Below are 230,686 nucleotides of genomic sequence, written 5' to 3'. Positions count from 1 at the left end.
TTACTCTACCTGTTGCTTCTCCCAATCTTCCAGCGAATACCGTCTGTCGTGCGACGATAAGCACCGCCGCTAAAGACACCACAGGTCTGGCCTTGGTGAGTAACTTCGTGTGGACATTCACGACAGGTCTGGTGGCGGACACGCTGCGTCCTAGCGTAACGCTCACCATTCCAGCCACGAGGACGCCCAGTGTAACGGCAGTGCCTACCAATACTGCGATCACTGCCGCGTTCACCGAAGACATGGCGCCCGCATCGATCACGGGCACCAGCTTCACGCTAACGGGGCCGGGCTTAACCCCCGTCGCCGGCACGGTGACTTACGCGGTCGGTAGCCGAGTGGCAACATTTTTACCCACCGCCGTTCTACAAACTGGAACCACCTATACCGCCACGATCACCACGGCCGCCACAGACATCGCGCGCAACACATTAGCGGGTAATCAAGCCGCATTACCCGCTGCCAGCAACTATGTCTGGACATTCACTACCGGAGTCACGCCACCCGTTCCTCCCATTCCACCGACAGTGACTTCCGTGGCCCCCCTAGCGAATGCCGTCGGCGTGCCTGTCAACACCAAGATCATCACAGCGGCTTTCAGCAAGCCGATGGCGCTCACCTCACTCACCGGTAGCTTTACGCTCGCCTGCCCTACGGCAACACCCGTGGTTGGTACGGTGAGTTATTTGGCTACAGGTAATGTGGCTACGCTTAACCTGCCCGCCGCCTCCAATCTTCCAGCGAATACCTTATGTCGTGCGACGATAAGCACCGCAGCTAAAGACACGACAGGTCTGGCCTTGGCAAGTAACTTCGTGTGGACATTCACGACCGGTCTGGCAGCAGACACGCTGCGTCCTAGCGTAACGCTCACGGTTCCAGCCACGACAGTCCCCAGTGCAACGGCGGTAGCTACCAATACAGCGATCACTGCCGCCTTCACCGAAGACATGGCTCCCGCATCGATCACGGGCACCAGCTTCACGCTGACGGGGCCGGGCTTAACCCCCGTCGCCGGTGCGGTGACTTACGCGGTCGGCAGTCGAGTGGCAACATTTACACCCACCGCCGTACTATTAGCTGGAACCACCTATACCGCCACGATCACCACGGCCGCCACCGACATTGCTGGTAATACGTTGGCGGGCAATCAAGCACCACTACCCGCCGCCAGCAACTATATCTGGACGTTCACCACGGGAGTCGCGCCGTCCATCACGCGCCCTAGAGTGTCGCTGACCGCGCCGGTAACCACGATCCCTGGCCCGACCACAGGTGTACCTGCAAATACTGCGATCACGGCCATCTTCACCAAAGATATGGACCCAACCACGATCACTGCCGCCAGTTTCAACGTGACAGGTCCGGGAGCGGTAGCTGTTGCGGGTACGGTCACTTATGCAGCTAGAACCGCGTCATTCACGCCCACTGCGGCTCTGGCCACCGGCACAACCTACACCGCCACAATCACCACGGCGGCGACGGATATCGCGGGTAATGCACTCGCCGGAAATCAGGCCGCGCTGCCCGCAGCAAGTAACTATGTTTGGACGTTCTCTACCGTCGCTGCAACGCCACCCGCCAACATTTCGGTGCTTTCCACTAACCCACTCGCAGCCGCTGCGGCGGTGTGTCCGAACGCGTCCGTCAATGCCACATTCACCGTCCCCTCGGGTGCTCGACTGGATCCTTTGACGGTCAACTCCGCCACATTCACCCTGACTGGGCCAGGACTGACACCCGTGACAGCGGCATCGGTGGTGCTGGATGTAACGACGGGTCGGATCGCAACGTTCACGCCACTTGCTGCACTTACTGCGGGTGTGACTTACACCGCAACACTCAAGAGCGGCCTCACTGGCATCCGAGATATGGCGATCCCGGGCAATACGATGCTGCTCGACTACGTTTGGACATTCACCGTGGTACCAGCGACAGGTGCTTGTCTGGCACCGATTGCGCTCGGTGCTGCCGCGCCTTTCGGCGGTATCGGCGGCAATGCAGGAATGACTAATCAGGGGATACTCACCGTAGTTAACGGCGATCTGGCCACCACGGCAGCCTCGACGCTATTCACTGGGTTCCACGATCTTGGCGGGCGAATCTACACTGAAACTCCGCTCAACATCGGCACTGTGAATGGAACCATCTACTCGGCGACCGCTCCTCCAGGGTCAGTTCCCGGTGCAGCGGCTGCGGCTGGACTATTAGCAGCGAATACGGCTTACACCAATATGCAGCCGGCTGCTCTTCCCGGAGGTATCGACGTGTCGAACATAGCCCTCTGCCCTAGCTGCGGCGGAGCGGGTATCGGCGCGGGTGAGTTGGGTGGACGCACTCTTCCACCGGGAATTTACACGTCCGTACCCGGCACGTTCGCCATTTCCAACGCGAACCTCACGCTTGATGCTCAAGGTAATGCGAACGCAGTCTGGGTGTTCCAGATGGCGAGCTCGCTCACCGTAGGTGTCGCTGGGCCGACAGGTGCGCGCAGTGTGCTGCTGGTGAATGGAGCTCAAGCCAAAAATGTGTTCTGGCAAGTGGGCAGTGCCGCCACGATCAATGGCGCAGGTGGCGGAACCATGGTCGGGACGATCATCGCCTCTGCTGGAGCCACATTCTCGACCGCAGGCAACACGGTGCTAACAACATTGAATGGTAGAGCGTTAGGTTTGAATGCTTCGGTCACTCTGGTGAACACCATCATCAACGTACCGGCTCCGTAACTCATCGCCCCGAAGGTCGGCTGCTTAGCTGCGCCGACCTTCACCACACATCGAATTGCATCACCTACGCAGCACAACTTATGGAGATAACCATGAAAAAAATAGCAAAAAAAGTAGGCACGTTAAGTCTGTTGGGATGCGCGATGCTTAACGGCTCGTTGGCAGTAGCGGAAGACTCAGGATGGTATGGCGGTGCTAATCTCGGCCAATCCCGCGCCAATATCGACAATGCACGAATCGCGGCTCAATTGCGCGGGGTGGGGCTGACCTCCACCTCGATCATCGACAACAATCGCGACACAGGCTTCAAGCTCTATGGCGGGTATCAGGTAAATCGAAATTTCGCCTTTGAGGGTGGCTACTTCGACCTAGGACAGTTTGGCTTCACCTCGACCACCCTCCCGCTAGGAACACTGGCGGGTAATATCAAACTCAAGGGCTTGAATCTGGACGCGCTCGGTATTTTGCCGATCACCGACCGATTCTCCGCTTTTGGCCGAGTCGGCATGAATTACGCAGAAGCCCGCGACACGTTCAGAGGCACGGGAGCGGTGATCGTACTCAACCCCACCCCCAGCAAACGCGAGTTGAACTACAAATTTGGCGTGGGACTTCAGTATGCGCTGTCCCCCGCTGTTGGCGTGCGCGCCGAAGCCGAACGCTATCGCATCAATGATGCCGTCGGCAATCGCGGCGACATCGACCTGATTTCATTGGGACTGGTCTATCGTTTTGGCGTAAAAACACCGACACCCGTCGCATTAGCGCCTGAACCGCAAGAAGTGGCACCAGAACCGATTGTCGTGCCGCCGCCCCCGCCTCCAAGGAAAGTGATCTTTGCCGCAGACTCCTCGGCTGATTCTTTATTTGATTTCGACAGTTCAGCCATCAAACCCACAGGTAAGCTGGCCATCGACAAGTTTGCAGAAGAACTGCGCGGCGCTAACTACGCCGTCATCACGGTCACCGGCCACACAGACCGCATCGGCTCACATGCATACAACCTGAAACTGTCAACGCAACGCGCTGAGGCGGTAAAAGCCTACCTGATCGAGTCTGCGAACATTCCCGCCGACAAGATCTCAGCGAGCGGTGTCGATGGCGCATTTCCGTTGACCAAGCCAGAAGATTGCGTCAGCCCGAAAAAAGCAGCGAAGAAAGCCAGCAAGGAGTTGATCGCCTGCCTAGCACCCGATCGTCGCGTTGAAGTCGAGGTTTCAGCAACGCGCACAGCGAAATAAGACAAGTCCAGGACAAGCCGACTTGGCTTGTGCGTTGGCTGGCTAGACTGCGGGGGCACTCCAAGGTCTAGCCACTTTTGCTCCACCCTTAGTCCACAATTGTTTCCAGCATTCCCCCCGTTCGGCCCCTCGAAGATATAGATACATAAACATCCGGTGCAATGACGGTTGCGCCCCACGCGAGCTGTCACTACTTATCCAGATGAGTGTCATCCCGCGATCAACGCTTGAAGGCCACGTGCGAATTCGGTCGCGCCGCCATTGGCCGGATGACGGACGGTGCCGGTGGTGCATACACCCATGTCACTCAACAGCCCTTCCGCTTTCTTGCCGACGGCAACGATCTTGGCCTGCGGGAAAGTCTCGACAAGCAGTCGCATGGCAGGTTCGCCCAGTTTGATCTCTTGCGGCGTTGGGGTACGGTTGGACCAGAGGTCGTCTGGACGATACGGGTGCAGTTGCATCGCGTTCCACAGCAGGGTGCGTTCCGCGATGCCTAGGCGATACAGGGTCTTCCACACGATGGTTGCAGAAGGTTCGGAGAACGGCAGGCGGCGCGTGGACAATCGCTGAGTCAGCGCCGGGATGCGCGGAATGGCACCTTCTCCCAGCAGTCGTTCGCTGGTGAAAGCGATGCCGCTGTAGCGACAGCCCTGATAACCCGGCGCTTCACCAGCGAGAATGAACAACGGGTCGCAATCCAAATGCTGCGCTAGGCGCTGCAACTTCGGCTGTGGCCCGTTGCCGTCGGCGTCATGCGGGCAATGATCCACCCACGGATTGAACAGGCCGTCGCGGCCAGACGGCAAGGTGCCGACTAGGGCGCGTGCGAGTTCCAGTTTGTTCATAGTCATCAGTTTGCTTCCAGTTTATTCGTATCAGATAGCTCGGCGGGAAACAGCGGGATGAGAAATACATCCGGCGCAATAATGATTGCGGGCTACACCGGTGCTCCGCAATGCAGCGGTTCAGCTGCAACCCAGTTCATTCCCCAATCGGCCAGATTGTAATGGATGTAATCGATGTGCCGCGTCAGGTCGTGTTCGTCGCGTATCTGATGTTCCCAATAGCACCGTTGCCAGATGCCTCGCTCACCTTTGCGTCTGCGGCTGGGATTGATGCGATCGACCTTTTCAAGCCTGCGCGAAAACCCCGACTTGATCAACGCCCAGCGCGCCAGTACCTTTCGTTCGTGCGTTAACGCACAGTTTCACCGTGGCTATAAGAATAAATTGACGTTACATGACCTCCAAACAGTTCTGTGTCATGCAAGTTGGATTTCAGTTAACTAGCATCTACTAGAAAAGGAATGTACATCATGTCAAATACCAGCCAAGGAATCTCGGAAAGAATGTATAAAACCAAAATGAGTGCCGTCAACATGGATAATCATGAAAAAGGCGAAATCATTGAAGAAATGCACTCACGCAATGAAATTATCGAACGTGCAAAGGAAACACAAATACGGAACATAGGGTTGGATTTTTGCAGTTTTGCCGGATTGGAAGAAGTAACCCAACTGGGCAATGACGGTGATAAATCTTACTACGTTGATAAGACCGGGAAGCGGGTTGAATTTACGGAAGAGATGCAATTCAAGGCGGCGATTGCAGTGCTTAATACACAAGGGCATTATTTTGAAGCAACCCCTATGAATTAGCCCACGAACCACCTTCATTTGTTCAGGCTGGCGAACCATCACAAACCTGAAGGTATCGGAGTTGAATTCATTTTCAGTCGAGCCAACCTCGCACTAAGCAATTCGACTTCGATGCCTTTGTTTATGTATTCACGAAATTGGGCAATTCCGCATCGGTCGGCAGGAACTCGCGCGCGAAAATCGTCTTCCCCGCGCCGTTCGTCCCGGCGATGATGACGATGCGTTTGATGTAGATCGATGACTTCATAGCTCAGAAAACCGTGTTACGTCCCCTATGATTCATCCTAGAAAAGAACATCGCCCTTACGGGCGATGAATACGTTCGGAGGAGGACAAAAAGACCGCGGCTCACCCCTTGTCGATTCAAAACAAACCTTACGGTTCAAGCGGATGGCTACCTAATCTGCCCACAAATGCAAGGTGGGGCGCATCAATACGAAAGATTCGCCACCTGCCGCAGATACTCTCCGCGCTGCAACTCCTGCACCACGAAATGCGCCACATCCGCGCGGGATATCTTGCCCATACGGTCGTGTTTCTCGAATTGACCGATGCATCGATACTGCCCCGTCTTCACCCCATTGGTGAGGAACGCAGGACGAATCAACGTCCAATCCAGATTGCTCGCGCGCACCAGCTGCTCTTGCCTGTCCTTGTCGATATAGATCTGACCTAACAGCAGCGGCAGGATCACTCGGTCATACAAAAACCCGCCATGCCCGCGACTATCCCCCGCTCCCATGCCAGTGATACACAACAAGCGCGACACTCCCGTCTGCCCCATCGCTTGCATGATGTTTTGCGTTCCGCGTGACAACAGCGTCACCGGTGTGCGTTGCAAAGGTGTGCCCAGCGCGCTCACCACCGCATCCATCCCGCGCGTCGCGGCAATCATCGCATCGCTGTTCAGCACATCCCCCTGCATCACCTCCAATCGTGACGACAGATCGGCAGGCAAGCGCGATGGGGTGCGCACCAACACGCGCACTTTCATGCCAGCCGCTAGCGCCTGCTTGCATATCTCGATACCCGTCGGCCCCGTCGCGCCGATCACCAGAATGGAACGCGCATTGTCTTGAGTGTTCGTCATATGCGTCCTCTCACTGGCGAACCAAGGGATACGACGTCAGCGCGACTGGACGTGCCTTGGTCAAATCACCCGCACGATCACCAAAATAGATTCGCCCATCTTTGAAAGCCACCAGATCGTATTCGCCCATCGCCTGCATGATGCCCGGCACGAAACCGCATCCTTGGCCGACCAGCGGCAGAGCCTTACCTTTCTCAAGCGTGCATCCCATGCTGGCAAACATCCCCACACCCGCATCACTCTCCGCCGTCACATGGCGATGGTTCGCCGGAAATATCCCCTCGAATGCACCAGCCACCGAAGCAGAAGCTTGCCCCAACACATAGAAGCCGCCCACATCCAAACTGAACAGCGGCTGCTTTCCCTGTGCATCTGCATACGCACGGTAAGTCACCTTCCACTCCTTATCCGTGAACTTGAACGTACGCGTCGCAAAATGGCTGCCGTAATTCTCTAGCGCGGCAGATGCCCAGCGCCCTTTCAGTTGCGGCACGTCTTGCGCCTGCGCGACAGATGCCGCACACAGCAACACGGCACAAGTAGCCAAAACGAATCGATTGAATAGCTTAAACATGTCAGATCCCCTTCTATGGATATTGGTCACATGGGATGCCCTCGCAATGCGATGAGCAGCCCAAAGCGGCGAAGGACACAGCGCCCCTATCGCCCGCGAGAAGGAAGTTAACTGACCGACGGATGGATGAATTGAATGGAACGGCTATTCTGCAGCAAGCCCCCAGCTGGGATGCCAAAGGTACGTTTGAACAAACGACAGAAATGCGCCTGATCGGCGAACCCCGCACGCGCGGCAGCTTCTGTCAGATTCGCCCCATCGCGCACGGCAAACACGATGGCCGCTTTGATGCGTTTCCACACCAGGAACTGCGAGAACGACACCCCCGCCTCCTGCACGAACAGATGCCGCATGCGCTCTGGCGAAAGATGGATATGCGCCGCCACCTCTGGCAAGCCGATCTTCTCGTGCAGATGCTGCTCCACCCACGTGATCGCTTGCTCGACACGACTATCGCGGGCAGTCATCGGCTGCATATCGGCCGTCACCAACGCCAAAGCATCTTCGGCCACTGCCAAGCGTCGCTCATGCGTCCATGCACGCATCTCATCCATCGTGGGGGAATGCGGCCTTACCTCTAGCCATATGTCTGTCAGATCAAGGATAGGCTGACCATCTAACAACTGCTTCAACTGCCAGCCAGTGCGGCTTTCCGCATCGATAAAAAAGATCAGATTACTACCGCCCAGCCCGTTGCAGGCATGCGCCACATTCTGATTGATGACCAACGCACGCCGCCCAGTGTGCAGCACCCCACCGATATCGCTATCGAATGGCGCAGACATACCCAGCAAGATCTGAAAACAATGATGACGATGCACCTCCACCTGCGCGTCATGCGCAAGGAAGGAAATGATGTTTTTTTCAGAATGGAGGGGATACATCGGAATACAAAGAACTCAAAAAGTGGCGGGGAAATTGATTCGTGGCCAGCCCTCGATTATTTTCACTAACCGAGTGAGCATCTAGTCCTTCTTCTCGGCGCGTGCCGCGATCTCAACCAGCACAGCTTCCAACGTCGTCAGCGCATCCAGCGCCGCCGGATAACCCGCGTAGATAGCGGTCTGCAACAAAGCCTCGGTAATCTCTTCCAGCGTCGCCCCATTGCTGAGTGCCAACTCGAAAACGATCTTGAGCGCATTCTGCCTCCCCAAAGCAGACAAAATGCCGATGCTGCAAAGCGAACGTGTCTTCACATCCAGCGCATCACGCGACCAAGTGCGGCCGAACACCACCGAAATCGCCTCCTGCTCGAACACTGGGCTCAGCGAACGAAAACGCGCCACGATCGCTTGCGCCCGCTCCGCCCCTAGCATACTTGCCAACTTGTCCACACCAGCTTCGAAATGATCCACAATTTACCTCCTAACTAATCGGCCACAGACTGAACAATCTCATTGACTGGATCAATGGAGGCTATCCCCGAGGGCTAGGAAAAACAGCACTCTGTCGCCAAATGTTTCAGTCACCTTGAAAACTATTGCGATACGAACACCAGCCCCCGCGCCTTGTTGCTGGTGGTATCCAGCGTGTCTATCGCCTTGCTCAGCGTACGGATGGTGACCCACTCCGGGGCGTACATGTACGTCGACACATCGAGAATCAGCGCACGATCCGATTGCGCATCATAGGCCGCCAACACCGACCAATGCCCCCCGCCTGCCTGCCCCAAGGCCTCGCGCAAAAAGTTCACCAGCACAAACTGCCCGTCATCGCCCATCGCCTTCTGCACCAGCGTACGCAGTGCAGACTCATCCACGCTATCGCCCGCAACAGTCGTCGCCTTCACGCCATGCCGCAGCAGCGTCTTCACCATCTCGTCGCGGGTCATGCCCTGATTGCGCACCGTCTGCGGACTGATGACCTTCACCACCTCCGGCGTAAAGAAATTGCTTTGCGTGAAATAGGCATGCGGCGCATTGACGGGATCGACCGACTTCTTAATCGGCATCGCATTCAGCACCATCACCGCGCTGGCCACACCGCAATAGGTCTGGTTCTCCTGATTCGTGAACCAGGGAATGAGCTGCCAGTAATCTTCATCGGGCGCGATCCGGGCACGCAACACCTTGCCCGCATCCGAGTTCCAGTAGATCACCTCAGGTTCTGCCGCAGTGACGGTGAGCGGGAGCGCGGCAAGCAGGATGAGAAAGAGGAAGGGAACTGAAATTTTCATTCTGATTCTTTAACAAACGATTGCGATGCTGCCCCTTTTGATTCCTCTCGCTCAGAAAACGTGGTCTGTCCCTTATTATTATTCCTGTCCATCGTGGTCTCCAATACATGGGCAAGCTGGTGAGGGGGCAGAAACCTGAAAATTATTTTCACCAGTTGAAGCGCCCCAGCCAGACGGCAACCCCGGCAGCCAGCGTCAGCGCGACCGAGAGCTTGAAGGCTCGTCGGGTCGAGGCCTGTACCCGCGCCTCTTCCCGCTCCTCCTCGGTCCGCGCCCGTGCCAGCTTGCGCCGCATGAGGCCGAAGTAAATCAGCTGCGAGCTCACCAGCAGCACCAGCGGCAGCAACGCCCAGGCCGTGGCCAGCACCAGGCCCATGCCGCTGAACAGGGTCAGCACCGACCCGACGAAAAGAAAGCGCGTGACCAAGGGGTCTTCCGGCGTGCCGGCGAGGGCGCCCAGCACTTGGTCCATCAGCGCCGCCTCGCGCGCCTTGTGGAAGGCGATGCCGCTGCCGACGATCCAGAATGCGCCGAAGCCGCGCAACAGCCATTCCAATGTGGTTTCAAGCATGTTGGGTTCCGTATAAGGGGCTATTTATAGAGATTTATTTTCTCATCATTTTCTAGTTTTATCACGACCTCGGCAGCAGCCGAATCCTGGGGTGTCCAGTCATCTTCGATTGTGAATGAGGCATGCATCGATTGGCTGCGGCTTAGCCAACGTAGGCTGGGGTGTACCCACTAGGAGTAGGCCGTCGTTGTATAGCCGCGCTAAAGCGGCGGCAACGACGCTCAGGCACGAACCCCAGCATTACGCACCGTGAGCACGATATTACCGAGGTTCAAAGTTGCCGGGGTTCACAGAGAGCGCTGGGGTTCGTACCTCACCCCAGCCTACCGGACTGCTCAAGGGGGGATGGCACACCATACGGCTTGCCGCCATAGAATGCCGAGAATTCCCCGTGCTCGTTGATACCAACCCCCTCCGAGAATCGCTTGCTCTCGCAGACATAAATCTCCATGAAGCGATTCAGCATGAGGTGGTCGATTTGGGCGACACGCCCTTCGCACTCGATGCGCAGATCATGGATAAGCATCCAGTTCTTCGAAGCGCCAAAATGAAAGTCCATTTCATATGCCGCTTCGGCTTCACCCCTCATGCCTGATTGCATGTAGCGAATCTCCTGCTCGATGTTCTTGCGAACATCTGCGGAAACATCCGGACGGGCGGCAAGCCCCTTTAGAAACTCCATGTCACGGGTCTTATCGTCTGGCTTCTTTATAAGCATAGGTAAACCATTTCAGCATGTGGCGAAAACCAGATTCAAGGAATCAGCATCGCATTATTCTTCTGCTTGGATCTCGCATCTCAATTACTTGAGAATTAATTCGAAGCTGACCCTTTTAATGTGCGATTGTTCGCGGGCTCAGAAAACGTGGTCTGTCCCCGATTGTTCATTCGATGCTGACCCCATTAGCTTCTATTTTTTAAAAATTGGAATAGTCGGCCCTTCTTTTGACTTTTCGGCATATCTTCCGTGATAAGCCTTAGAAGCCGGGCTTGCACATTTGACCAAATACAGTTGGGCGACATCACTACCAACGGGTATATCAATTTCCCACGGCGAATTGTTTATTATTTCAAGCGTCACATAGCCATCAAACCCTGGCTCCACTTGACCATCGTTACATGTAGCAGAAACAAAAAGCCTGGCCAAAGTCCCTTTGGTTTGAACTAATCCAAAATAATCTAATGGGATTTTGTATTTGTGTTTGCTGCAAGAAATTACCTGTTGCCCAGGTTTAAGAGTGAGGTTTTGTTGTATTTCTTCTCGATCAGAAAATATTGTGGATGGGCTCGGGTGGGATTCGTACACAATCTTCTTTTCAAGAGGAAATTTCGGTCGGAAACAAAAGCTTCCCATCTAAATTTTTAATGAGTATTCATCTACAAGTGCCATGTCACAAATTGAATATTGTGCGGACAATTGCTCAAGGTTTTTTTCAATAACGATCATGATTGTTTATGGCTTCTGAGCTGCTTTTAATTCTGGTAATTCTGGCTGTTTTTCTTTTTCATTTATCGCATCTTGCTTGCCATTCTCAACTTGATTCTGTTGTGTGGATTGCAATTGGAGCATGGGCTTGTAATAAAAAACATACGAGAGGAAGAAGGCTAACATCGAGCTAGAAATCATCGTCACCAACCAACCAATCCAAATGGTCTTATTTGCACCAAACCATTTATTCATTTCGGATATTTTACTTTTCGGCACCGAAGAAATTTCACTCGTGCGATAAGTTGCGTTATGTACTTTAGTTGATTCAGTAGGAAAGAAAATTACTGAGCCAAGCTTCTCGCCTTCCGTTAATACAACCTTTTGGCTGGTGGTATTAAACAATCTGAGCTTCAGTTTTCCTATAAATGCAGGCTCAACTTTTGCCGAAGCCACTAACACTCCTCGAGATAAAAAAAGACTACCCGTCGGAAGAACAATTCCATATCTGTTGTGAGGAACCCTAATTTCTTCCTTTACTTCCACAACAATTGATCCATGTCCTTTTACAACAATTGAACCATCAACCCGAATTAATCCTTTATCACTTATTGAATAATTATCATTCCAGCCATCACCAAGACTAAGTTCAATCGAATACTCTTCAATGTTAGAAGCTGCTGCTGTTGTGTAAATATTGCTATTACTTGATAGCGAATATTTATCGAATACATCTTGGGAATTTGTTGTTCGGCCTTTTATCTGCAAGACACTCATCAGATTTGCCCTTCATCAAGAGGCTGAGAAATCCGCCCACCTTGCCACTGCCCCTTGTACAGGCCGACATCTCCCGTTACCGAAAGAAAAACCGCATGGGCAAACCGTGCCCCTTTTTCTATTTCAAAAGTTTCATAATGGGTATTAGTTAATGAGAAAACCATTGGGCCAACATAGCCTGCTGGCAATACGCTAGATTGAAATATCACGCCACTTCTGAAAAGGGTGCTACGCGGAAAGAAAACTGCTGCAAGATCAGTTGGAAGATCAAACTCTTCAGTAGTGGTAGCCAAATATGTACGGCCTGACTCCAGATAGAAGCAGTTGTTTTCATTTTCCTGAACCAATACATCCTCAGGGGTTCTTCTAGTTGCAGTTCTCAAACTGCCACCACCTGAACCTACACTTGAAAGAGATGAAAGGCATAAGTCAAAGCCTACCCCCTCGGGCTTTAATAACTCACGATCAGATAGATTTCGCACTATCTTGCCGGAGTGAATCAACTCGAGTAATGAGTGTGGTGAGTTAATCATATAGCCTCAATTCGTATTTCATAACTAAATCAATATTCGAAATTATCTTCGTCGATTTTACCGGCTAATCGGCTTATACCGAATCCGCTTAGGCTTCGCGCCCTCTTCACCCAAACGCTTCTTCTTGTCCGCTTCGTATTCCTGATAGTTGCCGTCAAAGAACGTCCACTTCGAATCGCCTTCGCAGGCGAGGATGTGGGTGGCGATGCGGTCGAGGAACCAGCGGTCGTGGGAGATGACGGCGACGCAGCCGGCGAATTCGAGCAGCGCATCTTCGAGCGCGCGCAGGGTTTCCACGTCGAGGTCGTTCGAAGGCTCATCGAGTAGCAACACGTTGCCGCCAGAGATGAGGGTCTGCGCCAAGTGCAGACGTCCGCGTTCACCACCAGAAAGTTGGCCGACGATCTTGGCTTGGTCGCCGCCCTTGAAGTTGAAGCGTCCGATGTAGGCGCGCGCCGGGGTCTCGTATTTGCCCACGGTCAGAATATCGTTGCCGCCGGAGATGGCATCGAACACGGTCTTGGTGCTGTCCAGTGTGTCGCGCGCTTGATCCACGTGGGCGATCTTCACGGTCTGGCCGATCTTGACGGTGCCGCTGTCGGGCTGCTCTTTGCCGGTGATCATGCGGAACAGAGTGGATTTACCCGCGCCGTTGGGGCCGATGATGCCGACGATGGCGCCGGGCGGGATCTTGAAGCTTAGGTTGTCGATCAGCAGGCGGTCGCCGTAGGCTTTGGAGACGTTCTCGAATTCGATCACTTCGTTACCCAGACGGTCGCCGACGGGGATGAAGATCTCCTGCGTCTCGTTGCGCTTCTGGTGTTCTTGCGAGTTCAGTTCTTCAAAGCGAGCGATACGCGCCTTGGACTTGGCCTGACGTGCCTTGGGGTTCTGGCGCACCCATTCCAGCTCTTGCTTCATCGCCTTGGCGTGGGCGTCGAGTTGCTTCTGTTCCACCGCCAGACGTTCGCCCTTCTGGTCGAGCCAACTAGAGTAGTTGCCCTTCCACGGGATGCCGTGGCCACGGTCGAGTTCCAAAATCCATTCGGCGGCGTTGTCGAGGAAGTAGCGGTCGTGGGTGACGGCCACCACGGTGCCGGGGAAGCGCACCAGGAATTGCTCCAGCCATTCGACGGATTCGGCATCCAAGTGGTTGGTCGGCTCGTCCAGCAACAGCATGTCGGGCTTTTCCAGCAGCAGCTTGCACAGCGCCACGCGGCGCTTCTCACCGCCGGACAGGTTTTTGATGACCGCGTCCCACTCCGGCAGGCGCAGCGCGTCGGCGGCGATCTCCATCTGGTGTTCGGAGTCCGAACCGGAGGTGGCGATGATGGCTTCGAGGCGGGCTTGCTCGGTGGCGAGCGCGTCGAAATCGGCATCCGGCTCGGCATAGGCGGCGTACACCGCATCCAGCTTGGCTTGCGCTTCCATCACCTCGCCCAGCGCGGATTCGACTTCCTGACGCACCGTCCAGTCAGGGTTCAGCACCGGCTCTTGCGGCAGATAGCCGATACGGATGTTCGGCTCGCGCTGGATCTCGCCGTCGAATTCCTGATCCACACCCGCCATCAGGCGCAGCACGGTGGACTTACCGGAGCCGTTCAGACCGAGCAGGCCGATCTTGGCGCCGGGGAAGAAACTGAGAGAAATATCCTTGATGATCTGACGCTTAGGAGGAACGATCTTGCTCACGCGGAGCATCGACATTACGTATTGGGCCATGACTGTATTTCGCAGGTGTAAAAGATGCGCAAGTTTACCCCAAAATACCCATTCGACCGCCGCGCCGTCAGCCCTCTTTCTTACTGTTCAAGCTGATGATGAGCACCCCGCACAGCACCAGCGCAGACCCGGCGATCTGAAGCAGCGAAATGCGCTCGTTCAGGAAAATATAAGCCATGTAGATGGTGCTGACCGGGCCGAGCGAGCCAATGAGCGAAGTGCTGCCGGAGCCGATGCGGCGGATGGCGAACGACAGCATGAACACCGGCAGCACGGTAGAGAAGATCGCCATCGCCAAAGAAAGCTCGTACACGCGCAACGGCAAGTCGAGCGCACTCAGCGGCCGCATCACCACGAACTGCAACAGGCTGGCGATACTCGCCACCACCATGGCATAGGCGGTGAAGCGCATCGCACCGATGCGTAGGATGGCATGCCCTGCCCCCACCAGATAGATCGAATACGACAAAGTGCTGGCGAACACCAGCGAGGCGCCCAGCACGACGCTGCCTTCTTTGACGCCGATATCGTGCAGAAACACCAAGGCGATGCCCGCGTAACACAAGGCCATAGCCGCGATGACTTTGCTGCCGATGGCGCGTCGATAGAGCACGGCGGCGAGGATCACCGTCATGGTCGGGTAGAGGAACAGAATGAGTCGTTCCAAACCGGCGGAGATGTATTGCAAGCCGAGGAAATCGAGGAAGCTGGAGCAGTAGTAACCGATCAGACCTAGCCCCAACACCAGCAAACGGTCATGTGTATTCAGCGGTGCGACATGTTGGCGGCGTACCCAGATCGCCACGCCGATGAAGAACGGTACCGAGAACACCATACGCAAAGCCAACAGCGTGATCGCATCCACGTGGTCGAGGTAGGCCAGCTTCACCAGAATCGCCTTGGCTGAAAAGCCGACCGCCGCGAGCAGCGCGAAGACGACACCGAGCAAGACGTCCCGCTGAGCGAGAGCGTTGCGAGATTGGCCTGTCATAACCGGCTAGGCCGATCTCGTTTCACTCTGGGAACACGCCCGTGGAAAGGTAGCGGTCGCCACGGTCGCAGACGATGAACACGATGGTGGCATTCTCGACTTGCTGCGAGATGCGCTGGGCGATGGCGAGTGCGCCGCCGGACGAAATGCCGCAGAAGATGCCCTCTTCCCGCGCCAGCCGCCGAGTGTAATCCTCGGCCTCCGCTTGGCTGACATACTCGATGCGATCAACGTTGGTCGAGCTGTATATCTTGGGAAGGTAAGCCTCCGGCCACTTACGGATACCGGGGATCTGCGCGCCCTCTTCCGGCTGCGCACCGACGATCTGGATGACGGGGTTGCGTTCCTTAAGAAAGCGCGAGGTACCCATGATGGTACCCGTCGTGCCCATGCTTGAGACGAAATGGGTGATGCGACCTTGCGTATCGCGCCAAATCTCAGGGCCGGTGCCTTCGTAATGGGCCAGCGGATTATCTGGATTGCCGAACTGGTCAAGGATGATGCCGCGCCCTTCGCTGCGCAGCTTGTCAGCCGTATCGCGCGCCAGCTCCATGCCGCCCGCTTTCGGTGTCAACACCAGTTCCGCACCAAAGGCGCGCATGGTCTGGCGGCGCTCGATGCTCTGGTTCTCAGGCATCACCAAGATCATGCCGTAACCGCGCATGGCGGCGGCCATCGCCAGCGCGATGCCGGTGTTGCCGGACGTGGCTTCGATCAGCGTATCGCCGGGCTTGATCTCACCGCGCGCTTCGGCGTGGGTGATCATCGACAGCGCCGGGCGGTCTTTCACTGAGCCCGCTGGATTATTACCTTCCAGTTTGGCCAGAATCACGTTGGAAGTATCGCCGGGAATGCGCTTCAAACGCACCAGCGGTGTCGCTCCCACAAAGTCTTCGATTGTCTTGTACATACAGCCTCCAAAGTTGGCGCGAATGATAGCAGCAGCACGCTTTGAGTACGGCAGGATTCTTTGCCAGGGGTGGTCGAAATCGCTTAAAATGGCGACATTCCCAGACGCGCTCCTCGTTCTATCCACCCGATGATGAAAAGCGGAATCTTCCTCGCTACGCTATTGTTTTCGTGCCTGTTGGCACGTACAACGGTGGCCGCTCCGCAAGACTCTGCCCCCAACGCAAGTACGGAATCGGAGTTGAAACTGGCGACTGCGCTGACTGCCAAGCAGGATGCGGATGCTAGGCACGGCATCATCGGCAATCTACTGAACAAAGCGACTGATTTGATCGGTACGCCTTATCGCCTAGGCGGGACGACACCCGACTCTGGTTTTGATTGCAGCGGTTTCGTCGGTTATCTGTTCAAAACCAACCTGAATCTGAACCTGCCGCGCACATCCAAAGATATGAGCCAAGTCGGCGACAAAGTCGATAAAGACGAGCTCAAACCCGGTGACCTGCTGTTCTTCAAGACCGTCAAGCGCAGCATCTCGCATGTGGGCATCTATGTCGGTGACGGGAAATTCATCCACTCACCGTGGCATGGCAGCAGTGTCGAGGTTGCCTATCTAGGCATGAAATATTGGTCCAAGCGCTTCGCCGTCGCCAAGCGCGTCGATCTACCGGCAGCATTAACCAACCCGCTGGGTAGCCCGCTACAATCGGCGGCTCCCCAGCAACAATAACCCTCCCCTCAATCATTAAGGAAAATAGCATGAGCTTGAACAATGTCAGCGCCGGCAAGAATCTGCCGCAAGAATGTAACGTCATCATCGAGATCCCCGCGAACTCGGATCCAGTTAAGTATGAAGTGGATAAGGAAAGCGGCGCGCTGTTCGTCGATCGCTTCGTCTCCACTCTGATGCGCTACCCCTGCAACTACGGCTACATCCCCAACACTTTGGCGGACGATGGTGATCCCGTTGACGTGCTGGTCATCACCCCCTTCCCTCTAGTACACGGCGCAGTGATCCGCGTACGTGCGCTGGGCATGTTGGACATGGACGACGAGAGCGGTGGCGATGCCAAGCTGGTCGCCGTGCCGGTCACCAAGCTGACTCCGCTGTACCAGAACGTGAACAGCATCGATGATCTGCCTGAGCAACTGCTGCAACAGATCCAGCATTTCTTCGAGAACTACAAGTCGCTGGAAAAGGGCAAATGGGTCAAGGTCAAGGGCTGGAAAGGCATCGAAGCTGCCCACGCTGAGATCACCAGCGGCGTTGCCAACTACAAGGGTTAAGACATGACCGCGCGCATCATTGACGGCAAGGCCATTGCGCAGGAAGTGCGCGCCGAATGGAAGATTCGCGCCGACGCGCTCAAAGCTCGCGGCATCACGCCAGGACTGGCGGTCATCATCGTCGGCGAAGACCCGGCGTCCAAAGTGTATGTCGCCAACAAGGTGAAGGCTTGCGCTGAGCTTGGTCTGCATTCCGAGCACATCGCCCTGCCCGCCGACACCTCCGAAGCTGCCCTGCTGGCCAAGATCGCCGAGTTGAACGCTGACCCGAAGATCCACGGCCTGCTGGTGCAATTGCCTGTGCCCAAGCACATCGACGGCGACAAGGTGCTGAACGCCATCAGTCCTGACAAGGATGTCGATGGTTTCCACCCGATCAACGTCGGCGCGCTGGCTACCGGCAACATGCGCTTCGCGCCGTGCACGCCTTATGGCTCGCTGGTGCTGTTGCAGAAGAGTGGCGTGTCCATCGAAGGCAAACACGCCGTGGTGGTGGGCCGTAGCAACATCGTCGGCAAGCCGATGGCGCTGTTGCTGTTGCAGCACAACGCCACCGTGACCATCTGCACCTCCAAGACCGTTGACCTCGCCAAGTACACCCGCGATGCCGACATTCTGGTGGTGGCGACGGGTCGCCCGAAGATGATCACTGGCGACATGATCAAGCTGGGTGCAGCGGTGATCGACGTGGGTATCAACCGCATGGCGGATGGCAAGCTGTGCGGCGATGTGGATTTCGAGTCGGCTAAAGAAGTGGCTGGCTGGATCACCCCCGTGCCCGGTGGAGTCGGCCCGATGACGATCACCATGCTGGTCGCCAACACCGTGCAGTCGGCGGAACGTAGCGCCGGAATCTGACCTTAGATTCCGATCAAGGTAGCGGGAGCGTTCTGCTCCCGCTCAATTTAGGACATTAAGCAGCCCTTGCCTCGCACGCTCACTTTGGGCTTTAGCCGCAGTGCACGTCCCGCAATCAATCGTTGCTGACCCCTGCCAGCAACTCCTCCACCCGCGATCTACCTTGCGGCGTGGTCATCACCATCAGGACATCCCCTCCTTGTACCGGATGCTGCGCCGGCGGATTGAACTGCCAGTGGCCGAGGTGCTTGACTGCTAGCACGACACAATCCTTGTTGCCGTGATACAGCACGGCCAACGGTTTGCCAGAAAGCGCGCTGGGAATGGTGATCTCTTCCATGCGCAAGTTGTCATCCGACTTGAGCATCTCGTCCAAGAACGACACCACCTGCGGGCGCACCATCGCAGAGACTAGACGCAGGCCGCCGGTGAAGTCAGGCGAAACGATCTCGTCAGCACCGGCACGGCGCGTCTTTTCTACGTTCTTCACATCGTGGCAACGTGCAACCACGCGTACCGTCGGGTTGAGTTGCTTGGCGCTCAGGCTGATGACCAGATTCTTGCTATCGTCCGCCGCCACCGCGAACACTCCCTTGGCGCGATGTATCCCCGCCGCGATCAGCAGATCGTTATCCGTGGCATCGCCGTGCAAGAACAACTGCTCTGGATGCTTATCCAGATAGTTGTCGATATTCTGCATCGCCTCATCGAGAATCACACAGCGCCGCCCCGTCGCACTCAGTTCATGAGCCACATTGCTACCCACCCGACCGATGCCGCAGATGATGTAGTGGTCTTGCAACTTTTCGATCTTTTTCTGCATCTTCTTTCTCCGCCAAGCAAGATTGAGGTCGCCTTCCAGAATGAACGCGGTGACCGTGGACAGCAAGTAGGTCAGCGTAGCGATCCCAGCGAAACCGATGAATACCGTGAACAGGCGTCCGTAATGATTGTTCGATAAATCCACAATCTCACCAAAGCCGATGGTGGCGATGGTGATGAACGTCATGTAGAAACAATCGACCCAGGAATTATGCTCCCCGCCAAGCAAGCGATAGCCGACCGTGCCAACGATGAAAACCACGACCAAAGCCACGCAGCCCCAGATGAACGAGGCATAGATATGACGTGCGGATGCGTCCAGCCTCATGGGTGCTCTTTGCGTTTATCCGCTTCAGGGAACAGCACATCGTTGAAGCCGAACAGACTCATGTCTTCGATGCGCATCGGATAGAGGATACCATCCAAGTGATCGCACTCATGCTGCACCACACGCGCATGGAAGCCACTCACGGTGCGGTCGATCAAACTGCCGTACTGGTCATAGCCGCGATAGCGCAGGTGATCGAAACGAGGTACTTTACCACGCAGCCCCGGCACACTCAGGCAACCTTCCCAGCCTTCGGTCTGCTCATCGCCTAGCGGCAACAGCAAGGGATTGATGAGCACGGTCTCGGGAATGGCCGGTGCATCAGGATAACGTGGAGTATGTTCGCAGCCGAAGATGACCACACGCAACTGCACGCCGATCTGCGGAGCCGCGAGGCCGATGCCGTCGAGCGCCCGCATGGTGTCGCGCATGTCCGCCAGCAGTTCGTGCAAGTACGGCGTGTCGAACGCATCCACTTCCTCGGCACGATGCAACAGTCGCGCATCGCCCATGCGCAAGACGTCTCTAATCGCCATCGCACTCCACCACGCACTCGAGCAGCGTGCGCACATGCGCCATCACACCTTGAGCGACCTTACCGACGTTGTCCAGATTCACCCCGTTGCAACTATCGCCACGGCCAGCAGCGTAGTTCACCACGGCAGCGATGGTGGCGTAACTCAAGCCCAGTTCGCGTGCGAGTGCCGCTTCCGGCATCCCCGTCATGCCGACCATATCTGCACCATCGCGCTCCAAACGATTCACTTCGGCGATGGTATCCAGACGCGGCCCCTGCACGGCGGCATACACGCCACCATCCAAACAGGACACATCCGCGATACGGGAGGCGGCCAGGATTCTGGAGCGCAAAGATTGGGTGTAGGGCTGGGTAAAATCGGTATGCGTCACCGCCCGATCCGTCCCATCGACAAACGTGAATTCACGTCCGTAGGTGTAGTCAATGATCTGATCGGGAATGACCAAGGTGCCGGGCACCAAATCGGCGCGAATGCCGCCCACCGAAGCGACTGAAACGATGCGCTTCACTCCTTCCTGCTTGAGCGCCCACAGATTGGCGCGATAGTTCACCAGATGCGGTGCAATGGTGTGGCCATAGCCGTGACGTGCCAGAAAGATGACCTCATGCCCACCCAAGGTGCCGAAGGTCAACGCGCCGGACGGCTCGCCGTAGGGCGTGCGCATCACCTGCCGACGAGTAATCTCCAGATTCGTCAACTGCGTCAGCCCAGTTCCGCCCAAAATCGCCAGCATGTTAGTTCTCCTTCAAAGCGTGGATGGCAGGCAAATTTCGCCAAGCACCGTGGATGTCCATACCGTAACCGAACACGAAACGGTCGGGTAACTCAACGCCCACAAAATCAGCATACAAGGGCTTAGGTCTGCCGTGCAGCTTGTCGGCGAACACTGCGCAGTAGAAAGCAGTTGCGCCCAGTGCCAGCACGCGCTGTTTCACCGCCGCCAAGGTTTCGCCTTCATCGAGGATGTCGTCCAGCACCAACACCACCCTACCCTTCAGCTTTTCATGCTGTGGCTGTACTTTCCAGTGTAGCTCACCACCTTGCTGATGATTGCCATAGCGCGAGACGTGGACGTAATCGAAGTCGAGCGGGAAGTCGAGCTGCGGCAACAACTGCCCAGCAAAGATGACCGCACCACCCATCACGGCCAACACCAGCGGCTGGGTCTCACCCAACTGGGCTTTGATCTCTTGCGCCAGCCGACGCACCGCCGACTGAACCTCGTCCGCCGGACAAATGACCTCGGCCTGCTGCAAGTAGTTGTGCGCTTGCTGGGCAGAGATCATCAACTGACCGTTTTGAGGAAAGTGGCGAACTCGTCGTGGAATTCGGGATGCTTGAGGCCGAAAGAAACGACCGCCTTGAGGTAGCCCAATTTATCGCCACAATCGTAACGAACGCCGTCGTAGCGATAAGCCAGTAGGTTTTCTTCCTTCATCAGTTCGGCGATGGCATCGGTCAGCTGAATCTCGCCGCCAGCTCCCGGTTTGACGCGTTCCAGATGATCGAAGATGCTCGGTGTCAGGATGTAACGTCCGACCACGGCCAAGGTCGATGGCGCGACGGCAGGTTTCGGCTTTTCCACGATGCCATTGACCTTTTCCAGACGCGGTTCGAACGGCGTGCTGCTGACGATGCCGTAACTACCTGTATTTTCCAACGGAACATTCTCGACCCCGAGAATCGAGCATTGATGCTTGTCGAACACGCTCATCATCTGCTTGGTCACGCCGGGTACACCGTCCAGCAAGTCATCGGCTAGCAGCACGGCGAATGGCTCGTCTTGTACCACCGGCTTGGCACACAGCACCGCATGTCCCAGCCCCAACGCCATCGTCTGGCGTATGTAGATGCAGTTGATGTTCTTGGGGATCACTTCTTGCACCACGCGCAGCAGCTCGGTCTTGCCGCGCAACGCCAACTCCGCTTCCAGCTCGTAGGCTTTATCGAAGTGATCAGGGATCGAGCGCTTGTTACGCCCAGTGACGAAGATCATGTCGGTGATGCCCGCCTCGACTGCCTCTTCCACAGCATATTGGATCAGTGGTTTATCCACCACTGGCATCATTTCTTTAGGATTCGCCTTGGTTGCGGGCAAAAAGCGGGTACCCATACCCGCCACCGGAAAGACTGCTTTAGTGATTTTATGTTTCATCTTGATTCTCGATTTTCCTAAGGAAGTCAATAAACTGCGACTCGTTCATGATGTTTATCCCGAGCTCTTGCGCTTTGTCCAACTTTCCTCCCGCCTCCGTACCTGCAACCACATGGCTGGTCTTTTTCGACACGCTCCCGCTGACGCGCGCCCCCAGCTTCTCTAATCGTTCTTTTGCCTCATCTCGGGACATCGTCGCGAGCGTACCGGTCAACACGAAGGTCAAGCCTTGCAAGGGCGTAGTCTGCTGAATCACCACCTGCTCTGGCCAACTCACCCCGTTATCGCGTAGGGCCTGAACCACGCCCAGATTATGCGGTTCGCCGAAGAAAGCCACAATACTCTGCGCGACGATGGGGCCAATATCCGGTACCTGTTGCAAGGCTTCGATATTGGCTTGCAGCACGCCATCCAGCCCACCGAAATGGCGCGCCAGATCCTTCGCCGTCGCCTCTCCAACATTACGGATACCGAGTGCGTAGATGAAACGTGCCAGCGTCGTTTGCTTGCTGCGTTCGATGGCATCGAGCAGATTGTTGGCCGACTTCTCACCCATGCGCTCCAGTTGCGCGAGTATGGTCAGGTTCAGCGTAAAAAGATCCGCCGGTGTGCGCACGAAGTCGCCGTCCACCAACTGCTCCACCAGCTTATCGCCCAGACCTTCGATGTCCATCGCGCGACGACCGGCGAAATGCAGCAAGGCCTGCTTGCGCTGTGCTGGGCAGAACAAGCCACCGGAACAACGCCAGTCGGCCTCGCCTTCCTCGCGCACGATATGGCTGCCGCACACCGGGCATTTTCCATCTAGGCGCTGAAACAGATCGAACGGCACACCGACATCGGCGGGACGCTGATCCAACACCACGCCCACTACTTCTGGGATCACGTCGCCGGCACGGCGCACGATCACCGTGTCGCCGATGCGCACGTCTTTGCGCCGCGTCTCGTCCTCATTGTGCAAGGTGGCGTTGGAAACCGTAGTGCCGCCGACGAACACCGGCTCCAGCTTGGCTACCGGCGTGAGTTTGCCGGTGCGCCCGACCTGGATGTCGATGTCACGCACCACGGTAAGCTGTTCCTCCGCCGGAAATTTGTGCGCCACCGCCCAGCGCGGTTCGCGGGTGACGAAGCCCAGCCGTGCTTGCAGCGTCAGGTTGTTGACTTTATAGACCACGCCGTCGATGTCGAACGGCAGCGCATCACGCTTTTCGGCAACGCGCTGATGGAAAGCCACCAAGCCTGAAGCGCCGCGCACCACGGCACGCTCTTCGCACACCGGCACGCCCAAAGTCGCTAATGCCTCCAAGATTCCGCTGTGGGTGGCGGGCAGTTCCCAGCCCTGAACTTCGCCCAAACCGTAGGCGAAGAACGACAACGGGCGGCGCGCCGCCAATGCTGGGTCGAGCTGACGGATGCTGCCGGCTGCACCGTTGCGCGGGTTCACCAGCGTGGGCAAGCCCAGTTCGCGTTGCTTTTCGTTGTAACGCTCGAAGTCGCGCCGCGCCATGTAAGCCTCGCCGCGGACTTCAAGCACGGGTGGCGCGCTGCCTTGCAAGCGCAAAGGAATCTGGCGAATGGTGCGGATGTTCTGGGTCACGTCTTCGCCGCTCTCGCCATCGCCGCGCGTAGCCGCCTGCACCAACACGCCGTGCTCGTAGCGCAGGTTGATGGCGAGGCCATCGAACTTCAGTTCGCAGACGTATTCGATCTCAGCGTCCGGCTGTTCCAGCTCGCGCTTGACGCGGCCATCGAAGGCCAGCGCGCCGCCGTCGCTGATGTCGGTCTCGGTACGGATGGACAGCATGGGCACGGCATGGAGCACCGGCGCGAAGCCATCGAGCAGCTTGCCGCCGACGCGTTGGGTGGGGGAATCTAGAGAGGCGAACTCGGGATGATCGGCTTCAAGTGCCTGTAACTCGCGGAACAGGCGGTCATATTCGGCATCGGGGATGAGTGGCGCGTCCAGCGCGTAATACTGGTGGCTGTGTCTTTCGATCTCAGCGCGCAGTTGCGCGATGCGCGCAGCGATGTCGGTCATGCAAACAACCGCAGCGCCTGAGAGCTACCGGGAATGATCTGCTGCCCCAGCATGGTCTGCTCGATGGCGACCACTTGTTCGCGGATGATAGCGATGCCCTCGTCGCCTAGTTGTTTGCGGCGATCGTCCACCACGTTGGCGCGCAAACTGGCAGCGATGACCTTGGCCATTTCCAGCATCTCGTCGAAACGTTCCACCGGATTTTCCACACGTGGCACTTCCAATAGCAAGGTCAGGCCAGAGAACGACATCTGATTCAGCAGATGATGCTGGAACGGCACATTATCCAGATTGCTCAGGCTGAATTGCGTCAGGCCACGCCCGTCCAAGAACTGGAACGCACCATCGGCCTGCAAGGTAAACCCGTTCTGCGAGGCGACATAGACGATCTCGGCGCCCAGCAACTGGCGGTCGCTACGCGGCACTAGATTGAGGCCGATGATCTGATCCACCTCGGCGCACACCGCATCCAACGCGATCGCACGTTTGGCCGCCTCGGCCACGTCTGGACACTCAGCCTCCGCCGACATGTCAGCGGCGATCTTTTGTATCAGCTCACGGAAAGCAGCGATGCGAGTTTCGCTAATTGATCCTGTACGATCAACAAGTTGCAGAGACAACTTGAGAGAATCATAGAGCAATGGACTTTCGGGAATGACGCGCTCCCATTGTCCGCTGGAAGAATTCAATCCGCAGACATTGACCGGCTTGCCGAAGTCGAAACGCTGTTGCCATAGCGGAGCCAACGCGCTCACACCGATAGGTGTTCCGGGGTAGATCAGCGTCACGTAATCGCTGCTGGCATCCACCAAAGCGCAGCCTTCATTGGCAGCGCTATTGCGAACCGGTTCGTCGGCCAGCGCCTGCACCACCTCTTCCACGGCGACCTCGGGAGTGGTTTCGGACTGGCTCTCCCCACTACGGTCCTGCTCTTGTGGCGCATTCGGTTGCAGCACATCGTCGCGCTTCTTCTCGAACACTTCGCCGAAGCGACGACGATATTGGCGCTGTTGCCACCACCCGTAAGTCCATACGGCCAGCACCACGAAGATCCCGATGCCCAGCAGACTGATTTGCAATTCACTCATGGCGATGTTTGTTGTTATTGGATGTTGGCCGCGATTATCGCAACAGCTTGGAGAAATGGCAAAGCCTATGACAGCGCCAGATCACCATCCTGTATCCCGATGGTGCTCACTTCGCGCAGCGCAGTCAGAAACTCCGGCGACTCGTGCAACTGTGCTTGCGACGGTGGATGCGCCCCGCCCCGCATGTGAGCGAGTCGCGCCTTGCTGGTGGCCGGCATCTCATACCGCAGCCCAGCCAGCAACTCGTCCGCCGATTCGGGCTTATTGCACACCAACACCATATCGGCACCGGCACTCAGCGCCGCTTCCGCCCGCTGCACGATGCCGCCCGCCACCGTCGCGCCTTCCATCGACAGATCGTCGCTGAAGATGCAACCCTCGAAGCCCAGCTCGCCGCGCAGCACTTGCTTCAACCATACCGGCGAGAATCCCGCCGGGCGTGGGTCCACCTTGGGATAGATCACATGCGCGGGCATCACCGCCGTCAGCCCGAAATTCACCATCTGGCGGAACGGGATCAGGTCGGCCATTTCGATGTCGGTATAACTGCGCTCATCCACTGGAATATCCAGATGCGAATCTGCCGCGATGTAACCGTGACCGGGAAAATGCTTGCCCACCGTGTGCATCCCCGCCTGACGCAAGCCCAGCAGCAGACTGTGCGCCAACTCAGCGATGGCTTGCGGCTCGGAGTGAAAAGCTCGATCACCGATCACCGTGCTCACGCCGTAGTCCATATCCAGCACCGGCGCAAAACTAAAATCCACTCCGCAGGCGCGCAACTCAGCCGCCATCACGAAACCCGCTTGCTGCGCCAGATGCTTCGCCCGTTTGGGATGCGCATCCCACACTTTGCCCAACTCGCGCATCGGCGGAATGCGCGTAAAGCCCGTACGAAAACGCTGCACTCGCCCGCCTTCGTGATCCACCGCGATCAACAACGGCGGAGTACGTACCGCCCGAATGGCCGCCGTCAATTCGCACAACTGCGACGGCGATTCGTAATTGCGCGCGAACAAGATCACCCCGCCCACCAAGGGATGACGCAAGCGCGCCTCGTCCTCGGCCGTCAAAACCTTGCCCAACACATCCAGCATCACTGGCCCCAAACCCATACGTCCCTCGACTTAAATTACAAACAGACCAGAGAATACACTGAACCCGCCGCTAAGCGCAGCGGCCTTTAGCGCCGCGCGCCCAGCGCAACGATTGACAGCTCAACGCTCCGCCCCTAAAGTCCGTCCACTTGCACGGCTACCGCCCACAATCCCCCAGCCACCGAACCACCACACGCCCGAACCATGAGATGCCGCGTTTCCATGAGTGAAGTTGCCACTGTCCACATACGCCAAGAGTTCGGCCCCTTACTCCCCGCGCTCAACCGGTCCAAGTTCACCCTAGCAACAGGCTCACTCCTCCTGCTACTGCTCAGTGCTTGCACCACCGATGGCTGGGATCGCCACGACACCATGCGCATGACCATCATCAACACCACCGACAACACCTACCGCAAAAATGGCGAATGGCGCTCGAACGCAGGCCCCTTGTCAGACAGTTTCGGCGGACTCGCATGCGACAACGCCGTCGGCGACATGCGCTACCACAGCGGAGAGTATTTCCTTTGGCATCTCGCGCCCAGCGACTCGACCTCACTACTGGGCATGAAAAAATGTGCAAGCAATGGGAATGGCGAACCGAGTTGCGCTGAAAATTTGCAACTCTGTGGAAGAAAAGTCCGGATCAAATGCCTAACTACCGAATACTGCGGCCAGCAGGGCGAGCCATCCCTACTCTCGCAGATCAATCACAACGTACCGCCCATCAACAACTACCTACCGAATGTGTATGTCGATGAACTCACCCGACAAGTAGGCAAATATCCCAAAGCCACCCCATCGATGGTGCTCTACATCACCGATTTCTGCCCTGCCTCGCACTCGGACAACAAACGCAGCAGGCAATGCCAAGGGCCGCAGATCGACGTTTCCCCCCCCGCATTCTTGCTAATGGGAAAAACCAACGACCAAGGCTACATCAACACGAATGTAAAAATTTCCGTCGAAATACTGGACGCCAACGATACTACCCCAGCCGGGCCAGAATATCGCTAAGCCACTCAGCGATCCAGCGGACTGACCACACCGCGCCCGCCCTTGTTAAGCACATGCGTGTAAATCATCGTGGTCTGCACATCCTTGTGGCCCAACAATTCCTGCACCGTGCGTATGTCGTAACCGTTTTGCAAAAGATGCGTGGCGAAGGAGTGGCGCAACGTGTGTGGAGACACCGGCTTAGCGATCTCAGCCAGCTTGGCCGCTTCGCGCACCGCCCGCTGCACACTAGCCTCATACAAATGATGCCGCCGAATCACACCGGAGCGCGGATCAGTCGAGCGAGACACCGAGGGGAACACAAACTGCCAACCCCACGACCTACCCGCCTTGGGATATTTCCGTTCCAGTGCATCGGGCAACTGCACCTCACCAAATCCCTCCGCCAAATCGCGTTCGTGCAACGCCTTCACCCGCTCTAGATGCGCCTTAAGTGGCAACAGCAGATTTTCCGGCAACACCGTCACCCGATCTTTATTACCCTTACCCTGCCGCACAATAATCTCGCGACGCTCGAACTCCACGTCCTTCACCCGCAAGCGCAAGGCTTCCAGCAAGCGCATCCCCGTCCCATATAACAAACTGACGATAATTCCCATTGTGCCCGAAGTTGCACCGATCAGATGACGCACCTCGGTTTGCGTCAACACCACCGGCAAGCGCTTGGCCGTCTTTGCCGAAATCACCTCGTCCAGCCAAGGCAACTCGATATGCAGCACCTCCCGATACAGAAACAGCAAAGCCGATTTTGCCTGCCCCTGCGTCGAGGCCGAAACATTGCGCTCAGTAGCCAGATGCGACAGAAAGTCCCGCACCTCCTCAGCCCCCATCTCCCGAGGATGGCGCTTGTCATGAAACAGAATATAGCGCCGCGCCCAATCAACATACGCCTGCTCGGTACGAATGCTGTAGTGGCGCAAGCGGATCTCCGCCCGCATCCGGTCGAGCAGCTTGGGCGAATCTTGAGAAACTACTTGAGCATTCATCCGCGAATTTTTAGGCCGCCTATATCGGATGGCCTATATCCAAAGTTATAGTAACAATCTGGTTATATGTGGTTTTTTAACTTTTCTTTGACAAGCATACCGGATTTAGGCGACACTTCAACCAAATTATTTTGTCGTCTAAATTACTACAAGGGCTTCCCCGTCATTGCAACTGACCGGTTGGTCTTTAGGTTTTTGTCTCTACTGTTCTCTTGATCACGTTTGCTGACTTTCGTTGCCGATGCGAGGTGGTGAAGGACTGCCAAACTACAACCGGTCATGTTGAGCCTATTGCTCGGACCCTGATGAAAGACGCGCGCGGGGGCCTCATTCGTTAGCCGGGTTTGTGTATCTCCCCTGTAAATTGATCAGGTTCACCCCGCGCGGGTCCAACCCGCTCACATCATCGACGTTCGTCCTGCCGTGATTCGTTTCCTCCCTTTGCTATAGTCGGTTTTTGCTGGCCGTTCAGGCTGCATCGGCGGTGAGCCGGAACGCTTCGCCGTAGGTCAGCACCGCCCAGCACAGTCGGGCATTCTTGGCGGCGATGGCAATGGTGGCGCGCCAGTAGCCACGTCGCTCGACGAGGGCTCTGGCCCAGCGACTGTGGCGATCTTGTTTGTCTCCGAGGCTGTTGAGCACGGCGCGCGCACCCAGCACCAGTAAACTTCGCAGGTAGCCGTCGCCGGCTTTGGTGATGCGTCCGAGCCTAGCTTTGCCGCCGCTGCTGTATTGGCCGGGAACCAGACCGAGCCAAGCCGCCAACTGGCGGCCATGCTTGAAGTCGTGGCCGTGACCGATGCTGGCGACAAGTGCAGTGGCGCTGGTCGGGCCGATGCCCGGCAGTTGCATCAGGCGGCGGCAGCGGTCGTCTGCGCGTGCCGATTCGGCCATGGCGCGGTCGTATTCGTGGATGCGTTCGTCCAGCCGGTCGGCGTGCTCAAGCATGTCGCCCACACAGCGGTTGGCCCAGCTTGGTAGGTCTTCCAGATGTGCACCGATCTCTCGCCGCAGGCGTTCGACCTTTTGCGGCAGGATGATGCCGAACTCGGCAATCAATCCGCGTATCCGGTTGTACAACGCGGTCCGTTCTTCGACGAACCCCTGCCGGGTGCGGTGCAGGGTAAGGGTGGCTTGCTGGTGTTCGTCCTTGATCGGCACAAATCGCATCTGTGGGCGGGTGACGGCTTCGCAGATGGCGGCAGCATCCGCCGCATCATTCTTGCCGCGCTTCCCGCTCATCCGGTACGGCGTGACGAACTTCGGCGCAATCAGCCGCACGGTGTGACCAAACTGCCGGAACTGCCGCGCCCAGTGATGCGCGCCCGTGCAGGCTTCCATGCCGATCACGCATGGCGGCAACTGGGCAATCAGTGGCAACAACTGATCTCGCGACACCTTCGGCTTGACCAACTCGGCTCGTCCAGCCTCATTAACGCCATGAACTGCAAAAACATTCTTGGCAAGATCGATCCCAATCGTGATAATGCTCATGACTTTCCCCTCCTGTTCGGTTTAGATGAAAACGTCCATTTCCATCTTGGCACTTTTGATGCCGTTCGCGGTAACTTCACCGCTCCTTCGGGACGGGGAAGTCCCTTTCATTCGTTAGGCGGCCACAAATATGACCGACCGCGACCTCTTACGAGAACAATGGCAAACAGTCGCTCATGCTTTGAAAATTGAGTTCGTTGGCCCTTTTATGTTCCCTCTCAAGAACGGGCATTACGAGTTTGCCTGCCTCCTGCCGCAATTCGGAAGCGAACGTGGAATGCTCATTGACGTGGAGTACGTGCGAGACGCGTTTGCTGAGGCCATAAGTGCTGGGTTCGCATGCTCATCAATGCTTGCTGAAGAACACCACTTGCCGATTGATCCTGCGGATTACATTAATTGTCTTGTGGACTGGGGGTGGTCTGCCAAAGAGCCGCCGCCAGAGTGGTATCACAATGCCACCTAACCCTACGGTCAAGTTCGCCCTTCTGGCTGGGACTGCGCTAAAGCGCAGCCCCTTACCTTCACGTTATACATAAGCCCCACAGAGCCGCATGTGGGGAACGAACATTGGGGTTACTACCCCCAATGGCTGCGGTCTAGTAAACCGCTTAAGGTGCGTATTCTGCAATGGACGTAACGGTTGTGCTGTTGCTATCCCGAGGCTGTGCCAGTAAGTTTGCAGAACAAGCCGCCGCTCAAGGCCATTCGCGGTAAGCCAAGAGCAAGCGCCCAGCAAGGCGCTATATAAATCCCGCAGGCCACATTTCTTATGCGCGGCCTGAGGTGCACCGATGGCCGCTCATTCAAAGGTTAATCCAATGATAGAGCTAACCATCAAGGCTAAATTGAGCCATAGGCAGTTACAGCTAATCGTCTTTCTGCTTATGGTTCTAATTTAGTCGGTATCACCCCAGCCTCTTCGGAGGCTGGGCTTTTATTTCTTGCGTAAGGCTTATGTATAACCTTACGTTCAAGCCGACGCCTATCGGCGCGGCTTAACTACACGTTGGGCGTCTAACGCATGAACTCCCGAATCTGGCAGTACGGAAGCCAAACCCAGTCCGCTCCTCTTTTGTCGGCAGTGTTTGGGAACAGTGCCTGCCCATGCTGTAAAAACAGTCCATCGCTCTCGGTCACTGATCGGAAGGATGAATCTGACGGCCGAAGGTATTCCCAGTACATCAAGGTAATGCGTTGCGAGTCTTGCGGCTGGTGGTTTGCGTCCAATGACACCTGGGACAGTTCATGCGGATCGTTACCTAACAGTGCAATTCGAATCCTCACCGCAACAGGTGCCGCTCTACGCACGTTTTCTTCCGGGCCAGATGAGCAGCAGTTGGCCGCCCTCGAAAGTGAGATTGAAGCGCATCTACTTGGTCGCGGTTCTTCAACCGCATGGGCTGCTCTAGAAGACGTGACCAAGGGCGTGTTCCGCGAATTCGGTTACGACGCCCGAGTGACCGCAAGATCAAAGGATGGCGGCATTGACGTCATCGTTGATCATAACGACCACGGTGATGTTTACGCCCAGGTCAAACACACCAAGAACAAGGTTGGCGTGCGTGTCCTTAGGGAACTCATTGGAACAATGGCAATCAATGGCGCCACCAATTCTCTGCTTGTCACTTCGTCCCATTTCACTCGCGGAGTGACCAAAGAACAAGCCCTCGCGGCGCAGAGAGGTTTTGTGGTTGAACTCGTTGACGGTGGCCGTTTGCTTGCATCGCTTAATCTGGCCTATCGACGTAGCCCGCCTACGATTGCCGAAGTGATGGCTGTTGCTAAGCCAACCGTTGAGCTAATCCGTGGTGAGGTCGACATATGACCGCCAGACGCCCAACCCGCCGCTCGAGAGGGACCGCCGAGAAGCTGCGCTTCTCGGTTCCCTCCGCGGCTTCGCCGCTCCGGCGGCCCCTCAGCTAGCACGTTGGGCGCCATAAATCATGTCCACCTTAACCATCATGTTTCTGCTCGCAATAGCCGTTCTATTGGGTTGTGCCTCGATGGGCCGCTTACCTGGACAATTCGGTGATCGAGCGTGCCAAGGTCGAGGGTGGCGCAGTGCCTTCCCCACTGCACCAAAGGCTGAGATTCGCGAGTTCTTGGCGCTCTTTGCCGAAGCATTCGCGTTCCCGAACAAAGAAAAGCTGAAGTTCAGTCCCGACGACAAAATTCTGTCAGTTTACCGGACGCTATATCCAAGCCGCTGGACACCGGATGCGCTTGAGGTGGAAACCCTCGCCAAAGACATCGAAGCAAAGTACGGGTTGCAGTTCTCAAGCGTTTGGAGCGAAAACCTTACGCTCGGCGAGCTGTTTGCAAAGGTTCAAGAAAGGCGGTCCTCATGACGCCCAACCCTTCCATCGAGAGGGACCGCCTATCGGCGGCCCCTCATGTCCAACGTTAGCAAAATATGTCACCGACAACTTTTCGCAGTTTAATAATTTTCTCTGTTCTGCTCGATATTGCATCAGCAGCGGTTGATGCCATTATCCCAAACTTGATCCCTAGTTCACTGACGCAGGCATATGAAAACGTACAAACACCCGCCATATCCGAAAATCCTCTGTGGCTTGCCCTCTTGGTAACTCTCCTGCTCATGGCTTTAGTAAGCGCTTTTGGACTGCTTTTTTTCAAGAGGTGGGCACGCATGCTATCCCTCTACTCTACAGTTTTGATTTATGTGATTTACCCATTTTTTGGTATTACCCTGGCCTCAGGGTGGGCTAACGCATTAACTGAATTGTCAGCTACCATTTGGGGCGCTGTGTTGGCGATTGCTTATTTTTCATCTCTCAGTGAACGTTTCGCCAAGGAGCAGAAAAATGCGTGCTAACCCGCCGTTCGAGAGGGACGGCGCAAAAGCGCGCCGCCCCTCAACTCTACGATAAGGTGTTCATGAATTTCCCATTCTTCATTGCTGCATCTGTCCTGCTGTTGGTCGGTGCATATCAAGTGTGGATTACATTTAGGCTTGCTAAAGCCGTGGAGTACAGCCGAGTTCAAAAACTATCTCAGTTTGCGCTCATCTGGCTCATTCCAATACTTGGCGCGGCGGTAGTTCACTTCGTGCTGGCTAGTAGTTCCCAGCCGGAACAACCAGCAGATCGCGCGTTCATCCGACAGGGAGAGAACCATCCAGACTACCCGCCGTTTGTGGGGCACGATGACTAAGCGAAAGACGCGCTGGGTGTCTATAACCCTAACCTGTCATTCAAGCGGGTCGCGCCTTCGGCGCGCCCCTTAATTCGTTAGCCATCATCATGACGCGCCTGCTTCCATTTCTTATGGTTCTGGTTACTACCGTGGCCAGCGCAAAAGACCTGAGCGAGTTCTCGGTGCCAAGCGACGACTATTTAGTTACCGCGCGTCATGTTTCCGAGGGGCCAATAGTCAATGGTCAGATTGTTATGTGGGTTGGGAAGGTAGAAGATGTTTCAGTCCGCCAACGGGCGGATGGTGCAACAACGCTCGAATGGTTCTGTGAACAACATCTCTTCGAGGTAGCACCTCAGCTACCGTTGGTCGAGCCGCTACTGCTGAAGGCTGAGCCAACAGGGCACTTCGTCATTACGCTGCATCTACCCACGCTCTCGGTTTCTGAAGTCGAGGAAAAGATCGTCAAATCTCTGAAGTCCCCCGCCTGGGTGCTTGTTCGCGGCGAGCCAGTCTTTGCTGAAGAATGGAAGGGAATCAAGGCTGTGTTTTTACACTCGCTTACCGCCACTGTATCTGACACAGTGAAAGTGGAGTTGGCGAAGTGATGGCTAACCTATCAATCGAGCGGCCTGCGCGAAAAGCCGCGCAGGCCGCTCATTTCCACGTTGATCCGCATGAAACCACTTTCGCTTGCTAAGCTCGCCGTGGCAGCGGCGTTCTTAAGTCTCGTGGGGTGGTCTCTCTTAGATGAGCCGACTTCCCAAAATAAGCAACTCGCTGATTCGGTCGCCGGATACTTTGCAATGGAGCTTGGCGGGCTACCGGAACTTTCCTTGGAAAAGCCAGTAGAAGGTGGAAGGTCATACGCTCACCACGCAGCCACAGGAAACGTGGTCGTCCTTGCACTCTATGGCTTCAGGACCGAGGAAGACGTGCAGAAGGCAAGAGAAGCCGCGCGGCGCAGCTTTGAAAAGTTTCCTTCCTTGGCGGCCATCTCGCTGGTCTTCTATACGCAGATGCCATTCTGGTCACTGGCGGACGGTTCCTTCAGCCACGGGAAAGCTCTGTTCGTCAGCCGCGAACTTATCAACCGTCCGCACTGAACTCGCATGCAGCCTAGATAAGCGGGGACAGACCACGGTTTTCCACCTCCAGTTGACGTGACGAATTTCGGCGCGATCAGCCGCACGGTGTGACCAAACTGCCGGAACTGCCGCGCCCAGTGATGTGCGCCCGTGCAGGCTTCCATGCCGATCACGCACGGCGGCAACTGGGCAATCAGTGGCAACAACTGATCTCGCGAAACCTTCGGCTTGATCAACTCGGCTCGTCCAGCCTCATTCACGCCATGAACTGCAAAAACATTCTTGGCAAGATCAATCCCTATCGTGATAATGCTCATGACTTTCCCCTCCTGTTCGGTTTAGATGAAAACGTCCATTTCCATCTTGGCACTTTTGATGTCGTTCGCGGTAACTTCACCGCTCCTTCGGGACGGGGAAGTCCCTTTCATTCGTTAGGCAACAAGCAAATGGCGCCCGAAGATCAACCTGATGTCCAATTTACGATCACTTCCGACGAAGCTATTGTTTTGTTCGAGTTTCTTCAACGATTTAGCAACACGGATAAATTGGGCATCGAGGATCAAGCTGAAGAACGGGCACTCTGGAACCTCTGCTGCGTTTTTGAAAAGCACCTAGCCATGCCGTTTGATGAAGGCTATCCAGAGTTGTTGCGTGAGGCGCGGGAGCGGTTGCGCGATGAACTCTAGTCTGCGGCTTAACTCGGCGCTCAACTTCGCGCCTTTCATGCCTTGAACGCTGCGCAATAAAACCGCTCAGCGCCGGTTAGCTTTACGTTCTACCTTGGAGGTACAGTGAAATACTTTACGACTGAATGGTGGGAAAATGGCTGTGAAGAGGCTCAGCCTCTCTTTGACAAGTACGAGGCATATATCTCGTCGATTCAGTCGGCATTGCCACCCGCACTTGTGAGCCTCCACTCTGCCTATACCCTTCACGATTCCGAAGTGAAGCGAATCCACTCCAACTTCCCCGAAGGGACGCTTTTCTTGGAGCTGAGCGGAATGGATCTGGAGTTTTACGATCCGGTCCGCTACAAGCTCGAATTTAGAGACGTATCAGAGTTTGAACAGCAATTCCCAAGGCAGGAATGTGTGAAGAAGGAACTTGGGGCGCTTGGCTATTGGGAAATCGAGAAGGTGAATGGAGGCATTGAGGTGCGGATGCTGTTCGTGTCAACCGCCGAGTTTAGAATTGTCTTCCGTGACTTCGAGTTCACGCATGAAAAAATTCCGGCATAACCACATGAAAATGCTCCAATCTCTGGGGCAAGCGGCTCAAGATACGCTGAGACGCCAGTTCCCTGAGCTTCAAGCTGTGCATGAAAAAGAGCCCCATTCGATGGGAGGCTTTGCTATATCGGTTTTTGACCATTGGCTGCATGATGAAAGCGAGTGGCATTTGATGGACTGCTACGCAGGACCTGAGCGTGCTGAACGAGATCGGAAGTTTCTTGGGCATTGGGAAGCGTTGTTTGATTCTACTGAGGTGTTCACCGTAAGGTGGCGCGGTCGGTGGCCGCGCAAATCGAAGTTGGTGATCAAGAAGTATCTCGACAAATCTGGCTTCCTTAGCCAATGTCGCTCCGATCCTCGTAAATCGTCCACGCAATTTGTTCTACTTCCAGAATATGACTGCATTTTCGTGGCCTCATGGGATGACACGAACGTTTGCTTCTTCAACTCTCGAGAACGAGCAGAACCCGTCATTTCCCTTGCAAAGCGGTGTGGCTTGCACTGCCTTGAATTCGATGCATAAGCCTAACCCTTTAATCAACACGGACGCGCTAACGTACGCCGGTTAGCTCTCCACGAAATGAAAAAACCGGAGCCTTGATCTCGATGCTTTCCACCTTCACCATTGACGATGATTTGTCTTCCCAAGACTCGGGCGGTATTGAGGTAATCTTGGAGCTTGAGAATGGAACCCGCCGCTGGTGCTATTTTATGACTCCAAAAGCATTAGCGGCCTGTGGCGACTGGATAGATGGAACGCAGATCAAGATTCATTACGCTTCGCCATATATGATCGTTGTTGCTGATCAATTGACTGAAGAGGTCATAGAAAACGCGCTCAAACATATCGACCGCGCTGGAGAGATCGAGAAGTGTTCCCTTGCCATTGACTAGGAAATTTCTTGACCAGAGATGTTGAGTGTCACCTCGACCCAACTCGTCGTTCAACCTCATTTCCCTGTGTGTTATCTGTTTCGGCCTGCAAGCAATAAAGTGCGAGAGGTGTATGATAATCGCCTCGAAAATGAATGCGGCATTGCGCGACTAGCTCAAGACTCATTCTCCGGTACGATAGATTCACTGAGGATATCTCATGGAACTAGACGATCAGATTTTCAATTCCCTGCTCAAGTACACCAAAGCCCTGTCTGTTGCTTTGGGTTACCGGGATCTTTTAACGCGACTTCATTCCGAACGTGTGCATGGCCTTTCCAAGAAGATTGGAGAGCATTGTGGTCTGACGAATAATGAAATGAATGTTCTCAACATTGCCTCTTCGTTCCACGACATCGGCAAGATCGGAATACCTGACTACATCCTGTTGAAGCCTGCTCGATTTGATACCGCTGAATGGGCAATCATGAAACAGCACTCCGAAATCGGAGAAAGAATCATGCTCTCCACAGAGCTCGAAGGCTCGCAACAGGCTGCGATATTGATTCGTCACCACCACGAGCATTACAACGGCATGGGCTATCCAGACAAGCTTGCAGGCGAAAACATTCCGATCTGTTCCCGGATCATCTCCATCGCCGACAGCTACGACGCAATGGCGGTGACAAGGTCATACCATCAGGCGCGAACCCACGAAGAAATCATGGCGATCTTGCATGAAGAAGCTGGGGAAAAGCTTGATCCAGACCTCATGCATATCTTTTGCAAGGTGATTGAATCAAGCGAATTTAGAGCGACAAAATCCAACCAATCACTCAATACTGACTGTCCACCCTTGGAGGATTAGCCTTCGCAGAAGGGTCAGCCAGCTGTTTTCGCTACTCTCAGATTTTTAAGCCACTCCTGCTGAAAAGCCCGTTTTCGTTTTTTCTCTAGCACGCTGCGGATATGTGGGCGGGCTTCGTTGATCGTTAATACATTGGCTTCGGTGATTGCGTCGCAACTCAGGATGTGGAAACCGAGTTCCGATTCCAACACGCCGCTCACCTCCCCTGCTTGCATCTCAAATAAGGCGCTATCCAACACAGGGAATAGTTTGCCGCGTGGTAGGTCGCCCAGTTTTCCGCCATCCAGCGCGGTCGGGCATTCTGAATGTTTGAGGGCTTGCTCCTCGAAGCGTTGCGGTTCTTTGGCCAAGCGCATGGCGATGGCTTCGATACGCAGACGGGCTGTCACCCGGGTATTCTCGGCGATAGTTTCGTTGATGGTGATCAGGATGTGGCGCGCGAACCGAGTCTCTGGTCGCCTGAATTGGTTGGGGTGATACAGGTAGTACAACTCGACATCCGTATCCGTGACTTTACTCGACTCGGTCGCTACTTTTTCCAGAATGGCTTCGACTCGCAGCTCTCGCTCCAACGCGGCGGCAAAACTGGCTTCGTCCAGACCATTGCGTGCAAGATCACTGTCGAATTCTTCATCGCTCTGATAGCGTCCGCGTATTTCCTGCATCGCGGCATCCAGCGTAGAAGGTGGCACCATCGCATCTCGTGCTTCGGGGGCGGTCAGCACGCGTGCTTCCAGCTCATGCTGATTCTTTGCCATGCTCTGCACTCGCTCAAATTCGCTGGGTGGCAATGCTGAAATATCCTTGCCGTATAGCTTTTGTGCTGCCTTGAATGCCAGATAGGCGACAGCAGGTTCAGTGAGTTGTGACATCACGGCTCCTTATCCTCATAAACTTGGGTCGCCTCTAACGCTGACTCGGGTACTTGCAACACCTGATCTCGAAAGATGACTTGATACTGTACGCCGAGGACTTCGTCGCGCAGCACTTTCAAAATCTCACCTTCAGCGCCGGGAGTTACGCGTACCTCACCTCGTACGGCTAAGGTAATCCGGCTGCGCACTTTCTCGCGGCTCTCGAATTTACTGGGCACCCACAGTTCGTTGATACTGATCAGCTCTTCCTCTCGACACCCCACGATGCGCTGAAGTTCGAGGAAGTTGACGGTGTAGATCAACTGGTCTTGCAGGAAGGTGCCAACGTTCATCACGAAACCGGTCGAGCCGCGCCGTACCAGCAGCTGTCCCGGTGGCATACCGGGATAGGTGCCGTCGTTGCGCACGTTGCGAACGATGCGCACTTCGTCGCCAAATTCGTATTTAGGCAGCATCTTGCTTGTTCAACGTGATCGAACTCAGAGGCACGAACTTTGTTTGCGGCTCATGCATGTGGAACACTTTGAACACCTTTTCGGTCAGGGCATCCGAAATCACAAAGTCCTGATAGGCCTGTTGTAGCGTCGTGATATAGACCAGACGGCGCGCCGACTCCAGCTCGGGCAACACCGATTTGGCGATGTAATTGTGATAGCGCTGCAAGATATGCAGGCGATTCACTTGCACCACCGAAGGGTCGTATTCAATGCCGAAATAATCGAGAAAATCCTCGGCAGATACCAACTCTTCTAGCGCCTCATCCAGTGTCAGTTCGTCCATTTCCTACCCCTTTCCTTAGTTTCATCATTGACCGTTGATTGATACACCACCTCTAGCAAGGCTTTCCCACCGATGCGGTCGTGGCTGTCCAGCTCCACCAGTTTTTCCAGCATCGCTTGGCCAGTAGCTAGGTTTCCCAAGCGCAAGTGGATGTATCCCGTGGCTTTGAGCACCATCAAGTAGAAGCGCACCATTCCCATCGAACGCATCACGCCTGCACCCACATTGGCCTCGCACAGATACGCCCACGTGTCTGGAAATTCGAGCCGCTCGCCAGCCACCGCCAACGTGCTTTCTGCCACCAACAAAGCATCCTCTAGACGATGCTGGTAGAAGTAGTAGCGATATAAGGCAACCAATACCGTGAGGTGTCTTGGGGCGAGGAAGCTGGCTCTAAGCAACATGCTTTCGGCTTTTTCGCTTCCGTAATTCGCAGCTGCTAAGACGATCAGGTCGCTGATCTCGGGTGCCAGCGGCTCATCGAAATACAGTTCGGCTTGTTCAAAATCGAGCAGGTCCATCGTCATTCTTTCCTGAGTTTACGTGCTACTTCCGTACCACAAAGATCGTCCGCCTCACACGTCCGACATTGACCATCCACCGCGTCACCGTGTTTACGCAGCTGACCTTCCAGCACTTCGATGCGCTCCATCAGGCAGGCGATGGCACGCCCGACCGGGTCGGGGATCAGGTGATGGTCGAGGTTGATGCCGTAAATGTTGTCAGCACTGGCCTCTTCGGTGCGTAACACAATCTTGGCGGGAATGCCGACCACGGTGCGCTCGGCGGGCACGTCCTTCACGACTACGGAATTCGCACCGACTCGAACATTCTCGCCCAAGGTGATCGCACCCAATATCTTTGCTCCCGCGCCCACCACCACGCCGTCGCACAAGGTCGGATGACGTTTACCTTTGTTCCAAGTGGTGCCGCCTAACGTCACGCCGTGGTACAGCGTCACATCGTCGCCGATCTCGGCGGTCTCGCCGATCACCACGCCAGCGCCGTGATCGATGAAGAAACGCCGACCGATGGTCGCCCCCGGATGGATGTCGATGTTGGTGAGCAGCCGTGCGAACCAACCTAGCAGCCGCGCGGGATAACGCAGCCCAGATCGCCATAGCCGATGCGCGATGCGTTGCAACAAGATGGCGTGAACCCCCGGATAGGTGGTCAGCACCTCGAAGCGCGAACGTGCAGCGGGGTCACGCTGAAACACGCAGCTGACATCTTCGCGTAGCAGAGTGAATAGACTGATCCTTAATGCCGATGCAGCGAAGTGGCTGCTAGGGACTTCGGCCTCCATCTGTGCGACCAAGGGAATGGTTTTTTCCATGTTGCTCACCTTAGTGCACCGCACCTGGCGCACTGCGCCCGATGTAGCGCTGATACATGAACAGCAGTTCCTGATCCGCCGGTGAACGCTTGGCACGTTCGGCAAAACTACGAATGTCAGGCAGCAGCGCGCGGGCTTCGGCCTGACTCAGATTCAGTCCCATGCAGGCGTAGGCGGCGATCACACCGTGGGTTCCAGAATGCTTGCCCACCACCAATTTACGGCTGCGCCCGACTTCGCTGGGATCGAAGCCTTGATACGTGTCGGGGTCTTTGAGCAGACCATCGACATGTAATCCTGCTTCATGGGTGAACACGCCCTCACCGACCAGACTTTTTTGCCAATGCACTGGGCGACCGGAAGCGGCAGCGACCGCTTGCGACAGCGCCGGAAAGTGGGTCAGATCGATGCCAGTGTCCATGCTATAGAGTTTTTTCAACCCCAAGGCGACCTCTTCCAGCGGCGCATTGCCTGCACGTTCGCCCAGCCCGTTGACCGTGGTGTTGATGTGCGTCGCTCCCGCTAGCGCAGCGGCCAGACTATTGGCGGTGGCCAACCCGAGGTCGTCATGCGCGTGCATCTCGATCTCGATGTCCACTGCGCTGCGTAGCGATGAAATGAGCTTGTGTACGCCGAACGGCTCCATCACGCCCAGCGTGTCGGCGATACGGATGCGCTGAGCACCCGCCGCCTGCGCCGCTTCAGCCACGCGCAACAGGAACTCGGGATCGGCCCGCGATGCGTCCTCGCAACCTAGGATGATGCCCATGCCCTGTTCGCTGGCGAACGGCACGAGGTCGAAGATCGTCTCCAGCACCCAGTCGCGGTCGCGCCCCAGCTTTTTCTTCAGGTGGATATCGGACACCGGGATCGACAGGTCGAGCAGATGTACATCGACCAACTCTGCAGCGAGGATGTCCGGCTTGCACATGCGACACCAAGCAACCAGCTTGGCATTCAGATCAAGAGAGGCGACGGCATTGATGCTGTCGCGCTCCGCTTCTCCCATCGCCGGGATGCCGACTTCCAGCTCCGGTACGCCCAGCGCATCGAGTTGGCGCGCGATGTCCAGCTTCTCCTCTAGCGTGAACGCCACCCCAGCGGTCTGTTCGCCGTCGCGCAGGGTGGTGTCATCGATGATGATGGAGCGGAACATGATGTTGACCTAGGCGTAAGTCGGCGCGAACGCCTTGTCCGGCTCAGCCTTAGGCTTATCGCCATCCCAGTACGGCGACAGCTTGCGCAACTGAGCGATGATCTCAGGCACGACCGCGATCACACGATCCACCTCGGCCTCGGTGCTGTAACGCGACAGCGAGAAGCGCACCGTGCCGTGGGCGGCGGTATAAGGAATACCCATCGCACGCATCACGTGGCTAGGTTCGAGCGAGCCGGAAGTACATGCCGATCCGCTCGACGCAGCGATGCCGAATTTGTTGAGCAGCAGCAAGATGGCCTCGCCTTCGATGTATTCAAAGGCGATGTTGCTGGTGTTAGGCAACCGATCATCGGGGTTGCCGGTGACGAAAGAACTTGGCACTTTCGCCAGAATGCCCGCCTCCAGCTTGTCGCGCAGACGTGCCACTTCGGTGTTTTCGAAAGCCATCGCTTCCAGCGCCATCTCAGCCGCTTTGCCCAAACCAACGATGGAGGTGGTGTTCTCGGTACCCGCACGGCGGCCACGCTCCTGGTGCCCGCCTCGCAGCAAGGGACGGAAGCGCACGCCTCGTTTGAGATACAACACGCCGATACCTTTGGGCGCGTGCAACTTATGACCAGACACCGACAGCATGTCGATCTTGGTGTCTTTCAGATTCAGCGGCACTTTGCCCACGGCCTGCACCGCGTCGGTGTGGAACATCGCTCCGGCCGCATTGGCTAGCTCGGCCATCTCAACCACCGGAAAAAAGGTGCCGGTCTCGTTGTTCGCCCACATCACCGACACCACAGCCACCTGATCGGTCAGCAATTTCTTGTACTCGTCCAAGTCGAGGCGACCTTTACCGTCCACTTTGAGGTAGTGCACTTTGTAACCTTCTTTTTCAAGGTACGCGCACAAGGTCAGAATGGCGGGATGCTCGACGGTCGTTGTGATGATCTCTTTTCGCTCGGGCTGCGCCTTCAAGGCGGAGAGAATCGCGGTGGAATCCGACTCGGTGCCGCAGGAGGTGAAGATGATTTCAGAGTCATGCTCTGCACCTAGCAACTCCTGAACTTGCATCCGCGCCTTTTTGATCGCAAGGCCCACCTTGTTACCAAAGCTGTGCATGGACGAGGGGTTGCCGAACTGCTCGGTGAAATAAGGCAGCATTGCCTCCACCACCTTCTCATCTACGCGAGTGGTGGCGTTGTTGTCGAAATAGATGCCTTCCATTCTCAATTCCTTTCAGTTCTGAGTGCTGAGTACCGAGTTCTGAGTGCTAGGCCGAGGGCTCTTTACTCGATACTCTGCACTCATTACTTGTTTAAGGTTGGCAAGCAGCGCGGCTCAATGCACCGGCCTTGGTCGGCACGATCTTGATGAATTCTTTCAGCTCTTCCATCAATTTCTGCTGAATGCCTTGCAGCGTCAGTGCCTCCATCTGGCAGCCCGCACACGCACCGGTCATGCTTACGTAGATGGTCTTGCCGTCCACATCCAGCAGTTCGATGTCGCCGCCGTCGCGCTTCAGTTGCGGACGCACGGATTCCAGCACGGCTTCGATCTTCTTGATGCGCTGCAGGTTGGTCATACCGACAGGTGCGGCCTCTTCTTTAGCCGGGGTTCCTGGCTTGAATGCTTCGCCGCGTTCACTCATCACCTTGACTAGGATTTCTTCGATGCCTTCGTGACACGACGAACAGCCACCGCCCGCCTTGGTATAGTTGGTCACGTCTTGCACCGAACTGAGGTTGTTGGCGCGGATAGTGTCTTCGATCAACACGGCGTCGATGGCAAAGCATTTGCACACCAGTGCGCCTTCTTCGTGATCGTCGCTCCACACTTCGCCACGATAGTTGGCCACGGCCGCTTGCAGCGCCTCGCGTCCCATCACCGAGCAGTGCATCTTTTCCGGCGGCAAGCCGTCGAGGTAGTCGGCGATATCCTGATTGGAGACTTTGAGCGCCTCGTCCAGCGTCTTGCCCTTGATCATCTCGGTCAGCGCGGAGCTGGAGGCGATCGCCGAGCCGCAGCCAAAAGTCTGGAAATGTGCGTCGAGGATGATGTCGGTCTCAGGTTCGACCTTAAGCATCAGGCGCAGCGCATCGCCGCAGGAGATCGAGCCAACATCGCCGACGCCATTGGCATCTTCCAGCGGGCCTGCGTTGCGCGGCTCAAAAAAGTGCTCTTTAACTTTGTCCGAGTAATCCCACATGGCGTTATCCTTAGGCTGAGAAAGAGGAACCGCACGCGCAGCTGGAGCTGGCATTCGGGTTTTCAAATTTGAAGCCGCTGCCACTCAGACTATCGACGAAATCAACTGTCACACCTTCCAGCAGCGGAGCTGACAAAGGATCGACTAGCAAAGTCACAGCGCCGTATTCCAAGATGGTGTCATCTTCATTCTTGGCTTGCTCCAGCGACATTCCATACTGAAAACCAGAACAGCCACCACCTGAGATGGCGATGCGCAGCCCAGCAACGGGAACATCCGAACCTTTGATGAATTTTTCAACCGCAGAGATTGCGTTGGGGGTCAGGTTAATCATGTTTAAGCTCCTAATCAGTGGTGTGTGTCTGATTCATCGCAAGCACTGTGCCAACTTACATGATTGACGCAGCTATATGATTATATTGATATGATAACTTTGAAATTGCCCAACCCACGTGTATGGAACTCGACGCATACTGGTCGTTGTAGGGTTTGCAACAAGATGGATGTCAACCTCAGCGCGGATGAGCTTTCTGATTTTCAGCTGAGGTGATATTGGAGGTGATACTTTACAAAGCACGGCGCTTTGCACGGCTAGCGAGCTTCAGCTTGCGCCTTAGCTCGCCGCCAAAACTCGCTCTCATGTTCTTCGTGATGAAGTCATCAATCAGCGGAGGATCAGTTGGCTTTTAGCTGCCAGGCTGAGTGACACGCGACGCATTTGGACATCGTAGTCGATAGCATCCCCAGCAGCTCAGGGGCAGGCTTGCCGCTTTCCGCTGCGGCCGCTAGGTCATCCATATCGTGGTGAACGCTCATGCCCAACGACTTGAACTCCAACGGCAGCTTCGCCATCAAGGCTGGATTCACATCCACTGCCGATGCCATGCCGACAGCACGAGCAGACTGCGCCACGTGTTTCATGTCATTCTGCTGTATGCCTTGAACCACACCTTGAGTCGCAACCAATAGGCTACGCATCTCCCCCAAGATCAGACTCCGCTCACCTGCTTCCAATACGATGGCATTACGGCCATCGCTACCGACTTCGGTATTGCCGTGCACAAAAAACCAGGAAAACACACCGGCAGTTGCCACCCACAAAATGACTGCAATCAATCCGATACGGCTATTAAACATGGTGAATCTCCAAAGGGTGTTATAAGGAGCTGCAAGATACGGGCAAAGCGCGGGAGCGTCTGTGCGTAAAGTCACTGAATGATATTGACCTCGCATAACTCACGAGCTGATTAGGCAGTGATATGATGCCGATTCGACTATCAGCTAGGAGCAGCTTCGTGAGTATCCGCACCGTTTCCACCCAGCCTTTCACCGATCAAAAACCCGGCACTTCCGGTCTGCGCAAACGAGTCCCAGCTTTCCAAGTTCCAAACTATCTAGAGAATTTCGTACAAAGCATCTTCGACAGCATCTCTGCCCCGACCGGAGCGACTTTGGTCGTGGGCGGTGACGGGCGTTACTACAACCGCGAGGCGATCCAGATCATTTTGAAGATGGCCGCTGCCAATGGCTTTGGAAAAGTGTTGGTGGGACGCGGCGGCATTCTCTCTACGCCAGCCGCCTCCTGTGTGATCCGAAAATATGCGACCTTCGGCGGCATCATCCTTTCAGCCAGCCACAACCCCGGCGGCCCAGACGGCGATTTCGGCATCAAGTACAACAGCAGCAACGGCGGCCCGGCCACCGAAACTGTGACCGAGGCGATCTTCGCCAAGAGCAAAACCATCAGCAGCTATAAAACCTTCGATGCGGCAGACGTTGCGCTCGACACCTTGGGCAGTTCGACTCTGGGAACGATGCAAGTTGAAGTGATCGACCCAGTCAACGATTATGCTGAGTTGATGGAGTCGCTATTCGATTTCCCCGCCATCCGTGCGCTGCTCGCCAGTGGCTTCCGTATCAAGTTCGATGCCATGCACGCCGTCAACGGCCCCTACGCCCAAGCTATTCTAGAAGGACGTTTGGGTGCGGTGGCGGGCAGCGTGATGAATGGCGTGCCACTGGAAGACTTCGGTGGCGGTCACCCCGATCCGAACCTGACCTACGCTCATGACTTGGTCGAGATCATGTATGGCGACGGTGCGCCCGATTTCGGGGCCGCCTCCGATGGCGACGGTGATCGCAACATGATTCTGGGCAATCATTTCTTCGTCACCCCATCGGACAGCCTTGCCCTGCTTGCCGCGAATGCCACGCTGATTCCCGGCTACAAGAATGGTCTAGCTGGCGTGGCTCGCTCCATGCCTACCAGCGCAGCGGCTGACCGCGTAGCAGCGGCACTGAATATCCCCTGCTTCGAAACGCCAACGGGCTGGAAATTCTTCGGCAATCTGATGGATGCTGGCCGCGTCACCCTGTGTGGCGAAGAGAGCTTCGGCACTGGCTCCAGCCATGTGCGCGAAAAAGATGGTCTGTGGGCCGTGTTGTTCTGGCTGAACATCCTCGCCGCCCGCAAGCAATCCGTCGAAGCCATCGTGCGTGAACATTGGGCCAAGTACGGACGCAACTTCTATTCGCGTTACGACTACGAAGGACTGCCCACCGAGGCCGCCAATGGTGTGATGAGCCATCTGCGCGATAGTTTTGCCACGCTTACTGGCAAGGCGTTCGGCAACTACACCGTCGCCACCTGCGACGACTTCAGCTACACCGATCCAGTGGACGGCAGCGTCAGCACCAAGCAAGGCATCCGCATCCTGTTCGCCGACGGCTCCCGCATCATCTTCCGTCTCTCCGGCACCGGCACCGAAGGCGCGACCTTGCGTGTGTACCTCGAAGCCTATGAAGCCGACGTCTCCCGCCACGGACTGGACGCGCAGGAAGCGTTGAAAGAGCTGATCGGGATTGCGCTGCAACTGTCGGAACTGAAGACCAGAACCGGACGTGAGCAGCCTACCGTGATTACCTGATTTCGTTATACGGCGTGGGAGAAGCACAGCGTTGCCCACGCCGTTCAGACTATCCCCCTGAACCAGTCAGCCATCAGCGCACGCATTTTATGTGCTGGTGCAAAATGCATGGAATAGCCACACTATCTGCAGTACTATCTGCGACCTGATACGCCGAACGAAGTCCCTACACTTGCAAGCACGGAGGATAGAATGGATTCGAGCCTAAAACCAATTGATGCTCTGCGTCGGATTGACGAATACAGGTGCATCGAGTGTGGTCACACCAATTGCAAAAAGCCCCAGATGGTGACTGTAGAGCGTGCCATTTCGAAATTGAGAGAAATCGTAGAATCCAAAGAAAGTGATGCCCACGATAAGCTACCCGAGCTCATTTCCGAGATGAAGGATGTACGCCCGTGCCATGAGTTGTCTGGCTATGTACCGCCTAGGACGCTCCTAGACAAGCCTACTAAGTAAATCCAAAAGCTCGGTAGGCTGGGGTGCGGTACGAACCCCAGCATTTCCCCCGAAACAAATTGCCCTGCTGGGGTTCGCAAGTTCACCCCAGCCTACCCTTCCTCGCGCTGAACAAACAGATAGTGACCAGCAAGCTACAGCAGCTTGCTCTCACGTAATTGAATCTGCCCCCGCACCATGGCGATGTGCGCCCGCAATTCGTACAGGTGCATAGCGAAGGCGTTGGGGAGTTTGAGCTGGTTGACCCGATCCTCGATGGCTTTGAGGTCGGCTAGGTGGCGGGAGGGAGCGTCCGGCTTGCTGTTGAGGCGAATCTGGGTCTCTAGATAGCGCAGTTCGCCGTAGAGCTTGTAAATCTTGGATTTCACCAGCCACACATAGATCGACGGCACGACTTTGCTCAGTGGGTAAATCACCGCCAGCAGAGGCAACAACAGGATCAACATCCGGTTGACGAACGTAGCCGCCCAGAATGGAAGGTACTTATCTAGGAACGGCAGGCCGGATTTGTAAAAATAGGCCGCCTGCTCACTGAGTGCAAAATCAGTGCCTTGGGCGGAGGGGAACTCGTGAGGAGCATTGAACAGCCCTCCCCCACCGTGGACCTGAGAAATAGTCTTGAGCACTAGATACACCAGCGCGGGATGAAACGAGTCACGCGCAACCAGCATCACGGTTGGGGCAAGCAGATTCACCTCGTTGTCTGGCAAGTTGGCAGCAAGACTCAGGCCACCGTCCGGCACTTTCAAGTGGTGCAAGAAGGAAAGCTGGCGGGTGTAGGCTTCAGCCTCGGTGAAGTCGAGCAGGCGCAGGTGCTTGTCCATTGCCAGACTTTGGATCAGTGGAGAGTGCGGCACGTCGAGGAAGAAGGCCGCATCCACTCGACCTTGTTGCAGCTCCTGTGCCGCTTCGTCATCACCCAGCACGAGCAAGGTGCTGTTCGTATCGTCCAGCCCGCTGGCAGCCATCACGGCATCGGCCACCACGCGCGCACCCGTACCGTAGGTACCGATGGCGATGCGCTTACCCTTCAACTCTGTGAGATGACGCACAGGCTTAGCGCAGCGGCAGAAAACCCAGGCTGGCTGGTAATACAAACTGCCCAGCGACACCAGTCCCACGGTCGGCTCGGACGAGGCCACACCACCTTGGATGAGCGCTAGATCCACGCCAGACTTCGGCTCGTGCAACAGTTTCAGACTTTCCGCCTCGCTTTGTGACTGGTGTATCTCCAACGTGACGCCTTCGCGCTTCAACAGCTCGGCATAGAGATAGGCGAAGGCCTGATAGTTGCCTTCCGATTGACTAACGGAGATGACTATTTTCTTGGGCGGAGCGGGATCGATGAATTTGTAGCCGACCACCAGCACCAATAGGGTCAGCAACAGCACCGGCGTGACAGCCTTGAGGAGCTCCAGTGACAGCCAACCATTATCGCTGGTGGATTCCTGCTCGGTCGGCTTGTCCATGTTCAGGCACTACTGTGATTTGCTGCAATAGCGGGTGGCATCGGCCACGCCAGCCTGCTGAAAACCAGCGGCGCGCAAGCGGCAAGAGTCGCAAACCCCACAGGCCCTGCCTTGTTCGTCCGCCTGATAACAGGAAACTGTCGTGCCGTAATCAACGCCCAAGGCGATGCCCTGCTGAATGATCTCGGCCTTGGAAAGCGCAATAAGCGGAGCATGAACGGTCAGCCGATGCCCCTCCACGGCGGCCTTGGTGGCTAGGTTGGCCATGTCCTCGAAGGCCTTGATGTACTCGGGACGGCAGTCCGGATAGCCGGAATAGTCCACTGCATTCACGCCTACGAATATATCCTGCGAGCCGAGCACCTCGGCCCAAGCCAGCGCCAGCGACAGCATGATGGTGTTGCGCGCAGGCACATAAGTCAGCGGAATACCCGCACTCGGATGCTCGGGCACGGCAATCGTGTCATCGGTCAATGCCGAACCGCCAAAACTGGTCAGATCAATGTGGATGATGCGATGCTCACTTGCCCCCAGTGTTTGCGCTACACGCTGTGCTGCTGCCAATTCAGCATGGTGACGCTGACCATAGTCCACACTGAGTGCATAACAACTAAAACCTTGAGCGCGCGCGATGGCGAGCACGGTTGCAGAATCCAGTCCACCAGAGAGGAGTACGAGTGCTTTTCTCATTTGCCTTGCTGATTGCCCCAAAGCAGCTTGTGCAGTTGTACTTGTAGACGTACCGGCAAGTGGTCGCGCAAGATCCAATCTGCCAGCACGGTCGGGTCAAGCTGGCCTTGAGCGGGTGAAAACAGCACCTCGCAGCGGGAAGCCAAGGCATGTTCGTCCAGCACTTGTTTTGCCCAAAGATAATCGATCTCGTCACACAACACGAATTTGATCTCATCTTGCGGATTCAAAGAGATCAGATTACCCCAGAGATTCTTATCCGACTCACCGGACGCCGGTGTCTTGATGTCCAAGACCTTGGCCACACGTGCATCAACGCCACTCACATCTAGCGCGCCGCTCGTTTCTAGCGAAACCTGGTAACCCGCATCGCATAAGGCTTGAAGCAGAGGCAGACAGTTCTTCTGTGCCAGCGGCTCGCCGCCCGTGACGGTGACATAGCGCGCTCCATGTTGCGCTACTTCAGCAAGGGTCTCGGTCAACAGCATGGATCGCCCACCAGTAAAAGCATAAGCGGTATCGCAATAAGTACAGCGCAAGGGACAGCCGGTAAGCCGCACGAATACGGTCGGCAAACCGACACGACTGGTTTCGCCTTGCAATGAATAGAAAATCTCGGTGATGCGCAGTGATGCGCGAGTATCAGGTTCGGACATTCGTCCTCTCCTTACTTGAGTGTGGCCAGACGTTCCTTGGCCTTGGCAGCGGCTTCGCTATCTGGATATTGGACAACAAGCTTCTTCAGCGTCTTCTTTACAAGCAGAGGTTGCTTCATTTCTTGCTGAGCTGTCGCAATGAGCAATAGCGCTTCAGGTGCCTTAGGTTGCTTTGGTGCAACGTCCAAGAAAGTCTGGAACGTCATCGCCGCACTCGGATAATCCTTGAGACTCATGAATGAATCTCCCATCAGGAAATATACATTGGGCAACTGCACGGAGTTGGGATATTTACGCTGGAACTCTTGGAACGCATTGATAGCAGCCTGATAGCTCTTGGCGCGATGTAAGCTGAATGCGGTCTCGAAGGCACGATTCTCTTGCAATGGGTCATCTGTTACACCAGTCGCAGAAGCCACTGGAGAAGAGGATTGCGCTGGATCAACTTCAAATCGTCTCAGACGGCTATCCAAGTCGATATAGAAATCTTTTTGCCGCTTCTCGGCATCTTGGAGATTGTGAACGAGTTCTTCGTTTTGACCTCGCATCTTCCTCAGTTCGATGTTGAGTGCCTCAATTTGGCCTTGTAGGTCGAGCAGCGACCTAGTCTGTTCTTTCTGCGCATCCTCTAGCTTCTGGACGCGTTCGTTCAGAGCCTGAACGCCTTTACGTGCCTCGTCATCGGAAAGAATACCGGCATTCGCCTGCAAGGCGAATGTGCAGCAACCCATCAGCAACAAGGCACGCAAATTCATAAGGCGTATTACTTTGCGTAATTCAGATCAGTACGGCGATTCTCTGCCCAGCCATCTTCATCATGGCTCGTATTACGTGGCTTTTCTTCACCGTAGCTTACCGATGTCAATTGCCCCTCCTTGGCACCACCCAGCAACAGCAGCTTCTTCACACCATCGGCACGACGCTGAGCCAGAGCCAAGTTGTATTCATTGCTACCACGCTCGTCGGCATTACCCTCAAGTCGCACAGTACGCGCCGGGTGCGAACCCAAGTACTTGGCATGGGCGGCAACCAAGGGCTTATCTGCGTCTTGAATCACATCCACGTCGAGTGCGTAATAAAGGCTGCGATAGGTCAAGCCTGTCTTAGGGTCATCCAAAGGATCGATTTCGGCTGTGCCCACTTTGACTGTAGTTGCATCTGCAACTGGCGCCTTCTCCACTGGAGCCACAGGCTTCGGCTGGCTGGCACATGCCGTCAATAAACTAAGCAACAATCCACTCAATGCAATCTTTTTCATCTTTACTTCCCCTCTAATTAGAGTTACTGGTTCAAAAACGGCCCCCACATGGGTTCACGAACATCACCCGTTTGTGCCGACATACGCTGTTTGACCTTCCCATCGCTGGAAACGGTGGACAATATACCACGACCTAGGGCATCTGATGCAAACAGCACGAGCTTGCCATTGGGAGCAAAGCTCGGACGCTTTTCCCAACCGCCATCCGTTAGCACCTGCATTTGCTTGGTCTCAAAGTCCTCGGTCGCGATATAGAAACGCCCACCATTTCGATAGGTGAATACGAATCCTTTGCCATCTGGGCTGTGACGCGGCGAGAACGACTGACCTCCCTCGAAAGTAAGTCGATGTGCAGCGCCCCCTTCAGCCGACATCCGATATATTTGAGCACTACCACCCCGATCCGAGGTGAACAGTAGATACTGCCCATCAGGAGAAAAGTTTGGTTCAGTATTGATCGCATCACCGTGAGTGAGTCGTCTGAGGCCACTACCATCCGGCTTGCACAGGTAGATTTGGGAGCTTCCATCACGAGTCAAAACAACGGCCAACTGCGTACCGTCAGGTGACCAAGCCGGTGCACTGTTACTTCCGGGGAAGTTCGCCACCACCATACGCTGCCCAGTCACCAAAGACTGTACGAACACCGATGCATGCCCCAACTCAAAACTGACGTAAGCCAGATGACTGCCATCTGGCGACCATGCTGGTGACATGATCGGCTCATCACTTTGCAGGATAACTTGCTCACCTAATCCATCACTATCCGACACGATCAACTTGAACTTGCCCTTATGCCTGTTCACATAGACGATACGAGTGCTGAACACACCGGGCACCCCTGTCAGTTTTTCGTAAATCATATCGGCGATGCGATGGGCGATGTTGCGCAGTTGCGCATCCTTGCCGGCCACCGCCTGCCCCACCAGCTCAACTTGCTTGACACTATCTAACAAGCGAAACTGGACTTCCAATCGATTGTTCGCTTGAGCAACCACATTACCGATCGTGATCGCCTCCACGCCACTCCATTCGGAATAATTCACCTCAGCTGGCTGATGCGGTGCTTTTCCGGCCGGATCAACGAGACGGAACAAGCCAGTGCGTGCCAAGTCAGCCGAAACCACACTGCTGATCGATACTGGCAACTTCTCCTCACCAGCGAATGGCACCACCACCACCGGAATCTGTCGTTCACCTGCCCCGATAATCTCGATGTTCAACGCCGCCTTTGCGGGCGCAACAACCATCAACAGGACAAATATCGTCAGCGTACGCATAATCATCTCTATCACTCCACGGGCTTAAAGCCCAAATGCAAATCACGGAACCGCTTGAACAAAGAAGCGTCAGGTGGCAACGGTAACGGTTGGGATTTAAGTATGGCGCGCTCCACAGCACTGTCATAAGCAACATTGCCACTGGACTTTGCCAACTTGGTGTTAAGAACGGAGCCCCCTGGCAGCAGGGTCACATCAAATTCGGCTTTGGCATTATCTGGCACATCAGGTGGCATCACGATATTGCGTTTTACTTTGGCGATGATTTTGGCCACAAACTCATCGACCACTCGACCATTTGCCGCCGCTTGTGCCGCCTCGGCTGCGGCTCGCTCTGCACGAACCCGCTCCATCTCAGCTTTGGCCGCCTGCTCTGCCCTCATCGTCTCGGTGACTTTTGGCGGCACGGGCTTAGCCACCTCGATTGGCTTTTTCACTTCAGTCACTTTTTCAAGCGGCTTTTTCTTATCTTTAAGTTCGATCTCGGCCTTGATCGGTTCGGGCTTGGCCGGAGCGACTTCCTTTACCACCGGCTTGGGTGGCTCAACAGGTTCAGGTTCACGAGGAGCTGGCTCAGCGACAGAAGCAGACGTCGCCGCAGGCAAAGCATCCCACATATCCACCGTCATCCCTTGCGGCTGTTCAGAGTGCCAGCCCACTCCAAAATACAGCAGGGCGAAGAACAGGGTGTGTACCAGCAATGCCAGCATCGCGGCTGGCATCCGATTGGGCTGGTGGTAAGTCAATTCCATGCTTACTTGCTCTGCGTCAGCAGTCCGACTTTTTTCACTTGCTGCCTTTGCAACACGTCCATCACCTTGATGACCTCTTCGTAACGCACATTCTTGTCAGCGGAGATCACCACCGGCTGCTCGGCGTTCGCCGCTTGCTTCTGCTTGATGGTAATAACCATCTCTTCGCTAGACACCTCATGCTCGGCATCTGCAGACGCATGGTCGCGCAAGGCTAAGGAGTTGTCTTTCTTGATGATGACCTCTAGCGGCGCAGTGGGCGGCGTGAGCGCCTTGCCGATGCTGGGCAGATCGACTTGCCCTGGATTCATCATCGGCGCGGTGACCATAAAGATGACCAGCAGCACCAGCATCACGTCGATATACGGCACGACGTTGATCTGACTCATCGGACGATGCGAGGAGCGACTTCTCATGGCTGTCCTTCCTAAACTTACGGCTGCCGCTGAAGCACGTTGGAGAACTCTTCCATGAAGCTCTCGAAGCGGGTAGAAAGACGGTCGATCTCATGCGCGTAACGGTTGTAAGCTACCACTGCAGGAATCGCCGCGAACAAGCCCATCGCAGTCGCGACCAAAGCTTCGGCGATGCCGGGCGCGACGTGTGCCAACGTTGCCTGACCGACATTCGCCAACCCACGGAAGGCGTTCATGATGCCCCACACCGTACCGAATAGACCGACATAAGGACTGACTGAGCCGACCGTTGCCAGAAAGGAAAGATGCGACTCCAGATGATCCATCTCGCGCTGATAAGTTGCTCGCATAGCCCGGCGCGTACCATCCATCACCGCGCTTACGTCCATACCCGACTTGCGTTTCAATTTCTTAAATTCCTCAAAGCCTGCAGCAAAGATGCGCTCCAGACTACCCGCATTCTCCCGTGAGGAAAGCGCATTACGGTACAGCACCTCTAGGTCATCATGCGACCAGAATGCTTGCTCGAAGATCACGCTCTGCTTGGTGGTCAAACGCACCGCGAACATCTTCTGGAAAATGTACCACCACGACAGCAGCGACACGAATAGCAGCAAACCCATCACCAGTTGCACCAGTACGCTGGCATTTCCAATCAAGGTAATAAACGATAGATCTTGAGTAACTTCCATGCTTTTTCCTTCAATCCTTCCATTGATTCCGCAACACATCCGGCACCGCCACGGGCCTGAATGCCGAAATATCCACGCACACCAGATGGATCTCAGCCGTTGTCAGCGTTTCGCTACCGCGCTTTACCGACTGGTGGATCGTCACCCGACTGCGTCCAATCTCCTTCAACTCAGCCGTCACCTGCAACAGATCATCCAACACCGCCGGCCTGAGAAAATCCAGTTTCATCGAGCACACCACGAAGGCCACGCCCAATTCCTTCATCATCGCGGCGTGATTATACCCATAGACATCGCGCAACCACTCAGTCCGTGCACGTTCCATGAAATTCGCGTAATTCGCGTGATAGACCACGCCGCCTGCATCCGTATCGTGGAAATAGACTCTAACAGGCAAAGAATACGGTTGTGTGTCAGTCACTCCACAATTCCTTATTGGCCGGATTACCCGGTTGCGGCAAGCCGAAATGCAGCCAAGCGTTGGCCGTCGCCATGCGTCCACGCGGCGTGCGTTGCAGGTAACCCTGTTGGATCAGGTACGGTTCCAGCACATCTTCGATGGTGTCACGCTCTTCGCCAATAGCAGCCGCGAGGTTATCCACGCCAACGGGCCCGCCAGCAAATTTCTCGATCACCGTGAGCAGCAACTTGCGGTCCATTAGATCCAGCCCCTGCGCATCCACATCCAACATGGTCAGCGCCGCATCAGCCACCTTGCGACTGGCATCACCGCCCGCGCGCACATCGGCGTAATCTCGCACGCGGCGTAGCAGACGATTGGCGATACGTGGCGTGCCGCGCGAACGGCGCGCCACTTCCAAAGCACCGTCGTCGGACAGATTCATCTCCAGCAGCCCAGACGAGCGCATCACGATGCGCTGCAACTCTTGCGGCGTGTAGAACTCCAGCCGCCCGATGATGCCGAAACGGTCGCGCAAGGGATTGGTCAACATCCCAGCGCGGGTGGTCGCGCCGACCAGTGTAAACGGCGGCAGATCGAGCTTCACCGAGCGCGCCCCCGGCCCCTCTCCGATCATGATGTCGATCTGATAGTCCTCCAGCGCGGGATACAGAATTTCCTCCACCACCGGCGACAGACGATGAATTTCGTCGATGAACAACACATCGTTCGGCTCCAGATTGGTCAGCAGCGCTGCTAGATCCCCTGCCCTCTCCAGCACCGGCCCCGAGGTCTGGCGCAGATTCACCCCCATCTCACGCGCAATTATGTGTGCCAAGGTCGTCTTGCCCAGCCCCGGCGGACCGAACAACAACACGTGATCCAGCGGTTCCTGCCGCATCTTCGCCGCCTCGATGAATAGCGATAGCTGCCCACGAACCTTCTCCTGCCCGACGTATTCGTCGAGTTGCTTAGGACGTAGCGCGCGCTCCAGCGCCTCTTCCCTGACCGAAACAGGCACAGGCGAGATCAGGCGGGAGCCAGAAGTAAGATCGTCGGTGTGAATCATGCTTTGGATAGTAATTTAAGCGCTTGCCGAATGCCATCTGAAACGCTGACTTCGGCAGGCAATTGCTGCGCCGCCCACCCAGCCTCTTTCTCATTGTAGCCAAGCGCTTGCAGCGCATTGGTGATGTCGCTACTGATGGCAGAACTACTGCTACCCGCTTTGCCTGTGGCTGTCGGCGCAGTGGCGAATTTGCCTTGCAGTTCGAGAATCAAGCGCTCAGCGGTTTTCTTGCCGACGCCGGGTATCTTGGTCAGTCGCCCAGTCTCCTTGCGGGAAACAGCATCCGCCAGATCAACTAGACTCAAGCCAGAAAGAACCGACAACGCTAACTTGGGGCCGACACCGCTGATTTTGAGCAACTGGCGGAAGGCTACGCGCTCGTCGTCTGTGCCAAAACCGTACAGCAGATGCGCGTCCTCGCGCACGATGAACTGAGTCAGCAACACCACCCGCTCGCCCAGCGCGGGCAGGTTGTAAAAGGTGCTCATTGGCACTTCGACTTCATAGCCTACGCCCTGCACGTCGAGCAGGATTTGTGGGGGATTTTTTTCCAGCACATTGCCGGTGAGACGACCGATCACGATTTTCCTTTATGCGATAAATAGCGCCACCGACACCAGCGCTCCATGCGCCAGCATCGCACCGATAGTGGCCTGGATGGCGGTGGCAAGCTGCTGTGGCTGAGCTGCGTGTTGCAACAATTGGCGCGCTGCATTGAAACTTAGCGGCGCAGACAGCATGCCCAATAGCGCCAGCGGCGGCAAGGCGTGCATGATAACTGCCCCAGCCAGCCAAAAGTAAGCAGATGCGGCGATCAACACATAACCCCAACGAGCCTGCGTCACGGGCAGTCGGGCCACCCAGTGCAATTTACCTGCGGAAATATCGGCTGTGCGGTCTGGGAACTGGTTGATGTAAAGCAGGTTCGCCGTGAGCAGGCCGTAGCTGACCACCGCAATCACCGGAAACAGGGCAAACTCGCCGCGCTGCACAAAGTCCGCACCGATTGGGATCAGACTGAAACCAACGGCGATACACAGTTCGCCTAGGCCTCGGCTATTCAGACTCAGTGGCGGCGCAGAGTACGCCCAGCCAACAAGCAGACCGAGCAGGCCTATGTAGAGCAACTGCGGTGCACTTTGCGCCATCAGCCAGAGCCCTGCCAGCGCCACCGCCGCCAGAAGAGAAAACCCGAAGTTGCGCGTCTGTGCCCGCGTCAGCACACCGTTCTGGATGAAGCGGCTGCCGCCGGTGAACGGGAAGATGCGCTCGGTGTTAGCTGCATCAGTACCATTCAGCGCATCGTAATAGTCGTTAAGCACGTTTGCTCCGGCATGCGCCAACACCGCAAACAGCAAGGTCACCGTAGCCAGCGTTGCATCCAAGACGATGCCGGAATGGCGCGCGGTCGCCAGCCCCAGTATGGCGGCAGTCAAACTAGCCGTAAGGAATGCAGGTCGCGTTGCTGCAAAATAGCGTACGAAGGGATTGGCAAACGCAGCGAGAGTGGGCTCTAGAGGTGGCATCGTGCTACTCCTTCGTTATGTGCAGATTCAAATCAATCTCCCGCCTTTGACTCGAAAGCCCTTGGTAGCCAGCCCCCCCAGCCCCATGCCACCATGGGCATGGCAGATGGCGCAAGCCAATGCATCGGCCGCATCAGGGCTAGGCGTTCCAGAGAGATTCAAGAGTCGTTTCACCATTTCCTGAACCTGCTCCTTGGCGGCATGGCCATTTCCCACCACCGATTGCTTCACCTGTAGAGCGGTATATTCCGCCACCGGCAAATGGGCTGACACCGCCGCACAGATCGCCGCACCGCGCGCCTGCCCCAACAGTAAAGTGGATTGCGGATTGACGTTGACGAATACTTTTTCCACCGCGACCTGCTGTGGCTGATGCAAGGCGATGACCTCGCCCAACGATAACAGGATGACCTTCAGCCGCTCTGGCAACTCACCATCGGGCGTCTTGATGCAGCCACTGGCAACGTAGCTAAGTTGCTGACCTTGTTTGTCCAAGACACCGAACCCCGTGATGCGCAGACCGGGGTCGATGCCGAGGATGCGAGTTATCACCGCTTACTCTTCGATCACAGCGGTGGTATAGACTTCCTGCACGTCGCCCACGTCTTCTAGCGCGTCCAACAGTTTCTGCATACGCACGGCATCGTCGCCGGTAAACGTAACTTCCGTTTCGGCCTTCATGGTCACTTCGCCCATCTCGGGCTTGAAGCCGGAGGCTTCCAGACGCTGCTTTACGGTCACGAAATCATGTGGGGCCGTGATGACTTCGATGCTGCCGTCGTCGTTGTTCACGATGTCTTCCGCACCAGCATCCAGCGCCACTTCCATCAGCGCATCCTCGTCCGTGCCGGGCGCGAACACCATATAGCCGCAATGCTTGAACAGGAAGGAAACGGAACCGTCAGTGCCGAGGTTGCCGCCGTATTTTGTGAAGGCATGGCGCACATCGGCCACGGTGCGCGTCTTGTTGTCGGTCATGCAATCGACCATCACCGCTGCGCCGTTGATTCCGTAACCTTCGTAGCGCAGCTCCATGTAGTCCACACCTTCAAGTTCGCCCGCTCCACGCTTGATCGCACGCTCGACGTTATCCTTGGGCATGTTGTTGTCGTAGGCCTTTTCCATCGCCAGACGCAGACGCGGATTGGTGTCGGGGTCGCTGCCGCCTAACTTGGCCGCCACAGTGATTTCCTTGATGAGTCGGGTGAAGATTTGCCCGCGCTTGGCATCCTGACGCCCCTTGCGATGCTGGATGTTAGCCCATTTGCTGTGTCCTGCCATGATGCTCTCCGTTCAATAATTGCGCGCAATGGTATCATTTTCGGCATTCCAACCCAAACGCCCTGCTGCCATGACCGAACCGCTGCTGATCGCCAAGAATTCCGACCACGAACTCGTGCTGTTACCGCAGATGGCCAACCGCCATGGACTCATCACCGGCGCGACTGGCACGGGCAAGACCGTCACCCTGCAATCGCTGGCGGAATCGTTTTCCCGCATCGGTGTGCCAGTGTTCCTATCCGACATCAAGGGCGACCTCTCCGGCTTGGCTAAGGTGGGCGGCGGCAATGCCAAGGTCGAGGCGCGCGTCGAACAACTTCAGCTTGAGGACTACACGAACCGCGCCTACCCAGTGACATTCTGGGACGTCTCCGGTGAGCAAGGCCACCCAGTGCGCGCCACCATCTCGGACATGGGCCCGTTGTTGCTGGGACGCATGTTGAATCTGAACGAAGTACAGCAAGGCGTGCTCACAATGGCATTCAAGATTGCCGACGACAATGGCATGATGCTGCTTGACTTCAAAGACTTGCGCGCGATGATTCAGTATGTGGGCGAGAATGCAAAATCGTTCACCAGCGAATACGGCAACATCTCTACCGCCAGCGTCGGCGCCATCCAGCGCGGCTTGTTGGAACTGGAGCATCAGGGCGCAGAAGCCTTCTTCGGCGAGCCAATGCTGAACATCGATGACTTGATGCAGACCGACCGTCAAGGCTTCGGCATGATCAACATCCTCGCTGCCGACAAGCTGATGAACTCGCCCAAAGTCTATTCCACCCTGCTGCTCTGGCTGCTGTCCGAGCTGTACGAAAACCTGCCGGAAGCGGGCGATCTGGAAAAACCACGTCTAGTGTTCTTCTTCGACGAGGCGCATCTGTTGTTCAACGACGCACCTGCCATCCTGCTGGACAAGGTCGAGCAAGTGGTACGCCTGATCCGCTCCAAGGGCGTAGGCGTGTATTTCGTCACTCAGAATCCAGCCGACGTGCCAGACAAGGTGCTATCGCAGCTCGGCAACCGCGTACAGCACGCCCTTCGCGCCTTCTCGGTGCGCGATCAGAAAGCCGTGCGCGCCGCCGCCGAGACCATGCGCGACAACCCCGAACTGGACGAACAAGCCGCCATCACCGAACTCGGCGTGGGCGAAGCGCTGGTGTCGCTGCTGGACGAAAAAGGCCGCCCCACCGTGGTCGAACGGGCTTTCATCGTCCCGCCGCAAGCCCAGATCGGCCCACTCACCGCCGCCGAGCGCCAGAAAGTCATCCAATCCTCACTGCTCGCTGGGCATTACGAAGCCGCCATCGACCGCGAATCTGCCTACGAACTCATCAAAGGCCGCGCGGCCCAAGCCGATCAGGCTGCCCCTGCCCAACAAGAAAGTGGTCTCGGCGGTATGCTGGGTGGCATCTTTGGCAACGATTCCAGCACTCCTCGCCGCTCTGGTCGTCAACCGCAAAGTGTGGGCGAAGCCATCTTGAAAAGTGCAGCTAGGACGATAGGCTCAGAAGTCGGGAGGCAGTTGATACGCGGGGTGCTAGGATCGCTTTTGGGCGGACGCAGGTAAACTGCTAAAGTATTGTTCTTCGCTGACGAAATAACTGATGTCGTTTCTTTCTAATCTGCAATCTTTCCTGCCTGCAACCATAAAGGAAACATGAAACTCAGGCCTCTTGCCATTGCTCTGCTTACACTCATTTGCAGTGGAAAAGCCTATGCAACTGAAGCGCCAAACGAGCTGGATTACTATCAGGAACTACCGGTCGTTCTAAGTGCATCTCGCCTGACTCAGCCTTTGTCTGAAGCCCCGAATGCGATGACGGTCATTGATCGGAAAATGATCGATGCATCTGGCTTTCGCTCCATTCCGGATCTATTCAAGCTGGTTCCTGGTATGTACGTCAGCTACTACAAGGGCAATCACGCTTTTGTCGGCTATCACGGATCACCCGATCAGTACGCACGCTCCATGCAAGTGTTGATCGATGGCAGAAGCGTCTATATGCCACCGTTAAGTATGGTGGATTGGTCCACCTTGCCAATCACTATGGATGACATTGAGCGGATCGAAGTGATACGCGGCCCGGCGGCAGCTTCACATGGTGCCAATTCGACGCAAGGTGTGATTAACATCATCACTCAGGGTGCAGGAGATGTGAATGGCGCGACCGTTTCGGTCAGGCGTGGCGACAAAGGTGTAAACGATGTGATCGCGCGGTTCGGAAAACGCGGTGAAATGCTCGACTACCGCGTGAGTCTCGCCAGCATTTCCGATCATGGGTTCGATAACCTTAATTCTCAGCCGGGCAATCAGACTAATCCAGCTTTCATCGGAATCGGTACGCTCAATAATAGCTTCGATGACAATCGGTCACGCATGTTGAACTATCGTGCGGACTACCATCCGAATGCTGTCGATAATTTCGATCTTCAGCTCGGCTACAACCACAACGTAAAAAATGTGGGCTGGACAGACAGCCTATCGAATCCGATACATGACTTGTATGCGAACTCAGGTTTTCTGCAACTGGGATGGACTAGATTGCTGGCGGACAACTCGGAGCTGAGTCTGCGTTACAACCACATCCGTTATGATCAGCATGAAGACTTCCTGACCGCGTTGATACCCCAATCGATACGTCAGTCTGTGAACAGCGCACGGGATGAGATCGAGGTGCAGCATACGGTGGCACTTACGCCAGCCAATCGGCTGGTCTATGGTGCAGGTTATCGTTATGACCAAGTAGCGAGTCAACTCAGCAGCCTAGCTCCTATCGCCCCTGCGGCGTCCTCATCGATCAATTCCGCTGAATGGCGAGTATTCGCCCATGATGAATGGCGAATCACGCCTAGTTTGCTGATCAACACCGGTGGAATGTATGAGCGTGATCGCTTAGCTAACGAATGAAAGGGACTTCCCCGTCCCGAAGGAGCGGTGAAGTTACCGCGAACGGCATCAAAAGTGCCAAGATGGAAATGGACGTTTTCATCTAAACCGAACAGGAGGGGAAAGTCATGAGCATTATCACGATTGGGATCGATCTTGCCAAGAATGTTTTTGCAGTTCATGGCGTTAATGAGGCTGGACGAGCCGAGTTGGTCAAGCCGAAGGTGTCGCGAGATCAGTTGTTGCCACTGATTGCCCAGTTGCCGCCATGCGTGATCGGCATGGAAGCCTGCACGGGCGCGCATCACTGGGCGCGGCAGTTCCGGCAGTTTGGTCACACCGTGCGGCTGATTGCGCCGAAGTTCGTCACGCCGTACCGGATGAGCGGGAAGCGCGGCAAGAATGATGCGGCGGATGCTGCCGCCATCTGCGAAGCCGTCACCCGCCCACAGATGCGATTTGTGCCGATCAAGGACGAACACCAGCAAGCCACCCTTACCCTGCACCGCACCCGGCAGGGGTTCGTCGAAGAACGGACCGCGTTGTACAACCGGATACGCGGATTGATTGCCGAGTTCGGCATCATCCTGCCGCAAAAGGTCGAACGCCTGCGGCGAGAGATCGGTGCACATCTGGAAGACCTACCAAGCTGGGCCAACCGCTGTGTGGGCGACATGCTTGAGCACGCCGACCGGCTGGACGAACGCATCCACGAATACGACCGCGCCATGGCCGAATCGGCACGCGCAGACGACCGCTGCCGCCGCCTGATGCAACTGCCGGGCATCGGCCCGACCAGCGCCACTGCACTTGTCGCCAGCATCGGTCACGGCCACGACTTCAAGCATGGCCGCCAGTTGGCGGCTTGGCTCGGTCTGGTTCCCGGCCAATACAGCAGCGGCGGCAAAGCTAGGCTCGGACGCATCACCAAAGCCGGCGACGGCTACCTGCGAAGTTTACTGGTGCTGGGTGCGCGCGCCGTGCTCAACAGCCTCGGAGACAAACAAGATCGCCACAGTCGCTGGGCCAGAGCCCTCGTCGAGCGACGTGGCTACTGGCGCGCCACCATTGCCATCGCCGCCAAGAATGCCCGACTGTGCTGGGCGGTGCTGACCTACGGCGAAGCGTTCCGGCTCACCGCCGATGCAGCCTGAACGGCCAGCAAAAACCGACTATAGCAAAGGGAGGAAACGAATCACGGCAGGACGAACGTCGATGATGTGAGCGGGTTGGACCCGCGCGGGGTGAACCTGATCAATTTACAGGGGAGATACACAAACCCGGCTAACGAATGAGGCCCCCGCGCGCGTCTTTCATCAGGGTCCGAGCAATAGGCTCAACATGACCGGTTGTAGTTTGGCAGTCCTTCACCACCTCGCATCGGCAACGAAAGTCAGCAAACGTGATCAAGAGAACAGTAGAGACAAAAACCTAAAGACCAACCGGTCAGTTGCAATGACGGGGAAGCCCTTGTAGAAAAATTGTCTCCTCGCATCGCGTTCAATTACCATTTCACGCCGCACCATACATTCCGCGTGGGCACATCGGTCGCCTATCGCACCCCAGCGCTGATGGAGACCAACCTACCTGCCGTGCAACCCGGCGAACTCTTCGTCATGAATGCCACAGCAACCTCTCAAGGCATTAGGCCAGAAAGACTGATCTCCAGAGAGATCGGCTATATCGGCGAATTTGTTGAGTCCAAGACCCGATTGGATATGCGCATCTTCAGTGATTTAGTCACCAATGGAATCTTCTGGAGTGGTGCCACCTCGACCTTTGTGAACCTTATGTCTGCCGAGTATCAAGGATTCGAAGCGACGATCAAGCAAAGCTTCAATGAGAACAGTGAGTTGACCATCAACTTCGCCCACGAGCTGGCAAGCAGCAATGGGCCTGCGCTTGCGGCAGCTGGATATGGTACGTTCCGTTCTGCCGCGCCTTGGACGAATGATGCCCTATCAGCGAGTATTCCCAAAAACAGCGGTAGTTTGCTTTATTCCCATCGTCTGAATGATGCCCTGATCTTCAGCGCGTCCTATTACCAACAAGGAATGATGCAACCTTTTGATCGTGGCGCTACCGATGTTCAAATGATGCAAAAGCGCACCGACATGCGTCTCGCCCACCCCTTCCGAATCAGAGGGGAAAGTAAGGGAGAGTTAGCCCTAGTCATCCAGAATCTATTCAATCGGGGTTATACCGAATACGTCGCCAACAATCTCTTCAATCGTCGTGGCTACGTTACGTTGACGCTGAAGTGGTGATAGGCAAAATGTCCGAACTCGTCGCTCACATGAGACTCGGAATGCGGTTGATCTTTCTGTTGCTCTCACTGGTAGCCTTTCCTGCCTTGGCAGCGGAAGAGATGCGTGTATTGCTGGTCTTGGGTGGGAACAATGCACCTTACTTAGCCTTTGCAGATACCTTCCTCCAAAATTTGCCGAGTGGAATCCGCACCGAAGTCATCGATAAGATCGAGAACTACTCAGATAAAACGTCCACTGCTGATTTGGTCATCGCTGTGGGCTCGCCAGCCGCCAAACGTGTCAGCCTTTCGGCAACCACGACACCTGTGCTACTCGCCATGGTGCCTCGGAATGCGTATGAGGACGAAGTAAAGTCAAGGCGCGCGCAAAACAAAACCTTCTCGGCCCTCTACATCGATCAACCTTGGAGCCGTCAGGTCGAGCTGCTGCGTATCGCCGTGCCGGAGCGAAGACGAGTAGGCGTGCTTTACTCCGAATCATCCCGCCTTGACTTGCGCACATTGCAGGGATTGCTAAACACTCAAGGCTACTCGCTCTTTGCCAAAGTCTTGCGCTCGCCCGACACGCTGTTTACGGATATGGAAGAGGTTCTCGATCACTGCGATATCTTGCTGGCGACCCCCGACAATCTCATCTACGGTCCCAATACGATACGAAACATCCTGCTGAGTAGTTATCGACATGGCATTCCACTGGTCGGCTTCTCGCAGCCCTATGTCAAGGCGGGTGCTCTATACTCCTTGTTCGCTACGCCGGAGCAACTAGCCAGTCAAGCCGCTGCCATCACGTCGGGCTTTGCTAAATCGCGGACTTTGCCCGATCCCCAGTATTCTCGGCAATACTCCATCGACATCAATCAAGATGTTGCGCGAGCCATGAACATTCGGATAAGGGCCGCCGAATCGTTGAAAATGCTGCTCGAAGAAATGCAGGTGAAGCCATGATGTTCGGTGCGAAGCACAGTATAGGCCGGCATGTAGCTTGGCTATCGTTGTTTCCGCTACTCATCATGGCGATCGGTATGGAAACCTTTTACCTGAATGATCGGTTCAAAGATTTAGATAGCGATCTTATTCAACGAGGTAAGTTGATTGCTCGACAAATCGCTGCAGGTAGCGAATATGGCGTTTTTTCCCGTAATAAAGAAGCGCTACGTGAACTAGCCGAAAAAACGCTACTGGAACCAGATGTCGTCAGCATCATGATCTTGGATGACAATTTCACTGTGTTAACAGACCTCAGGCGCGCCTTGGCGAATCCTGCTGGGAACGCAGTTGTCATTCCGGCTGACACAAGCAAGCCACCGGCACAGGAGTTACTTCAACATGTCGATTACTATGATCCCGTTCACGACAATGGAAAGATTATTCTGATTTACCAGCCGATTCTAGGCTCTCAGATCATGCTCGATAGTCTTGAGTCCAAGAACAGTTATCGTCAGGTGGGAACCGTTTTGGTACAGCTAAGTAAGTACAGTACCGAGCGTCTTAAGTCGAAATTACTTTGGATCTCGATATCTGCCAGCCTGATATTCATCATCTTTACCTATTTCCTGACCTTGCTGGCCAATCGACGCATCACCACTCCCGTAGAGCAGTTAAGCCATGCGATCAAAGCCATAGGTAGTGGCAATCTGGATAGCCGAGTCAACTTATCCAGTTGTATCACTGAACTGTGTACTCTGACGGATGGAATCAACCAAATGACCTCGGAGCTTCGCACCGAGCGAGACCTGATGCAAAGTCGGATCGATGATGCCACTCAGCAGCTACGAGAGCTTGCCTTCTACGATACGCTGACCCACTTACCCAACCGTCGCCTGCTTGAGGATCGTCTAGCTCAAAGCATGGCAGCCAGCAAGCGGTCAGGGATCTATGGAGCCTTGATGTTCCTCGATCTGGATAACTTCAAGCCGATCAATGATCTATACGGCCATGCGGCGGGCGATCTGCTATTGATTGAAGCGGCCCAGCGCATCAGCAACTGCCTGCGAGAAATGGACACCGTGGCGCGCTTCGGAGGTGACGAGTTCGTCGTTTTATTGAATGAGTTGAGCGCAGAGTATGGCGCATCGACCGAGCAAGCACACTTCGTTGCAGAAAAGATCCGTGCCGCGTTAGAGCAGAACTATTTCCTCACGCAGATCAAAGAGGACGGTACCCGAGTTCACATCGAACACCATTGCTCATCCAGCATCGGCATTACCTTATTCATGGATCATGATGTACTCGCCGAGGAAATCATGATCTCGGCTGACACGGCAATGTATCAAGCCAAACAGAATGGCCGGAATCAGATTCGTTTAAATGAAAATAACAATGCCTAACTCTCTCAGTGCGCTTCTACGCTCGCTCGCCTCACCTGAGGTCGCCACTATTCAGCAACGCTTTTTCAAGACTGGCCCCGGAGAATACGGCGCCGGAGATCAGTTCCTAGGCATCAAGGTACCGGTGTTGCGGGTGCTGGCGAAGCAGCATCGAGATACCAATCTGGAAGTGATTAAAGCGCTGCTAGTTTCGGAGTTTCACGAAGAGCGGTTGTTTGCGCTGCTGTTGCTGATGCAGTGCTATCTTCGCGGATCAGAAGCTTATAGATCAGAAGCTTACGATACCTACCTAAACCATACTCATCACATCAACAACTGGGATTTAGTAGATGTTTCGGCACCACACATCGTCGGCCATTACTTGGCGGACAAGCCGCGCAGTCGCTTGTATGAGCTAGCGGCTTCTGACTCGTTGTGGGAGCGGCGCATCGCCATCATCGCCACCTTTCACTTCATCCGCCTGAACCAGTTCGACGACACCTTACGCCTCGCCGCCCTGCTCTGCGGCGATACTCACGATCTGATGCACAAGGCGGTGGGCTGGATGTTGCGCGAGGTGGGCAAACGTGATCAGGCAGTCGAGGAAGCATTCCTGCTCCCGCGTCAGCACACCCTGCCGCGCACGCTGCTGCGCTACGCCATCGAACGCTTCCCCGAAGCACGCCGCCAACAATATCTGCGGGGTGACGCTACCTGAGGACGGCGCATTCGCGTAGCATCCCGCCCTATGAACAACGAACACAACAGTCACTCGCTCGACCCCGAAGACTGGGATACTTTCCGCGCCCAGTCGCACCAAATGCTAGACGATATGCTGGACTATCAGGCGCATCTACGCGAGCGGTCAGTGTGGCAACCCATCCCCGCGGAGCTGAGAGCAGGCTTCCGTGAGCCTCTACCGCAACAACCTGCCGAACTTTCCGAGGTCCATCAGCGCTTCATGCAGGAAGTCCTGCCCTATGCCGTCGGCAATGCACATCCAGGTTTTATGGGCTGGGTGCATGGCGGAGGTACACCGGTGGGCATGGTCGCCGAGATGCTGGCGGCAGGACTAAATGCCAATCTAGGCGGACGTGACCAAATGCCCATCGAGGTAGAAAAACAGATCCTGCATTGGGTACGCGAACTTTTCGGATTTCCTAAAACGGCCAGCGGCTTGTTTGTCACCGGCGCTTCATTGGCAAATTTTATCGCCTTGCTGGTGGCACGAACCTCCGCGCTGGGCGAGGCTGTGCGTATAGATGGCTTAAAGAATCATCAACTTGTCGCCTACACCTCGGCGGGGGCACACGGCTGCATCACTCAGGCCATGGAGTTGGCTGGCATCGGCAGTGCCGCCCTGCGGCTGATCCCGCTGAACGCTCAGTTCCAAATGAACACCGCCGCACTGGAGCAAGCCATCGCCGCCGACCGCGCGGCTGGGCTGACGCCGTTCTTCATCGCCGCAACTTCGGGCACGGTGGATGTCGGCGCGATCGACGATCTGGACACGATCGCCGACATCGCCCAACGTGAAAAACTGTGGCTGCACATCGACGGAGCATTAGGAGCGCTCGGCATGTTGTCACCCGACATCGCGCCACGTCTAGCCGGCATAAACCGAGCCGACTCCATCGCCTTCGATTTCCACAAATGGGGACAAGCCCCCTACGATGCGGGTTTCATTCTGGTGCGCGACGCTGAGCTGCATCGCCACACCTTTGCCTCGCCTGCCGCCTATTTGCGCCGAGAGACGCGTGGAATCGCCGCCAATTCACCTTGGCCCTGCGATTTCGGCCCGGATCTGTCGCGAGGGTTTCGCGCACTCAAGGTCTGGTTCACACTGAAAACTTACGGCGCAGCCCAACTGGGAGAGATGATCTCCGGTACCTGCATGCTGGCAAATCACTTAGCAGAACGGATCGCGGCCACGCCGCAACTGGAGCTGTTAGCGCCCGTTGCGCTCAATGTTGTGTGCTTCCGCTATCGTTTCCCGAATTCCGATACGGCCAGCTTGAATCGGCTCAATGCTGAGCTTGCCATTCGGCTACAGGAATCAGGGCGCGTCGCTCCCTCGACCACGACACTAAATGGAGCGTTAGCGATACGCGCCGCCATCGTCAACCATCGTACGAATAGCACCGATATTGACAGCCTGATCGAAACGACCCTACTCTGCGCCCTCGCTATGATGCGAACGTGAATCACGCTGGGTAACCTCATGAACGCAAGGCACTTAACGCACCCCGCTCCACTCATCGGCCAAGCCGCTTTCACGCGCATGGTCATGGCTGGCATCGACCTCGCGCCGATCGGGCAGCAACTGCTCAAACGAGCAGAGGAACATCCTAGTGATGCCAACACGATGATGGACTTGTCCTCAGTGATGTTACTGATGGGAAAACGAACACTTTCTTTGCAGATACAGCGCCTAGCTATTGAAATACAACAACTCTATACCCTATCTACACACGAAAAGCCCACACTACGTCTATTGGCGTTGATGTCACCTGGCGACATGATGGCGAATACTCCGCTGGAATTCTTACTGGAGCGCTCAGATATTCAACTGGATCTGCTGTTCCTCAAAGAGGGCCTACCGGCTTCCGAGCAGGTGCCAGATCACGATGTGTTATTCGTAGGTATCGGTGAGTCGGATGCCAATCTGCCCCTGCTACATCAATTAGAGGAGCAACTGCGCGATTGGCCGCGCCCTGTGCTGAATCTGCCTCGCTCCATCTCGCACCTGTCGCGTGACGGTGTGTACGCCCTACTTCACGATGCTCCCGGCGTGGTGATCCCGCAAACCCTCCGCGTTGAACGCGCCACACTAGAAGCACTCAACATCCAGAGACAATCACCTGAAGCTTGGTTAGACGGCGGTTATCCGCTGATCGTGCGCCCAGTGGATTCGCATGCAGGCCAAGGATTGGACAAGCTTGATGGGCCTGCCGATGTGGGTGTCTATCTGACGAACGCCACTCAGCACGAATTCTTCATCTCGCGTTTTGTGGACTACCGCAATGCCGACGGCCAGTTCCGCAAATACCGCATCGCGTTGATCGCCGGCAAACCTTATCTTGCACATTTGGCGATCTCTAGCCATTGGATGATTCATTATCTCAACGCAGGTATGTCTGAAAGTGCCGAAAAGCGCGCCGAAGAGGAATTCGCCATGGTTCATTTCGACCGCGAATTTGCCTGCCGTCATCAAACAGCGCTCACCGCGATCCACGAGCGCATGGGCTTGGACTATCTGGGTATCGACTGCGCTGAAACCGATGACGGCAAGCTGCTGATCTTTGAGGTGGACACGTCGATGGTCGTGCATTCGATGGATCCTGTGGACATCTTCCCCTACAAACAGCCGCAGATGCATAAAGTGTTCGCGGCCTTCCGCAGCTTGTTGCTGGATGCGGCAAAACGTCCAGTTTAAATCGCCCATGGAAGTCGTCCTTAGTCGCCCGCTCCGCACCGGCAACCAGAGTCTGCTGCCTTTGCATGAAATGCTGGTGGCGGGAGGCGACGAGCGACTACGACGAGATCCAAACACCGAACTGAATCGCTACGGATGCCCTGTATTGCCGGACTCGGGGCTGATCGCCCTCGGCTCATCCACCGCCTCGCCTATCTCGGAGCCGGCCTACCTTGCAAGCAAGCTGCTACACCTACGCTTCCAAGCTGGCTTGCGCAAAGAGTCAGCTGAGCTTGTCTATGCGCGTGAAAGTACACTTATCCGCCGTGAGTTGCTGAGTCTGTGCAGACTTGGCGATTTATCTGGACTGGAGTTACAGCTTGCCGCGTCGGGTACCGACGCGCACCAAGCTGCCGCCCGCCGAGTGGCGAACTCCGTGGGTAAGCCGATGCACACCCTTACCGTGGAAGAGGCGGAAACCGGTAGCTATGTCGTAGCGGCCATGTCGTCGCCTGCCAATCAGGTAAGCACTATCGCATTGCGCTTGGCCGATGGCACGCCGCGCAGTACGAGCGAGATCGACGCGGATTTCGCTCGGCACGCTGAACAGGTCATTGCCGCCGGGCGGCACCTGTTGCTAGTGTTGGTCGATGTCTCCAAGACCGGCCTTATCGCCCCGAGCCCAACGCTTGCTGCCGAACTGCACCAGCGCTGGCCGCAACAGTGTGATGTCCTCGTCGATGCCTGCCAGTTCCGTTTCACCCCCGCCACATTACGCTGCTATCTGGAGTTGGATTTTATGGTCGCAATCACGGGTTCCAAGTTCATTGGTGGCCCTAGCTTTTCCGGTGCCCTGCTGATTCCAGAAACTAGTGCTGCTCGTTTGAAGGCTACGACCGCCGAGCCCGAGTCCCCAAATTTTGGCTTGCTGCTACGCTGGCAAGCAGCTTTAGAAGAATTTCGCGCCTTCAGTCAACTTCCCAGATCATCTATCAGCCAAGCGCTAAGTACGTTTGCAACGGCGATGGAATCTCGACTGAAGAGCAGTCCGCTATGTATCGCCCTCCCTGTGCCGCAATTAGAGCGCCCGTTTCAGGTCGAGTCTGATGATTGGGGGCATATCCAGAGTATCTTTCCCTTCTCACTAAGGCACCCCAAGTCAGGGGCCGCGTTTACGCTGGATGAAACTCGGCTCATGTACCAGTTATTACAACGAGATGCGGGTGATCAATCACCCCATGCCAGAAGGCGCTTTCTCGTGGGACAACCCGTAACCTGTGGCAGCCGTGATGACACGTCGTTCGGAGCGCTGCGTATCTGCGCCAGCACACGCATGATCGTCGATGCCGCCGCCGACACTAATCACGCAGGTCGAATCATCAACACCTCCCTAGCTGCCTTCGATAAAGTCGAATATCTCGCAGGATCTACTCGCTTCGACCGAAACTAAATCTAACAAACTCCTCGTTGGCCGGAGCGCACTCGTACCCACGAAGAAAAGCGGCTCTATCTTACGATAGAGCCGCTCATCACTACTGCTTGCCAGAGTTACTTGGCGGGGTAATCTACCCGTTCGCGCAACTCTTTGCCCGCCTTGAAGTGCGGGACATACTTGGCCGGTACTTGCACCTTGTCGCCCGACTTGGGATTGCGCCCTTGGCGGGGTGGACGATAGTTCAGCGCAAAGCTGCCAAAGCCGCGAATTTCGATGCGACCACCGCTAGCCAAAGTTTCGCCCAGCGTGTCAAGGATGACCTTGACCGCCAGTTCCGCATCCTTGGCCAACAGTTGCGGATGACGCTCTGCTAGGTTGGCAATCAGTTCTGAACGAGTCATGTCACACCTCGATTATGCGTCAGCCTTGCTGGTGTCCAGCTTGGCCTTGAGCAATGCGCCCAGGTTGGTCGTGCCAGCACTCGCTTGGTTCTCGGAAGAGAACTTCTGCATAGCAGCTGCTTCTTCAGCACGATCCAGCGCCTTGATGGACAGATTAATGCCACGACCCTTGCGATCCACGTTGATGATGACGGCCTTGATGGTGTCGCCTTCCTTCAGGTGGTTGCGGATGTCTTCAACACGGTCAGCCGACACTTCAGAAGCCTTCAGGTAAGCTTCAACGTCGCCGTCCAAACCGATCACTGCGCCCTTAGCATCCATCGACTTGACGATACCGTTAACGATCGCGCCCTTGTCATGGCCAGCCACGAAGCCGCTGAACGGATCACCGTCGATCTGCTTGATGCCGAGGGAGATGCGCTCACGCTCAACGTCAATGGCCAGAACCACAGCTTCCAGTTCGTCGCCCTTCTTGTAGCCACGCACGGCTTCTTCACCAGGCTGCGACCAAGATAGGTCGGACAAGTGAACCAAACCGTCGATGCCGCCTTCCAGACCGATGAACACGCCGAAGTCAGTGATGGACTTGACTTGACCGCGTACTTTGTCGCCCTTCTTGTGGTTGATCGCGAAATCGTCCCAAGGATTAGACTGGCACTGCTTCATGCCCAGAGAGATACGACGACGTTGTTCGTCGATTTCCAGAATCATCACTTCTACTTCGTCGCCCAGAGCAACGACCTTGGAAGGATGTACGTTCTTGTTGGTCCAGTCCATTTCGGAAACGTGAACCAGACCTTCGATGCCTTGTTCGATTTCAACGAATGCACCGTAGTCGGTCAGATTGGTCACCTTACCGAACAGGCGGGTGCTAGCCGGATAGCGGCGAGCCAGACCATTCCAAGGATCGTCTCCCATTTGCTTGATGCCCAGAGAAACACGGTTCTTCTCTTGGTCGAACTTCAGGATCTTGGCTTCGACTTCGTCGCCAACAGTCAACACTTCGGATGGGTGCTTCACGCGACGCCATGCCAAGTCAGTGATGTGCAACAGACCGTCGATACCGCCCAAGTCAACAAACGCACCGTAGTCGGTGATGTTCTTAACCACGCCCTTGACGATTGCGCCTTCCTTCAGGTTTTCCATCAGGGCTTCGCGATCAGCACCTTGGGTCGCTTCCAGCACAGCGCGGCGGGACACCACTACGTTGTTGCGCTTGCGATCCAGCTTGATGACCTTGAATTCCATGGTCTTGTTTTCGTAAGGAGTCGTATCCTTAACTGGACGGATGTCCACCAGCGAACCAGGCAGGAAAGCACGGATACCGTTGACCAGAGCGGTGAGACCACCCTTGACCTTGCCACTGACGTAGCCGGAAACGATCTGACCTTCTTCCATAGCGACTTCGAGTTCGTGCCATGCAGCCAGACGCTTAGCTTTTTCACGGGACAAACGAGTTTCGCCGAAACCGTTTTCCAGCGATTCGATGGCAACGGTGACGAAATCACCAGCCTTGACTTCCATTGCACCCTGGTCGTCCAAAAATTCTTCGACGGGGATCAGGCTCTCAGACTTAAGACCCGCATTCACCACGACGACGTTATGATCGACACGCACCACTTGGGCGGTAATCAGTTCGCCAGCACGCATTTCCTTGCGCGTCAGGCTTTCTTCAAACAGGGAGGCAAAACTTTCCATTTCGGATACGGCAGTAGTCATTTACAGATTTCCAAGCAAAACCCGGTGTGAGCGGGGGTTAGTTACACATCCCATGACGAAGGGCTCGCCACAGGTCCTAAACACTGATTCAAGAATCAGCTATTCCTTACACGCCGCACGGTACCGTACCAGCACTTCCTCCACAGCCTGTTCGATGCTCAGCGGTGTCGAATCCAGCAGGGCCGCGCCAGGCGCTATTTGAAGAGGTGCCACGCTACGCTGGCTATCGCGCTCATCGCGCAGACGTATCTCTTGCAAAAGGAGCGCGATATTAGCACTCATCCCTTTGCCTATCAACTGCTTATAGCGTCTTTCCGCACGTGCTTCGGCGCTAGCCGTCAAAAATACTTTACAAACCGCATCGGTGAACACCACCGAGGCCATATCGCGCCCATCGGCAACCAAGCCCGGCGCTTGGCGAAATGCCCTTTGCTTGTCTAACAGCGCAGCGCGCACCGCAGGTAGTGCTGCCACTTGGGATGCGGCAGCGGCAGCATGTTCAGAGCGCAATTCATCGCCTACCGGAGCGCCGAACAGCCAAATTGCTTCACCCTCAAAACGAATATCCATCGCCAAAGCTAGTTGCGCCAATCCGGACTCATCAGTCAACGCTACACCGCGCTGATTCGCAGCCAAGCCAAGCAAACGATACAAGGCACCGCTATCAAGAAAATGAAAACCCAAAATCGCTGCAACGCGCTGAGCGACCGTGCCTTTACCTGAGGCAGACGGGCCGTCGATAGCAATGACGGGAATAACAGAATTCGCCATAAGATCAACCCACAACCTATTGAATAGTAACGCGAGCGAACTTGCGTTTGCCCGCCTGCACAACCACCGCACTGCCTGCGGCGACTTGCAATCCCTTGTCGCCGATCTTCTCGCCATCCAACTTGACTCCACCTTGCTCTACCAAGCGATTCGCCTCAGAGGTACTCGGTGTCAGCCCCGCCTGCTTGAGCAGATGGGCGATGCCGATACTGCCATTGGTGGATTGCACCGAGACTTCTGGCATCTCATCGGGAATCTCACCGCGACTACGCGCCTCGAATGCAGCCAGTGCATCGATTGCTGCCTGACGGCTATGGAAGCGCTCGACGATTTCCTGAGCAAGCAACACTTTGATGTCACGAGGATTTCGTCCGACCTCGATTTCATCTTTCCAACCACGGATCTCGGTCATCGGACGGAACGACAGCAATTCAAGATAGCGCCACATCAGCTCGTCCGACACCGACATCAGCTTACCGAACATGTCGTTCGGCGCTTCAGTCACGCCGACGTAATTCCCCAGCGACTTGGACATCTTATTCACGCCATCCAGACCTTCCAACAGCGGCATGGTCAATACACACTGAGCGGGCTGCCCATGATGCTTTTGCAGTTCGCGCCCCATCAGCAGATTGAACTTCTGATCGGTCCCCCCCAGTTCGATGTCAGACTTGAGTGCGACGGAGTCGTAACCTTGCACCAACGGATACATAAATTCGTGGATAGCGATAGGCTGCCCCCCCTTGTAGCGCTTGGAAAAATCATCGCGCTCCAGCATCCGCGCCACCGTGTGCGTCGCGGCCAAACGAATCAGATCAACCGCGCTGAATTGATCCATCCAAGTAGAGTTAAATACGATTTCAGTTTTTGCAGGATCAAGCACTTTGAATACCTGCTCGCGGTAACTCTGCGCGTTAGCCAATACCTGTTCGCGCGACAACGGCGGGCGGGTTGTATTCTTGCCGGTGGGATCACCAATCATGCCGGTAAAGTCGCCAATCAAAAAAAGAGCGTGGTGCCCCAAGTCCTGCAACTGGCGCATCTTGTTCAGCAAGACGGTGTGTCCAAGGTGCAGATCGGGAGCCGTTGGATCAAAGCCGGCCTTGATACGCAGCGGGCGCCCTTGCGCCAACTTCTGTTTAAGTTCTTCTTCCAGCAGCAATTCATCGCAGCCGCGCTTGATCAGTTCGAGTGTTTCTTGTTGCATAGTGTTCGATTCGTCGTTATGTTCAACCTAGCCACCCAAGAAAGGGTGGCGATTCTCCCGATTCCATAGCAAAATCAAGCCAGAAGCGGCAGATTACAGTTTGACCGCCGAGGTTTTTCTGGTAGAGTCGCGCCTTGGATCACCAAGGCATCTCGACTATTCGGTCAAGCATGGTGAAACGGGGAGCGCGAATGGTAACTCAAAACATCCTGACTCAAGAACGCAAATCTAAGATTCGCTGGTTTGTAGCCGTCTCCACTCTACCCCTGCTGGGCGTAGTTACCGCCTTCGGTGTAATGCCGCAAAGCCTGACTCAGTTTACCCCCGCTGCAACCATTTCCCAAGAAATCACCCTGCCTGCGGCCGAAGCTGCGGCACCTGCTGCCACCTTTTGGCGCAACGAGAAAATGTCCCGCACGGACACCGTAGATGCACTGCTGACAAAACTAAACGTTTCCGATGGGGCCGCTAGCGCATTCCTGCGCAAGAGCGCCCAAGCAGCCGACTTCCGCAAGTTCGCTCCAGGCAAACAGATCCAAGCCGAGACTACAGCTGACGGCGACCTAATCGCCTTACGCTTCACCGGCAATGCCGGCGCTCAAGTGGCGATTAAACGCGAGGGCGACGGATTCAAGGTTTCCACGCAAGCCGCACAGGTGGAGCAGCGCACCTTCCTGCGCACCGGCGTGATCAAGTCCAGCCTTTTCGCAGCAACAGATGAAGCCGATCTGCCCGATGCGGTCGCCAGTCAGTTATCTGATATTTTTGGCGGCGACATCGACTTTCACCACGATCTGGCTAAAGGCGACAAGTTCTCCGTCATTTATGACATGACATTCAGCAATGGCCAACCAGTGCGCACAGGTCGCATTCTCGCCGCTGAATTCATCAATCAAGGCACATCCTACCGTGCTGTTTATTTCAAGAGCGACGAAACTCACGGAGACTATTACACGCCGGACGGCAAGAGCGTACATAAGGCTTTCCTGCGTTCACCACTGGAATTCTCTCGCATCAGTTCAGGCTTTAGTTCAGCCCGCCTACACCCAGTGCTGAACAAGGTTCGTGCTCACAAGGGTGTGGATTACGCCGCTCCAACCGGCACCAAAGTTAAGAGCACAGCGGATGGAGTCGTGTCTGTAGCCGGTAAGCAAAATGGTTACGGCAACGTGATCGAGGTGGATCACCAGGGTCGCTACCGCACGGTATATGGCCACTTGTCTCGCTTTGCAGCCGGAATACACAAAGGCCAACATATCCGCCAAGGCGATGTCATCGGCTATGTAGGCATGACCGGATTGGCTACAGCCCCTCACTTGCACTATGAGTTCAAGGTCGATGGCGTACAGCGCGATCCGCTGCGCGTTGCTCTGCCAGATGCGAAACCAATCAGCGCCAGCCAAAAGACTGCTTTCGAAAATTCAAATCGGAGCTTGTATTCTCGCCTTGGCCTGATGCGTGATGTCAGCCTAGCCAAACTAGACTAACCCTTGCTCAGTGACTGGTTCGGAGCTTTATGTCGGCATCATGTCCGGCACCAGCTTAGATGGCATAGATTGTGCGTTAGTTGATCTCTCGCAAGTTACGCCTCGGCTAATTACCAGCTACTACCAACCCTACCAGCAGCCGCTGAAAGACGCGTTGCTGGTTTTGCATAGCTCATCCGAGAATGAGTTACACCAAGCTCAACTTATTGGTCAGCAGTTAGCGCACGATTACGCTACAGCAACTCATGCTCTGCTCGATAAAGTTGGCATTGAGTCTCAAAAAATACGCGCCATCGGTTGCCACGGCCAAACCATCCGCCATCGCCCCGAGCACCACTACACCATACAGCTCAACAACCCGGCGCTATTAGCTGAGCTTACCGGCATCGACGTTATTGCAGATTTCCGATCTCGCGACATAGCAGCAGGCGGGCAAGGCGCCCCCCTAGTTCCCGCTTTTCATGATCGCATACTGCGCCACGCAAAGACTCATCGCATCATTCTAAATATCGGTGGCATCAGCAATTTGACTGATCTTTCGCCAGGGCAAGCAACAATAGGTTTCGACTGCGGCCCCGGCAATTTGCTAATGGATGCGTGGATCGCCCGCCATCACGGTGTAGCCTATGATCGTAATGGGGACTGGGCAGCCAGCGGGAAAATTCTGCCAAAGTTGTTAGACACACTATTGGCAGAGTCTTTCTTTGCCGCCCCCCCACCCAAAAGTAGCGGACGTGACTTATTCAACATGGCTTGGCTCGAAGCCCACCTACAAGGAACCGAGTCACCCGCTGACGTTCAAGCTACCTTGCTCGGACTTACTGGACAAAGCATTGCTGATGCAATATCAAAGTATTGCACAGCACCTGAGGAAATTTGGCTGTGCGGTGGTGGAGCTCACAATGCAACACTCGTGGCTTATCTGAAAACCGCCCTACCCGCCTGCTATATAGCGCCAACAGATAGGCTGGGCATCGATGCAGACTGGATGGAAGCAATCGCCTTTGCCTGGCTGGCTCGCCAAACTTGCCACCGCGAACCCAGCAACCTGCCCATCGTCACGGGTGCGGCACACCCGTGCATCCTCGGCGCCATCTATCCAGCCTAACGTGGCAAAAGAAAACCCGCTTTAGCAGCGGGTTTTCTTTTGAAGTGACCACAAGCAATCAACGTTCAAGCGGCAATTCCATTTCTGTGTTATCTCCACGCCGCACCGACACTTTCTCTGTGGCCATTTTGTAACCCTCCAACTTGACGCTAACAGCATGTACGCCTGGATCGACCTCTACGCGCAAGGGTGACAAACCAAAATAGACTCCATCCACATAAACCTTAGCTCGCGCAGGATTAGTGTTGACCACCAATAAACCTGTAGTTGCTGTTGCTCGGGGAGCATAAGCAGATGGCGGTGCAGTTACCTTAGCAGGCATGACCACACCTTGATAAGCGGGAGCTACCGGTGATGCCGCCTGAACTGCAGGTGCTGTCGGAGCCACATACACAGTCACCCCAGGGACAGGTCGTGTGCCGGGTGTCAAATTGAACAACTCTGGACGAGATGCCATCAAGCTAGCACTAATTGCATCCGTTCCTTTGCCTGCAACCAACCACAAGCTGTTTCTCAGGTACTCAGCAACATCTGCACGGTTATTTCCGGAGACTCCGGCAAAGCGATCATTCTTCTCCATCACTAGACCGGACCACACCACCTTGCCAGATGCCACATCCTTGACAGTAAGCTCGATACCGATCAAGACCTCATCTCGAATTTTTACATTCAGAGTCAGTTCTTTGACTACGCCCGATAGCTCGAAGGTCGCATTGGCGGCACGATCCTCAAAGACTGTAAATCCAGCATCATCAAGCCGATTTCGCATCGTGCCAGCAACAAGAGCAGTAACGTCTTGAGAGATGACGATGTCATCGATGGTCAATCCTGCGACATTGCCCCCACCGACCCCGATCTTTCTTGTATTTGCCCCAACCTTGCGATCATCGGTGAACTGTCCCAGACGAATGGTCGCTGAAAATTTAGTCAATGGAGCATTAGGGTTAGGACGATGTTTGGTCGAAACCTCAATCACATCACCGCGACTAAACATGCCACTCATACCGCCCATGGATGGCAACTCCATACTGGAACAAGCCGTCAGTGAAACCAAGCAACACAGTACAGCGACCTTATTGATACGTATCATAATGTTACCTAAGAACAAATCAGGATGGCGCCACACATAGCCGCCAAACAAGCAGGAACCACGGGAATCAAAATTAAGCGGATGCGATCGCTTTTTCGATCTCAGCGAAAGTGCGAGCGACTTCGAAGTATCCTTGCAAGCTTAGGCCCAGTTGGCGAGCGATCTGGGTTGCAGAGAACAGCCCGCAGACGACTTGGTGTCCACTGACATCTTCATCCACCACGATAGCATGCTGACGACCCGCTGCTTTCAGTGTGGCGATGATGTGCCCCACTTTGGAAGACAACACATCTGCCAACTTGATAACTTCAAGTTCGTTTTCGGGAGTCATCACATCGGTGACCAGAATGTCAGAATGCGTACCGCCGACTTCTTGCAGGAAGCGCATCGGCTTCTCCCCAAGCACATCTTGAGCAGTGATCAGCCCAGCGACTTTCTCATGTTCATCCAACACCAGCAAGGTACGCACGCCGTAACGGATCATCTTGGCATTAGCGCGATCCATCTGGGTCTTGGCACGCACCGTAATCACGCCAACGCTGCGAAGATTGGTCATCACGTCGGATGCCTTGCTTTCTAGCGTGACTCGTTCCGGCAAGGTTTGCGTCGGGCGGGCAAAGCCGGAGCCACTCTTCAAACGGGATGCAGCAAGTGGGGCATATTCTCTGTTCATGATTTTCCTTGGTTATTCAGGGTTAGCAACTGCTTGAAACTCGTTTGGATGATTCAGCTCGCCCAGCGACTCGCACCGCCGGTAAATAGCGCACTAACTCATTCAGCGCCATGCAATAGACCTCGCGCTTGAATTCAATCACGCTGTCCATCTCGATCCAGTAATCATTCCAGCGCCAGGCATCGAACTCGGGATGATCGGAAGCACGCAGACTGACATCACAGTCCCGCCCCACCAACCGCAGCAAAAACCAAATCTGTTTCTGCCCCTTGTAGCTACCGCGCCACTCGCGTTTGACCCAATGCTGCGGCACTTCGTAACGCATCCAGTCGCGTGTGCGTCCGAGAATCTTGATATGGTTAGGATGCAGACCCACTTCTTCGTGCAGTTCGCGGTACATCGCTTGCTCCGGCGTCTCGCCGTGCTGGATGCCACCCTGCGGAAACTGCCACGAATCTTGGCGTACCCGCTTCCCCCAAAATACCTGATTCTTAGCGTTCGTCAGTATGATGCCGACATTTGGGCGATAACCGTCACGGTCTATCATGCTCGCCCCACTGTTTATTATTTAAGTGGGCGAATTGTTCCACATTTCGGTCACTCTGAAAAGGCAAAAGCCCGTCCTTTCACGGTAAAATGCGCCTCCGTTATCCAATCCAAACGAAACCGCCATGCGTCTTTCCCAGTTTTTCATCTCCACACTCAAAGAAGCTCCCAACGAAGCCGAGCTGCCCAGCCACAAACTCATGCTGCGAGCTGGCTACATCAAGCGCCTCTCCAGCGGGCTTTACACTTGGATGCCACTCGGTCTGCGCGTCCTCCGCAAGGTGGAAGCTGTGGTGCGGGAAGAGATGAACAAGAGCGGCGGCATCGAGCTGCTGATGCCCGCCGTGCAACCTGCCGAACTGTGGGAAGAGACTGGCCGCTGGGCAGTGTTCGGCCCACAGATGCTGAAAATCAAGGATAGACATGACAATCTGTTCTGCTTTGGCCCGACGCACGAAGAGGTCATCACCGACATCGCCCGCCGCGAAGTGAAGAGCTATCGTCAGTTGCCACTGAACTTCTACCAGATTCAGACAAAGTTCCGTGACGAAGTCCGCCCGCGTTTCGGCGTGATGCGCGCCCGCGAGTTCATGATGAAGGATAGCTATTCCTTCCACGCAAACTACGAGAGTCTGGAACAGACCTATCGCGTGATGTACGCCACTTACTCGCGCATCTTCACCCGCCTCGGCCTGCAATTCCGCGCCGTAGCAGCGGACACCGGCGCGATCGGCGGCGATGGCTCGCATGAGTTCCACGTATTGGCCGATTCCGGCGAAGACGGCTTGGCGTTCTGCCCGACTTCCGATTACGCCGCCAACGTCGAACTGGCAGAAGCCATCGCACCGCAAGAACCACGCGCCGCCGCCACACAAGAATTGCAGAAGGTCATCACCCCCGGACAAAAGACCATCGAAGAGGTTGCTAGCTTCTTCAGCGTTTCCGCGCAACAAGTGCTTAAAGCCATCGCCGTGATGGATGCCGAGAACCAGTTCGCCCTGCTGCTGTTGCGCGGCGACCATCAGTTGAACGAGATCAAGGCCAGCAAGGTGTTGGGTGGCGAATTCCGCTTTGCTAGTGATGAAGATATCCACCGTCACGTCGGATGTCGCTCCGGCTACATCGGCCCAATCAAAGCTACCGTGCGCGTGCTGGCTGACCGCTCTGCTGCCGCCATGAGCGACTTCATCTGCGGTGCAAACGAGGATGGTTTCCACTATGCTGGAGCCAATTTCGGCCGTGACGTACATCTGGATGAAGCCAACGTCCACGACCTGCGCAATGTCGTCGCTGGCGACGCCAGCCCGGACGGCATGGGCCATCTGGAGCTGTGTCGCGGCATTGAAGTCGGCCACATCTTCCAGTTGCGCACCAAGTACTCCGAAGCACTCAGTGCCACTTTCCTCGACGAGAACGGCAAATCGCAAGTGATGGAAATGGGCTGTTACGGCATTGGCGTGTCACGCATCGTGGGCGCGGCCATCGAGCAGAACTTCGACGAGCGCGGCATCACCCTGCCCGCTGGCATGGCTCCGTTCCAGCTTGCCATCTGCCCCATCGGCTACAAGAAGAACGAAGGCGTGCGTGCTGCTGCCGACCAGCTTTACGCCGACCTGTCTGCCGCTGGCATTGAAGTGCTGCTGGATGACCGCGACGAGCGCCCCGGCGTGATGTTCGCCGACATGGAACTGATCGGTATCCCGCACCGCATCACCTTGGGCGACCGTGGACTGAAGGAAGGAAAAGTCGAGTATCAAGGGCGTCGGGACAGCGAGAAGCAAGAGATTGTATTGACTGACATCGTTGCTTTCACCCAAGCGAAACTATGCGCCTAAAACGGCTGGGCAGAGGACTGCTAACCATCCTCTGCCTGTCACAGGCTTCCGTTGTGCAAGCTGGGGCGCAAGCGGAAGAGCAGCTTTCCGCCAGCGTGCAGGCGATGATGCAGCGCGCCATCTCTGACCATGCGGCAAGTCAATCCGTGTTTTCCAGCCCGCAAGCGGCCGAGCAATGGCTTAACGCCATGTCACCTCGCCTCGCCAAACGCGTGCCAGACGAGCTCGCCCGCCGCGATTTTCTGAGCACCGTGCATTACGAAGCCAGCCGCGCAGGACTGGATCCGCAATTGGTTCTGGGATTGATCGAAGTGGAAAGCGGCTTTCGCAAATACGCCGTATCCAGCTCAGGTGCGCGCGGCTACATGCAGGTGATGCCGTTCTGGGTAAAGCAGATCGGAACCCCCGAACACAATCTATTTCACCTGCGTACCAATCTCCGCTATGGCTGCACCATCTTGCGTCACTATCTGGACAAGGAGAACGGCGACCTGTTTCGCGCGTTGGGGCGCTACAACGGAAGCCTAGGAGCTGCCGAGTACCCCAACATGGTCAAAGGCGCTTGGCAGCATTGGACGATCAGATAAAGCGTGAATCGGTAGTGGTTCGACTTCGTTCACTCCGACCAACTACCGTTCAAACACAACCCGTCGGTTTTGGCATGCCACCGTACTTGGTGATGGGTTTCATCGGCCCGGTCATCCACAAGTCGAATACATCTTTTTGGTCTTCATCAAGGTACTTGGCGAATTTTCGAATAGGGGGCACCGCCGCAAACTCTTCAAAGAATTCGCGCGCCTTCATGATCTGCTCCCACTTTTTGTCGTTCAACTCGTAGCCATCGGCCTCGGCCATAGCGCGACCGATCTCTGGAGTCCAGTCGCTCATATCGACGAGATAGCCATCACCATCACGATTGGGAATATTCATAATACGTTTCCTGATAAGTTATCGATGTCGCGATTCAACCTTACCAGAGCAATATAGTCAACTACCCTGAAGGGTGAGACAATATGAGCCATTGTAATTAAGCCACACCAAGAACCGGAGACCGTCATGACCAGTACACCTCTGCCCCAAGCCGTCCTCAATCAACTCTTTCTTGAGGCGCACACCCATAACGCTTGGCAGGACAAACCTGTACCTGATGCGCTGTTGCACCAGCTATACGACACTTTTCGCATGGGGCCGACTGCGGCCAACTCCTGTCCAGCTCGCATCGTTTTCGTCAAATCGCCGCAAGCCAAGGCCAAGCTCGCTCCTGCCCTAGCCGAAGGTAACCGCGCCAAGACGCTGGCTGCTCCAGTCACTGCTATCATCGCTTACGACCTGCACTTCTACGAGAAGCTGGATAAGCTATTCCCCAATGCACCCGGCTCACGCAGCTGGTTCGACTACGACGAGCAAGTCGCTTTTACCAACGCCTTCCGTGGTGGCACATTGCAAGGCGCGTACCTGATGATTGCCGCACGGGCGTTGGGATTGGATTGTGGTCCGATGGGAGGCTTCAACAATGATCTAGTGGATGAACTATTTTTCACCGGAACCAACGTGAAATCGAATTTCCTGTGCAACCTTGGCTATGGCGACAGCGCTGGAGTCTATCCCCGCAATCCTAGACTGGAGTTCGACGAGGTATGCAAGATCGCCTAATCGGCTAGGGCGAATGGACTCTGCCCTTCGCCCTAGCTCCGTATGTCCCGCGTTTAGTTGGCCTTCCCGGATTTGGAACGGATGTAACTTTCGACATCCTCCCGACTGAGGATGCCGGGTTGATAGCTGATCTGCTTACCTTGGGGATCGTATAGATAGCTGGTAGGCAAAACCTCGACTTCGCCGATTTGTTTAGCCTGCTTGTAATCACCGACCACGATAGGATAGTTTACGGCGTGCTTGCTGACGAACTCTTTGACCGACTCGCGGGTTGAGTCGAGTGACACGCCGATCACCACTAAGTCCTTATCCTTGTGAGTGCGATGCAGCTCCATCAAATCAGGGACTTCACGCAGGCATGGCGGACACCAGGTTGCCCAGAAATTGACCAGCACCCAGCGCCCACGATAGTCAGAAAGCTTGACCGGCTTGCCGTGGATGTCGGTGAAACTAAAGTCCCCCGCCCAAGCACTACCGGCTAGTAACAGTGCAGCACAAAATAAAGCCAGCTTCCTCAATGTCCATCGCCTTGATCATCACCGTGGGCAACCTTGGGGTGATCGCCCGCATGAGACAGATAAAGTGCCGCTGCCACTAGGGCAATCGCCCCGCCCATATAGAGCAGATCTATCGGTGACTCCAGCTTCATGTTCAGAGCTTCTTCAAACAAAGTAACGATCATGATCATCAGGATCACCTTCGCCAGACGAGACTTGAGATCGTCCAAGCTATGAATCACCAGAATCTTGCTTGAAGACTTGTTGCCTTCGGCGTGATCGATGTCGCTGATGAACAACTCATACAAACCCAGCGCGAAGATCAACATCACTGTTCCCAACAGGAAACCATCCACGACTTCAACGATGTGCGATACGGTCGAATCATGCAAGACCTTGCGAGCCTCGGCGGTAAGTTCGCTGGAACCATAGTGCAAAATGTGTTGCAACAAGATGGAAACGTCCACCGAGACCATGTAGAAAATAGCCAAGCTGGCCAACAAACTACCGATCACAGCGACCAGAATCACAAATCGGCTGTTCCACAGCGCGCCTTCAAACAGGGTTTCAATCAATTTCATGGTTACTCCAAATAGATAATGCGGGCGCATTAAATCGTAAAGCGCCCGCTTAGGCAAGCATTAGACCGTGCGCCGCACCTTGTGCCAACTGGCGTACAGCGCGGGAACGAACAGCACGGTCATCAGCGTAGCGACTAGCAAGCCGCCCATGATGGCATAAGCCATCGGCCCCCATAGCACGCTGCGGGTGAGCGGGATCATCGCTAGGATCGCTGCCGCCGAAGTCAGCATGATGGGGCGGAATCGACGCACAGTGGCATCGCACACCGCATCCCAGGGTGTCATGCCCTCCAGTTTGTTCTGCCGGATCTGGTCGATCAGAATCACCGTGTTGCGCATGATCATGCCACCCAGTGCGATCGTGCCCAACATGGCGACGAAGCCGAACGGCTTGTGGAACACCAGCAACGCCAGCGCTACGCCGATGATGCCCAGCGGCGCGGTGATCAGGACCATCACCGTGCGCGATAGCGATTTGAGCTGGATCATCAACACGCCGAGGATCACCGCCAGCATCAGCGGCATGCCGGCATTGATAGAATCCTGCGCGCCGGAATTCTCGCCCATTTCCCCGCCCGCCTCGATGCGATAACCCGGCGGCAGCTTAGCGCGCAGCGTATCCATCTTCTGGTTCAGATCGATCGCCACATCAGTGGCCTGTACGCCTTCGATGATGTCAGAGCGCACGCTGAGCGAGATGTCGCGGTTCTTGCGCCAGATGATCGGCTCTTCCAGCACGTAGGCGATGTGTGCCACCTGCGCCAACGGCACGGTGCCGCCATACGCACTCGGCACCTGCAAAGCACTCACCTGCTCCAGCTGTTCGCGCTCTTTGGCGGGAGCGCGTAGCACGATGTCGATCAGCTGGTCGGCTTCGCGGAACTGGCCGATCGGCAAGCCATCGACGGCGTTGCGCAAGGTGCGCGCCACATCCTGCGAGGTCACACCTGCCACTCGCGCCTTATCTTGATCCACATCCACTCGCAGCATCGGCGTCTGCACACCCCAGTCTGGATGCACGTCGCGCAAGCGCACATCAGTGCGCATCAACTCTGCCATCTGATCGCCAAGCTTCTTCAGTGTAGGCAAATCATCACCCAGCACACGGAATTCGACCGGATACGTCACGGGCGGTCCGAGTGGAACTCGCTGCACGCGGCCACGCACGCCGGGGAAGTCATCATCAAACGACTTTTTCAGCTTAGCCAACACGCGCTCGCGTGCCGGCATATCGCGCGTCAATACGACGAGCTGTGCGAAGTTAGGGCGGTACATCTGTTGGTCGAGCGACAGGAAGAAACGCGGCGAGCCATAGCCAGCATACGTCACGTAACTGACGATATCCTTGTCCGCCGAGAGCAATGCCTCAACCTTGGCCGCTTCACGTTCGGTAGCGCGAATGCTGGCACCTTCCGGTAGCCATACTTGCACCAGCAACTCCACTCGATTGGAAGATGGGAAGAACTGTTTCTCGGTGAATTTCATGCCGACCGCACCCAGCACGAACAATCCCAGCGTCGCTAATATCACCCGCTTGCGATTATCCAGACACCACTCGATCACGCCACGCAAACGTCGGTAGAACGGGGTATCGAAGACTTCATGGCCGTGTCCGGCGTGAGACTTGAGCAACCAGTAACCCGCCAGCGGCGTGACAAAGATCGCAGCCACCCAAGATACGATCAGGGCGATAGTCACCACCGCGAACATCGCAAACGTGTATTCGCCGGTGGATGACTGTGCGGTACCGATGGGCAAAAAGCCCGCCGCCGTCACCAAGGTGCCGGACAACATGGGAAACACGGTCGCCGAATAGGCAAATGTCGCCGCCTTAGTCTTGTCGTAACCTTCCTGCAACTTGCGCACCATCATCTCAACCACGATCATGGCGTCGTCCACCAATAAACCCAGTGCGATGATGAGAGCGCCGGTGGAGATACGGTGCAGGTCGATATGGAAGATGCGCATCAACAAGAAGGTCGCCGCCACCACCAACGGGATAGTCACAGCCACGACCAGCCCAGCACGCAGGCCGAGACTGACGAAGCTGACAACCAACACGATGGCGACCGCTTCGAGGAAGGAGCTCATGAACTCGCCCACCGCGCCTTTCACCACCGCAGGCTGATCGGAAACGCGGGCGAACTCAACACCTATCGGCAATCGAGCATGGAACGCATCCATCTCGCGATTCAAATCTTGGCCTAAGCGCAGCACGTCGCCGCGCGGTTTCATCGAGATCGCCAGACCGATGGCCGGCTTGCCCGCATAATGCATGGTGATCTCGGGTGGATCTTGGTAGCCACGCGTGATCTCGGCGATATCAGCCAAACGCAAGGTACGGCCTTTCACGCGCAAGGGCATGGCGCGCAGCTCATCTAGGCTTTGGAACTCGCCGCGCACCCGCAACGGCACCGAGAAATCCCCCGCTTGCAGCCGCCCGGCATCCTGCACGATATTCTGCTGCTGCAAGGCTTGGGCTATCGCCAAGGGCGGGATACCCAGCGTCGCCAACTTCTGATTGGATAGATTGATGCTGATCTGCTCCGGCTGCACGCCGATCAAAGAAACCTTGGCCACATCGGGCAGATTGACCAAATGTGCTTGCACATGCTCGACATAGCCTCGCAACTCAGCCAGCGAAAAACCATCGCCGGTGAACGCGTAGATGGAGCCGAACACGTCACCGTATTCGTCATCAAAACTCGGCCCCTGAACTTCCGGTGGCAAGGTGTGCTTGATATCCCCGACTTTTTTTCTAACCTGATACCACAGGTCGGACACTTGATCTCGGGGCGCGTTGTCTTGCAACTTAAGGATGATGATGGATTCGCCGCTGCGTGAGTAGCTGAAGGCTTCAAGGTAATACGGGACTTCCTGCAACTTCTTGACAATGCGCTGCGTCACCTGCTCGTCCACCTGTTGCGTGGTCGCGCCCGGCCACATCGTACGCACGACCATGCCACGGAATGTGAAATCAGGATCTTCGCGCTGCCCAAGTTGAAAATAGGATAACAGCCCAGCGATGCCGATCAGCGCGATGAAAAACCAAGAGAGTTCACGCTGACCGAGCGCCAGTGCAGTCAGATTGCCGCGCTTGCTCATGGCATCAACCGCACAGTTTGGCCTTCACGCAGCAGATTCGCCCCAGCGACCACCACCACATCACCGGCTGACAAGCCACTGGCGATGCGCACCTCATTGCCGTCGAGGCCGGAGATGGTTACCGCCGCCGCATGTACGGTCTGCGCCTTATCGACTTTCCAGACGTGCGGCTTGCTGTCGTAGCTCAGCACCGCTGCCAGTGGCAAACGCATGATCATCCCAGAATCTGACTGCACACTCACACTGGCACTCATACCCAAGCGCAGCGCAGCGTCACTCTCTTGCAAACTGATGCGTGCGCTATAGGTACGCGTGGCGGGGTCAGCGGCTGCAGCCAGTTCACGCAATTTTCCTTGGTAGAGCTTGCCGGGCAAAGCGCTAAAACTGACGCTGAACTTCGCGGCCTTGCTGAACGTCGGCATGGCGCCTTCCGGCAAGAAAATCTGAATCTCACGCTCAGTACCTTGTGCTTGCTTGAACACCGGCTGTCCGATGGCGACCACCTGCCCCGGATTACAGTCGGCAGCCGTCAATACACCCTCGTGATCCGCCGTCAGCGCGGTATAACTCAACTGCCGCGACTGCACTTCGTGACCGGATTGCAGCGCTTTCAAACGTGCATGAGCCGCATCGGCGGCGAGTTTTTTTTGATCAAATTGTGCTGATGAAATAAAGCCTTGTTCGCGTAACTTGCGGTAACGCTCTAGGTCTGCTTCGGCGAACGTCAGGTTGCTGCGCGCTTCGCTCTCGCTGGCCGCACCTGATTGAGCACCAAGCTGATAATCGGCCGCCTCCAGCCGTGCCAACACCTGTCCGTGTTTGACGGTATCGCCCAGATTGGCTAGACACGCTGATACTTTTCCACCGACGCGAAAGGCCAGCGGACTCTCGTGAACAGCATGAACTTCTCCGGGCAGCGCCATACCCGAGTCGTCCGCATGTACGCCGATCACCAGCGTCTTGACAGGTCGGATCGGCTCCGGCTGATCGGCGTGCTTCCCACACGCAGCCAGCAATGGCAACATCAACAGGAATGGCGCACTACGCATGATTCGAGTCCTCATTCAAAGTTCCCTTCCACAGCGCACTCAACGCAGCGTGCAGTTCGGAAGGATAGTCAGGTAACAACATGGCCGAGACTTCGGAGCCGATGCACATCGGCTGCTCACTGCCGATCAACTGCCAAAGTCCCAGAATCAAAGCAAATGAGCGCATCAACAGGCGCACTCCGCTCAATTCGTCAGGCAATCTAAAATGGCGACACAACAACCCACCCGCGAGCCGCAGACGCTCCGCCATGCGCTGCTCGAATTCCAGCGCGATTTCCGGTGTCACTCCCTTGTGCAGTAACCCAGCGATCAGCGTTGCCAAAGGAAGGAAAACGGGCTGCTCAACCAGATGACGTGAAGTCAGCTCCATGATGGTATCAAAACCCATAGGCACATCAGAGCGGGCGCGTGTAACCACGGCATCAAAATACACCGCGATCTGCCGCTCATGCACCGCCAGCAGGAGATCTTCCTTGCTCTTGAAATACAGATAGACCGCCCCCTTGGCGATGCCTGCACGTTTTGCCACCTCAGAAACGCTCGGAATACGTTCAGGATTTTGCAGCCACAATGACACCGCAGCATCCAGCAACTGGGCGCTGCGCAACTCGCGTTCTTCAAGACTGATGGCGGGACGAGCCAAGTTTGACTTTCGGTCAAAAAACGCCGCCATCATATCCTGACCGGCGGTCATATTTCAAGTCGGTATTACACACGAACAATTTGATCAGGATAGTTAGTAAGTCAATCACTCCCCCTTCCTACTGTTGATACAAGCGGTTGACTGCAAGCATATGTAGTCGTCGATAGATTCAACGACAGGACGATCTAAGCCTCGCTTACTCTATGCGACTCGGGTAAAGGCTGGCAAAATGAACGCTCACCTTCCTCGCTGGAGAAGCTAATGAAAGCCCCCATCCGCGTTGCCATCACTGGTGCAGCTGGCCAGATCGGTTACAACCTTCTATTTCGAATCGCCAATGGCGATATGCTCGGACGCGAGCAGCCGGTGATCCTGCAATTACTCGATCTGCCACAGGCGCAGCCTGCCTTGCGTGGGGTAGCGATGGAGCTGGAAGACTGCGCTTTCCCTGCCCTGCAACAAGTCATCACCACGGACGATCCCCGTATCGCCTTCCGCGATGCGGAAGTGGTGTTGATGGTCGGCGCCCGCCCGCGCAGCAAGGGTATGGAACGCAAGGACTTGATCGCAGCCAATGGGGTCATTTTCTCCGAGCAAGGACGCATCCTGAACGAAGTCGCCGCCCGCCACGTCAAGGTGCTGGTAGTCGGCAATCCCGCGAACACCAATGCGCTGATCGCCATGAAGAATGCACCTGACCTTGCTCCGTGCAACTTCACCGCGATGATGCGTTTGGATCACAACCGCGCCATCACCCAAGTCGCGCTGAAGCTATTCCAGCCTATCCAAGACATCAAGAAGATGGTGGTCTGGGGCAACCATTCCGGCACGCAATACCCCGACCTTTCCCACGCCGAGATACGTGGACGAAAGGTGATCGATGTCTTACGTCAGAACGGATGGGAAGGTTGGGTAGAAAACGAATTCATCCCGACAGTACAGAAGCGCGGCGCAGCAGTGATCGAAGCTCGCGGCTTATCAAGTGCTGCCAGCGCAGCCAATTCAGCCGTCGCACACATCCACGACTGGATGCTGCATTCACATCACAACGATTGGGTCACAATGAGCGTACCATCCGATGGCAGCTACGGCATTCCAGAGGGCGTGATCTATGGCTTTCCGGTCACGTGCCGGAACGGCCATTACCAGATCGTACAAGGATTAGAAATCAGCGAGTTAGGACATAAACATCAACTCGACAGCCACCGTGAATTATTAGAAGAGCGAGAGCTAGTGAAACACCTGCTTGGGAATTAGCCACAACTCGCGGTTGATCACTGCGAGTGCACTATCCAAAGAGCCGCCACAAAGAGGGCGACGTATTAAAAAGCAGCATTAGGAGGAGTAGTTCATGAGCAAAATTATCCTTGCCATTTCCTTACTGGCAGCACTGCTTGGATGCGAAAGGTCTCAACCCGAAAAACTCCAGCCGCAAAAGATCACCATTGCCTATACCTACCAGCCGCAAAGTACGCTGGTGCATATCGCGGTAGAAAAAGGCTATTTTGTCGAGGAAGGCCTAATCGTCGAATCGCTGATGCATACCTACGGTAAAGCGGCCTTGCAATCAGTCACTGAGGGCAAAGCGGATTTTGCGACCGTTGCCGAGACCCCCGTCATGTTCAGTGTGCTCAAAGGCGAAAATATCTTCGTGATTGCCAACATCGAAGCCAGCACCACCAACAATGCCATCGTGGCCAGAAAAGATGCGGGCATCTCTAAACCCAGCGATCTAATAGGCAAACAAGTTGCCTACACACCCGGCACCACCTCGGACTTTTTCCTCGACTCCTTCCTGACCGCGAGTGGCCTCACGCGCAATGACATCAAACCCATCAGCTTGAAGCCAGAAGAACTTCAGGATGCATTCGTGGCAAAAAGAATAGACGCGGCTTCCACTTGGAACTATCCGCTGACCCAAATCATCCAGCAACTGGGGAAGAGTGGAGTCATTTTTTATGATCGGGATATCTACACCGAGACGTTCAACATCGCCTGCCAGCAGGACTTCGTCAAACAGAATCCAGAGACAGTAAAACGCTTCCTCCGCGCACTCATCAAGGCTGAAGAATTCGTGGCAAAGAATCCAGCCGAGGCGCAGTCCATCATGTCGGCCCACACCCAAATTGACAAGAGTTTGATCAGCAAGGTCTGGGGCGCGTTCAACTATCGTGTACTACAAGACCACACGCTGCTGCTCACGCTGGAAGACGAGACACGATGGGCGATGAAGAACAGATTGACTGACCAAACCGTGATGCCCAACTACATGGACTACCTTCATCTTGACAGCCTGCGAGAAGTCAAACCTGAAGCAGTCAAAATGGGCCGATGACTTCCCATGCGCATCTCCACCCGCTTACGGATCAGCTCAACAGCCACAACGGTTGGGCTATTGATCATGTCGGCGATACTGGCTTGGACTTTTGACGAATTCAAACGTGCTGAGAACGACAAAGCTGTAGCTAATACGATTCTGGTCAATTTCTTTGAGCGCACCTCATTCAGGGACCAGTATTTTCTTCATAGGGAAGACCGCACACGCATTCAGTGGGATGAAAGCAAGCGAGAGTCCGACCGTCTGCTAGAAAAAGCACGACTTCAATTCCACAATACAGAGGAGCTACAGACGCTGGAACAGCTGCGCGGACATATCGACGAGACTGCGCCACTTTTTCACCGCATCGTTGACAACCACCGTACGCTGCAAACGATCAGCGGAAACAAGCGCCGTGTTTACGAAGAGCTCGACCGCAGACTCTCCAGCCAGCTCCTGCTGAAAGCCGAGTCAGTTCGTGACTCGGCGACAACGTTGTACGAAGCCTGCTCGCGACGGGTCGATCACGAATACCAGCGGCTGCTCATCGTCACCAGCGTATTCGCCCTATCGGTGGCTACTCTGGCTATCTTGGCATCACTTTCTCTCGGCAATATGATCCGCAGACGACTGATACCGCTTCACGACGGGGCAAGAATCATCGCTGGAGGTGATTTGTCACACCGCATCGCATTTGACACCAATGACGAGTTTGCCGATCTTGCGCAATCCATCAACAGGATGACCGACGGGCTGCATGCTTTCACCCAACGGCTTGAAGCAGAAATCAATGAACACGAGCGCACTGAAGAAAAACTCGAAGAGCTAAATCTTGATTTTGTTTCATTTCTGGAAAACACCAGTGATTTCATCTACTTCAAGGACAAGGACAGCCACTTCCGCTTTTGTAGCCAAACACTGGCCAACATCACCGGCCACACCAGTTGGCGTGATATGGTCGGCAAACACGATCTTGAAGTATTCCCCAAAGATACCGCGCAAATCTACTACGAGGAGGAGTTGCCGATTTTCCGCGAAGGCATACCTCTACTGAACAAGGTTGATCCTTATTACGATGCTGCGGGTAATCCGGGGTGGGTCAGCACAAATAAATGGCCGCTATTCGATGCCGAAGGAAACGTGATCGGCCTATTCGGAATCAGCCGTGACATCACCGAATCTAAACAAGCCATAGATGCGCTACGTGAAAGCGAGAGCCGCTTCCGCACGTTGGCAAACAGCGCGCCGGTGTTGATTTGGATGTCTGGGCTAGACAAACTGTGCAACTGGTTCAACAAGGTCTGGCTAGAATTTACCGGGCATAGCATGGAGCAGGAATTGGACAACGGTTGGACCAAAGGAGTACATCCCGAAGATTTGCAGCGCTGCCTAGATACCTATGTAACGGCTTTCGATGCACGGCAGGAATTCGTCATGGAATACCGGCTTCGCCGTCATGACGGCGAGTATCGTTGGTTGACCGACCACGGTACCCCACGCTTTGACGAACAGGGGACTTTCTTGGGCTATATCGGCTCCTGCGTCGATGTCACGGAAAGCCATATCGAGCATGTTCAAACTCAGTTTACCGCCCAGCACGACCCACTCACCCACTTGCCCAATCGTTTACTGCTCGAAGACCGGTTGCAGCAACTTCTTTCCTCAGCCAAACGAGACAAGGAACGAGCCGCGTTGCTGTTCGTCGATCTGGATAGATTCAAACCCATCAATGACAGTCACGGCCACGACATCGGCGATCGACTACTCCAAGAGGTAGCAAAACGCCTGCAAGCCTGTGTCCGGGAGTCAGATACCGTTGCGCGTATCGGCGGTGATGAGTTCGTCATTTTGCTGCCGATGGTTGAGTCTCCCGAAGATGCCAAGCAGGTAGCGGAAAAGATTCGCGCAGCGTTGAATCAGCCATTCAATGTAGCGACGCTCACTCTTCACATCTCTTCCAGCACGGGAGTCGCGCTGTATCCAGAGCATGGAGTCAGTAACGAGCAGCTACTAAAAAATGCCGATACCGCCATGTATTGGGCCAAAGAAAGTGGCCGCAACGAAGTGATGTTCTATCAACCGATTATGGACAAGCAATAATCGAGACATTTCATCCCCGCTCTTTTACTTAGCACTGCTCACGGAGTCCAAAAACGAACAGCCCGCCATGTTGCCATGGCGGGCTGTTCGTTCAATGTGCTGGGCTAATTACTCAGCAGCGGTTGCAGCGGCGGCTTCCACAGCACCACGCGGTACTTGGATGGTTGCTACCGCATCAGATGCGTGGTGGTGACCAGCAGCTTCTACGCCCTTAGGCAGCTTCAGGTCAGACACGTGCACGGACTTGCCGATTTCGAGCTTGGACAGATCGACTTCGACAAACTCTGGCAGGTTAGCTGGCAGACAGGCCACATCCAACTCGTTCAGCACGTGGCTGATGATGCCACCGCCCAGCTTGACGCCAGGAGCCACGTCAGCGTTGATGAAGTGCAGAGGCACCTTCACGTGCATCTTCTTGCCTGCGTCCACGCGCTGGAAGTCGATGTGCAGCACTTGCTGACGGAACGGGTGCATTTGGAAGTCACGCAGCAGCACGGATTCCTTCTTGCCGTCCACGCTCAGCGACAGCACGGAAGCGTGGAAAGCTTCGTTGCGCAGTGCGTAGTACAGATCGTTGTGATCCAGTTCGATCTGGACAGCGTCGCCACCACCGTAAACGATGCCAGGGGTACGACCCGAATTACGCAGACGGCGGCTCGCACCCGTTCCTTGCGCTTGGCGGGATGTTGCAATCACTTCAATGGTCATTTTACTTCTCCAGTTGTAACGAAACGCTCCGCGACCAGAGCGTTTCGGGTTGTGCGGCAATCAACATGATCGCCACGAAAGATCAATCCAAGAACAGCGAACTCACCGATTCTTCGGCGTGGATGCGACGTATCGACTCAGCCAACAGCTCGGCCACACTCAGTTGGCGAATACGTTTGCAAGCCTGCGCCTCTGGGCGCAGAGGAATCGTGTCAGTCACAACCAACTCGTCCAGCGCCGAATTCTCGATGCGGCTAATGGCGGGGCCCGACAATACCGGGTGGGTACAGTAAGCCACCACGCGCGATGCGCCCTTTTCCTTCAGCGCAGCCGCCGCTTCACACAAGGTGTTCGCTGTATCAACCATATCATCCATGATGATGCAGGTACGACCGGCAACATCGCCGATGATGTTCATCACTTTGGCTACGTTAGGTTTTGGACGGCGCTTGTCGATGATCGCCAAATCGGCTTCGAGCCGTTTGGCCAATGCGCGGGCACGAACTACGCCACCGACATCGGGCGAAACCACCATCAGATTCTCGTAGTTGCTGTTGCGCACATCGCCCAGTAGCACTGGGGCAGCGTAGATGTTATCCACGGGCACATCGAAGAAGCCTTGGATCTGATCGGCATGTAGATCCATCGTCAGCACGCGATCGACACCTGCACCGGTCAGCATGTCAGCCACCACCTTAGCCGTGATCGCGACGCGAGCAGAGCGCGGACGTCGGTCTTGGCGGGCGTAGCCGAAATAGGGCAAGGCGGCAGTGATACGGCCAGCGGAAGCGCGCTTGAGCGCATCGACCATGACCATCACTTCCATCAGGCTATCGTTAGTGGGCGCACAAGTGGACTGAAGTACGAACACGTCTTTACCGCGTACGTTCTCCAGTAGCTCGATCATCACCTCGCCGTCGGAAAAACGACCGACATTGGCCTGACCAAGCTCCATGCCAAGATGACGAACGACTGCTTCTGCAAGACGGGGGTTGGCGTTACCAGTGACTACCATCATGTCGCGGGACATGTGTACCTCTCACGGAAATAAAAATGGGCATGAACAGTATTCCTGCCAAGCCCATCGAAACTGGCTGGGGAGGTAGGGATCGAACCTACGAATGCCGGAATCAAAATCCGGTGCCTTACCACTTGGCGACTCCCCAAGAAACTTCTAATCGTTCACCCAATCATGCAATGGGTGACGGGATAATCCTTGCGTGACCACACCACGCATCGCTGACGGCAATTGCTGCAACACCGCCTGCGCTTTCGCCTCACTGGCGAACCCGGCAAACACACACGCACCAGAGCCTGTCATCATCGCCGGAGCGAATCTTTCTAGCCATTCAAGGTGCTGCGCGACCTCGGGAAACATCTTGCACGCAACTGGCTGTAGATCGTTATGCCAAGCTGCTGTTTCAAGGGCGCGCATTGTCAGCGAAATCGAATCGCGTGTCAATTCTGGATGTGAAAAAATTACAGATGTCGGTACATTCACTGGCGGAAACAGCACCACATACCAAGATTCAGGCAAATTCCAAGGCTGTAAACGCTCTCCCACCCCCTCGGCAAAGGCGTTCTGACCGAATATGAATACAGGCACATCTGCGCCCAAGGTCAGCCCAAGTTCCATCAGACGATCTCGCGACAGCCCCAAGCCCCACAAGCGATTCAGTGACAACAGAGTGGTCGCCGCATCTGAGCTACCGCCGCCCAAACCTCCACCCATCGGAATACATTTCTCGACCTCGATGTCCACGCCCAGCGTACAACCAGTCTCACGATGCAACAAACGCGCGGCTCGCACCACCAGATCAGACGCTTCTGGTACCCCCTCCACCTCATTGACGCGGCGCACCACGCCATCTTTACGCGCAGTGAAATGCAGGGTGTCAGCCAGATCAATGAAGCGGAACAAGGTTTGCAACAAGTGATAACCGTCGGCACGACGCCCGATCACATGCAAGAACAGATTCAACTTAGCGGGTGCAGTCGCCGTCAGCTTACTCATGTCATTCATGACTACCCAACTCCCATTCATCCACGACCAATTGCAGGTCAAGGTCGTTATGCCTTAACAGCAGTTTCAGCGGCAAGCTATCCTCGGCATCGCTCTGATAGCGCGGATAACGAATCTCCCAACCATCCTGCCGCAGCCAAACGATCTGCTTATTGGTATTGCTTTCCACATCGAAGGGGGACTGCGGATATGGCCGCGCCATCGCCCACGTGTACATTTCGTCCAGCGGCAGATGCCAGCCGATCACATCATCCATCAAAGTTTCCACATCGCGTGAGCGGTACTGTTTGCCGCTCGCCTCCAGCAAAACACCTGATGCCGTATGTTCGATGTGGGCCAAGGTGATACCGAGCGGCGCAAGTAATAAGATATCGTTGCTACCCGGCTTATGCACCCAGCGCAGACTGACTGTGGAGCGCTCGCCGTGATGATTCACGGCGATCCGCCCATTGAGTACGAAAGACTGCGCAAGGTCATGTTGCGTCAAATTCGCTGCCTTCGGCACTTGTGGTGCATGAACGCAGGCCTGCAACAGCAGGACAAAAACGAGAACCCAAGCGGCGCGCAAGACTAGGCGACCTACAAGTGCTTAACGCGCTTGATCGTAGCTTCAAGCTGAGCGTTACCTGGGTTCGCTTTAAGCGACTCATCCCAGATCTTTTCCGCTTCAGCCTTATCGCCATTCATCCACAGCACTTCGCCAAGATGCCCTGCCACTTCGGGATCAGGCGTAGCTGCATAAGCTCGACGCAAGAAGCTCAGACTTTTATTCAGATCACCCTGACGGAAATAGCCCCAACCGGCACTATCGAGAATCGCGGGATCGTTCGGATCGATTTGTAGCGCTTTTTCCACCAGCGACACCGCCTCGTCGATGCGCTCATTGCGCTCCAGCATGCTGTAACCCAGCGCGTTATACGCATGGGCATGATCCGGCTTGATCTGGATCAGCTTGCGCAACAACTGCTCGGACTCCGCATATTTGCCCAGCTTGTCCGCCACCATCGCAGTTTCGTAGAGTAGATCGGGATGCTTAGGCAGCTTCTCCAAACCTTTATTCAGCACCTGATAGGTGGCTTCATATTGTTGCGCATCACGTAGCAATTGCGCCTCGAATAGCACCACGGTGACTCGTTGCTGGTTATTGATCGGTTGAATCTGATGCAGTTGCTCACGCGCCTCGTCCAGCTTGCCCGACTTATTAAGCAGAAACGCGATGCGCAACTGTGCCGGATACAGACTTTCACCCGCTTTGACCGCACGGTAATCGCCGAGCGCCTCCGCGTCGTGTTGCTGCGCTTCGTTCAACTGACCAAGATAAAAATGCAGGGTATTCTCATCCTTGTTGCCTTTTTCCAGCGCTTGCTTGAGTTGGGCTTCAGCTTTATCCAGCTCACCCAAGCGCATCGAAATATCCGCGACAACAAACGCCAGCTCGGAATTACCCGGCTCGTTATCCAGCACTTTTTGGAACTCGATACGCGACTCCACCCACTTCTTCTGCTCGTACAGCGTGCGTGCGTAATTCAGTCGCACATCACGTGCATCAGGATGGGTCGCCAGAAATTCCTTGAGCTTAGCCGCTGCTTCCGACGGCTGTTCACGTAATAACAAGGCCTCGAAGATCACCGCCGCCTCCCAATCGGGACGCAACTTGCGCGCAACACGGATCTCGTCCAGCGCCAACGCGCGCTCGCTCTTGGCATTGGCGGCCTGCGCGATCAAGTAATGTGCTTCAGGTAATTCTGGATACGGCTGCGTCAAGTCGCGCAGCAAGTCGAGAACCATAGTCTTATCGGGATACGGGGCTAGCATCGGATAGAGCTGCATCAGCGTACGCCCAGCATTGGGCTTATCTTTGACTAGCATGTCAGCAATATGCGGTTGCGCTTCGCTCAAACGGCCACCGCTCACCAGCAAGGTAACGAACATGCGTTGCGCCAGCGGCGAATCCGGCTCCAGCTCCTGCCATAAGCGGAATGCCTCCAGCGCCTTATCCATCTGACCGGTGCCGAAGGTTAATTGCGCTGCACGTTTAGCCAACCGAGGATCACGCGTCTTCTTGGCAAGATCGTAGGATGTCGCCGCCGCCAGATCATTATGGCCGCGCTGGCTGGCTAACTCAGACAACATGAATTCATACAACATGGGAGCCGTCAGATCCTGATTCGGCAACGTCGGCTGCGGCTCCTCCTTCACGATCTTTTCGACCGGCGGCGCAGGCGGCTCGACCTCGCGCTTCGGAGCTTGCGCGCAGGCAGTCAGCAGCAGAGCGGATAAAACAGCGGTGTATTTAAAATCCATGATGTCGAGGTTTTGATGCGAAGCGACATATTAGGTTATATTCCACCTAACCCACAACTATTGCCGCATCTCTTGAGCCACTCTACCCCAGCCACTGCCGACGTCACCCTGAACGCTCAGCACCTATCGCGCCGCATCGGCAAGCGCGAGATCGTACACGACGTGACGCTCACGCTGCATCGCGGCGAAGTGCTCGGTCTGCTCGGTCACAACGGCGCGGGTAAAAGCACCGTATTGCAGATGCTGGCGGGCGTACTCACGCCGGACAGCGGCGAGATCAGCATTTCCGGCTTCGACCTGTTACTCCAGCCGCAAGCGGCCAAGGCCAAGCTTGGATTTCTGCCAGAAATGCCGCCGCTGTATAAAGAACTCACGGTCGATGCTTACTTAGCCTTTGCTGCGCGCTTGCGGCTGATACCCACCGCCAAGGTTCACGCCGCCGTCGCCCACGCCAAGCACCGCTGCGGGCTAAGCGCGATGGGCAAAAAGATCATCGCCACGCTGTCCAAAGGCTATCAGCAGCGCGTCGGCATCGCGCAGGCAATCATCCATGAGCCGGACGTCATCATTCTGGACGAGCCTACCGTCGGCCTTGATCCAGCGCAGTTGCGCGAGATACGCGCCCTGATCCGCGAACTAGGTAACACGCATAGCGTCATCCTTTCGACGCACTTGCTGCCCGAAGTCGCCGCGCTGTGCGATCGCGTTGAAGTGATCCGCCAAGGTAAGCAAGTCTATAGTGCCGACCGCAGCGCCTTCGACCACGACGGGTTGGAAGATCGCTTGGTGGAACTGACCACGGAGGTCACGCCATGATACGCACCCTCGCCGCCCGCGAACTACGCAGCCTGTTCGCCCTGCCCTCTACTTGGCTGATGCTAGGCGTGTTGCAATTTCTGCTGGCATGGAATTTCCTGTCCCGCCTCGATGCCTGGCTGCAACTGCAACCGCAACTGGCGCAACTCGCCAACCCGCCCGGTGTGACCATCACCGTCGCCGCGCCTTTGCTCAACATGCTGGGTTTGCTGCTGATGCTGCTGACACCGCTGTTCACCATGCGCGCCTTCGCAGAAGAACGCCGCAACCAGACACTGGCACTGCTGCTTTCCTCGCCCGTTTCCGCGCGTCAACTGGTGCTGGGAAAATTCCTCGGCTTGCTCACTTTCCTCATGTTGCTGGTCGCCGCCGAACTGGCGATGGTCGGTACTCTGGGCATCGGCACCTCGCTAGATAAAGGCTTGCTCGCCGCCAACCTACTCGGTCTGCTGCTGCTCACCATGAGCTTTGTCGCGGTCGGCTTATACATCTCCATGCTCACCGCGCAGCCCATCGTCGCCGCTATCGGCGGACTGGCGGTCTTGCTCGGCCTGTGGGTGATCGACGTGAGCGCCACCGACGAAGGCGCGATCTGGCATGAGCTGTCGCCCGTAGCACACTTCCAAAAACTGAACATCGGCCTGTTCGACACCGCCGACATCACTTTCTTCCTGCTATTCACCGCCGCGTTCCTGCAACTGTCGGTGTGCCGCATCCGCGCACTACGTCGAGGCTGATATGAAAATCCCCCCGACCTCTGCCAAACTCCAAGGACTGCTACTCGCCGCACTGCTGGCAATGCTGGTCACCCTCGGCTGGTTCGCCAGCCAGCACCACCGCGTGTGGGACTGGACGCAGAACACTGCCAACAGCCTGTCTCCTGCCAGTGTGGACGTGCTCAAACAACTCAAGGGCAAGATCGCGCTGACCGTGTTCGCTACCGAGCAAGATGCGGAACACGGCGATCTGCGCCAGCCGGTGCGCGACTTCATCGCGCTCTACCAGCGTTACAAGACCGACATCGCGCTGACCTTCATCGACCCGAGCAAGCAGCCGGAACTGGCGCGACAAGCCGGAGCGCAGATGAATGGCGAGATGCTGGTCGAATACGATGGGCGGCATGAGCGACTGACCACACTGAACGAGCAGACGCTGACCAGCCTGTTGCTGCGCCTAGCGCATCGCAAAAACCAGCTCATCATGTATGTGGACGGCCACGGCGAACGCAAGCTGGATGGCATCGCCAATCACGACCTCGGCGAATTCGGCAAACGGCTGACGCAGAACGGCTTCCGCCTCAGCCCGCTCAACCTCACGCTGGCGCAGGACGTGCCCGACAACGCCAAGCTGCTGGCCATTAGCCAGCCGCGCGCTGACTGGATGCCGGGCGAAGTCGAAAAGCTGCTGCGTTTTCTAGAACATGGCGGTAACGTGTTGTGGTTATTGGATAATGAACCATTGCACGGACTGGAGCCGCTGGCGGAAAAGCTGGGCTTGGTGCTCACACCCGGCTACGTGATCGACCCCGCCGCCGTCGAACAACGCGCCCCCGCCACTTGGGCGCTGGCCTCGGCCTACCCGCCGCACGCGACCACCCGCGATTTCAGCCTCATCACCGTGTTCCCGTTCGCCCGCGCGCTAGTGTGGGACGAGAACGAAAGCTGGAAGCACAGCGTGCTGGTCGAAGCCGCACCGCGTGGCTGGGTCGCGCCCAGTCTGCCGCTGGGCAAGATCGCATTCGACAAGTCGCGTGACACACCCGGCCCCGCCGTGATCGCGCTGGCGCTCAGTCGCAACATCAACGAGCGTGATCAACGCATCGTGGTGGTCGGTAGCGGCTCCTTCCTCGCCAACAGTTTTTCCGGCAACGGCGGCAACCTCGACCTCGGCACCAACCTTATCAACTGGCTGGCGGCGGAAGATGCGCTGATCGTCACTCGCCCACGCGCCGTGCGCGACGACAACCTGCAACTCAGCCGAACCCAGCTCACCACCATCGGCACAACGCTGTTGCTCGTGTTGCCGCTGCTGCTGGCAGGCATCGGCGGCTGGATGTGGTGGCGGCGCCGTGCCTGAGTTACCCGAGGTCGAGACCACGCGGCGCGGTCTCGCGCCCCACCTCGTTGGGCAAACCATCACCGGCGTGATCATCCGCCACCCGCAACTGCGCTGGCCGATTCCCGCTGACTTGCCCGCTCTGCTCACCGGTCAGACGCTGCGCCGCTTGACCCGACGCGCCAAATACCTGCTGGCCAGCTTCGATCACGGCACGCTCATCTTGCACCTCGGCATGTCCGGCAGCTTGCGCATCCTGAATGCCGCAACGCCCTCGGAAAAGCACGACCATTTCGATTTGCTGCTCGCCAGCGGCCAACTCATGCGCTTGCGCGACCCGCGCCGCTTCGGTGCCGTGCTGTGGCACATCGGCGATCCGGCGACGCATCCGCTGCTGGCAAAACTAGGGCCGGAGCCGCTGGAAACCGAGTTCGACGGCGATACGCTCTACCGCGCCACCCGCAACCGCAGCGCCGCTATCAAACTCGTCATCATGGATAATCAGGTCGTCGTCGGCGTCGGCAACATCTACGCCAACGAAGCCCTGTTCCGCGCGGGCATCCGCCCCACCCTGCCCGCAGGAAAACTGACCAAAGCCCGCTGTGCCACCCTCGCCCAGACTATTCGTGAAACGCTCGCCGAGTCCATCACCCAAGGAGGCAGCACCCTACGCGACTTCGTCGATGCCAGCGGCCAACCCGGCTACTTTCAACAAACTTACTGGGTCTATGGCCGCACCGGCGCCCCCTGCCGCCGCTGCGGCAGCACGATCATTCAGATCAAACAGGGCCAACGGTCTAGCTTTTACTGTGATGAGTGTCAGCGGTAGTAGGTCGAAAGACTATATCTTTCAGCATATAGGTTGATTTGAAGCGTGCAGATAGAATCGCGTCATCAGGACAGATGAGTGGACGGAAAAACCGAGCCCCCGGTTTCACTGGTATCTTTCGGCAAAAAAAAGTTTGTGGGTTAATTAATCAAGGGAGTTGTTATGTTAAAAAAATTACTTGTTGTTGCAGGCTTGTCACTCGCAATAGTTGGCTGCGCTTCCGTCAAAATGGCTGATCCGACCCAAGATGCACAAGCCAAGCAATTCGCCGCCAAACCTGACGTTGCTGGAGTTTATGTATACCGCAATGAGCAAATGGGTAGTGCATATAAAATTGAAGTCGATCTTGATGGTAAACCATTAGGAATAACAGCGCCTGACACGTATATCTATACCGAAGTTCGGCCTGGCACTCACACTCTGACGTCTAAAGCAGAAAACACCTCTGAACTAACCTTTGAAGCAGCAGCCGGAAAGCTATATTACGTGTGGCAGGAAATGAAAATGGGAATTCTTTATTTCCGTACCAAACTACAGTTAGTTGATGAAGTCAACGGTCAAAAAGGCGTGCAAGAAACCAAACTTGCAGCCCCCCTATCGAAATAGCTGTAACTCGGCGCAGACCACGATTTTCGAGGTTGCTAACACCACCTCAAAGGCGACCCTTCGGTCGCCTTTTCTATTCATGGCATCCCCGACTAAAACCATCGGGTAAGTTATACTGATTCCGTCCAGCTTTAGGCTGTCAGTGACCCGAAGACCCTGCCATGATCCCGCTCAATTTTGATAATCGTTTCATCCGTGAATTGCCCGGCGATACCGCTGGTGCTGCGCATTCGCGGCAAACGCCGGATGTTTGCTGGGCGGCAGTGCCGCCCTCGCCTGTTGCTCAACCCAAGCTGCTGACTCACTCAGCTGAAGTCGCGGCGCTGTTGGGGCTGAGTGAGGCCGAGGTGCATTCGGATGAGTTCCTAGCGGCGTTTTCGGGCAATCGCTTGTTGCCGGGGATGAGCGCTTACGCGACGCGCTACGGTGGGCATCAGTTCGGTAATTGGGCAGGGCAGTTGGGTGATGGGCGCGCGATAGGCTTGGGTGAAGTGGTCAATGCGGCGGGTGAGCGTTGGGAGTTTCAGCTCAAAGGCGCGGGGCCGACGCCGTATTCGCGCCGTGCAGATGGCCGTGCCGTGTTGCGCTCTTCGCTCCGCGAATTTCTGTGCAGCGAGGCGATGCATCATTTGGGCGTGCCCACGACGCGCGCCTTGAGTCTGATCGCCACGGGTGAGCAGGTCATCCGCGATATGTTCTATGACGGCCATCCACGCCCAGAGCCGGGTGCGATCGTGTGCCGTGTCGCGCCTTCGTTCACCCGCTTTGGGCATTTTGAGATTTTGGCTGCGCGTGGCGAATTGCCGCTGTTAAAACGCCTGTTGGATTTCACGCTGGAGCGCGATTTTCCGCAGATCAGCGGTGCGCCCGCCGAACGCTTCGCTGCTTGGTTCCACTTAGTCTGCGAACGCACGGCGAGGCTGATGGTGGAGTGGCTGCGTGTGGGCTTCGTGCATGGCGTAATGAACACTGACAATATGTCGATCTTGGGGCTGACCATCGACTACGGGCCTTACGGCTGGATGGATAACCTCGATCCGGGCTGGACGCCGAACACTACGGACGCTGAGATGCGGCGCTATTGTTTTGCCCAGCAGCCGGTGGTGGCGCGCTGGAACTTGGAGCGTTTAGCCGAAGCCTTGATGCCAGTTGCCCCTGCACGCTCCGCGCTCGATGCCGGACTCGCTCATTTCGATGCTACGTTCCAGTCTAGTTTGTCTAGCATGTTGGCCGCCAAGTTTGGTTGGTTGAGTTGGCAGGCGGGGGACGCAGAATTGGTGGAGACGGTATTCGAGCTGATGCAGCGCGCCGAAGTCGATATGACCGAGTTTTTCCGTGTACTGGCTGAGATCAAACAGCTCGCCCCCGATCTGGAGGTGTTGCGCGTGGCGTTCTACCACGAGTCGCTGTTCCAAAATCACCGAGACTTGTTCCAATCGTGGCTGGAGCGCTACGTTGCTCGGCTTGCAGAACAAACGGAAAACGACGCAGCACGGCGAACTCGCATGAATCAGGTCAACCCGCGCTTTGTATTGCGGAACTATCTGGCACAGCAAGCCATTGATGCCGCTGAACGCGGCGATCTGTCCATGCTTGAAACGCTGATGCAAGCCGCACGGCAGCCCTACGACGAAAACATCGCGCCTGAACTCACGGCCAAGCGTCCGGCTTGGGCGGTGAATAAAGCGGGTTGCTCGATGTTGTCTTGCAGCTCGTGAGGCGGTAGTAAAACGAGGGTGGGCACGCTGCCCTACCCTCGTTTCAACCGAAAGAAAGTGACTAGAATTGCCGCGTGGCCGAGAAGTTCGCCAGCGTGATCAGGGTTGCTTTGAACGAAGATTCAGGCAGGTTCGCCAGTGCCGCGCACGCCGCTTCCGCCTCGCGCTGCGCTTGTTGGCGAGTATGCTCCAATGCGCCGGTCTGACGAATGATTTCCAACACTTGCGGGAAACTATCGATGTCGCCCTCTTCGATAGCGCGTCGAACCACGCCAGCCTGCTCTGCGGTACCATGTTTCATGGCATAGATCAGCGGCAAGGTCGGCTTGCCCTCGGCCAGATCATCACCTAGATGTTTTCCGGTTTCCTGCTCGTCAGCGGAGTAGTCGAGTACGTCATCGACCAGTTGGAATGCCGTTCCCAGATGCATGCCGTAAGCAGCCGCCGACTGTTCGTGTGCGGCATCGACTTTGCCCAAGATCGCACCCAAGCGCATCGCAGCTTCAAACAATTTAGCGGTCTTGCAGTGAATGACGCGCATGTAGTTTTCGACATCCACGTCGGCGTCATGGCAGTTGAGTAGTTGCAACACTTCGCCTTCAGCGATCAGATTGGTCGCATCGGCCAAAGTCTGCATCACGCGCATGTCGTTCACTTGCACCATCATCTGGAAAGCACGTGAATACAAGAAGTCACCCACCAGCACGCTGGCGGCATTGCCAAACAGCGCACTGGCTGTGGCACGACCGCGACGGAGGTCAGACTCGTCCACCACATCGTCGTGCAACAAGGTCGCCGTATGAATGAACTCGACGACCGCCGCCAGATCGTAATGAAATTTCCCCTGATAACCAAAGGCCTTGGCTGACAAAACCACCAGCGCTGGCCGCAAACGCTTGCCTCCACTGTTGACGATATATTCGCCGACTTGATTGACCAACGCCACGTCCGAATGCAGTCGGTCGCGAATCACACTATCGACAATAGACATGTCGGAAGCGAGGAGCTCTTTTATGGCGTCAATTGACAAGTTGTATCCAGTTTTTCAGGTGGACGGAAAGGGGCGTGATGTTATGGATAGGTGCTAGTCCTGTCAAGCGCTTGGGGCTAACTCCTAGATTAAATTACGTGCATCCATGTAGAAAACTCCAGCGCTGATTCTGACAAAGAATCCCATTTCAATATCAAGGGTAAAATCAGCACTCGCATAACGTCATCGCTGTAAGGCCAAGTGCGTGTCAGCCATTCGCTCCGAACATCATGCGTTTGGCAACAAACTGTTTCGCCAGCGGCACGCAATCCAGCACCGAAAGCGCCAGCCCTCGCGCGTTACCGAGCAGCGGCAGGTCATTCGAGAACATGCGCACCAGCCCGTCGGTGAAGCGGATGCCGGCGTTGCGGTCGATCTTGCGGGAGCGCTGGTAGTCGGACAGCATCGTCGCCGAACCCAGCGTCTCAGGCGCGGCGCGCAAGATCACTTGCGCCAACTCCCACGCATCGCGGATACCCATATTGAAGCCCTGCCCCGCCACCGGGTGCATGGTTTGCGCCGCGTTGCCCAACAGAACAGAGTGCGGCAGCGTGGTTTGCGGAGCGCGCTTCAGTCGCAGCGGATAGCAGGAACGCGGCCCAACGGCCGTGAATGCGCCGACGCGATCACCAAAATGCTCGTGCAGGCGAGTGAGGAAAGTCGCCTCGTCCCACGCCAGCATCGCTTGCGCTTGGTCGTGCGCCGCCGTCCAAACCAGCTCGTAACCATCGTGATACGGCAACAAGGCCACCGGCCCTTGCGTGGTGAAACGCTCAAAAGCCGTGTCCAGCTTAGGATGCGCGCACGTCACATGAGCGATGACGGCACTCTGCCCGTAGTCATGCACCTCAGGCGGATGGCTGGTTTCGAGCAGGCGTCCACCATCAGCCACCACCGCCAGCTTTGCCGTGATGACATGTTCTGAATCATCGTGGGTATAACGGATGGTCGCCACTTCCGCCCCCGTGTCCAACGCCGTCACCGCCGCACCACCGATGCAAGTGAGGCCGCTCGCCAGCACCGCCGCTTGTAAGCCGTTTTGCAATGCCGAATACGGCAACACATGCCCCAGCGCCGGCACGCCCATCTCGCTCGCCCGCAACACCGCCCGCCCGAACGACTGCTTCTGCGAGATATGGATGATGCCAATACTCGAGACGTGCGGCAGCGCCGCCCACACGCCCAGCTTATCCAGCAACAAGCGCGTGCCATAAGACAAGGCCAGCGCACGCGGGTCGTTGCTAGGCGAAAAGTCGCGCGCCTCCAGCAGACATATCTTCAGCCCGCTATCGCGCAAAGCCAATGCCAACGTGCTCCCCACCGGCCCGCCGCCGATGATGGCGATGTCGTAGTTCTCACTCATGACGCATGATCTCCTCGATCTCGGAAATGGATTTCGGTGCAGCCCCCGTCAGCACTTCGCATCCGGATTCCGTCACCGCCACGTCGTCTTCGATGCGGATGCCGATGTTCCACATGGCTTCGGGGATGTCGTCTGCTGGGCGGATGTAGCAGCCGGGTTCGACGGTGAGCACCATGCCAGACTGGAGTGGACGCCAGTCGCCGCCTAGTTTGTAGCTGCCAACATCGTGTACATCCATGCCCAGCCAGTGACCGGTGCGGTGCATGTAGAAGCGTTTGTAGGATTCGCTTTCGAGCACGCCGTCAAGCGTGCCCGAAAGCAATTTAAGATCAAGCATCCCTTGTGCAAGGACGCGTACAGCGGCTTCGTGCGGAACATTCCAGTGCGCGCCAGGACGGATCGCATCGATGGCAGCTGATTGGGCGGCGAGGACGATCTCGTACACGTCGCGCTGGGCGGCGCTGAAACGACCATTCACTGGGAAGGTGCGAGTGATGTCGGCGGCATAGCCGTCCAACTCGCAACCCGCGTCGATCAGCAGCAGGTCGCCGTCCTTGAGCTGCTGGTCGTTGCCGACGTAATGCAGCACGCAGGCGTTGGCACCTCCGGCGACGATACTGGTATAGGCGGGAGCTTGCGCACCACGGCGGCGGAATTCGTGCAGCAGCTCGGCTTCGATCTCGTACTCCATCGAGCCGAGACGGGTGGCGCGCATGGCGCGGCGGTGTGCGTCGCAGGAGATAGCGGCGGCACGGCGCATCACGTCCAACTCGTAGGTATCTTTAAACAGACGCAGCTCATCGAGCAGTCCGCGCACATCACGCAGCGTATCCGGCGCACTGACACCACTACGCGCCTTTGCTTGCACCTCGCCGCGCAAGCGCAGCAGACGCGCATCCCAGACCGCATCCGCGCCAATGGGGTAGTAAACCGCTGGCTGGTCGCCCAGCAGTTCGATCAGTTTTTCGTCGAGCTGGGCGATGGGATAAGCAGCATCGAAACCGAACGCCGCACGCGCCGCTTCGGGGCCGTGGCGGAAGCCGTCCCAGATCTCGCGCTCCAGATTTTTTTCGCGGCAGAACAGGATGGACTGCGGCGTTTCACCCGCAATCAGTACCAGTACCGCCTCAGGTTCGTCGAAACCTGTCAGGTAGTGAAACGAGCTGCCGAAGCGGAAGGGAAAGTGCGCGTCGCCGTTGCGCACTTGCTCAAGCGCAGTGGGAAGAATGGCGATGCCCCGTTGCATCTGGGTTTGCAGTCGCAAGCGACGTTCGGCGTAGATCTTTGATGTCATGGCTGGATGATAATCCGATTCGGTTATTGCGGATGCAGGCTCAATGCAACCAACCGCCTGCACGGAGGATACCTACCAAGCCCACCATCACCCAGAAGATATTGAGCGTGGTGTAGGCCGCATCTTTCTTGAGCAGCGCGCACCAGGAAAGCATCACGGCATCGATGGTGTTGAACGTCCAGACGAACATGAACGGGCTGGCTGGCCCCATCCAACTCACCAACGAGAAGCTGAAGATACGCATAAGCACGCCGGTCATTTCGACGTGCTTGATGTTTCTCAGAACAAAGCGATTGGCTTGCGTAAGAGGCATGGTGTGAGGCTCCTAAGTCTTACGTAGTTTCTGATCCAACGCTTCCAAGCGTTGCGGGGTGCCCACGTCCAGCCAGTAGCCGGTGTGATGCTCACCGCTTACGCGTCCTTCGGCAATGGCGTTGCGCAACAAAGGCGCAAGCGGAGCGGCGACACCGCGCGTCAACCCTGAAAATAGCGCGGAGCGATACAGGCCGATCCCGCTGAAGGTGAATTTGGAGTGCTGAGTACTGAGTGCTGAGTCATGAGGTGGCAACAAACGTCCGTCGCGTAGCGGAAAGTCGCCGCTGGGGTGGTGCTCGGGATTGTTCACTAGCACGAGATGAGCGAGGTCATCGCTGGATCCCAGTTGGCGCGCACGTTCGGGCAGACGGGCGAAGTCGTAGTCGCTCCAGATGTCGCCGTTGATGACGGCAAACACCTCATCACCCAGTAAGGGCAACGCTTGAACAATGCCGCCCGCCGTTTCCAAGGCGGTGATTTCTGGCGAGTAGCGGATGGCTGCGCCGAACTGGCTGCCGTCGCCCAAGACGTCTTCGATCTGCTGACCGAGGTGGGCGTGGTTGATGACAAGGTCAGTGATACCGGCTCGCACTAAGCGTTCGATGTGCCAAACGATCAGCGGCTTGCCGCCCGCTGGCAACAAAGGCTTGGGTGTGTGATCGGTGAGCGGACGCATCCGTTCGCCGCGACCCGCCGCTAAAATCATCGCCAGCATTTACAAATGACTTTCACGTTTGCCCCCTCGCCCGCTTGTGGGAGAGGGTTGTACCCGCAAGGAGTAGGCCGTGGTTGTAGGTGGCTTGCGCCCCAACAACACACGCTCGGGTGAGGGAAAGCGTAGCTTCATGGTCAGAACGAATACCCTTCCTGCACGTCGTTCGGGTGCAACTCGTCGAGCAGGTTGAGCAGCGGCTTGAGGTCGATGTAGCGGGCACAGGCGCGGTGCAGGTATTCGAACACCAGCGGCATGTCTTTCAGGTAGCCATCCTTGCCGTCGCGGTGGTACAAACGCGCGAAGATGCCCAGCACTTTGATATGGCGCTGCACGCCCATCATTTCGTAGTCGCGGTAGAACTCGCCAAAATCTTCGCGCACGGGCAAACCGGCCTTACGCGCCTTTTCCCAATAGCGGATCAGCCAGTCCATGATCTGCGGCTCTTCCCATTGGATGTAGGCATCTTTGAACAGCGAGGCGAGATCGTAGGTGATCGGGCCGTACACCGCATCTTGGAAATCCAATACCCCAGGATTGTTCGTATCAACGTGCATCAGGTTGCGCGAGTGAAAGTCACGATGCACGTAAACACAAGGCTGCGCTAGGTTGTTGGTGAGGATGGCCTTGAAGGCTCGTTCGAGAGTGTGGCTTTGTTTGTCGGTGAGCGTCTTGCCCAGATGCTTGCCGATGTACCACTCGGGAAACAAGTTCAGTTCACGACGCAGCAAGGCTTCGTCGTAGGGCGGCAGCTCATTGGGCTGTGAAGCCAGTTGGATCTTGAGCAAAGCGTCGGTCGCCGCACCGTAAAGTTCAGCAGCATTGTCAGCCTTCAACGCTTGAAGATAGGTTGTACTACCCAAATCGGAAAGCAGCAAAAAACCTTGTTCCAAGTCTTGCGCATAGACATGCGGCACATTCGCACCCGCCGCCTCGAACAAGCTGCCAACATGCAAAAACGGACGGCAGTCCTCATGCTGAGGCGGAGCATCCATAACAACCTGAGTCGTACCGTCAGCAAAAGTCGCACGAAAGTATCGGCGGAAGCTGGCATCGGCGGAAGCTGGGGCAAGAGTGAAGGTTTTATTGGGGTGTACGCTGGAGAGCCAAGTAGAAAGCTGTTTCTGACGTTGCATTATCAATTGCCTTAATCGTGGTTTTGTGCGATTTTAGCACCCTTATTCGAATGCCCAATATGCGTTTCCGCTCCAAGCCCGTCGTCTTCCTCCTGCTGCTATCGTTCACTCCGCCCGTGCTGGCGGACGAGCATGCGTTCGTCCTCAAGCCGACTCGCAGCCTACTAGACTTGCCCAAGCCCACACAAGCGACACCGCTCTTCATGTATGCGGACCAGATTAAGGGGGTCAAGGATTCGCAATTCGAAGCGACGGGGCATGTCGAAATGCGCAGGCTAGGTCAGCGTGTATGGGCAGACTATTTGCTGTATCTGCAACAGTCACAGGAGTTGCATGCCACTGGGTCAATACGATTCGATCAGAACCGAAACACCCTGCTCGGCCCTGAACTTCACCTCAACCTAAAGACGGGTACCGGTGATATGCCGCACCCTCGGTACAATTTAGGTGAAACGAATGCTCACGGTCAGGCGGAGTCTCTGCATATCGCCAGCCGGGAAAACTACACTTTGTCGAACGCGACCTACACGACCTGCTCGGCCGACAAAGAAGACTGGATACTCAAGGCAGGCACGCTCAACATCAACCAAGGCACTCAGATCGGTGAAGCTAGGGATGTCACGATCAGTTGGCTAGGCGTACCGTTCTTGTATTCGCCGTGGATGGACTTTCCACTCAATAGCCAGCGCAAATCTGGCTTTCTCGGCCCCGTATTCGGTGCGACGACCAAGGGCGGCAGTGAGCTGACCGTGCCCTATTACTGGAACATCGCCCCCAATATGGATGCGACGCTGGCGCCACGCGTGATGCAAAAGCGAGGGATTTTACTTAACAACGAGTTCCGCTATCTTCAGCCCAGCTATACTGGCGAAGTCCGTTTGAACGTGCTCCCGTCGGATATGTTGACGAAGACAAGCCGCACGTATTTTGGTCTAAAACATCAGCAGACACTGCCCGCAAACCTTTTAGGGGCGATCAACTACAACTACGTTTCAGATGATAGTTATTTCCGCGACTTATCTGATTCGATCAACTCTGCTAGTCAAATCAACTTATTGCGCGAAGGTGTGCTTTCTTACAATGATGGCGGGTGGTGGAACGCCCAGATGCGCGTGCAGCGGTTTCAGACTCTGCAAGATCCCGCTGCTTTGGTCGTAGTCCCCTATCACCGCACGCCCCAGATCAGCCTGAACGCGCTTCATCCCATCGCAACTGGAACGTTCAAATTCAACAGTGAGTTCGTCGATTTCAGCCACCCTACGGCGGTGAATGGACAGCGCGTAGTGCTTTATCCGAGTATCAGTTACCCCTTGATTTCCAGCCCCGGCGTGTTCGTAACGCCAAAGATCGGCTTTCATAGCACCACATATTCGATGGGTGCGAATAATGCTGCGCAATTGCCAGCCAATCAGACTCGCTCTTTACCCATCATCAGCTTGGATAGCGGACTGTTCTTCGACCAAGAGACCTCTCTGTGGAATCCGAACTACATCCAGACCCTAGAGCCGCGCGCTTACTTCGTTCACATCCCTTATCGCGACCAAAGCCGACTGCCGGTGTTTGATACGGCACAAGCCGGATTTAATTTCGACCAGATTTTCAGCGAGAACCGCTTCATCGGCAGTGACCGAGTGGGTGATGCCAATCAAGTAACCACCGCGCTGACGTCTCGCCTGCTCGACCGCGAAAGTGGCGAAGAACGGATGCGCTTCATCCTAGGACAACGATTCAGCTCCATCTCGCCTAAAGTCAATCTAACGATTCCGACAGGCACAACCAACAAGTCTGATATTTTGCTGGGCTTCTCGGCGCGCGCAAGCCGCACGTGGTCGATGGATAGCCTACTTCAATACAATCCAAGTTTAGCTCGCAACGAATTGTTCAACGCCTCGGCGCGTTATCAGCCGGAACCAGGCAAGGTGCTCAATTTCGGCTATCGCTTCATGCGTAATACGCTCAACATCCCGAACAACTTTATCGACCACATCAATGTGTCGGCTCAATGGCCGCTCTATGGACGCTGGGGCAGCGTGGTTCGCACTAATTTCTCCTTACATGAGAATCGCTTGGTAGAGGGCTTGGCCGGCCTTGAGTATAATCAGGACTGTTGGACTATACGGATGGTGGCACAACGATTCGCCGTGTCCACTGCACAGGCATCCACAGGATTTTTCCTGCAACTGGAATTGAATGGCCTAGTGAAAGTTGGACCTGATCCACTGCAAACCTTGCGTCAAAGTATTCCCGGCTATACAAAAACGAATCAGCCACCCAACAGTGCATCGCTACCGAATCTGTACGATTAGCACCTATAGAAAGTGAATATGTATAAAAAGATACTCCTAGCCTGCCTAGTGACCGCAATAAGTGCCAGTCCGGCACATGCCATCGATCCACAAAAGCAAGTGGCTCCGATCGACCAAATCGTAGTCGTAGTGAACGCTGACGTGATTACTCGGAACGAGTTGGATGAGCGCCTGGCTAACGCCACTAAGCAACTGAAGAAACAAGGAACGCCCCTGCCTGAAGCTGACATTCTGGAAAAACAGGTGTTGGAAAGGATGATCGTCGATCTACTTCAGTCGCAGTTCGCCAAAGAAACAGGCATCCGCATCGATGACACCCAGCTGGATCGCACACTGCAGCGCATCGCACAGTCTAGCAATATCGATACACTCGAAGAGTTCCGCGCTCGCGTCGAACAGGATGGTTCCGATTTCTCGAAATTCCGCGAACAGATCCGTGCAGAAATAGCAGCCACTCGATTGCGTGAGCGCGAGGTAGATGCCAAGACCGTCATCAGCGAAAGCGAGGTTGACAGCTTCCTTGCCAATCAAGAGCGCCAAGGCTACAAGGGCGAGGAGTTCCACTTGGCTCACATATTCATCGGTGTCCCTGAGCAAGCCAGTGCCGCTGCTATTCGCGCCAGTCAACAGCGTGCCGAACAAGCCATCAGCAAATTGCAGAGTGGTGACTCGTTCGCCCAAGTCGCGGCGGGTTATTCAGATGCCAAGGACGGCTTGAACGGCGGCGATCTTGGCTGGCGTCCGGCCGAGCGCATTCCCCCTCAGTTCATGGAAGAGTTGAAAAAAATTCAGCTGGGTGGATTCAGCTCGGTATTGCGCAGTCCGAACGGCTTCCACATCATCAAGCTGCTAGAACGACGCGATAAGAACCAAGCCGTCGTCGTGACACAAACGCATGTCCGCCATATCTTGATCCGCACCAGCGAGCTTGTTCCCGAGAAAGAGGCCAAAGCCAAGTTGCTGGAAGTCAAACGCGCGCTCGATAACGGCGCGGATTTCGCAGAACAAGCCAAGCTCAATTCAGAAGACGGTAGCGCATCCAAAGGTGGCGACCTCGGCTGGCTTTCACCCAGCGACACTGTGCCTGAATTCGAGAGCGGCATGAATGCGACAGCGATAGGCCAAGTCAGCCCCCCGATCCAATCAGGCTTCGGTTTCCACCTGATCCAAGTGCTAGAACGTCGCAATCAGGATGTGAGTGTGGAGCAAAAGCGCTTACAAGCGAAGCAATCCATCCGTGCGCTCAAGTCCGACGAAGCCTACCAAGACTGGCTACGTCAACTGCGTGACCGCGCCTTCGTCGAATATCGCATTGAGCACTAAATCGCAGCTGCTCGCCGTCACCAGCGGCGAACCCGCAGGCATCGGTCCCGACCTGTGCCTGCAACTAGCTGGGTACGGTTTGCCGCTGGTGGTGCTGGCGGATAAAACACTGTTGGCAGAGCGCGCACAGCAATTAGGGCTGAATGTCACGCTGCTTGATTATGTCGCGCACGCGGAGACTCGCAGCACACCCGGCCAACTCACCGTCCTGCACATCCCGCTGTCACAACCAGTGGAAGCAGGAAAACTCGACCCAGCCAACAGCCGCTACGTGCTGGAGCTACTCACCCGCGCCGCGCAGGGTTGCCAATCCGGCGAGTTCGCCAGCATGGTCACCGCACCGGTACATAAGGGCGTCATCAACGATGCAGGCATCCCTTTCACCGGCCACACCGAATTCCTCGCCGAACTGACACACACACCGTTAGTGGTGATGATGCTGGCAGGAGGGAATCTGCGCGTGGCGCTGGCCACCACGCATCTGCCACTGCGCGAAGTATCAGATGCCATCACCCAGCCTTTGCTGGAAGCCGTGCTGCGCATCTTGCGCCATGACTTGCAGCGGCGCTTTGGGCTGAAAAACCCGCGCATCCTTGTCGCTGGGCTGAATCCCCACGCAGGTGAAAACGGCCATCTTGGGCGCGAAGAGATCGAGGTGATCACCCCCGTGCTGGACAAGCTGCGCGCCGAAGGATTCAACATCTCTGCCCCGCTGCCCGCCGACACCCTGTTCGCCGTACATAGACTGAAAGAAGCCGATGCCGTGCTGGCGATGTACCACGATCAGGGCTTGCCGGTATTGAAGCACGCCAGCTTCGGCGAAGGCGTCAACATCACGCTGGGCCTGCCCATCATCCGCACCTCGGTCGATCACGGCACCGCGCTGGAACTGGCGGGAACGGGCAAAGCCGAGGTGGGCAGCTTATTGGAAGCGATCAAAGTCGCACAGGAGATGGCTCAACATGAGCGGACATAAAGCAAAAAAACAGTTTGGTCAGAACTTCCTAGTTGATCAGGCCATCATCGCCGACATCGTCCGCGCCATCCGGCCGGAGGCTGCCGACACGATGGTGGAGATCGGCCCTGGGCTGGGGGCGCTGACGCGACCGCTGCTTCAGCACTTGAATCATCTGCATGTGGTGGAGATCGACCGTGACATCATTGCGCGGCTGCACACTGACTACCCGCAGGCCAAGCTCACCGTCCATGCGGGTGATGCGCTCAAGTTTGATTTTGCCACGCTGCCTGCGCCGCTGCGCATCGTCGGCAATCTGCCTTACAACATCTCCTCGCCGTTGCTGTTCCATTTCGCCGACTACGCCGAGCGCGTGAACGACATGCACTTCATGTTGCAGAACGAGGTGGTGGAACGCATGGTGGCGGAGCCTTCGACGGCAGCTTACGGGCGCTTGTCGGTGATGTTGCAGGCGCGCTTCTACATGGAGAAGCTGCTCGACGTGCCGCCGGAATCCTTCCGCCCGGCCCCCAAGGTGGATTCCGCTATCGTGCGCATGATCCCGTTGCCGGTGAATCAACTACTAGTGAAGGATCAGGCGCGTTTCTCCGCCATCGTCGGCACGGCTTTTGGTCAGCGCCGCAAGATGTTGCGCAGCACGCTGAAGGCATATCTGAACGAAGCTGATTTTGAGAAACTAGGGATCGATTCGCAACTACGCGCCGAAAACCTCGGCGTTGAAGAGTTTGCTCGTATTGCCTGTTACACAAGAGCCTAAGTATCAGACCGAGGCAACCGGCTTACCAAAGTGATAACCCTGGGCGTAATCCACGCCCATTTCCGCCAAGATAGCAGCAGTTTCAGCATCTTCGACAAATTCGGCAACCGTCTGTAAACCAAACTCTTTGGCAACTTGATGGATGTGCCGGACCATGATGCGATCACGCTCATCCATAGCCATCTGGCGCACGAAGCCGCCTTCGATTTTGACGTAATCCACCGTCAGGTATTTGAGGTAGAGGAAAGAAGAGAAGCCGCTACCGAAATCGTCCAGCGCAATGGCAATACCCTTGCTACGCAACTCGTCGATCACTCCCTTCACCGTCCCCATATGCGGCAAAGCTTCCCGTTCTGTGATCTCCAGAACGATACGCTGGCAAGGGATACCCATCTTCAATACTTGCTCGGGTATGGAGCGTACCCAATCAAGGTCTGCGAATGTGCGAGCGGACAGATTGAAGAACATTTTCGCTTCAGGGTATTGATGAGCCATGCTTTGCAACTGTGCCAGCCCTTTGTTGAACACGCGCATATCCAATTCACGGATCATGCCCAGTTCCTCGGCAGCCTCGATGAACTGCCCAGCGGCGATCAAGCGCTCGCCATCGCGGATGCGTGCCAGTGCTTCAAATGCCATCGGCACGCCATCTTTCACCGAAACAATCGGCTGTAGGAAGGCGTCGATACGATCTTCCATCAATGCACGACGCAGGAAATCTCCACGCCGGAAGATGTTCGTCTCGGCCCCATCGGGGTCGCTATCCGAGGTGAGAACCTGATTCTTCCCATGATTCTTGGCCTTGTATAGCACCACATCCATAGCCGTTTGAAGCTCGGTGTTGGTGGCGCCATCACTGGGAAAACTCACCACACTAAAGCTGGCAGACAAACCCACTTTCCCTACGGGCAGATCGAACGGCTCGTCAGCCAAGGCACGATGCAGCTTCTGCCCCACTAACAAGGCCTGTTCGGGCGATGTTTCCGGGAGAATGATCGCGAACTCGTCGCCCCCCAAACGCGCCATCAGATCACCTTTACGCAAGGAGGATTCAAGCAGCATGCTCATCTGCTTAAGCGCCATATCGCCCACTGGGTGGCCATACGTGTCGTTGACGAATTTGAAATCGTCGAGATCGGCCATGATGATGGAGAATTTATGCTCATGGCGCAAAGCACGATTGATCTCATACTCCAAAAACTCATCAAACTTGCGGCGGTTATACAGACCAGTGAGCGGATCGCGCACCGCCAACTCCTCCATACGCTCGTTGTATTCCTGCACGGTGGAAAGCAGATGATTGAAATATTCTGCCAAGCGTTGCAACTCGACGATACGATGTCCTCCTTTGATCCGATGCGACAGATCCATATCGTGGGTGATGCGCTGAATGACATCTACCAGTTCGGCGATCGGCTGCGCCACCAGATAGCGTAACGTGACGTAGAGCACGATGAATACCACTGCCATCACCAACAAGGTATAACCGACGATAGAGTTGATCAGGTAAGTCAGCGACACCTTGATCTCGCTGACCGGATAGGTGATGTCGATCACCCCGTGCACTGCCCCGACATGAGACTCAGTGTGGCAAACCAAGCATTCTGCTGTGGCTCGCACGGGATAGATGTAACGCAACTCGTGCTCGTTCGTAAACTCCATCAAGTCCTTGCCATCCGTCAGCGCCTGCATCAGCATCGGATCTTTGGCGATGACCTCGCCCTCGCCCTCCATGGCGCCAAATTGATGAGCGACCATCTCGCCACGATATACACGGATGTCGAGCCTAGGCATGGTTTTGTTGAGCCGTCCGATCACCTCCTTGATCTCGTCCTTGTTCCAGCCCTTGCGCATAGCGGAATACAGGCTCTGGAACACCAACTTCGAAGTCTGCTTAGCCTCGTCTCGAGCGAGATCATGGACAGCGCGGTCACGTACCACGCCCGACAAAACAAAAAGCAGCACCAACGCCAAAATCATGGAAACTATCGACAGCGTCAATAACAGTCGCCCCAAGGTTACTCGCTTGATGAAGTAGAACAGTTTGGTCATGGCATGGGGGGGTTAGGGAAAGTCCTTACTAGTTATGTGGCAATATACACTAGCTTAACAGTGGGACAAAGCTCCTTAGATAACGGTCAATCGAGGACTGATGTCTGGCTAAGAATGATTGGCTTACGCATCAAATCTCGCCCCCAGCTCGCATATAGCCTGACCAGCCAGCCAACACCCGCACCACGCCATAACTGGCCCAAGCGAGCAATCGAAACAATGGATTCAGTTTAAGCCACTGATGAACCTCGATACGATGTGAGCCATGCGTCAACGCCTCCAGCAAACTGGCACGAAGCTCACCGGCGAAGGCTGCATCACGCACTACCAGATTACCCTCGCGCGCCAGTAGCAAACTGAAAGGGTCAATATTGCTCGAACCCACCGTCGCCCATTGCCCATCCACCACCGCGACTTTCGCGTGCAGATAGCTGGCATGGTATTCGTGGATCTCGACTCCTGCATGTAGCAATTGGCCATACAGCGCGCGACAAGCATAGTGCTGTAACCAGTTATCCACCCTTCCCTGCAACAGCAACACCACCCTTACACCACGCTCAGCCGCGCTCACTAAGGCGCGGCGAAACTTTCGTCCTGGCAGGAAGTAGGCATTGGCCAGCACGATCTCGTGCTGTGCCTGTCCGATGGCTTTAAGGTAAGCGCGCTCGATGTCGCGCCGATGGCGCAGATTGTCGCGCAACAGGAAGGCGACTTTCTGGCGCGTATCGGACTTCAACATACGCGGCAATGCATCACGATCACCGCGTTGGCGCAGTTGTGACCAAGACACCAGCGCCCATAAGCGACGAACAGCGGCGTGCATGTCATGCACCACTGGGCCGCTGACTTCCACGGCATAGTCAAGACGCGGCGACTCACTGCCGGGAGCAACATCGTTGATGATATTGATGCCTCCGACAAAGCCGATCCGCCCATCCACCACCGCCAGCTTCCGATGTAAGCGACGCAAGCGGTGCCGGCGCAGGTTAAAACGCCCAAACTCCTGCCGGAACCAACGCACCGTCACACCCGCTGCGCGCATCCGCTCGACCCAATGCTCTGGCAACGCCGCACTACCGAATCCATCTAACAACAGGTGGACGCGCACACCGCGCCTCGCCGCCTGCTCCAAGGCCTCGGCTACCCAGCGTCCTTCCTGATCGGCCGCGAAGATATAGGACTCCAGATATACGCTATGCTCTGCCGCTCCGATTGCTTCAATCAAACGGGGAAAGTATTCCTCGCCGTTGCGCAGCAGGTTCAAAGTATGTCCGGCGACCTCAAAGGTATCGCTCATGGTAGGTGCAACACCGCCGACAGGGCTGCGTGATCCGAGATGCGATCCCAAGGATGCTGGAAATGAACCTTGGCCTCCGCCACCTCCAGTCCGCGCACATAGATACGATCCAATGACAACACCGGCACGGTTGCGGGAAAACTCTTAGCAGGCTTGCCACGCAGCCGCTCGAACACCTCATGCAGCCCTAGCTCTCGTCCCAGAATGCCACTCGCCTCGTTGCGCCAATCGTTGAAATCGCCAGCGATGATGATGGGCTCGCCCTCCGGTACGGCGTGCGCGATGTACTGCACCATGTCGCGCAACTGCGTCCGCCGACCGCGCGCGAACAGGCCTAGGTGCACACTGAAACAATGCACGACGACATCGCGGTTCGGCAACTGCACTTTGCTGTGCAGCAAGCCGCGACTCTCGAAGCGGTGCGCCGAAATATCGCAGTTATGGGTAGCGATGATAGGAAAGTGACTCAGGATCGCATTGCCGTGATGCCCGGCGTCGTACACGCAATTCTTGCCATAAGAAAAATGTAGCCAACGCTGCTCCGCCAAAAACTCATGTTGCGGTGATGTCGGATAGTCGTGGAAACGACGCGTATGCAGACTGTTCTCGCCCAGCACCTCTTGCAAGAACACTATGTCGGCGCTCAGCGAACGCAAACACTCCCGCAATTCGTGCAGCACCATGCGCCGATTGAAATGTGAGAAGCCTTTGTGGATATTATAGGTGGCGATATTCAGCATATTAAACACACTTGAATTCGACTAGCCGAGAGCGACATCCTAACCCAGCCGACGATCGAGGCGGCGACCTACCGCGGGGCTACATCTTTTTCCTGCTCAACGCCGTTTCCGGCACGATCGGCTCGACCCGCCAGATGCGCTCTGCATATTCAAGGATGGTGCGGTCGCTGGAAAATTTACCCATGCCGGCGACGTTGAGAATAGCACGCTTGGCCCATTCCGCCTGATCGCGATACAACTCGGTCACCCGATCTTGACAGTCCACGTAAGCCGCATAATCCGCTAGCAGCATGAAGTGATCACCGTGCCGAAGCAGCGCATCGACTACCGAGTGATAACGCGATGGCTCGTCAGGACAAAAGTAGCCGGAGGAGATCATATCCAGCACCTGCTTCAACGCCGCATTACCGTGGTAATAGCTGGCGGCATCGTATCCTCGCTGATGCAGCGCCTCTACCTCGCCCGTCGTCAGGCCGAAGAGGAAGAAGTTCTCAGCGCCGACCTCCTCGCGTATCTCAATGTTCGCACCATCCAGCGTGCCTATCGTCAGTGCGCCATTCAATGCCAGCTTCATGTTGCCAGTGCCCGAGGCTTCCGTCCCTGCGGTAGAAATCTGTTCGGACAAGTCCGCTGCTGGGACAATGATCTCAGCGTTGGACACATCGTAGTTGGGGATGAACACTAACTTCAACTTGCCATCGATCTGCTGATCATTGTTGACGGTCGCCGCCACGTCATTGATGAGCCGAATGATACGTTTGGCCATCGCGTAACCAGGCGCGGCCTTGCCCGCAATGATGATAGTGCGCGGCACGATGTCCTGCGCTCCCGCACGAATACGGTTGTACAGGGTGATGACGTGCAACACGTTAAGCAGTTGCCGCTTGTACTCGTGTAGGCGCTTGATCTGGATATCAAATAGCGAGCTCGGGTCAACGTCGATGCCCAGACGCTCCAGAATCAATTCAGCGAGACGCTCCTTGTTCGCCTGCTTGACGCTGCGAAACTGCGCCTGGAATTCCTCATCCCCAGCGAATTCGCGTAGCTTTGCCAGTTGCCTCAAGTCCGTCAACCAGTCTTGCCCGATCTTGCCTGAGATCAATGCCGCCAAACCGGGATTGGCCTGATTCAACCAACGCCGTTGCGTGATGCCGTTGGTCATATTGACGATCTTGCCCGAGGTGATGCGCTCGAAATCGGAAAAAATAGTGCGCTTCATCAACTCGGTATGCAGCACAGCCACGCCATTCACCGCATGACTACCGACAATCGCTAGGTGCGACATGCGCACCCGCCGCCCATGCTCCTCGTCGATCAGCGACAAGCGGCGCAAAAGGTCAACATCGCCGGGAAATTGGTGCATGACTTGTTGCAAGAAGCGGTGATTGATCTCGTAGATGATCTGCAAATGGCGCGGCAGCAGATGTTCGAACACGGACACCGGCCAAGTTTCCAGTGCTTCCGGCATCAGCGTGTGATTGGTGTAGGAGAAAATACGCGTGGTCATTCCCCATGCCTGATCCCACGGCAAGCGATGAATATCCACCAACAAGCGCATCATTTCAGCGACCGCGATGGACGGATGCGTATCGTTCAACTGCACTGCGGTCTTCTCCGCCAACTGCGACCAATCCGTATGGGTTTTCCTGTAGCGATGCAGCATGTCCTGCAAAGAGGCGCTGACGAAGAAATACTGCTGCTTCAGACGCAGCTCGCGCCCCACCGCAGTAGAGTCGTCGGGGTAAAGCACCTTGGACAGGCTTTCCGACTCATTTTTGTCTGCAACAGCCTGAATGTAGTTGCCCTGATTGAAATAGCGTAATTCGAAATCACGCGAAGATTTGGCCGACCACAGGCGCAGATTATTGACCGTGTTGCTGCCAAAACCGGGGATGGGCGTGTCGTAAGCCATGGCCATCACATCGTCGGTGCTCACCCAATGATGACGTACCACACCATCTTCATGCTTGTATTCCACCACGCGCCCGTGGAACTTCACTGGATACAGCACCTCAGGGCGAGGAAACTCCCACGGGTTGCCGTAGCGCAGCCAGTTGTCGGGATGCTCCACCTGCTCGCCGTTCTCGATGCTCTGCCGGAACATGCCGTACTCATAACGGATACCGTAACCGTAGCTGGGCAGATCAAGTGTCGCCATCGAATCCAAGAAACACGCGGCAAGACGCCCTAAGCCGCCGTTACCCAATGCTGCATCCGGTTCGATTCCCGCAACAGCCTCAAAATCCCGTCCCAAGTCATACAGCGCCGCCTTGCACGGCTCGTCTATTCCCAAGTTGAGCATGGCATTGCTCAAGGTCCGCCCCATCAGGAATTCCAGAGAAAGATAGTAGATGCGTTTTACATCCTGCTTATAGTAGCGCTGCATGGTTTCCATCCAGCGTTCGACCAGCCTATCTCTCACAGCGTAAGCCGTACTCTGAAACCAGTCACGGGTGGTGGCATTGATACATGATTTGCCGCTGGAGTAAATCATGTGATTGGTTAGCGAATCATGGATCGCCTGCTTGCTCATACCTGCACTTCGGTGATGCGGTGTCTTATTGCTTACCATGCCCTACCCCCAGATTCTTCGATGCCAACTGCTCAGGCGTTACCAATACCACGCGTCGGCAGTTTGATCTGGCGCGCGAATTCCAACATCTTTTCGATCGGCTGTTTGGCGCGCAGGCCGATGGCGGGATCAACATGAACCTCGTTGCGACCATTTTCCAGCACCTCAGCTAGGTTGCGCAGTCCGTTCATCGCCATCCACGGGCAATGGCTACAACTAGTGCAGTTCGCACCTGCCCCTGCGGTAGGCGCTTCAAGAAAGACTTTGTCGGGGCAAAGGGTGCGCATCTTATGCAGGATGCCATTGTCAGTAGCGACGATAAATTCCTGCGCAACCGATTTCTGCGCTGCCGAAATGAGCTGGGTTGTCGAGCCGACCACATCGGCCAACTTCACCACCGCACGTGGCGACTCGGGATGCACCAGCACCAGCGCGCCGGGATGCGCCGCCTTCATCTCGATCAGTTCCTTGGCCTTGTACTCGTCATGCACAATGCACGAGCCCTGCCACAGCAACATGTCTGCACCAGTCTGCTCCTGCACGTAGCTGCCGAGATGACGGTCGGGTGCCCAGAGGATTTTCCTGCCCTGCTCCATCAGATGACGCACCACCGGCAAGGCGATCGAGCTGGTCACCATCCAATCGGCGCGCGCCTTCACCGCCGCGCTAGTGTTGGCATAGACCACCACGGTGCGATCAGGGTGTCCGTCGCAGAACGCGGCGAATTCGTCCACCGGGCAGCCAAGATCGAGCGAGCATTCCGCTTCAAGGTCGGGCATCAGCACTCGCTTCTCGGGATTCAAAATCTTCGCAGTCTCGCCCATGAAACGCACGCCCGCCACCACAATGGTCTTGGCCGGATGCTGATGGCCGAAGTTCGCCATATCCAGTGAATCCGACACGATGCCGCCGGTCGCCTCGGCCAAGTCTTGCAAGTCTGGATGCACGTAATAATGTGCCACCAGCACAGCATCCTGCTCCTTGAGCAGACGCTTGATACGCGAAATCAGCTCGGCCTTTTCATCGGCGGCAGGCTCTTGCGGCGTGCGAGCCCACGCCTGCGCCGTGCTGCAACAAGTCTGCCCAGCATCGGGGTGGTCGTAAGCAATGGAAATCTTTTGTTCAGACATGGATGACTCGTTTTGGTAATTCAAGGATCGCCGCCCGATTGCTCGGCGAGAACACTTTAGCCGCCGCAGCTTCCCAAGGCAACCACTGGTAGCTGAGATGTTCACGCGGCGAGAGCGTCACCAGCAGTCTTTCCGGCACTTCCAGTCCGAACACATGCTCGGTGTTGTGCGTCGTACCGGGCGGGTAGCGGTGTACCCATTTGGCGTAGATGTCATAGACGTTCTGCTGCTGCCAGTCGGTAAGTGCGTAGCGAGTGGCGGCTATGCCAGTTTCTTCGCCCACCTCGCGGATCGCGGTTTCGCGAAGCGACTCCTCGCCGTCGCGACTGCCAGTGACTGACTGCCAAGCATCGGGATAATCGGCACGCTCCAGCAACAGCACCTCCAGTTGTGGGGTGTAGATGACGATGAGCGCAGAGATCGGCTGCTTGTAGGGCATCAGCTTTCGACTTTCACCCGAAACGACTTGCCCTGCGCCTGCCAGAACTGCTCGGTGTCACTGAAAATCTCGCGGCTAATCGCCCACTCAGCCTCACTCAACGCCGCCGAACCGCGCAGCACCAGTTCATAGGAAGATGCCTGACACCAGGACAAATCCTGCAACCCATCCGCCAGCGCATCCCAGTTATCTCCAAAGCTAGCGGGAACACCTACAGCATGGGCGATGGTAGCTATAAAGGCCGATTTATCCAGCCCGCTCACCTCCACGTCAAAACGAGCCGAGCCAGAACGGCCCCCTTCGAGATCCAAGGGAGGCTGAGAGGGATTTACCGTTGAACGCACCATCACCTTCCCTCATCAATCCGCTGAAATGTTTGGTAATGATCGCCGGTGTAATAACACTCAGGAACCACCCCACACACGATGCGCCGCGCGCCGCGACCATGCTCGCCCGGCGTCTTCACGGTGTATTCATGGTAATAGCCGCGTGGCTGCTTGGGCAGAAGATGCTCGTAGTTGCCGAACACCACCCCGTCACGGGGATAAGGAAACGGCCCACCTTGCTTGATGAGTTGCAGCGTGGCGCGGGCTTCAGTAGAGAGTGCAGAGACGGCGATGGAGGGCTTGGCAGCTTCAGTCGTGAAGAACTGCCAAGCCCCAGCTGGGAGTGCGAAGAGCAGCCCCAGCAGTAGTAGCGCGCGGAAACCGTGCGCCATCATACTTACTCCTTATTCACTTCCACTGTCGTCTGCACCTGTTGACGCAGGCGGATGTGAAGTTCGCGCAGCTGCTTCTCGTCCACGGCACTCGGCGCTTGAGTCAATAGACATTGGGCGCGTTGTGTCTTGGGGAAAGCGATCACGTCGCGGATGGATTCGGCGCCGGTCATCATGGTGACGATGCGATCCAAGCCGAAGGCCAAGCCGCCGTGTGGGGGCGCGCCGTATTGCAAGGCATCAAGCAGGAAGCCGAACTTGAGTTGCGCTTCTTCTGCATCGATGTTGAGCGCGCGGAACACTTGGCTCTGCACAGCTTCCTTGTGGATACGCACCGAGCCGCCGCCGATCTCCCAGCCGTTGAGCGCTAAGTCGTAAGCCTTGGCCAAGCAACGTCCCGGATCGGTTTCGAGGAACTCGATGTGCTCATCTTTAGGCGAGGTGAACGGATGGTGGCAGGCGCTCCAGCGCTTGGCTTCGTCGTCGTACTCGAACATCGGGAAGTCCACCACCCAGATCGGCTCCCACGCCTTGCCGTTGGTGAATCCCTTTTCGTGGCCGAGCTTGGTGCGCAGTGCGCCCAGCGCATCGTTCACCACCTTGGCCTTGTCCGCACCGAAGAAGATCAGATCGCCATTTTGCGCGCCAGTGCGCTGCATGATAGTGGCCAGTGCGGTCTCATGCAGATTTTTGACGATGGGCGATTGCAGGCCGTGTTCATTCAACTGAGTCACATCGTTGACCTTGATATAAGCCAAGCCCTTGGCGCCGTAAATGCCAACGAACTTGGTGTAGTCGTCGATCTCACCACGGGTCAGCGTCGCGCCACCGGGCACGCGCAGCGCGCCGATACGGCCATTTTCGGAATTCGCCACGCCAGCGAACACCTTGAACGCGACATCCTTCAACGCGTCGGTGACTTCGGTGATCTCTAGTGTCACGCGCATATCCGGCTTGTCCGAGCCGAAGCGCGCCATGGCTTCAGCATAGGTGATACGCGGGAATTTCTTGGGCAGGCTGACTTCTAGCACTTCCTTGAACACGGTGCGGATCATCTCTTCGGTCAACTCCATGATCTGCTCTTCGCTCATGAACGAAGTCTCGATATCGACCTGAGTGAATTCGGGCTGGCGGTCGGCGCGCAAATCTTCGTCTCGGAAGCACTTGGTCAATTGATAGTAACGATCAAAGCCCGCCACCATCAGCAACTGCTTAAATAATTGAGGTGATTGCGGCAACGCAAAGAACTCACCGGCATGGACGCGCGACGGTACGAGGTAGTCGCGTGCGCCTTCCGGCGTGGATTTGGTGAGCATCGGTGTCTCGATGTCGATGAAACCCTTGTCATCGAGGAAGCGGCGGAAAGCGCGCGCGGTCTCGTAGCGCAAACGCATGTTCTTCTGCATCTGTGGGCGACGCAGATCAATCACGCGATGGGTCAGGCGCACGTTTTCGGACAGGTTTTCGTCATCCAACTGGAACGGCGGCGTGACGGCGGTGTTCAGCACTTCGATCTCTTGGCAGATGATCTCGACTTCGCCGCTGGGCAGATTGGGATTCTCCGTACCTTCTGGACGACGGCGCACCTTGCCGGTGATGCGCAGCACAAACTCGCTACGCACCGCTTCAGCAGTGGCAAACATCTCAGCGCGATCCGGGTCGCACACAACTTGTGCCAGACCTTCACGGTCGCGCAGGTCGATGAAGATCACCCCGCCGTGGTCGCGGCGGCGATGCGCCCAGCCGCACAGAGTGATGATTTTGCCCAAATGGGCGGTGTTGATTTGTCCGCAGTAATGTGTACGCATAGTGCTATTCAGATGAGTAATTTCAGGAAATTTGGTTAGGGACAGCGGTTTCCGCAGCAGCGACCACGCCCATGGAAACGATAGACCGCAACGCCGCATCGACGCTCATATCCAGCTCGATGGTTTCGGCTTTAGGCACGAAGAAATAGAAGCCGTTGACTGGGCTAGGCGTCGTCGGGATGAACACGGCGACGTGTTCATCGTCCAGCAAACGTGAGACTTCGCCCGGCACATTGGTCTGAAATGCCAGCGACCACGCTTGTGGATGTGGGTAGCGCACCAACAAGACCTTGCGAAACGAAGTGCCGTTGCTCGACAAAAGGGTATCGCTGACTTGCTTCACGCCCTTGTAGATGCTGCTCACAAACGGGATGCGAGCGAGTGCGGTATCACCCCAATGCAGCAGCCGCTGCCCGAACACATTGCGCGCCAGCACGCCGGTGGTCAATACGACCGCAAACGTGAGGATCACGCCCAAGCCGGGAATATGCACGCCCAGCAGCACATCCGGCTGAAGTGCAGCCGGAATCACTAACAAGCTCTGGTCTAGCGTAGAGATAGTGAAGTTCAGCACCCACAGTGTGATCCCCAGCGGCACCCACACCAACAGGCCAGTGATAAGGTATTTTTTCACTAGGCGTTACCTGCCATCGGGCACGAACCAGCAGCGGCACATGGCGAGCATGTGGGCTGCGGAGTATTGTTCGCCGCATGATAGCCACTGCCCTTGAACTGAAGTCCCGTCGCGGAAAGCATCTTGTTAAACGTTTCTTGACCACATTCAGGACACGTGGTCAGCACGGCATCGCTCATCTTCTGCATCACGTCTTTCTGTGTACCGCAACTACTGCAACGATATTCATAAATAGGCATACAAGCCCCTATTGCTAATCTGGAAGGCGCGCATTATACCTTACGCCACTCCCCCATCGGCAAACCATCCAGCGACCAATCGCCGATGCGCCAGCGAATCAGGCGCAAGGTGGGGAAGCCGACCGCCGCTGTCATTCGTCGAACTTGGCGGTTGCGCCCTTCGCGGATAGTCAATTCCAGCCAACTTGTCGGGATCTCTTTACGGTAGCGCACTGGCGGGGTTCGCGGCCAAAGTTGACTAGGTTCTTCGATCAATTTCGCTTCAGCAGGCAGCGTCAAACCGTCTTTCAACATCACGCCACGCCGCAGCTTTTCCAGCGCCGCCTCATCAGGCACACCTTCTGCTTGTACGAGATAAGTCTTGGGCAGTTTATGCTGCGGATCGGTGATGCGATGTTGCAACTTACCGTCATCCGTGAGCAGCAACAGCCCTTCACTATCGGTATCCAAACGTCCAGCGGGATAAACGTCGGGAACGGCGATATAATCGGCCAACGTCGGATGCAGTCCGTCTCGACTGAATTGGCAGATCACGCCATACGGTTTGTTGAACAGCAGGATGCAACTCATTTCATTTCCTTATTTAGCAAGGCAACTCCGAGAACTCACATGGCGACCCAAAAAATCATCTATACCCTGACCGACGAAGCACCGGCACTGGCAACGTACTCTTTACTTCCCATTGTGCAAGCATTCACCAAAGCCGCTGGAGTTGCCGTTGAGACGCGCGACATTTCCTTGGCAGGACGCATACTTGCGAACTTTCCTGAACAACTCACCTCAACTCAGAAAGTCGCAGATCAACTGACTGAACTGGGTGAGCTGACGCTGAAACCAGAAGCTAACATCATCAAGTTACCGAATGTTAGCGCATCGGCTCCGCAATTGAAGGCCGCGATCAAGGAATTGCAAGCGCAGGGTTTCCAAGTGCCGGACTATCCAGAGACAGCACAAACTCCCGCTGAGCAAGAGATCAAAGCGCGTTACGGCAAGGTGCTGGGAAGTGCGGTGAATCCGGTGCTGCGCGAAGGCAATTCCGACCGCCGCGCGGCTGCCTCGGTAAAGCAATACGCACGCAAGAATCCGCACCGGATGGGTGCATGGGCGGCGGATTCCAAGACACACGTGGCGCACATGAGCGCGGCTGATTTCTACGGCAGCGAGAAATCGGTGACGGTAGCGGAGGCAGGCCCAGTGCGTATCGAGTTCGTCGGCGACGACGGCAGCGTCACCGTACTAAAGGAAAAGACCGACCTCAAAGCAGGCGAGATCATCGACGCTTGCGTGATGAACCGCCGCGCGCTGCGCGACTTCTACGAAACGCAGATGGCAGAAGCCAAGGCGCAGGGCGTGCTGCTGTCGCTGCACCTGAAGGCCACCATGATGAAGGTGTCCGACCCGATAATGTTCGGCCATGCGGTGACGGTGTATTACAAGGACGTGTTCGACAAGCACGCGGCCACCTTCAAGGCGCTGGGCGTGAACGTCAACAATGGTCTGGGCGATGTTTACGCCAAGATCGCCAGCCTGCCGGAAGCACAGCGCGCCGAGATCGAGGCCGACATTCAGGCCGTGTATCAGAGCCGCCCCGAGCTGGCGATGGTCAATTCCGACAAGGGCATCACCAACCTGCACGTGCCGTCCGACGTGATCGTGGATGCCTCCATGCCTGCAATGATCCGCGACTCCGGCAAGATGTGGGGTACCGACGGCAAACTGCACGACACGCTGGCGATGATCCCGGATCGTTGTTATGCGCGCATCTATCAGGTGGTGATCGACGATTGCAAGAAGCACGGCGCGTTCGATCCCAAGACCATGGGCAGCGTGCCGAACGTCGGCCTGATGGCGCAGCAAGCCGAAGAATACGGCTCGCACAACAAGACGTTCGAGATCGCCGCCGCAGGCAGCGTGCGCGTAGTCGATGCAGCGGGCAAGGTGTTGCTGGAGCAGAAGGTCGAACAAGGCGACATCTTCCGTTCCTGCCAGACCAAAGACGCACCGGTGCAAGATTGGGTGCGACTGGCAGTGGAGCGTGCGCGCCTGACCGGCACGCCCGCCCTCTTCTGGTTGGATGCGAACCGTGCACACGACGCTCAGGTCATCGCCAAGGTCGAGAAATACCTGAAAGATCACGACACCAGCGGCCTCGACATCCGCGTGATGACACCTGAAGCGGCCATCCAGCTCTCCATCGAGCGCATCCGCGCCGGACTGGACACCATCTCCGTCACCGGCAACGTGTTGCGCGACTACCTCACCGACCTGTTCCCCATCCTGGAGCTGGGCACCAGCGCCAAGATGCTGTCCATCGTACCGCTGATGAACGGCGGTGGCTTGTTCGAGACTGGCGCGGGCGGCTCTGCACCCAAGCATGTGCAGCAGTTCCAGCAAGAAGGCTACCTGCGCTGGGACTCGCTGGGCGAGTTCCTCGCGCTGGGCGTATCGCTGGAACATCTGGCGCACAAGTTCGGCAATGCCCGCGCGCAAGTGCTGGCCGACACACTGGATGCCGCCAACGCACGCATCCTCGACAACAACAAGTCGCCAGCACGTAAAGTCGGCGAGATCGACAATCGCGGTAGTCACTTCTATCTCGCCATGTATTGGGCGCAGGCATTGGCCGCGCAGAGTGCTGACAAAGAGATCCAAGCTCGTTTCGCACCGCTGGCTCAAGCGCTGACCGAGAACGAAGCCAAAATCACCGCCGAGTTGATCGCAGCGCAGGGCAAACCGGTCGAGATGGGCGGCTACTATCGCCCCGATTTCACCAAGACCTCACAAGCCATGCGCCCGAGTGCCACATTCAATGCAGCGTTGGAGGCCATTTAAGCTCAACTATTTTGAGGTTGATCCTGTGCATTTAGATAATGCAATTTTTAGCAAAATGTGATGAAGTAGCGACTGAGAAGATTAGTCGCATCGGACGCATGGTTTTTGTTACACAACGTAAGGAGATGGAAATGAACAAACTGATTCTGACAGGTATGGTTGCAAGTTTGATGATGGCTGGCGTTGCTCAGGCAGAAGACGGCGAAGCTCTGGCAAAGAAATCTGGCTGCACGATGTGCCACAGCGTGGACAAAAAGGTGATGGGCCCTGCATTCAAGGAAGTAGCCGCCAAATACGCTGGCAAGGCTGATGCACAAGCCAAGCTGGAAGCCAAGGTTCGCAGTGGCGGATCCGGCTCCTTCAGCGGCAAGATGCCGCCGACAGCCGCCAAAGTCAGCGATGCTGACATCAAGGCAATGGTGAGCTGGATCTTGGCACTCAAGTAAGCCACCCCGCCTCAAATTAACGGCGGAATCGGGCAACCGGTTCCGCCGTTTTCCTTTGCAGTACGGCGCACCTGATATAATCAGCGCACTGTTTTCACTCCATCCCCCATGAACATCCTTTACGAAGAAGACGGCGGCTTCAAGGTAGGCACGCTCTTCGCCGACAACACCACCTCGCTACAAGTCGAGAGCATCTCTGGCAAACGCAGCAAGATCAAGGCGACCAGCGTGATGTTGCGCTTCCCTACCCCGGCCTTGGACGAGTTCATGCCGCAAGCCGAGGCCACCGCCGCCGACATCGACACCGACTTTCTGTGGGAATGCTGCCCGCCGGACGAGTTCGGTTTCGAGGAACTGGCGACCGAGTATTTCGGCCACGCGCCGAATCCGCTGGAAGCGGCTGGTGCGCTGATCCGCCTGCATTCGGCGCCGATGTACTTTTACAAGAAAGGTAAAGGCCGCTACAAGGCCGCGCCGCCGGAAGCGCTGAAAGCCGCGCTGGCGGGAGCCGAGAAGAAGCGGCTGTTAGCTGAACAGCAAGCGCGCTACACCGAAGCATTAAGCCGCTTCGAGTTGCCAGAAGAACTAGCGGGCAAGCTGCAACTTTTGTTGTACAAACCGGATCGCAACACCATCGAGGTCAAGGCACTGGAAGCCGCATGCGCCGCTACCGGACTGTCCGCCGCCCATCTGCTGCACCGCTGCGGCGCGATTCCGTCCACGCAGGATTACCACCTGCAACGCTTTCTCACCGAACATTTCCCCAAGGGTACGGGTTTCCCGCCAGTGGAACTCGCCAGCTGGGACGAGCTGCCGCTGGCCACCGTCACCGCCTTCAGCATCGACGATGCCAGCACCACCGAGATCGACGATGCGTTCTCGCTGGAAAAACTGGATTCTGGCGACTGGCGCATCGGCGTGCATATCGCCGCCCCTGCGCTGGGCATGCCGCGCGGCTCGTCCGGCGACGAATTAGCGATGGCGCGACTTTCCACCGTCTATATGCCGGGCGGCAAGATCACCATGCTGCCGGACTCGGTGGTCGAAGTGTTCACGCTCAACGCTGACCGGGTCTGCCCCGCGTTGTCGATGTACCTCACCGTGCAAGCCGACACGCTGGAAGTCACCGCGACCGAGAGCCGCCTCGAACGCCTGCACATCGCCGCCAACCTGCGCCACGACACGCTTGAGCCGCTGTTCAACGAGGAATCGCTGGCCGCTGGCCGACTGGATTACGCCTACGCGCCCGAACTCACCCTGCTCTGGCAACTGGCGCAGAAACTGGAAGCGCGACGTGGCAAGTCGGCCGACAACAGCAACCAGCAAGTCGATTACACCTTCGACATCGTGGATGACCGCGTCATCATCGGCACCCGTCGGCGGGGCTCGCCCATCGACAAGGTGGTGTCCGAGCTGATGATCTTCGTCAACAGCGAATGGGGCAAAGAGCTGGCCGACAACAACTACACCGCCATCTACCGCACCCAGAACAACGGCAAGGTCAAGATGAGCAGCGTGCCCGCGCCGCACCAAGGCTTGGGCGTGGCTCAATACGCTTGGTCGAGTTCGCCGCTGCGCCGCTATGTGGACTTGCTCAACCAGCGCCAACTCATCGCCCTGCTGCGCGGCGAAGAGCCCGCTTACGTGCGCAACGACACGATGCTGTTCGCCGCCATGCGCGACTTCGATCAGATGTACGGCATCTACGCCGACTTCCAGCGCGACATGGAACGCTACTGGTGTTTGCGCTGGCTGCAGCAGGAGAACGTGCAACAGATCGAAGCGCAACTCATCCGTGAGAATCTGGTGCGCTTCGCCGGCATCCCATTGATCGGTCGCGTGCCCTCCCTACCGGAACTACCTGCCAACACCCGCGTCACGCTAGAGATCACCGCAGTCGATCTGCTCGACCTGAGTTTTGACGCGCGTTACGTCGCCACCGTGGAGGTCGCCGAGTAATGCGTTATCAACTCGTGCAAATGCTAAAGCTTCCGATTTCTATCGGTATTGCTTTTTCATTGCTATTGCACGGGTTTGCTTTATTCGGCGTCGGCCTAGTTCTGCCCGACCCGCGCAAAGCCCTCAACGCGCTGCAACCGCTGGAAGTCACCCTAGTCAACAGCCAATCCAAATCTCGCCCCGACAAGGCCGATGCTTTGGCGCAAGCCAATCTAGATGGCGGCGGCAACACCACCGCTGACCGTCAGGCCAAAAGTCCCTTACCCACGCTGACAGACGATCAACACTTCGTCGAAGAGCAAGCCACTCAGCGCCAACAACAACTGGAGCAAGAAAACAAAAAGCTGATGACACAGCTTAAGAGCCGCACCGCCGTTGATCGTGGGCATAACCCCAAACAGTCGCAAGTCGGCGATAGCAGCGGCGAGGATCTGATGCAACGCAGCCTAGAGATCGCCCGCCTAGAAGCGCAAATCAGCAAGGATTTCGAGGCTTACCAGAAGCTACCCCGCCGCAAGTTCATCGGCGCACGCACGCAAGAATTCCGCTTCGCCCAATACGTCGAAGACTGGCGCGCCAAAGTCGAACGCGTCGGCAATTTGAACTACCCCGAGCAAGCCCGCCGTCAACGCATCTTCGGCAGCCTGCAACTCACTGTCTCCATCCGCAGCGACGGCAGCGTGGAAAACATCGAAGTCAGCCGCTCCTCCGGCCAAGCCGTGCTGGATGACGCCGCCAAACGCATCGTCGCCATGGCCGCCCCCTACGCCGCCTTCCCCCCCGACATCCGCCGCGACACCGACATCCTCAGCATCACCCGCACCTGGACCTTCACCCAGAGCGACAAACTGGAAACCAAGAACTAGCACAGCGGAGTCCGCAGACAAACCGCCCAGACCTGAGAAACCACCTGGACATTCATCCGCGCTTTTTTAGGCCGCCTATATCGGATGGCCTATATCCAAAGTTATAGTAACAAGCTGGTTACATGGGATTTTTCAACAACTCATTGACAGACACACCCGATTTAGACGACATTGCCGACTCATTATTTTGTCGTCTAAATTACTACAAGGGCTTCCCCGTCATTGCAACTGACCGGTTGGTCTTTAGGTTTTTGTCTCTACTGTTCTCTTGATCACGTTTGCTGACTTTCGTTGCCGATGCGAGGTGGTGAAGGACTGCCAAACTACAACCGGTCATGTTGAGCCTATTGCTCGGACCCTGATGAAAGACGCGCGCGGGGGCCTCATTCGTTAGCCGGGTTTGTGTATCTCCCCTGTAAATTGATCAGGTTCACCCCGCGCGGGTCCAACCCGCTCACATCATCGACGTTCGTCCTGCCGTGATTCGTTTCCTCCCTTTGCTATAGTCGGTTTTTGCTGGCCGTTCAGGCTGCATCGGCGGTGAGCCGGAACGCTTCGCCGTAGGTCAGCACCGCCCAGCACAGTCGGGCATTCTTGGCGGCGATGGCAATGGTGGCGCGCCAGTAGCCACGTCGCTCGACGAGGGCTCTGGCCCAGCGACTGTGGCGATCTTGTTTGTCTCCGAGGCTGTTGAGCACGGCGCGCGCACCCAGCACCAGTAAACTTCGCAGGTAGCCGTCGCCGGCTTTGGTGATGCGTCCGAGCCTAGCTTTGCCGCCGCTGCTGTATTGGCCGGGAACCAGACCGAGCCAAGCCGCCAACTGGCGGCCATGCTTGAAGTCGTGGCCGTGACCGATGCTGGCGACAAGTGCAGTGGCGCTGGTCGGGCCGATGCCCGGCAGTTGCATCAGGCGGCGGCAGCGGTCGTCTGCGCGTGCCGATTCGGCCATGGCGCGGTCGTATTCGTGGATGCGTTCGTCCAGCCGGTCGGCGTGCTCAAGCATGTCGCCCACACAGCGGTTGGCCCAGCTTGGTAGGTCTTCCAGATGTGCACCGATCTCTCGCCGCAGGCGTTCGACCTTTTGCGGCAGGATGATGCCGAACTCGGCAATCAATCCGCGTATCCGGTTGTACAACGCGGTCCGTTCTTCGACGAACCCCTGCCGGGTGCGGTGCAGGGTAAGGGTGGCTTGCTGGTGTTCGTCCTTGATCGGCACAAATCGCATCTGTGGGCGGGTGACGGCTTCGCAGATGGCGGCAGCATCCGCCGCATCATTCTTGCCGCGCTTCCCGCTCATCCGGTACGGCGTGACGAACTTCGGCGCAATCAGCCGCACGGTGTGACCAAACTGCCGGAACTGCCGCGCCCAGTGATGCGCGCCCGTGCAGGCTTCCATGCCGATCACGCATGGCGGCAACTGGGCAATCAGTGGCAACAACTGATCTCGCGACACCTTCGGCTTGACCAACTCGGCTCGTCCAGCCTCATTAACGCCATGAACTGCAAAAACATTCTTGGCAAGATCGATCCCAATCGTGATAATGCTCATGACTTTCCCCTCCTGTTCGGTTTAGATGAAAACGTCCATTTCCATCTTGGCACTTTTGATGCCGTTCGCGGTAACTTCACCGCTCCTTCGGGACGGGGAAGTCCCTTTCATTCGTTAGGCCGCATACTTTGAACGCCGTCGCAAATCGCAGCTCAGCTTTGAATACATCTGCTGCACCTGTCACGCCCGCCAGATCCTAGGCCTCAGTTTCAATGCAATCCGTTTTGCTTTTCTCCTCAAGCGCTTCGGCGGCACCTTCGGTTCCCGAAAGGTACTTTGGGCGCTTCGGTCAACCATCGAAGCAAAGAAGGTTCAACGCCGGTGCGTTTCCAGCATCGCCCGCTTCATTGGCGCTGCCCTATGCCAGTTCGTCGTTGGCGCTTCGCGCCGGCGCGCTGCGCCGCGCAATCAGTCTGTCGGCGCGGCCCTTGTTGCTCCGCCGCACTTCTTGCTGTAGTGTGGGCCGCTCTTTCGTTCAGCCTTGGCGCAGTCTTTTGGCGCCATCGCACATTGCAGCACCGGCCGGAATTCGAATTCAAGTGCAACACTTGGTTCACGGGCTCTTCACCACGCTTCAATAAAAATTCAATGCAATGCGGCCTAACCATTCGCTCAACCGGACCCATTGCGGCGTGCGGCCAAAGGCCCGCCATTTCATTCTGGGCCTTTAGCCTCACGCCGCAACGGTCCGGTTAGCTCAAACGTTGGGCACCTAATGAGTCCGAGCCCTAGCCTGTTACTTGCCGCCCTACCCCTTTAGGAAAATCTATGCTCAAGATCATATTGGCCATATTCGTAGGTTGTTATGTCTTAGAAAGAATGATCCCTGGTTGGAAGCTGCCCCATGTGAAGACGTGGCCAGTCAGAGTCTTGCTTATCAATGCAGTTCAACTTGGCGTGGTGATTCTGGCGGGCTACACCTGGGAGATTTGGTTCTCTTCTTGGGCAGTCTTTAACTTGTCGAATTATGTTTCACCTGCTGTCGGCGGCTGCATCGCGTACTTTATCGCTACGTTTGTGTTTTATTGGTGGCATAGATGGCGTCATGAAGTTGACTTTCTGTGGGTCGGCTTTCATCAGATCCACCATAGTCCACAACGCCTTGAGGTTATCACTTCCTTCTATAAGCATCCTGGTGAGATGGTTGTTAACTCCATTCTTGGTAGTCTATTGGTATATACCTTACTTGGCCTGTCAATCGAAGCGGGGGCGATCTATACGTTCTGTACTGCCATTGGTGAGTTTTTCTATCACACCAATGTAAAGACTCCGCAATGGGTTGGCTACCTGTTCCAGCGCCCAGAAATGCATCGGATCCACCATCAATTCGATCGCCACAAAAACAATTACGGCGACATCGTGTGGTGGGACATGTTATTCGGAACCTACGAGAATCCTAAAGAATGGGTCCATACGTGTGGTTTCACTCCTGAGAAAGAGGAGTACCTACTCGACATGTTGGCTTATAAGGATGTGAATAAGAAGTCATGACAATATTTCCGAAGTGAGTTGGAGCCTGGGCTGGTTGATGAGATCCGGCGCGCAAGCAATGGTAATTTCGCACTAGGTAATGAACGTTTGGTTGCGCAGGGGGCAAAGGCGATCGGCAGGCGTGCCACGCCGGGCATGTCCGGGCGACCTCGCAAGGCGGCCGAGCCGGTGGCTGACGAACTTTTTACGGAGTGATGCCTGCGAATACCGTCGTCCGTCCCAGCTTTCCCAGGCTTTCTAAACTAGAATCGCACCCATGAACACCTTCACTAACACCCGCAAGCTACACGCCACACCTTCCGCCGTCTTTGCCGCCATGCAAGACCCTGCCCGTCTCGCCCGTTGGTGGGGACCGAGCGGATTCTCGAATCGCTTTGACGTGTTCGAGTTTCGAGCTGGTGGCCGGTGGTTGTTCGATATGATCGGCCCGGACGGCAAGGAGTATCCCAACGAATCTGTCTTCCTCAGCATCGAAGCTGACCGACAAGTCGTCATCCAGCACACCTGTCTGCCCCACTTCACCCTCACCATCACACTGGAACCTTCCGCCGAGGGTACCTTGGTGCATTGGGAACAGGTGTTTGCCGATGCCTCGTTCGCCAACGCGATGCGCCACATTCTGGAACCCGCCAACGAGCAGAACCTTGATCGCTTGAGCGCCGAAGTTTGTCTAGGCAACGTGCCCTCTGCCTAAACTTGTTTGCCCCAGATTCGTCTGGCAGGAATCCCACCGACTCCTATGCCACAGTGGGACAACCTCGCTCCTCAGCTCGTTTGTGAGCGCGCTCCTACACAAATCTTTACCTTCCCCACAAACGGCAGCAACGCGCGGCTCATAAAGTAGCACCCAGCCGCCACACACGGTGCGGTGTCAACCATCAAGGAGAACGACATGAGCGAACAAACCACCCATCAAGATTCCAATAACGAAAGCAAGAGCCGCTGCTGCGGTAGTCAGCGGGATGAGCGTCATTGCCATGGCGGGCATCGCGGTCGCTGTTTCGGCAAGATACTCGGTGTCATGCTGGTATTCGGCTTAGGTTTCTTTGCGGGCAAGTCGTATGCCTGCGAGCTGGGCATGGGGCATGGCGGACCGCAAGCGTTCATGTCCGGCAAGCCGCTGAATGTAGAGCTGGCGAGCAAGTTCGCGGACAAGCGCATGCAGCATCTGCTGGATGAGGTGAAGGCGAACGATGCGCAGAAAGCCAAGGCTTCCGGCATCGTGAAGGCTTCGTTGGAGAAAGGCGCACCACTGGCCGAGAAGCTACGCGACAATCATGTGCAGATGCGCAAACTGATGTCGGCGGCGAGCCTAGACAAAGTAGCTATCGAGGCGTTGCGTGCTGAGCAGATCAAGCTGACCGACGAGGCGAGCAAGCTGGCAACGCAGACCATGCAAGAGGTCGCCGAGGTGCTGACTCCGGAGCAACGCGCCAAGTTGGCTGAGAAGATGGAGTCGCGCCACGGCTGGATGCATCACGGTTAAACACGTCGTTCGCCCCGCATCCATGCCACTTGGTATGATGCGGGGCATCGTTTTTGGAGTCTCACATGAACCATCGCATCCTCATCATCGACGACGACGAACGCTTGTGCGCCATGTTGCAGCAGTATCTGGGCAATGCCGGTTACAGCGTGGCGGCGCGCCATGCTATCGCGCCCGGCCTGCTCGCGTTGAAGCAAGCGTCGTTCGACGCGCTGGTGCTGGATTTGATGTTGCCGGATGGCGACGGGCTGGATGCGTGCCGCCAGTTGCGCGTGTTCTCCTCCATTCCGGTGCTGATGTTGACCGCGCGTGGCGAGGCGATGGATCGCATTCTCGGCTTGGAGATGGGCGCGGATGATTATCTGCCCAAGCCGTTCGAGCCGCGCGAGTTGCTGGCTAGACTCAAGGCCATCTTGCGACGCGGTACGCCGAGCAACAGCGATGTGCTGCGCTTCGGCAGGCTGGAGATCGACCGTGGCGCGCGGCTGGTGCGGGTGGATGGCAAGCCCTGCGAGATGACTTCGTACCAGTTCGACCTGCTACTCGCGCTGGCCGAACGACCGGGCCGAGTGATGAGCCGCGAACAGTTGCTGGATGCAGTGAAGGGCGAGCCGCTGGAAGCCTTCGACCGCACCATCGACGTACACATCTCGCGCATACGCGCGGCCGTCGAAGACGATCCCAAGCATCCGCGCCGCATCCTCACCTTGCGTGGCGCAGGCTATGTGTTCGCCCGCAGTCAGGACGAACAGGAGCGCGGCGCATGAAAAAACTGTATTTCCAAATCTATCTCGGCGTGATCGGCAGCTTGGCGCTACTGGTAGTGTCGGCGGGCGCGTTCTTCCATTTTCAGGGCGAGAACTCGCCGCAGAACCAACTGTTCCAAACCATGCGCGATGTAATCGTGCTGGCGCTGCCCACACCGGATGCGCCCGATGCGCAGCAGCAGGCCGTGCTGGAAAAGCTGGCTCGCCCTTCGCTGCCGCGCATCTCCTTATATGCCGCCGACCATCGCTTGCTGGCGCACACTGGCGAAGCCTTGCCGCCACCCGCAGCCGACGCGCGCGATAACGACTGGCTGCGCCGCCCCGACCGCGATTCGGCTTGGGCGATGCATCTACCGGATGGCCGCTGGTTGCTGGCGCAGCCGCAGCACGACCGCCCGCACACCCCGCTGCCGCTGATCGTGACGTTGGCGCTGATCGGACTGGTGGTGGCACTAGTCGCCTATCCGATGACGCGCCGGATGACCAAACGGCTGGAGGGATTGAAACAGGCGGTGGAGTCACTGGGCGCGGGCGACTTCAACACCCGCGTCGAGACACGCGGCTGCGACGAAGTCAGCTCGCTGGCGAAGAGTTTCAACCTCGCCGCCGAGCGCATCGAATCGCTACTCGGCGCGCACAAACAACTGCTGGCCAACGCCTCGCACGAACTGCGCTCGCCGCTGACGCGCATCCGTCTGGCGCTGGAGATGCAGGCCGAGCACCCCGTGCCGGAACTGCAAGCCGAGATGCGCCAAAGCCTCGCCGAGCTGGATCAGCTCATCGAAGAGATCCTGCTCGCCAGCCGTCTGGACACGACGCGCGAACCGCTGCACGCCGACGAGATCGACCTCGCTGCCCTGCTGGCGGAAGAATGCGCGCGCAACGACGCGAGCTACGAAGCCGTGCCGCTCACGCTCAACGGTGACGAGCGCTTGTTGCGCCGCCTGCTGCGCAACCTGCTAGAGAACGCGCGACGACACGGAGGCGATACGGTGCAAGCGGAATTGGAGCGGAACGCGCAACGCGCCGTCATCCGCATCTGCGACAATGGCAAAGGCATCGCAGCCGAAGAGCGCGAACGCATCTTCGAACCGTTCTACCGCCCGGCGGGGAGCCGCGAAAAGGAAGGGAGTCATGGTCTTGGACTGGCGCTGGTACGCCAGATCGCAGAGCGGCACGGCGGCATAGTGCGCTGTCTGCCGCGAGACACAGGCGGCGCATGTTTCGAAGTCAGCTTGCCCTTGCCCCACTAGAGAGGTTCCGCAGAAAACACAGCGGCCCAGCGCAACCAGCACGCTGGGCCGCTGCTTAACAACCTATCAACGTGCCTCTTCTTTTGCGCACTCCTGCGCCTCGTACCACATAGCATTAAGCACCGACACCATCACGGCGGCTGAGACTCCAAGTACCCAAGCGAAGTACCACATGATGTTCCCTTTCTTAATAAAGTGAATGATCGTTAGCTTCGATGTGCGCAACGGTGATCTTGCCGCGCATGATGCGGTAGGCCCAGCCGGTATAGGCGATCACGATGGGAGTCATGATCAGCGCCACCCAGAACATGATGCCCAGTGTGCGCTGACTGGATACGCAATCCCATGCGGTCAAGCTGTGCGCGGGCATCGAGCTGGAAGGCAGCACGAAGGGAAACATGGCGATCCCAGCGGTGAAGATCACGCCTAACATCGCTACCGAACTGGAAACGAATGCAAACACACCCTTCAGTTTCGCTGCAAAGAACATGCCCGCCAGCGCCCCGATGAAGCCGAGGGCGGGAATGATCCATAGCAGCGGCATTTTGGCAAAGTTACCGAACCAGGCTCCTGCCTGCATCTCCACCACTTTATCCAGCGGACTTTGCATCACGCCTGCTGCGGGGCCGGAGATCAGCACATAGCCTGAGATGTTCGCGACCAGAACGCCACACACGGCGAACACCACCACCATCAGTCCGCCACAGATCAACGCAGCACGGCTGGCACGTTGCTGGATCACCCCTTCGGTACGCACGATGAGGTAGTTCGCACCGTGAAAGGCGATCATCGACAGGCTGAGCAATCCGGCCAGTAAGGAGAATGGATTGAGCAATGCCCAGAACGTGCCGGTATAGCTCGAACGCATGGTGTCATCGTAGTGGAACGGTACGCCAAGCAGTACGTTGCCGAAAGCCACGCCAAACAACAACGCAGGGATGGCCGAGCCGACGAACAGCCCCCAATCCCACGCGGTTCGCCAGCGCGGATCGGCTACTTTGCTGCGGAAGTCAAAGCCAACAGGACGAAAGAACATCGCCCACAACACGGCCATCAGGGCAAAGTACAAACCGGAAAATGCGGTGGCATAGACCAGCGGCCATGCTGCAAAGATGGCACCACCTGCAGTGATGAACCAGACTTGATTACCATCCCAGTGCGGTGCCACGCTATTGATGAGTACGCGACGTTCGCTGTCGGACTTGGCGACGAAGGGCAGCAAAGCGCCCATCCCCATGTCGTGACCGTCCATTACGGCAAAGCCCACCAGCAACACGCCAACCAACAACCACCAGATCAGTTTGAGTGTCTCGTAATCGAACATGCTAATACTCCTTTTTGGGAACGGGAGCAGACACTGCTCCCTTAGTCATGCCGCCGCTCGACTCGAAGTGGTAAGCGCCTGTGCCGAGGCTGGATGGCCCAAGGCGGGCGTACTTGAACATCAGGTACAGTTCAGCTACCAACAGCAGCGTGTAGAAAGTGAAGAAGCCCGCCAGTGACAACATCACTTCGCCGGAGGTCACGCTAGAGACAGACAGATGTGTGGGCAGCACGCCATGCACCGTCCACGGCTGGCGCCCTACTTCGGCGACGATCCAGCCCACTTGTGTCGCAATCCAAGGCATGGGGATGAACCACAGCGCCCAGCGCAGCAGCCAAGGTTTCTTCTCGAAGGAATTCTTCGCGGACGACCAGAAGGCGATGGCGAACAGGGCGATGAAGGCGATCCCCAAGGCCACCATGATGCGGAAACTCCAGAACAGCGGCGCGACTGGCGGGATCGCATCACCCACTGCCTGCATCAGCATCTCTGGCGTTGCTTGAGTGACATCCTCGGTGTATTTCTTCAGCAACAAACCGTAACCCATATCGACCTTGTGGGCAGAAAATAGCTCTGCTGCCTCGACATCGGCCTTGTTTTTGCGCATACGTTCGAGCGCGGCTACGGCGATGATGCCGCTCTCGATACGCTTCTTGAGGGTGACCTCTAGCTGGTCGATACCGGGCAGTACGGTATCGTTGGAACGGGTAGCGATGAGCCCCAATAGATAAGGGATCTTCACCTCGGCATGGTTAGTGCGATTGGCTTCGTCGGGAATACCGAACACCGTCAGTCCAGCCGGTGCCTCTTCGGTCTTCCACATGCCTTCCATCGCAGCGAGCTTAGTTTTCTGGTGCTCGGTCACGGCATATCCCGACTCATCGCCCAATACTACGACCGACAGTGCTGAAGCCAGACCGAACGCGGCGGCGATACGGAAAGAACGGCGTGCGAACTCCAGATCGCGCCCCTTGAGCAGATACCAGGACGAGATGCCAAGCACGAATACCGAAGCCGTCACGTAGCCGGACGACACGGTATGCACGAACTTGGCCTGTGCCGCTGGGTTGAACACCAAATCCCAGAAGCTGGTCATTTCCATGCGCATAGTGACAGGATTGAACTCCGCACCGACTGGGTTCTGCATCCAGCCGTTAGCGATTAAGATCAATACCGCCGATAGATTGGAGCCGATCGCCACTAGGCAAGTGACTGTCAAGTGCCCGACTTTTGACAGTCGATCCCATCCAAAGAAGAACAGGCCAACGAAGGTCGATTCGAGGAAAAAGGCAAGCAGCCCCTCGATCGCCAGCGGCGCACCGAAGATGTCGCCCACGTAATGAGAGTAATACGCCCAGTTGGTGCCGAACTGGAATTCCATGGTCAGCCCCGTCGTCACCCCCAAGGCGAAGTTGATGCCGAACAGCTTGCCCCAGAACTTGGTCATGTCGCGGTAGATCTGCTTGCCGGTCATGACATAGACCGTTTCCATGATCACCAGCAGGAACGTCAGTCCTAAAGTGAGCGGCACGAAAATGAAGTGGTACAGCGCGGTGATGGCGAACTGCAACCGCGCAAGGTCAACGGCAGCCGGATCAATCATGGCTCGCTCCTTGGAATTAATGAAAAATCATGAGCGCTGCCGGAGATGCGCTCTGCCACCGTTGCGGCGATGACATCCTTACTGGGCGCGTGTGAGAAGAAGGTCCACCACAACAGAAACAGCAGTGCGCCCTTGAACAACAAGGCAAAGAAAATCTCCCAAGCCAAGGTGCGTTTGATCGAGAATCGTTTAGTGATTTTCATACTGACGGGGATCCATTCATATGATCAACTTCAGATAGTGTAGGGATAAATGTTTGCCGTGGGAATGCGACATATTGTCGCGCGGCAAATCGTCGCATACCTGCATCATCCACTACAACGCTTTGCGCAACACGCCCATCTGCGAAGCCTCGAAACCCAGCTTGCGGTAGAACACCCAAGCGGCGTGGTTATTTTGGTCTGCTAACAAGGTGATGCGGCGGTAGCCTTGCTGACGCGCCCAGTCCAGCACCTGTTCGACCAATTGCCGCCCTAGCCCGCCGCCGCGATGGGCGCGACTGACAATCACGTCTTCCAGCAACACCACGCGTCCGCCTTCCGCCGTGCTGACGGTAATGAGGGCGTTGGCCATGCCAGCCACCGCGCCATCGACGCGCAGCACGAATAACTGCCCCAGCGCCGGGTTGTCGAGGATCAGGCGCAGGCCGCGCAGTTGCTTGTCGCGCATGGGCTGGAAGTCGCTTTCGAGGGTGAACAGCTCAGCGAGTAGGTCGGCGAGTCGTGGCAGATCCTCTGCGCGGGCAAAACCAAGTTCAATCAACGGCACTCTCCTCTTTCGATCCATTCGCGCTAAACCTTTTGCTTCTCAAACTCTAGCCCGCGAAACACGGAGCAGCGCTTGAAGGCTTCCAGATTCGGCGGTACCTTTTTTTGATGACAATACTTGGATACCAGTTTACTCAGCCCCTTGATGTCACGCCCCGAAGCCGAGGGGAAAAGGTCAGCCAATTGCAACAGCAGGCGTTCATCCACCTTCAAGTCGAACTGCTCGGTCATCACTCGCCAGATACGTCGCCGCGCCTCCGCATCCGGCTGGTGATACTTTATCAACGCGATGCAGCGTGAAATGATCGCCTCATCGATGTCGTCAACACGATTGGTGGTAAGGAACAGCAGGCCGTTGAAATATTCCAACACGCGCAGGAAGACACCGACGACAGCATTGGTGGCAATGTTGTCATCCCGGCGGCGAATGTACACGTCCGCCTCATCGATCAACATCACCGCCCCCCAACGCTGCGCACGGGTCAACACATCCTTCAGGGCGACTTCCATCGCCGCGACATTGAGCCCAAGTTGGCCTGAATGTACACGATACAAGGGGCGTCTGATTATCTCGGCATACACTTCCGCTGTCAGCGTTTTTCCCACACCTGCAGGGCCGGCACACAACACCGTCGTTCCGCCTGACTTGCCTGCGATGATGTCATCCATCAGTACGTCCATCTCGGCGGTCAGAATATCGATCAGGTCGGTCTGCTCTTCCGGCAGGATCAACTTGTTTTTCAACGCGGGCTGATATGCATACGGCTCAATATCGTTCACATGCACCCATAGGTAGTGATGCAGCTCCAAATGAAACATGAGCATGTAAAAATGCACGGGCAGCTGAGTGAAAACGCCCTTGGGCATCTCGGCTTGCAGCTTCTCTACTTCATCATCCGACTTAAAACGCAGACTTTTCGAGGCGCGACGTAAATAGCGTCCGAGAATATCGCCGTTACTGTCGAGCCCCAATACTCGGTCGGTCAGGATGCCCTCATCGTTGACCAAGCGTGCGCTTCCCCCGCCAGAGGACATCACCACGATGTCTTTGCGCGCCCAATCGGTATCGCGGTGGGTGGCGGTGGGATTTTCGGCGTAATAGCCGACGCCATGACCTGAAAACTGTGCGCCATAGCGCCCGCGCCAATCAAAATAACGCCTAGCCGCCTCGTCATAGTTGCGAATCAGTTCCGGCGTTTCTTTAATGTAACCCTTGGCCGCAAAGATCTCAGCCACGGTTCGATTTCCCAAATCACGGGGCAGGAACATCACATTGACACTGGCCAAGCGACCTTTGGCATTGGCTTTTAGCTCGATCAGGACGCGACCTGCTTCATCGTTGGAAGGCGGAGTGAAGTCGATCCGGGTCACTACCCACGCAGTAGGCTTGCCCGTGATAGCGGCGCTGAACAGCCAACCTCGAATCGCATCCTTGATCAGAAAATTGGCAATGGCGGGAACCAGCGGCTCAAGGTCATCGCCCTCAAAGCGCGGGCCTTCATCGTTCATTGCGTGTTGCAGAGTACCCAACTGTGCCGCTCGGGCACGCTGATCTGCGTCACCACGCCCATAAATCTCACGCAAGAAAGTCACTTCCTCATCTGCCAACTGGCTGAATGCAACCTCGGCACTATTGCCAAAGCGCAGTTGCTCCGTCAAATCGTCCAGTCGCGGAAATGCTTTGATCATGGCCTCGACATAAGGCCGCTCGATACGCAATTTCATTTAGCCCTCCCCTCCCGATAATCAGCATCCCGACACGTTGGATGCTCGTTGGAGATGGAGAGCAAGATATGAGCCTAAGGACTAAGCAAGAAAAAAGTTCACTTGGATGTCTCTTGGTGGTGCCGTATATGGTGCGGACGTCACCAGAAAATCTGCGCCTGCGCGCACATAATCCACCGCATTGACCGCGTTGACACCACCTGCCGCCGCAAGCTTGGTTTGCAGCTTTGCAAGATCCAATGCGGCACGACATTCAGCCACGGCCTCGGTAGTGAATTTTTCCACTTGCAGGACATCGGCTCCTGCCTGTGCCCAGAGCATCGCCTCCGAGACATTGGCGACCTCAACGACCAACTTCCTTTCCGGTTCGGCTCGTTTATAGCGCGCGACGGTAGCCGTCTGAGTCTCATTCAGGAACAAACGATGTTCGGCAAACAAAAGTAATGATTCCGACAAACCCAGCCTATGCATGGTGGCGCCACCCGCGCGCACGGCCTTCACTGAAAGCGCCTTAGTTCCCGGCACATTCTTGCGCGTGCAGGCTACCGAAACGGGCGCGGCTGCTTGCACAATCGCGGCGGCAGACGTGCTGATGCCACTCGCCCACTCCACCAGAACCTGCGCTGTTTTCCACACACGGTGCAGGCTCTGCGCTGTGCCCTGCGCTTCAAGCAACAATGTACTTTGGCTGACGGACTGACCGGAGCAGACATGCACATCGCTTGTCGCTCCACTTAGTGTGAACAACCGCGCCGCTTCTTCAATGGCACACACCACCATGTCTTGCCGCGCACGGAATTCCAGACGTGCGGTTTGTTGCCCGATCCCCGAAGTCTCGGTCGTGAGATCGCCACACGGCACATCGTCGCTCAACAAGCGCAGCAATTCCTCATCACTTAACGCCAGATAACTCATCTTTTCTCCCCCTGCATCAACGCCACGCTCTTCACTTGCGCGTACACCACCCTGCCAACTTCCAGCCCCAGTAGATCACGAGAGCGGCGGGTGATCCGCGACAGTAGGCGTTGCGAGTCGCCCACTGCCAGCAACACATTGACCTTGTCCGCACCTTCGTCGCTCAGCTCAAGGATGGTTGATTGCAGGATGTTGCTGATGCTGGAGCCCTGCGGCATCTGGGTGGCTAGGCTGACATCGCGCGCCAACACCCGAGCACGCACCGAGCTACCGATGGGTTGATCGAGTAAACCTACCCAAAGCTGTCCGCCCACCATATCGACGCGGGTCAGGTGATAGCGCTCTTCATGCGCAGCGACCTCAGCTTCGATCACCACACCAGCATCGTCGAAATGCGCGGTAGGCAGATCAAGGCGAGCAAGGGTTTCGTGCAGCGCACCGCTGGCGATGACGCGGCCTTGCTGCAACAGCACCAAATGGTCGGCTAGCCGAGCGACCTCATCCAGCGCATGGCTGACGTAGAACACGGGGATCTCCAGCTCGCGATGCAGGTGTTCCAGATACGGCAAGATCTCCTGCTTGCTGGCGGAGTCAAGCGCGGAGAGCGGCTCGTCCATCAGCAGCAGACGCGGACTGGTGAGCAGCGCACGACCGATAGCAACGCGCTGACGCTCGCCACCGGAAAGCTGCGCCGGGTCACGGCGCTCAACCAGATGCGCCAGCCCCAGCCAGTCGATGACTTGCTCCGGCTTCACTCTTTGCTCAGAGGCAGGAGTGCGACGGTAGCCATACTCCAGATTGGCGCGCACCGACAGATGCGGAAACAGGCTCGCCTCTTGGAACACATAGCCCAGCGGGCGTTTGTGCACGGGCACGAAGGTCTGTTCATCCTGCCAAGTTTCACCATTCACGTTCAACGAACCTTGCGCACGTTCGAGCCCTGCGATGCAGCGCAGCAATGTGGTCTTGCCGGAACCGGACGGACCGAACAAAGCAGTGATGCCTAGTGCGGGAGCAGTGAATTCCGATTCCAGCTTAAAATCGTCGCGGTGCAACACAAACCGTGCACGAATACCGTTCATCGTCATACCTTCCTAGGCGTGGGGCGCCATGCGTAAAGCACCAATAACACTAAAAAGGAGAAGATCAGCATCACAGCAGCAAGATGGTGCGCCTGTCCGTATTCCAATGCCTCCACATGGTCGTAAATCTGCACCGAGGCCACCCGCGTGATACCCGGCAAATTGCCGCCTATCATCAATACCACACCAAACTCGCCCACAGTATGGGCAAAAGTCAAAATTCCGGCGGTGAGGAAACCCGGCAACGCAAGCGGCACCGCAACGCTAAAAAAAATATTCAGCGGCGAAGCATGCAAGGTCGCGGCTACTTCCAGCGGGCGGTCGCCGATAGACTCGAATGCCGTTTGCAAAGGCTGCACCATGAAAGGCAGCGAGTAGAACACCGAGGCCACCACCAACCCCCAGAAGGTGAACGGAAGCATACCAATGCCCAGGGCTTGGGTAAGATGCCCAACTGGGCCATTCGGCCCCATCGCCAACAGCAAGTAGAAACCGAGCACCGAGGGTGGCAACACTAGCGGCAAGGCCACTATCGCGCTGACTGGCCCTTTCCACCTGCCGCGTGCACGCGCCAGCCACCACGCGATGGGAGTGCCGACCAGCAGCAGGATAAGCGTGACGACACTGGCTAACCGCACAGTCAGCCAGATTGCTTGCAGGTCACCGCCCGACAAACCCATTACTATCCCCGATCAAAAAATGGACGACCACTTGACCGCGGCCTACTTACGCACGGCTTCGCCGGGCAGCACGAACCCGTATTTAGTCATCACGGCGCGCGCCGGCTTGCTGCCTATGTAATTGGCAAAGCGTTTGGCTAATGCACTGTTCTCGGCTCGTTTGCAGATAATGAATCCCTGCTCCAGCGGCGCATGAAGCATATCGGGAATGAGGTAATATCCGCCCTTGCTCGACAGTTCGGGATTCACCGCCAGCGACAAGGCGATGATGCCGACCTGCGCATTACCGGTCTGCACAAACTGAGCCGTGTTGGCGATGTTCTCGCCATAGACCAGTTTGGACTCGATCTTCTCCCATAAGCTGGATGAGCGCAATGCTTCCTCGGCACGCTTTCCGTAGGGGGCATGCTGCGGATTGGCGATGGCGATGTGGGTAATCTTGGAATCGGTCAGACTACCCAATGTCATCTTGCTCGCATCCATGCTGGCGCTCCATAGCACGATGCGGCCGACAGCGTAAGGCTTTACTTCGGAAGCCGCCAGGCCGTTCTTCGCCAATTCGCGAGGGAAGGCAATGTCGGCGGAGAAGAACAAGTCAAACGGCGCACCCTGTTGCATCTGGGTGTTGAACTTGCCGGACGAACCGTAGATGACCTCCACCTCGTCACCCGCATTGGACGACTTGAAGGTGGTGACAATTTCGTCCATTGCGAACTTCAGATCGGCGGCAGCTGCGACGGTAATCTTTTCGGCATGTGCGATCTGTGCCAGCGCGCTCAGCAGCAAGCCAACAAGTAGTTTGGTCATGGAAATCCTCATTGCGCTCTCCTTACGCGTTGACGGCCAGAATCACATGGGACGCCTTGATCAGCGCGCAGGCTTTCACGCCTTCGGCCAAGCCTAGCGAGTGAATGCTGTCATTGGTCACCACCGCTGCCACGCTCTTGCCACCCGCCAGTTCGATGATGACTTCGCCATTCACCGCGCCTTCCTGACAGCGCACCACCGTACCGTGCAGCTCGTTGCGGGCACTGGTCTTGAAGCCATCGGAGGTCGTCACGATCACCCAAGGTGCTTTCACCATCGCATACACTTCCACACCATCTGTGAGCGCCAGATGCTCAACGCTCTCGTTTGTGATGACCGCTGCCAGCGTATCGCCGCCGCCGATGTCCACGATCACCTCGGCGTTGATCGCGCCCAGCTTGATGCTTTTCACCGATCCCAAAAATTGATTGCGCGCACTCGTTTTCATATCGAATCTCCTGATTAAATGGTAATACTCATCGAAGTCATCCATGATGCGGCTTAACGTTTTGAGCACATGTTCTCGCTCCTGCTCCAACCGCCGATACGCGCCAACCACCCGACGGCCATACACGGTGAGCGTTGTTCCGCCCCCCTTCTGCCCGCCAGTTTTGCGCTCGACCAAGGGCTGCTCGGAAAGATTGTTGATTGCCTCAACGGCTTCCCAGGCAGCCTTGTAGCTCATGCCCATCGCACTCGCTGCGGATGAAATCGAGCCCGATGCGTCGATGCGCTCCAACAACTCCAGATGATCCCAGCGCTTTCCCTTAGCAATTTTGAATTGCGGGAAGCGCCCCGGAATAGTTTTCTTCACATTCGATTGAACCACAATGACCTCGCGTTATAACCTATCACCACCTAACGGTAAGCAAGAGTAATACCACTTTTGAATTCTTTCAACTTAACCACATAAGCCATTGAATAATTGAAGTAGTACAAACTATAAAAATTGGGAGCTTGCACTCGACTTATGCTCGACTCACAATTTGGTGCGTGAGAAACACGACAATCACCTACCAAATAAAACGGGCACTTGCGTGCCCGTGATTATTTTTCTGTCTGCGATACATTAAGACTCGTCTACGCTCGCCACCACCACGCCAATGGCCTGTAGCGGATCGTTGGTCAAACTCAGACAATGTTCGCTACCGCTCACTAAGTAAAGATTGAAGGATTCGCCCTGCAACACTGGCGGCATGCGAGCGGGCATATCGTCATCATTGCAGAAGGTAAAGCGCAGGTCCGGCCAGCGACTTTTCAGTTGAGCCATCGCCTCGTCATTCATCGCCGAAAATGAAGATGCGATCTTCGCGATACTGTCCAGTGTCTCAGGAACGATCATCGGGCTACTCATCTTCTGACTCGGCAAATTGTCTCAGCGACTTCGCTTCCACGCCAAGGATCTTGGCCAGCCAAGGCGGTGGTGCATCCAGTACCCGCTGTAGGCGTTGTAAGGTGTAGCGCACCTTGCCGCCTTCGGGCACTTTCACTGGATGAACATTGGCACGCACTGCTTTAGCTGCTGCTGGGCCACCGATGGATTGCACATAGACGATCTGGCAGTCGTTGATGAGCTCTGCACGAGCGACATTTTTGTCTTCGGCTTCGTCAGCGAGGACGGTCGGTCTAATCTCGATCAAGCGAACTTCTTCACGCGCTACTTGATAGATCAGAAAACGTGGGCAGGAGCCAAAGTGACCATCGAGATTCTCTTCGGTGTTGGAAGCGACAGCAACGCGCAGACTACCGGGAAGGTCGCCTTCCGTGTAGCTGTCCAACTCGGGCAAGTTATCTGCCTCATTGCTCTGCCCCCACAGGTGGCGCACCGCCAGCTTGATCGTTGCACCATCGACATCAGGATCGACCGTCTCTTCGCCAGATAGAATGAGCTTGATATCAGCTACAGTGACTTTGGCAAGTTTGTCTTCGGTGATGGGCAAGCCCAGATGGTCGCCCAGCTTGGCCACTAACCCGCCCATGTTCACCTCGGATAAGGTACGAGCGGCCAGCGCGATGCGCAGAGCGGCAGTTTTGGTGATGATGCCGTTAGTCATACGGATTCCTCATCTATTGTTGGGTGATCGCCTTTCGGTCACGAAAGGCGATCAGAGTTGCTATGCAGCCAGTTGAACGATGCAGCCCTTGATCGGGCAGACCTTCACACATTGCGGCTTGGAATACTCGCCTTCACATTCAGTGCAATCATTCGCGCTGATGAAGTACATGCCTTTCTTGGTGCTGATGGAGGCGGTTGGGCACTCCGGTTCGCAGTCACCACAAGAAGTGCACAAGTCGGTGAGGATTTTCATTGCCATGATAGTTCTCCTTTAGGTCAGGGAAAGGTGCAAGGTACAAGGAGCGCACCTGAGGTACTCAAGAGGAAACCCATAACCGCAGTCACCCTTGCCTCTTCCACCTTCCAACTTGACTGTTTCATTTTCATTCCGCCGCATCCAGACGCTTAGCACGCAAGGAGATCGGCAATCTAGCTGGCGCAGGCTGCGGCTCGATGTAATAGCAACCGCCGTTGTTCAGCTTGATCTCGCCACCCCACTTCTCTGGGGTGTTGAACTCCATCGAAACAATGTCGTCCTCGAGGTCGCGCTTAGGCAGATAGAACACATACTCTGTCTTGCTGCCGCGCTGGATCATGATGTTTGCCATTGCAACTCCTTGAGTTTCAGTACTGAGCGATAAGTTCTGAGTGCTGAGTAAAACTGCCATACCCACTCAGCGCTCAGTTCTCGCTACTCAGTCCTGCCTTAACGTACTAGGTCGTGGTTGTAGTCGGTGGTTCCCATGCCGCGAGTCTCATCATCCAGACGCTCCAGCACTGCGTTAGTCAGTGTGGTGAGCATTTGCATGGCACCTTCATAGCCCAAGGTGGTGGCGCGATGCAGGTGGTGACGGTCGAAGATCGGGAAGCCGATACGGATCAGTGGCACTTCAAACTCTTTACCTTTATGCAAGGTATCGCGTTGGATGAACTTGCCGTAGCTGTTGCCGATCATGAAGTCAGGCTTCTCGGTCAGCACCAGCGAACGGAAGTGCCACAAGTCAGCGCCTGCGAACAACTGGGTGTTCTTGCCGTAAGGGGTCTCGTCCAGCATTTTCTGCATGGCCTTCGTCCACTTCTTGCTGCCGTTGTTGCACAGCACGTGCAGCGGTTCGATACCCAGTTCAGTCAGGAACTTGGTCATGCCCAGCGTGAAGTCAGGATCACCGTACAGGCTGATCTTCTTGCCGTGCAGCCAAGTGTGGCTGTCGGTCATCATGTCCACGAAACGGCCGCGTTCCTTGACCAGCGAGGCTGGAATAGGCTTGCCAGTGACTTCAGAAACTTTCATCAGCCATTCGTCGGTCCACTCCAGACCCATCGGAATGTTCAGCTTCGGTACTTCGTGCTTCCAAGTGAGGTCAACGTACTTCTTGGTCTTCTCCAGTTGCATCGGTTGCAGCAAGAAGGTGGTGGTAGCGTTAGCTGCATCCTTCACTTCGTCTTGCGTCGTGCCGCCTGCATACATACGGAACTGGCCGTCCGCTGGAGTATCCAGCACTTCGGTCGGGTCGCTCAGCATGGTGTGTGCAACGCCCATCTCGTCCAGCATGCGATGGATGACGCGGTAGTTACCCAAGTAAGTCTCGAAACCGGGAACGATGTTGATCTTGCCGTTCTTGCCGGGCACCTTGTCTTCCATGGTGTTCAGCGTGAAGTAACGCATCACTCCCTCGAACATATTGTCCCAACCCGTAACATGCGAACCCACGAACGATGGTGTGTGAGCAAACGGAGTTGGAAAATCTTCAGGGATGTTGCCCGCCTTCTTGGTGTTACGGATGAAGGCGTTCAAGTCATCACCGATCACTTCGGCCATACAGGTGGTGGAGACCGCGATCATTTCTGGCTTGTAGATCGCCTTGGCATTTTCCAGACCATCGATCATGTTCTTCTGACCACCGAACACAGCTGCGTCTTCAGTCATCGAGTCGGAAACGCACGAGATAGGCTCGCGGAAGTGACGGTTGAAGTAGGTACGGAAGTAAGCCACACAGCCCTGCGAACCGTGCACATACGGCATAGTCTTTTCAAAGCCCAGCGCGCACAGTACCGCGCCCAGAGGTTGGCAGGCCTTGGCCGGATTCACGGTCAACGCTTCACGCTTGAAGTTCAACTCACGATATTCCATCGTGGTCGTCCACTCGAAGGTGTCCTGAACCTTGGCAGATTCATGGCGCTCTTCGAACTGGTCTTGTTTGTTACCTATGGATTCCTTGTATTCGTCCTGACGGAACAATGGATAACAAGGCTTGATGTCGTCAACTTGTTGCATATCTATCTCCTTAGCCGCACTGCTCATATGCAGATGCCGGCATAGTTTGATGATGGGCGACACGAGGTCGCCCCCATGTTGCTTACGCTGCTTCTTTCAACGCTTCCGGCTCAGCTTTTTTCAACCACGGTGCGGTGATCTTGCTCCAGCACGGATTGTTCAAAGTCATGTCCATATCGCGGGCGAAGATGGCAAAGCCGTCATAACCGTGGTACGGGCCGGAATAATCCCAGCTGTGCATCTGGCGGAAAGGAACGCCCATCTTTTGGAAGATGAACTTTTCCTTGATGCCGGAGCCGACCAGGTCGGGCTTGACCTTCTTCACGAACTCTTCGAATTCGAAGCCGGTGACATCGTCATACAGCAAGGTTGCATTGCCCATGTCTTTGATGGTGCGGTCGTAGTCGTCGTTGTGACCGAACTCGTAACCGGTACCGACCACTTCCATACCCAAGTCTTCGTAAGCACCGATGACGTGACGCGGACGCAGACCACCCACGTACAACATGACGCGCTTGCCTTGCAAACGTGGCTTGTACTTGTCGATCACGGCTTGCATCAAAGGTTGATACTTGGCGATGACGCGCTCGGCACCTTCTTTGATCTTGTCGTCGAACAGTGCAGCGATGGCACGCAGCGATTCAGCGACTTTGGTGGGGCCGAAGAAGTTGTATTCCATCCAAGGGATGTTGTACTTCTCTTCCATGTGGCGCGCGATATAGTTCATCGAACGGTAGCAGTGGATCAGGTTGACCTTGACGTAAGGTGTCTTCTCCATCTCAGCGATGGTGCCGTCGCCGGACCATTGCGCAACCACGCGCAGACCCATCTCTTCCAACAAGATACGAGAAGACCATGCGTCGCCGCCGATGTTGTAGTCGCCGATGACAGCTACGTCATACGGTGTACCTTCGAATGGCTTGCCTTCGCGACGTGGCAAGACCCAATCACGGATCGCGTCGTTAGCGATGTGGTGACCAAGAGATTGCGACACACCACGGAAACCTTCGCAGCGCACTGGAACGACAGGCTTGTCGATCTCTTTGGCCGCTTTCTTGGAAACCGCTTCGATATCGTCACCGATTAGACCGATCGGGCACTCGGATTGCACGGAGATACCCTTGTTCAGCGGGAACAGTAGTTCGATCTCGCCGATCAGTTTGGCGAGCTTCTTGTCGCCGCCAAACACGATGTCCTTTTCCTGGAAGTCGGAAGTGAAGTTCATCGTGCCGAATGTGTTCACGCCAGTGGTACCGACGTAGTAGTTACGGCGACCGGCGCGGGAATACTGACCGCAGCCGACCGGGCCGTGTGAAATGTGGATCATGTCCTTGATCGGGCCCCACACCACGCCCTTAGAACCAGCGTATGCGCAACCGCGAATGGTCATCACACCCGGCAACGATTTGCGATTGGAGGTGATGCACTTCTTGGACTGTTCGATAGATTGATCGTTGACGGCGAGGTGTTTTTCGCGGTCTTTTCTTGCTTTCTCTGGATAAACCTCAAGCACTTCTTGAATCAGCGCTTCGGTTTCTTCGCGTGTCAGTGTTGTCATTTCATTCTCCTTTAATGACCCACCAATATGTGGAGTCCGTCAGGGTTTGAGTGGGTCAGGTACGCGGATTAACCGCATACCCAACGTCATTTACAGACTTATCGAGCGGCCTTGCGGCCAACCCGACCACCTCTATCAAGCTGCGACAGCGGCTTTACCGATGATGCTTTCGTCTTCTGCTTCCATGATGCCGAATTCCATCAACAAGGCTTCCAGCTCGTCCATGGTGATCGGAGTCGGAATAACGAACTTCTTGTTATCCACGATCTTGCGAGCCAGAGCACGATATTCGTCAGCTTGCTTGTGTGTTGGATCGTATTCAATCACGGTCATACGACGAATTTCAGCGTGTTGCACAGCGTTAGCACGTGGGATGAAGTGAATCATCTGTGTGCCCAGTTGTTCGGCCAGCGCCATGATCAGTTCGTCTTCGCGGTCAGTGTTACGGCTGTTACAGATCAGGCCAGCCAGACGCACGCCACCGGAGTTCGCATACTTCACGATGCCCTTGGCGATGTTGTTCGCCGCGTACATCGCCATCATTTCGCCGGAGCAAACGATGTAGATCTCTTGCGCCTTGTTTTCGCGAATCGGCATCGCGAAACCACCGCACACCACGTCGCCCAGCACGTCATAGAACACGAAGTCGAGTTCGTCGTCATACGCGCCTTCTTCTTCCAGGAAGTTAATCGCAGTGATCACACCACGACCAGCACAACCCACGCCAGGCTCTGGACCACCAGATTCAACGCACTTGATGCCGCCGTAACCAACCGACAACACGTCTTCCAATTCCAGATCCTCAACAGAACCCGCTTCAGCAGCCAGTTCCATCACGGAGTTTTGAGCCTTCGAGTGCAGAATCAAACGAGTTGAGTCAGCTTTCGGATCGCAGCCAACGATCATTACTTTCTTGCCAGATTCGGCCAGAGCAGCTACCAAGTTTTGAGTGGTAGTCGATTTACCGATACCGCCCTTCCCGTAAATTGCGCATTGACGCAGAGCCATGTTAGTCTCCTGAGAGTTTCAAAATGAAGGTGCGATTGAAAAAACTGTCGCTCGCACTCTTAACATCGCAAACACTGTGCCACCTACACAAAAAAACACTAACCCTTTGTATTTAATTGATTCAACCACCAACATAAAGCCACACTAACAGCAGTGGAACATAACAAATCCCCCGCCTTTGTAGGAGTGGCGACAACGCCCTGCCCTACTCTGCCACGCAGCTCGCGGCTCCCCATCAATCGTTGCAACCTACCCGCCACTATCCTTGGCAGCCTGAGCTTCCAGCATGACCCCGCCCCGCTGTACCTTGATGGCGTTGCGGAGTTTCATCACGGCCTGTTTGGCTTGCTAGATAAATTGCCCGATGCACGAGAGCGCGCCCACGCATTTAACTTGCACATGAATGCGGCCTTCTGGTTGGAGCAGCCCGAGCAAGCTGGCTACTCCGCGCTGACTACGACTAGCCGTCAGAAGGCTGACTACCTACGTTTGATGCGCGGTTGGAGTTTTGATGCAGATGGGCGGGAAGGTGCTGCCTTAAAGGGCTGGGTGGAGTCACGCTTTGGGCTGTTGCCACGCCATCACGGCGGCGTGATACGCGACTTTTCTGGGGATGCTTACCGCGGCTATCTGGAAATGCGTGCCGCTGCGCTATATGGAACCAACAGCCTAGAATCCCAGCTCGACCTACTTTACAGTTATTGCCAGTACGAGCTAGCTCGCCAATATCCCAGCCAGCATCACCTCACCCTGTATCGGGGCGTGAACCGGATGGATGAGCATGAAACCTTACTGACTCTGGATAAAAAACGGCGCGTGGTCCTCTTGAATAGTCTTAACTCATTCACCGCCAACCGCGAACGTGCCGATGAATTCGGCGACCATCTGCTCACCACACGCGTGCCTCTATCAAAAGTTTTCTGTTATACGAAATTACTGCCGGGGATGTTGCAGGGAGAAGATGAGTACACGGTGATCGGCGGACTGTATGAGGTGAGTATTGCGGCGTATTGATTACGCCGCAGTTATCCGAGCGTCTACATTAACTCTTGGCGCTCGCAACAGGCCTTCGAGAAACCACTAGCTTGGCTGTCATCACCTGCACGACCTCACCTACTTGATTGTGCGTCTTGTTGCGAATGGTCACAATGCCGAGCTCGGAACGAGAGCGTGATGCCGACACACTTAACACTTCACTTTCAACACTCAGAACATCCCCGGGGCGTGTGGGAATGGGCCAACTGATTTCGCAACCGGCTCCGATGATACCGCCTGCAAAGCGCGCGCTGCTGGTCACGATTAAGCGCATGGTGATGGCGGCGGTATGCCAGCCGCTGGCGGCAAGCCCGCCAAACAACGTGTCCCGGGCAGCGTGATCATCAAGGTGAAAAGGTTGCGGGTCGAACTGACTGGCAAATGCTTTGATTTGAGCTTCGTCCACGGTGTAGTTGGCGCTGCCGAATTTTTGGCCGACTTGAATATCGTCCAGATAAAGCAGGTCACCGTCATTTCCTTCCATCATGGAACTTTCCTCTGAAATATTGAATCTCGTTTCGAGATGTCTTGATATTGGTGCGCGCCACTTCAAGATTCCGAGGGCGCGCGCTTAGTTGAACCTCTACTTAATGCGCAGCATCCAAGAAGGTGTCTACCTGAGATACAAACAAGTCATTGTATTGGAACAACGCACCATGACCGGAGTTTGGATAAAGGCTCAACTGTGCATTTTGAAAGTGCTTGAATAACTCGAACGACATGCTGGTTGGTGCCATAACGTCATTGCTACCATTCACCAGCAAAACGGGTTGCTTTACCTTTTCAAGTGCTGCCAGATTACTCGGCATTCTTCCCCAAGTGACAATCGCCGTGGCTTGCGCATTGGTTGTGGCTTCTGAGGTTGGTTTCTCTGCATCCACAGTGTGATTGCTTATTCTTTACAGGAATTCGGTGGCGGCAGCTTGTCCTTCACTTGTTTCTGTAAAGAATAAAAATACCTTGGGATGTGTTTTTGCTTCGCCCGCTTTTTTGAATGCTTCTTCCATCACTACCGGTAATTCCTTGCCGCCTTCGCTTGTGTAACCTTGCGGTGCGGTGCCAACCAAAATGGCTTTTCTCACTAGGTCGGGGCGATCAAGCAATACTTGCTGACCGATACTGCCGCCCATGGAAAATCCGAGAATGTCGACTTTCTTCAGCTTTAAAGCATCAATAAATTTCTCTGCATTTTTTGCCATTGCCGGAATGTTATCCGGGGCAGTGCCTTCCGTAGCCCCCACGCCCGCATTGTCAAAAATGTAAAGCTGACGTTTGTTTGCAAGGCGATTGATCAGCGCAGAGTCCCAGTCATCCATCGTCCCGGTGAAATGTTGAAACAGCACAAGTGCCGGTTTGCCATTTGATTCGCCCAGTGTGCGGTAAGCATATTTGCTACCCTCAACTGACAGGTAATGATTTGGGGTCGTGGTGTAATCAATATTTCCTGCCAATGCGCTTTGGTTAATTGCTAGCGCGGCAACCATCGACAGCAAAATATTTTTTAGGTGAGATTTTTTACTTATGTTCATGTGATTCTCCATTGTGGGTATGAGTTTGTTTTAAATTTTTGAGAGCCGCGAAGCCTTAGCCTGCCTGCCCCAAATATGCGCCAGCCGATAGCCCCTGCTTCACGCCGCGACTCAAATCATCCGCCAGCACTTCGACTTGTCCGGCTTCCAGCGCAGATAGCGTTTGACGCGCCACATCCAGCGGGGCGGCCTTGGGCACATCCACGCCGCTGGCCATGTCGGTGTCCATAAAGCCCACATGCACGCCTACCACTTGGGTGCCCTGCGCACTTAACTCATTGCGCAGGCCGTTGGTGAGTGACCATGCGGCGGACTTGGATGCGCTGTAGGTGGCCGCAGCTGGGATGTTGAGCCAGCTCAATACCGACAGCACGTTGACGATGGCACCGCCACCGTTGGCTTTCAAAATTGGGGCAAAAGCCTTGCTCATCATCAGCGGGCCGAAGAAGTTGGTCTCCAATTCGGCGCGTGCGACATCAGCACTGTCTGCTGCGAGGAATGCGGTGTTGCGGTAAATGCCTGCGTTGTTAATCAGCAGCGTCAGGTCTGTGCAGCGTACGGCGGCTGCGGCAATGTCGGATGCGTTGGTTATGTCCAGCTTGATGGGGGTTACGCCGCTGAGGGTGATGCTGCCAGGATCGCGCGCAGCAGCGTAGATTTTGGCTGCACCCGCTTGCAGCAGTGCGTTGACAAAGGCCTGACCCAGGCCACGGTTAGCCCCGGTAACGAGGACAACAGCATTTTTGATTTGCATAGTTACTCTCCTTGTTTGGTTAAATGCTTACTTGAGGCCGAAAGATTTCCTGAGGCTTTGATCGACGGGGCCTGCGGGCATGAAGCGGCGCAGTTTGCTCAATAGCGAAGCCTGTCCCTTCGGGGTATGACGCATACGCCAGCAGCCGAGCGCTGCGCTGACGATGGTGTCTGCAACCCCATCCGGTTCGGGGGCGCTGCCAACGTTCTTGGCAACTCCGCGCGAAACGCTGTCGCGATCAGTGTCATATGCGGAGATTTTGTTGGCCGCTTGGGGCGAATTGGTGTCGAGGTTGCTCTTCGTGAAGCCGGGTTCAACGAGCGACACGCGGACTCCAAACTGGCGTACTTCGTGATCCAGCGTCTCCGACATTCCCTCAACGGCATGCTTGGCGGACGAATACAGTCCCATATAGGGGGCGGGCAAGAAACCCAGCACCGAACTTACATTGATGATTCTGCCGGAGCGTTGCGCGCGCATGTGCGGAAGCACTGCTTGGCTGGTGCGCAGGATGCCGAACACGTTGGTGTCGAACATCCACTTGGCTTCGTCAATCGATGTTTCCTCCGCCGCGCCAAGCATGGCGACTCCTGCATTGTTGACGAGCACGTCGATGCGTTTTGCCTTATCGATAACAGATTGGATTCCGCGTTTGACGGAGTCGTTGTCGCTCACATCCATCTCGACGAGTTGTACGCCCGGCAACGGAGAGGCTTTGGAAATATTGCGCACCGTACCGAACACTTGGTAGCCGCGCTCGGCGAATTTTTTGGCTGTTACACGGCCAATTCCCGATGACACTCCGGTAACAACGATTACTTTTGATTCTGGCATGACAGTTCCTTTCAAAAAATGAAAAATAAAAACGACTACTTGCTTACGATGTAACGGGTGGTGATGTCGGCAATGAGCATCTCATCGGTGCCGGTGATGATGGTGTGCACGGTATTCAGTTCACTCCCGTTTTTGATGAACTTGGATAAAGCTCTCAGTACGCCATCCCGCTGGTTTCCAACGATGTCCGCGTTGATGCTAATGCCCGTCAGAAATCCCTCCACAGCGGTCGTGGACTCATCTTCGCCATGCGCGAGCAACGTCGCACACGCATCAGCGAACCACAGTATTGCGCCGTGGTTTACAACACCATCGAGATTGAGAATGCCCGCCCGTACCGGCATTTCCGCCAGTACGTGTTCGGAAGAATGTTCTGTAATGGTGTATTCAATTTCGCCTTGAAATTTCATGGCAATTCCCTTCATTAGTTATTGAGTGCGACCTTGACGGCCACTGATAAGTCAACGCCCTCCGACTGTTTAAGTGCCAGTGAGTCTCCCCCTCCAATGCCGGAAGATATTCCTGAAATCAGTGCATCCCAAATATCGTTCTTGTTCATTTCATATCGCCTTGTGGGGTATATCGTCTGTCGTTAAAGTGCTACTATCGAATCGAAAGTCATGTAGATATCGAATTGATAGTCATGTTACTATCGAATTGATACTTTGTCACTACTAAAATAGTATTAACTATGAAAAATATTCTCGAAGAACCCTGTCCAATCGCGCGAAGCCTTGATTCCATTGGTGATACATGGAGCATATTGATTCTCCGGGATGCACATAACGGCCTCACTCGCTTTGACCAATTCCGAAAAAATTTGGGCATTGCACCCACGATCCTGACTCGGCGGCTAGCAACATTGACGGAGGAAGGATTGCTGGAAAAACGGCTCTACTCAGAGCGCCCGCCGCGTGAGGAGTATCTGCTGACGGCTGCGGGTCGAGATTTTCTGCCGGTGCTCTTCATGATTGGTACGTGGGGACGCCAATATCGTGGCGGAGGTAAATTGGTGCGCTTCCTAGATGCAGAAACAGGGACAGAAATTAAAGCTGTGGCAGTAGATGAAGTTACGGGTGCAAAGATTGGAACGCGCCCGATACGCATTGTGGAGCCGGATGGCGATTGAACATAACCGTCGAATTCAGCGATTACCTGCTCACCACACAAGTGCCCTTGTCAAAATTGTTCTGCTACACGAGCTTGCTGCCGGGGATGTTGCAGGGAGAAGATGAGTACACGGTGATCGGCGGACTGTATGAGGTGGAGATCGCCGCATACTGACCAACACAGCGAGATTCAACGTGGGCTTACTAGGCTCCGCTGCACCAGATGCCTCACTGGCGGCTTACCCTTGCCCTTCCAGCACCACGAACGCCACGACGGTTTCGCGTTCGTCGCTGATACTCAGGTGGTTGCGGACAGCACCTCGCTGCTGAAGATAAACGTTCAGCTCATCATCAAAGGCAAATCCTGGCTTGCCTAACTCATCATGGATGATACTAATGCTTTGTAAGGTGACCGGCTGGCGCAAGCCCAAGCCAGTGGCCTTGGCGAAAGCCTCCTTGGCAGCGAATCGTTTTGCAAGGAAACGAGCGGGATACGCATGAGCCGAGTACTCCGGCAGTTCGTGCGCACTCAAGATGCGCTCAGCGAACGCAATGCCGTGCCGCTCAATGGCAGCCTCGATGCGCGCAACGGCGACGATGTCGGTACCGATACCGAGGATCACGGAACCAGCAGCGCTTTCATTTTCTTCACCGCCGCATCCAGACCGATGAACACGGCTTCGGCGATGATGGCGTGGCCGATGTTGAGCTCAGCAATGTGTGGAATGGCTACGATGGGCTGGACGTTGTGATAGTTGAGCCCGTGACCTGCGTTGACCTGCAAGCCGAGTGCGTGGCCGTGGGCAGCGGCTTGGCGGATGCGCGCCAACTCATACTCGCGCTCGGGTACGCTGTCGGCATCGGCATACTTGCCGGTGTGGATCTCGACCACCGGCGCGCCTGCTGCACGGGCGGCATTGAGCTGTTGCTCATCTGGGTCGATGAACAGGGAAACGCGGATACCGGCGGCCGTGCATAGTGCAGTGGCGACGCGTACCGCATCAAAATGGCGAATCACATCCAGCCCACCTTCGGTGGTCAGCTCTTCACGGCGCTCCGGTACTAGGCAGATGTCGTGTGGCCTGATGCGCAACGCGTTGGCGATCATCTCGTCGGTGACGGCGCACTCCAGATTCATGCGCGTTTGCAACATCCCGCGCAGCACCTCGACATCAGCATCCTGAATGTGGCGACGATCTTCGCGCAGATGAAGGGTAATGGCATCCGCTCCCGCTTCTTCGCAAATAAGCGCAGCGCGCACGAGGTTGGGATAGTTGGTACCTCGCACCTGACGCAGGGTGGCAACGTGGTCGATGTTGAGTCCGAGTTTCATCATAATTTTTGCAAGTCCTTAATCAGTTCGCGCGTGTGTAGCGCCCGCCCGCCCAGATGGTGATTCAGCAACACGCGCATCAATTGCTTACTCTGTTGCGCCGTCAGCGGATCGCGGTAATCATCGACGGCCATGTCTAGCAGCGTTTTCCCTCGCACCGGCAAGCCCTCTTGAGTGGTCTCATCTGGCAACGCACCGCGCTCGACAACATAACGGTAAATCGAATCCGGCGCAATCGGCTTGCCGCTGCCGACTTCGTGCTCCAACGCAAGTGCGTAGCCCAGTTCCTGCAACAGATGTTTTTCAAAGCAGCGCAACGTGGCGGCGTGGTCTTCCTCATGCGCCAGACGATGCAAGGTGAGTCGATAGTATTCGAACAGGGCTTCGTGCGGATCGTCGCGCACCAGTAGGTTAAGCAAAAGCTCGTTCAGGTAGAAACCACACATCAGCGCCGTGCCCTGCAACTGCGGCTGACCGCCCTGCCACTCGGCGCTGTGCAAGGTTTTTACCTCACCTTTGCCGAACCACGACAAAAGCAGCGGCTGAAAGCTCATCAACACACCGCGCAAAGCCGCGCGTGGACGACGAGCGCCACGCGCCACGATGGGCAAGCGGCCATGTTCTCGACTGAAGATTTCCACGATGAGACTGGTCTCGCGGAACGGGTGACTATGCAGCAGAAAGGCGTGCTGCTCCTGAACGCGCTGTTTAGTCGCGGTCATTCATAACCCAGTGATCGCAGCATCTGCGCGCTGTCCGCCCAACCACTGCGCACTTTGACGAACACTTCGAGGAAGACTTTTCCGTCGAATAGCTTTTCCATGTCGAGGCGGGCTTGCGTGGCGATCTCTTTGAGTTTCTCGCCCTTGCTACCGATGAGCATGGCCTTGTGCGCTTCTTTATCCACCAGAATGGCGGCATTAATGCGGCGCAGCTTGCCGTCGAGCTTGAATTGCTCGATCACCACGCTGACCGAATACGGGAGTTCTTCGCCCGTGAAACGGAAGACTTTCTCGCGCAGGATCTCGGAAGCGAGGAAACGCTCGTTGCGGTCGGTGATCTCATCTTCGGCGTAGATCATTTCGCCTTCGGGTAGCTTTTCGCGTACCGCTTGTAGTAAGGTATCCAGATGCTTGTTCTGACGGGCACTTACCGGCACGATGGCGGCGTAAGTGAAGTCAGTGGACAGCTTTTGGATATAGGGCAACAACTCGGCCTTGTCATCGAGCATGTCAGCCTTGTTCACCACCAGAATCACCGGCACGTCCTTTGGCAACAGTTTTACCACTTCGAGGTCGCGTTCGTCGTAATGGCGCGCCTCAACCACGAACAGCACGACCTGTACATCGCGCAGACTGGTGTTGACCACACGATTCATGCCTCGATTGAGCGCACTCATATGCTTGGTCTGGAAACCCGGTGTGTCCACGAACACATATTGGCAATCCTCGTCGGTACGAATGCCGTGGATACGATGGCGCGTGGTTTGGGCTTTACGCGAAGTGATGCTGATCTTCTGGCCGATCAGGTGATTGAGCAACGTCGATTTGCCCACATTGGGGCGGCCGACGATGGCCACGAAGCCACTGCGGAAGGATGGAGTGTCTGTCATGTTGGGTTCCCTAGAAGGGTGCGGTGCCGATAATGATCGGACGCACCGATCAATCTACTTTCGTTTGAAGCTCTCGAAGAAACCCTTGAAAGCCTTTACCGTAGGATTCTGCACGGTGACTTCCTTGGGAGGTGTCGCACCAGTGCTTTGCTTAGCCGCCTCATCTGGCGCATCAACGCATGCCACGAATCGAAGTGTACGATTAGCTGGCACGCTCAGATTACGTACAGAGAGTGTCTTGGATAGGGAGTTGGTACGAGTGAACTGAGGGTTCCACGCATCGCCGTCCAGCAGCCAAAGTTGAAGATCCTTTTGCTCACCAGCTAAACCTCTCGCCTCGCTGTTTTGCGAGTTCTCTTGCAGATACTCAAAAGTCACATCGGCAACGATAGGCGATGTCCCTTTGGTCGTTAGCTCCCAAGACCGGTTCAAGCACTGATTGGCAGATCTTCCCGGTGGTAATTGCTTGGGTGGCTGGAAACTCAAAACAGTAGAGGTTATCGTCATCGGCTTCGAGATGGAGCGGACTTTAACTACGCTAGTGATCCTACCTGTGGTCTTATCGACCAAGGGACGCTCATAGCCTGAACGTTGAGCGGTCCAACTAGCACTCATCATACTTGCGACTGTCGGGGCCGGAACCATGGGGAGATTAGGATCATAGGTGTACTGCCAATTCGTGTTTTCACCCACGGTCGTAGCTTTGAGGAAAGAATAATGTGCCAGCACGAAATATTTGATCGCGTCAGCTTGTTCTTCGTAGCTGTATATCCGATTGCTCGAGAATGGATCTTGCTGCGCATCCTGAATCGTATAGTTCTGGATGGCATTGATTCTCGCCGCTACTCGTTCAGGTGAAAACCAGCCGTACGTGCGCGAATCACCATAGGGTTCGCCTATCCCTAATAAGTGTGCAATCCGCCTCTTCAAGCGTTCAAGCAAGATAGGGTCTTCCAACACTCGAGTTTTAGCTTGACCTGGGAATCCTATGTCTGGGGTGTAGTAATAGACAAAGTTGTCATTAAACACATCACGAGGTTTAGCGAGATAGGGATCCCAGCTCCGCCCCATGGATAAGTCGAAGTCCCAAGGCATCACTTCCCACTGGGCAACTTTGTTACTGTAATAAAGGAAGTAGTTTTTGTTGTAGGTGTCCCCATTACCAACCATGCCATTGACGGCGATCCAATTGAGGATGGAGTCGTTATGGAAATTTGCGTCGACGAATCGGTGGAACGAACCTTCTGGCGTTGATGTAATGCCTTTGGCCAACTTTTCAAGATTGGCTAAGTTACCATCTGCTGGAGAGTACTTCTCATAGCAATTCGTCCCTCGATTTATCTTCTTGCCGGCCGTCTGAGTTGCTCCATTCAACGAAGCCGCACTCAAATCACCGCAGTGAGTGGAGTCATTTGGCTGGTACAACTCACCATCAGTCCCCAAACCGTCGCGATCAAACACTTCCGGGGATACCCACTCGGTGAACAAGAACAGACCTATATACTTTTTATTGATATACAGTCGCGTATAGAAACTGTTCAATACATTCATTCCGGAGGCTCGCGCCAAATCCCAAGATAGCCACTCACGTAACATACTGGGGTCAGTGGACATCGAATTCAGAGAAATCTTACGGTAACCGTACCAGTCACCTTTAGTCTCTTTGTCCAATTTAAGCAGCAAAGATTTCTTGATGAAGCCACGTGTAGAACTACCCTTGACCGACACTCTACCTTTAAGCTGCTCTCCATCCTTGACTAAGGAAGCGGGAAAACTGGAACCGTCGTGGGCAGGCTTGTAGAACAGGAGAACGGACTCGTCTTCATCCATTTCCATCTCGATACTTGCCATCGGCAACGGGCCATAGAGAATCTGACCAAAAGGCCCCATGTATTCAAGATTCTTCGAGTCACTATTAGCATCCAGATTGAAGCCTAGAGCCTCCTCGTTAGCCTCTTTTTGGAGATAACTTGTTGCTCTAGGACTCTTCTGCTTGCTTGCCTTAGAGCTTTTCGCCGCTTGCTTCGAGCCTGCTTGTTCTTCACCCTCTGCAACCGAGGTCAAGTAAGGCTTAGACCTGGGCAAAAAAGGAAAGTCGGCAGGCGGCTCAGTCGCCAAAGCTTGGCAAGAGCCGACCGCGCAAACAAAAACGGCGACGAGCACGCTGCCGCCGTTTCGCAATTGATTAACTCCAAATAACTTCATCACTCAAATTACTTGAATGCCTTGCTGATACCGACAGAAATCCCCACAGACTTGGCAGCATTCTCTCCCCAAATCGTTGTTTGAGGCGTGATATGAAAGGAGGTACGGGGACCAATCAAGGTGCTCAACTCTATCCCTACGATGACCGAACGGGAATAGGCCAAACGGTTGGCGAAGATATTCTGGAACTGAGGCTGACCTTTACCTAAGGTCCAGTGTACATTCAATGCTGGGCCGATCTTCCAAGTATCCGACAGGGCGTGTTTCCATTTGACGTGACCTGCGATTTCGGGGGCGGGAGCGCCCGTCCAAACACGGGTAAACCCACCATACTCCCAATAACTATCAAGCTTAGGGAAATAACCTGGCTTGTAAGGGTCTTCGTCATAGGCATCAAACGCAGGGCCGAAATAGGCCCCAGCTTCTAGACCGACCTCACCATAGCCCAAACGGACTGGCGCGGCAGCATCGTACCCACCAGGCACCAACAGTTTCAATTCCCACGCTTTGCCATTGGACATTGAGTCAATGCGACCACGTACACCGACAGCGACATCACCCAAACCGCTTACACTATTGGGGCCGCATGAAATCTTATGCAGGCCTGCTTGCGCAATCAAAGTGTAATGATAGGACATACCGTATTCAGCATTCAGCCCTAGCCCAACATTATCGTGCGTACCGCAACCAAAGGGGACTTGCACTCGGTTCTGATTCCAGAATTGATTCGCTCTAGCGTAGGAAAAGGTGGCACCTATAGATTTCTCACCCTCATCACGAACCCAGTTACCTGCAAGCGCGGCATTGGATGCCATCAGCAATCCAAGCGCGACCATTCCACTCTTATGAATATTCATGAATTACCTCCCCAAGTTATAATAAATTACTGACAAGCTCTGCCAACTCCCCGAATTATAACCATGAGCAGAGAATTCTTGGCGGATTTTCCTCAATCTATCTAGCTTTACTTCTGAATTTACTAGCATTCCCACGTAACGGGACTCCACCTCTTGCTGACGCAGCTGATCGCCCCCTCCCCTCCCCATCTCGTTTGGGGCCGACTCCACCTGCGCGAGGTAACTTGCTAGCTGGAGTACTAACAACAGGAGCCACGGGAACCGCTGACTCCATCGTCAATCCCGCCCACTCCATGATCTGTTTAACCTCACCCTCACCCAACTCTGCCATCTTGCCGCGCTTGATACTCGGCGGCAGATTAACAATGCCATAACGCACACGAATCAAACGACTGACGGGCAAGCCCAACGCATCAAAAGTGCGGCGCACGATGCGGTTGCGCCCTTCCTTCAGCATCACTCGATACCAATGGTTAAAGCCTTCTCCACCTTCGTCGGTGAGGCGTTCGAATTTTACCGCGCCATCCTCCAGCTCGATGCCGTCACCCTTAGTCATCTGCAAGGTCTGCTCTATGGTCAGCTCGCCCTGTACGCGCACCGCATATTCACGTTCGACTTCAAAACGTGGGTGCATCAGTCGGTTGGCCAATTCGCCAGACGTGGTAAAGATCAACAATCCGCTGGTATTGAAGTCCAAGCGACCGATAGCCGTCCACTTTAGACCGCGCAAACGCGGCAGTTTGTCAAACACGGTGGCACGCTTTTCTGGATCATCGCGGCTGACGATCTCACCTTCAGGCTTGTGATACAACAACACACGCGGCAGCTCAGCGCCCGGTGCTTTCACATTGATCCAGCGTTTACCCACGCGCACTTCGTCGCCTTCGTGGACACGCATACCCAACGTGGCGACTTCGCCATTGACCGTCACGCGCCCGGCAGTGATCCACTCCTCCATCTCGCGGCGCGAACCGACACCGGCTTGTGCCAGTACCTTCTGCAACCGTTCGCCTTGCTGTTCTTCATTCATTCTCTCACCTCGCGCCGCTCCAGCACTGCCTGTGCCAAGGTTCCACTATCCACATGCTCCAACTCTCCGCCTACCGGCAATCCGCGCGCGATGCGTGACACCTTAATTCCCTGCGCCCGCAATAAAGTCGCCAGATAATGTGCGGTAGCCTCGCCTTCCACGGTGAAATTGGTTGCTAAAATCACTTCGCAAGACTGCTCCTGCGCACGCCGAATCAATCTATCCAGCGGCAAATCTCGCGCCACCACGCCATCCAGCGGGGACAAGCGCCCCATCAGCACAAAATACATGCCGCGATAACATTGCGTCTGTTCCATCATCAGCAAGTCCGCCGGCATCTCGACCACACACAGCAAGCTGTCGTCACGCTTACCAGAACTACACAGCACGCAGACTTCCTCTTCCGAAAAGCTGTTGCACTTCGCACAGTGCCGCAGATTCTCCACCGCTGAACCCAGCGAATGCGCCAAACGCAAAGCACCCGGCTTGTCCCGCTGTAGCAAATGGTAAGCCATACGTTGTGCAGATTTTGGCCCGACGCCCGGCAGGCAGCGCAACGCTTCGATCAGCGCTTCAAGGCTGGAAGGCGTGTTCATCGACTCAGAATGGCAGATTCAGACCAGGGGGCAGATTCATGCCAGCCGTGAATCCGCTCATGCGCTGTTGAGTCGTAGTCGCCGCTTTTTTCATCGCGTCATTCAACGCGGCCACGATCAAGTCTTCCAGCATATCCTTGTCGTCCGCCAGCAGACTGTCGTCTAGTGACACGCGGCGCACGTTATGCCCGCAAGTCATCACTACTTTCACCATGCCAGAGCCGGACACGCCTTCGACCTCGATGGTCTCCAGTTCGGCCTGTGCCTTTTTCATGTTGGCCTGCATCTGTTGCGCCTGCTTCATCAGTCCGCCCAATCCGCCCTTCATCATTGCCACTTCCTCCGAATCACTGTTGTTGTATGGGTTTGATTGAATTTTCTACGATCTGCGCGCCGAACTGCTCCTGCGCCTCGCGCACGAAATTGTCGCTCAAGATAGATGCTTCCGCCTGCTGCTGGCGTGACTGTTTGACCTGCTGTTCGACCGCAGCCGGAGTCACCTTATCGCTAGTCACCCCCAGATTGACCTGCAAGCGCACCGCCAATCCGAAATGATCGCTCAAAGCCGCTTGCAACTTATCCTGGGCCATCTTGCTATTTAGCAACTTTCGCTGTGGCGCAAGACTGAGCACCACCACACCCTCGGCGTAGTTTTCTAGCACACAGTGTTTGGCTAACTCCTGCGCCATCGCCTGCAAATTCAGACGCCCGACCAGCGCCGTCCAATCCAGTTTTCCGTCAGCCAACGCAACCGGTGCTGCAGCATAACTTATCGGAGCAGTCTCCTGAACCACAAGTTCGGCACGTGTTTGCTCAGTCGGCTCAGCCACGGTCGCAGCAGGTCGAGGCATCAGTGTCGCAGATGCTGCTCGTTCTGGTAAAGCTCGCGCACCAGCTGGCTTAAACGCCAGCATCCGCAGCAGAGTCATGGTAAAACCAGCGTATTCGTCTGGTGCTAACTCTATGTCATTACGCCCGTGGATAGCGATCTGGTAGTACAGCTGGATCTCTTCTGGACTGAATGCCTGCGCCAGTTCCAGCAAGCGCGCGCGCTCCGGCTCGTCATCAGCGATAGCCTGCGGCACAGTCTGTGCCAGCGCAATACGATGCAACAAACTGGCCAGCTCCTGCAAGGCTGCCTCAAACGCAATACTGCGGCTCTGCATAGCATCGGCGACGCGCAGCAACTCAGCTCCCTCTCCAACCAATAAAGCTTGCAATAGATCATAGAGATAACCCTGATCCACTGCTCCCAACATAGTACGCACCACCGCTTCACTGACGTTGCCCGCCGCGAATGCAATGGCCTGATCCATCAAACTGAGCGCATCACGCATGCTGCCCTGCGCGGCGCGCGCGATCAGAGCTAGTGCCGCTGATTCATTAGCGATCCCCTCTTGCTCCAACACCTGCTGCAAATGCTTGAGTATAAGCTGCGGTGGCAGTTGCTTGAGATTGAACTGCAAGCAGCGTGACAACACCGTGACCGGAATCTTTTGCGGATCGGTCGTTGCAAGAATGAATTTGACGTGCGCAGGCGGCTCTTCCAGCGTCTTCAGCATGGCATTGAAGGCCGACTTCGACAGCATGTGAACTTCGTCGATGATATAGACCTTGAAGCGCCCAGCGGTCGGCGTGTACAGCGCGCTTTCCAGCAATTCGCGCATGTTGTCCACTTGGGTGTTAGAGGCCGCATCCAACTCGATCAGATCAACGAACCGTCCACTGTCGATCTCGGTACACGCACCGCATACACCACACGGTGTCGCGGTGACTCCAGCCTCGCAGTTGAGCGACTTAGCGAAGATACGCGCGATAGTGGTTTTCCCCACGCCGCGCGTGCCGGTGAACAGATAGGCGTGGTGTAAGCGATTCTGCTCCAGCGCATTAGATAGCGCACGCACCACATGCTCCTGCCCAGCTAGTTGAGCAAAGCTGCGCGGGCGCCATTTTCGAGCTAGAACGGAAGAGGCGGACAAGGTCGGAACCGTTAAGAGTGGCTAAATTCGCGTAGGTTGAACATGAGCCCGTAACCGCCGGACCCCAACTGCAAAAAGGGAGGCGAGCCTTACCCCCGGCACTTGCAACGATTGGCTGTGGCTGCTTCCTTCCGGACCTGACCAGGTTCACCATGTCGCAATGCGGGGAGACCCGCCAAACTGTTTATCGTCGCGCAATGCGCGCCGAAAGAATTCTATATCGCCTTGAGCGGAATCATACCTATGCGCTGTTTCCACTCAGCTGGGCCGATGTTGTGCACAGAACGTCCCCGCGCATCCACCGCCACCGTTACCGGCATGTTCTCAACCTCGAACTCGTAGATCGCTTCCATGCCCAGATCGGCAAAGGCTACCACCCGCGAACTACGGATGGCTTTCGCCACCAGATACGCCGCACCACCGACTGCGATCAGATACACAGCGCCGTGATTCTTGATGGACTCAATGGCAGCAGATCCGCGTTCCGACTTCCCTACCATGCCGATCAAGCCAGTCTGCGCCAGCATCATCTCGGTGAATTTATCCATGCGTGTCGCGGTAGTCGGCCCTGCAGGCCCCACGACTTCATCACGCACGGGGTCAACCGGGCCGACATAGTAAATGAATCGGCCATTAAAATCCACGCCAGACGGCAGTTTCTCGCCGCGCGCTAGCAAATCAGCAATGCGCTTGTGCGCCGCATCTCGTCCAGTGAGCAGTTTTCCCGAAAGCAAGATCGTTTCGCCAGGCTGCCATTCAGCAATATCGGCGCCGGTCAAACCGTCTAGATTGACGTGCCGCGCATCCTCAGCGGGATGCCAATGCACATCAGGATAATCTGCGATGTCAGGCGGCGTGAACTCGGCCACGCCACGGCCATCCAGCTCGAAATCGACGTGCCGAGTCGCCGCACAATTGGGGATGATAGCGACCGGCTTGGAGGCTGCATGAGTCGGGTAATCGAGAATCTTCACATCCAGCACCGTAGTCAGACCGCCTAGACCTTGAGCACCGATACCCAGTGCATTCACCTTGTCGAATATCTCGATGCGCAACTCTTCCCGCCGATTCTGCGCGCCGCGCGCCTTCAGCGTCGCCATGTCGATGGATTGCATCAGCGACTCCTTGGCTAGCAGCATCGCCTTCTCCGCCGTGCCACCAATGCCGATGCCCAGCATCCCCGGCGGACACCAGCCCGCCCCCATACCCGGCAACTGACTGACCACCCACTCCACCACATCGTCGTTAGGATTCAGCATGGCAAAACGTGTCTTATTCTCCGAACCACCACCCTTGGCTGCGATACTCACCTCAACCTTTTCGCCGGGCACCAGCTCGATATGCACCACCGCTGGGGTATTGTCACCCGTATTCTTACGCTTCCCCGCCGGATCACTGACGATAGATGCACGCAAGGGATTATCCGAAGCCAAGTAAGCTTTGTGTACGCCAGCATTCACCATCTCGACCACACTCAGCTCTGCCTCCCAGCGCACTTCCATCCCCACCTTCACAAAGGCAACTACGATGCCGGTGTCTTGGCAGATAGGCCGATGCCCCAGCGCGCACATGCGCGAATTAGTCAGAATCTGCGCCATCGCATCCTTGGCAGCGGGCGACTGTTCGTCGCGATACGCCTCAGCCAGCGCGTGGATGTAGTCCTGCGGGTGGTAATAGGAAATGAACTGCAAGGCATCAGCGACGCTGTCAATAAAATCCTGCTGGCGGATAAGGGTCATGGCATGTTTAGGCAGAATGGCAGGCGACGATTATGGTTGCTCGAAGCGAACACGTCAAACAAGGTAAAATGTACTCCCCCAACCTCTGACACTCCAGCATGGCTATCCAATGGTTTCCCGGTCACATGACATCGGCGCGCAAGAAAGCCGCCGAAACGATGGAGCGTATCGATGTTGTGATCGAGGTGCTGGATGCTCGCGTACCCGAAGCAGGCAGCAATCCGATGATCCGTGAATTGCGGCTGCACCGGCAGCGCCCCTGTCTGAAGATATTGAATAAGGCCGATCTGGCCGACCCCATCGTGACCAAGGCTTGGCTGGATTATTTCAACGCGCAACCCGGCGTCAAGGCTGTTGCGTTGTCGTGCAAGAAGCCCGGCGATGTCGCGAAGGTTCCCGGCCTGTGCCTGCCGCTGGCCCCGCATCGTGGCACACCACTCAAACCCTTGCGCATGATGATCATGGGCATCCCCAACGTCGGTAAATCCACCCTGATGAACGCGCTGCTCAAGCGCCGCGTGGCCAATGTCGGCGACGAGCCTGCCGTGACCAAAAGCCAGCAGAGTTTCGATCTAAACGAGCGCATGACGCTGATCGACACGCCGGGGCTGATGTGGCCGAAGATCGAACACCCTAGCGATGGCCTGATGCTGGCTGCCAGCCATGCCATTGGCCGCAATGCGGTGATCGACGAAGAGGTGGCGACCTTTCTAGCTGACATCCTGCTGGCGCGCTACTCCGCCCTGCTGAGCCAGCGCTACAAGTTTTCCGTGGACGGAATGGATGGTGTCTCGGTGATCGAAGCTGTCGCCCAGCGACGCGGCTATCGCCTCAAAGGCGGCGATGCTGACCTGGAAAAGGCGGCACTGACACTATTGCAAGACTACCGCGACGGCGCGCTGGGGCGAATTAGTTTGGAAACGCCCGATAGCCGTCAGCACATGCTGCAAGCGGCCACACCCGCCCCGCAACAGACGGACACGACAACGGTAGATTAGACCGGCCTAGTGTTGCTGATTGCGCATGTGATCGGCGACTTTGACGAAGGCCACGGTCAACTCCTGTCGCAACCCCTCATCGGCCACCGTGTCGCGCAGAGCGATGTCCATGCACATCAGCCATTGATTGCGCTCTTCCTTGCCGATGGAAAATGGGAAATGGCGCTGACGCAACAAGGGGTGTCCATATTCCTGCACAAAGAGTTGCGGACCGCCCATCCAGCCTGACAGGAACTTGAACAGTTTATCCTCCGATGTTTTGAGGTTCTCAGGGTGCATCTTGCGTATGCCATAAGATTCCGGCAACTCGTCCATCACCTGATAGAAGCGCTGCACCAAGGCCCGCACCCGCTCCTCGCCGCCTATGCGCTGATAATGATTAGGTTTGTTTTCAGTCATCGTGGTATTCCTTGCTCGGGAGTAAAGAAGCGCTCGCGTAGTTCGCTCAGACCGAGCGATTCCAACATGAAATCCAAGCGCTCGGCAGATTGTTTGCGTGGCTGATCCTGATGGCGAGCGATGATGAGCTCGTTCTTCATCGAATGCTCCCAGCCCACTAACTCAGTCACCGTCACTTGATAGCCGTGCGCTTCCAGCTGCAAACAGCGCAACACGTTAGTGAGATGGCTGCCGAATTCGCGGGTGTGTATAGGATGCCGCCACAGTTCAGACAGCGGATTCTTCAACGCCGAGCCCTTGTTCCTGCGCAACACGGCAGCGACCTCGGCCTGACAGCACGGCACGAGCACGATGAAGCGTGCGCGCTTGGCCAGCGCAAAACGGATCGCATCGTCGGTGGCTGTATTGCACGCATGTAGTGCAGTAACCACATCAATTTCATCAGGTAACTTATTGGAATTTATAGAATTAGCCACTGAGAGATCAAGGAAGGACATGCCCGAGAATCCCAGCTTCCCCGCCAACTCCCGCGAACGCTGTACCAGCTCCTCCCGCGTCTCGATACCGTAGATGTGCGAACCATCTTCCAGCGCCTTGAAGAACAAGTCATACAGAATGAAGCCGAGGTAGGACTTCCCTGCCCCGTGATCGACCAGCCGGACATCAGAGCCCTGCTGGCGTATCTCCTGCAACAAAGGCTCGATGAACTGATATAGGTGGAATACCTGCTTCAGCTTGCGCCGCGAATCCTGATTCATCTTCCCGTCGCGGGTGAGGATGTGCAACTCCTTCAATAACTCGACAGACTGTCCTGGGCGAACTTCGTACATGGTTTTCCTTGATGGCGCGGCACTACACATGGCCTTGAGCGGCGCATTATACAGTCTGGTCAGCAGCTGCCCACCTAGCGGAACAGCTCGCGCAATTTGGGCGCATCGGGACAGAGAATCACCCCTCGCTCTGTGATCAAGCCCGTCACCAACTCTGCGGGTGTCACATCAAAGGCTGGATTGCGTATCGTCACACCCTCCGCCGCCCAGTGCGTTTCACGAAAACCCTTCACCTCATCCTCTGAACGCTCTTCGATGGGGATGCTCGCTCCACTCGCAATGCTCATGTCGATGGTCGATAGCGGACAGGCGACGTAGAACGGGATATCGTGTCGCCGCGCCAGCACCGCCACCATGTATGTGCCGATCTTATTCGCCACATCGCCGTTAGCCGCGACGCGGTCGGTGCCGACCACCACGGCATCCACCTCGCCCTGCGCCATCATGTAGCCCGCCATATTGTCGGTGATGAGGGTGACGGGGATGTTCTCCTGCACCATTTCCCACGCCGTTAGCCGCGCGCCTTGCAGGAAAGGGCGCGTCTCGTCGGCGATGACCGAGATATTTTTACCGGCTTCGACAGCCGAGCGAAACACCCCCAGCGCCGTGCCCCATCCCGCCGTGGCGAGCGCTCCCGCGTTGCAATGCGTCAACACCCGCGCACCGTCTGGCAGCAGTGCCGCGCCGTATGCACCCATCGCCTTGTTGATGCGAATATCCTCGGCCAATACCTCGTGCGCCTCGGCCAGCAATCGTTGCGCGACCGTCGCAGATGACTGTTCTGCGACGCTTTCCCACACTCCGCGCATCCGAGCCAGCGCCCAGAACAGGTTCACGGCAGTTGGACGACTAGCCGCTAGCGTGCTAAAGCCAGCATCCATACCTATGTTGAAATCTGCCATCGATTCACTCTGCAAACGCAACGCCTCCAGCGCCACACCATACGCCGCTGCCACGCCGATAGCGGGTGCACCACGCACGACCATACTGCGGATGCCCTCCGCCACCGACGACGCCGAGTCGTAGCTCACATACTCAAAAGCGGCCGGCAGAATTCGCTGGTCTATCATTTCCAATTGATTGTGCGACCAGCGCAAAGTCTCAACTTTCATCTCACTCACTCTAAAATGTCATTCAGATTTCAAGGGCATCTCAAGCCGCACTGGCTCGAAATCACATGGCGTAATACCATAGCCCACAATGAAGATCACCCTACAAACCATCGAATTACACCGCGATGCACCGACCAAGCCCGCACTGGGTGAGCGTTGCAACGGTTGTGGCGTCTGTTGTGCTGCCGAACCCTGCCCGATCGCTTGGGTGTTCCTATGGCAACGTAAGGGAAGCTGCCGTGCGCTGGAATGGCACAGCGAATCCACTCGCTACGTGTGCGGCATGGTGACCAATCCGACGCGCCACGTACGCTGGCTGCCCACCAAACTCGATGCTCCGCTAGCTAGGTTCTGCACAAACCGGATCGCAGCAGGTATCGGCTGCGACTCGCACGCCGTCGTCGAGTCGGCCGATCAGACTTAGTCGCCCTCGAACTCGCACAGCGTAAATACTGTCTGCCCTCTGGCTTCCAACCGTTTACGACCGCCCACATCCGGTAGGTCGATGACGAACGCACATTCCACCACCACACCGCCAACCTGTTGGATCAGCGCGACCGCCGCCTCAGCCGTACCGCCAGTGGCGATAAGATCATCGACCAACAAAATCTGCTCGCCTGAGGAAATCGCGTCGGTATGGATCTCGATACGATCCGTGCCATATTCCAGCTGGTAGTCATGACCGATGGTGACTGACGGCAACTTACCTTTTTTTCGTACTGGCACGAAACCAACACCCAGCGCATAGGCCAGCGGCGCGCCGATGATGAATCCGCGCGATTCGATGCCGACGATCTTGTCGATCTTCACATCGCGGTAACGATTCGCCAGCGCTTCGATGGTGGCATAAAAGCCGTCCGCATCTTTCAGCAAGGTCGTGATATCACGGAACATAATGCCTTGATGCGGATAGTCTGGGATGGTGCGTATCTTCGATTTGATGACCATGGTCAGTCCTTTGCGTTGGGGCTTTTGTAGCCGTTGAATTGTTGCTGAGCATCAGCCATTTGCTGCGCAGTCAGAAGTTGCGGCTCGCCTACTTGCAGTGTGCGCCAGTATATCTCGCACAGAAATTCGACCTCCTGCGCCACGGCCAGTGCCTCGTTCAGGTCGTGTCCGAGCGCAATCATCCCATGATTGGCGAGCAGACAGGCACGGCGACCTTGCAGCGCATACAGCGCGTGATCGGAAAGCTCTTGCGATCCAAACAGCGCATACGGCGCGCAGCGGACTGTGCTGCCGCCCGCCAGAGCGATCATGTAATGCACCGCTGGCACGTCGCGGCGCAGACAAGCCAACGTGGTAGCGAAAGTAGAGTGAGCATGCAGCACCGCGCCGACTTCGGAGCGGGCGGCGAGGATGTCACGGTGGAAGCGCCACTCGCTGGAAGGCTTGCCTGTGCCGATCACTTCGCCCGCCAGCGTCATTTTGACCAGACTATCGGGCATCATCTCGCTCACCGGCAAAGCCGATGGCGTAACGAGGAAACCTTCGCTGCAACGTACCGAGGCGTTGCCGGACGTGCCCCGATTGAGGCCGCAAGCCAGCATCTGGCGCGAGGTTTCCAGCAGGTCGCTGCGTAGTTGCGATTCACTCATGGCTGGCTCGCCAGCACTCGCCCTGCCACAGCCGACAGTTTCTCGACCAGCGCTGGGTCACGCACCGCTGGGGCCGTCATCACCGCATGTTGCAATGCGCGACGACAGGCGCAATCGTCAGCGCAGGCATCCGCGCCGATGGCGGGGACGGCTTGCTTCACCAGCGTGCGTGCGTTGTCGGCGTTCGCCAGCAGCACTTTGACGATCTCGTCCACCGTCACCGCATCGTGGCTGGGATGCCAGCAGTCGTAATCGGTGACCATCGCCACGGTGGCGTAGCAGATCTCGGCTTCGCGGGCGAGCTTGGCCTCGGGCATATTGGTCATGCCGATCACGTCACAGCCCCATTGCCGGTACAGCTCGGATTCGGCCAGCGTGGAGAACTGCGGGCCTTCCATCACGAGGTAGGTGCCGCCGCGCACCGTCTTGATACCCGCCGCCTGCGCGGCCGCTTGAATGTGGTCGCCTAGGCGCGAGCACACCGGCTTAGCGACCGAGACGTGGGCGACCAAGCCATTACCAAAGAAGGATTTAGTCCGGGCGAAGGTGCGGTCGACGAACTGATCGACGATGACGAACGTGCCCGGCGTGAGGTCTTCCCGCAAGGAGCCAACGGCGCTGACCGAGAGAATGTCGGTCACGCCGACGCGCTTGAGCGCATCGATGTTGGCGCAGAAGTTGATCTCGGAAGGAGGGATGCGATGACCGCGTCCGTGACGTGGCAGAAAGACTAGCTCCAGCCCATTCAACTCGCCGAACAGCAGTTCGTCGGAAGGTTCGCCGAACGAAGATTCGACCTTTTCCCAGCGCGTATTAGCGAGTCCTTCAATGTCATAAACCCCACTACCACCAATAATACCGATGCGTTTTTGCGTAGTATCACTCATTCCAATCCCCTCATCCAAGGCTCGGATTGAAACAGGAAGCGTAAAACAGTTCAAGTTATGTGACTTAGCTCACAGACAGACTCGCTATGAGAACGTATCTTGCAGTCTTCGAAATCCAAACCAGAGGAGCATGACCATGAGTTCAAACGTAGGTGGTATCGACCGTATCTTGCGCATCGTTGCAGGTGTTGCACTAATCGCATTGACCCTGGCTGGCACCATCGGCGCATGGGGCTGGATCGGCGTTGTACCTCTAGTTACCGGACTGTTCAAGTTTTGCCCGCTGTATCCGATATTGGGCATGAATACCTGCCCGATGAAGAAGTAAGTTCCCCTGCCTGCAAAGGCACCCCTGACCCGACAACCCCCTCCCTTTGTCGGGTCTTTTTTTGATAAGGAGTAATCATGCTGAAAAAATTAGTGGTTAGCGCAATCGTAGCAACGTTCTCTCTGCCGGCTTTGGCTGGAGATGCCTCGCCTGAGTCGGCCAAGGCAATCGCCATGCCCTTTTTGAAGCAGCTGGTCGCTGAAAATCAAAAAGCAGTAGCCGAAGGTGGGCCGGAGTCTGCCATCAAAGTATGCAAAGAGATCGCACCCAAGATGGCTGGTGATATTTCGCGCAAACAGGGTTTGAAATTAAGCCGAGTTTCGCTCAAAGTGCGCAATCCTCTACTGGGCACCCCAGACGCTTGGGAGCAAAAGGTGCTGAAGGAGTTTGAGGTACGTGCTTCCCAAGGAGAAAAACCCGAAACCATCGAATTTTCTGAGGTAGTGCAAGAGCCTGCCGGAAAGTATTTCCGCTTCATGAAAGCGATCGCTCTGCAACCCGGATGTGTCAGCTGCCATGGCAGCTCCGAGCAGATCCCAGAAAACGTAAAAGCTCGCTTGGCTGAAGAGTATCCATTTGATCGAGCCACAGGTTACGCTCCGGGGCAGATTCGAGGAGCCGTCAGCGTGAAACAACCGATGTAACTCATCCGTGACATAATCGGCGTGGAGGCATCATGACATCACCCAATACCGACCACGCCGAACTGCAGATCACTGGGATGCGCTGCGCATCCTGCTCCGCCCGACTGGAAAAATCACTCAATCAGCTACCTGGCGTGTGCGCCGTGGTCAACATCGCCACCGAAAAAGCCAGCCTGACCTTCGACCCTGCGCAAGCTGATGTCAACACCCTGCTCGAAGCCGTGCGCAAGACGGGCTTTGATGCACACCCAGCGCGCGATTTCGCCGCTGAAAAACAAGATCGCCTCAAGCTCCTCCGCCACGAACAGTGGCAATTTTTTCTATCCTTGGCATTGACCTTGCCGCTCCTACTGGAAATGGTGGGAATGCTCGTTGACGCTCACCTCATGTTGCCGATCTGGCTGGCGTGGCTACTCGCCACACCCGTTCAATTCTGGGCAGGTAGTCGCTTCTATATTGGCGCATGGAAATCTCTTCGCAGCGGCGGCAGCAATATGGACGTGTTAGTCGCCCTCGGCACCAGCGCAGCTTATTTCATGAGCTGCGCGGTGTGGCTGTTGGAACTCGATCAGCCGGTGTACTTCGAGGCCAGCGCCACCCTCATCACGCTGGTGCTGATGGGAAAGCTACTGGAAGCACGCGCCAAGGGCAAAGCCTCCGCCGCGCTGGAATCCCTGTTCAATCTGCAACCTAAGTTAGCGCATACCGAGCGCAATGGCCAAACATTGGACGTATCCGTCGGCCAGTTACGACCTGACGATATCTTCGTCGTCCGCCCCGGCGAAAGCGTGCCGGTGGATGGCATCGTGCTGGAGGGGCAATCGAGTCTAGACGAAGCGATGCTCACCGGCGAAAGCCTGCCGCGCGTAAAGCAGAGTGGTGACAGGATCTACGCAGCGACGCTCAATCAGCAAGGTTTACTGCGTTGCCGAGCGATCGCTGTTGGCTCACGCACCCAGCTTTCTGCCATCATCCGCCTAGTCGAGCAGGCCCAAGGCTCTAAAGCACCCATACAGAAACTGGCCGACCAGATCTCCGCCATCTTTGTACCCTCGGTACTAGGCATCGCTGCCCTCACTTTTGTGGTCTGGTGGTGGCTGGGGGTTGGATTCACGGTTGCGCTCATCAACGCCGTCGCCGTACTTGTCATCGCTTGTCCCTGCGCGCTCGGCTTGGCGACACCCACCGCTGTGGTCGTCGCCACTGGGCGCGCAGCACAGGCGGGGATTTTGATCCGCGATGCCGCCGCCCTTGAACGCGCCCATACGCTGAGCGTACTTGTGGTGGATAAAACCGGCACGCTGACCGCTGGTAAACCCGAAGTCATCGCCCTTGAACCTGCAGCCGGAGTCGCCGAACTTGAGTTATTGGCGACTGCCACCGCGCTCGCGCAACATTCATCCCACCCCTTGTCGCGTGCTTTGACAGAAGCAGCGTCACAGCGCGGAATCGCGCTAGCCAACGTAACTGATTTTGGTGAAGCTACGGGACAAGGCTTGTACGGCAACGTCGCTGGCCTAGCCTGTTCGCTCGGTTCGCCCGACTTCATCAAGCAACAAGCGATCACCCTAGATGAAATCGCGTTGAGCACTCTGCGCAGTCGCGGGCAAACAGTCATCGCCGTGGTGCGTGCAGGTAGCGCGCTAGGTCTCATCGCACTGGCCGACCCAGTACGTGCCAGTAGCCGCGATGCCGTGGCACGTTTACAAGCGCTGGGGATACGCGTGATCATGCTCAGTGGCGACAATCACGAGACGGCTGCCGCCATCGCTGCTCAAGTCGGCATCGCTGAATTCCGCGCAGAAGTGCTCCCACAAGATAAAGCCACACACCTGAACGCGCTGAAATCAAAAGGAAAATTGATCGGCATGGTGGGCGATGGTATCAACGATGCGCCTGCCCTCGCTGCCGCTGATGTGAGCTTTGCGATGAAGAGCGGCAGCGACATCGCTATCGAAGCAGCAGACATCACCCTCATGCGCAATGATCTGATGGGCGTAGCCGACGCACTGGACCTATCTAGAGCTACACTCGCCAAGATTCGTCAGAATCTATTTTTCGCCTTCGGTTACAACGTATTAGGGATTCCACTAGCCGCACTGGGCATGCTCAATCCCGTCATTGCGGGAGCTGCAATGGCACTGAGCTCCGTATCTGTCGTCAGCAATGCCCTGCTACTCAAGCGCTGGAAACCCAATGATGTTGGAACACAACAGGCAGCAAACGAAACGAATAGCACTAACTGATACGGCCTACTCAGTTGTTGCCTGTTGATAGAAAAGCAAATACAAATCTCCCCGCTCAGGCAAACGAATCTCCTCTTGAGCAAACACGTCTCGAACGGCTTCAGGTACAGGATAGGTCAACTCGACTTTAAGCTCCGTTGACTCTGCGGTAGATTTCAATTGCACGGGCACATGGAGTTCTTGCAAGCGACCATACCACTGCTTAGCTAAAACCGAAGGCTCGGGAGAGTAGATTTCCTGTGTATATTTGCCGCGCATGATCGGCTCATCACTCACCTCCGACACGAGGACAGAAGCATCCTCACGTGGGGCTATCTGGTAAACCCCAACGATGGCCACTAGCAACATCGCCGCTTGAGCGAATTGCGCACCATTAAACCATCGTGGACGCACCATGCGTTCTTCACGTTTCAACGCAAAGCGAAGCTGATGCCAATCGTGTTCGACGTTTTCACGGCTGGCACTCTGCCTTTCGTTCTCGATCATGAGGTCACGCAATACCTGCACCTCCCGATCGCCCTCTAACGGACGCGCCCGACCACTCAGCGAGGCAAGCCAAGCATCGTCATCATCAGCCAACGCATGTAGTTTGTTATCATCGACCACGGCTAAGCCTCCAACAAATCACGACAGGGATCAAGAAACTGACGCAAACGCTTTCGACATTGAGAGATGTACTCACGCGTAGCGGCAGGAGTTCGTGCAAGGAATTTCGCCACATCCTCCATATCCCACTCTTCAACCACGACCAGTTGCATGACTTGGACGCGATCTGGGTGTTCCTTGCCAAAGGCGGCAAATCCACGCTGAATACAATCGCGAAGGCCGATTTGCTCTGTAGTGCAAACTGAGCCGGACACCGACTCAATTTCGAACATATCGGCATCCAGCATTTCGTCCAATGACTCGGTTGGTCGCTTGCTCCGCAGATAATCCAGCATGCAGTTTCTTGCGATGACCCATAGCCAAGTACTTGCCTTCGATTGGCCCTCAAATTTATCGGCAGAGCGATACACCTTGATGAACGTCTCTTGCAACAAGTCAGCTGACTCTTCATCACTCATACGGTGACGACGAAAGAACGCTTTGACGCGGGAGCCATAGGTGCGAAACAGGATTTCCATCCCTCTATCTGCAAGCACCCCGCCTTGTGCGATCCACCTCAGGCACTCTTCAGGTAACGGCTGTTCAGTCATATTTCATCTCAAAATAGCTGTAAATACAGCCCTACATGTTACATGTCCAACGAGGCGGCAGTATCAATAATGAACTGCAATATCGAAGATGCTCCGCCCTCTTCTGCTCCGCCCAGCGGCTCAACGCCTCGTGTCTTCACACCACCGAATCCTGCTTCCTGCAACAAAGCCCCCATACCGGTCAGCGCATTTCCACGTGTCTTTGGCATGGCCTTCTGCGCCAAAAAGCTCAAGTCCACCACTTCGCTTTCAGGCTTCGCCTCATTGGTTACAACAATCACTCGTTCCTTGCCAAAGGAATCTGCACTCACGCGGAACAAGCCGGTGCTTAGCTTGCCATTGGGATGAATACGTTCTTTATACCAGTGACTGATTGAGTAATCGCTCCCCACGAACAGCACATTCACATCAACTGGCTTTCTGCCTGTATTCACGGCCAACAGATGCACCTCATCACCAGGATACAGCGACGGGATCGATGTCGCGGAAAGCTCACGGGTAATTCCGTCTGCTTTGCGCTTAACCTTCAACATCACTTCCATCGCGCTGGAGCCTGCCCCCATGCCCTGACTGACTCGCAACAGGTTAACGACGCGGGCGACCCGAGTCAGATTATCGAGCAGCGCCAGTTTCAACTGAGCATCATCTTTCCCTTTCAGGATGATTGAGGGGGTTTTATTAGCGCCGGCCGTCACCAGATTACCCGTGGGCGGCAACAACCAAAGCTGCTCCTGCTCGCTTCCCGCTTGAGCATAAGCCAAGCGAATATCTGCGGGCTGCCCAACGTCCACCCATTGCAACCTCAAGCCGCTGCCTTCTTCCGGCTTCAGGCTATCCATGATCTTTTGGATGCGTTCGCGCGCCTCTTTCGGATACGTATCTTTCCATTCTGGCCTAGCCACCCGCAAGGAAAGATCCATTTTTTGCTCAACTAAACGGGCATACCCGTTCTCTGGCAGAGCATTAGGGCTAATCGCTTTTTTGCCTCGATACTCGATCGGCTGAAGGACACTTTCCATCGCGGTTGGATTCACTACCTTCGCATATCCGACAGCACTTTTCTCGTCCGCCCCAGGGGAATCGAGGAAAGCCACGATTGAACCGGACGACAATCTGCTGAGATTTCCTGCGGGGATACGGATTTCGCCACCTCGCTTTTCAATCGGCCACTGCGGCTTTTCATCCACTTGATTGCTGCCGAACACCCTTGAGTCCATATCCCCCTCAAACAACGGGGTAGGCCGATCCATATTCAAAGCAGAATAGCGCTGTAACACCTCTTGCGCCGCACGCCGGTAGGTGATCCCCGGATGCTCTGTGATTGTTTGCAACAAGGTAAACGTAAATAAGCCATGCGGTAGGCGACCATCCTCGCCCTGAGGCAGGCGCATTTCAGGTGCCTGCTCGGTGGACTGAGCCGCATAAAACGCGACCAACCCTCCAGCCTTGCCTGAACTGTCTCCCATTTTCACAAAGGAAGACTCCGGTGCTGCGCCCTTGCCGCGAGTTTTAGTGCCATTCCGATCTGCCGCATCCATGGCTGCCTGTGGGATACCCAAGGCTGACGGCTCGACTTTTCTCATATGCACATCCTCGCCCGCTGGAGCACCACGAGTGACCGTCCCAGAATGGCAGCTATCGAATACCACCCAGACAAACGCACCTTTCTTGCGAATATTGCCAATCAGTTGGCCGATCTCGTCATCCACTAGAGCATTCTTTACCGTACCGACAGAGTCATCCCAAGCGCCAATATCTGCTGGCAAAAACAACTCATCTCGACCATCAGTCTCACTCAGATCGCCCTGCCTTGCCGGTTGCTGAGAGCCATGACCAGAGAAGTGTAAATAAACGAAATCACCTTCAAGCGCCTTGCTAGCGATCGCATCCATACCCCGCTGGATGGCTGCCTTGGTTGGTGTTTGGGCACCAGAAATACCATCGGCCAAGACCTTGATATTTTCCTGACGGAACAGCCCTGATCGTTGCTTCTTCAAGTAGGCAGCAACCATCTCAGAGTCATACTTTGGGCCATCCAACTGCATACGCTCATCCAAGGATGGATAGTGCGACACACCGACAATCAGTGCATAACCCGTAGATGCCTGCGCACTGGAAACCCATGAAGCCACGAGCACCATACAAACTATAGAAATATTACGCAACATACGCCCCCCCTCACCTATCTACAGACACAACCGAAAATGCAAACCACGTCCAACCTACCTTTGCCACAGCCTGATTACTTTACTAACCCTTTAGACGAACAGCGGCCAATTCAATCAGGCTTAGCTGCAAATGTCTATTGGCATTGATAGTGATCTCCATCGCCGTCTAGTCCGCCGTCCTATTGATGACGGATCACAGCCAATTCCCCATCAATATAAATGGAGCCCAGTAGTACGGGTGAGCAAAGGGGGCCATGGCATTCACCTCAAAAGCCGGGGCCTCGCTGGCCGAGGTCGCCCTCCCCTCCAGTCGCTCCGCACCTCGTTCAGTAGTTGAGGCCAGATTGACACTCGTACTGCTACCGTGAAGTAAAGTAAGCTGTGCTTGGCGTAACGCTTCAGCTTTGTTCAGGTGTTGCTGCTGACGCGAACGGTATAAAGTCTGCATCAGTTGTGCGGTGCTGGCATCAGCGATAGGCCATAGGGTGGCGAGCACACCTTTTGCGCCTTTGATCTGCGCCAGTGCGCCGAAGCCTTCGACCTCCTTGCCATTAGCCTCTTGTCCGCCGTGCATGGCGGTAGCGCAAGCGGAGAGGGTCAACAGGTCCAGCTGTCCGAAAGGATAGTCTCCCTGACGAATGTCTTTGAGACTGAGGTGGCTACCATCGCCCAGCAACAAATAAGAGTCGGCCTCGGTTCCCGGCGTGAATTGAAAATGGCTGGCGAGGTGCAACACCGGATTGCCTTGTTTCAGGCTGGCTTGCATTTGTTCAGCGGTAAACTCTTGATCTAGGTGGGTCTCTCCGGGAATCCCGTTCTTACCGACGATCCCCGCCAGTTCGACTTGAACACCGGGCAAGGCGCTAAAGCCGGTATGCGCTTGAGTCACTCCTAGACCGCTGATCGTCCATTGCGGATTCGCCGCTGCGGTGAGTTTGTCTTTAGCTGCCGCTGTGTAGATTGACAAACGATAACGCTCAACCAAATATCGCTGCCCATCGAATAGGGTCGAGAATGGGATATAGCGTAGCGCACCATCCAGTGACAGCATGAGAGTTCGGCTGGTCTTGATGTCGGCCTCGATGGGCGCGATCAGACTTTGATAAAGTTCCTGCGCCCAAGGACGTGGATCAAGACGAGGGTCTTCCAAAGCTTTGCGCAGCGCAACGAGTTTGGGGTACAGCGCCGCTTCGCCCAGAGGAGCCTCGCGGGCGATCTGCCGATTGGCATCAGTCAGGATGATTTGTATCTTGTCTCCCAGCAACAGGTATTGAATCAGGGTGACTCCCTGTCCGAGTTGACCCAGCTGTTGCTGCACACCACCCGCCAGGGCGACCTGTTCAGCATGCTGCTGGGCGAGTTGCCGTTGCTGTGCGACTGGTAATTGTCGTGGCAAATCATCAAGAACGATTTGGGTTTGTTTGGTTTGCGCATCGAGTTGTTTGGCAGCTTGAGTACGTTGTTGTTCCTGCTCAGGAGTCAAGCCGAGCTTAGCTTGTTTGTTCAAGGCATTGAGTTGATCAACTAGTGCAGCCCCCTCACTCCCCAGTTTGTCCAGTTGCTCGGCATAGGGCTTCTCGGCGCCACTGAAGCTCATGCGTATGCCGCGTGTATCAGCTTTAGCATCGCGCCGAATGAAGTCAAAATATTCGTCTTCTTTGAGCATAGCTAAAACTTGTTGTGCTTCGGCCAGACGACCTTCAGCAACCAGTAGGTTAGCAAGCGTTTTATATACCTGTTCGTTTTTCTTGAGCAGGGATTTCTGCAAACCTTTGTCCAACCCCTTTGAATCGGCACGGATGGACTGCATGGTGTTTACGGCGCTTTTTAGATAGAAAATGGCTGCAGATGGGTTGGATTGAGCAGCGTAAAAATTGCCTAAACTACGTTGGGCTGATTGCAAAATATCAGGACTGTTCGCAGATTGAAGAATTAGGTAAGCACGTTGATATAGTGGAAGCGCTTTATCGAGGACATCGGTTGCCTTATACAATCCCGCAAGATTTATCACAGCCAGTGCGGTGTCTTTATGAGTATTACCCAGCACTTCTTCACGTATTGCTAAGGCTTTTAAAAACAACGGTAATGCCTCGCTGTATCGCCCCAGATAATAATATGCGTTGCCCAAATTATTTAGCGTTGTTGACGTTCTGATGTTACTTTCACCAAGTATCTTGGTTTCAATCGCCAACACCCGTTGAAGTAGCGGCAAAGCTTGAATATAGTCGTCGAGCTCTAAATAGAGGGTTGCTAAATTATTGAGGCTGGAAGCTGTATCTATATGTTCAGCACCAAGTGTTTTTTCTCGAATCGCCAAGGCGCGCTGATTTAAATGTAAGGCCTTATCATACTGGCCTAGAGCCACATAAATTTCAGCCAGGTTATTCAGACTTATCGCGATACTTGCATGTTCAGGACCAAGCACTTTTTCTTTCATTGCTAAAGCTCGCTGGTATAACGGCAGTGCCTTATCGTATTGAGTCATCTCGCGGTACGAATAGGCTAGGTTATTTAAGCTAATTGCGACCATCTCACTTTCTGCACCAAAGACTTTTTCACGAATGGCCAATGCACGCAATTTCATGGGAATGGCTTGCGCGTGTTGTCCAAGGGCTCCGTACAAATTCGCCAAATGATCCAGTGCATTAGCGGTATAAGCATGCATCACTCCCAGCGCTGTCTCACTTATTGTTAGCGAGCGCTGTGCATAAAGAATGGCTTGATCGTAATTTCCTACATCTGCATACAAACGTGAAAGCTGAAACAAGCTGATAGCTGTTTCAGGATGTGAACCCCCAAAAACTTCCTCATTAATTTTTAAAGCACGCTGAAGTAGAGGTAACGCTTTCTCGTACAGGCTCATCTTGAGGTATAGGCTACCTAATGCACCTAAACTCGTTGCAGTATCAGGGGCGGAGGCTCCCAATGTTTTTTCACGTATCGCTAGTGCGCGTTGATATATGGGCAATGCTTTATCAAGTTGATTTTGACTCTCAAAAATTCTAGCTAAAATTTGGAGCGATTCCGCTGTCGTAGTGTGATCTGAACCCAGCAATTTTTCACGGATCAACAAACCACGCTGGCAAAGTGGCAAGGCTTCCTGATACAAGCCCATTTTGTCGTACATGGCGGCCAAATTATTCAGGCTATGCGCTGTCTCAAGACTGTCTGAACCATCACTTTTCTCAGCAATTGCCAAACGTCGTTTTTGATATGCAATCCCTAACTCATAACGCCCCATGCCCTCGTACAACACTGCCAAATTATTTACACTCTCAGCCGTGTCTTCATGGTTACTGCCTAACACCTTTTCACGTATAGTAAGTGCACGCAGGTTAAGTGGCAATGCCAACTCATACTGACCGTTTGAATGATAGACATGCGCCAAGTTACTGCAAGCACGAGCCGTTTCGACACTTTCCAATCCATTAGCATTCTCGCGAATCGCCAATGCACGTTGAAGCAAAGGCAATGCTTTAGCAAATTGATTCAAGTCAGAATATAAGCGTGCTTGACTACTCAAATCAGTAGCCACTTCTGGATGATCCAACCCATAACGCTTTTCATCGGCAGCTATAGCTTTGCCAAATGCGGCAATTGCGTCTTCCTTGCGGTTAAGCTTTTCCAGCGTTTCGCCAAGATGAAAAGCAGAGATAGCAACCACATTGGGAAAGTTTTCCTGGGCAACTTTAAGAATATGCTCGCGCAACGCCAATTCGGCAGCACTTTTATGCAACTCTCTCAATAGGTTGGCGCGCAAAATTATGTTGTACAAACATTGTTCGCTATTGGTGCCATAAAGCTTTTCAAAACGCGATTGCAGTTGCTCGCGTAATTTCAGTACAGTTTCAAATTGAAGTGTTGTTGGATTTTGAGTAGCCTCAATAATCTTTTCTAATAGTTCGGCACGTCGATCGATATTTCCCACGCTTTGCGGATGGTCTATACCAAATGTTTTTTCATATAGGGGTTGTAGTTGCTCACGCAAAGCAACTGCAATTTGGAGGTTTTCCGAATCTGCAGATTCAGCCTGAATAACTTCGGGAGATAGCCGTGCGATTTCAGCATAGGCTTTGGGGTCTCGCCGCCATGCGACATGTTCGTCTCTACTTGCATTAAAGGTTGCTGGCAGCCCTTGTAAATGCGCCTCAGCTTCGGCAGTGCGAGGCATTAATTTTGCAGTAATCTCCCCTCGAGACCAGTTGCAACCGTCCTCGTCAGGCTTAAGTTTTCGCTCGCGCAATTCTCCAGATAAGCTGGGAGTCTTTATGCCTTGTAGGCTAATTTCATGACCATCTGCAATGGTTGGATCAGAATACTCAAGAGCAAGCGAGTGAGCATTATTTCCATCTATACGCCCAAGACTTGCATCTTTGATTTCACTGAATCCGGTGATGTGCTTACCATTGACCTCCAAAGCCAATTCGATAGGGCGTTTATCACCTACGTTCTGTCCCGCACAGTCCTTACCCGATAACGCTAGGAAAGTAACTTCGCCAGCATAGAAATAACTATCTGCATGAACAATGCAAGGCAGGCCAACTATAACTAAGCTTAAGCAACTAACAAAATATCGCATCCCATAACCTTTTCGTAACGAGTTTTTACTTGATCGCGAAGAAAGGTGATTTTTCCAGTGCACTAATCACTTGCTCCGAAGCCGGTAACGGGAATAAACAATAATGTGAGAAGAAAAACTCGAACGCAGCGCAAGCTCAACATTTGCATACCTCAATCGGAATCAAAAGCTGGTCGCTCGTCTGGTTACTAATAGAGTACAGCTTCGTTGCAAGGACCTCGCTGAAAGCCAGCGCAATCCGAGCGATAGCTCTTGCTGCGCATAGCCGCGATGTCATCTGCAATATTGACTAAATCTTTACGGATTCCAGCGTATTTTTTCGCTCTATCAAGCACCTCCTCAATCATCGTACTGTGCGCTTGAGTATTGCCAACGTCTGCATCCAGACTTTTCTGAATCTTTGCCGCCACAATCAAAAGCAAGGGATCTTTACGAGCATCGCCCAAAGCGATCAACTTGTTAGCCATGGCCAGTTGCTCAATCACTGCGGGTGAATAGGCCGATGCAGGATGAATCGCTTCCTCTGCAACTGAATAGTCAGCATTCAGAGCCAACACACACCCCACCAGTTGAATCAGCATTCTATGCATGTCATGACTCCATATAGGCGGTCTTATCATCCAACTACGACTCAATGCTTCTTCGATGCGCCCTCCCATCCAACGCTCAGAATGGGAAGGCAGCATGATCGTTTTCGTTACATCGTATAACGATACTGACCAGTCATCGAGTCAACATAACCGCCCTTGGTCTTTTGTGCGGCCACGTCGTCAGCGATCCCAGTTAAGTCCTTACGACCAGCGGAAAGCTTCTTAGCACGATCCAACACATCATTAGTAGCGGTACTTTGCGTAGGCGTGCTAGCCGCTTCTGCGCCCAGAGTCTTTTGCAACTTCGCTGCTACGATCAGCAACAGTGGATCCTTGCGCGCATCACCCAGAGCGATCAGCTTGTTCGCAACATCCATCTGCTCGATGACAGCAGGAGAAGGCCCCATATCCTTCTTAGCCTCTTCGGCCAGTGCCAGATTGATGCCACTTGCCAACAGCACGCTAGTCAGACAAACACCCGTCAACATTTTCTTCATTTTGCCTACTCCTTTAGGATAATTAACATGAGCAAGTCGCCCACACTGGTTAAGACGCAGCCCGTTGAAAATTGTCAGGACTACTTCAAGCCTTCTTAGCAATTTCTGAAAGCTCGGGAATCAGTTTAGCTCAAACACCCCGATCAAACACCGCCTTGTGCAGAAGAAATCTCAAGTCGGATGACGACAACAGCAGACTTCCTCAGAACCTTGGACGACAGCTCTCCCAACGCGAGGCTTGCCCCTCGACATGACTAAGCTGCCCGCTGCCGTCTCGTTTCAAACAGGCAAATGCCGGTACTCACCGAGACGTTCAAACTTTCGACGCTGCCCATCATCGGTATCTTCACCAACTCGTCGCAAGTTTCGCGGGTAAGGCGGCGCAGCCCCTCGCCTTCAGCACCCAGCACCCAGGCCAGCGGGCCGGTGTGGCGGAATTCGTTGAGGCTGGTGGTCGCCTCCCCTGCTGCGCCAACTACCCAGATGCCACGCTCCTGCAATTCCTTGAGAGTGCGTGCCAAGTTGGTGACGGTGATGTAGGGCACGGTCTCGGCAGCGCCGCAGGCGACCTTTTCCACCGTAGCATTGATGCCGACGGCTCTATCTTTGGGCGCAATGACGGCATGAACACCAAAAGCGTCCGCACTACGCAGACACGCGCCTAGATTGTGCGGATCCGTCACGCCATCCAGCACCAGCAACAACGGCACGTCTTCCAGCGTATCGAGCACATCTTCCAGATGTTGCACGCGCTGGCTGGCATCCACGCGGGCGGCAACGCCTTGATGGCGATTGCCACCGGCCAGCCCGTCCAGACGCTTGCCATCCACCATGATGACGCGAACACCTTGCTGTTCAGCTTGTTTAAGCAGGTCGCGCGCGCGTTGGTCACGGCGGTCGGCTTGCACGTAGATTTCATGGACGCTATCAGAGCGTTGTCGCAGGCGCGCGGTGACGGCATGGAAGCCGTGGATCAGTCGCAGATCAGCCATTATTTCTTCCTCTTCTTGGCGGCAGGTTTACTTGCTGTTTTGGGTGCTGGAGCATCCGTCTGACCCGGATTACCGTAGCGCAACGGCGCGCCATCCAGCACGAAGTCGATGCGCAGGCTTTCCATGTCCACCCGGACCACGCGCACGCGCACGCGGTCGCCCAAACGATAACGCTGACCGCTACGCTCACCCAGCATCTGGTGGCGGGCAGAATCGAAGTGGAAATAGTCTTCGCCCAACTCAGAGACGTGAATCAAGCCCTCGGTGTAGATATCGTCCAAAGACACGAACAGGCCGAAGCCGGTGACAGACGAGATGGTGCCGGGGAACACGCTGCCGAGGTGATCGCGCATATAGAAGCATTTCAGCCAGGCTTCCACGTCGCGGGTGGCGTCGTCAGCGCGGCGCTCGGTCATCGAACAATGTTCGCCCAGCGCTTCCCACGCCTGCCCCGGCTGGTATTGTTTTTTCTGTAACACGGCCTTGATGGCGCGATGCACTAACAGGTCAGGATAACGGCGGATGGGCGAAGTGAAGTGGGCGTAGGCCTCGTAGCCGAGTCCGAAATGGCCGACGTTCTCTGGGTCGTACACGGCTTGGCGCAAAGAACGCAGCATCACGGTTTGCAGCAGTGGCGCATCGGGACGGCCTTTGACGCGTTTGAGCACCTTGGAGTAATCGCCTGCCTGTGGCTCGTCTTCACCACCGAGTTGCAAACCGAACTCGCCCAAGAACTCGCGCAACGCAACCAGCTTCTCCGGTGTCGGGCCTTGGTGACAGCGGTACAGCACGTGATGTTTGTGCTCTTCGAGTAAGCGTGCCGCGCAGACGTTGGCGGCCAGCATACATTCTTCGATCAAGCGATGCGCGTCGTTACGCTTCACCGGCACGATACGCTCGATCTTGCCTTGATCGGTAAAGATCATTTGCGTCTCGACCGTCTCGAAATCGATGGCACCCCGCTTCTCGCGGGCCGCCAGCAACCTCTGGAACAGCTCGTGCAAGTTCTGAAGGTGCGGCAACACGGCAGCGAACTGCTGCGCTTCGTCACCATCCGGCACCTCCAACATCGCAGCGACCTGGTTATAGGTCAAACGCGCGTGCGAGTGCATCACCGAAGGATAGAAACGATAGCGGCGGATTTCGCCCGCGCTGGTGATCTCCATGTCACACACCATGCACAACCGATCTACAGCGGGGTTGATCGAGCACAGACCGTTGGACAATTCCTCGGGCAGCATGGGGATGACGCGACGCGGGAAATAAACCGAATTGCCGCGCAGCAGCGCTTCTTTGTCCAAGGCATCGTGCGGCTGCACGTAATGGCTGACGTCGGCGATGGCGACCAGCAGACGGAAGCCCTTACCCTTAGGTTCGCAATAAACAGCGTCATCGAAGTCGCGCGCGGTCTCGCCGTCGATGGTGACCAGCGGCAGATGGCGGATGTCTTCGCGACCAGCCCAGTCAGCCTCGGACACGGTTTGGCTAAAACCCTTAGCCTGCGTCTCCACCGCATGCGGGAATTCGTGGGGCAGATCGTGCTTGCGCAGCGCGATCTCGATCTCCATGCCCGAATCAGCGTAATTGCCTAACACCTCGACTACCTTACCGATAGGCTGCGCGTGCTTATTCGGATGTTGAACGATCTCAAGCACCACGACCTGCCCCACCTTGGCTTCGCCCGCTCCGCCTGGTGCCACCAGAATATCCTGCGAGATGCGACGATTCTCCGCCACGACAAACAGAATGCCGTGTTCATCATACAAACGCCCGACCACGCGAGAGTTGGCTCGCTCCAGCACCTCCACGATATGACCCTCGCGACGCCCCTTGCGATCTTGGCCGGAAACCCGCGCCATCACCGTGTCGCCATGCAAAACCTTGTGCATCTCTTTGGCGGACAGCACCAAATCACCGCTGCCATCTTCGGGCACTAGGAAGCCAAAACCATCAGGATGGCCTTGCACCTTACCCTTGATCAGATCTAGCTTATCGACAATGCAGATCGCATTGCGTCGGTTGCGCATAAGCTGCCCGTCGCGTTCCATCGCACGCAGGCGGCGAGAGAACAATGTTTCCTCGCTCAACTCTATATGCAAAAGCTCATACAGAGACTCTTCACTGACCGGCGCACCCTGATCGCTCAGAATTTGCAGGATATATTCGCGACTCGGTAACGGATTCTCATACTGCTCCCGTTCGCGCTCTAGAAACGGATCCAACTCACGCACACTTTTTTTCTTCTTGGTCATTGACAGCTATTCCTCAAACAATTATATTTCGCGCCCTCAGCAAGGCTGCATGCCCAGATGGCGGAATTGGTAGACGCGCACGGTTCAGGTCCGTGTGCCGCAAGGTGTGGAGGTTCGAGTCCTCTTCTGGGCACCAAACAATGTAAGGAACGTATGAAATGTACGTTCCTTTTTTGTTTTTTACTTCCCCGCAAAAAGCCACACCGAAAATGTGTCGGCAAACACTTACCACGTCTTCATGGTTGGTGATTTTTTGCTTATCAGCATTCAAAGCAAAGCTGCTTCGAGCGTGAGAGTGGAAATTCATTCGAATACTCTAAGTTACACAGAACGTCACGACATGCGACGGCTCGCACAATAACACTTTTGCACCGCAAGATAGAATTAAATTACCTGCTTTCGCCCAAGCCACACCGAATGTCTCAATGATCACGGAAATAGGCTCCGTTTGAAGTCACAATGGTCAGGATTTTTTCTCGATGAGTTCAATCATATAGCCGTCTGGGTCACGCAAAAATGCAATCACCGTGCTCCCATGCTTCATCGGACCTGCTTCTCGAACCACCTGACCGCCATTTTTCCTGACCTGCGAGCAGTAAGAACTAGCATCATCCACCTCAATCGCAAGATGACCGAACCCAGTACCTAGGTCATAGCTTTGTGTGTCCCAGTTGTGGGTCAACTCAATGGCCGCATACTCCGCCTCATCCCCATAGCCTACGAACGCCAAGGTGAATCTACCTTCGGGATAGTCTTTGCGACGCAATAACTTCATGCCCAAGATTTGAGTGTAGAAAGCAATCGACCGATCAAGGTCGGCGGTACGGATCATGGTATGGAGTATGCGCATAGACGATTTCCGGTAATTGGAAGTGCGTAGCTTAACTTGCATTCGAGAAAAATCAGACTGTATGCTTAGCGCATCAAGCATACGGGCCGACATCTCTGTCGGCCCGTATTCAGGAGCTGAAACTCAACTCTGGAAAGAGTACATCCGCTCCAGAAAGGATTCGACATTGACACCAGCCAGTTCAGCAGGCAGCTCAGTACAACGCTCGACAAGGCCAATCTGTTGAAGTTGCAACGCTGGCTCCCAGCTAGCCTTCACACACTCATCGCCGCAACCAGACTCAAGCACAGCACCACGCTCGACCTCGTAGCTGCACATATCCATTTTGATGATAGCCATGATGCACCTCCTTCTGCTTAAACTGGGTAACGCACCCTTGAGTCATGTATCGGCAGTTCGGAGTAAAAGCTTAGTTAACGTGGGCGCAGCATCCGCTGCAGCGTAGTGTCGTGCAAGACAAAGTGATGCCAAAATGCGGCAACCACATGCAGCAAAATCAACCCGATCATGACATTGCCCATCGTCTCATGGAGCTCCTTCAAGTCGTGAGCCATGACCTTGTTGACATCGATCATAACCGGCAACGCCATTCCGAAGAATGCCAAGGGCTTATCTGCCGCTTGCATATTCAGCACGCCGAGCACAGGCAGTGCAATCATGCAGAAATACAGCCCGAACTTCACAAGTGCCGCAAGTTTCTCCTTACCCACGGTAGAGACAGGTTCAATACGTGGCGCACGATCAGTAACAGCATTGAGCAATCTGACCCAAACCAATGCAAACACCAATAGACCAGCTTGGAAATGCGCCGTCATCAGGGCAGTTCGCAACTCGGTACCTTTAGGGAATAGCTCATGCAACTCCACACCAAGCAGGGCTACGATAATCAACAACGTCATTCCCCAATGCAGAACACGTGAGATCACACCAAAATGAGTGAACGAATTACGCCACATACAATCTCCAATAAGTTGTCGAATAAACAAAAAACTCCAGACTAGCTGGAGTTTTTTGCGGTACAGCCATCGCTTGGATTACTTGCTGGACAGTGTTTCTTTAACCATGAACAAAGAAAAACCCACAGCGATAATTACTGTACCGATTGCTGAAACGGTTGCGATGATAGCCATATTTATCTCCTCCTTGAATTGACAACGGACACTCCTGAAACCGGTGGCAATCCTAGCACAATTTATTTCCACGGAAAATAATCTTCCATAGAATAATTAGTCCGGCGACACAGCGCAGACAAGCTAAAGTTCAAGGGGAGCTGGGGTGACTAGTCACCCCATGACTTACTTACTCAGCTCTTAAAGGTCTGAGTAACCATAAAGATGGAGAAGCCGATAAAAATTAAAACGGTTGCCGCAGCAGAAATTGTAGCGATGATGGACATTATTTCCCCCTGATTTAATAAGTTATGAAGTCTCAGCCCGAACAATAGCCGAGTAAATCGTTGCGCATTATATGAGTATTTTAATCAGGAATAGTCGCATCTTTTCTAAGCCTTTAGATTTGTAAGGCTATTAGCACCGCATGAGCCTTTTAACCTGCTCGCTAATTGCCAGCTTAAATTAAAAATTCGCCCGATTTTCACGAGAAGATGAGGCATTGCATCCCAAAGATTATCAGGGTCTAATACCGCCCCCGAGCGCTTTGAGCGCCGCCCAAATCGAGCCTTCCCGTGACAAGCAAACTCTATATCAAAACCTACGGCTGCCAGATGAACGAGTACGACTCGGACAAGATGGCGGACGTGCTACGCGCCTGCGAGGGCATGGAACCGACCACTACGCCGGATAATGCCGACGTGATCCTGTTCAACACATGTTCGGTGCGCGAGAAGGCGCAGGAAAAAGTATTTTCCGACCTAGGCCGGGTGCGCGAACTCAAGCTCGCCAATCCCAACCTAATCATCGGCGTGGGCGGCTGCGTCGCCAGCCAGGAAGGCGATGCCATCGTCAAGCGCGCACCCTATGTGGATATAGTATTCGGCCCGCAGACGCTGCACCGCTTGCCGCAACTTATCGCTGCGCGCCGCACCAGTGGCCGCTCGCAAGTCGATGTGAGCTTCCCTGAGATCGAGAAATTCGACCACCTACCCGCTCCGCAAACTACGGCTGGCACGGCTTTCGTCGCCATCATGGAAGGTTGCAGCAAGTACTGCACATTCTGCGTTGTGCCCTACACCCGTGGCGACGAGGTTTCACGCCCGTTCGCCGACGTGATGCGTGAGATCGAGATGCTAACGGCACAAGGCGTGGGCGAAATCACCCTACTGGGACAGAACGTCAACGCATATCGCGGCGAACTGGAGGACGGCGACATCGCCGACTTCGCTTTCCTGATCCAAGCCATCGCCGCCCTACCCGCCGTCCAGCGTATCCGTTACACCACCTCGCATCCCAAGGAGATGACGCAACGCCTGATCGACCTGTACGCCACCACGCCCAAGCTAGTCAGCCATCTGCACCTGCCAGTGCAATGCGGTTCCGACCGTGTACTTGCGGCGATGAAGCGCGGCTACACGGCGCTAGAATACAAGTCCGTCATCCGCCGTCTGCGCGCGGCCCGCTCAGACATTTCCATCTCTTCGGACTTCATCATCGGCTTCCCCGGCGAGACCGACGCCGATTTCGAGGCCACCATGAAATTGATCGACGATGTCGGCTTCGATGCCAGCTTCAGCTTCATCTACAGCCCTCGCCCCGGAACTCCTGCCGCCGACATGCCGGACGAAGTACCGCACGAGACCAAACAGGCACGACTGCAACGCCTGCAAGTCCGCATCGGCGAACTAGAAGCCACCATCAGCGCAAGCATGGTCGGTAGCGTTCAGCGCGTCGTGGTCGAAGGCTTGTCAAAGAAGAACGAACAAGAATTGGCTGGCCGCACCGACAACAACCGCGTGGTCAATTTCGTCGGCTCGCCCGGCATGATTGGCCGCTTCGTGGATGTGCGCATCACCCAAGTCTGGGCACACACCCTGCGCGGCGAACTAGCCACGCAAACATGAACGCAGCACCACAGATTTCTTGCATCACCTACCGATGCAAGAAATCGTAAGGACTGAAAAGAAACACGAATAAATCGTCAATAAACCGATCAATATCCCAAAAGTCGGTAGAACTCTCTATGCACCACCTGATAACACTCGCAACATTGCTTCTCCAGACCGCTGCGATCCACCACCTTGATATGGCCACGCCTATAGTCAATTAGGCCATCTTCTCGCAACTTTCCCGCCGCAGTCGTCACACCTTCACGGCGCACGCCCAGCATATGGGCAATAGCCTCGTGTGTCAGGACGAAGTCATCGGATAGCGAGTTGTCATGCACCAGCAATAGGTGCAGGCATAGCTGCTGATTGAGCGTGTGATGACGGCCACAAACAGCAGTCTGTGCCATCTGGGTCATCGCCGCCTGTGAATATAGCAATAAGGTTTGGCGTAGCGCAGCCACACGCAGAAACTCCTTTTTCAGCACACTCCGCTCGATTCGGAAAGCATGCCCGGTGGTTTCTATGGATGCGAAATAAGGGAGAGTCTCTCCACCCATGATATGCGCGACACTGAACATTCCCTCATTACCTACCATGGTGATTTTGGAAACTTCGCCACTCTCAAGCCGGTAGTAAAGCGAGATAGTGCTGTCAATCGGGAAATATGCGAAATTGCTGCACTTGTTCGACTCGGCAAGAGTCTCTCCCGAGTCAAGCAATACCAACTCAAGATAGGGAGTCAAGCTTCTCAATTCTTCTTTTGGCAATACGGCCAACAATTTATTCTGCTTAATATAGTGTTCGTGATGCATGTTTTTCAGTGGGGAGCGGTTGTTCGGCTTGATTACGGAAGTCAATCTATACGCACTATATCTTACACACAACTTCCACTCGCTTCCGTGCGCCAGCATACATAACTCTCATGGCGCACTCAGTGCGTTGACGCACAGAGCGCTGTAAGTAAGTTTGCTATCATGATGAGCGGGGCTTGTTGTAGAAGCCAAGACCAACGAAACAGGAGTATGAAATGGTGCGGCTCGCCAAGAACAAAACCAAGACGTCTTTGAACGCCCCGAGTGAAACCGCCGCCCTCTCTGCTGACTCAATAGAAAAGCCGCTGCGCCCCTACCTAGTCGGAATTGGCGCGTCTGCTGGCGGGCTGGAAGCCCTGTCCAGCATGATCGCCGCCCTGCCTACCGACCTCGGTATCTCATACGTCGTACTCCAGCATCTCTCGCCCACCCACCGCAGCATGATGGTGCAGTTGCTTGGGCGCGAGACGGCAATGGCGGTAACAGAGGTCGAAAGCGGTTTACACCCGCAGCCTGACACCATCTACGTCGCTCCCGCCAGTTGCAACGTCAAGTTAAAGGATGGCGGTTTCGTCCTGATCGAAGGCCCTCGCGAAGCCACTCCACGCCCATCGGTCAATGTATTCCTCAACTCGCTGGCTGAAGACAAGATCGAGAATGCCATCGGCGTGATCTTGTCCGGCACAGGGAGCGATGGTGCGGCGGGTCTGCGCGACATCAAAGCAGCTGGCGGCTACACCTTTGCGCAAGATCCGCAGACCGCCAAATATGCGGGGATGCCGCAATCCGCGATCGATACGGGCTGCGTTGACTGGATCTTATCGCCTGAAGGCATTGCCAACGAGATCGCCATCATCGCCCGCTCGCACGGCACGGTCACTGTCGCAAGAGAGGCTCCGGTAGCCGCCACGACGCTGAAAAAGCTGCTGATGAAGGTAAAGCAACAAACGCGCATCGACTTTTCCGGCTACAAGGAGGGCACGCTATGGCGGCGCATCGAGCGACGTATGGCGGCTTGCCACATCACCAGCCTCAACGACTATCTGACCTTGGCCGACACCAACCCGGAAGAACTGGAACATCTCGGCAAGGATATCCTGATCTCCGTCACCGCCTTTTTCCGCGACCCAGAGTCGTTCGCTGCGCTACGTAATGTGCTACGCGGCGTGGTGCAGACCAAGCAACCGGGTGACGAGATTCGCATCTGGGTGGCAGCCTGTGCCACCGGCGAAGAGGCATACACCGTTGCCATTCTCCTGTCCGAGATATTGGGCCCGAACGCCATCCAGTTCCGCATCCAGATATTTGCCACCGACATCGACCTCAATGCCCTAAGCATCGCCCGCAAGGGCTCTTATGCTGAAAGCGCACTGGCAGATCTAGATCCCAGCCTAGTGGTGCGACATTTCCAGAAGGTCGGCAACCGCTACGAAGTGTCCCGCACCTTGCGCGACATGGTAGTGGTCGCCCGACAAGATTTGGTGCAAGACCCGCCCTTCCTGCGGCTGGACATGGTGAGCTGCCGCAACATGTTGATCTACTTGCAAAACGAGTTGCAATCCAAAGTATTGGCCACCTTCCACTACAGCTTGTATCCAGGTGGATTGCTCTTTCTGGGCAAGTCTGAAGGTGTATTTCAGCAGGATGCACTGTTTGATGTCGCTGACAAGACAGCACGCATCTACCGGCGACGTATCGGAGATTCCCGCCTTACCATCCCGTCGTTCCGCTTGCCGGACGGTAACGAACGCACCACGGGCAAAGTTCAGCCACCAGATGCCGAGCGCCGCCTTGTCGAAGAGACCATGCGACGTTATGCGCCCTCATCGGTGCTGATCAACAACTCGTTCGACATCTTGCAGATTCATGGCGACGTCGGCGCTTATCTCGCCGTAGTAGCCGGCAAGCCCAATTTCAATCTGCAACATCTGCTGAGGCGAGAACTGCGCGCCGACCTACAAATCTTGCAGCATCACGCCGAGCACAAACAAGAATCCGCCGTCGGCAGGCCACATACCATCAAAGTCGGAGAAACCAAGCACGACATGCGCATTGCCGTGCACCCCTTGGAGCTGCTCAATACCATCACACCGCTGTTTCTGGTTTGCTTCGAGGTTTTGCCAGAAGCAGTGCAAGTTATAGAAGGCGCGCCATCCTCCTCGCTGTCGGCAGAAGGGCGTAACGTACAAGAGCTGGAAGACGAACTGATCTCTACGCGGGAACGCCTGCAAACCGTGATTGAAGAGCTAGAGACCTCTAACGAGGAGATGCAGGCGCTCAACGAAGAGGTGCAAGCCGCCAACGAAGAGCTGCAATCGTCGAATGAAGAGCTCGAGTCCACCAACGAGGAACTGCAATCCACCAACGAAGAACTGACTACGGTAAACGAGGAGCTACAAGTCCGCTCCACTGAGTTGGCCGATCTACTAAACGACTTGGAGAATATCCAGAACAGCGTCGGCTTCCCTATTCTGGTCTGCAATGAGAATCTGGAAGTCACTCGCTTCAACAGCCCTGCCGCCGCGCTGTTCTCACTGTCTAAAGCATCGCTTCGCCAAGTGATCCCCGCACTGCGACTCCCCGTCGGCATGAAGGACTTTTCGTCGGTGGTACAGCAGGCGATCGTATCCAACCATATCAGCGAAGAGCATATCTTCTCTAACGAGCGCCATTACCTGCTGCACATCTCGCCCTACGAGACCAAGTTGCGAGCCCATCGCGGCGCGATCATCGTGATGCTGGATTACACTGAACGGCTGGCGGCAGAACGCGAAGTACGCAAGAACCGCGAAATACTGTTGGCGATCATGAACAATTCGACCGCCATCGTCGCCCTTAAAGACTTAGCCGGACGCTATGAGTTCGTCAACCGCCAGTTCGAACGCTTTTTTGAGGTCGAGGCCATTAACGTGCTCGGCAAAACCGATGCCCAAGTATTTCCGCGCAAGCAAGCCGACGATTTCCGCTCCAAGGAGCTGGAAGTGGTACGCCACAAAACCGTGCTGGAATTCGAAGATCAGATCATCTTCCCCTCGGGCAGAGAGTGTTTCTTGCACTCCGTACGCTTCCCGCTGCTGGCCGAAGATGGCGAGGTGTACAGCGTCTGCACGCAAGCCATGGATGTCAGCGAACACAAGCGCGCGGAAGATCAACTCAGGCTGGCTGCCCGTGTATTCGACCGCGCGGGTGAAGGCATCATGGTCACCGATGCCAGTCAGACCATCCTGACCGTCAATGGCGCATTCACCCAAGTCACCGGCTACGAAGCCGAAGAGGTGATCGGCAAAACGCCCAGTATCTTGTCCTCTGGGCGACACGAAGCCACTTTCTACCACGACCTATGGGAACGCTTGCTCAGCCAAGGCTGGTGGCAAGGCGAGATCGTCAACAAACGCAAGAACGGCGACACCTACCCGGAATGGCTCACCATCAATGCCGTGCGTGACACTCAAGGCGATATAGTCAACTACGTCGGCATCTTCAGCGACATCTCGGTGGTGAAGGAATCCCAGCGCCGTGTCGAGTTCCTCGCCACCCACGACGAACTGACCGGCCTGCCGAATCGCACCTTGTTCCTAGACCGGCTGCGTCAGGCCATCGCGCATACCGTGCGTGACGATGGCACATTCGCTGTGCTGTTCGTCGATCTCGACAACTTCAAAGTGGTGAACGATTCGCTGGGCCATGCGGCAGGTGACGAGTTACTCAAAGAGATCTCGCGGCGTCTGCGTGACTGCGTACGCGGACCAGACACGGTCGCTCGCTTCGGTGGTGATGAGTTCGCGCTGCTGATCGAGGATGCCACGGTCGCCGAAGCCGAGATGACGGCTCAGCGCATCGCCGAATCCATGCTGCATCCGTACTCCATCGGTCGCCAGAACGTCTATCCGGGGGCCAGCATCGGCATCTGCCTCTACCCTAATGATGGCGTTGATCCTGAGACCTTGCTCAAGAACGCCGACAGCGCGATGTACAAGGCCAAGGACGGCGGTAAGAACACCCATCACTTCTTCACCGAGGAGCTGAAGCAGGCTGCCGACGAACGCCTCAAGCTAGAGACCGGTCTGCGTGGCGCGATCCGTCGCGAAGAGCTTTCGCTCGTCTTCCAGCCGCAATGGGACATCGCCACCAGACGCATGGTCGGTGTCGAAGCACTAGCCCGTTGGCGGAATCAAGATGGCCAAATCTCCCCGACCAAATTCATCCCACTGGCCGAGAAGATCGGAATGATGGATCATTTGGGTGAGTGGATCGCTTCGACTGCCTGCAAACAAATGGCTGCTTGGCTCAAGAAAGGGTATGACATTCCGCAGATCTCGATCAACATCTCTGCTGAACAGTTCCGCCGGGGCAACGTCCCCGCGATGATGCTGCGCCTACTCAGTCAGCATCGTTTGGATGCCAGCCAAGTGATGCTGGAGCTAACCGAGAGTGCGCTGACGGAAGACATCGACAGCATCCAGCAAGTGCTACTGGAACTCAAATCGCTAGGAGTCAAGATTAGCATCGACGACTTCGGCAGCGGTTATTCGTCGCTGGCTTATCTGCGTAAACTGCCGATTAATGAACTGAAGATCCCTCAAGAGTTCGTGCGTGAAATCGGCCATGATGCCGACGACCAGGCCATCGCCAAAACCATCTTGGCCATGGCTGAGACCTTGGGTTTCAGTGTGGTCGCAGAAGGTATCGAGACGGAAGTACAACTAGAAGTGCTGAAAACTTTAGGCTGCGACATCGCCCAAGGCTTCTTGCTAGCGATGCCAATGACGGCTGAGGAGTTGGTTGAGAGATACTTTCCCGAATAGTGTCGCACTAGACTGACGCGACACACTCGGATAATCCTTTAGGTCCGCAAGCAGCGTACAGGAGGCGCAAGGTGAACAAAACTGGATTGAAATCATGCCTAATGCCATGACGAATCAACCGTCTCACTCGGGTAGTAACGGGCAACCCACGCTACTACTAGAAATTGCTACACGGGATGTCGTGCGCCTATCACCCGATGATACGATAGCTCAGGCAGCAAGCAGCATGTCCGAGCGGCGTATCTCGTCGATATTGGTCACTGATGCAGACAGCCATCCACTCGGCATCGTCACCGAACGCAACATGCTGCAAGCTATGCAATCTGGCTGCCCGCCAAGCACCGCCTTGCGCGAAGTCATGTCAGCGCCCGTCATCACCATGCCGCAATCCACCGCCATCCTGGATGCCTATCACTTTTGTCGTCGCAATGGAATTCGCCATCTGGCAATCGTAGATGACAGCAACGCATTGCTCGGTGTAGTCAGCGAAACGGATTTTCGCCACTACCTAAATCTCTCTGCACTAGCAGGACGACGTAAAGTCACCTCTCTCGCCCGAGGATCGGCAATCGCCCTGCCACCTGCAACCGGCCTAATGCAAGCACTCGATCTGATGCAGGCGCAGCGTAAGAGTTGCGTCGTGGTGATCGAAGGCGAGAAGCCTATCGGCATAGTCACCGAACGGGATGTCGTGCGCTTTTATTCCAGGAGTATGCCAGCCGCCGACATTACGCTGGGCGCAGTGATGACCGCCCCTGTGCTGACCATTTCACACGAAGCCTCGATCAACCAGGCTGCAGAAAAGATGCTCGTGCATAAAGTGCGTCATCTGGTGATGGTGAATAAATACGGGCTCTTGGCTGGCCTGCTGAGTGAGCATGACCTAACTCAGACACTGGTGAGCGATAACACCGACATGCGCGATGGGGTCGACGAAAACTTTCTGCGCACCCTCATCAATACCTTGCCGGACCTAGTCTGGCTGAAAGATTTAGACGGCGTGTATCTTGCCTGTAACCACCGTTTTGAGCGTTTCTTCGGTGCAAGGGAGGCCGACATCGTCGGCAAGACCGACTACGACTTCATGCCCCGCGAGATCGCAGATGCTTTCCGTGAGTTCGATCGTCATGCAGTCGAGATGCCTCATCCAAGTGTTAACGAGGAATGGGTCACTTACGCCGATGATGGCCACCGTGAACTGCTTGAGACCATCAAGACCCCGATGCACGGCAACAGTGGGCAAATGATAGGCGTGCTAGGCATCGCCCGCGACATTACGCTGCGCAAACGCATCGAGGATGCACTGTATTTCGTATCCCAGAAAGGCTGGAAAGGCTCCGAGAAGTTTCTCGACGCACTCGCCCGATATCTCGGCGAAGCACTCGGCACGGACTACGTCATCATCGACAAATTAAGCGACGATCCGGAGTATGCCGAGACCGTAGCCTTGTATGCGCGGGGTGAGATCGCCCCCAACATCCGCTACCTCCTGCCCGGCACACCCTGTGCGAACGTGGTCAGTAGCCAGTTCTGCTGCTACCCGGAGCAGGTGCAGCGACAGTTCCCGAACGACAGCCTGCTCGTCGACATGGGTGTGGAGAGCTATGCCGGCATCCCGCTGTGGGCTGCCGACGGCCGTGCCATCGGCCTGATTGCCGTGCTCGACGGCAAACCGATGCGGGACCCCAACCTGATCGAGCAACTCCTCAAGATCGTCGCCTCGCGTGCCGCTGCCGAGTTGGAACGCGAGGCCGCCCACCGAGCCCTGCAACAAAGCGAGCAAGAGTTCCGCACCTTGGCCGATCACATGCCAGACAACATGGTGCGCTACGATGCCCTTGGCGCGGTGCGTTACATGAACCCCGCCTTCGTCGCCAGCATCGCCCAGGACATTCGCCCAGAGATCGGCAAGGTCACCGCAGCGGCCCACCCTGACTACGCACCCGCACATGCTTTCCAGCGGCTGATCGAACAAGTGGTACGCACGGGTGAACCAGCCACGATAGAGATGTCGCTCCCCGCCCCCGACGGCGAGCTGCGGAGCCACTTCATCCGCCTCGTCCCAGAGCGCGACCAAGATGACAACATCATCGGCGCGCTGGCCATTGGCCGCGATGTCACTGAACAGAACCGAGCCCACGAGCAACTGCAAAAGGAGAAACAGTTCGTGGATGATGTGATCAACAGCATGCCCGGCATCTTCTACCTGCTCGATCCGCAAGGCCGCTTCCTCAAGGTGAATAGGCATTTCCTCGAGGTCAGCGGTTATACACAAGCGGAGCTGGACGGCATCACCGCCCTCGACCTGTTCGAAGGCAGTGATCGTCAGCTCATCGCAGAACGAATCAGCGACGTATTCAAGTATGGATCAGCCCGGGTAGAGGCAGGATTCCGAACCAAGTCAGGGAAAAAGTATCCCTACCTGTTCTCTGGCCACCTGACGAACATCAACGGTGCGAACTACCTCGTTGGTGTGGGCATGGACATCTCAGAACGCACACAAGCCGAAGAAGCATTGCGTATCTATGCCAGCGTGTTCGAAACCAGTCAGGAAGCGATCATCCTTAGCGATGCTGACAACACCATCACCGACGTCAACCCAGCCTTCACCCGCATCACCGGCTACCAGCGCGAAGAGGTGATCGGCAAGAACCCGCGTCTGCTCAGCTCTGGCCGCCACGCCCGGAGCTTCTTCGCGGAAATGTGGGAAGCCTTGGAGCGCAACCTGACATGGCGTGGCGAGATGTGGAACCGTCGCAAGTCCGGTGAACTCTATGCCGAGCTGCTGTCCATTTCGGTGATACAGGACAAGCAAGGCCACAAGCAGCGCCATGTCGGCGTGTTCTCCGACATCAGCCGCATGAAAGCGCACGAGGCTGAATTGAGTCGTGTCGCCAACCACGACATGTTGACAGGTCTACCCAACCGGCGCCTGCTGGCCGACCGCCTGAACCAGTCCATCGTACGTGCCCAGCGCAGCGGAAAGATACTGGTGGTGTGCTACCTCGATCTGGATGGCTTCAAACAGGTCAACGACGAGTTCGGCCACGAAACCGGCGACCAACTACTCATCGTCATCTCGCATCGCCTGCAGGCCATCTTGCGTGCCGATGACACCTTGGCTCGCTTGGGAGGCGACGAATTCGTGATGCTATTCAACGAGCTCAGCCACGAGCAAGAATGTCTGTTCGTACTCGACCGCATACTGGAAGCCGTCAGCACGCCCGTCCCGGTCGGCACCAACGTAGCCAAGGTTTCCGCCAGTCTTGGGGTCACCTTCTACCCCGTTGACCACGAGGATGGCGACACGCTGCTGCGACATGCCGACCAAGCCATGTACATCGCCAAGCAGCACGGCAAGAACCGCTATCACCTCTACGACTCCCACAACGATCAACAGGTACGCAGCCAGCACAATTCGCGACAACGGGTCGCTCTAGGACTGGAGAACGGAGAGTTTGAACTGTATTTCCAGCCCAAGATCGATCTGACCACTGGAACCACCACGGGTGCAGAAGCCCTGATCCGCTGGCATCATCCGGAGGAAGGAATGCTGTTGCCAAAGCAGTTCCTACCACTGATTGAAAGTTCATCCGTAGAAATTCAGCTCGGCGAATGGGTGATGGACAACGCGCTGTATCAACTAGATTGCTGGCATCAACAAGAAAAAGTGCTGGAGCTCAGTGTCAACATCTCGGCTCACCACCTGCAATCGCCAGGCTTCGTCGACAAACTAGCGCGTCGGCTACGAAACCATCCTCACATCCCACGCAACTCTCTGCAGATCGAAGTGCTAGAGACTGCAGCGCTGTCCGACATCGAGCAGACCTCAAAGACCATCAACGCGTGTCGAGAACTGGGTGTGACCTTTGCACTGGACGATTTCGGCACCGGATATTCCTCGCTGGCCTATCTGCGCAAGCTGTCAGCTGAGACATTGAAAATCGACCAGTCGTTCGTCATCAACATGTTGAATGACGACGGCGACAAGGCTATCGTGGAAGGCATCATCGCACTGGCGCAGACCTTTGGCCGAAAGACCGTGGCTGAAGGCATCGAGCAGACCGAACTGGCCGAGACCCTTCGTCTGGCGGGATGCGACTTCGGCCAGGGATTCGGTTTCGCCCACCCCATGCCAGCACACGAATTCTTGGAATGGCTGGCCAAAAAACAATAAAATATGACGCATGCACAAACTATCTCTCGCTGTTCAGTACGCCAGCCACTCCTCCGATTTGCCAACCCGGCCGCAATTCCGCCGCTGGTTCCAGCGCGCGCTGGAACAGGACGTACAGGTTTCCCTGCGCATTGTGGACGAAGTCGAAGGCCGTGCCCTTAACCTTGCCTATCGCGAAAAGGACTATGCCACCAATGTACTGACCTTTGTTTATGACGACAACGACCCGCTGTATGCCGATGTGGTGATCTGTGCGCCCGTGGTGGAGAAAGAGGCTATCGAACAGGGTAAATCGTTGGAATCGCACTACGCCCACCTGAGCCTCCATGCGGCACTGCATCTGCAAGGCTACGACCACGAGACCGATACAGAGGCTGAGGAAATGGAAGCGCGCGAGACTGCGCTGATGCTCAAATTAGGGTATCCTGCGCCCTACGCCGTAACCCCATGAATTTGCAATGAACGACCCCGAGAGTAACAAGCCGACCTGGCTTGAACGTTTGTCCACCCTGCTGCTGCGCGAACCTGAAGACCGCGACCAGCTCATCGAAGTCCTCAACCACGCTTACGAACGCAACCTGCTCGATGCTGACGCGCTGTCCATGATGGAAGGCGTGATTCACGTTTCCGAACGCCCAGTGCGCGAGATCATGATCCCGCGTGCGCAGATGGATGTGATCGACATCAGCCTGCCGCCGGACGAGTTCCTGCCCTACGTGATCGAGACCGCGCACTCGCGCTTTCCGGTGATCGACGGCGACAAGGACAACATCGTCGGCATTCTGCTGGCCAAGGATCTGCTGCGCATCTACGCCGGCGAGAATTTCGAGGTGCGCGACATGCTGCGTCCGGCAGTGTTCGTGCCGGAATCAAAGCGCCTCAACGTGCTGCTGCGCGAATTCCGCAGCAACCGTAACCACATCGCACTGGTAGCCGATGAGTACGGCGGCGTGTCTGGCATGGTGACGATCGAGGATGTGCTGGAACAGATCGTGGGCGACATCGAAGACGAATACGACTTCGACGAGGACGAAGACAACATCATCGCCGACGCAAGCAATGTGTGGCGGGTCAAGGCGGCGACCGAGATCGCTGATTTCAATGAGGCCACCGGCGGCAGCTTCAGCGACGAGGAGTGCGACACGGTGGGCGGGCTGGCGGTAAAGGCTTTCGGAAAATTACCCAAGCGCGACGACCAGATCATGCTGGCTGGCTTGAGATTCAAGGTGCTACGCGCAGACAGCCGCCGCGTACATCTGTTCCAAGTCGAGCGCGTGCCGGAATCTACCGACGCCTAGATTCAACGTGCGCTGTGCTGCACGAACTGGCTCAAGGCCGCGCGATACTCCAACCATGCAAAACTGGGGATATTGCTGTGCTCAGCGCCGGTGATAAATATAAGTTTCTTAGGCTGCGGAGCATGCTCATACAACTCTCGCCCCATCTGCCAAGGGATCTTCTGGTCGTTCGTGCCGTGCAAAATCAATAGCGGCATTTTCAACTGGCTGATCTTGCTCACCGTATCGAACTTCTGGTTCAACACAGCCTTGATCGGCAAAAAGCCGTAATCCTTCTCGCCCATGGCCGCCATCGAACTGAACGAACTTTCGATCACCAGCCCTGCCGCGTCTGGGTGCCGCACAGCCAGATCGGCAGCAATGGCGCCTCCCAGAGAATGGCCGTAGATGAAGGTATGAGCAGGCTTAGCATGTCGCTGCTTGATCAACCAGTTCCATGCCGCCTCAGCATCCTCATAGACCTTAGCCTCGGAAGGCGGACCGCCGGTACTGTGACCATAACCACGATAATCCACCAGCAATTGGTTATAACCCAGCTCATGCATGCCTCGCATAACTTCGGGACGCAAGCTGATGTTGCGGGAATTGCCATGAAAATACAGGATGGTCGGGGCATTCGGTGCAGCTGCAGGAATCCACCAACTCACTAGCTCGCCCTGCTCCATCTCCTTGCCGGAAATGATGCGTACCTCTTCATATTTCAAACCATTACGCGCAGGCGTAGTCAGCAGAATCGCGTCTGGGTTAAACACCAACTGACGCTGTTGCAACCAAAAATAGCCCACTACAGCTGAGTAAGCCAGCAACATCAAGCCGATAATCGAGCTGAGTTTCCGCAGCGCATTCTGTATCACACCGGATCCTCCAACTTAAGCCACAGACACTTTCCCTTGCTGGCTTTGTCGATGTCAGCAAGTTGCTGTGCGTGTAACGCCTGTTCCTCTGCGCTGGCACAAAGCACTCGCAAGGTCGGACGAGGTTGGTTATCGATGACAGTTGCTTGCGTAGTCGCAGATGTGGACTCCTCGTCACCAAGCAAACTCTCCTGCCCGCGCGTCATCGCCAGATAGACCTCGCCCAGCAGTTCGGTGTCCAACAGCGCGCCGTGCAAGGTGCGATGCGAGTTATCGACGAAGTAGCGGTCACACAGCGCATCCAAATTATTCTTCTTGCCCGGATGCAGCTCCTTGGCCAACTTGAGCGTGTCGATCACGCTGGGGCAATAGTGCGTGACTTTATTCAGCCCGACTCGGGCGAACTCGCTGTTGATGAAACCCACGTCGAACGGCGCGTTGTGGGCAATGATCTCAGCACCGTCTATGAATTCCAGCAGCGAGGACGCGATGTCGGCGAACAGTGGTTCATCCTGCAAACGCTCCCAAGTAAGGCCGTGGACGCGCGCCGCCTCTTCCGGCACGTCACGCTCGGGGTTGATGTAGCGATGAAAGCGCCGCTGGGTGACCGCCCGATCGCACAACTCGATGGCCGCGATTTCAACGATGCGATCACCGCGATCAGGGTAGAGGCCGGTGGTTTCCGTGTCGAGTACGATCTGCCTCATGCGCCCCTCCCTAGTTCCTCGATGCCGCGATTGGCCAACTGGTCGGCGCGCTCGTTGCCGTCATGCCCAGCATGCCCCTTCACCCACAACCATTCGATCTGGTGCTGCGCTGCCAGCTCATCCAGCCGCCGCCACAGATCCTCGTTCTTGACCGGTTTCTTGTCGGAGGTCTTCCAGCCGCGTTTCTTCCAGTTCACCACCCACTCGCTGATGCCCTGCTGCACGTATTTCGAGTCGGTGTGCAGACGCACGTGGCAGGGGCGTTTGAGCGCCGCCAGTGCCGAGATCGCGCCCATCAGCTCCATGCGATTATTGGTGGTATGGCGCTCACCGCCGCACAACTCGCGCTCTTTTCCTGCCATGCGCAACAGCGCACCCCAGCCGCCGATGCCGGGATTGCCCTTGCATGCGCCATCAGTGAATATCTCTACGATCTCTTCAGTCATCTTCTTGTATCTGTTGGGTTACATCGCGGTTCAACTTGGGTGCCACCGGCAGCAGTTTGCTCACCAACCCCTCGTTCCAGCGCGGTTTGATCAAGCGCATTCCGGGGACGCGCTTCTTCGCTTGCAAGAAATATACGCCACCCCACACCGCCCACCAGCGATCGCCAGACGGCTCCATGAAGTGGAAGCGCTCCAACCATTGAGTGCTAGCAAAAGGCGGTGCGTAGCAGGCAAAATGCCCGCCCGTCACCTCGAAACCAAGCAGCGCCAGCCAGTCCTTCAAGCGCGTCAGTGCGATGAACTGACCACGCCACGGATAGCCTTCACGCCCCCCCAAAGCTCGGCGCATCCCCCACAAACTGCGCGGATTGAAGCCGCTGATGATGAGCTCACCTTCTGGTCGCAACACCCGCTCGGCCTCGCGCAGTATCTGGTGCGGATCATCGTTGAATTCCAAAACATGTGGGAGCAGCAGCAAATCGAGACTATCGGTTTCCAGTGCCAACTCCTGCGGCAACAATCGTAGATTCACGCCGGATTCGTCGCCCGCCACAGTACGCAGCGGCATCCGACTGCTGCGCAGAAATTCGTGTTGCGGCAAACCCAATTGCACGGCATTGAAACCAAAGATGTCGGCCACGGCATGGTCGAAGAACGCCTGTTCGCGTACCAGCAGGTATTGCCCCTGCGGCGTCGCCAGCCAGTCGCTCAACGAAGTGTCAATCATGGTTACGTGCGCTCAGTCCAAAACAAACGGCGCTCATTATGCCCGCATTTGGGACGGTGGAACTACTCCCTTGCCGTTTCGACCACGCGCAACTTCCACAGCATCAGCATCACACCCAGCAACGCCATCACCGCGCTCATCGAATACATCAGAGATGCGCCCCAATGCTGCCACAACGGCCCGCTAATCAAGCCACCCAGCGTACCGCCCGCACCATAGGTTAAGCTGCCGAACAGCGCCTGCCCGCGTGACTGATGCCGTCCACGAAAATAGTGATGCACCAGCGCCACTGCCGCCGCATGAAAGGCCCCAAACGTCGCAGCGTGCAACACTTGCGCCAGCAGCACCAACACTAAGGAATCGACACACCAACCGATCAGCAGGAAGCGCGACACCGCCAGCGCCAAGCTCACCGTGAGTATCTGCGGCAACGTGGCGTGGCACAGCAGCCAAGGCATCAGGAAGAACACGCCGATCTCGCAGATCACCCCCAGCGCCCACAGCGCACCGACCGCGCCCTTGCTGTAACCGTGATCGACCAGATAGATGGTGTAAAAGGTGTAATACGGCCCGTGCGCCAGCGCCATCAGAAAGCAGGCACCGAACAGCGCTAGCACTTGCGGTTGTTTGACGATGCTCCACACTGGCTGCTCGTCGCTATGATGAGCTTCCGTCTCGGTCGGCGGAATCAACCGGGCGAACAAAAAGATGCCGACCATGATGACCAGCCCCACCCACAGCAGCCAGCGGATAGCGATGTAGTCCAGCGCATAACCCAAGCCCACTACAGCGACGATGAAGCCGACCGATCCCCAAGAACGCAGACGCCCATAGTTCGCCGACTGTTTGCCGAGGTAGGTCAGCGTGGTCGCCTCTACCAGCGGCATCGACGCGCTCCAGAAGAAACTCATCGCCGCCAGCGCCAGCAGCATCCCCCAGAACCCCGACACGAAAAACACTGCACAGTACGTCAGTGCGCTCAATCCCGCCGCCAGCTTTACCACCATCAATCGGTCGCCGGTGTGATCGGCCAGCCAACCCCACAGACTAGGCGCGACCATGCGCATCACTGGCTGCACCGACATCAACATGCCGATCTCGATCACGCCAAAACTCAGCGACTTGAGATACAGCGCCCAATACGGCGCGAACATGCCGACGAAAGCGAAGTAGAAAAAATAGAATCCGGCGATACGCCAGTGGTAATTTTTATGAGTTGTCACAATTTCACAGCAGGCATAGCAGAAGGCTCCCGCGGTCGTGGATTATCTCATGCGGGAAAAAATATTTACCATCGGCTCTTGAAACAGAAAAAAATATGCCCATCTTGCCTCCACGTTTATTTGGAGAGCACGATGGAAAACACCGAAGCAACTGCCGCACCCACCACCGAACAGACCGTAGCCCCCGACACCACCCCCAGCATGGAAGAGCTGCTGCAACTCGCTGAACGCAAGGCGCAGGAGCATTACGACGCTTGGATGTACGCCAAGGCTGAGGGCGAGAACATCCGCCGCCGCGCCTCCGAAGACGTGAGTAAGGCGCAGAAGTTCGCCGTGGAGCGCTTCTCCAACGAAGTGCTGGCGGTGAAAGACAGCTTGGAAGCTGGCTTGGCCGTGACCACTGAGAACGTGGAGAGCTTCAAGAGTGGCATGGAGCTAACGCTGAAACAGCTCACCAGCGTGTTCGAGAAGTTCAACATCAAAGAGATCAACCCGGTCGGCGAGAAGCTCGACCCGCACAAGCACCAAGCCATCGGCATGATCGACAGCGAACTGCCCGCCAACACCGTGGCGAGCGTGATGCAAAAGGGTTACACGCTGAACGAGCGCGTGCTGCGTCCGGCACTGGTGATGGTGTCGAAGGGCTGACAGCGGGAAGGGATCGCGCCCTTGGCGCTCAAGGGGGAAGTAGAAGAGTGCAAACCCTCTCTCCAAATCAGGTGAGCGAGGTTTTACCCTTCCCCCTTCCCCCTTCCCTCTTCTCCCTTCACTAAAAAGAACACTTGAAATACAAAGAAGCCGCCCCATCTTGGGCGACATCGGAATCAACCAATTCAACTGAAAGGAAATAAAATGGGAAAGATCATTGGTATTGACTTGGGTACAACGAACTCTTGCGTGGCCGTGATGGAGAACGGCAAGCCGAAGGTGATCGAGAACGCGGAAGGCGCGCGTACCACACCGTCCATCATCGCTTACACCGAAGATGGCGAGATTCTGGTCGGCGCGTCGGCCAAGCGTCAGGCGGTCACCAACCCAAAGAGCACGCTGTACGGCGTGAAGCGCCTGATCGGTCGTCGTTTCGACGAGCCGATGGTGCAGAAGGACATCGGCATGGTGCCCTACGAAATCGTCAAGGCCAAGAACGGCGACGCTTGGGTGAAGGTGCGCGACAAGGACATCTCTGCGCCTGAGATCTCCGCGCAAGTGCTGGTCAAGATGAAGAAGACCGCCGAAGACTATCTGGGCGAAGAAGTCACCGAAGCGGTCATCACCGTACCGGCCTACTTCAACGATAGCCAACGCCAAGCCACCAAGGACGCAGGCCGTATCGCTGGTCTGGAAGTGAAACGCATCATCAACGAGCCTACCGCTGCTGCGCTGGCTTTCGGCATGGACAAGCAAGAGGGTGACCGCAAGATCGCGGTGTATGACTTGGGTGGCGGCACGTTCGACATCTCCATCATCGACATCGCTGAACTGGATGGCGAGCACCAGTTCGAAGTGCTGTCCACCAACGGCGACACCTTCCTCGGCGGCGAAGACTTCGACATGCGCGTGATCGAACATCTGGTGGAAGAGTTCAAGAAGGAATCTGGCATCGACCTGAAGAAGGACATGCTGGCGCTGCAACGTCTGAAGGACGCAGCAGAAAAGGCCAAGATCGAACTGTCTTCCGCGCAACAGACCGAAGTGAATCTGCCTTACATCACCGCTGACGCGACCGGCCCTAAGCACTTGGCCGTGAAGATCACCCGCGCCAAACTGGAAAGCATCGTGGAAGATCTGATCGCTCGCACCATCGAGCCGTGCAAGATCGCCATGAAGGACGCTGGCGTATCGATTTCCGACATCGCCGACGTGATTCTGGTCGGCGGTCAGACCCGTATGCCCAAGGTGCAAGAGAAGGTGAAGGAATTCTTTGGCCGCGACCCACGCCGCGACGTGAACCCGGACGAAGCCGTCGCCGTTGGCGCATGTATCCAAGGTGGCGTGTTGCAAGGCGAAGTGAAGGACGTGCTGTTGCTGGACGTGACTCCGTTGTCGCTGGGCATCGAGACCATGGGTAGCGTGATGACCAAGCTGATCAAGAAGAACACGACCATCCCGACCAAGGCATCGCAAGTGTTCTCCACCGCCGACGACAATCAGTCCGCCGTAACCATCCACGTGCTGCAAGGCGAACGCGAAGTCGCATCCGGCAACAAGAGCTTGGGCCAGTTCAACCTGTCCGACATTCCGCCTGCACCACGCGGCATGCCGCAGATCGAAGTGACCTTCAACATTGACGCGAACGGCATCCTGCACGTCTCCGCCAAGGACAAGGCTACCAACAAGGAAGCCAATATCACCATCAAGGCCAGCTCCGGTTTGTCCGAAGCCGAGATCGAACGCATGGTGCAAGATGCTGAAGCCCACGCCGACGAAGACAAGAAAACGATGGAACTGGTGTCTGCCCGCAACCAACTCGACGGCCTGATCCACTCGACTCAGAAGTCGCTCAAGGAATACGGCGAACAACTGACCGCCGACGAAAAGTCCGCCATCGAAGCAGCTTTGAAAGAAGCCGAAGAAGTGGTGAAGAGCGACGACAAGGATGCCATCGAAGCCAAGGCTGAAGCACTGGCTACCGCCGCACAAAAGCTGGGCGAAAAGATGTACGCCGCCGAGCAAGCCAAGGCACAAGGTGGCGACGCGGGCTGCGGCAGCTGCGAACCCGGCGAACAATGCAACGACCACAAGAAGGACGATAACGTGGTGGATGCCGAGTTCACCGAGGTGAAGGATAAGAAGTAATTAACCAGCGCTGAAGGATGGGTTGAGTAAAGCAACACCCATCGATAGCAATATACGATGGGTTTCGCAATGCGGAACCCATCCTACTATTCAGTGGTAACTGAACATGTCCAAAAAAGATTATTACGAAGTACTAGGAGTGAACCGTGATGCCTCAGAGGATGAGCTGAAGAAAGCTTATCGAAAGCTGGCCATGAAGTTTCACCCTGACCGCAACCCGGACAATCCGAAGGCGGAGGAGCACTTCAAGGAAGCTAAGGAGGCTTACGAAACGCTGTCCGACGGACAAAAGCGTGCGGCCTACGACCAGTATGGCCATGCGGCGTTCGAGGCCGGTGGCATGGGCGGCGGCAGTCCGTTCGGTGCGGGCGGTGCAGGTGCGCAAGGTTTCGATTTCTCCGACATCTTCGGCGACATCTTTGGCGGTGGGCGCGGTGGAGCAGGCGGACGCAGCAATGTCCATCGCGGTTCTGACCTGCGCTACAACCTAGAGATCACGCTAGAGCAAGCCGCGCGCGGTACCGAAACGCAGATCCGCGTCCCGACGATGGCCGAGTGCGACACCTGTCACGGCTCGGGCGCGAAACCGGGCACCAGCCCCACTACCTGCGGCACCTGTCACGGCCAAGGCCAAGTACGTATGCAGCAAGGTTTCTTCTCGATTCAGCAAGCGTGTCCGCGTTGCCACGGCAGCGGCAAGCAGATCACCTCACCGTGCGGCACCTGTCACGGCGCAGGGCGCGTCAAGCAGCACAAGACGCTGTCGGTGAAGATTCCCGCAGGTGTGGACAACGATGATCGCATCCGGCTCTCCGGTGAAGGCGAACATGGCACGAATGGCGGCCCGGCGGGCGACTTGTACGTGGTCATCCACCTCAAAGCGCACTCCGTATTCCAACGCGACCACAACGACCTGCACTGCGAAATGCCGATCAGCTTTTCCACCGCCGCACTGGGTGGCGAGATCGACATCCCCACGCTGGACGGCACTGCGCGCATCAAGGTTCCGCCCGAAACCCAAAGCGGCAAGCAATTCCGCCTGCGCGGCAAAGGCATCAAGGGCGTGCGCAGCAACGCCTTCGGCGACCTGCACTGCCATGTCGTGGTAGAAACGCCGGCCAACCTGACCGAGCGGCAAAAAGAACTACTACGCGAGTTCGAAGCCATCAGCAGCGGCGACCACGCTAGGCATAGTCCACGGGCGAAGTCGTGGATGGATAAAGTGAAAGAGTTCTTTGGTTGATGATTGAAATGAGGGGCAGCGAAAGCTGCCCTTTATTTATGATGAAAAATACTTCCGTTCAACCCACTGCAAAGCCCTGTAGGGTGGGCAGCCCTCTGCCCACCATCGTTGATCGAGCAATCACATCCGCGTGGGCACGGTGTGCCCACCCTACCAAGTAGGAGAACCACCATGCCCATCCAAGCTATCGGCCACATCGTCCTAAAAGTCCGCAGCCTTGACCGTACCGCTGCGTTCTACCGCGAGGTGCTAGGTATCAAGGAGGTGATGCGCTACCGCGATTCGATGGCGTTCTTTTCTTTTGGGACGAATCACCACGACATCGGCCTGTTGCAAGTGGGCGAGCAAGCGCCCTCCCCCGCGCCGAATGCGGTCGGGCTATATCACGTGGCGCTGAAGGTAGGGAATTCGCTGGATGAGTTGCGTGCTTGGAAGCTGCGGCTAGAGGAACACGGCGTGGCGCTGATCGGCATGAGCGACCACGGTGTGAGTCAGTCTCTGTATCTGGCCGATCCGGACGGCAACGAGATCGAGCTGTTCGTGGATGCAGACCCAGCGCTGTGGAAAGATGATTTGGCCGCCGTCATGACGGTGAAGCCATTACGACTTTGATTCTGCGCAGAGACATCGCCCCCCGATCAGTCTAGCCCCAAATCACTCCACCTCAATTTGAATCTCGGCTTCCCCTGTGCGATTCATGCTGTCCGTCACATTCAACAGCAACTGATGCTTGCCACTCGGAATATTGGCATGACTAATTACCACCCCCTCCCCGCTGACACTTGCCTGCTGCGCCACACGACGGGTGATGTCCATTTTGAAATAACCATATAGCACCTTAAAACTTGCCGGATCGATCTTTGCTCCATCACTGGCCGAAAAACTCACCACAATATCGAACGGAGCTTTGACAAACTTATTACCCGGCTTCACCAAACTGATTTGCGGAGAATTGGGAACCGTGGCCGAACGCCCTCGATAGACCACTCCATCCGCCTGCATGACCGCTTCCTTTCTTGCCTCCTCAGGTGTAACCAGCCAATCCTCGGCCTGAGCGCCGACGGGCATCAACATACCAACCATCACCAGCATCAGAAAACCGTTTTTCATATTCATCTCCCGTACCTAATTTGCACTCACTGAATCGCCATTTTCACATACCTGTTGTTCACCTGCTCACAGCTTGAGCTAGTCAGCTCCCGATCAAAAAGAACCCTTTCAGGAATAGATCTGCGCCGACTCAATCCTTTTTACGCAACCAAAATCTGCGGATAAACCACGTGCACAACAGTAGCACTAAGCCCCACGGAAATTGACCGCTGCGACGGTTGTATGGCGATTGCAAAATCAGTCTTCATGTTTATCACCTCAATGTGGGCACGGCACTAAGAGCCTTCGGTGACCACTGAAGCGGCCACGCGGAATTTTATGCATCAAACACTTCCAGAACTACCGGGCGGGCGGCATATAGCTTTTTCAACGCGCTGACGACCCCAAGATATTCTCGAAGTGACAGGCTGCAAAAATAGAAACTCACGATTGCTCCCGACGAAAGTCCGAGGTGCAACCCATCGCGCATCACCGTGCATTCCTTGACGATGGCGTCACCGCCAACATATTGGCCTTCGGCTTCAAAATAGACCGTACCGCTTCTTTTGTCTTGAAGCCAAAAAAAGCGATCAGTCGCGTCGTTTTGCAGCGTGAGTGTGAATATGGCGTCGTCACTTTCCTGCGCTACCTGAGTTTTCATGCTCCCTCCGGAGCCGTTCTGGCCAAAGATAACGAGGATTCATCACGGATTTCAAATTCTGGGCCCAGCTCTAGGCGAAGCACGGAAAGGAGATTTTGAGATGCGTCACGAAACCGAATGACCTCACTCTCAGGCCAAGGCGATGGGTTGGAAGGATAGCTCCAGTCGATAGATGTGTCGTACCACGCGAGGAGATCGACGGCTTGGCGCAAAAGATCATCCGACAGCCCAAGGTCACTCAGCTCCACGGGATAATCAAATTTCTCTCTGGCCGTATCATTGTCTGACCACAGGCAAATGCCCGAGCCAGGATCGAAGAAGTATCGAAAGACATAGCGAGGCAGAGGTCGTTTATTGCTCATCGTGATCCCGCACGAGCCCCCAATTGATTTCAGCTTCATTACTTCTTCTTAGCCTCTTGACGCTTAACAAACGCCATCGCCTGCTCCCACTCCTCGCCCACTGACATCACCTCCTTGCCTTCGGGAGTTATCAGAAAGGAGCAACCAGATTTTCCAGCCGAATCTTCGTGACACCTATCGTCAATCACAAGATGCTCGGCATAGCGCCCGCGAGGAATGACAATGAACTGGTTTGTACCAGTAAGAAATTTTTGTTTTCCCGTGGCTAAGTTAAGAACATGAAGTGCATCCTGCTCCACCCATCCCTCACTGAGAAAATACAGTCGATCACCCGCCGCAGAGAATGCCAGTGAGTTGAACTGGGCCAGCCTAGTTTCAGCGGCATCTTCGGCATCCTCATCTACCATCCGCGTCTTCAACAAGCGCTTGGCGTTCTTGCCCGTCACATCCACCACCCAGATCTCCTTACCCCGGAATACCTCGTGATCTCGCTCATTCTTGGGTCTGATATGCAGATAGGCCACTCGCTGCCCGTCCGGCGACAATACGGCACCGCCATTATTCTTACTTTTCGTGAGCTGGAGCGACCGCCCATCGTCGCCGACATAGAAAACATTTCCGCCCTGCTCTCGCACGGATGCCGCAGCAGCCGTGCCGATCAGCATGGAGAACAAACACATACCTAGCGCTAACCTTTTCATCATAGAACTCCTCTTATCAAAACTACCGAACTGAATTATGTGTAGCCAACACTCTACGCGAACTATTCCAAACGACGAGCTGTAATGCCTGCGATGCCAACTGCATACAAAGAATGTCCACTTTAGACGCTTTCAGCCCCTCTTTTATCAGGCGTGCGGATGGGGTGGCGGAATCGTCAACCCATCTGCTTAGTCTGAAAATTGATAGGCAACGTCCTTTACTACCCCAGCCTCAAGTACAACTTTGCAACCGAAGCGCCCCGCAGTTTTCTTCTCAACCATAAAATTAATGCCTGACTGAGGAAACGGCAGCCCTCCTAAACCGTGCTCCAATCCAAAGGCTTGAAGCTCAGCAATCGGCATACCGGGCTTGATTTGCTCACACATCGCCTTAACCCGCGCCTCGGCACCGATAAAGCTGCTAGTGCAATAGCCCATGCCAACAACCATAAGCCCCATCAAGCTCAATGCAATTACGCGAAATTTAGACTTCATCGTTCCTCACCTATCAAAATGTTAGTGGCTACCATCCCTGCACAATGAACGGCGCCCACAGGGCAGGTTCGGCCTGTCCTTTTTTGCTGCGTAGCTCGGCGATGGTGGCCTGTTGAGCTTGTCTTAGCGCGGCGGCGGGGTTGGTTTTCTTGCCGTACAGTTGATAGAAGCGCTGCATTTGTTGCGCCGTGACGTCGTCGCTTACCGGCCATAGGCTCATCATCAGGTGTGCGGTGCCGGCCAGCGCAAAAGCTCGACGCAGACCGAACACGCCCTCACCGGATTTAACTTCGCCTCTACCCGTTTCGCAGGCAGACAGAGTGACGAGATCGGTGCCGTGCAGGTCCATGCCCGAGACTTCGAGGGCGGTCAACAAGCCGTCTAGCCCATCCTGGGCTTTACCGGCATAGTTCGCTCCCGCTAGGGCAAGGCCGGAACGTACGAGCGGGTTCTCATGACCGGAGGAAGTACGGGCCGTGGCCTGAGCCGTGTCCTGCAGTGCCATCGCACCGCGTGTGCCGGGGCCGCTCCGCGACTGGTCGCTGAGGAAGAAGCCGTGGGTGGCGAGGTGCATGATTTTGGGGTGACCCGCAGCGAGGACCGAGGCTTCGGTCGCCTGCTTCCCTGTAACAATGCGTTGCTTGCCCCGGATCACGCTGGGTATGTAGTCGGCTTCCTGCTGCGTGCCGGGTAAGGGGCCGAACTGGAGATCGAAGCCCGCCGCGCGGGTGACGTTGGCAGAGTGACTATCCGACGGAACAAGCCGCGAATCGAGGTCGAATGCGGGATTAGCAGCGAGATAGAGCAGACTATCTGGCTTGATACCGGTATCGCCTTTGGCGAGTTCGCGCCCCGAGGTGACATAAACAACATTGCGACGCTCGATGAGGAAGCGCTCATCCTCTCCCAGCATGGCGGCAAACGGCACGAGGTTGAGTAAGCCATCCGGACTGAAGATGACGGTATCGGCGGCATCAACGGATTTACGCAGCGGTTGCCACAGCATCTGATACAACTTGCGTGTAGCAGCAAGTTGTAGATCGGTGTCGAGGCCGATGCGGTCGAGCTGTCTGAGTTGATACTGGAGATCGCTTTCCAACGCACTCGCCTCTCCCAAATCGGCTAGATCTATGTGGCCATCGGGGTGAAGCAGGAAGGCCAAATAGTGCTGAGTACCCGCCCATTTTCCCTGTTGCCAGTCGAAATCATCGATGCGAATGAATTCGGCGAGCACGGCCCCGGCAGGCAGGTGCCCAGCCAGCACCGCGCTGGTGATGCCGCGTTGTTTCAGCTGCTCGGCGACCAGCGCACTCCTCCCGGCAAGCTGCCGCTCCAATCCGTCTATCCTGTCATCGAGCTCACGCAGCTGGCGCTGATAGGCTTCCGCGCTGAGCTCACCGGGCCTGTTCTGCAACAACCTGGACTGGATGGCGCGCTGTCTGGCCAGTTCGTCCCACAACGCACGCGCAGCGGGATCGAGACTGCCCGCCAACGCTTCGTTCTGTCGGGCCTGCGCATCGAACACGATACCTTTGCGCGCGAGCACCAGATCCAGCCCCTGCCGCAAAGCCTGCGGGTCATGCGTGAAATGTTGGTGGATCAGCGACAACTGGCCGAAATAACCCCATTCCTGCTGCTGCACATAGGCCAGCTTGTCCTTCTCGTTGGCGACCGCGAACACCCGTTCGATAACCTTGTCTGCGATAGCGTTGCCCCGACTGAACGAGGCCAGTGCATCCGTATAGCGCCCCAGCGCCGCTTGGCTGAAAGCCAGATTGCCCAGCGTATTGCCGGTATATCTGTGCCCGTCGCCCAGCGTGTGCTCGCGGATGCGCAAGGCGCGGTTCAGCAAGGGTAGCGCTTCGTCATGCCGCCCCATGTCGCCATACACCATCGCCAGATTATTGATGACCACGGCGGTCTCGGCGTGTTCGGCACCATATTTTTTCTCGCTGATTGCGAGCGCGCGCTGGTAACTGGCTACGGCCTGCTGATGCTCGCCCAGCCGCCAGTACAGCGTGGCCAGATTGTTCAGGCTGGCGGCGGTATCGACATGTTCATCCCCCAAGGCTTTTTCACTTATGGACAGAGCGCGTTGTGCCAGTTCCAGCGCCTGTCGGTAATCGCCCTTGCGTTCGTAGATGACGCCCTGATTCCCCAGCGCGGTCGCCGTCAGCGCATGCTGCGCTCCCAACGACCTCTGGTAGATATCCACCACCCGTTGCGCCATCGACAGGGCTTTATCGAACTGGCCGATCTCCGCATACAGCGTCGCCAGATTATTCAGGCTGGCTGCCGTCTCCGGGTGATCCCTTCCCAGGCTCCGCTCTGCGATGGACAACGCCCGCGCATGGTAGGCAAGGGACTTATCGTATTCACCCAGCATCTCGTGCAGGGTGCCAAGGTTGTTCAGACTGATCCGAGTCTCCGGATGTTCGCTTCCCAGCACGCGCTCCCTCACAACCAAGGCACGCTGATGCAGATCCGATGCCTCCGCATATCGCCCCAGCGTCACATACAGGCTGGCCAGATTGTTCATGTCTGAAGCCGTGGCTGGATGTTCCGCTCCTAGTGCCTTTTCATCGATGGCCAGCGCACGCTGATACAACGCCAATGCCTGCTCATACTCGCCGACAGTCTTGTTGTAGAGCGCGAGATTGCCCAGCGTAACGGCAGTGCCGACATGATCTGGCCCCAGCACCTTCTCGTTGATCGCCAGTGCTCGCTGATACAGGGGCAAAGCTTGGACGTACTTCCCCGTCACCAGATAGATATCCGCCAGATTGGTCGCCCCTACCGCGACATCCGGATGTTCCGCGCCATATACCTTTTCATAGCCCGCCAGTGCACGTTGCTGGGCGGATAAAGCTTCCTCGAAACGCCCCATGGATTTGTAGATCAATGCCAGATCGTTCAGATCGTTCACTGTATTTCGGTGCGCGATGCCCAATACCCGCTCATCGACCGCCAGCGCACGCTGGGCGAACTGCGATGCCAATTGATCCTGCCCAGCATTGTGATAACCCCAGCCAAGGTTACGCAGGCTGCTTGCCGTATCGGCGTATTCCTCGCCGTACACCTTTTCACGTATCGCCAACGCCCGCTCCAGCAGCGGCAACGCCTCTCTGTGTCGCCCTAGTTTGCTCAGTGCACCCGCCGTTCCCTCTAGGCTGGAAGCCGTATCCGCATGCCCATCGCCCCGCAGCTTTTCTGTGATAGCCAACTCTTGGCGGAACCAATTCAAGGATTGCTCTTGCCGCTCCATCTTGCCCAGCAGTTGCGCCAGCTTCCACATAACCGCAGCCGCCTCTGAGGAGTCCGGCCCGGCGGTCTGTTGACGTATCCGCAGCACCCGTTCGTACTTCTGCAACGCCAGTTCGTTCCGCCCCAAAGCCTCCTGCACATCGGCGGCCCGCAGTAGATCGTTGGCCACCTCGGGATGCTGCGCGCCATATTGCTTCTCGTCAGCCGCAGCCGCCTCGATAAAGAACACCGCAGCCTCTTCTTTGCGTCCCAGTTTTTCCATAACATCGGCTAGGTTGTAATTAGAGAGAGCGAGCTGCCCGGGCAATGACTTGCTGGCGATCTGTAGCGCCAGCTTGCGCAACTCGAAAGCGCCATGTAGGTCGCCGCCGCGTTCTGCGAACTTGGCTCGCGCCGACAGATTAGTGTAAGCCGGCAAGCTATGCGCGCCGTACACCTGATCGAACAAAGGCTGCAACTGGTCGAACAGCGCCCGTGCCTGCTGCGGATCGCTATCTTGTTGCGCTGCGACCTGACTGGCTTGAGGCAGCAAGCGCTGTATCTCGGCGTAGGCTGCTGGTGCGCGTTTTTGCGCCACATCAGCCTCGCGTGCGTTGTTAAAGTCCGTCTCCAGTTGCCGTAATTGGACTTCCGCCGCTGCGCTCGTGGCCCTCTGCCGAGCCGATATCTGGCCGCGTGACAGATTGCAACCCGCCTCATCAGATCGCAATCTTCTCTCTCGCAACTCGCCTATAAGGCTAGTGCTCGCTAGTCCAAGCAAACTGATGCCATGCCCTGTGGACTGCAAGGGGTCAGGATATTCAACGCTCAGATTCTCTGTGCCTGTACCAGAAAACCGACCGGGGTCAGCGCCCTGCAATAGACTGTAGCCCGTGATATGCGTGCCTTGCACACCGACAGCCAAGGTATAGGGACGGCTATCGCCCTCCTTGACCTCGCCGCAATCCTTGCCGCTCAACTCTAGAAAAGTGATGGTGCCTTCGTAGGTGTAGTGCTGCGCATTTGCCGCGGCAGGCAGCAACAAAGTGAGGGACAACATAATCAAAAATCGAGTTGAATAGCGCATCCATCGCTCCCCTTACTTTAATTCTCTGGCCACGCGAAAACCGCTGTTTTCCCCACGTCCATCTGCAGCACTGGCATCGCGGCGAGCAGCGCGTGACTCATCGGCCTCGTTCATCCACGAACCGCCGCGTACCACGCGCATAGCTTCACCGCCCGCCCAAGCTCGGCCATCCTTGGGCACGCGGTGATAATTGGCGTGATAGCGATCCTCCACCCACTCCCACACATTGCCAAGCATATCAAAGAGGCCGAAAGCATTTGGCGCAAAGCTGCCGACTGGCACGGGTTGCTTGCCATCCGATACGCTGCCGCAGTGTTTGAAATTGGCATTATTCTGCCCAGCCCCTGTTCCCCAATAATATCCAGTGGAACTGCCTGCACGCGCGGCGTATTCCCATTCAGCCTCCGTGAGTAAGCGATAGTGCTGGCTGGTTTTTCGACTCAACCACGTAAGGTAAGCCTGCGCATCCTGCCAACTGACATCGACCACTGGTTGGCTTCCCCGCCCCCATCCGTAATCAAACGGATGATGCCCGTTGCAACCGCCGTCGGCCGTGCAGGCATCCCACTCAGCAAAGGTGATCTCATACACGCCCACGGCAAACGGACGGGCGATAGTCACGCGGTGCTGCGGCCCTTCGTTTTCTTCTCGCATCGCCTCATCGGACGGCGAGCCCATTAGGAAACTGCCCGCCGGAACGACCACCATCTGCGGGCAATCAGCGCAGTCGCGGAATTCGCTGCCCGACGGCAAACCACTCTGAATATCTTGCGCTTGAGTGGCAAAGCCGACTCCCCACACGATCAGCCCGATCAGGTGAACAATGACGCTTGTTATCCGTGCATGCATAGTCATGGCTCGTCAATCCCACCAGTTGAACAAAGCCGAGCCCATCGTCTGCGGTTTCCAGTATTTAAGATCACTGTCACACATATAGGGCAGATCCGGCGTTAACTGGAATTCCGCTTCCAGTTCCGCTTTGCTCATCACATTGATCCCATAAAATTCTTTCAACTTCGCCGCGATCTCGGCGCAGTCCACGAACTGGAGCTTGATACCTCTCTCATCAGATTCCACATGACTGCAAACTGCCCAACACCCGTCATAGGAGCACAGCAGGTAGCGCTTTGCCCCCTCCTGATGATCGAATCGGCCTGTGAACTCAACGTAGCTGAAGTTCGGGGTGACTTCAGGTTCATGTATCGGCCCCACCCGATAGTAAAGTGCAGCACCGATCTTTTTCGCTATGTGTGGGAACCTGTCCCACGATTTTTCGGTGGGATTTAACGACTCGATCAATTCCTGATGGGACATTTCGACGGCGTACCAACAAGAACAGGAGCTTGGTTCAGGTGACGGGTTCCAGGCCACCAAAAAGTGCAGCGACAACATTTTGCCGGCTGCAAATTTTTCGAGGCGAACGGATATTGCGTTGTCCGCCATCGCAACCGAAATATTTTCACAGGTAGATTGGCCTTGATAATTCAGGCGCTCGTTAAGCCGATCCGAATCTTCCGTACCTATCATCACCAGCTTGCCATTAGACTCCCATTCCCATGCCTCTAATGACTCCCCGGAGTTCGCCATCCCCTGCTGTTTCAAGTCATCCCACTGACAGTAAAATTCCAGATTTTCAAACGCCGAACACGACAACCCTTCGAACAACACCGCCGCACAGCCATCGACGCTCATTCCCAACGGCATCTCGCGATCAACAGGGCGTATCGAAACACGGAAATTATCAACCTCTCCTGCATCGGCCTTGATGCCAAAAGACAATCTACCGAGGGGTGTTTCCAACGATGTACTTTTATTGCTTGGCGGACTCAATGTGATTTCCTTCAAAACGGTTTTCTCACCCTCGACACGTTGGTAGCTACCACCCCTGCACAATGAACGGCGCCCACAGGGCAGGTTCGGCCTGTCCTTTTTTGCTGCGTAGCTCGGCGATGGTGGCCAGCTGGGCTTGTCTTAGCGCGGCAGCAGGGTTGGTTTTCTTACCGTACAGTTGGTAGAAGCGCTGCATCTGTTGAGCGGTGACGTCGTCGCTTACCGGCCATAGGCTCATCATCAGGTGTGCCGTTCCGGCCAGAGCAAAGGCGCGGCGCAGGCCGAACACGCCCTCACCGGATTTAACTTCGCCTCTACCCGTTTCGCAGGCAGACAGAGTGACGAGGTCGGTGCCGTGTAAGTCCATGCCGGACACCTCAAGAGCAGTAAGCAAACCGTCGCGCCCGCCCTTGGCATCACCGGCGTGGTTGGCTCCGGCAAAGGCGAGGCCGGAGCGTACCAGCGGATTCTCGTAGCCTGCGGGTAAGGCGGAAGCGCTATCGGAATGGTGAGTTTGGGGCTGCTCTGAGTCGATGCGTGATGCGCCTCGGGTGCCTTGTGTGATGGAGGCTTGATCGGCGAGGAAGAAGCCGTGGGTGGACAGGTGCATGACGCGAGGGCGACGAATGTTCAGCACAGAGTCTTCGGTCGCCTCTTTCCCTGTCAGGACGGTGTGCTTGCCGGTCAGGTAGCTCGGGACTTGCTCGGCTTCTTGCGCGGTGCCGGGCAAGGGGCTGAAGTGCAGGCCGAATCCGGCGGAGCGTACCGCGCCCCGTGTCAACTCTTCGCTGGCAGGTGTCGGGCTTACTTGGACTGCAAGATCGAATTTCGGGTTGGCCGCCAGATAGAGTTCGGTTTCCGGTTTGATGCCTAAATCTCCTTTGGTGAGATCTCGGCCAGAGGTAACGTAGCTGATCTGACGGCTTTCGATCAGGTAGTGGCCGTTGTCGTCTTGCATCGCGGCAAAGGGGACGAGGTTCAGCAGGCCGTCTGGGCTGAATACGACTTTGTTGGCATCGCCCACGGCTGCAGCGATGGGTTGCCACAGGGTTTGATACAGGCTGCGGGTAGCGTCTTGTTGTTGGTCATTCGAACTGCCGACGAGGCCGATGGGCTTGAGCGCAGCTTGGACGGTCGATTCCAAGGCACCGGCTTCGCCCAGATCGACGAGCTGGATCTTCCCGTCACCGTGCAGGATGAAGGCTAGGTAGCGCCAGGTGTCAGACCATTTGCCATGTTCCCAGTCGTAGTCTTGGATCTTGACGAATTCGGCCAGTACGCCACTCTTGCCCAAGGTATTGGCAACTTCTTGGCTGGTGACCGTGCGCTGTTTGAATTCTTGCGCCACTAGGGCGCTCTTGCTGGCGAGTTGGCTTTCCAGTTGGGTAATGGCCGCTTGATAGTCAGCGATGCGCTTCTGATACGCCTCGCTGCCCAGCGTCTCAGGCTTGCTCTGCATCAGTTTGGCTAACTCGCTGCGCTGGTTGGACAGCGCATCCCACAGCTTCTTGGTCTCGGGGTCGAGGCTGCGGGCGATGGCGTCTTGCTGGCGCGCTTGCGCATCGAACACAATGCCTTTGCGAGAGAGCACCAAATCGAGGCCAGCGCGAATGGCCGCTGGATCGCTGGCTAACTGGCGGTGGATCAGGGACAGCATGCCGTGGTAACTCCACACATTTCCCTGCACGAGAGCCAACTTTTCCTGCTCGGTCAGGATCGAAAAGGCACGCTCGATGACTAGGCCGATCGCATGTTCACCTCGCCTGAAGTACGCCAGAGATTCGACAGGCTGGCGCTGAATACCATGCAAGAAGGCAAGAAAGCTCAAACTATTGGCCGTATCTTCGTGCTCTTGTCCAAACACTTTCTCTCGGATGGATAAGGCACGCTGGAGTAAAGGCAAAGATTGATCAAACTGCCCGAGTCGCCTGTACACCATGGCAAGATTGCTCAGGCTGATAGCCGTATCAGCGTGTTCGGCTCCCAGAGACTTTTCTCGGATCGACAGAGCACGCTGATAAAGCGCGAGTGCCTTGTCATACTGCTCAAGCGTTTCGTACAAGCCTGCCAAGTTGCCCAAGCTGGTAGCTGTGGATGGATGCTCTGCACCGAGCGATTTTTCACGAATCGCCAGCGCGCGCAGGAGCAGCGGAATCTCCTTGTCGTACTGCCCCAGGTCATCAAATAAAGCCGCAAGATTGTTCAGGTCGGTTGCGGTATCTGGGTGCTCCTTGCCCAACGCATTTTCGTCGATAGCCAAGGCTTGCTGGTATAAGGGCAGCGCTTTCTCATACTGGCCAAGTGAACGATACAAACTTGCCAGATTGTTCAGGCTAGAGGCGACGGTGGGATGCTCCAAGCCGAATGCTTTTTCCCGGATCTGCAAGGCTCGCTGATACAAGGGCAGGGCTTTGTCATACTGACTTAGATCCGCATATACCAGCCCCAACCCTTCGAGGCTGACGGCAGTTTGAGAGTGATTCGGGCCTAGCGTCTTTTCACGCACAGACAAGACCCTCTGGTAAAGCTGCAAGGCTTGGTCATACTGTCCGAACTTGTAGTGCAACCCTGCCAAATCATTCATGCTGAGCAGCGTATCTGCATGCTCTCGTCCCAGCGTCTTTTCGCGGATAGCCAAGGCACGCTGATAATAAGGAGCCGCGCCACTGTACTGCCCCATTTCCTCATGCAGCTTGGCAAGCGCGTTCAGAGTCTCGGCCAACTCGGAATGCTCTGGGCCCAGTGTCTTTTCACGGATAGCCAAGGCGCGTTGGTAGTAAGGCAGCGCTTTCTCATACTCGACCAGTTTTACGTATAAACCTGCCAAATCATCGAGACATCCAACGGTCTCGGGATGCTCTGCCCCAAGCGTCTTTTCGTAGATAGGAAGGGCACGTAACAGCAAAGGCAAAGCTTTGTCGTATTGCTCTTGGATCCTATAAGTAAGTGCTTGGATATTTAGCTGCTGGGCCGTCTCGACACTCTCCGCTCCAGACGCCTTGGCCTTGATGGCTGCTGCGCGCTGGTACAAGGGCATGGCTTGGTCGCGTTGCCCCAGTTTTTCATACAGAGTCGCAAGGTTATTCAGGCTGGCCGCCGTCTCTCCATGTTCTGCCCCTAGCGTTTTTTCCCGAATCGCCAGAATACGCTGCCTCAACGGCAACGATTTTTCGTCCTGGCCGGTGGCCTCATATAACACCGCTAAATTGCTTAGACTCTGAGCCGTAGCGGTATGCTCGAAGCCAAGGACTTTTTCACGAATCTCCAAGGCACGCAGGTACAGTGGCAACGCTTTATCGTATTGTTTGAGTGCTTTGTACGCAGCCGCCAGATTGTTCAGGCTGGTAGCAGTCGCAGCATGTTGGGGGCCAAGGATCTTTTCTCGAATCTCCAGAGTTTGCTCAGCCAGCGTAGCCGCCCCTTGATAGTCACCCTTTTGGTACAGTTCGAGGACCTGTGCATTCAACTGCTTCGCCCGCTGCAACTCTTCCTCATCGGCCTTGGACAAGTCGCCAGCCTGCACCACGCCGATCATCAGTGCACATAATACTGTCAACACCCACCGATCAACTATCATCACTCTTACCTCACTGACGCAAAAAGGAAGCTAGCCATCGACTCACTTGACCTCAAACGGTTTATGAACAAAACGGACACGTCTGAGCTTGTCATGCTCCCAAACAAAATATGAGATACCTCGCAGCTTGGGGTCTTCGTTGATCCCGCCGATGATTACCAATAAGCGGCTATCTGGACGATATTTGATCAGCGACTCATCGCTCCCCTCCAGTGCATCGTAATCAACATTGATGTTGTCTATGGCGTCCAGATTTTTTGGGTGAAAGACCTGCCCCGTTGTCGCATCAACGATGGCTAGGGAGCCACAACTCGACCCGCAGCCCCAACCGACGATGGTGTAGTGTCCGGCAAAGTTAGGGCCGCGCTTCGCCCCTTCTCGGATTTTGCTTCTGAACAGCCGTGAGCGCGGGTGGGATTTGACATCCGGCTCGGCCAGTTCTCCCACAAAGACGGGGACGGAGTAATCGGAAAACGTCGGGGGATTTTTCGGCAAGTCCGCAGCTCGGATAGTGCTCGCATCAAAGTACGCCTCATTCGCTTGGGCGTGGCACAGCCCAGTAAGCAAACACAGGCAGAGCATTGAAAGCGCTCTGCTCATACCGTAGTTCTAGGTAATTCGGGATGCTGGCTCATCTGCACCCACTCGATCTGGGGATGGATGAACATGCCATCGGGCGTAACATTCCGGCTCCAAATAGCTTCCCGGTCGGCGGCTTCGTCGTCGTTATCGTAGCGCTGCCAGTGGGTAGCCAAGCCTAAGATCCTATCAAACGCCGCCGATGGG

Annotated in this window: 232 protein-coding genes, 2 tRNA genes, 1 other RNA gene and 1 pseudogene (2 of these 236 only partly in view); 76 read left to right on the top strand and 160 right to left on the bottom strand. The window is 55.8% G+C overall.

Features of this window, described 5'->3' with window-relative positions; genetic code table 11:
- Both OYT1_RS05555 and OYT1_RS05550 read left to right on the top strand, forming a co-directional pair.
- On the top strand, positions 1-2,726 hold the 3' portion of the coding sequence (locus tag OYT1_RS05555; RefSeq protein WP_119283484.1) for an Ig-like domain-containing protein. 331 nt of this gene lie to the left of the window's left edge; only the last 2,726 of its 3,057 coding nucleotides appear in the window; its start codon lies beyond the left edge, outside the window; it ends in the stop codon at positions 2,724-2,726.
- A 92-nt stretch (positions 2,727-2,818) separates the two neighbouring features.
- Positions 2,819-3,967: an OmpA family protein gene (locus OYT1_RS05550; protein ID WP_197714111.1), complete on the top strand. Its 1,149-nt coding sequence runs from the start codon at positions 2,819-2,821 to the stop codon at positions 3,965-3,967.
- A gap of 209 nt (positions 3,968-4,176) precedes the next feature.
- On the opposite strand, the gene OYT1_RS05545 is transcribed toward OYT1_RS05550, so the two are convergent.
- A complete protein-coding gene (locus tag OYT1_RS05545) occupies positions 4,177-4,821 on the bottom strand; it encodes a uracil-DNA glycosylase (RefSeq protein WP_172588515.1) in 645 nt (214 codons plus the stop codon).
- Positions 4,822-4,976: 155 nt separating this feature from the next.
- On the opposite strand from OYT1_RS05545, the gene OYT1_RS13645 reads away from it, so the two are divergent.
- The gene (locus tag OYT1_RS13645; protein ID WP_172588514.1) at positions 4,977-5,168 is read left to right on the top strand and encodes a hypothetical protein; all 192 of its coding nucleotides are present in this window, start codon (positions 4,977-4,979) and stop codon (positions 5,166-5,168) included.
- A gap of 117 nt (positions 5,169-5,285) precedes the next feature.
- Positions 5,286-5,627 (top strand): hypothetical protein, encoded by a 342-nt coding sequence (locus OYT1_RS05535; protein ID WP_145983676.1) that lies wholly within the window; start codon positions 5,286-5,288, stop codon positions 5,625-5,627.
- Between the two features lie 121 nt (positions 5,628-5,748).
- Here the strand turns inward: OYT1_RS05535 and OYT1_RS13985 are convergent, their stop codons facing one another.
- The 14 genes from OYT1_RS13985 to cysM all read right to left on the bottom strand — a co-directional run bounded on the left by OYT1_RS13985 (position 5,749) and on the right by cysM (position 16,397).
- Positions 5,749-5,874, bottom strand: coding sequence for a hypothetical protein (locus OYT1_RS13985; RefSeq protein ID WP_269460711.1), 126 nt, complete (start codon positions 5,872-5,874; stop codon positions 5,749-5,751).
- A gap of 183 nt (positions 5,875-6,057) precedes the next feature.
- Positions 6,058-6,717, bottom strand: a complete 660-nt coding sequence (locus OYT1_RS05525) for an NAD(P)-dependent oxidoreductase (RefSeq protein WP_062627676.1) — start codon at positions 6,715-6,717, stop codon at positions 6,058-6,060.
- 10 nt (positions 6,718-6,727) lie between these two features.
- Positions 6,728-7,291 carry a hypothetical protein gene (locus tag OYT1_RS05520; RefSeq protein ID WP_062627675.1) on the bottom strand — a complete coding sequence of 188 codons (564 nt, stop codon included), beginning with the start codon at positions 7,289-7,291 and terminating at the stop codon, positions 6,728-6,730.
- Positions 7,292-7,398: 107 nt separating this feature from the next.
- The gene (locus tag OYT1_RS05515; RefSeq protein WP_062627674.1) at positions 7,399-8,175 is read right to left on the bottom strand and encodes a helix-turn-helix transcriptional regulator; all 777 of its coding nucleotides are present in this window, start codon (positions 8,173-8,175) and stop codon (positions 7,399-7,401) included.
- Positions 8,176-8,256: 81 nt separating this feature from the next.
- Positions 8,257-8,646 carry a carboxymuconolactone decarboxylase family protein gene (locus tag OYT1_RS05510; RefSeq protein WP_062627673.1) on the bottom strand — a complete coding sequence of 130 codons (390 nt, stop codon included), beginning with the start codon at positions 8,644-8,646 and terminating at the stop codon, positions 8,257-8,259.
- Positions 8,647-8,768: 122 nt separating this feature from the next.
- On the bottom strand, positions 8,769-9,467 hold the full coding sequence (locus OYT1_RS05505) for a phytochelatin synthase family protein (protein WP_062627672.1): 699 nt from the start codon (positions 9,465-9,467) through the stop codon (positions 8,769-8,771).
- Positions 9,468-9,615: 148 nt separating this feature from the next.
- Positions 9,616-10,038 carry a hypothetical protein gene (locus OYT1_RS05500; protein WP_062627671.1) on the bottom strand — a complete coding sequence of 141 codons (423 nt, stop codon included), beginning with the start codon at positions 10,036-10,038 and terminating at the stop codon, positions 9,616-9,618.
- Positions 10,039-10,351: 313 nt separating this feature from the next.
- On the bottom strand, positions 10,352-10,756 hold the full coding sequence (locus tag OYT1_RS05495) for a nuclease-related domain-containing protein (protein ID WP_062627670.1): 405 nt from the start codon (positions 10,754-10,756) through the stop codon (positions 10,352-10,354).
- A gap of 192 nt (positions 10,757-10,948) precedes the next feature.
- Complete coding sequence (locus OYT1_RS05490; RefSeq protein WP_197714110.1) at positions 10,949-11,344, bottom strand: dCTP deaminase domain-containing protein; 396 nt, start codon at positions 11,342-11,344, stop codon at positions 10,949-10,951.
- 147 nt (positions 11,345-11,491) lie between these two features.
- A complete protein-coding gene (locus tag OYT1_RS05485; protein WP_062627669.1) occupies positions 11,492-12,241 on the bottom strand; it encodes a dCTP deaminase domain-containing protein in 750 nt (249 codons plus the stop codon).
- On the bottom strand, positions 12,241-12,774 hold the full coding sequence (locus tag OYT1_RS05480) for a dCTP deaminase (RefSeq protein WP_084612083.1): 534 nt from the start codon (positions 12,772-12,774) through the stop codon (positions 12,241-12,243). The genes OYT1_RS05485 and OYT1_RS05480 overlap by 1 nt, the downstream gene beginning before the upstream one ends.
- Before the next feature lie 57 nt (positions 12,775-12,831).
- Positions 12,832-14,496: an energy-dependent translational throttle protein EttA gene (gene ettA, locus OYT1_RS05475; RefSeq protein ID WP_062627668.1), complete on the bottom strand. Its 1,665-nt coding sequence runs from the start codon at positions 14,494-14,496 to the stop codon at positions 12,832-12,834.
- 67 nt (positions 14,497-14,563) lie between these two features.
- Positions 14,564-15,487, bottom strand: a complete 924-nt coding sequence (locus OYT1_RS05470) for a DMT family transporter (protein ID WP_062627667.1) — start codon at positions 15,485-15,487, stop codon at positions 14,564-14,566.
- Positions 15,488-15,509: 22 nt separating this feature from the next.
- Positions 15,510-16,397 carry a cysteine synthase CysM gene (gene cysM, locus OYT1_RS05465; protein WP_062627666.1) on the bottom strand — a complete coding sequence of 296 codons (888 nt, stop codon included), beginning with the start codon at positions 16,395-16,397 and terminating at the stop codon, positions 15,510-15,512.
- A gap of 129 nt (positions 16,398-16,526) precedes the next feature.
- On the opposite strand from cysM, the gene OYT1_RS05460 reads away from it, so the two are divergent.
- Genes OYT1_RS05460 through folD form a run of 3 tightly spaced genes read left to right on the top strand, consistent with a single transcriptional unit; the run spans position 16,527 to position 18,541 of the window.
- Entirely contained in the window at positions 16,527-17,126 is a 600-nt protein-coding gene (locus OYT1_RS05460; protein ID WP_062627665.1) for a C40 family peptidase, read from the top strand.
- Positions 17,127-17,155: 29 nt separating this feature from the next.
- On the top strand, positions 17,156-17,683 hold the full coding sequence (gene ppa / locus OYT1_RS05455; RefSeq protein WP_062627664.1) for an inorganic diphosphatase: 528 nt from the start codon (positions 17,156-17,158) through the stop codon (positions 17,681-17,683).
- 3 nt (positions 17,684-17,686) lie between these two features.
- Positions 17,687-18,541, top strand: coding sequence for a bifunctional methylenetetrahydrofolate dehydrogenase/methenyltetrahydrofolate cyclohydrolase FolD (gene folD, locus OYT1_RS05450; protein WP_062627663.1), 855 nt, complete (start codon positions 17,687-17,689; stop codon positions 18,539-18,541).
- Between the two features lie 115 nt (positions 18,542-18,656).
- On the opposite strand, the gene OYT1_RS05445 is transcribed toward folD, so the two are convergent.
- The 8 genes from OYT1_RS05445 to nagZ form a co-directional block, all read right to left on the bottom strand.
- A complete protein-coding gene (locus OYT1_RS05445; RefSeq protein WP_062627662.1) occupies positions 18,657-19,691 on the bottom strand; it encodes a potassium channel family protein in 1,035 nt (344 codons plus the stop codon).
- On the bottom strand, positions 19,688-20,227 hold the full coding sequence (def, locus tag OYT1_RS05440; RefSeq protein ID WP_062627661.1) for a peptide deformylase: 540 nt from the start codon (positions 20,225-20,227) through the stop codon (positions 19,688-19,690). The genes OYT1_RS05445 and def overlap by 4 nt, the downstream gene beginning before the upstream one ends.
- The gene (locus tag OYT1_RS05435) at positions 20,217-20,963 is read right to left on the bottom strand and encodes an S-methyl-5'-thioinosine phosphorylase (RefSeq protein WP_062627660.1); all 747 of its coding nucleotides are present in this window, start codon (positions 20,961-20,963) and stop codon (positions 20,217-20,219) included. Before OYT1_RS05435 ends, def begins: the two co-directional genes overlap by 11 nt.
- A 1-nt stretch (position 20,964) precedes the next feature.
- Positions 20,965-21,516, bottom strand: coding sequence for a hypoxanthine-guanine phosphoribosyltransferase (locus OYT1_RS05430; RefSeq protein ID WP_062627659.1), 552 nt, complete (start codon positions 21,514-21,516; stop codon positions 20,965-20,967).
- Positions 21,516-22,385, bottom strand: a complete 870-nt coding sequence (gene galU, locus OYT1_RS05425) for a UTP--glucose-1-phosphate uridylyltransferase GalU (RefSeq protein WP_062627658.1) — start codon at positions 22,383-22,385, stop codon at positions 21,516-21,518. Before galU ends, OYT1_RS05430 begins: the two co-directional genes overlap by 1 nt.
- Complete coding sequence (ligA, locus tag OYT1_RS05420) at positions 22,375-24,423, bottom strand: NAD-dependent DNA ligase LigA (protein WP_062627657.1); 2,049 nt, start codon at positions 24,421-24,423, stop codon at positions 22,375-22,377. Before ligA ends, galU begins: the two co-directional genes overlap by 11 nt.
- Positions 24,420-25,511 (bottom strand): cell division protein ZipA, encoded by a 1,092-nt coding sequence (locus tag OYT1_RS05415; protein WP_062627656.1) that lies wholly within the window; start codon positions 25,509-25,511, stop codon positions 24,420-24,422. Before OYT1_RS05415 ends, ligA begins: the two co-directional genes overlap by 4 nt.
- A 65-nt stretch (positions 25,512-25,576) precedes the next feature.
- Positions 25,577-26,626, bottom strand: a complete 1,050-nt coding sequence (gene nagZ, locus OYT1_RS05410) for a beta-N-acetylhexosaminidase (protein WP_062627655.1) — start codon at positions 26,624-26,626, stop codon at positions 25,577-25,579.
- A gap of 204 nt (positions 26,627-26,830) precedes the next feature.
- On the opposite strand from nagZ, the gene OYT1_RS05405 reads away from it, so the two are divergent.
- Positions 26,831-27,622, top strand: a complete 792-nt coding sequence (locus OYT1_RS05405) for a hypothetical protein (RefSeq protein WP_062627654.1) — start codon at positions 26,831-26,833, stop codon at positions 27,620-27,622.
- A 5-nt stretch (positions 27,623-27,627) separates the two neighbouring features.
- Here the strand turns inward: OYT1_RS05405 and OYT1_RS05400 are convergent, their stop codons facing one another.
- Both OYT1_RS05400 and OYT1_RS05395 read right to left on the bottom strand, forming a co-directional pair.
- Positions 27,628-28,608: an integron integrase gene (locus OYT1_RS05400; protein ID WP_062627653.1), complete on the bottom strand. Its 981-nt coding sequence runs from the start codon at positions 28,606-28,608 to the stop codon at positions 27,628-27,630.
- A 468-nt stretch (positions 28,609-29,076) separates the two neighbouring features.
- Positions 29,077-30,102 (bottom strand): IS110 family RNA-guided transposase, encoded by a 1,026-nt coding sequence (locus tag OYT1_RS05395; RefSeq protein WP_062627780.1) that lies wholly within the window; start codon positions 30,100-30,102, stop codon positions 29,077-29,079.
- Positions 30,103-30,232: 130 nt separating this feature from the next.
- Here OYT1_RS05395 and OYT1_RS05390 point away from each other — a divergent pair, with 130 nt between their 5' ends.
- The 7 genes from OYT1_RS05390 (at position 30,233) to OYT1_RS13635 (ending at position 34,367) form a co-directional block, all read left to right on the top strand.
- Complete coding sequence (locus tag OYT1_RS05390) at positions 30,233-30,568, top strand: hypothetical protein (protein WP_119283482.1); 336 nt, start codon at positions 30,233-30,235, stop codon at positions 30,566-30,568.
- An 873-nt stretch (positions 30,569-31,441) separates the two neighbouring features.
- A complete protein-coding gene (locus OYT1_RS13640; RefSeq protein ID WP_062627614.1) occupies positions 31,442-31,930 on the top strand; it encodes a restriction endonuclease in 489 nt (162 codons plus the stop codon).
- Between the two features lie 118 nt (positions 31,931-32,048).
- Positions 32,049-32,453 (top strand): hypothetical protein, encoded by a 405-nt coding sequence (locus tag OYT1_RS05380; RefSeq protein WP_062627615.1) that lies wholly within the window; start codon positions 32,049-32,051, stop codon positions 32,451-32,453.
- A gap of 65 nt (positions 32,454-32,518) precedes the next feature.
- Positions 32,519-32,941 carry a hypothetical protein gene (locus OYT1_RS05375; protein ID WP_062627616.1) on the top strand — a complete coding sequence of 141 codons (423 nt, stop codon included), beginning with the start codon at positions 32,519-32,521 and terminating at the stop codon, positions 32,939-32,941.
- Positions 32,935-33,279 carry a hypothetical protein gene (locus OYT1_RS05370; RefSeq protein WP_062627617.1) on the top strand — a complete coding sequence of 115 codons (345 nt, stop codon included), beginning with the start codon at positions 32,935-32,937 and terminating at the stop codon, positions 33,277-33,279. The genes OYT1_RS05375 and OYT1_RS05370 overlap by 7 nt, the downstream gene beginning before the upstream one ends.
- An 89-nt stretch (positions 33,280-33,368) precedes the next feature.
- Entirely contained in the window at positions 33,369-33,869 is a 501-nt protein-coding gene (locus OYT1_RS05365) for a hypothetical protein (RefSeq protein ID WP_062627618.1), read from the top strand.
- Positions 33,870-33,938: 69 nt separating this feature from the next.
- A complete protein-coding gene (locus OYT1_RS13635; protein WP_062627619.1) occupies positions 33,939-34,367 on the top strand; it encodes a hypothetical protein in 429 nt (142 codons plus the stop codon).
- A gap of 56 nt (positions 34,368-34,423) precedes the next feature.
- On the opposite strand, the pseudogene OYT1_RS05360 reads toward OYT1_RS13635, so the two are convergent.
- Positions 34,424-34,666 (bottom strand): annotated as a pseudogene (locus OYT1_RS05360) (IS110 family transposase); the annotation flags it as partial.
- 129 nt (positions 34,667-34,795) lie between these two features.
- On the opposite strand from OYT1_RS05360, the gene OYT1_RS05355 reads away from it, so the two are divergent.
- The 5 genes from OYT1_RS05355 (at position 34,796) to OYT1_RS05335 (ending at position 37,322) form a co-directional block, all read left to right on the top strand.
- Positions 34,796-35,035 carry a hypothetical protein gene (locus OYT1_RS05355; protein WP_062627650.1) on the top strand — a complete coding sequence of 80 codons (240 nt, stop codon included), beginning with the start codon at positions 34,796-34,798 and terminating at the stop codon, positions 35,033-35,035.
- A 105-nt stretch (positions 35,036-35,140) separates the two neighbouring features.
- A complete protein-coding gene (locus OYT1_RS05350) occupies positions 35,141-35,587 on the top strand; it encodes a DUF4085 family protein (RefSeq protein ID WP_062627620.1) in 447 nt (148 codons plus the stop codon).
- A complete protein-coding gene (locus OYT1_RS05345; protein ID WP_197714109.1) occupies positions 35,568-36,104 on the top strand; it encodes a hypothetical protein in 537 nt (178 codons plus the stop codon). Before OYT1_RS05350 ends, OYT1_RS05345 begins: the two co-directional genes overlap by 20 nt.
- An 83-nt stretch (positions 36,105-36,187) precedes the next feature.
- Positions 36,188-36,475, top strand: coding sequence for a hypothetical protein (locus OYT1_RS05340; protein ID WP_062627622.1), 288 nt, complete (start codon positions 36,188-36,190; stop codon positions 36,473-36,475).
- A 199-nt stretch (positions 36,476-36,674) separates the two neighbouring features.
- A complete protein-coding gene (locus tag OYT1_RS05335) occupies positions 36,675-37,322 on the top strand; it encodes an HD-GYP domain-containing protein (protein WP_062627623.1) in 648 nt (215 codons plus the stop codon).
- 14 nt (positions 37,323-37,336) lie between these two features.
- On the opposite strand, the gene nifM is transcribed toward OYT1_RS05335, so the two are convergent.
- From nifM to OYT1_RS05285, 10 genes are all read right to left on the bottom strand, one after another.
- Complete coding sequence (gene nifM, locus OYT1_RS05330; protein WP_062627624.1) at positions 37,337-38,194, bottom strand: nitrogen fixation protein NifM; 858 nt, start codon at positions 38,192-38,194, stop codon at positions 37,337-37,339.
- The gene (locus OYT1_RS05325) at positions 38,194-38,652 is read right to left on the bottom strand and encodes a nitrogen fixation protein NifZ (RefSeq protein WP_062627625.1); all 459 of its coding nucleotides are present in this window, start codon (positions 38,650-38,652) and stop codon (positions 38,194-38,196) included. Before OYT1_RS05325 ends, nifM begins: the two co-directional genes overlap by 1 nt.
- Positions 38,642-38,977: a nitrogenase-stabilizing/protective protein NifW gene (gene nifW, locus OYT1_RS05320; protein WP_062627626.1), complete on the bottom strand. Its 336-nt coding sequence runs from the start codon at positions 38,975-38,977 to the stop codon at positions 38,642-38,644. Before nifW ends, OYT1_RS05325 begins: the two co-directional genes overlap by 11 nt.
- Positions 38,965-39,498: a hypothetical protein gene (locus OYT1_RS05315; protein ID WP_062627627.1), complete on the bottom strand. Its 534-nt coding sequence runs from the start codon at positions 39,496-39,498 to the stop codon at positions 38,965-38,967. Before OYT1_RS05315 ends, nifW begins: the two co-directional genes overlap by 13 nt.
- Positions 39,499-39,500: 2 nt before the next feature.
- Positions 39,501-40,283, bottom strand: a complete 783-nt coding sequence (gene cysE / locus OYT1_RS05310) for a serine O-acetyltransferase (protein ID WP_062627651.1) — start codon at positions 40,281-40,283, stop codon at positions 39,501-39,503.
- Between the two features lie 40 nt (positions 40,284-40,323).
- Positions 40,324-41,469, bottom strand: coding sequence for a homocitrate synthase (gene nifV / locus OYT1_RS05305; RefSeq protein WP_062627628.1), 1,146 nt, complete (start codon positions 41,467-41,469; stop codon positions 40,324-40,326).
- A gap of 9 nt (positions 41,470-41,478) precedes the next feature.
- Entirely contained in the window at positions 41,479-42,687 is a 1,209-nt protein-coding gene (gene nifS / locus OYT1_RS05300; protein ID WP_062627629.1) for a cysteine desulfurase NifS, read from the bottom strand.
- Positions 42,688-42,778: 91 nt separating this feature from the next.
- Entirely contained in the window at positions 42,779-43,669 is an 891-nt protein-coding gene (nifU, locus tag OYT1_RS05295; protein WP_062627630.1) for a Fe-S cluster assembly protein NifU, read from the bottom strand.
- Positions 43,670-43,679: 10 nt separating this feature from the next.
- Entirely contained in the window at positions 43,680-44,003 is a 324-nt protein-coding gene (locus OYT1_RS05290; RefSeq protein WP_062627631.1) for a HesB/IscA family protein, read from the bottom strand.
- Positions 44,004-44,344: 341 nt separating this feature from the next.
- A complete protein-coding gene (locus OYT1_RS05285) occupies positions 44,345-44,806 on the bottom strand; it encodes a hypothetical protein (RefSeq protein WP_062627632.1) in 462 nt (153 codons plus the stop codon).
- Positions 44,807-44,964: 158 nt separating this feature from the next.
- On the opposite strand from OYT1_RS05285, the gene OYT1_RS05280 reads away from it, so the two are divergent.
- Positions 44,965-46,596: an alpha-D-glucose phosphate-specific phosphoglucomutase gene (locus OYT1_RS05280; RefSeq protein WP_062627633.1), complete on the top strand. Its 1,632-nt coding sequence runs from the start codon at positions 44,965-44,967 to the stop codon at positions 46,594-46,596.
- Between the two features lie 593 nt (positions 46,597-47,189).
- Here OYT1_RS05280 and OYT1_RS05270 read toward each other — a convergent pair.
- Genes OYT1_RS05270 through OYT1_RS05200 form a run of 15 tightly spaced genes read right to left on the bottom strand, consistent with a single transcriptional unit; the run spans position 47,190 to position 58,544 of the window.
- Positions 47,190-48,524: a TAXI family TRAP transporter solute-binding subunit gene (locus OYT1_RS05270; protein ID WP_062627635.1), complete on the bottom strand. Its 1,335-nt coding sequence runs from the start codon at positions 48,522-48,524 to the stop codon at positions 47,190-47,192.
- A gap of 9 nt (positions 48,525-48,533) precedes the next feature.
- Positions 48,534-49,214, bottom strand: coding sequence for a 7-cyano-7-deazaguanine synthase QueC (queC, locus tag OYT1_RS05265; RefSeq protein ID WP_062627636.1), 681 nt, complete (start codon positions 49,212-49,214; stop codon positions 48,534-48,536).
- Positions 49,211-49,870, bottom strand: coding sequence for a 7-carboxy-7-deazaguanine synthase QueE (queE, locus tag OYT1_RS05260; protein ID WP_062627637.1), 660 nt, complete (start codon positions 49,868-49,870; stop codon positions 49,211-49,213). The genes queC and queE overlap by 4 nt, the downstream gene beginning before the upstream one ends.
- A gap of 11 nt (positions 49,871-49,881) precedes the next feature.
- Positions 49,882-50,625 (bottom strand): tol-pal system protein YbgF, encoded by a 744-nt coding sequence (gene ybgF, locus OYT1_RS05255; RefSeq protein ID WP_062627638.1) that lies wholly within the window; start codon positions 50,623-50,625, stop codon positions 49,882-49,884.
- 8 nt (positions 50,626-50,633) lie between these two features.
- Positions 50,634-51,128, bottom strand: a complete 495-nt coding sequence (locus tag OYT1_RS05250) for an OmpA family protein (protein ID WP_062627639.1) — start codon at positions 51,126-51,128, stop codon at positions 50,634-50,636.
- Between the two features lie 23 nt (positions 51,129-51,151).
- The gene (tolB, locus tag OYT1_RS05245) at positions 51,152-52,414 is read right to left on the bottom strand and encodes a Tol-Pal system beta propeller repeat protein TolB (RefSeq protein WP_062627640.1); all 1,263 of its coding nucleotides are present in this window, start codon (positions 52,412-52,414) and stop codon (positions 51,152-51,154) included.
- A 5-nt stretch (positions 52,415-52,419) separates the two neighbouring features.
- Positions 52,420-53,160 (bottom strand): cell envelope integrity protein TolA, encoded by a 741-nt coding sequence (locus tag OYT1_RS05240; protein WP_062627641.1) that lies wholly within the window; start codon positions 53,158-53,160, stop codon positions 52,420-52,422.
- A 2-nt stretch (positions 53,161-53,162) separates the two neighbouring features.
- Positions 53,163-53,576, bottom strand: coding sequence for a protein TolR (gene tolR, locus OYT1_RS05235; RefSeq protein WP_062627642.1), 414 nt, complete (start codon positions 53,574-53,576; stop codon positions 53,163-53,165).
- Between the two features lie 17 nt (positions 53,577-53,593).
- Positions 53,594-54,268 carry a protein TolQ gene (gene tolQ / locus OYT1_RS05230; protein WP_062627643.1) on the bottom strand — a complete coding sequence of 225 codons (675 nt, stop codon included), beginning with the start codon at positions 54,266-54,268 and terminating at the stop codon, positions 53,594-53,596.
- Positions 54,269-54,278: 10 nt separating this feature from the next.
- Positions 54,279-54,689 (bottom strand): tol-pal system-associated acyl-CoA thioesterase, encoded by a 411-nt coding sequence (ybgC, locus tag OYT1_RS05225; protein WP_062627644.1) that lies wholly within the window; start codon positions 54,687-54,689, stop codon positions 54,279-54,281.
- On the bottom strand, positions 54,682-55,737 hold the full coding sequence (ruvB, locus tag OYT1_RS05220) for a Holliday junction branch migration DNA helicase RuvB (protein ID WP_062627645.1): 1,056 nt from the start codon (positions 55,735-55,737) through the stop codon (positions 54,682-54,684). The genes ybgC and ruvB overlap by 8 nt, the downstream gene beginning before the upstream one ends.
- Positions 55,734-56,318, bottom strand: a complete 585-nt coding sequence (gene ruvA / locus OYT1_RS05215; RefSeq protein WP_062627646.1) for a Holliday junction branch migration protein RuvA — start codon at positions 56,316-56,318, stop codon at positions 55,734-55,736. Before ruvA ends, ruvB begins: the two co-directional genes overlap by 4 nt.
- A 9-nt stretch (positions 56,319-56,327) precedes the next feature.
- The gene (locus OYT1_RS05210; protein ID WP_062627647.1) at positions 56,328-57,263 is read right to left on the bottom strand and encodes a prenyltransferase; all 936 of its coding nucleotides are present in this window, start codon (positions 57,261-57,263) and stop codon (positions 56,328-56,330) included.
- 27 nt (positions 57,264-57,290) lie between these two features.
- Complete coding sequence (ruvC, locus tag OYT1_RS05205; RefSeq protein ID WP_062627648.1) at positions 57,291-57,815, bottom strand: crossover junction endodeoxyribonuclease RuvC; 525 nt, start codon at positions 57,813-57,815, stop codon at positions 57,291-57,293.
- 3 nt (positions 57,816-57,818) lie between these two features.
- Positions 57,819-58,544, bottom strand: coding sequence for a YebC/PmpR family DNA-binding transcriptional regulator (locus OYT1_RS05200; RefSeq protein WP_062627649.1), 726 nt, complete (start codon positions 58,542-58,544; stop codon positions 57,819-57,821).
- 70 nt (positions 58,545-58,614) lie between these two features.
- Here OYT1_RS05200 and OYT1_RS05195 point away from each other — a divergent pair, with 70 nt between their 5' ends.
- From OYT1_RS05195 to OYT1_RS05150, 10 genes are all read left to right on the top strand, one after another.
- Complete coding sequence (locus OYT1_RS05195) at positions 58,615-60,111, top strand: helicase HerA-like domain-containing protein (protein ID WP_062627652.1); 1,497 nt, start codon at positions 58,615-58,617, stop codon at positions 60,109-60,111.
- 90 nt (positions 60,112-60,201) lie between these two features.
- Complete coding sequence (locus OYT1_RS05190) at positions 60,202-61,452, top strand: TonB-dependent receptor plug domain-containing protein (RefSeq protein ID WP_119283480.1); 1,251 nt, start codon at positions 60,202-60,204, stop codon at positions 61,450-61,452.
- Positions 61,453-61,559: 107 nt separating this feature from the next.
- Positions 61,560-62,585: an IS110 family RNA-guided transposase gene (locus OYT1_RS05185; RefSeq protein ID WP_062627780.1), complete on the top strand. Its 1,026-nt coding sequence runs from the start codon at positions 61,560-61,562 to the stop codon at positions 62,583-62,585.
- 327 nt (positions 62,586-62,912) lie between these two features.
- Complete coding sequence (locus OYT1_RS05180) at positions 62,913-63,698, top strand: TonB-dependent receptor domain-containing protein (protein WP_119283478.1); 786 nt, start codon at positions 62,913-62,915, stop codon at positions 63,696-63,698.
- A 41-nt stretch (positions 63,699-63,739) separates the two neighbouring features.
- Complete coding sequence (locus OYT1_RS05175) at positions 63,740-64,645, top strand: ABC transporter substrate-binding protein (RefSeq protein ID WP_062627374.1); 906 nt, start codon at positions 63,740-63,742, stop codon at positions 64,643-64,645.
- Complete coding sequence (locus OYT1_RS05170) at positions 64,642-66,027, top strand: diguanylate cyclase domain-containing protein (RefSeq protein ID WP_062627375.1); 1,386 nt, start codon at positions 64,642-64,644, stop codon at positions 66,025-66,027. The genes OYT1_RS05175 and OYT1_RS05170 overlap by 4 nt, the downstream gene beginning before the upstream one ends.
- A complete protein-coding gene (locus OYT1_RS05165; protein WP_062627376.1) occupies positions 66,020-66,724 on the top strand; it encodes a DNA alkylation repair protein in 705 nt (234 codons plus the stop codon). Before OYT1_RS05170 ends, OYT1_RS05165 begins: the two co-directional genes overlap by 8 nt.
- 30 nt (positions 66,725-66,754) lie before the next feature.
- Entirely contained in the window at positions 66,755-68,209 is a 1,455-nt protein-coding gene (locus OYT1_RS05160; RefSeq protein ID WP_062627377.1) for a pyridoxal phosphate-dependent decarboxylase family protein, read from the top strand.
- A gap of 18 nt (positions 68,210-68,227) precedes the next feature.
- Positions 68,228-69,442: an ATP-grasp domain-containing protein gene (locus OYT1_RS05155; protein WP_062627378.1), complete on the top strand. Its 1,215-nt coding sequence runs from the start codon at positions 68,228-68,230 to the stop codon at positions 69,440-69,442.
- 7 nt (positions 69,443-69,449) lie between these two features.
- Positions 69,450-70,871, top strand: coding sequence for a hypothetical protein (locus OYT1_RS05150; protein ID WP_062627379.1), 1,422 nt, complete (start codon positions 69,450-69,452; stop codon positions 70,869-70,871).
- Between the two features lie 98 nt (positions 70,872-70,969).
- Here the strand turns inward: OYT1_RS05150 and OYT1_RS05145 are convergent, their stop codons facing one another.
- The 4 genes from OYT1_RS05145 to tyrS form a co-directional block, all read right to left on the bottom strand.
- Positions 70,970-71,257 carry an integration host factor subunit beta gene (locus OYT1_RS05145; protein ID WP_062627380.1) on the bottom strand — a complete coding sequence of 96 codons (288 nt, stop codon included), beginning with the start codon at positions 71,255-71,257 and terminating at the stop codon, positions 70,970-70,972.
- A gap of 12 nt (positions 71,258-71,269) precedes the next feature.
- Positions 71,270-72,976, bottom strand: coding sequence for a 30S ribosomal protein S1 (rpsA, locus tag OYT1_RS05140; protein ID WP_062627381.1), 1,707 nt, complete (start codon positions 72,974-72,976; stop codon positions 71,270-71,272).
- Between the two features lie 99 nt (positions 72,977-73,075).
- Positions 73,076-73,747 carry a (d)CMP kinase gene (gene cmk / locus OYT1_RS05135; protein WP_062627382.1) on the bottom strand — a complete coding sequence of 224 codons (672 nt, stop codon included), beginning with the start codon at positions 73,745-73,747 and terminating at the stop codon, positions 73,076-73,078.
- 16 nt (positions 73,748-73,763) lie between these two features.
- Positions 73,764-74,954, bottom strand: a complete 1,191-nt coding sequence (gene tyrS / locus OYT1_RS05130; protein ID WP_062627383.1) for a tyrosine--tRNA ligase — start codon at positions 74,952-74,954, stop codon at positions 73,764-73,766.
- Positions 74,955-75,145: 191 nt separating this feature from the next.
- Here tyrS and OYT1_RS05125 point away from each other — a divergent pair, with 191 nt between their 5' ends.
- On the top strand, positions 75,146-76,441 hold the full coding sequence (locus tag OYT1_RS05125; RefSeq protein WP_062627384.1) for a M23 family metallopeptidase: 1,296 nt from the start codon (positions 75,146-75,148) through the stop codon (positions 76,439-76,441).
- 40 nt (positions 76,442-76,481) lie between these two features.
- Complete coding sequence (locus OYT1_RS05120) at positions 76,482-77,549, top strand: anhydro-N-acetylmuramic acid kinase (RefSeq protein WP_062627385.1); 1,068 nt, start codon at positions 76,482-76,484, stop codon at positions 77,547-77,549.
- 58 nt (positions 77,550-77,607) lie between these two features.
- Here OYT1_RS05120 and OYT1_RS05115 read toward each other — a convergent pair whose 3' ends face one another.
- The 3 genes from OYT1_RS05115 to OYT1_RS05105 form a co-directional block, all read right to left on the bottom strand.
- The gene (locus OYT1_RS05115) at positions 77,608-78,639 is read right to left on the bottom strand and encodes a PEGA domain-containing protein (protein ID WP_084612056.1); all 1,032 of its coding nucleotides are present in this window, start codon (positions 78,637-78,639) and stop codon (positions 77,608-77,610) included.
- Positions 78,640-78,712: 73 nt separating this feature from the next.
- Entirely contained in the window at positions 78,713-79,312 is a 600-nt protein-coding gene (locus tag OYT1_RS05110) for a CBS domain-containing protein (RefSeq protein ID WP_062627387.1), read from the bottom strand.
- Between the two features lie 22 nt (positions 79,313-79,334).
- Positions 79,335-79,859, bottom strand: a complete 525-nt coding sequence (locus OYT1_RS05105; protein WP_062627388.1) for an RNA pyrophosphohydrolase — start codon at positions 79,857-79,859, stop codon at positions 79,335-79,337.
- Between the two features lie 124 nt (positions 79,860-79,983).
- Here OYT1_RS05105 and OYT1_RS05100 point away from each other — a divergent pair, with 124 nt between their 5' ends.
- Positions 79,984-81,693 (top strand): proline--tRNA ligase, encoded by a 1,710-nt coding sequence (locus tag OYT1_RS05100; protein ID WP_062627389.1) that lies wholly within the window; start codon positions 79,984-79,986, stop codon positions 81,691-81,693.
- Positions 81,684-82,280, top strand: coding sequence for a lytic transglycosylase domain-containing protein (locus tag OYT1_RS05095; protein WP_062627390.1), 597 nt, complete (start codon positions 81,684-81,686; stop codon positions 82,278-82,280). The genes OYT1_RS05100 and OYT1_RS05095 overlap by 10 nt, the downstream gene beginning before the upstream one ends.
- 49 nt (positions 82,281-82,329) lie before the next feature.
- Here OYT1_RS05095 and OYT1_RS05090 read toward each other — a convergent pair whose 3' ends face one another.
- Positions 82,330-82,623: a TusE/DsrC/DsvC family sulfur relay protein gene (locus OYT1_RS05090; protein ID WP_062627391.1), complete on the bottom strand. Its 294-nt coding sequence runs from the start codon at positions 82,621-82,623 to the stop codon at positions 82,330-82,332.
- A 126-nt stretch (positions 82,624-82,749) separates the two neighbouring features.
- Between OYT1_RS05090 and OYT1_RS05085 the strand changes: the two genes are divergently transcribed.
- Entirely contained in the window at positions 82,750-83,346 is a 597-nt protein-coding gene (locus OYT1_RS05085) for a malonic semialdehyde reductase (RefSeq protein ID WP_062627392.1), read from the top strand.
- A 53-nt stretch (positions 83,347-83,399) separates the two neighbouring features.
- Here the strand turns inward: OYT1_RS05085 and OYT1_RS05080 are convergent, their stop codons facing one another.
- The 5 genes from OYT1_RS05080 to OYT1_RS05060 are packed head-to-tail and all read right to left on the bottom strand — an operon-like array spanning position 83,400 to position 89,272.
- On the bottom strand, positions 83,400-83,864 hold the full coding sequence (locus tag OYT1_RS05080; protein WP_062627393.1) for a TlpA family protein disulfide reductase: 465 nt from the start codon (positions 83,862-83,864) through the stop codon (positions 83,400-83,402).
- Entirely contained in the window at positions 83,861-84,424 is a 564-nt protein-coding gene (locus OYT1_RS05075; RefSeq protein WP_084612057.1) for a YqhA family protein, read from the bottom strand. The genes OYT1_RS05080 and OYT1_RS05075 overlap by 4 nt, the downstream gene beginning before the upstream one ends.
- A 60-nt stretch (positions 84,425-84,484) precedes the next feature.
- Positions 84,485-87,529 (bottom strand): efflux RND transporter permease subunit, encoded by a 3,045-nt coding sequence (locus tag OYT1_RS05070; protein WP_062627394.1) that lies wholly within the window; start codon positions 87,527-87,529, stop codon positions 84,485-84,487.
- A complete protein-coding gene (locus OYT1_RS05065) occupies positions 87,526-88,578 on the bottom strand; it encodes an efflux RND transporter periplasmic adaptor subunit (protein WP_232013230.1) in 1,053 nt (350 codons plus the stop codon). Before OYT1_RS05065 ends, OYT1_RS05070 begins: the two co-directional genes overlap by 4 nt.
- On the bottom strand, positions 88,571-89,272 hold the full coding sequence (locus tag OYT1_RS05060; RefSeq protein WP_062627396.1) for a TetR/AcrR family transcriptional regulator: 702 nt from the start codon (positions 89,270-89,272) through the stop codon (positions 88,571-88,573). The genes OYT1_RS05065 and OYT1_RS05060 overlap by 8 nt, the downstream gene beginning before the upstream one ends.
- Before the next feature lie 210 nt (positions 89,273-89,482).
- Between OYT1_RS05060 and OYT1_RS05055 the strand changes: the two genes are divergently transcribed.
- The 3 genes from OYT1_RS05055 (at position 89,483) to OYT1_RS05045 (ending at position 93,638) form a co-directional block, all read left to right on the top strand.
- On the top strand, positions 89,483-90,478 hold the full coding sequence (locus OYT1_RS05055; protein ID WP_062627397.1) for a malate dehydrogenase: 996 nt from the start codon (positions 89,483-89,485) through the stop codon (positions 90,476-90,478).
- A gap of 94 nt (positions 90,479-90,572) precedes the next feature.
- The gene (locus tag OYT1_RS05050; protein WP_062627398.1) at positions 90,573-91,556 is read left to right on the top strand and encodes an ABC transporter substrate-binding protein; all 984 of its coding nucleotides are present in this window, start codon (positions 90,573-90,575) and stop codon (positions 91,554-91,556) included.
- 66 nt (positions 91,557-91,622) lie between these two features.
- Entirely contained in the window at positions 91,623-93,638 is a 2,016-nt protein-coding gene (locus OYT1_RS05045; RefSeq protein WP_172588513.1) for a diguanylate cyclase domain-containing protein, read from the top strand.
- A 108-nt stretch (positions 93,639-93,746) separates the two neighbouring features.
- Here the strand turns inward: OYT1_RS05045 and OYT1_RS05040 are convergent, their stop codons facing one another.
- The 6 genes from OYT1_RS05040 to OYT1_RS05015 all read right to left on the bottom strand — a co-directional run bounded on the left by OYT1_RS05040 (position 93,747) and on the right by OYT1_RS05015 (position 98,673).
- Positions 93,747-94,346 (bottom strand): 50S ribosomal protein L25/general stress protein Ctc, encoded by a 600-nt coding sequence (locus OYT1_RS05040; protein ID WP_084612058.1) that lies wholly within the window; start codon positions 94,344-94,346, stop codon positions 93,747-93,749.
- Positions 94,347-94,428: 82 nt separating this feature from the next.
- Positions 94,429-95,376 carry a ribose-phosphate pyrophosphokinase gene (locus tag OYT1_RS05035; protein ID WP_062627400.1) on the bottom strand — a complete coding sequence of 316 codons (948 nt, stop codon included), beginning with the start codon at positions 95,374-95,376 and terminating at the stop codon, positions 94,429-94,431.
- Positions 95,377-95,437: 61 nt separating this feature from the next.
- Positions 95,438-95,512 (bottom strand) — tRNA-Gln (locus tag OYT1_RS05030).
- A gap of 8 nt (positions 95,513-95,520) precedes the next feature.
- Positions 95,521-96,360 (bottom strand): 4-(cytidine 5'-diphospho)-2-C-methyl-D-erythritol kinase, encoded by an 840-nt coding sequence (gene ispE / locus OYT1_RS05025; RefSeq protein ID WP_088178233.1) that lies wholly within the window; start codon positions 96,358-96,360, stop codon positions 95,521-95,523.
- A gap of 1 nt (position 96,361) precedes the next feature.
- Positions 96,362-96,856, bottom strand: a complete 495-nt coding sequence (gene lolB / locus OYT1_RS05020) for a lipoprotein insertase outer membrane protein LolB (RefSeq protein ID WP_172588512.1) — start codon at positions 96,854-96,856, stop codon at positions 96,362-96,364.
- 92 nt (positions 96,857-96,948) lie between these two features.
- Positions 96,949-98,673 carry a tetratricopeptide repeat protein gene (locus OYT1_RS05015; protein ID WP_062627403.1) on the bottom strand — a complete coding sequence of 575 codons (1,725 nt, stop codon included), beginning with the start codon at positions 98,671-98,673 and terminating at the stop codon, positions 96,949-96,951.
- A 72-nt stretch (positions 98,674-98,745) separates the two neighbouring features.
- Here OYT1_RS05015 and OYT1_RS05010 point away from each other — a divergent pair, with 72 nt between their 5' ends.
- The 6 genes from OYT1_RS05010 to OYT1_RS04985 all read left to right on the top strand — a co-directional run bounded on the left by OYT1_RS05010 (position 98,746) and on the right by OYT1_RS04985 (position 104,697).
- On the top strand, positions 98,746-99,489 hold the full coding sequence (locus OYT1_RS05010) for an ABC transporter ATP-binding protein (protein WP_062627434.1): 744 nt from the start codon (positions 98,746-98,748) through the stop codon (positions 99,487-99,489).
- Positions 99,486-100,226 (top strand): ABC transporter permease, encoded by a 741-nt coding sequence (locus OYT1_RS05005; protein WP_062627404.1) that lies wholly within the window; start codon positions 99,486-99,488, stop codon positions 100,224-100,226. Before OYT1_RS05010 ends, OYT1_RS05005 begins: the two co-directional genes overlap by 4 nt.
- A 1-nt stretch (position 100,227) precedes the next feature.
- Positions 100,228-101,565, top strand: coding sequence for a GldG family protein (locus OYT1_RS05000; protein WP_062627405.1), 1,338 nt, complete (start codon positions 100,228-100,230; stop codon positions 101,563-101,565).
- Positions 101,558-102,373, top strand: a complete 816-nt coding sequence (mutM, locus tag OYT1_RS04995; protein ID WP_062627406.1) for a bifunctional DNA-formamidopyrimidine glycosylase/DNA-(apurinic or apyrimidinic site) lyase — start codon at positions 101,558-101,560, stop codon at positions 102,371-102,373. The genes OYT1_RS05000 and mutM overlap by 8 nt, the downstream gene beginning before the upstream one ends.
- 162 nt (positions 102,374-102,535) lie before the next feature.
- Positions 102,536-102,979: a DUF2846 domain-containing protein gene (locus OYT1_RS04990; RefSeq protein ID WP_062627407.1), complete on the top strand. Its 444-nt coding sequence runs from the start codon at positions 102,536-102,538 to the stop codon at positions 102,977-102,979.
- A gap of 161 nt (positions 102,980-103,140) precedes the next feature.
- Positions 103,141-104,697: a protein adenylyltransferase SelO gene (locus OYT1_RS04985; protein WP_062627408.1), complete on the top strand. Its 1,557-nt coding sequence runs from the start codon at positions 103,141-103,143 to the stop codon at positions 104,695-104,697.
- Positions 104,698-104,758: 61 nt separating this feature from the next.
- On the opposite strand, the gene ispB is transcribed toward OYT1_RS04985, so the two are convergent.
- The 6 genes from ispB to OYT1_RS04955 form a co-directional block, all read right to left on the bottom strand.
- Positions 104,759-105,727: an octaprenyl diphosphate synthase gene (ispB, locus tag OYT1_RS04980; RefSeq protein WP_062627409.1), complete on the bottom strand. Its 969-nt coding sequence runs from the start codon at positions 105,725-105,727 to the stop codon at positions 104,759-104,761.
- 208 nt (positions 105,728-105,935) lie between these two features.
- Complete coding sequence (locus tag OYT1_RS04975; protein WP_062627410.1) at positions 105,936-107,090, bottom strand: FAD-dependent monooxygenase; 1,155 nt, start codon at positions 107,088-107,090, stop codon at positions 105,936-105,938.
- The gene (locus tag OYT1_RS04970; protein WP_062627411.1) at positions 107,083-108,384 is read right to left on the bottom strand and encodes an aminopeptidase P N-terminal domain-containing protein; all 1,302 of its coding nucleotides are present in this window, start codon (positions 108,382-108,384) and stop codon (positions 107,083-107,085) included. The genes OYT1_RS04975 and OYT1_RS04970 overlap by 8 nt, the downstream gene beginning before the upstream one ends.
- Before the next feature lie 40 nt (positions 108,385-108,424).
- Complete coding sequence (locus OYT1_RS04965; protein ID WP_197714108.1) at positions 108,425-108,697, bottom strand: hypothetical protein; 273 nt, start codon at positions 108,695-108,697, stop codon at positions 108,425-108,427.
- A 12-nt stretch (positions 108,698-108,709) separates the two neighbouring features.
- Positions 108,710-109,414 carry an N-acetylmuramate alpha-1-phosphate uridylyltransferase MurU gene (gene murU / locus OYT1_RS04960; protein ID WP_062627412.1) on the bottom strand — a complete coding sequence of 235 codons (705 nt, stop codon included), beginning with the start codon at positions 109,412-109,414 and terminating at the stop codon, positions 108,710-108,712.
- 134 nt (positions 109,415-109,548) lie between these two features.
- Complete coding sequence (locus tag OYT1_RS04955) at positions 109,549-110,547, bottom strand: aminoglycoside phosphotransferase family protein (RefSeq protein WP_062627413.1); 999 nt, start codon at positions 110,545-110,547, stop codon at positions 109,549-109,551.
- 59 nt (positions 110,548-110,606) lie between these two features.
- Here OYT1_RS04955 and OYT1_RS04950 point away from each other — a divergent pair, with 59 nt between their 5' ends.
- From OYT1_RS04950 to rsmA, 4 genes are read left to right on the top strand one after another with little or no spacing between them, the layout of a single operon-like run.
- Complete coding sequence (locus OYT1_RS04950; RefSeq protein WP_062627436.1) at positions 110,607-112,853, top strand: LPS-assembly protein LptD; 2,247 nt, start codon at positions 110,607-110,609, stop codon at positions 112,851-112,853.
- A gap of 18 nt (positions 112,854-112,871) precedes the next feature.
- The gene (locus OYT1_RS04945; protein WP_062627414.1) at positions 112,872-114,176 is read left to right on the top strand and encodes a peptidylprolyl isomerase; all 1,305 of its coding nucleotides are present in this window, start codon (positions 112,872-112,874) and stop codon (positions 114,174-114,176) included.
- A complete protein-coding gene (gene pdxA, locus OYT1_RS04940; RefSeq protein WP_062627415.1) occupies positions 114,166-115,152 on the top strand; it encodes a 4-hydroxythreonine-4-phosphate dehydrogenase PdxA in 987 nt (328 codons plus the stop codon). Before OYT1_RS04945 ends, pdxA begins: the two co-directional genes overlap by 11 nt.
- Entirely contained in the window at positions 115,139-115,909 is a 771-nt protein-coding gene (gene rsmA, locus OYT1_RS04935) for a 16S rRNA (adenine(1518)-N(6)/adenine(1519)-N(6))-dimethyltransferase RsmA (RefSeq protein ID WP_062627416.1), read from the top strand. The genes pdxA and rsmA overlap by 14 nt, the downstream gene beginning before the upstream one ends.
- A 3-nt stretch (positions 115,910-115,912) precedes the next feature.
- Here the strand turns inward: rsmA and OYT1_RS04930 are convergent, their stop codons facing one another.
- From OYT1_RS04930 to OYT1_RS04875, 12 genes are all read right to left on the bottom strand, one after another.
- Positions 115,913-117,961, bottom strand: coding sequence for a putative bifunctional diguanylate cyclase/phosphodiesterase (locus OYT1_RS04930; protein ID WP_062627417.1), 2,049 nt, complete (start codon positions 117,959-117,961; stop codon positions 115,913-115,915).
- 130 nt (positions 117,962-118,091) lie between these two features.
- Positions 118,092-119,258: a cardiolipin synthase ClsB gene (clsB, locus tag OYT1_RS04925; protein WP_062627418.1), complete on the bottom strand. Its 1,167-nt coding sequence runs from the start codon at positions 119,256-119,258 to the stop codon at positions 118,092-118,094.
- Positions 119,255-119,998, bottom strand: a complete 744-nt coding sequence (locus tag OYT1_RS04920; protein ID WP_062627419.1) for an endonuclease/exonuclease/phosphatase family protein — start codon at positions 119,996-119,998, stop codon at positions 119,255-119,257. Before OYT1_RS04920 ends, clsB begins: the two co-directional genes overlap by 4 nt.
- Before the next feature lie 79 nt (positions 119,999-120,077).
- Complete coding sequence (locus OYT1_RS04915; protein WP_062627420.1) at positions 120,078-122,570, bottom strand: glycogen/starch/alpha-glucan phosphorylase; 2,493 nt, start codon at positions 122,568-122,570, stop codon at positions 120,078-120,080.
- Between the two features lie 32 nt (positions 122,571-122,602).
- On the bottom strand, positions 122,603-123,700 hold the full coding sequence (nadA, locus tag OYT1_RS04910; protein WP_062627421.1) for a quinolinate synthase NadA: 1,098 nt from the start codon (positions 123,698-123,700) through the stop codon (positions 122,603-122,605).
- A complete protein-coding gene (gene nudB, locus OYT1_RS04905; RefSeq protein WP_062627422.1) occupies positions 123,693-124,139 on the bottom strand; it encodes a dihydroneopterin triphosphate diphosphatase in 447 nt (148 codons plus the stop codon). Before nudB ends, nadA begins: the two co-directional genes overlap by 8 nt.
- Positions 124,139-124,486 (bottom strand): barstar family protein, encoded by a 348-nt coding sequence (locus OYT1_RS04900; RefSeq protein WP_062627423.1) that lies wholly within the window; start codon positions 124,484-124,486, stop codon positions 124,139-124,141. The genes nudB and OYT1_RS04900 overlap by 1 nt, the downstream gene beginning before the upstream one ends.
- The gene (locus OYT1_RS04895; RefSeq protein WP_088178232.1) at positions 124,486-124,860 is read right to left on the bottom strand and encodes a ribonuclease domain-containing protein; all 375 of its coding nucleotides are present in this window, start codon (positions 124,858-124,860) and stop codon (positions 124,486-124,488) included. Before OYT1_RS04895 ends, OYT1_RS04900 begins: the two co-directional genes overlap by 1 nt.
- Before the next feature lie 2 nt (positions 124,861-124,862).
- Positions 124,863-126,665: an aspartate--tRNA ligase gene (gene aspS / locus OYT1_RS04890; RefSeq protein ID WP_062627424.1), complete on the bottom strand. Its 1,803-nt coding sequence runs from the start codon at positions 126,663-126,665 to the stop codon at positions 124,863-124,865.
- Positions 126,666-126,687: 22 nt separating this feature from the next.
- Positions 126,688-127,299 carry a DUF502 domain-containing protein gene (locus OYT1_RS04885; protein ID WP_062627425.1) on the bottom strand — a complete coding sequence of 204 codons (612 nt, stop codon included), beginning with the start codon at positions 127,297-127,299 and terminating at the stop codon, positions 126,688-126,690.
- Entirely contained in the window at positions 127,299-127,538 is a 240-nt protein-coding gene (locus tag OYT1_RS04880; RefSeq protein ID WP_062627426.1) for an FmdB family zinc ribbon protein, read from the bottom strand. The genes OYT1_RS04885 and OYT1_RS04880 overlap by 1 nt, the downstream gene beginning before the upstream one ends.
- 33 nt (positions 127,539-127,571) lie before the next feature.
- Complete coding sequence (locus OYT1_RS04875) at positions 127,572-128,108, bottom strand: rRNA large subunit pseudouridine synthase E (protein WP_062627427.1); 537 nt, start codon at positions 128,106-128,108, stop codon at positions 127,572-127,574.
- A gap of 39 nt (positions 128,109-128,147) precedes the next feature.
- Between OYT1_RS04875 and OYT1_RS04870 the strand changes: the two genes are divergently transcribed.
- The 4 genes from OYT1_RS04870 to OYT1_RS04855 all read left to right on the top strand — a co-directional run bounded on the left by OYT1_RS04870 (position 128,148) and on the right by OYT1_RS04855 (position 133,641).
- Positions 128,148-130,370, top strand: a complete 2,223-nt coding sequence (locus tag OYT1_RS04870) for an NADP-dependent isocitrate dehydrogenase (RefSeq protein ID WP_062627428.1) — start codon at positions 128,148-128,150, stop codon at positions 130,368-130,370.
- A gap of 131 nt (positions 130,371-130,501) precedes the next feature.
- Positions 130,502-130,816 carry a c-type cytochrome gene (locus OYT1_RS04865; protein ID WP_062627429.1) on the top strand — a complete coding sequence of 105 codons (315 nt, stop codon included), beginning with the start codon at positions 130,502-130,504 and terminating at the stop codon, positions 130,814-130,816.
- 108 nt (positions 130,817-130,924) lie between these two features.
- Positions 130,925-132,775, top strand: a complete 1,851-nt coding sequence (locus tag OYT1_RS04860) for a ribonuclease catalytic domain-containing protein (protein ID WP_062627430.1) — start codon at positions 130,925-130,927, stop codon at positions 132,773-132,775.
- A complete protein-coding gene (locus OYT1_RS04855; protein ID WP_062627431.1) occupies positions 132,775-133,641 on the top strand; it encodes an energy transducer TonB in 867 nt (288 codons plus the stop codon). Before OYT1_RS04860 ends, OYT1_RS04855 begins: the two co-directional genes overlap by 1 nt.
- A 524-nt stretch (positions 133,642-134,165) precedes the next feature.
- Here the strand turns inward: OYT1_RS04855 and OYT1_RS04850 are convergent.
- On the bottom strand, positions 134,166-135,191 hold the full coding sequence (locus OYT1_RS04850) for an IS110 family RNA-guided transposase (protein WP_062627780.1): 1,026 nt from the start codon (positions 135,189-135,191) through the stop codon (positions 134,166-134,168).
- Between the two features lie 768 nt (positions 135,192-135,959).
- Here OYT1_RS04850 and OYT1_RS04845 point away from each other — a divergent pair.
- The 5 genes from OYT1_RS04845 to OYT1_RS04825 all read left to right on the top strand — a co-directional run bounded on the left by OYT1_RS04845 (position 135,960) and on the right by OYT1_RS04825 (position 140,188).
- Positions 135,960-136,682, top strand: a complete 723-nt coding sequence (locus OYT1_RS04845) for a sterol desaturase family protein (protein ID WP_062627020.1) — start codon at positions 135,960-135,962, stop codon at positions 136,680-136,682.
- A 256-nt stretch (positions 136,683-136,938) separates the two neighbouring features.
- The gene (locus OYT1_RS04840; protein WP_062627019.1) at positions 136,939-137,376 is read left to right on the top strand and encodes an SRPBCC domain-containing protein; all 438 of its coding nucleotides are present in this window, start codon (positions 136,939-136,941) and stop codon (positions 137,374-137,376) included.
- A 198-nt stretch (positions 137,377-137,574) separates the two neighbouring features.
- Positions 137,575-138,168, top strand: coding sequence for a Spy/CpxP family protein refolding chaperone (locus tag OYT1_RS04835; protein WP_062627018.1), 594 nt, complete (start codon positions 137,575-137,577; stop codon positions 138,166-138,168).
- Positions 138,169-138,233: 65 nt separating this feature from the next.
- Entirely contained in the window at positions 138,234-138,935 is a 702-nt protein-coding gene (locus OYT1_RS04830) for a response regulator (protein WP_062627017.1), read from the top strand.
- Positions 138,932-140,188 (top strand): ATP-binding protein, encoded by a 1,257-nt coding sequence (locus tag OYT1_RS04825; protein ID WP_062627016.1) that lies wholly within the window; start codon positions 138,932-138,934, stop codon positions 140,186-140,188. The genes OYT1_RS04830 and OYT1_RS04825 overlap by 4 nt, the downstream gene beginning before the upstream one ends.
- A 66-nt stretch (positions 140,189-140,254) precedes the next feature.
- On the opposite strand, the gene cydX is transcribed toward OYT1_RS04825, so the two are convergent.
- The 18 genes from cydX to nifH all read right to left on the bottom strand — a co-directional run bounded on the left by cydX (position 140,255) and on the right by nifH (position 155,988).
- On the bottom strand, positions 140,255-140,362 hold the full coding sequence (gene cydX / locus OYT1_RS04820) for a cytochrome bd-I oxidase subunit CydX (protein WP_084612014.1): 108 nt from the start codon (positions 140,360-140,362) through the stop codon (positions 140,255-140,257).
- Positions 140,363-140,375: 13 nt separating this feature from the next.
- Positions 140,376-141,512, bottom strand: a complete 1,137-nt coding sequence (gene cydB, locus OYT1_RS04815) for a cytochrome d ubiquinol oxidase subunit II (RefSeq protein ID WP_062627015.1) — start codon at positions 141,510-141,512, stop codon at positions 140,376-140,378.
- Between the two features lies 1 nt (position 141,513).
- A complete protein-coding gene (locus OYT1_RS04810) occupies positions 141,514-143,115 on the bottom strand; it encodes a cytochrome ubiquinol oxidase subunit I (RefSeq protein ID WP_062627014.1) in 1,602 nt (533 codons plus the stop codon).
- Positions 143,112-143,318 carry a cytochrome oxidase putative small subunit CydP gene (cydP, locus tag OYT1_RS04805; RefSeq protein ID WP_062627013.1) on the bottom strand — a complete coding sequence of 69 codons (207 nt, stop codon included), beginning with the start codon at positions 143,316-143,318 and terminating at the stop codon, positions 143,112-143,114. Before cydP ends, OYT1_RS04810 begins: the two co-directional genes overlap by 4 nt.
- A 112-nt stretch (positions 143,319-143,430) precedes the next feature.
- The gene (locus OYT1_RS04800) at positions 143,431-143,877 is read right to left on the bottom strand and encodes a GNAT family N-acetyltransferase (RefSeq protein WP_232013229.1); all 447 of its coding nucleotides are present in this window, start codon (positions 143,875-143,877) and stop codon (positions 143,431-143,433) included.
- A 29-nt stretch (positions 143,878-143,906) separates the two neighbouring features.
- Positions 143,907-145,607: an AAA family ATPase gene (locus OYT1_RS04795; RefSeq protein ID WP_062627011.1), complete on the bottom strand. Its 1,701-nt coding sequence runs from the start codon at positions 145,605-145,607 to the stop codon at positions 143,907-143,909.
- An 81-nt stretch (positions 145,608-145,688) separates the two neighbouring features.
- Positions 145,689-146,522, bottom strand: a complete 834-nt coding sequence (modD, locus tag OYT1_RS04790) for a ModD protein (protein WP_062627010.1) — start codon at positions 146,520-146,522, stop codon at positions 145,689-145,691.
- Positions 146,519-147,604, bottom strand: coding sequence for a molybdenum ABC transporter ATP-binding protein (gene modC, locus OYT1_RS04785; RefSeq protein WP_062627009.1), 1,086 nt, complete (start codon positions 147,602-147,604; stop codon positions 146,519-146,521). The genes modD and modC overlap by 4 nt, the downstream gene beginning before the upstream one ends.
- A 2-nt stretch (positions 147,605-147,606) precedes the next feature.
- Entirely contained in the window at positions 147,607-148,284 is a 678-nt protein-coding gene (modB, locus tag OYT1_RS04780; protein ID WP_062627008.1) for a molybdate ABC transporter permease subunit, read from the bottom strand.
- Positions 148,285-148,326: 42 nt separating this feature from the next.
- On the bottom strand, positions 148,327-149,091 hold the full coding sequence (gene modA / locus OYT1_RS04775) for a molybdate ABC transporter substrate-binding protein (RefSeq protein WP_197714107.1): 765 nt from the start codon (positions 149,089-149,091) through the stop codon (positions 148,327-148,329).
- Between the two features lie 22 nt (positions 149,092-149,113).
- Positions 149,114-149,905, bottom strand: coding sequence for a TOBE domain-containing protein (locus OYT1_RS04770; RefSeq protein ID WP_232013228.1), 792 nt, complete (start codon positions 149,903-149,905; stop codon positions 149,114-149,116).
- A 255-nt stretch (positions 149,906-150,160) separates the two neighbouring features.
- Positions 150,161-150,445: a DUF6129 family protein gene (locus OYT1_RS04765; RefSeq protein WP_197714106.1), complete on the bottom strand. Its 285-nt coding sequence runs from the start codon at positions 150,443-150,445 to the stop codon at positions 150,161-150,163.
- Positions 150,438-151,145, bottom strand: coding sequence for a dinitrogenase iron-molybdenum cofactor biosynthesis protein (locus tag OYT1_RS04760; RefSeq protein ID WP_062627004.1), 708 nt, complete (start codon positions 151,143-151,145; stop codon positions 150,438-150,440). The genes OYT1_RS04765 and OYT1_RS04760 overlap by 8 nt, the downstream gene beginning before the upstream one ends.
- A 60-nt stretch (positions 151,146-151,205) precedes the next feature.
- A complete protein-coding gene (locus OYT1_RS04755; RefSeq protein WP_062627003.1) occupies positions 151,206-151,406 on the bottom strand; it encodes a 4Fe-4S binding protein in 201 nt (66 codons plus the stop codon).
- Positions 151,407-151,530: 124 nt separating this feature from the next.
- A complete protein-coding gene (nifT, locus tag OYT1_RS04750) occupies positions 151,531-151,755 on the bottom strand; it encodes a putative nitrogen fixation protein NifT (protein ID WP_062627002.1) in 225 nt (74 codons plus the stop codon).
- Between the two features lie 98 nt (positions 151,756-151,853).
- Positions 151,854-153,422, bottom strand: a complete 1,569-nt coding sequence (nifK, locus tag OYT1_RS04745; protein ID WP_062627001.1) for a nitrogenase molybdenum-iron protein subunit beta — start codon at positions 153,420-153,422, stop codon at positions 151,854-151,856.
- A gap of 82 nt (positions 153,423-153,504) precedes the next feature.
- Positions 153,505-154,980 carry a nitrogenase molybdenum-iron protein alpha chain gene (nifD, locus tag OYT1_RS04740; protein ID WP_062627000.1) on the bottom strand — a complete coding sequence of 492 codons (1,476 nt, stop codon included), beginning with the start codon at positions 154,978-154,980 and terminating at the stop codon, positions 153,505-153,507.
- 135 nt (positions 154,981-155,115) lie between these two features.
- Entirely contained in the window at positions 155,116-155,988 is an 873-nt protein-coding gene (gene nifH / locus OYT1_RS04735; RefSeq protein ID WP_062626999.1) for a nitrogenase iron protein, read from the bottom strand.
- A 153-nt stretch (positions 155,989-156,141) separates the two neighbouring features.
- Here nifH and OYT1_RS04730 point away from each other — a divergent pair, with 153 nt between their 5' ends.
- On the top strand, positions 156,142-157,002 hold the full coding sequence (locus OYT1_RS04730; RefSeq protein ID WP_062626998.1) for an NAD(+)--dinitrogen-reductase ADP-D-ribosyltransferase: 861 nt from the start codon (positions 156,142-156,144) through the stop codon (positions 157,000-157,002).
- A 28-nt stretch (positions 157,003-157,030) separates the two neighbouring features.
- Here OYT1_RS04730 and OYT1_RS04725 read toward each other — a convergent pair whose 3' ends face one another.
- The 7 genes from OYT1_RS04725 to OYT1_RS13980 form a co-directional block, all read right to left on the bottom strand.
- Positions 157,031-157,510 (bottom strand): MaoC family dehydratase, encoded by a 480-nt coding sequence (locus OYT1_RS04725; protein WP_062626997.1) that lies wholly within the window; start codon positions 157,508-157,510, stop codon positions 157,031-157,033.
- Between the two features lie 100 nt (positions 157,511-157,610).
- The gene (locus OYT1_RS04720; RefSeq protein ID WP_145983674.1) at positions 157,611-157,904 is read right to left on the bottom strand and encodes an alpha/beta fold hydrolase; all 294 of its coding nucleotides are present in this window, start codon (positions 157,902-157,904) and stop codon (positions 157,611-157,613) included.
- Positions 157,905-157,922: 18 nt separating this feature from the next.
- A complete protein-coding gene (locus OYT1_RS04715; protein ID WP_062626995.1) occupies positions 157,923-158,552 on the bottom strand; it encodes an alpha/beta fold hydrolase in 630 nt (209 codons plus the stop codon).
- 55 nt (positions 158,553-158,607) lie between these two features.
- Complete coding sequence (locus OYT1_RS04710; RefSeq protein WP_062626994.1) at positions 158,608-159,306, bottom strand: SDR family oxidoreductase; 699 nt, start codon at positions 159,304-159,306, stop codon at positions 158,608-158,610.
- A 27-nt stretch (positions 159,307-159,333) separates the two neighbouring features.
- Complete coding sequence (locus tag OYT1_RS04705) at positions 159,334-160,140, bottom strand: oxidoreductase (RefSeq protein ID WP_062626993.1); 807 nt, start codon at positions 160,138-160,140, stop codon at positions 159,334-159,336.
- A 35-nt stretch (positions 160,141-160,175) separates the two neighbouring features.
- Positions 160,176-160,550: a PaaI family thioesterase gene (locus OYT1_RS04700; RefSeq protein WP_145983673.1), complete on the bottom strand. Its 375-nt coding sequence runs from the start codon at positions 160,548-160,550 to the stop codon at positions 160,176-160,178.
- 14 nt (positions 160,551-160,564) lie between these two features.
- Positions 160,565-160,699, bottom strand: a complete 135-nt coding sequence (locus OYT1_RS13980) for a hypothetical protein (protein ID WP_269460710.1) — start codon at positions 160,697-160,699, stop codon at positions 160,565-160,567.
- Between the two features lie 132 nt (positions 160,700-160,831).
- Between OYT1_RS13980 and OYT1_RS04695 the strand changes: the two genes are divergently transcribed.
- On the top strand, positions 160,832-161,269 hold the full coding sequence (locus tag OYT1_RS04695; protein WP_062626991.1) for a winged helix-turn-helix transcriptional regulator: 438 nt from the start codon (positions 160,832-160,834) through the stop codon (positions 161,267-161,269).
- Positions 161,266-161,424, top strand: coding sequence for an NAD(+)--dinitrogen-reductase ADP-D-ribosyltransferase (locus OYT1_RS04690; protein WP_084612012.1), 159 nt, complete (start codon positions 161,266-161,268; stop codon positions 161,422-161,424). The genes OYT1_RS04695 and OYT1_RS04690 overlap by 4 nt, the downstream gene beginning before the upstream one ends.
- Before the next feature lie 64 nt (positions 161,425-161,488).
- Here OYT1_RS04690 and acpS read toward each other — a convergent pair whose 3' ends face one another.
- The 12 genes from acpS to OYT1_RS04630 all read right to left on the bottom strand — a co-directional run bounded on the left by acpS (position 161,489) and on the right by OYT1_RS04630 (position 172,600).
- On the bottom strand, positions 161,489-161,872 hold the full coding sequence (gene acpS, locus OYT1_RS04685; protein ID WP_062626990.1) for a holo-ACP synthase: 384 nt from the start codon (positions 161,870-161,872) through the stop codon (positions 161,489-161,491).
- Positions 161,869-162,585: a pyridoxine 5'-phosphate synthase gene (gene pdxJ / locus OYT1_RS04680; protein WP_062626989.1), complete on the bottom strand. Its 717-nt coding sequence runs from the start codon at positions 162,583-162,585 to the stop codon at positions 161,869-161,871. The genes acpS and pdxJ overlap by 4 nt, the downstream gene beginning before the upstream one ends.
- The gene (gene recO / locus OYT1_RS04675) at positions 162,582-163,304 is read right to left on the bottom strand and encodes a DNA repair protein RecO (RefSeq protein ID WP_062626988.1); all 723 of its coding nucleotides are present in this window, start codon (positions 163,302-163,304) and stop codon (positions 162,582-162,584) included. Before recO ends, pdxJ begins: the two co-directional genes overlap by 4 nt.
- Positions 163,301-164,194, bottom strand: coding sequence for a GTPase Era (gene era / locus OYT1_RS04670; RefSeq protein ID WP_062626987.1), 894 nt, complete (start codon positions 164,192-164,194; stop codon positions 163,301-163,303). Before era ends, recO begins: the two co-directional genes overlap by 4 nt.
- 54 nt (positions 164,195-164,248) lie before the next feature.
- On the bottom strand, positions 164,249-166,399 hold the full coding sequence (locus OYT1_RS04665) for a CotH kinase family protein (protein WP_062626986.1): 2,151 nt from the start codon (positions 166,397-166,399) through the stop codon (positions 164,249-164,251).
- An 8-nt stretch (positions 166,400-166,407) separates the two neighbouring features.
- Positions 166,408-167,256: a hypothetical protein gene (locus OYT1_RS04660; protein WP_145983672.1), complete on the bottom strand. Its 849-nt coding sequence runs from the start codon at positions 167,254-167,256 to the stop codon at positions 166,408-166,410.
- 97 nt (positions 167,257-167,353) lie between these two features.
- The gene (gene rluB, locus OYT1_RS04655) at positions 167,354-168,286 is read right to left on the bottom strand and encodes a 23S rRNA pseudouridine(2605) synthase RluB (RefSeq protein WP_084612011.1); all 933 of its coding nucleotides are present in this window, start codon (positions 168,284-168,286) and stop codon (positions 167,354-167,356) included.
- Positions 168,283-168,882 (bottom strand): recombination mediator RecR, encoded by a 600-nt coding sequence (gene recR, locus OYT1_RS04650; RefSeq protein WP_062626984.1) that lies wholly within the window; start codon positions 168,880-168,882, stop codon positions 168,283-168,285. The genes rluB and recR overlap by 4 nt, the downstream gene beginning before the upstream one ends.
- Before the next feature lie 4 nt (positions 168,883-168,886).
- Positions 168,887-169,213: a YbaB/EbfC family nucleoid-associated protein gene (locus OYT1_RS04645; RefSeq protein WP_035383616.1), complete on the bottom strand. Its 327-nt coding sequence runs from the start codon at positions 169,211-169,213 to the stop codon at positions 168,887-168,889.
- A 16-nt stretch (positions 169,214-169,229) separates the two neighbouring features.
- Positions 169,230-170,861, bottom strand: coding sequence for a DNA polymerase III subunit gamma/tau (gene dnaX / locus OYT1_RS04640; RefSeq protein WP_062626983.1), 1,632 nt, complete (start codon positions 170,859-170,861; stop codon positions 169,230-169,232).
- A 78-nt stretch (positions 170,862-170,939) separates the two neighbouring features.
- An RNA gene (ffs, locus tag OYT1_RS04635) (signal recognition particle sRNA small type) lies at positions 170,940-171,038 on the bottom strand.
- Between the two features lie 38 nt (positions 171,039-171,076).
- A complete protein-coding gene (locus tag OYT1_RS04630; protein WP_062626982.1) occupies positions 171,077-172,600 on the bottom strand; it encodes a fumarate hydratase in 1,524 nt (507 codons plus the stop codon).
- Between the two features lie 98 nt (positions 172,601-172,698).
- Here OYT1_RS04630 and ylqF point away from each other — a divergent pair, with 98 nt between their 5' ends.
- The gene (gene ylqF / locus OYT1_RS04625; RefSeq protein ID WP_062626981.1) at positions 172,699-173,598 is read left to right on the top strand and encodes a ribosome biogenesis GTPase YlqF; all 900 of its coding nucleotides are present in this window, start codon (positions 172,699-172,701) and stop codon (positions 173,596-173,598) included.
- Positions 173,599-173,604: 6 nt separating this feature from the next.
- Here the strand turns inward: ylqF and OYT1_RS04620 are convergent, their stop codons facing one another.
- The 3 genes from OYT1_RS04620 to mtnA all read right to left on the bottom strand — a co-directional run bounded on the left by OYT1_RS04620 (position 173,605) and on the right by mtnA (position 175,939).
- Positions 173,605-173,997 (bottom strand): group II truncated hemoglobin, encoded by a 393-nt coding sequence (locus OYT1_RS04620; protein ID WP_062626980.1) that lies wholly within the window; start codon positions 173,995-173,997, stop codon positions 173,605-173,607.
- The gene (locus OYT1_RS04615; protein ID WP_062626979.1) at positions 173,994-174,827 is read right to left on the bottom strand and encodes a class I SAM-dependent methyltransferase; all 834 of its coding nucleotides are present in this window, start codon (positions 174,825-174,827) and stop codon (positions 173,994-173,996) included. The genes OYT1_RS04620 and OYT1_RS04615 overlap by 4 nt, the downstream gene beginning before the upstream one ends.
- A gap of 74 nt (positions 174,828-174,901) precedes the next feature.
- Positions 174,902-175,939, bottom strand: coding sequence for an S-methyl-5-thioribose-1-phosphate isomerase (mtnA, locus tag OYT1_RS04610; protein ID WP_062626978.1), 1,038 nt, complete (start codon positions 175,937-175,939; stop codon positions 174,902-174,904).
- A gap of 88 nt (positions 175,940-176,027) precedes the next feature.
- On the opposite strand from mtnA, the gene OYT1_RS04605 reads away from it, so the two are divergent.
- Complete coding sequence (locus tag OYT1_RS04605) at positions 176,028-176,363, top strand: hypothetical protein (protein WP_062626977.1); 336 nt, start codon at positions 176,028-176,030, stop codon at positions 176,361-176,363.
- On the opposite strand, the gene OYT1_RS04600 is transcribed toward OYT1_RS04605, so the two are convergent.
- Genes OYT1_RS04600 through OYT1_RS04590 form a run of 3 tightly spaced genes read right to left on the bottom strand, consistent with a single transcriptional unit; the run spans position 176,360 to position 178,424 of the window.
- Positions 176,360-176,887 carry an adenine phosphoribosyltransferase gene (locus OYT1_RS04600; protein WP_062626976.1) on the bottom strand — a complete coding sequence of 176 codons (528 nt, stop codon included), beginning with the start codon at positions 176,885-176,887 and terminating at the stop codon, positions 176,360-176,362. The genes OYT1_RS04605 and OYT1_RS04600 overlap by 4 nt on opposite strands.
- A 2-nt stretch (positions 176,888-176,889) precedes the next feature.
- Positions 176,890-177,537, bottom strand: a complete 648-nt coding sequence (locus tag OYT1_RS04595; protein ID WP_062626975.1) for a class II aldolase/adducin family protein — start codon at positions 177,535-177,537, stop codon at positions 176,890-176,892.
- On the bottom strand, positions 177,534-178,424 hold the full coding sequence (locus tag OYT1_RS04590) for an S-methyl-5'-thioadenosine phosphorylase (RefSeq protein WP_062626974.1): 891 nt from the start codon (positions 178,422-178,424) through the stop codon (positions 177,534-177,536). The genes OYT1_RS04595 and OYT1_RS04590 overlap by 4 nt, the downstream gene beginning before the upstream one ends.
- Positions 178,425-178,560: 136 nt before the next feature.
- Between OYT1_RS04590 and OYT1_RS04585 the strand changes: the two genes are divergently transcribed.
- The 3 genes from OYT1_RS04585 (at position 178,561) to OYT1_RS04575 (ending at position 181,642) form a co-directional block, all read left to right on the top strand.
- On the top strand, positions 178,561-178,752 hold the full coding sequence (locus OYT1_RS04585) for a YgaP family membrane protein (RefSeq protein WP_062626973.1): 192 nt from the start codon (positions 178,561-178,563) through the stop codon (positions 178,750-178,752).
- Positions 178,753-178,829: 77 nt separating this feature from the next.
- The gene (locus OYT1_RS04580; protein WP_062626972.1) at positions 178,830-179,396 is read left to right on the top strand and encodes a Tll0287-like domain-containing protein; all 567 of its coding nucleotides are present in this window, start codon (positions 178,830-178,832) and stop codon (positions 179,394-179,396) included.
- A gap of 32 nt (positions 179,397-179,428) precedes the next feature.
- The gene (locus OYT1_RS04575) at positions 179,429-181,642 is read left to right on the top strand and encodes a heavy metal translocating P-type ATPase (RefSeq protein ID WP_062626971.1); all 2,214 of its coding nucleotides are present in this window, start codon (positions 179,429-179,431) and stop codon (positions 181,640-181,642) included.
- Between the two features lie 6 nt (positions 181,643-181,648).
- On the opposite strand, the gene OYT1_RS04570 is transcribed toward OYT1_RS04575, so the two are convergent.
- The 8 genes from OYT1_RS04570 to rnr all read right to left on the bottom strand — a co-directional run bounded on the left by OYT1_RS04570 (position 181,649) and on the right by rnr (position 193,916).
- A complete protein-coding gene (locus OYT1_RS04570) occupies positions 181,649-182,248 on the bottom strand; it encodes a hypothetical protein (RefSeq protein WP_062626970.1) in 600 nt (199 codons plus the stop codon).
- A gap of 2 nt (positions 182,249-182,250) precedes the next feature.
- On the bottom strand, positions 182,251-182,838 hold the full coding sequence (locus OYT1_RS04565) for an RNA polymerase sigma factor (RefSeq protein ID WP_084612009.1): 588 nt from the start codon (positions 182,836-182,838) through the stop codon (positions 182,251-182,253).
- 38 nt (positions 182,839-182,876) lie between these two features.
- The gene (locus tag OYT1_RS04560) at positions 182,877-185,006 is read right to left on the bottom strand and encodes a caspase family protein (RefSeq protein ID WP_084612008.1); all 2,130 of its coding nucleotides are present in this window, start codon (positions 185,004-185,006) and stop codon (positions 182,877-182,879) included.
- Positions 185,007-185,199: 193 nt separating this feature from the next.
- Positions 185,200-189,585 (bottom strand): tetratricopeptide repeat protein, encoded by a 4,386-nt coding sequence (locus tag OYT1_RS04555; protein ID WP_084612007.1) that lies wholly within the window; start codon positions 189,583-189,585, stop codon positions 185,200-185,202.
- A gap of 188 nt (positions 189,586-189,773) precedes the next feature.
- On the bottom strand, positions 189,774-190,175 hold the full coding sequence (locus OYT1_RS04550; RefSeq protein ID WP_145983671.1) for a hypothetical protein: 402 nt from the start codon (positions 190,173-190,175) through the stop codon (positions 189,774-189,776).
- A 107-nt stretch (positions 190,176-190,282) separates the two neighbouring features.
- A complete protein-coding gene (locus OYT1_RS04545) occupies positions 190,283-190,672 on the bottom strand; it encodes a hypothetical protein (RefSeq protein ID WP_062626964.1) in 390 nt (129 codons plus the stop codon).
- A gap of 254 nt (positions 190,673-190,926) precedes the next feature.
- Positions 190,927-191,664, bottom strand: a complete 738-nt coding sequence (gene rlmB, locus OYT1_RS04540) for a 23S rRNA (guanosine(2251)-2'-O)-methyltransferase RlmB (protein ID WP_062626963.1) — start codon at positions 191,662-191,664, stop codon at positions 190,927-190,929.
- A complete protein-coding gene (gene rnr, locus OYT1_RS04535) occupies positions 191,664-193,916 on the bottom strand; it encodes a ribonuclease R (RefSeq protein WP_062626962.1) in 2,253 nt (750 codons plus the stop codon). Before rnr ends, rlmB begins: the two co-directional genes overlap by 1 nt.
- A 51-nt stretch (positions 193,917-193,967) precedes the next feature.
- Between rnr and OYT1_RS04530 the strand changes: the two genes are divergently transcribed.
- Positions 193,968-194,052 (top strand) — tRNA-Leu (locus OYT1_RS04530).
- A gap of 327 nt (positions 194,053-194,379) precedes the next feature.
- Here OYT1_RS04530 and gloA read toward each other — a convergent pair.
- The 3 genes from gloA to OYT1_RS04515 all read right to left on the bottom strand — a co-directional run bounded on the left by gloA (position 194,380) and on the right by OYT1_RS04515 (position 195,722).
- Positions 194,380-194,766 carry a lactoylglutathione lyase gene (gloA, locus tag OYT1_RS04525; protein ID WP_062626961.1) on the bottom strand — a complete coding sequence of 129 codons (387 nt, stop codon included), beginning with the start codon at positions 194,764-194,766 and terminating at the stop codon, positions 194,380-194,382.
- A 123-nt stretch (positions 194,767-194,889) separates the two neighbouring features.
- Entirely contained in the window at positions 194,890-195,105 is a 216-nt protein-coding gene (locus OYT1_RS04520; protein WP_062626960.1) for a hypothetical protein, read from the bottom strand.
- Positions 195,106-195,179: 74 nt separating this feature from the next.
- Entirely contained in the window at positions 195,180-195,722 is a 543-nt protein-coding gene (locus OYT1_RS04515; RefSeq protein ID WP_062626959.1) for a cytochrome b, read from the bottom strand.
- 728 nt (positions 195,723-196,450) lie between these two features.
- Between OYT1_RS04515 and miaB the strand changes: the two genes are divergently transcribed.
- Positions 196,451-197,782 (top strand): tRNA (N6-isopentenyl adenosine(37)-C2)-methylthiotransferase MiaB, encoded by a 1,332-nt coding sequence (gene miaB, locus OYT1_RS04510; protein ID WP_084612006.1) that lies wholly within the window; start codon positions 196,451-196,453, stop codon positions 197,780-197,782.
- Positions 197,783-197,871: 89 nt separating this feature from the next.
- Here miaB and OYT1_RS04505 read toward each other — a convergent pair whose 3' ends face one another.
- Positions 197,872-198,579, bottom strand: a complete 708-nt coding sequence (locus OYT1_RS04505) for a Crp/Fnr family transcriptional regulator (protein WP_062626957.1) — start codon at positions 198,577-198,579, stop codon at positions 197,872-197,874.
- A gap of 215 nt (positions 198,580-198,794) precedes the next feature.
- On the opposite strand from OYT1_RS04505, the gene OYT1_RS04500 reads away from it, so the two are divergent.
- The 4 genes from OYT1_RS04500 (at position 198,795) to OYT1_RS04485 (ending at position 208,859) form a co-directional block, all read left to right on the top strand.
- Positions 198,795-203,384: an EAL domain-containing protein gene (locus OYT1_RS04500; protein WP_062626956.1), complete on the top strand. Its 4,590-nt coding sequence runs from the start codon at positions 198,795-198,797 to the stop codon at positions 203,382-203,384.
- Between the two features lie 94 nt (positions 203,385-203,478).
- Entirely contained in the window at positions 203,479-207,561 is a 4,083-nt protein-coding gene (locus OYT1_RS04495; RefSeq protein WP_084612005.1) for an EAL domain-containing protein, read from the top strand.
- Positions 207,562-207,571: 10 nt separating this feature from the next.
- On the top strand, positions 207,572-208,012 hold the full coding sequence (ybeY, locus tag OYT1_RS04490) for an rRNA maturation RNase YbeY (RefSeq protein WP_062626954.1): 441 nt from the start codon (positions 207,572-207,574) through the stop codon (positions 208,010-208,012).
- A gap of 7 nt (positions 208,013-208,019) precedes the next feature.
- Entirely contained in the window at positions 208,020-208,859 is an 840-nt protein-coding gene (locus tag OYT1_RS04485; RefSeq protein ID WP_062626953.1) for an HlyC/CorC family transporter, read from the top strand.
- Positions 208,860-208,861: 2 nt separating this feature from the next.
- On the opposite strand, the gene OYT1_RS04480 is transcribed toward OYT1_RS04485, so the two are convergent.
- The 5 genes from OYT1_RS04480 to OYT1_RS04460 form a co-directional block, all read right to left on the bottom strand.
- Positions 208,862-209,713, bottom strand: a complete 852-nt coding sequence (locus OYT1_RS04480; RefSeq protein WP_062626952.1) for an alpha/beta hydrolase — start codon at positions 209,711-209,713, stop codon at positions 208,862-208,864.
- Positions 209,710-210,420 (bottom strand): DNA polymerase III subunit epsilon, encoded by a 711-nt coding sequence (gene dnaQ, locus OYT1_RS04475; protein ID WP_062626951.1) that lies wholly within the window; start codon positions 210,418-210,420, stop codon positions 209,710-209,712. Before dnaQ ends, OYT1_RS04480 begins: the two co-directional genes overlap by 4 nt.
- Entirely contained in the window at positions 210,417-210,866 is a 450-nt protein-coding gene (rnhA, locus tag OYT1_RS04470) for a ribonuclease HI (RefSeq protein ID WP_062626950.1), read from the bottom strand. The genes dnaQ and rnhA overlap by 4 nt, the downstream gene beginning before the upstream one ends.
- Positions 210,859-211,593, bottom strand: coding sequence for a class I SAM-dependent methyltransferase (locus OYT1_RS04465; protein ID WP_062626949.1), 735 nt, complete (start codon positions 211,591-211,593; stop codon positions 210,859-210,861). Before OYT1_RS04465 ends, rnhA begins: the two co-directional genes overlap by 8 nt.
- A 62-nt stretch (positions 211,594-211,655) precedes the next feature.
- Complete coding sequence (locus OYT1_RS04460; RefSeq protein WP_062626948.1) at positions 211,656-212,816, bottom strand: MFS transporter; 1,161 nt, start codon at positions 212,814-212,816, stop codon at positions 211,656-211,658.
- A 132-nt stretch (positions 212,817-212,948) separates the two neighbouring features.
- On the opposite strand from OYT1_RS04460, the gene grpE reads away from it, so the two are divergent.
- The 4 genes from grpE (at position 212,949) to OYT1_RS04440 (ending at position 217,467) form a co-directional block, all read left to right on the top strand.
- A complete protein-coding gene (gene grpE, locus OYT1_RS04455; RefSeq protein WP_062626947.1) occupies positions 212,949-213,464 on the top strand; it encodes a nucleotide exchange factor GrpE in 516 nt (171 codons plus the stop codon).
- Between the two features lie 204 nt (positions 213,465-213,668).
- Entirely contained in the window at positions 213,669-215,612 is a 1,944-nt protein-coding gene (gene dnaK / locus OYT1_RS04450) for a molecular chaperone DnaK (RefSeq protein ID WP_062626946.1), read from the top strand.
- 106 nt (positions 215,613-215,718) lie between these two features.
- Positions 215,719-216,855 (top strand): molecular chaperone DnaJ, encoded by a 1,137-nt coding sequence (gene dnaJ, locus OYT1_RS04445; protein WP_062626945.1) that lies wholly within the window; start codon positions 215,719-215,721, stop codon positions 216,853-216,855.
- Positions 216,856-217,026: 171 nt separating this feature from the next.
- Positions 217,027-217,467 carry a VOC family protein gene (locus OYT1_RS04440; RefSeq protein WP_062626944.1) on the top strand — a complete coding sequence of 147 codons (441 nt, stop codon included), beginning with the start codon at positions 217,027-217,029 and terminating at the stop codon, positions 217,465-217,467.
- Between the two features lie 42 nt (positions 217,468-217,509).
- On the opposite strand, the gene OYT1_RS04435 is transcribed toward OYT1_RS04440, so the two are convergent.
- The 11 genes from OYT1_RS04435 to OYT1_RS04385 form a co-directional block, all read right to left on the bottom strand.
- Complete coding sequence (locus OYT1_RS04435) at positions 217,510-217,965, bottom strand: hypothetical protein (protein ID WP_062626943.1); 456 nt, start codon at positions 217,963-217,965, stop codon at positions 217,510-217,512.
- Positions 217,966-218,281: 316 nt separating this feature from the next.
- Positions 218,282-218,605 carry a hypothetical protein gene (locus tag OYT1_RS04430; protein WP_062626942.1) on the bottom strand — a complete coding sequence of 108 codons (324 nt, stop codon included), beginning with the start codon at positions 218,603-218,605 and terminating at the stop codon, positions 218,282-218,284.
- Positions 218,602-219,006 carry a hypothetical protein gene (locus OYT1_RS04425; protein ID WP_062626941.1) on the bottom strand — a complete coding sequence of 135 codons (405 nt, stop codon included), beginning with the start codon at positions 219,004-219,006 and terminating at the stop codon, positions 218,602-218,604. Before OYT1_RS04425 ends, OYT1_RS04430 begins: the two co-directional genes overlap by 4 nt.
- Complete coding sequence (locus OYT1_RS04420; protein WP_119283474.1) at positions 219,006-219,671, bottom strand: TolB family protein; 666 nt, start codon at positions 219,669-219,671, stop codon at positions 219,006-219,008. The genes OYT1_RS04425 and OYT1_RS04420 overlap by 1 nt, the downstream gene beginning before the upstream one ends.
- A 186-nt stretch (positions 219,672-219,857) precedes the next feature.
- On the bottom strand, positions 219,858-220,163 hold the full coding sequence (locus OYT1_RS04415) for a hypothetical protein (protein WP_062626939.1): 306 nt from the start codon (positions 220,161-220,163) through the stop codon (positions 219,858-219,860).
- Positions 220,164-220,191: 28 nt separating this feature from the next.
- Positions 220,192-224,466, bottom strand: coding sequence for a CHAT domain-containing protein (locus OYT1_RS04410; protein WP_062626938.1), 4,275 nt, complete (start codon positions 224,464-224,466; stop codon positions 220,192-220,194).
- A 39-nt stretch (positions 224,467-224,505) separates the two neighbouring features.
- On the bottom strand, positions 224,506-225,348 hold the full coding sequence (locus OYT1_RS04405; RefSeq protein ID WP_197714105.1) for a formylglycine-generating enzyme family protein: 843 nt from the start codon (positions 225,346-225,348) through the stop codon (positions 224,506-224,508).
- A 6-nt stretch (positions 225,349-225,354) separates the two neighbouring features.
- On the bottom strand, positions 225,355-226,338 hold the full coding sequence (locus tag OYT1_RS04400; protein ID WP_172588511.1) for a hypothetical protein: 984 nt from the start codon (positions 226,336-226,338) through the stop codon (positions 225,355-225,357).
- Between the two features lie 31 nt (positions 226,339-226,369).
- A complete protein-coding gene (locus tag OYT1_RS04395) occupies positions 226,370-229,900 on the bottom strand; it encodes a CHAT domain-containing protein (RefSeq protein WP_062626935.1) in 3,531 nt (1,176 codons plus the stop codon).
- A 42-nt stretch (positions 229,901-229,942) separates the two neighbouring features.
- On the bottom strand, positions 229,943-230,395 hold the full coding sequence (locus OYT1_RS04390) for a hypothetical protein (RefSeq protein WP_145983670.1): 453 nt from the start codon (positions 230,393-230,395) through the stop codon (positions 229,943-229,945).
- A 101-nt stretch (positions 230,396-230,496) separates the two neighbouring features.
- Positions 230,497-230,686, bottom strand: the 3' end of a protein-coding gene (locus OYT1_RS04385) for a hypothetical protein (RefSeq protein ID WP_062626933.1). The gene runs 218 nt beyond the window's last position; the window shows 190 of its 408 coding nt (coding positions 219-408); the start codon falls outside the window, past its right edge; its stop codon occupies positions 230,497-230,499.

Source organism: Ferriphaselus amnicola (assembly GCF_000974685.2).
GTDB lineage: Bacteria > Pseudomonadota > Gammaproteobacteria > Burkholderiales > Gallionellaceae > Ferriphaselus > Ferriphaselus amnicola.
This window is presented reverse-complemented; position numbering and strand designations above follow the sequence as displayed.

Coding starts and splice junctions, on each gene's coding strand:
- OYT1_RS05550 (WP_197714111.1), top strand. CDS start 2,819: ATGAAAAAAATAGCAAAAAAAGTAGGCACGTTAAGTCTGTTGGGATGC.
- OYT1_RS05545 (WP_172588515.1), bottom strand. CDS start 4,821: ATGACTATGAACAAACTGGAACTCGCACGCGCCCTAGTCGGCACCTTG.
- OYT1_RS13645 (WP_172588514.1), top strand. CDS start 4,977: ATGGATGTAATCGATGTGCCGCGTCAGGTCGTGTTCGTCGCGTATCTG.
- OYT1_RS05535 (WP_145983676.1), top strand. CDS start 5,286: ATGTCAAATACCAGCCAAGGAATCTCGGAAAGAATGTATAAAACCAAA.
- OYT1_RS13985 (WP_269460711.1), bottom strand. CDS start 5,874: ATGAAGTCATCGATCTACATCAAACGCATCGTCATCATCGCCGGGACG.
- OYT1_RS05525 (WP_062627676.1), bottom strand. CDS start 6,717: ATGACGAACACTCAAGACAATGCGCGTTCCATTCTGGTGATCGGCGCG.
- OYT1_RS05520 (WP_062627675.1), bottom strand. CDS start 7,291: ATGTTTAAGCTATTCAATCGATTCGTTTTGGCTACTTGTGCCGTGTTG.
- OYT1_RS05515 (WP_062627674.1), bottom strand. CDS start 8,175: ATGTATCCCCTCCATTCTGAAAAAAACATCATTTCCTTCCTTGCGCAT.
- OYT1_RS05505 (WP_062627672.1), bottom strand. CDS start 9,467: ATGAAAATTTCAGTTCCCTTCCTCTTTCTCATCCTGCTTGCCGCGCTC.
- OYT1_RS05500 (WP_062627671.1), bottom strand. CDS start 10,038: ATGCTTGAAACCACATTGGAATGGCTGTTGCGCGGCTTCGGCGCATTC.
- OYT1_RS05495 (WP_062627670.1), bottom strand. CDS start 10,756: ATGCTTATAAAGAAGCCAGACGATAAGACCCGTGACATGGAGTTTCTA.
- OYT1_RS05485 (WP_062627669.1), bottom strand. CDS start 12,241: ATGAGTGTCTTGCAGATAAAAGGCCGAACAACAAATTCCCAAGATGTA.
- OYT1_RS05480 (WP_084612083.1), bottom strand. CDS start 12,774: ATGATTAACTCACCACACTCATTACTCGAGTTGATTCACTCCGGCAAG.
- ettA (WP_062627668.1), bottom strand. CDS start 14,496: ATGGCCCAATACGTAATGTCGATGCTCCGCGTGAGCAAGATCGTTCCT.
- OYT1_RS05470 (WP_062627667.1), bottom strand. CDS start 15,487: ATGACAGGCCAATCTCGCAACGCTCTCGCTCAGCGGGACGTCTTGCTC.
- cysM (WP_062627666.1), bottom strand. CDS start 16,397: ATGTACAAGACAATCGAAGACTTTGTGGGAGCGACACCGCTGGTGCGT.
- OYT1_RS05460 (WP_062627665.1), top strand. CDS start 16,527: ATGATGAAAAGCGGAATCTTCCTCGCTACGCTATTGTTTTCGTGCCTG.
- ppa (WP_062627664.1), top strand. CDS start 17,156: ATGAGCTTGAACAATGTCAGCGCCGGCAAGAATCTGCCGCAAGAATGT.
- folD (WP_062627663.1), top strand. CDS start 17,687: ATGACCGCGCGCATCATTGACGGCAAGGCCATTGCGCAGGAAGTGCGC.
- OYT1_RS05445 (WP_062627662.1), bottom strand. CDS start 19,691: ATGAGGCTGGACGCATCCGCACGTCATATCTATGCCTCGTTCATCTGG.
- def (WP_062627661.1), bottom strand. CDS start 20,227: ATGGCGATTAGAGACGTCTTGCGCATGGGCGATGCGCGACTGTTGCAT.
- OYT1_RS05435 (WP_062627660.1), bottom strand. CDS start 20,963: ATGCTGGCGATTTTGGGCGGAACTGGGCTGACGCAGTTGACGAATCTG.
- OYT1_RS05430 (WP_062627659.1), bottom strand. CDS start 21,516: ATGATCTCTGCCCAGCAAGCGCACAACTACTTGCAGCAGGCCGAGGTC.
- galU (WP_062627658.1), bottom strand. CDS start 22,385: ATGAAACATAAAATCACTAAAGCAGTCTTTCCGGTGGCGGGTATGGGT.
- ligA (WP_062627657.1), bottom strand. CDS start 24,423: ATGACCGACATCGCTGCGCGCATCGCGCAACTGCGCGCTGAGATCGAA.
- OYT1_RS05415 (WP_062627656.1), bottom strand. CDS start 25,511: ATGAGTGAATTGCAAATCAGTCTGCTGGGCATCGGGATCTTCGTGGTG.
- nagZ (WP_062627655.1), bottom strand. CDS start 26,626: ATGGGTTTGGGGCCAGTGATGCTGGATGTGTTGGGCAAGGTTTTGACG.
- OYT1_RS05405 (WP_062627654.1), top strand. CDS start 26,831: ATGAGTGAAGTTGCCACTGTCCACATACGCCAAGAGTTCGGCCCCTTA.
- OYT1_RS05400 (WP_062627653.1), bottom strand. CDS start 28,608: ATGAATGCTCAAGTAGTTTCTCAAGATTCGCCCAAGCTGCTCGACCGG.
- OYT1_RS05395 (WP_062627780.1), bottom strand. CDS start 30,102: ATGAGCATTATCACGATTGGGATCGATCTTGCCAAGAATGTTTTTGCA.
- OYT1_RS05390 (WP_119283482.1), top strand. CDS start 30,233: ATGACCGACCGCGACCTCTTACGAGAACAATGGCAAACAGTCGCTCAT.
- OYT1_RS05380 (WP_062627615.1), top strand. CDS start 32,049: ATGTCCACCTTAACCATCATGTTTCTGCTCGCAATAGCCGTTCTATTG.
- OYT1_RS05375 (WP_062627616.1), top strand. CDS start 32,519: ATGTCACCGACAACTTTTCGCAGTTTAATAATTTTCTCTGTTCTGCTC.
- OYT1_RS05365 (WP_062627618.1), top strand. CDS start 33,369: ATGACGCGCCTGCTTCCATTTCTTATGGTTCTGGTTACTACCGTGGCC.
- OYT1_RS13635 (WP_062627619.1), top strand. CDS start 33,939: ATGAAACCACTTTCGCTTGCTAAGCTCGCCGTGGCAGCGGCGTTCTTA.
- OYT1_RS05355 (WP_062627650.1), top strand. CDS start 34,796: ATGGCGCCCGAAGATCAACCTGATGTCCAATTTACGATCACTTCCGAC.
- OYT1_RS05345 (WP_197714109.1), top strand. CDS start 35,568: ATGAAAAAATTCCGGCATAACCACATGAAAATGCTCCAATCTCTGGGG.
- OYT1_RS05340 (WP_062627622.1), top strand. CDS start 36,188: ATGCTTTCCACCTTCACCATTGACGATGATTTGTCTTCCCAAGACTCG.
- OYT1_RS05335 (WP_062627623.1), top strand. CDS start 36,675: ATGGAACTAGACGATCAGATTTTCAATTCCCTGCTCAAGTACACCAAA.
- nifM (WP_062627624.1), bottom strand. CDS start 38,194: ATGTCACAACTCACTGAACCTGCTGTCGCCTATCTGGCATTCAAGGCA.
- OYT1_RS05325 (WP_062627625.1), bottom strand. CDS start 38,652: ATGCTGCCTAAATACGAATTTGGCGACGAAGTGCGCATCGTTCGCAAC.
- nifW (WP_062627626.1), bottom strand. CDS start 38,977: ATGGACGAACTGACACTGGATGAGGCGCTAGAAGAGTTGGTATCTGCC.
- OYT1_RS05315 (WP_062627627.1), bottom strand. CDS start 39,498: ATGGACCTGCTCGATTTTGAACAAGCCGAACTGTATTTCGATGAGCCG.
- cysE (WP_062627651.1), bottom strand. CDS start 40,283: ATGGAGGCCGAAGTCCCTAGCAGCCACTTCGCTGCATCGGCATTAAGG.
- nifV (WP_062627628.1), bottom strand. CDS start 41,469: ATGTTCCGCTCCATCATCATCGATGACACCACCCTGCGCGACGGCGAA.
- nifS (WP_062627629.1), bottom strand. CDS start 42,687: ATGGAAGGCATCTATTTCGACAACAACGCCACCACTCGCGTAGATGAG.
- nifU (WP_062627630.1), bottom strand. CDS start 43,669: ATGTGGGATTACTCGGACAAAGTTAAAGAGCACTTTTTTGAGCCGCGC.
- OYT1_RS05290 (WP_062627631.1), bottom strand. CDS start 44,003: ATGATTAACCTGACCCCCAACGCAATCTCTGCGGTTGAAAAATTCATC.
- OYT1_RS05285 (WP_062627632.1), bottom strand. CDS start 44,806: ATGTTTAATAGCCGTATCGGATTGATTGCAGTCATTTTGTGGGTGGCA.
- OYT1_RS05270 (WP_062627635.1), bottom strand. CDS start 48,524: ATGGACAAGCCGACCGAGCAGGAATCCACCAGCGATAATGGTTGGCTG.
- queC (WP_062627636.1), bottom strand. CDS start 49,214: ATGAGAAAAGCACTCGTACTCCTCTCTGGTGGACTGGATTCTGCAACC.
- queE (WP_062627637.1), bottom strand. CDS start 49,870: ATGTCCGAACCTGATACTCGCGCATCACTGCGCATCACCGAGATTTTC.
- ybgF (WP_062627638.1), bottom strand. CDS start 50,625: ATGAATTTGCGTGCCTTGTTGCTGATGGGTTGCTGCACATTCGCCTTG.
- OYT1_RS05250 (WP_062627639.1), bottom strand. CDS start 51,128: ATGAAAAAGATTGCATTGAGTGGATTGTTGCTTAGTTTATTGACGGCA.
- tolB (WP_062627640.1), bottom strand. CDS start 52,414: ATGATTATGCGTACGCTGACGATATTTGTCCTGTTGATGGTTGTTGCG.
- OYT1_RS05240 (WP_062627641.1), bottom strand. CDS start 53,160: ATGGAATTGACTTACCACCAGCCCAATCGGATGCCAGCCGCGATGCTG.
- tolR (WP_062627642.1), bottom strand. CDS start 53,576: ATGAGAAGTCGCTCCTCGCATCGTCCGATGAGTCAGATCAACGTCGTG.
- tolQ (WP_062627643.1), bottom strand. CDS start 54,268: ATGGAAGTTACTCAAGATCTATCGTTTATTACCTTGATTGGAAATGCC.
- ruvB (WP_062627645.1), bottom strand. CDS start 55,737: ATGATTCACACCGACGATCTTACTTCTGGCTCCCGCCTGATCTCGCCT.
- OYT1_RS05210 (WP_062627647.1), bottom strand. CDS start 57,263: ATGCCACCTCTAGAGCCCACTCTCGCTGCGTTTGCCAATCCCTTCGTA.
- OYT1_RS05200 (WP_062627649.1), bottom strand. CDS start 58,544: ATGGCAGGACACAGCAAATGGGCTAACATCCAGCATCGCAAGGGGCGT.
- OYT1_RS05195 (WP_062627652.1), top strand. CDS start 58,615: ATGACCGAACCGCTGCTGATCGCCAAGAATTCCGACCACGAACTCGTG.
- OYT1_RS05190 (WP_119283480.1), top strand. CDS start 60,202: ATGAAACTCAGGCCTCTTGCCATTGCTCTGCTTACACTCATTTGCAGT.
- OYT1_RS05185 (WP_062627780.1), top strand. CDS start 61,560: ATGAGCATTATCACGATTGGGATCGATCTTGCCAAGAATGTTTTTGCA.
- OYT1_RS05175 (WP_062627374.1), top strand. CDS start 63,740: ATGCGGTTGATCTTTCTGTTGCTCTCACTGGTAGCCTTTCCTGCCTTG.
- OYT1_RS05170 (WP_062627375.1), top strand. CDS start 64,642: ATGATGTTCGGTGCGAAGCACAGTATAGGCCGGCATGTAGCTTGGCTA.
- OYT1_RS05165 (WP_062627376.1), top strand. CDS start 66,020: ATGCCTAACTCTCTCAGTGCGCTTCTACGCTCGCTCGCCTCACCTGAG.
- OYT1_RS05160 (WP_062627377.1), top strand. CDS start 66,755: ATGAACAACGAACACAACAGTCACTCGCTCGACCCCGAAGACTGGGAT.
- OYT1_RS05155 (WP_062627378.1), top strand. CDS start 68,228: ATGAACGCAAGGCACTTAACGCACCCCGCTCCACTCATCGGCCAAGCC.
- OYT1_RS05150 (WP_062627379.1), top strand. CDS start 69,450: ATGGAAGTCGTCCTTAGTCGCCCGCTCCGCACCGGCAACCAGAGTCTG.
- OYT1_RS05145 (WP_062627380.1), bottom strand. CDS start 71,257: ATGACTCGTTCAGAACTGATTGCCAACCTAGCAGAGCGTCATCCGCAA.
- rpsA (WP_062627381.1), bottom strand. CDS start 72,976: ATGACTACTGCCGTATCCGAAATGGAAAGTTTTGCCTCCCTGTTTGAA.
- cmk (WP_062627382.1), bottom strand. CDS start 73,747: ATGGCGAATTCTGTTATTCCCGTCATTGCTATCGACGGCCCGTCTGCC.
- tyrS (WP_062627383.1), bottom strand. CDS start 74,954: ATGCAACAAGAAACACTCGAACTGATCAAGCGCGGCTGCGATGAATTG.
- OYT1_RS05125 (WP_062627384.1), top strand. CDS start 75,146: ATGGTAACTCAAAACATCCTGACTCAAGAACGCAAATCTAAGATTCGC.
- OYT1_RS05120 (WP_062627385.1), top strand. CDS start 76,482: ATGTCCGGCACCAGCTTAGATGGCATAGATTGTGCGTTAGTTGATCTC.
- OYT1_RS05115 (WP_084612056.1), bottom strand. CDS start 78,639: ATGATACGTATCAATAAGGTCGCTGTACTGTGTTGCTTGGTTTCACTG.
- OYT1_RS05110 (WP_062627387.1), bottom strand. CDS start 79,312: ATGAACAGAGAATATGCCCCACTTGCTGCATCCCGTTTGAAGAGTGGC.
- OYT1_RS05105 (WP_062627388.1), bottom strand. CDS start 79,859: ATGATAGACCGTGACGGTTATCGCCCAAATGTCGGCATCATACTGACG.
- OYT1_RS05100 (WP_062627389.1), top strand. CDS start 79,984: ATGCGTCTTTCCCAGTTTTTCATCTCCACACTCAAAGAAGCTCCCAAC.
- OYT1_RS05095 (WP_062627390.1), top strand. CDS start 81,684: ATGCGCCTAAAACGGCTGGGCAGAGGACTGCTAACCATCCTCTGCCTG.
- OYT1_RS05090 (WP_062627391.1), bottom strand. CDS start 82,623: ATGAATATTCCCAATCGTGATGGTGATGGCTATCTCGTCGATATGAGC.
- OYT1_RS05085 (WP_062627392.1), top strand. CDS start 82,750: ATGACCAGTACACCTCTGCCCCAAGCCGTCCTCAATCAACTCTTTCTT.
- OYT1_RS05075 (WP_084612057.1), bottom strand. CDS start 84,424: ATGAAATTGATTGAAACCCTGTTTGAAGGCGCGCTGTGGAACAGCCGA.
- OYT1_RS05070 (WP_062627394.1), bottom strand. CDS start 87,529: ATGAGCAAGCGCGGCAATCTGACTGCACTGGCGCTCGGTCAGCGTGAA.
- OYT1_RS05065 (WP_232013230.1), bottom strand. CDS start 88,578: ATGCGTAGTGCGCCATTCCTGTTGATGTTGCCATTGCTGGCTGCGTGT.
- OYT1_RS05060 (WP_062627396.1), bottom strand. CDS start 89,272: ATGACCGCCGGTCAGGATATGATGGCGGCGTTTTTTGACCGAAAGTCA.
- OYT1_RS05055 (WP_062627397.1), top strand. CDS start 89,483: ATGAAAGCCCCCATCCGCGTTGCCATCACTGGTGCAGCTGGCCAGATC.
- OYT1_RS05050 (WP_062627398.1), top strand. CDS start 90,573: ATGAGCAAAATTATCCTTGCCATTTCCTTACTGGCAGCACTGCTTGGA.
- OYT1_RS05045 (WP_172588513.1), top strand. CDS start 91,623: ATGTCGGCGATACTGGCTTGGACTTTTGACGAATTCAAACGTGCTGAG.
- OYT1_RS05040 (WP_084612058.1), bottom strand. CDS start 94,346: ATGACCATTGAAGTGATTGCAACATCCCGCCAAGCGCAAGGAACGGGT.
- OYT1_RS05035 (WP_062627400.1), bottom strand. CDS start 95,376: ATGTCCCGCGACATGATGGTAGTCACTGGTAACGCCAACCCCCGTCTT.
- ispE (WP_088178233.1), bottom strand. CDS start 96,360: ATGAGTAAGCTGACGGCGACTGCACCCGCTAAGTTGAATCTGTTCTTG.
- OYT1_RS05015 (WP_062627403.1), bottom strand. CDS start 98,673: ATGGATTTTAAATACACCGCTGTTTTATCCGCTCTGCTGCTGACTGCC.
- OYT1_RS05005 (WP_062627404.1), top strand. CDS start 99,486: ATGATACGCACCCTCGCCGCCCGCGAACTACGCAGCCTGTTCGCCCTG.
- OYT1_RS05000 (WP_062627405.1), top strand. CDS start 100,228: ATGAAAATCCCCCCGACCTCTGCCAAACTCCAAGGACTGCTACTCGCC.
- OYT1_RS04990 (WP_062627407.1), top strand. CDS start 102,536: ATGTTAAAAAAATTACTTGTTGTTGCAGGCTTGTCACTCGCAATAGTT.
- OYT1_RS04985 (WP_062627408.1), top strand. CDS start 103,141: ATGATCCCGCTCAATTTTGATAATCGTTTCATCCGTGAATTGCCCGGC.
- OYT1_RS04975 (WP_062627410.1), bottom strand. CDS start 107,090: ATGAGTGAGAACTACGACATCGCCATCATCGGCGGCGGGCCGGTGGGG.
- OYT1_RS04970 (WP_062627411.1), bottom strand. CDS start 108,384: ATGACATCAAAGATCTACGCCGAACGTCGCTTGCGACTGCAAACCCAG.
- OYT1_RS04965 (WP_197714108.1), bottom strand. CDS start 108,697: ATGCCTCTTACGCAAGCCAATCGCTTTGTTCTGAGAAACATCAAGCAC.
- murU (WP_062627412.1), bottom strand. CDS start 109,414: ATGCTGGCGATGATTTTAGCGGCGGGTCGCGGCGAACGGATGCGTCCG.
- OYT1_RS04955 (WP_062627413.1), bottom strand. CDS start 110,547: ATGCAACGTCAGAAACAGCTTTCTACTTGGCTCTCCAGCGTACACCCC.
- OYT1_RS04950 (WP_062627436.1), top strand. CDS start 110,607: ATGCGTTTCCGCTCCAAGCCCGTCGTCTTCCTCCTGCTGCTATCGTTC.
- OYT1_RS04945 (WP_062627414.1), top strand. CDS start 112,872: ATGTATAAAAAGATACTCCTAGCCTGCCTAGTGACCGCAATAAGTGCC.
- rsmA (WP_062627416.1), top strand. CDS start 115,139: ATGAGCGGACATAAAGCAAAAAAACAGTTTGGTCAGAACTTCCTAGTT.
- OYT1_RS04930 (WP_062627417.1), bottom strand. CDS start 117,961: ATGACCAAACTGTTCTACTTCATCAAGCGAGTAACCTTGGGGCGACTG.
- clsB (WP_062627418.1), bottom strand. CDS start 119,258: ATGAGCGATACCTTTGAGGTCGCCGGACATACTTTGAACCTGCTGCGC.
- OYT1_RS04920 (WP_062627419.1), bottom strand. CDS start 119,998: ATGCTGAATATCGCCACCTATAATATCCACAAAGGCTTCTCACATTTC.
- OYT1_RS04915 (WP_062627420.1), bottom strand. CDS start 122,570: ATGGTAAGCAATAAGACACCGCATCACCGAAGTGCAGGTATGAGCAAG.
- nadA (WP_062627421.1), bottom strand. CDS start 123,700: ATGTCTGAACAAAAGATTTCCATTGCTTACGACCACCCCGATGCTGGG.
- nudB (WP_062627422.1), bottom strand. CDS start 124,139: ATGCCCTACAAGCAGCCGATCTCTGCGCTCATCGTCATCTACACCCCA.
- OYT1_RS04900 (WP_062627423.1), bottom strand. CDS start 124,486: ATGGTGCGTTCAACGGTAAATCCCTCTCAGCCTCCCTTGGATCTCGAA.
- OYT1_RS04895 (WP_088178232.1), bottom strand. CDS start 124,860: ATGATGGCGCACGGTTTCCGCGCGCTACTACTGCTGGGGCTGCTCTTC.
- aspS (WP_062627424.1), bottom strand. CDS start 126,665: ATGCGTACACATTACTGCGGACAAATCAACACCGCCCATTTGGGCAAA.
- OYT1_RS04880 (WP_062627426.1), bottom strand. CDS start 127,538: ATGCCTATTTATGAATATCGTTGCAGTAGTTGCGGTACACAGAAAGAC.
- OYT1_RS04875 (WP_062627427.1), bottom strand. CDS start 128,108: ATGAGTTGCATCCTGCTGTTCAACAAACCGTATGGCGTGATCTGCCAA.
- OYT1_RS04870 (WP_062627428.1), top strand. CDS start 128,148: ATGGCGACCCAAAAAATCATCTATACCCTGACCGACGAAGCACCGGCA.
- OYT1_RS04865 (WP_062627429.1), top strand. CDS start 130,502: ATGAACAAACTGATTCTGACAGGTATGGTTGCAAGTTTGATGATGGCT.
- OYT1_RS04860 (WP_062627430.1), top strand. CDS start 130,925: ATGAACATCCTTTACGAAGAAGACGGCGGCTTCAAGGTAGGCACGCTC.
- OYT1_RS04855 (WP_062627431.1), top strand. CDS start 132,775: ATGCGTTATCAACTCGTGCAAATGCTAAAGCTTCCGATTTCTATCGGT.
- OYT1_RS04850 (WP_062627780.1), bottom strand. CDS start 135,191: ATGAGCATTATCACGATTGGGATCGATCTTGCCAAGAATGTTTTTGCA.
- OYT1_RS04845 (WP_062627020.1), top strand. CDS start 135,960: ATGCTCAAGATCATATTGGCCATATTCGTAGGTTGTTATGTCTTAGAA.
- OYT1_RS04840 (WP_062627019.1), top strand. CDS start 136,939: ATGAACACCTTCACTAACACCCGCAAGCTACACGCCACACCTTCCGCC.
- OYT1_RS04835 (WP_062627018.1), top strand. CDS start 137,575: ATGAGCGAACAAACCACCCATCAAGATTCCAATAACGAAAGCAAGAGC.
- OYT1_RS04830 (WP_062627017.1), top strand. CDS start 138,234: ATGAACCATCGCATCCTCATCATCGACGACGACGAACGCTTGTGCGCC.
- OYT1_RS04825 (WP_062627016.1), top strand. CDS start 138,932: ATGAAAAAACTGTATTTCCAAATCTATCTCGGCGTGATCGGCAGCTTG.
- cydX (WP_084612014.1), bottom strand. CDS start 140,362: ATGTGGTACTTCGCTTGGGTACTTGGAGTCTCAGCCGCCGTGATGGTG.
- cydB (WP_062627015.1), bottom strand. CDS start 141,512: ATGTTCGATTACGAGACACTCAAACTGATCTGGTGGTTGTTGGTTGGC.
- OYT1_RS04810 (WP_062627014.1), bottom strand. CDS start 143,115: ATGATTGATCCGGCTGCCGTTGACCTTGCGCGGTTGCAGTTCGCCATC.
- cydP (WP_062627013.1), bottom strand. CDS start 143,318: ATGAAAATCACTAAACGATTCTCGATCAAACGCACCTTGGCTTGGGAG.
- OYT1_RS04795 (WP_062627011.1), bottom strand. CDS start 145,607: ATGAAATTGCGTATCGAGCGGCCTTATGTCGAGGCCATGATCAAAGCA.
- modD (WP_062627010.1), bottom strand. CDS start 146,522: ATGAGTTATCTGGCGTTAAGTGATGAGGAATTGCTGCGCTTGTTGAGC.
- modC (WP_062627009.1), bottom strand. CDS start 147,604: ATGAACGGTATTCGTGCACGGTTTGTGTTGCACCGCGACGATTTTAAG.
- modB (WP_062627008.1), bottom strand. CDS start 148,284: ATGGGTTTGTCGGGCGGTGACCTGCAAGCAATCTGGCTGACTGTGCGG.
- modA (WP_197714107.1), bottom strand. CDS start 149,091: ATGACCAAACTACTTGTTGGCTTGCTGCTGAGCGCGCTGGCACAGATC.
- OYT1_RS04765 (WP_197714106.1), bottom strand. CDS start 150,445: ATGAGTAGCCCGATGATCGTTCCTGAGACACTGGACAGTATCGCGAAG.
- OYT1_RS04760 (WP_062627004.1), bottom strand. CDS start 151,145: ATGACTAACGGCATCATCACCAAAACTGCCGCTCTGCGCATCGCGCTG.
- OYT1_RS04755 (WP_062627003.1), bottom strand. CDS start 151,406: ATGGCAATGAAAATCCTCACCGACTTGTGCACTTCTTGTGGTGACTGC.
- nifT (WP_062627002.1), bottom strand. CDS start 151,755: ATGGCAAACATCATGATCCAGCGCGGCAGCAAGACAGAGTATGTGTTC.
- nifK (WP_062627001.1), bottom strand. CDS start 153,422: ATGCAACAAGTTGACGACATCAAGCCTTGTTATCCATTGTTCCGTCAG.
- nifD (WP_062627000.1), bottom strand. CDS start 154,980: ATGACAACACTGACACGCGAAGAAACCGAAGCGCTGATTCAAGAAGTG.
- nifH (WP_062626999.1), bottom strand. CDS start 155,988: ATGGCTCTGCGTCAATGCGCAATTTACGGGAAGGGCGGTATCGGTAAA.
- OYT1_RS04725 (WP_062626997.1), bottom strand. CDS start 157,510: ATGATGGAAGGAAATGACGGTGACCTGCTTTATCTGGACGATATTCAA.
- OYT1_RS04715 (WP_062626995.1), bottom strand. CDS start 158,552: ATGAACATAAGTAAAAAATCTCACCTAAAAAATATTTTGCTGTCGATG.
- OYT1_RS04710 (WP_062626994.1), bottom strand. CDS start 159,306: ATGCAAATCAAAAATGCTGTTGTCCTCGTTACCGGGGCTAACCGTGGC.
- OYT1_RS04705 (WP_062626993.1), bottom strand. CDS start 160,140: ATGCCAGAATCAAAAGTAATCGTTGTTACCGGAGTGTCATCGGGAATT.
- OYT1_RS04700 (WP_145983673.1), bottom strand. CDS start 160,550: ATGAAATTTCAAGGCGAAATTGAATACACCATTACAGAACATTCTTCC.
- OYT1_RS13980 (WP_269460710.1), bottom strand. CDS start 160,699: ATGAACAAGAACGATATTTGGGATGCACTGATTTCAGGAATATCTTCC.
- OYT1_RS04695 (WP_062626991.1), top strand. CDS start 160,832: ATGAAAAATATTCTCGAAGAACCCTGTCCAATCGCGCGAAGCCTTGAT.
- pdxJ (WP_062626989.1), bottom strand. CDS start 162,585: ATGATGAAACTCGGACTCAACATCGACCACGTTGCCACCCTGCGTCAG.
- recO (WP_062626988.1), bottom strand. CDS start 163,304: ATGACCGCGACTAAACAGCGCGTTCAGGAGCAGCACGCCTTTCTGCTG.
- era (WP_062626987.1), bottom strand. CDS start 164,194: ATGACAGACACTCCATCCTTCCGCAGTGGCTTCGTGGCCATCGTCGGC.
- OYT1_RS04665 (WP_062626986.1), bottom strand. CDS start 166,399: ATGAAGTTATTTGGAGTTAATCAATTGCGAAACGGCGGCAGCGTGCTC.
- OYT1_RS04660 (WP_145983672.1), bottom strand. CDS start 167,256: ATGAATATTCATAAGAGTGGAATGGTCGCGCTTGGATTGCTGATGGCA.
- rluB (WP_084612011.1), bottom strand. CDS start 168,286: ATGAATGAAGAACAGCAAGGCGAACGGTTGCAGAAGGTACTGGCACAA.
- recR (WP_062626984.1), bottom strand. CDS start 168,882: ATGAACACGCCTTCCAGCCTTGAAGCGCTGATCGAAGCGTTGCGCTGC.
- OYT1_RS04645 (WP_035383616.1), bottom strand. CDS start 169,213: ATGATGAAGGGCGGATTGGGCGGACTGATGAAGCAGGCGCAACAGATG.
- OYT1_RS04630 (WP_062626982.1), bottom strand. CDS start 172,600: ATGACCCTTATCCGCCAGCAGGATTTTATTGACAGCGTCGCTGATGCC.
- ylqF (WP_062626981.1), top strand. CDS start 172,699: ATGGCTATCCAATGGTTTCCCGGTCACATGACATCGGCGCGCAAGAAA.
- OYT1_RS04620 (WP_062626980.1), bottom strand. CDS start 173,997: ATGACTGAAAACAAACCTAATCATTATCAGCGCATAGGCGGCGAGGAG.
- OYT1_RS04615 (WP_062626979.1), bottom strand. CDS start 174,827: ATGTACGAAGTTCGCCCAGGACAGTCTGTCGAGTTATTGAAGGAGTTG.
- mtnA (WP_062626978.1), bottom strand. CDS start 175,939: ATGAAAGTTGAGACTTTGCGCTGGTCGCACAATCAATTGGAAATGATA.
- OYT1_RS04605 (WP_062626977.1), top strand. CDS start 176,028: ATGAAGATCACCCTACAAACCATCGAATTACACCGCGATGCACCGACC.
- OYT1_RS04600 (WP_062626976.1), bottom strand. CDS start 176,887: ATGGTCATCAAATCGAAGATACGCACCATCCCAGACTATCCGCATCAA.
- OYT1_RS04595 (WP_062626975.1), bottom strand. CDS start 177,537: ATGAGTGAATCGCAACTACGCAGCGACCTGCTGGAAACCTCGCGCCAG.
- OYT1_RS04590 (WP_062626974.1), bottom strand. CDS start 178,424: ATGAGTGATACTACGCAAAAACGCATCGGTATTATTGGTGGTAGTGGG.
- OYT1_RS04585 (WP_062626973.1), top strand. CDS start 178,561: ATGAGTTCAAACGTAGGTGGTATCGACCGTATCTTGCGCATCGTTGCA.
- OYT1_RS04580 (WP_062626972.1), top strand. CDS start 178,830: ATGCTGAAAAAATTAGTGGTTAGCGCAATCGTAGCAACGTTCTCTCTG.
- OYT1_RS04575 (WP_062626971.1), top strand. CDS start 179,429: ATGACATCACCCAATACCGACCACGCCGAACTGCAGATCACTGGGATG.
- OYT1_RS04565 (WP_084612009.1), bottom strand. CDS start 182,838: ATGACTGAACAGCCGTTACCTGAAGAGTGCCTGAGGTGGATCGCACAA.
- OYT1_RS04560 (WP_084612008.1), bottom strand. CDS start 185,006: ATGTTGCGTAATATTTCTATAGTTTGTATGGTGCTCGTGGCTTCATGG.
- OYT1_RS04555 (WP_084612007.1), bottom strand. CDS start 189,585: ATGCGATATTTTGTTAGTTGCTTAAGCTTAGTTATAGTTGGCCTGCCT.
- OYT1_RS04550 (WP_145983671.1), bottom strand. CDS start 190,175: ATGCATAGAATGCTGATTCAACTGGTGGGGTGTGTGTTGGCTCTGAAT.
- OYT1_RS04545 (WP_062626964.1), bottom strand. CDS start 190,672: ATGAAGAAAATGTTGACGGGTGTTTGTCTGACTAGCGTGCTGTTGGCA.
- rlmB (WP_062626963.1), bottom strand. CDS start 191,664: ATGGCTGATCTGCGACTGATCCACGGCTTCCATGCCGTCACCGCGCGC.
- rnr (WP_062626962.1), bottom strand. CDS start 193,916: ATGACCAAGAAGAAAAAAAGTGTGCGTGAGTTGGATCCGTTTCTAGAG.
- gloA (WP_062626961.1), bottom strand. CDS start 194,766: ATGCGCATACTCCATACCATGATCCGTACCGCCGACCTTGATCGGTCG.
- OYT1_RS04520 (WP_062626960.1), bottom strand. CDS start 195,105: ATGGCTATCATCAAAATGGATATGTGCAGCTACGAGGTCGAGCGTGGT.
- OYT1_RS04515 (WP_062626959.1), bottom strand. CDS start 195,722: ATGTGGCGTAATTCGTTCACTCATTTTGGTGTGATCTCACGTGTTCTG.
- OYT1_RS04505 (WP_062626957.1), bottom strand. CDS start 198,579: ATGCATCACGAACACTATATTAAGCAGAATAAATTGTTGGCCGTATTG.
- OYT1_RS04500 (WP_062626956.1), top strand. CDS start 198,795: ATGGTGCGGCTCGCCAAGAACAAAACCAAGACGTCTTTGAACGCCCCG.
- OYT1_RS04495 (WP_084612005.1), top strand. CDS start 203,479: ATGCCTAATGCCATGACGAATCAACCGTCTCACTCGGGTAGTAACGGG.
- ybeY (WP_062626954.1), top strand. CDS start 207,572: ATGCACAAACTATCTCTCGCTGTTCAGTACGCCAGCCACTCCTCCGAT.
- OYT1_RS04485 (WP_062626953.1), top strand. CDS start 208,020: ATGAACGACCCCGAGAGTAACAAGCCGACCTGGCTTGAACGTTTGTCC.
- dnaQ (WP_062626951.1), bottom strand. CDS start 210,420: ATGAGGCAGATCGTACTCGACACGGAAACCACCGGCCTCTACCCTGAT.
- rnhA (WP_062626950.1), bottom strand. CDS start 210,866: ATGACTGAAGAGATCGTAGAGATATTCACTGATGGCGCATGCAAGGGC.
- OYT1_RS04465 (WP_062626949.1), bottom strand. CDS start 211,593: ATGATTGACACTTCGTTGAGCGACTGGCTGGCGACGCCGCAGGGGCAA.
- grpE (WP_062626947.1), top strand. CDS start 212,949: ATGGAAAACACCGAAGCAACTGCCGCACCCACCACCGAACAGACCGTA.
- dnaK (WP_062626946.1), top strand. CDS start 213,669: ATGGGAAAGATCATTGGTATTGACTTGGGTACAACGAACTCTTGCGTG.
- dnaJ (WP_062626945.1), top strand. CDS start 215,719: ATGTCCAAAAAAGATTATTACGAAGTACTAGGAGTGAACCGTGATGCC.
- OYT1_RS04440 (WP_062626944.1), top strand. CDS start 217,027: ATGCCCATCCAAGCTATCGGCCACATCGTCCTAAAAGTCCGCAGCCTT.
- OYT1_RS04435 (WP_062626943.1), bottom strand. CDS start 217,965: ATGAAAAACGGTTTTCTGATGCTGGTGATGGTTGGTATGTTGATGCCC.
- OYT1_RS04430 (WP_062626942.1), bottom strand. CDS start 218,605: ATGAAAACTCAGGTAGCGCAGGAAAGTGACGACGCCATATTCACACTC.
- OYT1_RS04425 (WP_062626941.1), bottom strand. CDS start 219,006: ATGAAGCTGAAATCAATTGGGGGCTCGTGCGGGATCACGATGAGCAAT.
- OYT1_RS04420 (WP_119283474.1), bottom strand. CDS start 219,671: ATGATGAAAAGGTTAGCGCTAGGTATGTGTTTGTTCTCCATGCTGATC.
- OYT1_RS04415 (WP_062626939.1), bottom strand. CDS start 220,163: ATGAAGTCTAAATTTCGCGTAATTGCATTGAGCTTGATGGGGCTTATG.
- OYT1_RS04410 (WP_062626938.1), bottom strand. CDS start 224,466: ATGTTGTCCCTCACTTTGTTGCTGCCTGCCGCGGCAAATGCGCAGCAC.
- OYT1_RS04405 (WP_197714105.1), bottom strand. CDS start 225,348: ATGACTATGCATGCACGGATAACAAGCGTCATTGTTCACCTGATCGGG.
- OYT1_RS04395 (WP_062626935.1), bottom strand. CDS start 229,900: ATGATAGTTGATCGGTGGGTGTTGACAGTATTATGTGCACTGATGATC.